This is a genomic window from Photobacterium sp. GJ3, from assembly GCF_018199995.1.
GTDB lineage: Bacteria > Pseudomonadota > Gammaproteobacteria > Enterobacterales > Vibrionaceae > Photobacterium.
Window position 1 is genome coordinate 2,766,849 of the sequence record NZ_CP073578.1, and the last position, 230,686, is coordinate 2,997,534.

The window sequence follows — 230,686 nt, forward strand, 5'->3', positions numbered from 1 at the left end:
CAAACAACCTGGGATGCAGACACGCTCGACGAAGCACTGGAACAAGCCACCACCGCTTTTATCAACGACCCGAAACAAGTCTGGATCGCTCACAAAACCCAAACTATCTGGGTTTCTGAGCTCTTTGATTTCTATCCGGAAGACTTTGGGCCCTTGATCCCGTTAATTAATCAGTACCGGCAAGAACCTGTCCCCACAGACTACAAGATTGCATTCATTCCGTATAACTGGGCTTTGATAAGTCAGTAATGGTCGCCCAATTCGCCGGGTGCTGAAATTGGGCAACCTATTCATGTCCTCATGTACGCAGTTATTGATAATCTGCGTACATCTCGTCCAAAGACTGGGATAAGCCGTCTTCCTGCACAATCCGAACATGGGAGCGGTTCAAACTGCGAATATTACTCACACCACAAGAGTGCGCAATCAGGCCAATTCCATAATGAATGTACTGATTATAATTTGCGACCCGTGCTGTTTTATCAGTCACATCAAGACCTTTCATCAGTTTCGGGTGGTGAGAGGTGATTCCGGTTGGACATGTTCCCTTATTACATTGCAGTGCCTGAATACATCCCAGAGATAACATGTGGCCGCGCGCCGACACTACGAAATCTGCACCCAACGCAATCGCCCAAGCCACTTTTGTCGGAACAATGAGCTTCCCGGAAGCAATCAGCCGTATACGGTCTCGCATTTGATGCTTTTCGAGTAAGCTGGCCACCAACGGTAAACTTTCCTTCAAAGGTAACCCCACTGAATCCATCAGGGGTTGTGGTGCAGCTCCTGTCCCGCCATCTGCACTATCAATGGTGATGAAGTCTGGTGCGGATGCCAATCCTCGTTTTTGAATCTCATTCACCAGATCCACGAGCCATCCGGCCGATCCAATCACTGCTTTAAAGCCTGTTGGTTTTCCCGTGATGTCCCGGACATGTGCGACCATATCCAGCAAATCTGCTGCGCTTTTAATTTCAGGATGGCCATTGGGACTGATCGAATCCTTGCCTTCAGGGATCCCTCGGATCGCCGCGATTTCGGGAGTCACCTTGTGGCCCGGTAACATCCCACCTTTGCCCGGCTTCGCGCCTTGAGACATCTTGATCTCAAACATTTTCACCTGCTCAATCGCCGCAATTTCTCTCAGCTTTTCATCGCTCAGCATCCCAGCGTCGTTACGGACCCCGTATTTCGCCGTGCCGATCTGAAAAACAAGATCTGCCCCACCTGCCCGGTGATATTCACTTAAACCGCCTTCCCCTGTATTCATCCAGCAACCCGCCTGCTTTGCGCCTTTTGACAAGGCCAAGACCGCATTTTTCGATAAAGCACCGAAGCTCATGCCAGAGATATTGAAGACTCGCTTGGCCAGATACGGATGTCGGCAAAATGGACCTAACACCAAAGGTTCGGGTTCAATGGCTTCTTCCTCTAATGTTGGAAAAGCACAGTTCATAAACATGATCGTTCCGGCGCTATCCAAGCTCTGCGTTGAACCAAAAGCCGTTGTTCTGTCTACATTTTTTGCTGCTTTATAAACCCAGCTACGCTCGGCTCGGTTAAAGGGCATCTCTTCTCGATCCATCGCAAAAAAATACTGTCTGAAAAACTCCCCCTGACGTTCAAAAAAATATCGAAAACGCCCGATAACCGGATAATTTTTGCGAATCGCATGCTTATTCTGTGTCACATCAGAGATGTAGAAAGCAATCAGCACAAACACAAATAAGCCAACTGCCAACAAAAACAAGCTTGCCATCACATCGATTGCACTGAAGAAAAAATCGCTCATTTGCTCACCCACGCCAAAGTTCCCTGCATTCAATTGAAAATAAAACCATCTGAATGCTGACCTGATTTCTACGCTCCGTCTTTCATCTAATCTGGAAGAAATTTGACGTGCTTATCCTCTCAGCCAAAGAAATTCAGACTTCTTTCAGGTGAAGGCCTCATTTGAGCGATGAGACAGTCGTAACGGCAGTCCATATGCTGGTCCAAACGATGTTTTCTGCACATCTTTCTGACTCAGGAATTCCTGGGTGAATCTGACGGATTGCGAAGTTCGCACGACAAAAAAAGCCCGCCAAATTGGCGGGCTTCTCAATACGCGTCTGACGTGACGTGAAATTATTTGCTGGACAGCTTCTCTTTGATACGAGCCGCTTTACCAGAACGCTCACGCAGGTAGTACAACTTGGCACGACGTACTGCACCACGACGCTTAACAGTAATGCTGTCAACGATTGGAGAGTGAGTTTGGAAAGCACGCTCAACGCCTTCACCGCTAGAAATCTTACGAACGGTGAATGCAGAGTGCAGACCACGGTTACGCTTAGCGATAACAACGCCTTCGAACGCCTGCAGACGCTCACGCTCACCCTCTTTTACCTTCACCTGAACTACAACAGTGTCACCTGGTGCGAATTCAGGCAGGTCTTTTTTCATTTGCTCTTGCTCAAGAGCTTTGATGATATTACTCATTGGTATATACCCTAGAATAAACTGATACTAAATTAACTCATGGTTTGCCGATATTCGCGGATAAACTCCGCCAGCAAACACTCCTGATCGTCAGTCAGAGCTAGGTTTTCCAGGAGCTCTGGTCTTCTCAGCCAGGTACGGCCCAGCGATTGTTTCAATCGCCAGCGGCTGATGTCCCGATGATTGCCAGACAACAGTACCGAAGGCACAGCCTGTCCGTCTAAAACTTCAGGACGTGTATAGTGCGGGCAATCCAGCAAGCCATTGGCAAAAGAATCTTCTTCCGCCGACGCAAAGTCACCCAGTACGCCCGGTACAAACCGCACCACTGCATCGACTAAGGTCATGGCTGGCAGTTCACCACCCGTGAGCACAAAATCGCCGATGGACCATTCTTCGTCCACCTCTTGCTGAATAATGCGCTCATCTACCCCTTCATAGCGACCACAGATCAGAATCAGATTCTGGTTCTGCGCCAGCTCCTCAACGCCCGCTTGATCCAGCTTACGACCCTGAGGGGAGAGATAAATCACCTTCGCCTGGCCTTCTACGGACTGCTTTGCTGCATGAATGGCATCGCGCAAAGGCTGTACCATCATCAACATGCCCGGTCCGCCACCATATGGGCGGTCATCGACCGTCCGGTGCTTATCGTGTGTAAAGTCGCGGGGATTCCACGTCTCTACTGACACAAGGCCTTTTTTTACCGCCTGACCTGTTACCCCAAACTCAGTAATCGCTCGGAACATTTCAGGGAATAGGCTGATAATCCCTACTCGCATGAATATCTCGCTTTTACCGGAGGTTAAAACCCAGGATCCCAGTCAACTTCGATCCGTTGAGCAGTGCGATCAATCGACTTGATGACCTGCTCATCGAGGAACGGAATTAAACGTTCCTTCTGTCCAAAAGCATCTTTCAGGTTGGCTTTCACCACTAGAACGTCGTTCGAACCGGTTTCAAGGATGTCAGTGACTTTCCCAAGGTCGTAACCTTGCGTCGTCATCACCGTCATACCCATCAGTTCGCGCCAGTAGAATTCTTCATCTGACAGCGCCGGTAGTTGATCAGCCAGCACATTGACCTCTGCGTTGGTCAGCATCTGGGCATCTTCGCGGATGTCCAGGCCTTCCAATTTGGCAACGAGCCCCTGACCATGACGTTTCCATGCTTCCACACGGATGGGTTGCCATTCACCCCGAATCTTAATCAGCCATGGCTGATAAGAAAAAATGCTCTCGGCTTGTTCTGTGTAGGAAAAAACTTTGAGCCACCCTTTGATACCGTAAGTGGCACCGATTTTACCGACGACAATGTGGTCTTGGCTGTGTGAACTCATCGCTTCTCTGCTACCCATTGACTAATCTTAAGCAGCTGCTTTCGCAGCGTCTTTGATCAGTTTCGCTGCGCGGTCAGACACAGTTGCGCCTTGACCAACCCAGTGATTTACACGGTCCAGGTCCAGACGCAGACGCTCTTCCTGACCAGTTGCCAGTGGGTTGAAGAAACCTACACGCTCGATGTTACGACCGTCGCGCGCAGCGCGGCTGTCAGCAACAACGATGTGATAAAATGGACGCTTTTTCGCGCCGTGACGTGCCAAACGAATGGTTACCATATCGTCCTCTTTGCATTACTGTAAATAAAATTGGCCCCGCCATAAAAAACGGGGCCCGTGCCAAATAAAGCCTCGGAATTTTACTCTTTCAACTCGTGAATGCAACTGCTTTAGCTACTTTTTCACCAGTAAAATCTTTCACCAAGACTAAAAAACAAGCAATTGAAGCAATTAGCGTCCAGGGAACATGCCGCCACCCGGCATCATCCCTTTCATCTGGCGCATCATATTCTTCATGCCGCCCTTCTGCATCTTCTTCATCATTTTCTGCATCTGGGTAAACTGCTTCAGCAGTCGGTTCACATCCTGCACCTGCGTACCGGAACCAGCAGCAATCCGCTTCTTACGTGAACCCTTGATCAGTTCAGGGCGCTCACGCTCTTTTGCCGTCATGGAATTAATGATGGCTTCCATCTGAACAAAGACCTTGTCATCCACCTGATCTTTAACATTGCCTGGCAATTGGGACATGCCCGGCAATTTGTCCAGCATGCCCATCATGCCGCCCATATCTTTCATCTGTTGCAGCTGGCCACGGAAGTCTTCCAGATCAAAGCCTTTCTTCTCTTTGAACTTCTTCGCCAGCTTTTCTGCTTTTTCTTTGTCGACGTTGCGTTCCAGATCTTCAATCAGGGACAGCACATCCCCCATGCCCAGAATCCGGGAAGCAACACGATCCGGATAAAACGGCTCCAGCGCATCGGTTTTCTCACCCACACCCAGAAACTTAATCGGTTTACCGGTAATATGACGCACCGACAGTGCCGCACCACCCCGGGCATCACCATCGACTTTTGTCAGTATCACACCGGTCAGAGGCAGCGTATCGTTGAAAGCTTTCGCGGTGTTTGCCGCATCCTGACCTGTCATCGCGTCGACAACAAACAGGGTTTCAACCGGATTCGCGATCTGATGGACTTCCTTGATTTCATCCATCATTTCATCATCGACATGCAGACGACCTGCGGTATCGACAATCACCACGTCATAGAATTTACGCTTCCCGTGTTCAATCGCAGCTTGCGCAATCGCAACCGGCTTCTGATCCGGTGTCGACGGGAAGAAATCAATTCCGATATCCGTCGCCAGGGTTTCCAGCTGCTTGATCGCCGCCGGGCGATAAACGTCTGCCGAAACCACCAGCACTTTCTTTTTATTCCGCTCTTTCAGCAATTTACCCAGCTTACCGACACTGGTCGTTTTACCGGCACCCTGCAGACCGGCCATCAGAATCACCGCAGGGGGCTGACTGGCAAGATCCAGCGCTTCGTTCGATTCGCCCATGACAGCTTCGAGCTCTGCCTGAACAATCTTGATAAATTCCTGACCCGGCGTCAGGCTCTTGGACACTTCTGTTCCGACAGCCCGCTCTTTAACCCGCTTGACGAAATCACGGACAACCGGCAAGGCGACATCCGCCTCCAGCAATGCCATGCGCACTTCGCGCAGGGTGTCTTTGATGTTGTCCTCGGTCAGACGGCCACGGCCGCTGATATTTTTCAGCGTTGACGATAAACGCTCGGTTAAATTGTCAAACATGTGTGACTCGCTCGTTACGCACTCATTTCGGGCCAGTATACCGCATTCGGTTACCGGGTTTCATGCCATACCTGCAAGCTAACTCAGAAAACTGCAGATTTCCTCCCTGATTTTCGGCTTCAGCTCAACCTGAATTTCCACAAAAAGCGGGAATCTGGCCAGAAAGTGCGCTCTGTCCCACAGGATTGATCCGCCTGTATCATTGTCGTGTCATCCGTTGACAAGGTATACTCATCGGCTCAATGTCATGATCTTCAGGTGTTATGGAATTATTGATTGCCTTTTCTGCGGCTGGTTTTTATCTGCTGGCGCTGGCGTTTATCGTGCCCGGCTTGAGCCACCATAGTGGTATTCAATCCCGGCCCGTACTCCTCAGTGCCACGGCGGCGATCATACTTCATGTGATCTTTCTGAAAGATCTGATCTTAGGTGGTGTCGGTCAAAACCTGAGTATTCTCAATGTTGCCTCGCTGATCAGCCTGATTATCTCGGTGATCACCACAGTTGCCATGCTCAGAATGCGATTATGGTTTCTGCTGCCGGTGATCTACAGTTTTGCGGCCATTAATCTCGCGGCAGCAGCAATACTGCCGGGGGCATTTATCACCCATCTGGAGTCGCACCCTCAGGTACTGCTTCATATCTCGCTGGCCCTGTTTGCCTACTCGACCCTGATGATTGCAACACTCTATGCCATTCAGCTGGCATGGCTTGATTATAAGCTCAAGCACAAAAAGCTCGCCTTTAACCCCAATTTACCGCCACTGATGTCTGTTGAACGCCAGTTGTTCAAAATCATTCTGGTGGGACACGGGTTACTCACAATCACCCTCATCACCGGCTTCGTCTATTTGCAGGATATGTTCGCGCAGGGGAAAACCCATAAAGCGGTGCTTTCTCTTCTGGCTTGGTGCGTCTACAGCGTGATGATTTGGGGACACTATCGTCAGGGATGGCGTGGTAAAAAAGTCATCTGGTTTAGCCTGATTGGCGCATTCCTGCTGACGCTGGCTTATTTCGGCAGCCGTTTTGTCAAAGAAATCATTATCGGTCGCTGATGACAATCGAATAAAGCAGATCCATGCTTAAGCATGACAAACATCGACTGTTTCCGGGTCTATCCCAGAGAAATCTTGACACCCTGAACCAGATTCAGTACAGAGTACCAATCCACCGCGATACAAGGAACTAGTTTTTTGGACGATATATCCACGGGAGCCTTATTCTCCCTTCTGGTATTACTACTTCTGATTTCCGGATACTTCTCCGGCTCTGAAACCGGCATGATGTCGATCAACCGCTACAAACTCCGTCATCTGGCCAGCCAGGGGCACAAAGGGGCAAAGCGTGTTGAAAAGCTGCTGAACCGCCCCGACCGCCTGATTGGCCTAATCCTGATCGGCAATAACCTGGTGAATATTCTGGCTTCGGCCATCGCCACGATTCTCGGCATGCGGCTTTATGGTGATGTGGGTGTCGCTATCGCAACGGGTGCCCTGACCATGGCTGTGCTGGTTTTTGCAGAAGTGACGCCAAAAACGCTGGCCGCCCTGTACCCGGAAAAAGTCGCTTACAACAGCAGCATTTTACTGCGTGTACTGATGAAATTCCTGTATCCGCTGGTTTGGTTCGTCAATGGCATCACCAACGGATTCCTGCGCTTACTGGGCCTGCGTGTCGATAATATGAATGATGCCACCCTGAGTTCTGAAGAACTGCGTACCGTAGTCAATGAAGCCGGCAGCCTGATCCCACGTCGCCACCAGGACATGTTGCTGTCAATTCTGGATCTGGAAAATGTCACCGTGGAAGACATCATGGTACCGCGCAATGAAATTGTCGGGATCAACGTCAACGATGACTGGAAATCTATCGTCCGCCAGCTCAGCCACTCGTCACACGGCCGGATTGTATTGTATCGCGACAGTATCGATGAAGTGGTCGGTATGCTTCGAGTGCGCGAAGCATACCGACTGATGATGGATAAAAACGACTTCAGTAAAGAAAACCTGTTACGTGCCGCCGACAAAGTCTATTTCATTCCCGAAGGCACCCCCCTGAATATCCAGTTGCTGAAGTTCCAGCGTCGTAAAGAACGGATTGGATTGATAGTAGATGAATACGGTGACATTCAGGGTCTGATCACCCTGGAAGATATTCTGGAAGAAATCGTGGGCGAATTCACGACCTCGATCTCTCCTTCTCTGGCTGAAGAAATCACACCACAAAGTGATGGCAGTCTGCTCATCGAAGGCACCGCCAATATTCGGGAACTGAACAAGAGCCTGAACTGGGATTTACCGACCGATGGCCCGCGAACCCTCAATGGTCTGATTCTGGAGCACCTGGAAGATATTCCGGACAGCATCCTGAGTGTCTCAGTCTCGGGCTATCAGATGGAGATCGTCGAAATCTCGGACAACATGATCAAGCAGGTAAAAGTCCTGCCGACTCAGTTAAGAAAAACCGGCTGATTGAAGCCAAGTTCCGGATACCAAAAAGCCAGCGCATGTGAACTGACCCCCAATAGTTGGACACCAATTATTGGGGGTCTTTTATGTCCAAATATTGCCGCGAATTGAAGTGCGTCATTGCTAAGCAGTGCTTGAGTGGCGTGCCATCCGGTCTTTTATCCAAGCAACATTCCATCTCTTCTAGGCAAATAAGGTACTGGACTCAAGTCTTTGCTATTCACGGTACTGATTCATTTTTACCAACAGCTCATACATCAACGGCTGAAGCTAAGCTCCAAGCATTAAATTTAATGTGGACGAATGGCTGGTCTCTGACGCACACTAGTGCAGTCTTAAATCTCTCTACCCCTGGGATACTATCTGTTTGGCTCAAAAGATATAAAGAGCAAGGTATCAAAGGGCTTAAGCCTCACGCAATAGGAAGGCCACCCATGAAGCAGCAACCTCAACGTACGACCAAATCAGATGATGAAATGACGCTTGAGGAGCTAAAAGATGAGTTAGCCTACTTGAGAGCAGAGAATGCTGTCCTAAAAAAGTTGGAGGAGTTAGAGCAGGAAAAGCGCCGTCAAACAAAGAAAAAACGGCAATAGCTCTAACTCTAAGAAACACGCACTCCTTAAAAGACCTACTCCAAGCTCTCCAGCTTGCGAGAAGTGCATTCTATTACCAGATGCAAGCCAGTAAGCGACCTGATAGCTATGCGAATGAACGGGAGCTGATAACGTCAATTTATCATGAACATAAGGGACGATATGGCTATCGCCGCATTCACTTAGAGCTGAGAAAGCAAGGCATCATACTGAACCACAAGACCGTACAGCGGCTTATGGCTCAACTTGAACTGAAATCGATAGTCAGGCCGAAGAAATACCGCGCTTACCGAGGCGAGTCTGGAAAAGTTGCTCCTAATGTACTTGAAAGAGATTTTACGGCGACCAAGCCAGATGAGAAATGGGTAACTGACGTTACGGAGTTCAAAGTCAAAGAGCAGAGAGTTTACCTATCACCCGTGGTTGACTTGTTTACTCAAGAAGTCGTTGCTTATAAGGTTGATAAGAATGCACGCTTGTCGCTCGTTACTGACATGTTGACGGAAGCGATCTCGAAGCTAGCTCGAAACGCAAAGCCAATCATACATAGCGATCAAGGTTGGCAGTATCGTCACCGGACATACCAGCAGACAGTGGCTGCCAGAGGGTTAACGCAAAGTATGTCGAGAAAAGGTAACTGCTTAGACAACGCCATCGCTGAGAACTTCTTTGCCCTGCTCAAAACCGAGATGTACCATAACCAGCACTTTGAAGACGCAAATGATCTCATAGAGAAAATCCAAGAATATATTGAGTATTACAATACCAAACGCATCAAGGTGAAACTAAAAGGCCTGACACCGATAGAATATCGGAAGCAGGCCTTACAAGCCGTTTAACAGAAATGTCCAACTTTATGGGGTCACTTCAATGACGCTGGCTTTTTGTTTCGAGGGACAGTGATCAATCACGGATCACTTCACTTTCAGTTCCTGCAGCATGCTTTCCGGCAGAGCCAGTGCATCATTTTGATTCACATCGATGCCACGATCCAAAATCGCCTGAGCAATCTGCTTTGCTTCATCCAGCGAGTGCATGCTGAAAGTGCCGCACTGATATTCGTTCAGTTCAGGGATCTGCGACTGTGAAGCCACTTTCAGCACATCTTCCATCGCTGCACGCCAGCTGTGAGCCACTTGCTGCTCATCCGGTGCGCCAATCAGGCTCATGTAAAAACCAGTTCGGCATCCCATTGGAGACAGATCAATAATTTCTACCTGGTCAGAATTTAAGTGCGCCCGCATGAATCCGGCAAATAAGTGCTCCAGCGTATGAATGCCACGCTCAGACAGAATTTCCTGATTCGGGCGACAAAAGCGCAGGTCAAACACCGTGATGGTATCGCCTTTCGGGGTCTTCATGGTTTTGGCAACACGCACCGCGGGTGCATGCATCTTGGTATGGTCAACGGTAAAACTATCCAGTAATGGCATGGTGTCCTTCTCCTTTGCCTGTCGTGCTGATGGTGTCGCCCTGTTTGATCAGAACGGCCACCAGCTCCTGTTTGCTTCCAATTCCTGCCGGCACTGCTTTAACTGCCAGCCGTACGATTTCGCCTGTTGATCGACCTTGCGGGACACTTGTAACAAAGTCGGCTTTTGCCGATATGAGCCCCGCCGGTATCCACCTCGTCCTTCATGATAGGCCAGATACTGATTGTAAGCATCCCATTTGGAGATCCCAAGCTGACGCTGGGTTTCCGTGGTATACCAGCCGATAAACATCAGGGAGTCATCAAAGTCTGTCCGGGAGCTCCAGCCACCGGTCGCCTGCTGAAATTCACCCCAGGCCGGGTCCTGAGCCTGCGCATAACCGTAAGCGCTGCTGTTTCGAAACCAGGGGATAAAACCCAGAACGTATGGGCGAGGTGGCCGGGCGTCATGACGAAAAGCACTTTCCTGACGGACAAAAGCCATGGCAACCTGAATCGGTGTCCCCCACTGCTGTTCCATGGCGAGGGCATCCTCATACCAGTCAGGGTTTTCCCGGAAAATTTCACATAGATTCGATTGATTTTTGGGCGGCGGAGTCGCGCAACCTGTTGTTATCAAAGACAGGAATATCAACACTGGCCATTTCTTTCTCACCAGAGGCATTTTTTCACTCCCTGAGTTGGAACCAAAGTGAAAATGGCAGGTCAGATATTATGACTGGCAGTGCAAACTGTCGTCATCCCTGCGAAATTGTAATGATTGATTGGGCAGCAAGGTCGCTGCCCGTTTTTTTTATCTGCGTTTAAGCCTTCGAAAAAGCATTCACGTCCAGATCGGCAAAATAGTCTGCCAGGAACGCTTCGAATGACAGCTCGTCCGATTGCTCAATTTTTTCCTGACGTGCCACAGAAGCTTGGGTTTCCTGTTCAAACTCGGCCTGAGAATAACGACGGTACGCTTGCTCATTCAGCCACTGAGCGTGTTTGTCTGCCAGCGCCATCCCGAAGTTACGGATCCCTTCGTGTGCTTCAATCTCACGCAGTACCTGTGCAGACAGCGTCAGCTCAGGATTTTCCACCCAACCGGTTAGTGTAGCTAAGGTTTGCTGATACGCATCACCGCCATGCGCCTGATCCATCGCAACCGCCACTTGTTCAAGCTCGGTAAAGACGCGCAGCGCCCAGTCATGAAGCGACAAACGCTCACCCTGACAGCCAATCTGAAGCTGCAAATCAGGATCCCGGCCGTGCAGTACAACTTTTTTCCAGTTATCGCGCCAGCAGGCCAGTTCGGCATCGTCCATATTATCTGAAGGCGACAGGACTGCCCAGGTCAGAAATAAATCCAGAAAACGAACCTGGGTTTCTGTGACCCCAACTGGACTGAATGGATTCACATCCAGCGAGCGAACTTCAATATATTCAACACCACCACGGCACAACGCCTCGGAGGGTTTCTCGCCGCTCAAGGCCACACGCTTTGGCCGGATAGGCGCATAAAGTTCATTTTCAATCTGCAGCACATTGGTATTGAGCTGGCGTAACTCGCCATCCACTTTCACACCAATTTCAGCAAACTCTTCCGACGGGGTATGTATCGCTTTCTGCAGTCCATCCAGATATTGAGACAGACTGTTAAAACCTATTTTCAGAGCGCTTTGCGCGTGATTGGTATATCCCAGATCACTCAGACGCAATGCGGTCGACTGAGGTAAAAAGTAAGTGCCGCTACCGGTTTTGCTGAAATTCAGATGATCCGTATCCTGCTTCAGGAAAGAGCCACACAAGGCTGGAGAAGCCCCGAACAGATACGGGATCAGCCAGCCAAACCGGTAATAATTTCGGATCAGAGCAAAATAGGCATCAGACACAGAGGTCTGTCGTTCCTGTTCAGTCTGTTCGCCAAAGAGTTGCTGCCAAAAGGCATCCGGAAAAGAAAAGTTGAAATGCACGCCGGAGATAATCTGCATCACACTGCCATAACGGCGCTTCAGACCTTCCCGGTACAGTGTTTTCATCTGTCCGATATTGGACTGGCCGTACTGTGCCAGCTGAATGTCCGACTCATCCCCGACATAACAAGGCATAGACATCGGCCACAGCATTTCTTCACCCATCTGGGTGTAACTGAATTTATGGATATCAGACAATTGAGACAGTAAATCGTCAACATTTCTTGAAACCGGGGTAATAAATTCCAGCAGCGACTCAGCAAAGTCCGTCGTGACCCACTGATTGGTCAGGGCTGAACCTAAACCAGCAGGATGCGGTTGGGTTGATAATTTGCCTTGCGGGGTGATTCGTAACGCTTCCCGTTCCAGGCCGCGCCCGATTTGTGTCAGCGCTTGCGGGTCCGCTGACACCCTCTCTAACCTTTGCGAAAAATCCATCCGGTTCTTCTCAATTATCACTATCACAGGGGAGCTAGGGTAATCATTATTTTTGCTGATTACCATGATTATTGTTGATCTGGCAAAGGGTTTCCTGCCTGCTGACATCGCAACAATAAGAAAAGCCGACACACAAGGTATCGGCTTAGATAATCAACTGAATCCGGCCTGAACAGCCTTTAGATTATTCGGCTTTATTGCACAGGTTTCAACGGACGGACCGGTAAATCCAAGGTCTTCAATTGGGGCAATAATGACGCAGCATCACCCACGACAATGATCTGATAATCCGAGGGAACAAACCACTTCGCTGCAAGTGCGTTCAGGCGCTGGGAACTGATCGATGCCGTGATCTCATTTCGCTGTGAGACAAAGTCATCCGGCAGGTGATACGTCATGATCTGGCGGAGCAGATCACCTTTATCCCCCGGCGTTTCATAACTCAGCGCTTCCTGCTGACCCACAGCCAGACGCATAAACGCCAGCTCTTCTTTCGTCAGGCCATTCTGGCTGTATTCTTGCAGTTCTTTGCGCATTTCCTGAATCGACGGTAATGTGGCATCGGCCCGCACTTCGGCATAGAACACCGACAGTCCCACTTCTTTATTACCACTCTGATAACCGCCTGCACCGTAGGTATAGCCTTTGTCTTCCCGCAGATTCAGGTTGATCCGACTGTTAAAGTTTCCGGCCAGATTAAAATTCGCCAGTTGCAGTTCAAATTGCTCACCGGTTGCATCAAACGGCAAGGCACGACGAACAAAGCGAACAGTGCTCTGAGGCGCGCCCGGTTTATCCACCAGCCAGACAGTCGGCTGGTTTTCAGCAGGCAGCGCTGGTGTCACATAACTCGGTTCCGGAGCTCCCTGCCATTGTGCCAGAAATGCCAGATCTGATTTGAGCGTTGCCGGGGTGACTTCACCAATCACCGCCAACTGTGCACCATTCGGCGTGTAATAACGCTTGTAGAAGGCTTTCACATCGTCCAGTGTGATGCTCTGAATCGAAGCCGTGGTGCCTTCCGATGGACGACCAAAAATCGTTTTACCATAGAGCACTTCCCGGGTGGCCTGACTGGCAAGCCAGCTCGGACGCTGATGATCATACACCAGCCCTTCCAGTGCCTGCTGCTTGATCCGGGCAAAATCTTCTTCCGTGAAAGCTGGCTCGAATAAACGCTCCTGCAAAATCGCCAGAGTTTCCGGCAGATTTTCTTTCAGTGAAGCCACAGAAACCACAGTGCCGTACATCCCAGGGTTCCAGGAAATACTGCTGCCCAGCGTATCCAGACGAGACACCAAATCTTCTGATGAACTGCGCAGACTGTCTTCAGCCATCATGGCGGCGGTGAGTTCAGCCAGACCATCTTTTCCGGCCGGTTCATACCGTCGTCCGGCAGGCAGCACCAGTTGCAGTTCTACTGTCGGTGTTTCGTCATACGCGGTGCCCAGCACTTCAATGCCATTCGCCAACTGAAAGCGATATAACGCAGGAACGGTTGCTGTCACAGGTTCAGACGGCTGGGGCATCACAGAGCGGTCGAAGCTTTCTTGCTGCGGCTCGCGCAGATGCAAGGCTTTATCCGACAACGACTTGTGCTCCGGGATGATCCGAGGAGCTGGCTGGTAATTCGCTTTGGCGGCTGCCAGATCGGTACGACCTTTTGGCACTGTACTCAAAACGACTTTAGGCTTGTTTTCCACATAGCGCTGATATACCGCTTCAACATCGGCTGGCTGAACCTGACGCAGGTTATCCAGTTCTGTACTTAAACGATTCGGGTTACCGTAGAAGGTCTGATAGGCTGCGAGCTGCGCCACTTTGCCGTGCACACTTTGCAGTCCGAAGATCGCAGAGGCTTCTGCCATCCCTTTCATTTCATCCAGATCTTTTTGGTTCACACCGCGCTGTGCCAGACTGCTCAGCACTGTACTGACATCGTCATAGATCTGATCCAAACGTCCGCTCTGGTCACTCTGACCAATCGCATACACGTAGAGGGTACAGGCCAGCTCACCACAATCATGATAAGCACCAGCATCTACGACTTTGCCTGTTTTCACCAGCGACTGATACAAAATACTGTTCTTGCCGCCGCCAATCACTTTCGCCAGCATGTCCAGAGAAGCGTCATCTTTGGCCCCTTTATAAGAGGTTGGCCAGGCCATCATCAGCATCGGCTGACGGATATTATCTTCCAGCGTCAGGAAACGGTCACCGGGCAGTGTCACCGGCTGCTTAGGCGGGTTGACAACTTCTGGCCCGCGGGGAATATCCCCGAAATACTTTTCAACCCAGGCCAGGGTTTCTGCTTTATCCAGCTTTCCACCAATCGTCAGCGTGGCATTGTTCGGACCATACCAGCGCAGGAAGAAAGCCTTCAGGTCGTTCACATCCACCCGATCTAAATCTTCCACATAGCCAATCGGCTGCCAGGAGTATGGATGCGTGCGCGGGAACAAGGCTTCGCCAATCCGTTCATGCACCAGACCATAAGGGCTGTTTTCGTATCGCTGTGCCCGCTCGTTTTTGACCGTTGAGCGCTGAATTTCAAATTTGTGCTGCGACACAGCACTGAGCAGAAATCCCATTCGGTCTGATTCCAGCCACAGAACTTTTTCCAACTGGTTTGATGGGACGGTTTCAAAATAATTGGTCCGGTCGCGGTTGGTGGTGCCATTCATGCTCCCCCCCGCTTCCGTGATCAAACGGAAATGCTCCTGATCGCCCACATGCTTCGAGCCCTGAAACATCATATGCTCAAAGAAATGAGCAAAACCTGACTTACCCAGTTGCTCCCGGGCAGAGCCCACATGATAAGTCACATCAACATGAACCAGCGGATCAGAATCATCCTCATGCAGGATCACGGTCAATCCGTTATCCAGCACATACTTGCTGTATGGAATGACAACATCGTCGCCGGAATTTGAAACACGCTCTACGAAATGCACACCATCAGGTAAAGCCTGTGATGATTCGGGGGGCGTCTGACTACTGCATCCGCTCAGGATCAGCAACGCAAGGCTCAGAATCCGCTTTTGCACACTCGCCTTCCTTCTCTTTTGTTATTTGGGGAATGATCAATCAAAACAGTAGCGCTAAAAGCGCATACCGTGCCGTTTTTCCGGTCAGAATCATGACAGCACAGAGGCTGGCCCGCATCCGGAGCCAACCTGCTGCCAGGCATAAAGGATCACCGACAATCGGTACCCAGCTCAGCAGCAAACTCCAGTAACCATATTTTTGAATCCAACGAACGGCTTTAGTATGACCCTGATTTTCTTCAGAAGTTTTATCCGGCAGCCATCGTCCCATATAAAAGGTGACGAAACCACCCAGCGTATTTCCGGCAGTCGTCACGGCAACCAGCATCCAGACGGGTTCGGCAGGTTGGATCAATGCAGCCAGTAAACCGGCTTCTGAGCCGCCCGGCAACAAAGTGGCACTGAGCAGTCCGGAGAAAAATAATCCCCAGAGAATGGTCTCGCCGGACCAACTCCAGTCCATCCGTTAACCTTTCATCACGAGCACGATCTTCCCGCGGGTCCGCCCGGTTTCGATCTGGCGGTGCGCCTGTGCGCCGGCTTCTAGGTTGAAGTGTTCGGAAATATGCAGTTTCAGTTCGCCTTTTGCCATCATCGCCAGCATCAGATCATTTTGCGCAACTGAAGGAGAAACCAACATGCCCTGCGCATGTAGGCCTGCCATTTTGGCGCAAGCATTCACGGCTTCAGCCGTAATGGTCGGAACGGTGACGACACGACCTCCTGGCTTCACACATGCTTGTGCTTCAATACCAGCCTCGCCACCCACTAAATCAATCAGGACATCGACAGGCTTCATGCCTGTGTTCAGCGTCTGGGCACGGTAATCGATCGCTTCTGCGCCCAGCGCAGAGACAAACTCAAGATTATCTGCAGAACAGGTGGCCAGCACAACCGCGCCTTTCGCCTTCGCGAGTTGTACCGCCAGATGGCCGACACCGCCAGCACCCGCCAGGATCAGCACGCAATCGCCCGACTTCACCGAAGCCTTCTCCAACGCCTGCAGCGCCGTCTGTCCAGCCAGTGGTAACGCTGCAGCATGTGCCAGAGAGACAGTTTCAGGAACCGCAGATAAAGCATCCGCATCAGCCAGCACCTGTTCACTATAACATCCGCCTGCCAGCGGAAAGCCCACGAAACCGCACACATGCTGGCCGACTGTCCATTGAGTGACCTCCTCACCAACAGCCAGAATCACCCCAGCCATATCGTAGCCCGGCACCCAGGGAAGTTTGTCCTGATTCTGTTGCGCAGCCCAGCCCAGTCCGGCACGGGTTTTGGCATCAATCGGATTCACTCCGGCAAAAGACACCCCAACCAAGACTTGGCGCCCTTCAGGCACAGGGGTCACTGCCGATTGCAGTTGCAGGTTTTTTACATCGCCGAAAGCTGTGATGGCAAGCTGTTGACAGGTCATGCGTGGATTCCTTCTGATTCTGGTCTTGTTCCGTTGACCCAGGAAAGCGATAAGCACTCGCTCAACCTGCGGGTCAGAACCTTACGGGTTGCAAAGCTAGCCAAAACTACCGCTTTCTGACCCGAAATACCAGTGATGCCCGAGGGAAGCCTGAAAGATGAAAAGAAAAAACCCGGCGCGAGGCCGGGTTTTCAAAAGGTGGCGCGTCCGGGAGGATTCGAACCTCCGACCGCCTGGTTCGTAGCCAGGTACTCTATCCAGCTGAGCTACGGACGCGCAGATTGTGTTCGTGATGTGATCACGGTACGAAATGATGGCGCGCTCGGGAGGATTCGAACCTCCGACCGCCTGGTTCGTAGCCAGGTACTCTATCCAGCTGAGCTACGAGCGCGCAGAATCAGTTTTTTGAAGTAACAATCCATTGATACTTGGAAATAATGGCGCGTCCGGGAGGATTCGAACCTCCGACCGCCTGGTTCGTAGCCAGGTACTCTATCCAGCTGAGCTACGGACGCGCAGGCTTCGTGATGCGATCACGGTACGGAATGATGGCGCGCTCGGGAGGATTCGAACCTCCGACCGCCTGGTTCGTAGCCAGGTACTCTATCCAGCTGAGCTACGAGCGCGCAGAATCAGTTTTGAAGTAGCAGTCCATTGATACTTGGAAATAATGGCGCGTCCGGGAGGATTCGAACCTCCGACCGCCTGGTTCGTAGCCAGGTACTCTATCCAGCTGAGCTACGGACGCGCAGGGATCTCACACAATATCTAAAGGGACTCTAGCTATTGGAAGAATGGCGGTGAAGGAGGGATTCGAACCCTCGATACGGGATAAACCGTATACTCCCTTAGCAGGGGAGCGCCTTCAGCCTCTCGGCCACCTCACCACACAAATAATGGCGCGCTCGGGAGGATTCGAACCTCCGACCGCCTGGTTCGTAGCCAGGTACTCTATCCAGCTGAGCTACGAGCGCGCAGAATCTTGTGTTTTTGCAACGCTGCCGCATTGCAATCAAATTGTGGCGCGTCCGGGAGGATTCGAACCTCCGACCGCCTGGTTCGTAGCCAGGTACTCTATCCAGCTGAGCTACGGACGCGCAGATTGTTTCTTCAACTTTGGCTGATTTCAGCCAAACTTAAGAATGGCGGTGAAGGAGGGATTCGAACCCTCGATACGGGATAAACCGTATACTCCCTTAGCAGGGGAGCGCCTTCAGCCTCTCGGCCACCTCACCACACTGAATAATGGCGCGCTCGGGAGGATTCGAACCTCCGACCGCCTGGTTCGTAGCCAGGTACTCTATCCAGCTGAGCTACGAGCGCGCAGAAACAGTGAGTCAGCAGCACCACAGGAGCACTGCTTCAAAATTATGGCGCGTCCGGGAGGATTCGAACCTCCGACCGCCTGGTTCGTAGCCAGGTACTCTATCCAGCTGAGCTACGGACGCGCAATTGCAAGCGATATTTCTTTCAAAAAGAAATGGCGGTGAAGGAGGGATTCGAACCCTCGATACGGGATAAACCGTATACTCCCTTAGCAGGGGAGCGCCTTCAGCCTCTCGGCCACCTCACCGTCTTGCGGTCGCTCATATTACTGTCAGGCAAAAATAAGTCAAACACTTTATTGAGAAAAAGTGCCATTCCAGATGCACCTGGACACTTAATCGCCAAACCGCTAGCAAAAGCTCCCTGAAGCTTGTTTTTTCAATCCGAAAGGCTGGTTAGGTACCGGATCCCGGCACAGACAAAAAAGGCCAGCTTCACAGCCGACCTCTTTTGTAAAACAGAAATTAGTAGTTACCCGAGCTTTGCGATCCGGTATCTTTCTCTGCCTGTATACGCATGTAGATTTCTTCACGGTGAACAGACACTTCTTTCGGCGCATTGACACCGATGCGAACCTGATTTCCCTTCACGCCAAGCACGGTTACGGTTACTTCGTCACCGATCATTAGCGTCTCACCTACGCGACGAGTCAAAATTAGCATTCGATTGCTCCTTGAGTAATCTTACTTTTAATTAGTGTTTATCAGGCCATTTTCCATTTCTAGATGGCCCGGAGTTCATGGTCACTGCTCAAGAAACAGCGAGAAGTGGGCGATTATCCAGACTTTGACAATCAACCACAAACATTTTCTGCATCCGGCGTACCACAGCGATCCGTTCTGTTTTCATGGCAAGAACCACGCACAGACGGCTTACGGTTCGTTTTTACGCCTCAACTGCTTGTCATTGTAGCACTTTCTTAACCATTGATGTCGACTGTACCACAGCCGACATCAAACACTTAAGTGACCGTTGCCGCATTCAGTGATGATCAGCAGAAACGTCCGTCAGAGACGCTCACTGAGCCAAGGTGATACGCTTTCCAGTGCAGCAGGTAACGCGCTTGCATCCGAACCACCAGCCTGAGCCATGTCCGGACGACCGCCCCCTTTACCGCCAACCTGCTGAGCAACCATGTTCACCAGCTCGCCAGCCTTCACTTTCGACGTCATGTCCTTCGTGACACCGGCAATCAGGCCAACTTTACCCTCGCTGACGTTACCCAGAATCACAACACCACTTCCCATCTGGTTTTTCAGCTCGTCAACCATACCACGCAAGGCTTTGTTATCGGCACCATCAAGCTTGGCAATCAAGACCTTAGTCCCATTGATATCCTGAACCTGATTGATCAGTCCTGCACTTTCCTGCGCCGCCAGTTTATCTTTCAGCTGTTGGAGCTCTTTCTCCAGCTGCTTGTTCTGCGAAACCAGTGCGCTGACTTTACTGGTGATGGAAGCAGCGTCTGACTTCACCAGACCCGCCGTTTCTGCCAGCAGATTGTCTTGTGCATGCAGTGCCGCAATTGCACCTTCACCGGTGACGGCTTCAATCCGACGGATACCCGCTGCAATCCCGCCTTCAGAAACAATCTTGAACAAACCAATATCACCGGTCCGGCGAGCGTGAATGCCACCGCAGAGTTCGGTCGAGAATTCACCCATGGTCAGGACACGAACTTCATCGTCGTACTTCTCGCCAAACAGTGCCATTGCACCTTTCGCTTTGGCGGCTTCGATGTCCATGACATTGGTTTCAACGGCATGGTTCAGGCGAATCTGCTCATTCACAATGCGCTCAATTTTACGCAGTTGTTCCGGCTTCACCGATTCCAGATGCGAGAAGTCAAAACGCAGACTGTCTGGCTTCACCAGAGAGCCTTTCTGAGTGACATGTTCACCCAGTTCCTGACGCAATGCAGCGTGCAGCAGGTGGGTGGCGGAGTGGTTCAGGCTGATTGCCGCACGGCGCGCAGCATCCACCGCAGCAGATAAACGGTCCCCAACTTTCAGAGCCCCTTCGTTCAGCCCCCCTGGTGGCCAATCGCATCACCGAATTTTTGTGTGTCTTCAACCTGGAATGCAACACCGTTTGCCGTCAGCACACCAGTATCGCCACACTGACCGCCTGACTCGGCGTAAAACGGTGTGTGATCCAGAATGACCAGCGCTTTTTCACCCGCAGCGATGGCTTCAACCGCTTCACCGTCGCGGAACAGTGCGACCACCTGGCCTTCACCCTGAGTGCCGTCATACCCGCAGAACTCAGTTTCCGCATCCACTTTCACGCTGTCGTTGTAGTCAACACCGAACTGGCCAGCTTCACGGGCGCGCTGACGCTGGGCTTCCATGGCATTGTTGAAACCTTCTTCGTCAATGCTGAAACCACGCTCACGCGCCACATCGTTGGTCAGGTCTGCCGGGAAACCATAAGTGTCGTACAGTTTGAATACGGTCTCGCCGTCCAGCACCTTGCCATCCAGCGCATCCAATGCATCATTCAGAATTGCCATGCCGCGATCCAGCGTACGACCGAAGTTCTCTTCTTCGATCTTCAGCACCTTCTCGACCATCGCCTGCTGTTGCTTCAGCGCTTCTCCTGCGGTGCCCATGACTTCTGCCAGCGGACCCACCAGTTTGTAGAAGAATGCACCATTGGCACCCAGCTTATTGCCGTGCCGCACCGCACGACGGATGATCCGGCGCAGGACATAACCCCGGCCTTCGTTCGACGGCATCACGCCATCCACGATCAGATAGGCGCAGGAGCGGATATGGTCCGCAACCACACGCAGCGACTGGTTCGACAGGTCGTCGTAACCAATCACAGACGCCGCTTCTTTGATCAGCGTCTGGAAGATATCAATTTCATAGTTTGAGTGTACGTGCTGCAAAATCGCAGCCAGACGCTCAATCCCCATACCGGTATCAACGGATGGTTTTGGCAGTGGGTCCATTTGACCGTCCGCCTGACGGTTGAACTGCATGAAGACGATGTTCCAGATCTCGATGAAACGATCACCGTCTTCTTCCGGTGAACCCGGAGGACCACCCCAGATGTGATCACCGTGATCATAGAAGATTTCTGTACATGGACCACACGGACCTGTGTCACCCATCTGCCAGAAGTTATCAGATTCGAATGCCTTCCCGCCTTGCTTATCGCCAATGCGGATAATCCGGTCTTCAGGCAGGCCAATGACTTTGTGCCAAATATCAAAGGCTTCATCATCGGTCTGATAAACCGTGACCAACAGACGCTCTTTTGGCAGCTTCAAAACACCAGTCAGGAATTCCCAGCCATATTGAATCGCATCTTCTTTGAAGTAATCCCCGAAACTGAAGTTCCCCAGCATTTCAAAGAAAGTATGGTGACGTGCAGTAAAGCCAACATTTTCCAGGTCATTGTGCTTACCACCAGCACGTACACAGCGCTGTGCCGTGGTCGCTCGGGTGTAATTACGCTTTTCCAGACCCAGGAAGGTATCTTTAAACTGGTTCATCCCCGCATTCGTAAACAGCAGGGTCGGGTCATTGGCCGGAACCAGTGACGAACTGTCGACAATCTGGTGGCCTTTGCTTTCAAAAAACGTAAGAAACGCACGGCGAATCTCATCAGTGCTCATGTACATTTGAAAATCCTGAATAATGCTGTGTTAATCCCCCTGCCGGCAACTGCCATTCAGTTGTCTGAGCTCGAACCCAAATTCGGCCCAAATGCAGGTTTAATCAGACTAAGATAAAAGGTTTGCTGACTATTGTAAAACAACGCGGGTTTGACGGGAAATGTTCTGTGAACACAGGAGAAAAATCAGCCTTCGTATTCGTCATCAACCGATAAAGCATAGCGGATTTGTTCAAAGTCAAATCCGCGGGACTGCATGAAGCGCAGCCTGCGCGCTTTTTCTTTTGGCGTATCCATTGGTTGATTGCCAAATTTACGCTGCGCGACTGATTTTGCCTGTTCAAACCAGTCCACCTCAGCATCAGCCAATGCCTGCTTGATACACAGTTCGTGTACCCCTTTCATTTTCATTTCCTGCTGAATACGCAGCTTCCCCCAGCCTTTGGTAACACCATTCCGCACAGCCATGGCGGCATACCGGGCATCATCAAGCCATTGATAATCCTGACAGAAATCAATCGCTTCCTGAACATCCTGCTCGCTGTATCCGCGCATTTTCAGTTTCTGTTGCAGTTCCCGCTCTGCATGATCACGACGCGACAGATACCCGACCGCCGCTTCTTTTGCCGAAATTTTAGGTGGTTGTCGTCTCACGGATATCCCCTGTTTTCAGTTGTCCTGCATCTGTGTCATTTGTCCGTGGCTGAACGCCCCAAAACACAACGGGCACTGACGTTGGTGAAATCACCGCCGTACAGCGCCCGTTGTTTCAGTTCTGATCCTGTGCTGTTTTAAGCTCGATCAGCGGTCAGCTTAAAAAGCTTCGCCTTCCTGAGCATCAATCTTTTCTGCATCTGCACTCGCCAGCTCAGCATCTTCATCGCTCAGATTTGCAGGCGTCAGCAATTGCTCACGCAACAGCTTGTCAATGGTTTGTGCAATTTCCGGGTTCTCAGACAGGTACTTACAGGCATTCGCCTTACCCTGACCAATCTTGTCACCCTGATAGCTGTACCAGGCACCAGCTTTTTCAATCAGTTTTTGCTTCACGCCCAGGTCTATCAGCTCGCCATTGCGGTTGAAACCCTGTCCGTAAAGAATCTGCGTATCCGCTTGCTTAAACGGCGCTGCAATTTTGTTTTTCACAACTTTAATGCGGGTTTCGTTCCCCACCACTTCGTCGCCTTCTTTGATCGCGCCGGTACGGCGGATGTCCAGACGAACAGAAGCATAGAATTTCAGGGCGTTACCACCTGTTGTTGTTTCCGGGTTCCCAAACATCACACCAATCTTCATTCGGATCTGGTTGATGAAGATACACATACAGTTTGACTGTTTCAGGTTACCGGTCAGCTTACGCATCGCCTGAGAAAGCATCCGAGCTTGCAGACCCATGTGAGAGTCACCCATTTCGCCTTCGATTTCAGCTTTCGGGGTCAGGGCGGCAACGGAGTCGACAACAATCAGATCAACAGCACCAGAGCGTGCCAGCGCGTCACAGATTTCGAGTGCCTGCTCACCGGTATCCGGCTGAGAAACCAGCAGCTCATCGATGTTCACGCCCAGTTTCTTCGCATAAATCGGATCCAGTGCGTGCTCAGCATCGATGAAGGCACAGGTTTTGCCTTTACGCTGTGCTGCAGCAATGGTTTCCAGCGTCAGCGTGGTTTTACCTGAAGATTCCGGACCATAGATTTCTACGATACGACCCATTGGCAGGCCGCCAGCGCCCAGTGCGATATCCAGTGACAGAGAACCGGTTGAGATGGTTTCGATATCCATCGTACGGTTGTCACCCAGCTTCATGATGGAGCCTTTACCGAACTGCTTTTCGATCTGACCCAGGGCAGCGGCAAGAGCCTTCTGTTTGTTGTCGTCCATTCGACTCTCCAACGGATGCTAATTCAAGAATTCAATTTACGGGTTAGTATACTGTCTATTCATACAGTGTCTAGCACTGGATGCGATTTTTTTTCCGCTCCAGCCCGCTGACCGGAGCAGAGTGTGATCTTCACTGCATGGCCTGCAAGCGATCCAGAAAACCTTGCAAAGCGTACGCGACCGCCTGCTCACGAACGGCCTGCCTGTCCCCGTCAAACAAACAGGTCGTCGCATGCTGCCAGCCGGTTGTATCCGCCCAGGCAAAGCACACGGTGCCAACCGGCTTTTGCGGTGTGCCGCCATCCGGTCCGGCAATGCCACTGATCGCGACACTCATCTGAGCACGGGAATGAGCCAGTGCCCCCGCAGCCATTTCCAGCACGACGGGCTCGCTGACGGCACCATACTGTGCCAGTGTTGCCGCCTGAACCGCCAGCATTTCCTGCTTTGCCTCATTGCTGTAGGTCACAAATGCCCGGTCAAACCAGGCTGAGCTTCCGGCAATATCCGTGATGGCTGCGGAAACACCCCCGCCCGTACAGGATTCTGCTGTTGTGCCCAGCCATTGACGTGCAACCAAGGCTTTTCCCAGTTGGGCGGCGAGTAAGGTCTCTGCCATCTGCTTTCCTCCGTGCGCAGTCGATCCAGCCACCTTACTCGGTTGCGCCACCAGCATCAAGCCATAGAAATTCTTCCGGCCCTCTTTGCCCGTCCACACCTTTCACGTATCCTAGTCAGCCTGATTTTTCTCGGTTTGAAGCGGGCGACAGCGTGACAGTACAAAGTTTAGAAAAACACACTCCCATGATGCAGCAATATCTCAGAATCAAGGCAGAAAACCCTGATGTGCTGCTGTTTTACCGGATGGGCGATTTCTACGAACTCTTCTTTGACGATGCCAAGCAAGCCTCACAACTGCTCGATATTTCGCTGACCAAACGGGGGGCGTCCAATGGCCAGCCAATCCCCATGGCAGGTGTGCCATATCACGCCGTAGAAGCCTATCTGGCGAAACTGGTTCAGTTAGGCGTATCGGTTGCAATTTGCGAGCAGATCGGCGATCCGGCCACCAGCAAAGGACCGGTTGAACGCCAGGTCGTGCGTATTGTTACTCCCGGAACCGTCAGTGATGAAGCGCTGCTGCATGAACGGCGCGATAACCTGATTGCCGCTATTTTCTGCCAGAACGGCCGCTTCGGTTACGCCACGCTGGATATCACCTCCGGCCGCTTTATGCTGACCGAGCCTGAAACCGAAGAAGCAATGCAGGCCGAGCTGCAGCGCACCAGCCCTGTTGAACTGCTGTACCCGGAAGATTTCCCGCTGCCGGGCCTGTTCAGTCATCTCAAAGGAGCGCGACGCCGTCCGGTGTGGGAATTTGCGCTGGAAACGGCCCGCCAGCAACTGACTCTGCAATTCGGGACCCGTGATCTGGTGGGCTTTGGCGTTGAAAACGCTGAATTTGGTCTGTGTGCCGCTGGCTGTCTGCTTCAATATGTGAAAGATACGCAGCGCACGGCCCTGCCCCATATCCGAGCGATTACCCGGGATACACAAGAGCAGTCCGTGATTCTGGATGCAGCAACCCGCCGCAATCTGGAACTGACCCAAAACCTGGCCGGGGGCACCGACAACACACTGGCTTCAGTACTGGATCAGACCGCGACGCCTATGGGCAGCCGTTTACTCAAACGCTGGCTGCATCAGCCGGTGCGAAACCACCAACAGCTGAATCAGCGACTGGATGCCATCGGCAATCTGAAAGACAGCGGCATGTTTGCCGAACTGGCCGATGTTCTGCGTCATATGGGCGATCTTGAACGCATTCTGGCCCGGCTGGCGCTGCGTTCTGCACGGCCGCGCGATCTGGCCCGGATGCGGACTGCACTACAGTATCTGCCTGAACTGGCTGGACTCATGACTGAGTTCAGCAGCGATCATCTGCGTCAGCTTGCCGAATACAGCCAGCCCATGGATGAGCTGTGTACGCTGCTGGAACGCGCGGTGATCGAAAACCCGCCCGTGGTGATCCGTGATGGCGGCGTCCTGGCGCCCGGATACAATGCCGAGCTGGATGAGTGGCGCGATCTGGCCGATGGTGCCACGAAATTCCTCGAGGAGCTGGAAGCCAGCGAACGCGAACGACATGATATCGACAGCCTGAAAGTTGGGTTCAATCAGGTGCACGGTTTTTATATTCAGATCAGTCGGGGCCAGAGCCATAAAGTGCCCAGCCATTATGTACGCCGCCAGACGCTGAAAAATGCCGAACGCTATATCATTCCCGAGCTGAAAGCACATGAAGATAAAGTGCTGAACTCCAAGTCCAAAGCGCTGGCACTGGAGAAAAAGCTGTGGGAAGAACTCTTCGATCTCTTGCTGCCTCATCTGGCACAGTTGCAGCAGACTGCCGCGGCGCTCTCTGAGCTGGATGTGCTGGCGAATCTGGCGGAGCGTGCCGACACGCTGAACTACTGCCGTCCGCACCTGACAGACAAACCGGGTGTTGAAATCAGTGCCGGTCGTCACCCGGTCGTTGAGCAGGTGCTGGATGACCCATTCATCGCCAACCCGATCTCACTGCATCAGGACCGGCGGATGCTGATCATCACGGGTCCGAACATGGGCGGTAAATCCACCTACATGCGCCAGACCGCACTCATTGCTCTGCTGGCACATGTTGGGTCTTATGTCCCGGCGGATGCTGCAACCATCGGCCCGCTGGACCGGATTTTCACCCGGATTGGTGCTTCGGATGATTTGGCATCCGGCCGTTCGACCTTCATGGTCGAAATGACTGAAACCGCCAACATCCTCCACAATGCCACTGAAAACAGTTTGGTGCTGATGGATGAAATTGGTCGCGGCACCAGTACGTATGATGGTCTGTCTCTGGCCTGGGCGAGTGCTGAATGGCTGGCAGAGAAGATTGCCGCCATGACCTTATTCGCCACCCACTACTTTGAACTGACCGAACTGCCTTCACTGTTACCGGGACTGGCGAATGTTCACCTGGACGCAATCGAGCATGGCGATGAAATTGCGTTCATGCACGCCGTACAGGAAGGTGCGGCCAGTAAGTCTTTCGGCCTGGCCGTTGCCAGTCTGGCTGGTGTTCCGAAATCTGTGATTAAGCGCGCCAAGCAAAAACTGCAGCAACTGGAAGCCAGCGGCCACCAGCAGGCGATTGCACAGCCAAGTCAGAACAGCAGCGATACTCAGCAACTGTCACTGCTCCCTGAGCCAAGTGAAGTTGAAGAAGCGTTAGCACGTCTGAATCCAGACGAGCTAACGCCACGGCAGGCATTAGATGAACTCTATCGCCTTAAGGCTTTGCTGTAACAGCCAAGCCTGTCTGCCGCACAAAAAAAGGACGCCTGCCGGGCGTCCTTTTTCAGGGTCTCTCTTTCCATAATATCTTTGTGCATTGAACCTTTGAGCAACGTCTCTCGATATCAGTTCTCTGCACTCAGTACTTACATTTCCTGATTGAACAGAGATTCGATGTTCAGACCCTGATGGGTCAGCATATCCCGCAGGCGGCGCAGTCCTTCAACCTGAATCTGACGCACTCGCTCACGAGTCAGTCCAATCTCACGACCCACATCTTCAAGCGTGGATGCTTCATAACCCAACAGACCAAAACGGCGGGCAAGCACTTCACGTTGTTTCGGATTCAGCTCTTGCAACCAAGTGACGATAGAATTTTTCATGTCGTCGTCCTGCGTTGAGGTTTCCGGACCACCGCAACGCTCATCCGGAATAATATCCAGCAAGGCTTTCTCGGTATCCCCGCCAATCGGATTATCAACCGAACCGACTCGCTCATTCAGGCGTAGCATCCGGTTCACGTCATCGACGGACTTATCCAGTTGCAGGGCGATATCTTCAGCGGTCGGTTCATGATCCAGCTTTTGGGCCAGTTCACGGGCTGTCCGCAAATAGACGTTCAGTTCTTTCACAACATGAATAGGCAAACGAATCGTCCGGGTTTGGTTCATGATGGCCCGCTCAATGGTTTGACGGATCCACCAGGTCGCGTAAGTTGAGAAACGAAAACCACGCTCAGGGTCGAATTTTTCAACCGCACGGATCAGCCCCAAGTTACCTTCTTCAACCAGATCCAACAGCGCCAGACCACGATTGCTGTAACGGCGGGAAATTTTAACCACCAGACGCAGGTTACTTTCAATCATCCGCTTACGGGCGACTTCATCACCACGTAAGGCACGACGCGCATAAAGAACTTCTTCCTCAGCGGTTAAAAGTGGGGAAAAACCAATTTCACCAAGGTAAAGCTGCGTTGCATCCAATGCTTTCTGAGTGACACTATAAGACGAGATTTCCAGCTCGTCTTCCGTCTCTTCAACCTCGGATTTTGCTGAGATGTCAGCTTCCTGCTCTTCAACCTCAAGCTCTATATCGTCATCAAACTCATCGTAGTTTTCGATATCAGTAGCTGCATTACTTCTGCTCATAGCGCCTCCCAGATAGCGTCTCGCAAATCCGGTTCATCACGCCCGAGCCGTCTGTCAGTCTGGCAGGTACTTGAGCGGATTCACTGACTTGCCTTTGTAACGGATCTCAAAGTGCAGCCGGACACTGTTGGTTCCTGAGCTGCCCATCGAGGCAATTTTCTGCCCCGCAGTCACCGTATCTTGCTCCCTGACAAGTACCTTCTCATTGTGCGCATAGGCACTCAGGTAGTCGTCATTATGTTTGATGATGACCAAGTTGCCATAACCCCGGAGTGCATTGCCTGCATAGACAACTTTTCCGGCAGCGGTTGCGTTAACATCTTGTCCACGCTGACCCGCGATATCAATGCCTTTATTGCCGTTGTCCCGGCTCGAGAATCCGGCAATCACTCGTCCTTTAGTCGGCCATCTCCAAGTGTCAACTTTGCCATCGTCAGACTTTGAAGTCTTCGCTGTGTTTTCCTTTGGTTTTGCCTGAGTTGTAACAACTTTGTTACTTTTTGAGTCTTGAGAGTACTCTTTTGTGGAAGGACGATCAACACCTTTATTGGCGCTTTTTTGTACGTCTTTAGTCGAAGATTTCACCGGCACAGGTTTTGCAGCCGTTGTGGTTTGTGCTGGCTTACTTGGCTGAGTTGATTTTACAGGTGGTTTCACAGCGGCCACCGTCGTTGCCGCTGCAGCCGTGGCAGTCGTCGCTGTCGCTGTCGCAACTGGACCGACCACCACGGATGGCTGATAAGGAATGACTTCCCGCTTCGGTGGTACAGACGGTTTTTTCACGATGGGCTGTGAAGGTCGCGATGCGACTTTCTGACCATATTGTGGTGCAACGTATTTCGGTTTCCAGAGAAAGAGTTTCTGACCCGGAAAAATCGTATAGGGTGGTGATAACTGGTTAATATCAATCAGTTCATTGACATCACGCCCGGAAAGATAAGCAATGAAATAAAGGGTGTCGCCCTTTTGAACCTCATAATAACTGCCACGGTAACTACCACGCTCCGTGTTGTTATAATTGGCCCCTTGGGGCGGATAAGTTGCGCAAGCAGTCAGCAGATGGCCTGCTGCCAGCACCGCGAATAATTGACGCTTTTTTCCCTGCCACCCTTTCATCGGTTAAGCCAGCTCCCCTGCAACCAGCGGAACAAAGCGTACCGGTGTAATCTCTTCCGTCACATAGTGACCATCCAGACAGCGGATACACTTGAGCACTTGATTCATATCACCAACCGGGACCACCAAGCGCCCGCCTTCTGCCAGTTGAGCCAGCAACGCCGGCGGAACAATATCCGCAGCAGCCGTCACAATGATGGCATCAAAAGGACCTTTGCTTGACCACCCCTGCCAGCCATCACCATGCTTGGTGGAAATGTTATGTAAATCCAGTTGTTTAAAACGGCGCTTTGCCTGCCACTGCAGCTTTTTAATCCGCTCAACGGAGTAAACCCGATCGACCAGATGAGACAGAATCGCCGTTTGATAGCCCGAGCCGGTGCCGATTTCAAGCACCCGGGAGCTCGGTGACAATGCCAGCAGTTCAGTCATGCGTGCAACAATGTAAGGCTGAGAGATTGTCTGCCCACTGCCGATTGGCAAAGCATTGTTTTCATAAGCTTTGTGAGACAAGGCTTCATCAATAAAATGCTCGCGGGGAACTTTGTCCATCACTTGCAGCACTTGCCGGTCAGCAATTCCCAGCTGACTCAAATATTCCATCAGGCTATGGCGTTGTTCCGCATAGCGCATTATCCGTTGTTCTCCACTTGTTTCATCCACTGCGACAGGTCATCTAACGCATCATGCGCGGTTAAATCAACCTGAAGCGGGGTCATTGAGACCTGCTTGCGCTCAATCGCATAAAAATCAGTGCCCGGCCCGGCATCCTGACAGCTGCCGGGAGGACCAAGCCAATAAATCGTTTTCCCGCGCGGATCGGTATCTTTGATCATTTTTTCAGCCCGGTGTCGCGCCCCCAGGCGTGTGACCTGCCATTCACCCAGCTCGGACAAGGGGACATCCGGAACATTGATATTCAAAATTTTATTGCTGGGTAAAGGCTGAACCTTCAATCGGCCAACGACTTCCTTGACGACCTGAGCCGCTGTGGCAAAGTGCTCACGCCCCACCAGGGAAACGGCAATTGCAGGCACACCTAAAAAATGCCCCTCGGTGGCTGCGGCGACGGTGCCCGAGTACAGCACATCATCGCCCAGATTGGCACCGTGGTTAATCCCGGCAACAACGATATCCGGCTTTTCAGTCATCCACTCATTGAGCGCAAAATGAACACAGTCGGTTGGTGTCCCTTCCACCGAAATCCGACGAATTCCTTCTTCACGGATCCGCAGCGGTGTTTCCAGCGTCAGAGAATTTGACGCGCCACTGCGATTACGGTCCGGTGCCACCACATAGACCTCCCCCAGTTCCTTCAGGGTATCGGCCAATGTATTGATTCCTTCAGCAAAGATACCATCATCATTACTGATCAAAATTCGCATATCTGCCATCCTTTTGTTCCGGCTCATCAATCAGCTCTCGCAACACGGCCGTTGCAAAGCAGCCCGCTGGCAGGGAGAACTGAACCACCAGTTGATCAGCTTCCAGCGACCACTGCATATCGCCTGGTCGCAACATCAGCGCACGGCGCTCATGACGCATGCGGTTATCGCGGATCAGTTTGAGCAGCAAAGGTTCCTGCTCAATGATCTGCATTTCGAAGTCGGCAACCTCTCCCTGCGTCGGCAGCGCATTGTCACCCATCATCGGAGCTGTAATCAGCACACTGCCCTGCTCAACCTGCGCCTGCAGCGCCGGGGTAACCTGCTCGACCAGCGTCCAGCTATCCGTCTCTTTGTCCTGAACACAGTCACCGGCCATCAGGGTCGCTGCCTGACCCGCCGCGATCCGCTGGGACAGGACGAGATTAAACAGCCAGGAACGTGCTGCAGACAGATAAAAACTGCGTTTGCTCTTATCCCGAACCCGAAACTCATCGTTCCCCCAGGCACGGGCTTTGATCACGTTATTACCATCGTGGCCGAATCGCTGCGCACCAAAGTAGTTCGGCACACCGTGCTGCTCGATCTGTGTCAGGCGGGAGACGACATCCGCGGGCTGGTCCAGTTCACTCAGTCGCAGCTCAAATGTATTGCCGGCCAGATCGCCTGGACGCAGTTTTTTATCATGGCGATCTGTGGCGATCACCTCAACCCCCGGGTGCTCTGCGACAAACTGCGTGAGATCCGGATCCGGTTTCCCCGGCAGGTGCACACTGAGCCATTGCTCGGTCACGGCATGGCGGTCTTTCAGTCCCGCCCAGCTGACATCCCGGGATTTTACGCCACAGGCTTTGGCAAGCTCATTGACAACATACTTGGTGTTTTCACCGGTTTTACGGATTTTCACCATGAAGTGTTCACCGCTACCGGCAAAATCAAATCCCAGTTGTTCTTTGACGATAAAGTCTTCCGGACGAACTTTGCTGCGCCCGCGGCAAACCGGCTTACCATACAGCCAGCTCAGGCTGTCCATTTCAATTGTCATCATGTTTACAGTTTCCAGAAAGGAGCCCGGTTACAGGGAACGCAGTAACACAACCGCTTCGCAGGCAATGCCTTCTTTGCGGCCCGTAAAGCCCAAACGCTCGGAAGTGGTGGCCTTTACATTAATATTATCGACCGTGGTTTCAAGATCGTCGGCAATTCGCTGACACATTTCGTCGATATAAGGTGCCATCTTGGGTGCCTGGGCGATAATGGTGACATCCAGATTCCCAAGACAATAGCCTTTCGCTTTCACTTTGGAATAGACATCGCGCAGCAACATCCGGCTGTCTGCACCTTTCCACTCAGCATCCGTGTCCGGGAAATGACGACCAATATCACCGGCACCAATCGCCCCCAGTAGAGCATCGCAAACCGCATGGAGTGCAACATCACCATCTGAATGCGCCACCAGACCAAATTCATAAGGGACGGCCACGCCACCGATGATCACCGGGCCTTCACCGCCAAATTTATGTACGTCAAAACCATGTCCAATTCGCATTATGCCTGCTCCTTTTGTCGTTGCTGCAGGTAAAATTCGGCCAATGCCAGATCTTCCGGCTGTGTGATTTTCAAATTATCGGCCCGCCCGGTGACCAGGCGCGGTGCATAACCGCAATGTTCCAAGGCTGAAGCTTCATCAGTAACGACAGCGCCGTCTGCAAGTGCCTTTGTCATGGCGTCACGGAGCTGACCTGCCCGGAACATCTGTGGTGTGAGGGCATGCCAGAGATCCGTGCGTTCTACCGTCATGGCGATCGCCTGGCGGCCATTACCACGCTTCATGGTATCCCGCACTGGTGCGGCCAGGATTGCGCCACATTCGCTTTGATGTGCCTGTTCAATCAGACGGGAAATATCCTCCTGATGAAGGCAAGGCCGGGCCGCATCGTGAACCAGCACCCAATCGTTATCCGATAAAGCTGCCAAACCGGCGAACACGGAATCAGCACGTTCCGCGCCCCCCTGAACCACAGTCACTTCGGGACGAGCAGAGAGTGGGAGATGCTGAAAATAGGGGTCGCTGTCGCTGATCGCAATCACCACACGACCGATCGCGGGGTGTTGCAGCAGACAGTCAACGGTATGTTCTAAAATTGTTTTTCCTGCAATCAACAGGTACTGCTTGGGCCGATCAGCCTGCATACGGCTGCCGATACCGGCGGCTGGCACAACTGCAGTTAAGGTTTGAGTCATGATGGGTTTACTGCCAAATAAACGCCTGCGGGTGCTCTCCTAGGGAGTGTTATCACCCACAATGCGAAAAAAAGTTTCTCCGGGTTTGATCATACCAAGTTCATGGCGGGCCCGCTCTTCAACGGCTTCCAGCCCCTGATGCAGGTCATGAATTTCTGCGTACATCTGCTGATTTCGCTGCACCAGTTCCGCGTTGGCTTTCTGCTGAAGCGCGACGTTGTCTTTCAGCGCCACGTAATCAGACATCCCATTTTTGCCAAACCAGAACTCGTACTGCAGCCAGGATAATACCAATAGCAACACGGCACTGAATACTCGCATGCAAGCCTCATTCTCGGTTGATTCGTTCAAGCGACAGGCCGGATTTACCGCCCGGGAAGCGGTAATAATCCCATAAAGCGCCCGGTGTGACCAGTTCCGGTTCAGCCATTCGGGCATAAAAAAGCCGCTCTGATGAGCGGCTTATCCATCTTGTATCCGTCAGACGGACAAAGTGTCGTTTCAGACTTATGCCTGACCTTTCACTTCTTTCAGACCGTTGTAAGGTGCTTTTTCACCCAGTGCTTCTTCGATACGAATCAGCTGGTTGTATTTCGCAACACGGTCAGAACGGCTCATAGAACCTGTCTTGATCTGGCCAGCTGCAGTACCTACCGCCAGATCAGCGATGGTTGCATCTTCAGTTTCACCTGAACGGTGAGAGATAACAGCGGTGTAACCTGCGTCTTTCGCCATCTTGATCGCAGCCAGTGTTTCGGTCAGAGAACCGATCTGGTTGAACTTGATCAGGATAGAGTTCGCGATGCCTTTCTCGATCCCTTCTTTCAGGATCTTGGTGTTGGTCACGAACAGGTCGTCACCAACCAGCTGAATTTTGTCGCCCAGCAGTTCTGTCTGGTGCTTGAAGCCATCCCAGTCAGACTCGTCCAGACCGTCTTCGATCGACACGATTGGGTACTGTGCAACCAGGCCAGCCAGGTAGTGATTGAACTCTTCTGAAGTGAAGATTTTGCCTTCACCTTTCATGTTGTAGTTGCCAGCTTCTTTGTCGTAGAACTCAGATGCAGCACAGTCCATCGCCAGAGTCACGTCTTTGCCCAGCTCGTAGCCTGCCAGCTCAACTGCTTCTTTGATTGCAGCCAGTGCAGCAGCGTTTGATTCCAGGTTTGGTGCGAAACCACCTTCGTCACCCACAGCCGTGCTCATGCCTTTTGCTTTCAGAACTTTTGCCAGGTTATGGAAAACTTCTGCACCGATACGCAGGCCTTCTTTCAGGGTTTTCGCGCCAACAGGCTGAATCATGAATTCCTGAATGTCGACGTTGTTGTCTGCGTGCTCACCACCGTTGATGATGTTCATCATTGGCAGTGGCATAGAGAATTTGCCCGGTGTGCCGTTCAGCTCAGCAATGTGCTCGTACAGAGGCATGCCTTTCGCCGCAGCAGCTGCTTTTGCGTTCGCCAGAGAAACCGCCAGAATTGCGTTTGCACCGAACTTAGATTTGTTGTCAGTGCCGTCCAGGTCGATCATGATTTGGTCGATGTCAGCCTGAGCTTTCGCATCTTGACCCAACAGCGCCTGAGCAATCGGGCCATTGACTGCATCAACGGCTTTCAGAACACCTTTGCCAAGAAAACGTGCTTTGTCACCGTCACGCAGCTCCAGAGCTTCACGAGAGCCCGTAGATGCACCTGATGGCGCAGCAGCCATACCAACAAAACCGCCTTCCAGATGAACTTCAGCTTCTACAGTTGGGTTACCGCGTGAGTCGATGATTTCACGACCCAGAACTTTAACGATCTTAGACATTGTGTTTCCTCTTGCTTTATTTTGATTTAAAAAAGCGAAAAAAAAGCTGCCGCACTCCTGTGCAACAGCTATTCGTAACTCTTATTTGTTGTCTTCCAGTTCGCCGCGCTGATGCTGACCAGCGGCTTTGACGAAGCCTTCAAACAGTGGATGGCCATCACGCGGGGTTGATGTGAACTCAGGGTGGAACTGAGCCGCAACAAACCATGGGTGATTTGGCACCTCAATAATCTCAACCAGCTTCTTATCCGCTGACAAACCAGACACCTTCAGGCCAGCTTCTTTCAACTGAGGCAACAGGTTGTTGTTCACTTCGTAACGGTGACGGTGACGCTCGTGGATGGTCACGCTGCCGTATAGTTCGCGGGCTTTGCTGCCATCTTCCAGATGACACAGCTGTGAACCCAGACGCATGGTGCCGCCCAGATCAGACGCTTCAGTCCGCTCTTCCACGTTCCCTTCGCTGTCGACCCACTCAGTGATCAGACCAACGACCGGATAAGGGGATTTTGCATCAAACTCAGTTGAGTGTGCACCGCTCAGACCTGCCACATTTCGCGCAAATTCGATCAGTGCGACTTGCATGCCCAGACAGATGCCCAGGTATGGAATATTGTTTTCACGCGCATACTGCGCCGTCATGATCTTGCCTTCAACACCACGACCACCGAAACCGCCCGGAACCAAAATTGCGTCCAGACCTTCCAGCATTTCAAAGCCTTTTGACTCCACGTCCTGCGAATCAACATACTTGATGGTCACAGACAGGCGGTTTTTCAAACCCGCATGTTTCAGCGCTTCGTTGACAGACTTGTATGCATCTGGCAGTTCGGTGTACTTACCGACCATACCAATCGTGACTTCGCTGGTTGGGTTCGCTTCTTCATAGATCACGCGTTCCCACTCGCTCAGATCGGCTTCTGGTGCCGAAATGCCGAAACGCTGACAAACCAGTTCATCCAGCCCCTGAGACTTGATCAGTTGCGGGATCTTGTAGATGGAGTCGACGTCTTTCATGGAAATGACAGCTTTCTCTGGCACGTTACAGAACAGTGCAATCTTGGCACGTTCGTTTGCCGGGATCATGCGGTCTGAACGGCAGATCAGCACGTCTGGCTGAATCCCGATCGACAGCAGTTCTTTCACCGAATGCTGTGTTGGTTTGGTTTTCACTTCACCAGCGGCTGCCAGGTAAGGAACCAGTGTCAGGTGCGTAAAGATGGCACGCTCGCGGCCCAGCTCAACAGCCAGCTGACGGATTGCTTCCATGAATGGCAGGGATTCGATATCACCCACAGTACCGCCCACTTCAACAATCGCAATGTCGTGGCCTTCGGCACCAGCAATCACACGCTCTTTGATCGCGTTGGTGATGTGCGGGATAACCTGAATGGTGGCACCCAGATAGTCACCACGACGCTCTTTACGCAGAACGTCTTCATAAACACGGCCTGCGGTAAAGTTGTTGCGTTTGGTCATCTTGGTACGAATGAAACGCTCGTAGTGACCGAGATCGAGGTCGGTCTCCGCACCGTCTTCCGTAACGAATACTTCACCGTGTTGAATCGGGCTCATTGTCCCCGGATCAACGTTGATGTAAGGGTCTAGCTTCATCATGGTCACTTTCAGACCACGGGCCTCTAAGATGGCCGCCAGTGATGCTGCAGCAATACCTTTACCTAGGGAGGATACAACACCGCCCGTCACAAAAATGTAATTCGTTGTCATGTTAAACCTGGAAGATTTGGTGTAGAGGATAAAAAGTATCTGGACGGGAAATTAGTATACCAGACACATTTTATTGCCACAACGTGAAAACTATCACAGTAAAGCGAGTTGCTTCTTGTTCCAAATCAAGCCCGGAATTCTTGACGAAGAAATCCCTGAGCAATCAGTCCTGAGCTGCCGGGCCGCCCGATTTCTCACGTTTTTTTACCTGTTCCCATTCGGCATCGAGTTCATCCAGCGAACAATGTTCAACCGACTTGCCCTGTTCAGCAACCGCCTGCTCCACCTCACGGAAACGACGCTCGAACTTCCGGTTCGCCTTCTGAAGCGCGGCTTCCGGTTTCACGTTCAGATGCCGGGTGAGATTCACCACTGCAAAAAGCAGATCGCCCAGTTCTTCTTCGATCCTGTCCTGATCCGGCACGGCTTGAAGCGCTTCTTCCATGACTTCTTCTATTTCTTCCTGCACCTTCTCAACCACAGGCCCCAGCGTCGGCCAGTCAAACCCGTAGCGGGCACAACGTTTCTGGATTTTATCCGCCCGGCTGAGTGCCGGCAGCGCTTTGGGGATATTGGCCAGAATGCTATTGTCCTGCCCTTTTTCAGCGCGTTCTTTGGCTTTTTCTGCTTCCCAGTTGGCATGAATCGCCGCTTCATTGTCGAATTCAGCCCCGGAGAAAACATGCGGATGTCGCCGAATCAGTTTGTGATTGATCCCGCTGACCACATCCTCAAAATCAAACAGTCCTTTTTCCTTGCCGAGCTGGCTGTAGAAAATGACCTGAAACAGCAGATCACCCAGTTCTTCTTTCACCTCATCCCAGTTCTCTTCTGCGATCGCATCGGCAACTTCATACGCTTCTTCCAGCGTATGCGGCACAATGGAGGCGAAGTCCTGCTGCAGATCCCAGGGACATCCGCCGTCCGGATCCCGCAATTGCGCCATGATCGACAGCAGCTGATTGATAGGGGTGTTGTGACTCATGTGTGCATTTTCCTGTTTCTGTCATCAAAGAAAAGCGGGCTCTGGCCCGCTTTCTGTTACCTGTTGCGTGGTACTCAGTGAAGCCGTCTGGCTTCAAAGACATCCTTCACCTGTTCCAGACGGAGCAGTAACCGGCCCAGACTATCGAGATCCGTCAGTTCGATTTCAAAGTCCATGATGGACATCTGTTTTTTGAAATCAATCCGGCTTTTCACCCCGGCCACCTTCACTTTTTCGTTGTGCATGGTGTTGGTGAGATCTTTAATCAGACCATTCCGCTCGGAGGCTGTGACCCGCACGGTCAGCGCATAACGTCCGGCAAAGCTGCCGCCCCAGACGGTGTGAATTATCCGCTGCGGTGCCACATGACGCAGCTCTTCAAGCTGCTCACAATCGCTTCTGTGCACTGAAATGCCGCGCCCCTGGGTGACAAACCCGACGATATCATCCCCCGGGATCGGCTGGCAGCAACGCGCCAGGTGAGTCATCAGGTTATCGACCCCTTCCACCACCACGGCATCCCGCTGTGGCTTTTTCTGGCTGCTTTTGGTGCTGGCTTCCGTCAGACGTTCCAGCAACTGCTGATCTTCTTCTTCCGCTGTCGGCTTGTTCACCAGCGCATTAATATGGTTGATCACCTGATTGATGCGCAAATCACCGCTGCCAATCCCGGCAAAGAGCTCATCCGTGGAGTTCACGTTGAATCGCTTCAGGGCATAGGCTTCAGCATCTTTCATGGTCGCGCCGATCTTCTGCAGTTCCTGCTCCAGAATTTCCCGGCCAGCAGCGATGTTTTTATCCCGGTCCTGTTTACGGAACCAGGCATGCACTTTGGCCCGCGCCCGGCTGGAATTCACAAAGCCTAAATTCGGATTGAGCCAGTCCCGGGACGGATTCGGCTCTTTCTGCGTGATGATTTCGACCTGATCGCCCATGTGCAGCTGATAAGTGAAGGGAACGATTCGGCCTTCCACTTTGGCGCCAATACAACGGTGTCCGACCTCGGAGTGAATATGGTAGGCGAAATCCAGCGGCGTGGCATTCAGTGGCAAATCCACCACATCGCCTTTTGGCGTGAACGCATAGACACGATCATCAAAGACCTGACTGCGCAGCTCTTCGAGCATTTCGCCCGAGTCGGACATTTCTTCCTGCCAGGCCAGCAGTTTACGCAGCCAGTTAATTTTCTCGTCGTAGGCTGAATGAGCGCCGGAAGAGGTCCCGGATTCTTTGTATTTCCAGTGCGCCGCCACCCCCAGCTCCGACTCTTCATGCATCTGCTTGGTCCGGATTTGAATCTCAATCGTTTTTCCTTCCGGGCCAATCACCACAGTATGGATCGACTGATATCCATTGGGCTTGGGGTTGGCAACATAGTCGTCAAATTCTTTCGGCAGATGGCGATACTTGGTATGCACCACCCCGAGCGCTGCATAGCAGTCTTGCAACTGGTCTGCGATAATCCGCACGGCACGCACGTCAAACAGCTCATCAAATGCCAGGCTCTTCTTTTGCATCTTGCGCCAGATGCTGTAGATATGCTTCGGACGGCCATGCACCTCGGCTTTGATATGCGAGGCTTTCATCGACTCGTCCAGATCGGCGACGAAACGATCAATGTACTGTTCCCGGTCGATGCGGCGTTCCGCCAGCTGTTTGGCAATCTGCTTGTAGGTTTCCGGGTGCTTGTAGCGGAAAGCGTAATCTTCGATTTCCCACTTGAGCTGACCAATCCCCAGACGATTCGCCAGCGGCGCGTAAATGTTGGCACATTCCCGTGCAGCAGCACGGCGCACGGCATCCGGCTCATCCTTCACTTCGCGCAGATGACAGATCCGCTCCGCCAGCTTGATGACCACACAACGGAAATCATCCACCATGGACAACAGCATCCGGCGGATATTATCGACCTGAGCCGACTGCGCCGCCCCTTCTTTGATAGCATTCAGCTGGCTGATCGCAGCCATCTGCTTAACGCCTTTGACCAGTTGCAAAGTGTGCTGGCCGTACTCTTCTTTGATCTCGTCGCTTTTGTACAGCCCGGCTTCGACCAGCGGGAACAGCAAGGCTGCCACCAGCGTATCGGCATCCATGCTGAGCATCACCAGAATTTCGACCATTTCCCGGCCACGCCATAACAGCTGACCGGTGGCTTCTTTCTTGTCCAGATGCGCTTCACAACGCTGATAGGTCTGGATCAGACGGTTCGAGGTCGTAATGTCCTGCAATAAACTCTCTGCCCAGGGTTCCAATTCAAATGTAGCGTTTTCCTTTAGATGCGCACCGCGAACTGCGACCATGATTCTGTCCTGTATTTCTTAATTACGGATGGCAGCCTGTTCCCGACAAGGCAGTGCCCGACACTCAGGCTCGGGTAAACAGCGCCATTGATTCCAAATGTCCGGTATGGGGAAACATATCCAGCATTCCCAGCCGTTGCAACTGATAGCCCTGTTGCAGCAGCACCTGACTGTCCCGCGCCAGCGTTGCCGGATTGCAGGACACGTATAAAATCCGGCTCGGTGACAACGCTGCCACCTGAGCCATCACCCCTGCAGCACCGGCTCGGGCCGGATCGAGCAGGACTTTATCAAACCCTTCTTTGGCCCAGCTGAACGACGCAATCCCGTCTTCCAGATTGCCCTGATAAAAAGCAGCATTGGTGAGCTGATTGCGGGCTGCATTCTCACTGGCCCGTTGTACCATGGGTTCGACCCCTTCCACCCCAACCACTTCCCGGGCGCTTGCCGCCAGTGGCAAACTGAAATTCCCCAGGCCACAAAACAAATCCAGCACCCGGTCTTCCGGCTGAATGTCCAGCCATGATAAGGCCTGTGCCACCATCTGTTCGTTCACCAGACGATTGACCTGAATAAAGTCTTTCGGAGAAAAATTCAGCTTCATCCCTTCGACTTCGTAATAGGGGGCTTCACCGCTGATCTGCACCCATTGCTCGGTATCCGGCGCCAGAAAGAGCATAACATGATGCTTGTCAGCAAATTGCTGAATTTGCGTCATATCCGGGTCAGAAAACGGCTTGATATGACGAATAAGTACCACAGGCCCGTTGTCCGCTTCGACCAGTTCAACATGCCCTAAGTTCCGTCGTCCCTGCAACCGGCTCAATAATTCACGCAACGGTAACAAGAGTGCGTTCAGTGGCCGTGCCAGCACCGGACAATCGGTAATATCGACGATCGCTTTGCTCTGCTCCTTGCGGAAACCAAACGTCAGCGTCTTCTCCGATTCGATTTTCAGACTAAAGCGCGCACTGCGCCGATACTGCCAGGATTCGCCGGTGACCGGCTGATCCTGCGTCAACACATCTGCTGTTGCCGTTTCACCAGCCAGCGCAAATTTCGTGATCAATTCTCCCAGAGACTGCTGCTTGGCGGCAATCTGGGCAGAATGAGAGAGGTGTTGCAAGTTACAGCCACCACACTGGTCATAAACCGGACACTGCGGTGTAATGCGTTCCGGGCTGTCCGATAAACGCTTGATGACTTTGGCTCTGGCATACTGCTTTTTACTTTCAGTCAGTTGCACCAGCGCACGTTCATCGGGGAGCAATCCGGGGATGAACACAGGTTTGCGGTCAAGATGGGCAATGCCTGCACCCATGTGGTCCAGACGGGTCACCGTCACCTCTTTATGTTTGGTGTCGCTGACAGTTCGTTTCGTCGGCTTAAAAAAGCGTGCCATAATGTTGTAACTCACGGTGTTTTGTCGCCTTTTCAAGGCGATGCCATAGCAACATCAATTGTCGCTACGGTAAAGATTCATTAAGCTAGGGGCTGGCGCACCAAAGCGTGGCCAGCAAAGACAGCAATTCTCCCACAGAATCGAATTCTTGTAACCATGACCAAATACGGACTTCGCGCCCGGGTTTTCACCCTGACATTAGCACCAACCCTGATCATCGGCCTGCTCTTGAGCGCTTTTTTACCCTGAGCCGCTACCGGGATCTGGAACAGCAACTGGTCGAAACCGGCACCAGCATTATTGAACCGCTGGCGATCGCCACTGAATACGGGATGGCGGATCATAACCGCGAGGCTGTCCGCCGGATCATCAGCTATGCCCATCGCAAGCATTCCGATATCGTGCGCAGCATTGCCGTGTTCGACAGCAATAATGAGCTTTTCGTCACCTCAAATTTCCACCGGAATTTTGAAGCCCTGATGTTTCCGGATGACCGGCAGATCCCCTTTTTGCCAGAGATCGTGATCCATGACAGCACCATGATCATGCGGGCGCCGATTCTGACCGAAGCACAGCAAAGTAATCTGTCTGCCCCCGGATTTCAGGCCAAAGCGCTGGGCTATATCGCCATCGAAATGGACATGAGTCCGTTGCGCCTGCAGCAATATCAGGAAGTTTTTACCGCACTGATGGTGTTGTTGCTGGGGCTCATCCTTTCCGGTCTCTTTGCTTACCGGCTGATGCGGGATGTCACCCGCCCGATTTCACACATGATCAGTGTAGTGGACCGAATACGGCGCGGGCACCTGGATATCCGAATTGAGGGAGAATTGCTGGGCGAACTGGATAACCTGAAAAACGGTATCAATGCCATGGCCATTTCGTTGTCCGACTATCATATTGAAATGCAACAAAGCATTGATCAGGCGACGTCCGACTTACGTGAGACTTTAGAACAGCTGGAAATCCAGAACGTAGAACTGGATATCGCCAAGAAGCGGGCTCAGGAAGCCGCTAGAGTGAAGTCTGAGTTTCTGGCCAATATGTCCCACGAACTGCGTACCCCACTGAACGGCGTCATTGGCTTTACCCGCCAGATGCTGAAAACCCGCCTCAGTGCCAGCCAGCATGATTACCTGCTGACAATTGAAAAGTCGGCCAATAACCTGCTGACCATCATCAACGATATCCTCGACTTCTCTAAACTGGAAGCCGGGAAGCTGCTGCTGGAAAACATTCCGTTCGACTTTACTGATTCGCTCGATGAAGTGATGCGCCTGCTGGCCCCCAGCGCGCACGAAAAAGGGCTGGAACTCACCCTGCGTGTCGACCAGCGCATTCCAACCGGCCTGATTGGTGATCCGTTACGAATCCAGCAGGTGCTGACCAATCTCATCGGGAATTCGGTGAAATTTACTGAGCGGGGCAACATTGATATTGCCGTGGAGCTCAAAGCCGATCGCGACGAGAATCTGGAGCTGCAATTCATGGTGCGCGATACCGGGATCGGAATTTCCGAACGTCAGCAGGCTCAGCTGTTCCAAGCCTTCAGTCAGGCAGATGCCAGTATTTCACGCCGTTACGGCGGTACCGGACTGGGTCTGGTCATCACCCAAAAACTGGTGACCCAGATGGGTGGCGAAATCAGCCTGACCAGCCGGTTACATCAGGGCTCGACCTTCTGGTTTACCCTGCGGCTGAACAAAACCGATCTGCCGGTTTCCCAGCCAATCGATACCAGCGATCTGCAGGGTCGTCACCTGCTCCTGATCGAGCCGAATCTTCAGGCTGCGAATGTCCTGCAGCAACGCTTACTGCATGCCGGGCTGGATGTGACCTACCGGGCTGATATGCCGGAAGATGATGTGGAACATCACGATTTCGCCCTGCTCTGCCTGTCGCCGGGAGAACAGCCACCGCTGGCCACGATTCTGGATATGGTTTTCAAAGCCGAGCAACTGGCGGACAAAGTTCTGGTGTGCCTGCCCACCACAGAGCTGGCCCTGTCGGAACGACTACTCAATGCGGGGGTGATCGCCTGTCTGGGTAAGCCACTGGCACAGCGCAAACTCTTTGATGCCCTGATTGGGCAACCGGATCAGCTGGAAGAACCGGAACCATTACCTCTACCATCCCCAACGGACGATCTGCTGCCGCTGACCGTCATGGCGGTGGATGACAACCCAGCCAACCTGAAACTGATTGCGGCACTGCTCAGTGAACGGGTGGAAACCGTGATCACCGCTACCGGCGGCCGCAAAGCGGTCGAGTACGCCCAGCAGAAAGCCTTTGATTTGATTTTCATGGATATTCAGATGCCGGAAATGGATGGCGTCAGCGCCTGTCAGGCCATTCACGAAACCGATCTGAATCACCACACACCCGTGATTGCGGTCACCGCACATGCAATGGCTGGCGAACGTGAGCGCTTACTACGGGCCGGAATGGATGATTACCTGACCAAGCCGATTGAAGAACAAATTCTGCAGCAGATGCTGGCCAAATGGATCCCGCAGCAGCACAGCACAGCGTCATCCCCGGAACTGGCAGAGCCAGTCATCTCTGCCATCCAGCCTGAACCTGCCAACCCGAATGTCAGCTGGGACTGGGATCTGGCACTCAAGCAAGCCGCAGGAAAAGAAGATCTGGCCCGGGATATGCTGCAGATGCTGCTCGACTTCATGCCCGAGGTCGAGATGCTGGTGAATGAAGTGCTGGACGGGAATGAATTCGACCTGTGGCCTTCTATTCACAAACTGCACGGCAGCTGTGCCTACAGTGGTGTTCCCCGACTCAAGAACCTTTGCTACACGCTGGAAACCCAACTCAAAGCCGGGGCTTCTGTCTCGGATCTGGAGCCGGAACTGTTCGAGCTGATTGATGAAATGAACAATGTCGTCAAATCATCACAAGCCTACCGCCAGTAATGAGCGGCATCTCAATCGCAAAAAGGCCAGACAGTTGTCTGGCCTTTTGTGTTTGTGACGGTAAAAATAAAATCTGGTTAAGCCGTTTCCAGAATCACCGTCGCAACCGCATAGTGCTTTTCATCTGCAATGGTGAGATGAACATGAGACACCGCCATTTGCCCAGCCAGCTCAGCCGCCTTACCACTTAACGCAAGCTCAGGCTTCCCCAGAGCATTGTTGGCGATGGTAAAATCCTGAAAAGACACACCACAGGCAATGCCAGTCCCTAACGCTTTTGCAGCTGCTTCTTTGGCAGCAAAACGTTTGGCCAGATAACGCCCCGCCTGTTTGTGCTGGCTGAAAATCACCAGCTCATCCGGGCTGAGTACCCGTCGTGCGAACGCTTCTCCGCTCCGGGTCAGCACTTGTTCCACACGGGCAATTTCTGCGATATCTGTTCCCAGACCGACAATCGCCATTACCAGCGCGCTTCCAGCATCACTGCTTTCATATCGGCAACAGCTTTGTGCAAGCCGTCAAACACGGCACGACCGACAATCGCGTGGCCGATATTCAGCTCGTAGATTTCCGGCAGGGCCGCGATCGGCTTCACGTTGTGATAGGTCAGGCCGTGGCCCGCATTCACTTTGATGCCCTGGTCGCTGGCATAGCTAGCAGCAGCCGCGATTTTCTTCAGCTCAGCCTGTTGTTCGCTTTCTGAGGTCGCATCGGCGTAGTGACCGGTATGCAGCTCAATGTAAGGGGCACCACAGGCCACTGCGGCATCAATCTGCGCACGGTCAGCATCAATGAACAGGGACACCAGAATGCCCGCTGCAGACAGCTTTTCGGTCGCTGATTTCACTTTGTCCAGCTGACCCACCACATCCAGGCCGCCTTCTGTGGTCAGTTCTTCACGTTTTTCAGGAACCAGGCAAACAAACTCAGGTTTGGTGTCCAGTGCAATCTGAACCATTTCTTCTGTCACCGCCATTTCCAGATTCATCCGGGTCTGAATGGTTTCCCGCAGGATCCGAACATCCCGATCCGTAATGTGACGGCGATCTTCGCGTAAATGAATGGTAATACCATCGGCGCCTGCGCGTTCTGCCACTTCCGCCGCATGCACAGGATCCGGGTAACGTGTACCGCGAGCATTTCGTAAGGTGGCAACGTGGTCAATGTTCACGCCGAGCAGTATATTCTTCATGTAGCGGTACTCCTTCCTCTAGGGACAAATAATTCCCTGCTTTTTAATGGTTTGCTGCCAAGATACGGCTTCAGGGCCATCCGTGTAAAGCGCTTTGCTGCCCTGAGCTGATCCTGAGTTTCAAAACGTCGGGCCGCAATGGCTTTCAATTGCAGCCCGGTAAACGTGAGCTGACCGGCAACGACAGAAGCAATAAAGCCCCGCTGCTCACGATAGTTGTAAGTCATGACATCATCAACTGGCAATCCGCTGCCCGCGCAATGCAGAAAGTCGACCCCGTAACCGAGATGATCAAGCAATGCCAGCTCAAAACGACGCAATGCAGGTTCCGGATTCTCGGCCTGTGCCAGTTCTCGCAAGGCATTGAGATAATCCAGAAACAGCGCCGGATAAGGGGTCTGAGCTTCCAGCACCCGCGCCAGAATTTCATTCACATACAGAGCGGAATAGAGAATGTAACTGCGCATGGGCAGCCCGATACTGATCGGTTCAGCCTGAGTCAGTACCGGCATACTGCCACGACCTGACCATTTCATGAAAAGCGGGGTAAAAGGTTGAAGCGCTCCTTTCAGATTGGAGCGCTTGCGGCGGGCACCTTTGGCGAGCAAGCTGATGCGTCCGGTTTCTTCACTGAAGACATCCAGAATCAGACTCGTCTCGCTGTAGGGACGAGAGTGCAGTACAAAGCAGCGCTGCAACCCTTCCATCGCTGCCCTTAGAGATCGTCGATATAGCCAAGACTGCGCAGGGCGCGCTCGTCATCTGCCCAGCCGGATTTCACTTTCACCCAAAGCTCAAGGTAGACCTTGCGCTCGAAAAGCTCTTCCATATCCAGACGGGCCTCACGGCCAATGGTTTTGATTTTATCGCCACCTTTACCGATGACCATTTTCTTCTGACCTTTGCGTTCAACCAGAATCAGGCCATTGATATCAAAGCCATCCGTATCCGGGTTGTAATCAAATCGCTCGATTTCCACCGTCACAGAATAAGGTAGCTCTTCACCGGTAAAGCGCATCAGCTTTTCACGGATAATCTCAGAAGCCATGAACCGCTGGGAACGGTCGGTCACATACTCTTCCGGGAAGTAGTACTCACCTTCCGGCAGGCTGTCACGAACAATTTTTTCAACCACGTCAACGCCTGAACCGTGCTTAGCAGCAATCGGTACAATGGCTTTGAAATCCATCTTTTTCGCGAGCTCTTCCATATGCGGGAAGAGATCATATTTCATTTTGACGTTGTCGACCTTGTTGACCACCAGCACCGTTGGCAGGCCACTTTTCGCCAGCTTGTTGAGCACCATTTCATCATCAGGTGTCCACTGGGTGCCGTCGACCAGAAAGAGTACCAGTTCAACATCGGTCAGTGAGCTGCTTGCGGCACGGTTCATCAAGCGGTTGATGGTCCGTTTTTCCTCAATGTGCAGCCCGGGCGTATCCACATACACCGCCTGATAGCCGTCTCGGGTGTCTACACCCATAATCCGGTGACGCGTCGTCTGCGGTTTACGCGAGGTAATCGACAGTTTCTGTCCTACCAGACGGTTCAACAGCGTGGATTTGCCGACATTCGGACGGCCAACGATGGCAATAAAGCCACAATGTGTTTTCTCTGTCATGATTCTAACTGCTTCAATGCCAGTTCTGCTGCAGCCTGCTCAGCCTTGCGCCGACTACCGCCTTTACCGATCACAGGCTTTTCCAGGCCTGTTACTTCGCACTGTACAGTGAATTCCTGATTATGTGCTTCACCCTGTACCTTAGTTACAGTATACGCAGGCAGCGGCAAACGGCGCCCCTGAAGACATTCCTGTAAACGGGTTTTCGGGTCTTTCTGGTTAATGCCAGGTTTGATTGTTTCCAGTCGGCTCTGATACCAGCTCAGCACAATGTGGCGAACATGCTCAATATCACTGTCCTGATAAATCGCGCCAATAATCGCTTCCACGCAGTCGGCCAGAATCGAGTCCCGACGGTAACCGCCGCTTTTCAGTTCACCCGGCCCCAGCAGCAGGTGATCGCCCAGCTCAAATTCCCGGCCCAGCTCAGCCAGGGTTTTGCCGCGGACCAGCGTTGCACGCATCCGGCTCATGTCGCCCTCATCCACTTTCGGGAAGCGGTGATAGAGATCATCAGCAATCACAAAACTCAAAATGGAGTCACCCAGAAACTCCAGACGCTCATTATGCGTCCCGTTGGCGCTACGATGCGTCAGCGCCAGGGTGAGTAATTCACTGTTATTAAATTCATGCCCCAGCTTACGCTGAAGTCTTTGTACAGGAGATGTCATTTTTTCCCGATCAGTCTATGCCACCGATGCGGTTCAACCGCACACCGGTAGGAATAAAAGATGGAAGTACGCTGTCCGCACTTCGTTCAAATTCAAAGCTGATCCAGATCCCGACCGCCTTGCCAACGAGATTCGCTTCCGGTACAAACCCCCAGTAACGGCTGTCTGCACTGTTGTCACGGTTATCTCCCATCACAAAATACTGTCCTGCCGGCACCACCCACTCTTTTCGTCCCTCAAAGGAATTGTAGCGGTATCTTCGGGTCTGATTTGGCTGGTTGATATTGACAAGCACATCATGCGACACCTGACCCAAATCTTCCGTAAACTGAATCAGTTCCTGACCCGGCTCAGAGAAGAGGCTTGGTTGCTCGTTCGTCTGTGGCACAGGCTCACATTCACGGCCACCTCTCGGAATCACGCACAACTTCTTGTTGTTATCGTACCTGACCGTATCGCCGGGAAGGCCGATCACACGTTTGATGTAATCAATATTCGGTTGCGGTGGAAATTTAAAAACCACAATGTCGCCACGCTCTGGCTCACCCGTTTCGACCAGCTTATGGCGAAACACGGGATCACGCAGGCCGTATGCATACTTTTCAACCAGAATAAAATCACCGACCAGCAGTGTTGGCATCATCGATCCGGATGGGATCTGGAACGGCTCATAGATAAATGAGCGAAACACCATGATGATTGCAATCACCGGGAACATCGAACTGGTAGATTCTACCCAGCCCGGTTGGGGCGCAACAGCTGCCAGTGTTTTTTCATCAACCTGCCCGCCGGCATTGGCCGCTGCAGCATCAATTTTAAGTTGACGCTTTGGCGCCCAAACGAATCGGTCCAGTGCCCAGATAATCCCGGTCACCAGTGTGGCCAGCACCAGAATGAGTGAAAACAGATTTGCCATTGCTGTTCCTAATGTCCCTATGATGAATATTTCATGGTGAACCGGATCTGCTTCCAAAAAATTCCACAGATCCTAACCATTCCGCCGCAGGACTGCGGCGGAAGGTTGACTCAAGTTATTTATCTTTGCCTACATGCAGGATAGCAAGGAAGGCTTCCTGCGGCAGTTCGACGTTGCCGATCTGCTTCATTCGCTTCTTACCTTCTTTCTGCTTCTGCAGCAGTTTCTTCTTCCGGCTCACATCACCACCGTAACATTTGGCGATAACGTTCTTGCGCAGCTGTTTCACCGTTGCGCGGGCAATGATGTGGTTCCCAATGGCCGCCTGAATTGCGATATCAAACATCTGACGAGGAATGAACTCTTTCATTTTCTCGACCAGATCACGACCACGGGTCTGTGCATGGTCTTTGTGAGTAATAATCGCCAGGGCATCAACACGATCGCCATTGAGCAGGATATCCACACGAACCATGTTGGATTCTTCATAGCGCTGGAAACTATAGTCCAGAGACGCATAACCGCGAGAGGTTGATTTCAGACGGTCGAAGAAATCCAGAACGACTTCAGACATCGGAATATCGTAAGTCAGTGCGACCTGATTGCCGTGGTAGACCATATCCACCTGAGAGCCGCGTTTTTCCACACACAGGGTGATCACGTTCCCAAGGTATTCACTGGGGACCAGAATGTTACAGCGCGCAATCGGCTCACCGATGATTTCCACATCATTCACAGGTGGCAGTTTTGCAGGGCTGTCGACATACAGCAGTTCGCCGTTGTTCTTCTTCACCTCATACACCACAGTTGGTGCTGTGGTGATCAGGTCCAGATCGTATTCACGCTCCAGACGCTCCTGAATGATCTCCATATGCAGCATGCCAAGGAAACCACAACGGAAACCAAAGCCCAGTGCCGCAGAGTTTTCCGGCTCATAGAAGAGGGATGCATCGTTCAGACTCAGCTTGCCCAGCGCATCACGGAAGTTCTCGTAATCGTCAGACGAAACCGGGAACAGACCCGCGTAAACCTGAGGCTTCACTTTCTTAAAGCCCGGCAGTGGTTTTTCACAACCGTTTTTCGCCAGTGTCAGGGTATCGCCCACAGGCGCACCCAGAATGTCTTTAATGCCGCAGACCACCCAGCCCACTTCGCCGGTTCTCAGCACATCGGTGTCCACCTGCTTCGGTGTAAAAATACCGATGCGATCAACGTTCCAGCTCTGGCCTGTGCTCATGACCTTGATCTTATCGTTCTTCTTCAAAGAACCATTTTTGATCCGAACCAGAGACACAACCCCCAGGTAATTATCAAACCAGGAGTCAATGATCAGCGCTTGCGGTGGCGCATCCGGGTCACCTTCCGGCGCAGGGATGGAACGCACGATGTTTTCCAGCACCTCGTCTACGCCCAAGCCGGTTTTGGCAGAGCAGCGGGTGGCTTCCATCGCGTCGATACCAACGATCTCTTCGATTTCTTCGGCAACCCGATCCGGATCGGCTGCAGGCAGATCGATCTTGTTGAGGATCGGCACAACTTCCAGATCCATCTCAATCGCGGTATAACAGTTGGCCAGTGTCTGGGCTTCTACACCCTGACCGGCGTCGACCACCAGCAAGGCACCTTCACAGGCGGCCAGCGAGCGGGAAACTTCGTAGGAAAAATCCACGTGTCCCGGGGTGTCGATAAAGTTCAGTTGATAAGTTTCACCATCTTTTGCCGTGTAATTGAGCGTCACGCTCTGGGCCTTGATGGTGATACCACGTTCACGTTCCAGATCCATCGAGTCAAGCACTTGCGCAGCCATTTCACGATCGGAAAGGCCGCCGCAGACTTGAATCAGGCGGTCAGATAACGTCGACTTACCATGGTCGATATGTGCAATAATCGAAAAGTTACGAATGTGCTTCATGAATTGGCGTGACTAACTCGTGATTAAAAGGTGAATGGGATCTATCGATCAAGTTGGCCGATTCTACCGAATTTCAACGGCTGCTGCTATCTTTCGATAATGCATTTATCGTCAGACCATCTGCAACAGGCTGTCCCAACACCCGCAATAAGCTCGGCTGATAGTCTCCCTGGACAGATAAGTGTTTCGCACGCCATTTCGCAATGCCGAGGCCAAACGCTCCGCCAGCAAGCGCGCAGGCAATCACGCCAAGCTCTCCACCACCAGCCAGAATCACAAACCACCACTGGCCCAGCAAAGTTCCCAGCAGCATGCAAATCAGTGGCAGGACATACACCAACAAGGCAGATTGCAGGACACTGCGCTCAGACAAACCGATTTCGACCAATTGACCGACAGCAACCGACTCATGAAGATGCCGGGTTGAGACTTTCAACAGATGCTGCCGCCCCGGCAACACTTTGCTGACCACACCTGTGCCGCAGCTGTTCTGAGACGCACAGGAACCACAACTGGTTTGTTGCTGGCAACTGACTGTGATGTGATGCTTCTCAACCGCAACCACAGTCGCCAGTGACTGCATCATGGCTGACTGCCCCCATCGAAAGTGACTGATTCCGCGACGCGGCGTGCGGTGGCAGGTGGGATATCCCCGACGACGGTCACCTCTTTATCATGTAACAACTGGCTGTGCAGGGTTCGTCGCCCTTGCCTTACCAATTGTTCACGAACGCTGAATCCATCTGCAGCAGAGACATAAATTGAGAAACTGAACAAGCCGTCGGTATACATCTGGCTCTCGACCTGACGCTCGGTCAGAATCAGCCGGTGCCGGTTATTCGCAATACTTTCAAATCCCTGAGGCAACCAATTGACTTGCCAGGACAGCTGCACCTGAGGCTGCGGAGGCAATTGAACCACTTCAGGCAACTGTACCGATTTGAGTGTTTCCAGCACGTCCCCGACTTTGTCATTGACCACAAAGGAAACCGCACGATATTGCTCCAGAGGTTCCCCGTCGCGATCCAGTAAATCAGCTCGCAGTACCAGATGCGTGCGGGTATCCATCCACAATAAATAGGAATACCGGGCACCATCTTTCGGTGCAATCCGCACGACATCACAGGCCGTCCCCGCTTCCCGCGAACGTCCCATGGGAATGAAATCGTAGAATTGCGACAGTTCAGTCACATTATTTCGCATAATGGGCGGTAACGGCGCCACCATGCGATTACTGTCGATGGTGAACGGATCCAGCCCCGGCTCGAAGTAGCTGACTTCTTTCCCGCGCTGAATCACTTCACGCGGTGGCCCGCTGAGGTAAATCAGGTGTGCGTAAGTCTGACCATTTTCAATGGCATGGCGATAACGCAAAGGTTCGATGCTGTTTTTCTTAATGAGGATGTAAGACACCTCATAACTCAAGTGCCTGGTCGCATGATCCATTTCATGTAACAAAGCCTCTGCAGAAGTTGTCGTCTCTTCTTCCGCAGAGGCTTGCCAAGGCATCGCCAGGCTGACCAGTGTGAGTACACCGACCAGAACTTTTTTCATATCACCGCCACGAATCAGTGTGATCCCAACAGAGTTTTATCCAGTGTGCCATCTTCTGCGTTCAGACGCAGTTGTAACTCATAATCCTGCAACATTGCGTTGATCCGACGACGCTGCTCCATCAGCTGTGCTTCACTCGGAGAAGTTTCAGCACGGGTGCGGACAGAATCGCGGGTCAGGCTCACAGGTTCAGCAGTGCCGGCAAAAGGTATGGTTTGCAAAACAGGCACATCCGATTTCACATCACTTGCGAAAGAGGCCTCTTCACCACCGTTATATTGTTGAACACCGACAATCACTGCCAAAGACACACCGGCTGCAACCGCAACCTGACCCATCTGGGTCAGCCAGGCTGGCATCGTCCGGCGCGCTACCTGAGGCGCAGGCTGTTCTGCCTGAGGCAAAGACACCACATTCAAAGGCAAGGCTTCCTCAGCGGCCATGTCATGACCCAACTGATGTGCTGGTTCATGCTCAAGCGCCATTGCCACTTGACCGGCAATATCCCATTGCGGTTGCCCCGGGGCCTCGCCATGCATGACATCGCTGACCAGATGATAGGTCTGCCAGCTTTGTTGTGCATCTTCATCAACGAGTAACCGATTAATCGTACTCTGATCAACGTCTTCGCCATCTAGCAAAGCCGAAATTTTTTCTTTATCAGCCATCTTTGTCACCGTTTGGCCCAAATATTAGCGCTGCATCAGGGGAGCGATACGTTTTTCGACCGCTTCCCGAGCCCGGAAAATACGCGAACGTACCGTACCGACCGGACAGCCCATGACTTCAGCAATTTCTTCGTAACTCAATCCCTCAAGTTCACGAAGTGTAATTGCGGTCTTCAAATCATCCGGGAGGCTTTCTATGGTACCGAAGACCACCCGCTTCAATTCATCAGACAACATTTGGTTCTCAGGGTTCGATATTTCTTTTAGCGCACCGCCATTTTCATAATATTCTGCCTCTTCCGCATCCACATCCGTGGCAGGCGGCCGTCGACCCTGGGCAACTAAATGATTTTTCGCTGTGTTGACAGCAATTCGATACAGCCAAGTGTAAAACGCACTTTCCCCACGAAAAGACGGCAACGCTCGGTATGCTTTAATAAAAGCTTCCTGTGCAACATCCGGCACATCACCAGAATTGCCGACATACCGGGCAATCAAATTACAAACCTTATTCTGGTATTTCACAACCAGTAAATTGAAGGCTTGTTTGTCCCCTCGTTGTACTCGCTCTATCAGTACCTGGTCAGTTAACTGCTCGCTCATTCGAGCGTGTACTCCTCTGTCTGTGACAAGGTTATTATTCCTTGAGATCTCAAAAGATGCAGCCGATTTGCCCATCAGAAATCCGAAGTTGCGCTATAGACATAGAAGCCTAAAGAATAAATGACCTCAAAAAAAGCACAAAGTTCCCCCATCACCTTACTGGCACATCCGTGTCTGTGCAACTCTGTCCGTTCAGCGTGACAGATCATGACGTTGAAGCAAGCGAAAGTCACCGATACACCAAAAAAGTCCCACCGAAACGGATTTTTGATAAGATAGCGCCCTTACCACAGGGATATGAGATCAATATGAAAGAGAACCGAGAACACAACTGCGACGTTCTGGTCATCGGTAGTGGCGCTGCCGGCCTTTCTCTGGCGCTGCGTCTTGCTCCGATGTGTCAAGTACTGGTCCTGAGCAAAGGGCCGCGGAGTGAAGGCTCAACTTATTATGCCCAGGGCGGGATTGCAGCGGTCTTTGATGAAACCGACAGTGTGGACTCTCATGTTGAAGATACTCAGATTGCCGGCGCCCATTTATGCGATGAAGATGTGGTTCGCTTCATTGCTGAGAATGCCCGGGATTGCGTGCAATGGCTGATTGACAGCGGTGTGCCTTTTGATCAGGAAGATAACAGCACCGACGATCAACCCCGCTACCATCTGACCCGCGAAGGCGGTCACAGCCACCGCCGCATTTTACATGCCGCCGATGCAACCGGGATGGCGATGCAAATGTCGCTGCAGGACAATGTCCATAATCATCCGAATATTCAGGTTCTGGAGCGCCACAACGCGCTGGACTTGATTACAAGCCACAAACTGGGCGAGAAAGATCAGCCCAACCGTGTTTTGGGAGCCTACATCTGGAATCGTCAGCGTGAGTCTGTCGAAACCGTACGCGCCAAGTTTGTGGTGCTGGCCACCGGTGGCGCTTCGAAAGTGTATCAATACACCTCGAACCCGGACGTCTCTTCAGGAGACGGCATTGCGATGGCCTGGCGGGCCGGATGCCGGGTTGCCAATCTGGAATTCAATCAGTTCCATCCAACCTGTCTGTTCCACCCGGAAGCCCGCAACTTTCTGCTGACCGAAGCCCTGCGTGGTGAGGGCGCTTACCTGCGTCGTCCGGATGGATCGCGCTTTATGCCGGACTTTGATGAGCGTGCAGAGCTGGCGCCCCGCGATGTGGTTGCCCGTGCCATCGACTACGAGATGAAACGCCTGGGTGCCGATTGCATGTATCTGGACATCAGCCATAAGCCGGCAGATTTCGTCACCAAACACTTCCCGACCATTTATGAAAAACTGCTGACCTACGGCATCGATATTACAACCGATCCGATCCCCGTCGTGCCTGCTGCCCACTATACCTGTGGCGGCGTGATGGTCGACAAACAGGGCCAGACAGATCTCGCCGGGCTCTATGCCATTGGCGAAGTCAGCTATACCGGGCTGCACGGAGCCAACCGGATGGCGTCCAATTCCTTGCTGGAGTGTGTGGTTTATGCCTGGTCTGCGGCCAACCACATCAGCTCACACATGGATAGCGTCGAACAACCGGCCGCGTTACCGCTGTGGGATGAAAGTAAAGTCTCGAACTCCGATGAAGAAGTTGTGATTCAGCATAACTGGCATGAACTGCGGCTATTTATGTGGGATTACGTCGGCATTGTTCGCACCACTAAGCGACTGGAACGAGCGATGCGCCGGATTCAGTTGCTGAAACAGGAAATTGACGAGTATTACAGTAATTTCCGGGTTTCCAACAACCTGCTGGAATTGCGGAATCTGGTTCAGGTTGCCGAACTGATGGTTCGTTGTGCTCTGGCCCGGAAAGAGAGCCGCGGCCTGCATTACACACTGGATTATCCCGATATGCTGGAAACCTTGTCACCAACAGTGCTTGACCCGAACAACCCGGAATAATCGGCCTGACACCACACAAAAACGGGAGCCTGCATGGCTCCCGTTTTTTAGCACACCTTGCACTCGCTACACCTGAAACGCCCGAATCGCCCCAGCCAATGTCGAAGCCTGTTGAGACACAGACTGCGCTGCCTCCACATTCTCCTGCACGATGACCGCATTACGATTGGTCAAATCCCGGATGGAAACCACACGCTCCCCGATATCTTCGGAGACCTGACTCTGCTGTTCGACGGCCGCAGCAATCTGCGTGCTGGTGTCCAGAATCAGCTGCATGTCTGCAATGATCGAGTTGATCTTCGCTTCAGCACTGTCTACCTGAGTCACGCTGGCTTCCCCCTGGGTGCGGCAGTGTTCAATATGGCTGACCACCTGCTCAGTCTGCTGCTGCAGCGAACTGATAATCGCGGTGATTTCCTGAGTCGACTGCTGTGTCCGCATCGCCAGCGACCGCACTTCTTCGGCCACCACCGCAAAGCCACGCCCCTGCTCCCCGGCACGCGCCGCTTCAATCGCAGCATTGAGTGCCAGCAAATTGGTCTGCTCGGCAATATTTTTGATCACGTCGACCACAGAGCCAATGTTGTCCGACAAACCCGATAAGCTTGAAACTTCCTGACTGCTCTGCGCCAGCCCCGAAGACAATGCATGAATCCGAGCGCGTGTTTCCACCACTTCCGCCAGCCCCTGTGACGCCTCATCATGGCTGCGGGCTGTTTGTGTGGCCGCTTCCTGCGTGTTGTGGGCGACTTCTGAAATAGTCGCTCGCATCTGAATACTGGCCGCCGCAACAGAATCACTGTCTGCCAGTTGCGAAACCAGCGCCTGTTCTGCATCCTGACTCCGTTTCTGGAGCTGTAATGAAGCCGAGCCCAGCTCAGACACGGCCCGCTGAACATCATCCACCAACTGACGCAGACTGTTGAGCAAATAGTTAAAATGGACACCCATTTCTGCCAGTTCATCGCGGCCGGAGGTATCCGCCTGCAACGTCAGATCATGACTGGTCGCGATCCGATTCATCAGCTGACTTAAACGCTCAACCGGGCGCAGAATCGAAATACTGAGGCGCCAGGTCAGAATCAGTAAGCCGACGATAATCCCCGTAACCAGTAACACAGTGAAGCGATGAATGGTCGCCTGCACGACAACCGCTTCTTTTTCCAGCAGTTGCTGCATCTGGGAAAACTCTTCCTCCACCTGATGCGACTGGCTTCGGATTTGTCCTCTCAGGCCATCCTGATGACTCAGTCCAATCTCTGTTTTCTGAGCGACCAATTGCTCAAAAGCGCGCTGGAATTGCTGAAAATCAGCCCCATAGGCATTCGCCAGACGCGCTCCGTACAAAGCAGTATGCTGTTGAAATTCATCCAGTAATGCTTTTTCATCGGTCGTCGCAAATAATTTAGCCGTCAAAACCAACTGATAGACTTCCAGCGCCATCTCATCGTCCGACGCCTGCGTGATCAGCGCCTCTCCCCACTGATAAAGGTTTTGGTACAAGCCTTCGGTTGGCTTCAGTCCCAGAACCTGGAACCCTGCGACCACCGCTTGCATTCCCTGCTGATAACTGGCGATCTGCGACGGTAAAGTCTTTACCTGAGGCAATTGAATCGAAACGGCGTCCAGCTCAGTTTTCAACGCATCTAACTGACGTCCGAAAATTTCTACATTCCGATTCAATGTGTTGAGGTATTTCACATCCATTCGAGCCAAAAAATCCTTCTCATTGCGCCGTAAATTCAGCAAAGTCACTTCCAGCTTATCAATTTGTCCCTTTGCCGATTCAATGGTGACAATCTGCTGATGGCTGTACAGATTCACACCGAGCAAAAGCAAAATTGCGGCGACAGACAGTGTGGCCAGCCCTAACAATTTATGCCTAACTTTCATTACATTCCATTCCCTTAAGACATGTTTTTTCAGGATATTATTGGTTATGATGCAGAGACTGTGATTATAAATCCCTCACAGAGTAATTACACAGCATGAGCAGCAGACTAAAAAGCTATCCTGTAAAATTCACGCAACATCAGCAGAAAAATACATCAAGAATTGATCTTGATTCCAATCCACAGGGAGGATACCAAGACTCAATCAGGCTTTTTTATTGATAGCGGCAGAACAGACTCAACAAGCGGAAATCCTGATGTGTACAGCTATCTCGACTCACGCTTAACTGCTGTATGTCGCCGGCCGATTCAAGATCCAGAATGAGCAAATAAGGAGTCAGCAATCGAACGTGTACCAGACGCCATCGGCGGCGATGCCAATCGACTTCCCGTTCGGTCAAGAGGATGAGCCGACCGTGCTGTTGACTGAGCCGGTTACCCGCACGAATGTATTCGGGCAGCAAAAACTCCACTGCCAGGCAAAAAACAGGCAGCCAGTTCAGATCCGTCAGCGTTAAAAAGAAAAACAGGCTCGCCGCTGTCAGGTAGGCCCCGGTTAAAGCGGCAAGCAAGAAAGCAGAAGGGGAAAGCGTCAGGTTAGCGAAGCTTACTCTTGTTGTGGGCAACAATTTTGTCCACCATCGCGGCATGAGCCGGGTTACTGCTGTTCCCATGCTCCATCAGCCAGTTAAACAGGTCGGGATCATCACAAGTCAGCAGAGAGACGAAATCCTGACGTTCCTGGGGGTTCAGTTCATCAAAGCACTCTTCAAAAAAGGGCATGATAATCACATCCAGTTCCAACATCCCGCGACGGCAGGCCCATCGAATTCGTGCTTTATCATCAGTGCTGTTCATTTCCAACCTATACTCCTGTTGGTGACTGTTTGGCGGCAATACTACCAGCCTCCCGGGCTGTCCACCATCAACATCCGGCGGTGGTTCAGGAAAATGAGAGCTGGGCAAAATAATACCTGAGAAAAGCACTCAACGATTGCGCTTGTGGCATGACAAATCTCAGTCGGGGCGATAACATAGTGGCCACTGAATGCCTTTCTGAGGGCTGCCCTGCCACCCTCGTTTCAACGATGGATACGACAATGAGTACCTGGTCTGATAATTTGCAATTCGACAATCTCTCCCTTGCCTCAGATGCCCCGATGCCTTCACTGGCGCTGCTTGATCTCAGCCACTGGGGACTGGTCACTTTGGTCGGTCAAGACAGCGTTTCCTATCTGCAGGGACAAGTCACCTGCGATGTGGTGTCGCTGGCAAAGACAGAATCAACCCTCGGCGCCCATTGTGACGCGAAAGGAAAAATGCGCACCATTTTCCGCCTGTTCCACCATCGGGATGGCCTGGGCTGGCTTCAGCGCAAAAGCGTGATGGCGACACAGCTTCCGGAGCTGAAAAAGTACGCCATCTTTTCGAAAACAACAATTGAAGCCAGCAGTGATGTGTTACTGGGCCTGACCGGCGCTCAAGCGGACACCGTCATCGATCAACGCTTTGGCGGCGAAGGGGATGTTCGTGCCCTGCCATCCGGCACTGCGGTCCGGATTGATGCACAGCGCTGGCTGCTGGCTGTTGATGAAGCCACAGCTCAAGACATTGCGGCGCACCTGCAGTCTGAAGCGGTGCTGTCAGATGATACCCTGTGGGATTTGTATGATATCCGCTCTGGCATCCCGAGAATTGATGCCAGTACCGAACTGGAATTTATTCCACAATCCATGAACCTGCAGGCCTTGGGTGGTATCAGCTTCAAAAAAGGCTGCTATACCGGTCAGGAAACGGTTGCCCGGGCAAAATGGCGGGGTATCAACAAACGCGCGATGTATATTGTCTCTGGCCCAGCAGCAGACTGTCCGAAAGCCAGCGATGTACTGGAGCGCAGTGTTGGCGAGAACTGGCGTAAGGGCGGCACTGTGATTGCCGGTTATCAGTTCTCGGATCAACAGGCCATTGCGCTGGTGGTTCTGCCCAATGATCTGGATGAGGATACGACTTTTCGTCTGGCGGCTGATCCTGATCACCTGTGGCAATACAACCCGCTGCCTTACAGCCTGGAAGACGAACCTGCGTGATGCTCGATACGCCCGTCACCCGGTTTTTACAGCAGGAAGGTATCCCCTTCCTGCTGTTACCGCACAGTCAGCCAGCCCGCACCATAGAGGAAGCAGCGCAGGCTCGTGGCGTCTCGCCGGAACTGATGGTGAAAACCATTCTGCTTCGGGACATGGGCGGCTTACATGTATTGGCTTGCGTCCCCGGTACCCGACAGGTCGATCCTAAAAAAGTCCGGGGACTCTTTGGTTGTCGTCGCATGACTTGCGCAGATGCCAAAGATGTTGAAGCCGTAACTGGCTTGAAGATCGGCACCGTCGCCCCTGTCGGCTTAAAACACCCCTTGCCTGTCATTTTTGATGAATCTCTCAAGAGTTGCACCCGCGTCAACATCAGCAGCGGAAACCAAATGGCAGGCATTGAGCTGGCATTTCAGGATTTAGCTCTGTTATGTAAACCATGCTTTGGCGACATTTGCCGTTAACACTTTGTCTCCGTTCATGACCGCTGCACATCGAACCGCACCCAAAGCATAATCATGCACATTATCTGAGAAAATTTTCAGTGGTCAGAGCAGTTCACTTCCTCAGCAGATCATCCTTTCTGAGGTGCGTCCGCAGCCAGATCCGTACAAAAAACAACCAAACCCCGTATTTCATTTTCATCTGCGAATGCGAACAACCACCCTTAACCCAGTCACCATAAGGCATTCAAAAAATTAAGAAAATGCTAAAATAACACCATCCTCAGATACCTTTTTCACCCTTCGGGTCACTGGCAATCCACACAGCACCTCAGAATAAAATTCTATTCCAATCGAATAATGACAATATTATTCACATCAAGATCTCATTTTACTTCAATATTATGCTGTGAGTGTCACAAATATATCACGGTCTATTCCCTATAATGCCCGGCGTTCAATCACATTAAAAAAATAAACAAGGCAAGGTTGCTCTTCATTATGCGCATGTTTAAACAGTACATCCCGAAATTGGTCGCCAAGCACGTCAGCCGATTATTCAGCGGAAGAATATATATTGATGGCCGTGGGGGATATGAGTTTGATAATGGGCTGCTCAAAATCCCGACCCGAGCACAACAGCGCCATTACGATACGGTGAAAGAAGTGAATCAGGAAATTCGCCGGATGAAAGAAGCCGCATGACTGTGATGCAAAAGGCCGGTATGCAAACCGGCCTTTCGAGTACTGTCTGTGAGGATCAATCATCCTCCTCTCGTGCCAAAGCCACATAAGCTTCCGCATCAAGTAATTCATCCAGTTCTTTCTCATCGTCAGCTTTCAACTGAAACATCCAGCCATCCCCATAAGGATCACTGTTGACGAGTTCAGGTTCCATCTCCAGTTCTTCATTGATGGCAACCACTTCACCGGACAAGGGCGCATATACTTCAGAAACCGCCTTGACCGATTCTGCAGAGCCGCATGCATCTCCCAGACTAAAAGTGCTGCCCACTTCAGGCAAATCAACAAACACCATATCTCCCAGCAGCTGCTGGGCTTGATCGCTGATGCCAACCGTATAAACTCCGCCGCCTTCAGCCCGGATCCATTCATGGGTATGCGCATATTTCAAATCAGATGGAGTATCAGCCATATATTTATCCCTTCCAAAGCGGTCCGGCGTTCATCATGCCGGAGAAAGTTGACAGTCAGATATCATGAGAGGCACGGCTCACCTCGCCCAACTGTTATTACTTTAGGAGAAAAAAATGAGAATGAAAGCAAAGCACCATATAAAAAAACCGCCTAATGATGGGCGGTTTATTACGGATTTTTGGTCTGAAAGCGTGTGTTGAGGAGCTGTCAGGCCTGCGCCAGCGCCGGCAGCTCGCCGCTGAGCCCTAATGCCCGGCGGATGAACTGATCTTTGACTCCGGGTGTGTGATTCGCGAACAGAAGCCCCATATCCCGCAAGAGTTTCTTAGCAGGGTGCTGCCCTTCAAATAACTCCCGGAAAATCTGCATCGCAGCGATCATTTTTGCAGCCTCAGCTTTTCGCCAGCGCTCGAAATGGCGTAAGTGCTGACGGGCACCGATGTCTTTATCCTGTCGCCAAAGCTGGCTCAGGGTTTCAGCAAGGCTGGCCGCATCGAGAAGCCCCAGATTCACCCCCTGGCCTGCCAGTGGATGAATGGTATGTGCAGCATCACCCACCAGAACCACGCGATCACGAACGAAATCTCGGGCATAGCGCATTTTCAACGGGACAACCTGACGCTCGCCTTCCAGACGGCACATTCCCAGACGGCAATCGAACGCTGCGGTCAGAGCGTGACTGAAATCTTCCTGCGACAGTGACATCAAAGATTCGGCTTTTTCAGGCGGGATTGACCAGACGATAGAGCACAAATCAGGCTCAGCCAGCGGCAGAAAAGCCAGCGGACCATCCGGGGTAAAAATCTGGCGCGCCGTTTGCCCGTGAGGCTCCGCAGTGCGGATATTGGCAACCAACGCATGATGACCATAGTCCCAGTGCGTCAGCGGAATACTCAACTGCCGGCGGACCCAGGAGTTCGCACCGTCAGCCCCAACCACCAGCTTGGCGGTTAAGTGCTGTCCGTTATCCAGACTCAGCCAGGCTTCTTGCTCACCAAATGCCAATTGCTGACATTGTACAGGTGCCATCACGGTGACATTGGACTGCTGCTGCACCTGCTCCAGCAACGATAACTGAATCACCCGGTTTTCGACAATATGGCCCAGATTGGGCTGCGCCAGAGATTCCGCATCAAACGAGATCTGTGCAAAACTGTCCTGTTCCCACACATCCATCTGCTGATAAGGACTGATTCGGCGCTCTTCCATTCCCGGCCAGGCACCGACACGGCGTAAAATTCGCTCGCTGGCCCGACTCAGGGCAGAAACCCGAACATCCGGCAGCACCGACAATTCTGAATTGGGGAGGCGGCCTTCAATCACAGCGATTCTGAGATCAGTTTCCGCCAGCGCTGCCGCCAGCGTTAACCCGACCATACCACCGCCGATAATGGCAACGTCTACACTTTGCATCATGCTTATCTGTCCACTTGTCCCATAGCCCGCTTCACCAGCGGGGATTTCAATGTTTCCATGGCATTCATGGCCATTAATCCGGCATTGCGTCCGACCACCATTGGCCAGTGCTCATTGGAGAACATCGTCACCAAGCCTGTGGTCATCTGGATGGTCGCCTGCTGATCGGGATCGCGACGCTGCCTGAATCGGCTCAAAACAGCCGCCCCCCGATATCCTGACCCTGCTGCGCACCGGCGATCACTTCTTCAGCCAGTGTCATCACATCACGCAACCCCAGATTAAAGCCCTGACCCGCAATGGGGTGTAAAGTCTGCGCAGCATTTCCGATCACCGCAACACGGTGAGAAATCCGCCGATCAACCTGACGCAGTGACAACGGATACACGTACCGTTGCCCGGTTTTGGTCAGCTTACCCAACCGCCAGCCAAATGCCGACTGTAAGTTTGCTAAAAATTCTTCATCGCTCCAGCCCAGCACATCCTGCTGCTGTTCCGGGGGTAAACACCACACCAGCGAACTGCGTCCCTGACTCATTGGCAATAAGGCCAGCGGTCCGGAAGGGGTGAAACGTTCAAATGCTTCCCCCTGATGGGACAAAGCGCTCGAGACATTGGCAATCACCGCCACCTGACCAAAATCGGTTTCACGGGACTTCATCCCAAGCAGTGAGCAGCAGGTGGATGCACCACCATCAGCCGCCACCAGCAGCCTCGCCTGACACGATTCACCCGTCGAGAGTTGCAATGTGACCCGATCGGAATCTCGTTCAATCGCAATAATGTGTGCGGGACAAATCAGATCGATCCGATCACTTTGTGCCATTTGCTCATGAAAAACGGCGCCCGCATGGGCCAATTCAATCACATAACCCAGAGCCTGTGTCCCATACTCATGGGCCGCTATTCGTGCCAAACCGGCATGTCCCCGATCCGAAACATGGATCCGGGAAATCGCAGTGGCTTCAGATGTCAGAGCCGGCCAGAGTCCCAATTGGGACATCAGCTTCACCGATCCCAGTGACAACGCAATACTGCGGGCATCATAACCCGGATGACCGGACTGTGCCGGAGACACGGCTTCGACAACGGCAATACGTAACGTTCCCAGACTCAAACGATCGAGCGCCAGTGCAAGACTGGCACCTGTCATTGCCCCACCGACAATGACCACATCATACTGATTCACCTTGTTTGACCTCATGACAATCTGCAGATCAGTGCAACGTCGGTTTATCGGTCTGTTCGCCCTGATGCTTAGCCACCAGTTCAAAAAAACAAGTCAACGCACACATCCGGACATGTTCAATCACTTGCTCAAACAATGCCGCCTGCTCTTCCAAATCGTCTTCTTCATCAATGCCCAGTTGCGCGATGTCCTGAAGATCACCCAAGGCTTCCTGCACACTCGCTGGCAGTTTTTCATGGTTGAGCCCCATCAGGCCCAGACCAGACAGAAAACAATTTACCCATTCGCTCAAGGCTTCAGCCCGGTCCAGTAACGCGGCCTCATCATCCGGCATCAGTAAACTCACTTCAAACCCGGTACTTGCCAGCGCTTTGGCGGTCATTTCCACCAATGATTGCGTCATTGCTCTCGCTTCTCCCCCAAGAGATTCGCCATTGTTGGCATAATCGGCAATCGGGCCAATCCACTGCTCACCTGTCGCGGGTAACCCGCCACACAACATCCCGGTTAAGAGTCCGTGAAGTTCCGAGGGCGTGACCGCCAAAGACTGAATTTTCAGGGCTGCATCAACCGCTTCATAGGCCGGCAACTTTACTTCGCTCATGGGCTTTTCACCTTAATCAGTTGGTGTCGGATGGGTTTGTGTTATGCTACCACTAAGGCTGGTTTCAGGCTAACCTATTGCAGAAGACGGTGGATTCAGATTTCATTTTTGAAGCTTGCTTCCACGTGGCTGGCATAAAAACAACCGAACTGATGAAGTTCTGTCTGGCTGACAGATTTCAACCTCACTGGCGAAGCCACGCGCTTGCATGTTAAATAGGCTTTTTCTATATTAGCCGCAGCTTTATCCAAGTCTCTTCAAGCGGCTGAGTTCAGCGAGATTTGCTTGGTTCAACACATATCAGTGACTGACACGGAAACAAGGCAACTATGAACTCGCAGGCAGTTGAAATTGAAATTTTAGGCCGTACCATTAAAGTCAATTGTCCGGCAGGTCAGGAAGCCGCACTGCGAAGCGCAGCGGCAGATTTTGACGACCGGATTAATGAACTGGCAGAACGCACTAAGATTTCAAATCCTGAGCAACTGCTAATGTTCACTGGTCTGAATCTATGCAGCGAGTTACATAAAGAGCGAAAAGAATTTAACAACAATGCCCAAACTCTGTCCGACCGGATCGGTCAATTGACAGAAAGCCTGAATGAGGCATTGCAAAATCAATCACAGCGTTGATAATGAATTGACCCTGGGGTGTGCGTCAGCGAATCGACGTCCCCGAGCCGATAAGCAAAAAACCAGGATCTGCTTTTATCAGCTACTGAGCATGCTCAGCACGACTGAGAAGCCTACGGTTGATGCTGCCGATCCACCTTGAACGTCTGGTTCAAGGGCAACAATTCGCAACGGCACCTTGGGGCACTCCCTTTTTATCCTGCTCATTTACCGGCAGTTCTCGTTCTGAGCGGGCAATGACAGGTAGCATGACATGGATGCACTCCACCACGGCGGACCGGCTACGCAGTCGACCCGACAACAACTGCGCCAGCAAATCCGGCTTCAGCGTCAGGCATTGACGCCTCATCAGCAAGAACAAGCAAGTAAAGCCGTTCTGGCCCGTTTCACTCAGCTCAAAACGATTCGTGACGCCCGTCATATTGCCATTTATCTGAGTAATGATGGCGAGCTGGATACCGGCCCGCTGATTGACTGGATCTGGCGTCAGGGAAAAAACGTCTACCTGCCGGTACTCCATCCGTTCAGCAAAGGACACCTGCTGTTTTTGCATTACCGCCCGGACAGTCCGATGCGATGCAACCGCTACGGCATTGCAGAACCCGCGCTGGATGTACGCCTGGTCAAGCCTGTCCATGAACTGGACATCGTCTGCACGCCTTTGGTGGCCTTTGACGATCAGGGACAACGACTGGGCATGGGCGGGGGATATTATGACCGTACCCTCAGCCAGTGGCACCAATCCGGTTTGGGTCCCCAACCGCTTGGACTGGCACACGATTGCCAGCAAGTCCGGCATTTACCGTCTGAAGCCTGGGATGTCCCGCTACCGGCAATTCTCACACCTTCCGCATACCACCATTGGTGAACATCCCAACCCCGGATCTTCAAACGGCGATCTCCATCAAGTTTTTGTCATGTCAGGCACAGCGCTGTCCGCTATAATCAGCGCTCGCATTCCGTTGGCCATCACGAGGAGAAAGGCATGACACAAGATGAAATGAAAAAAGCGGCGGGCTGGGCAGCCCTGGACTACGTGACCAAAGGCAGCATTGTCGGTGTCGGCACCGGCTCCACCGTCAATCACTTCATCGATGCACTGGCGACCCGCAAGGAAGAAATCAAAGGCGTAGTCTCCAGCTCCGAAGCATCGACTCAGCGCCTGAAAGAACTGGGCATTGAAGTGTTTGATGCCAATGAAGTTGCCTCGCTGGATATCTATGTCGACGGTGCCGACGAAATCAACCCGCAATTTGACATGATTAAAGGTGGCGGTGCCGCGCTGACCCGCGAAAAAATCGTCGCAGCCATTGCCAAAAAATTCATCTGTATCGTGGATAACACCAAAGAAGTAGACGTGCTGGGCCAGTTTCCGCTGCCCGTGGAAGTGATTCCGATGGCCCGCTCTTTTATTGGTCGTGAACTGGTGAAACTGGGAGGCGATCCGGTTTATCGTGAAGGCGTGATCACAGATAACGGCAATATTATTCTGGATGTGCACAGCCTCAAAATCACCGATCCGAAAGCTTTGGAAGATCAAATCAATGCACTACCGGGTGTGGTGACCGTCGGTCTGTTCGCCCATCGCGGTGCGGACGTCCTGCTGGTTGGCTCTCCGGAAGGCGTGAAAACTGTCACTCAATAACAGCTTTGTCGCTTTTCCTACGGTTTGATGACGAAACGGCATAATATATGCCGTTTTTTCTTATCCATTTCGTAATATTCTCGCCACGCCGCCGAATTTTTTGATACTTTAGTGTGAACGCAATCGTTTAAGCCCACCAGACAGCAACACAGGGTGCTCACCCGTTATCGTGGGATGTCACAGGATGTGGTTTACATCGCTGAGACAGCTTACAAGCTGAATGGAATACCTGTTGTTTTTAAGGAAAAGAACCTATGGCCAAAGTTTCTCTGGAAAAAGACAAAATAAAAATTCTGCTCCTGGAAGGCGTTCACCCTTCTGCGCTGGAAGTCCTCACGCAAGCGGGTTATGAGAATATCGAGTACCACAAAGGCTCGCTTGCCGGAGATGAACTGCTGGAAGCCATTCAAGACGCACACTTCATTGGCATCCGCTCCCGTACCCAGTTAACCGCTGAAGTTTTCGAAGCCGCCAAAAAACTGATCGCTGTCGGTTGCTTCTGCATCGGCACCAATCAGGTCGATTTACTTGAAGCCAGCCGCCGTGGTATTCCCGTTTTCAACGCCCCCTTCTCCAATACCCGAAGTGTCGCTGAACTGGTACTGGGAGAAATCCTGCTGCTGTTACGTGGCATTCCAGAGAAAAACGCCAAAGCGCATCGCGGTGAATGGCAGAAGACAGCCGATGTATCCTATGAAGCCCGCGGTAAAAAGCTGGGTATCATCGGTTACGGTCATATCGGAACTCAGCTGAGCATTCTGGCTGAAAATCTGGGTATGGATGTCTATTTCTATGATATTGAGAACAAACTGACGCTGGGCAATGCCAAGCAGGTCGACACGCTCAGCGAACTGCTGAACAAAGCCGATGTCATCAGTCTGCATGTCCCGGAAACCGCAGACACCCAGAATATGATGGGCGCGGAAGAGTTTGCCCGCATGAAGCCTGGGGCTATCTTCATCAATGCGGCCCGCGGTACTGTGGTGGATATTGACGCGCTATGCAGCGCACTGGAGAGCAAACACCTCGCCGGTGCTGCCATTGACGTTTTCCCGGTCGAGCCGAAAACCAACAAAGATCGGTTTGAATCGCCGCTGACCCGTTTTGACAATGTTATTCTGACGCCGCACATCGGTGGTTCCACGCAGGAAGCGCAGCAAAATATCGGGATTGAAGTAGCCGGTAAAATTGTGAAGTACTCTGATAACGGTTCAACCGTCTCAGCCGTCGGCTTCCCGGAAGTGTCGCTGCCTGAGCACCGCAGTTGCTCTCGCTTGCTGCACATTCACGAAAACCGTCCGGGGATTCTGAATCAGATCACGACCATTTTCGCCTCAGAAGGCATCAACATTGCCGCACAATACCTGCAAACCACCCCAGAGTTGGGCTATGTGGTGATTGATGTTGAGACAGAGCGTTCTGAAGAAGCGCTGAATAAACTGAAAGCCATTGATGGCACCATTCGCGCCCGTATTCTGCATTAATTCAGACGCCGCCGAATCAACCAAAAAGCTCACCGTCCGGTGAGCTTTTTATGGGTCTTTACTCAGGAAAAACATTATTTTTCAAGACGAAAAACCACTTCAACCCGATCTTGGAAGGTAATTTCCGCATCCTGATACGTCGCTTTGGTTTGAACGGCAGCATCCATCGCCATCCGTCCCATCACCGGACGAGGTGTTGAATCGTAATAGCGGATATTCCAGATCCCATCCAGTTCAGTTTGGAAGCCTTTGGCCAGAGATTTCGCTTTTTCCTGAGCATCCTGAATCGCAGCCTGACGCGCCTGCTCCTGATACTTGGCTTCATCAGTCACTTTCAGCTCAATGCGATGAATCCGGTTAATCCCGTCACCCAGTGCGTTGTCCAGATAGCTATTCAACTGGTCCAGATCCCGGACAGTCACTGTGACCTGACGGGTCGCCTGATAACCCACGAGCTCCGGCGAATTATCTTTGCTGTGATGATACTGCGGATGCAAATAGATGTTGGCGCTTTCAATATCAGCACGCTTGACGCCCTGTTTCTGCAGTCGGTCCATAAACGCAGTGACAGCCTTATCCGCGGCTTGTTTCGCTTCCTGTGCCGTCTTACGGGTTTCCTCGACCGCAACAGAGAAAGTTGCCATATCCGGTTGCGCCGTGACTTCACCGACACCAATGGTTTCCAGGCGTGGGAAACTGTCCTCAGCCATCGCCAGCGGGCTGGCCAGAACAACACTTGTGAAACAAGCAGCAAGCAAGGTTTTCTTCATAACATCATCCAAATCAGTTGATTCAATCAAGAGCCACAGACCATGTCTGTTTCTCTGTGTGCGGATTTTGACATCACATCAGAGAAATGTATCCCGGCCTGACAAAGATTTTGCACAATATTTTATTGATGAGGCGGCTATCAATAGCGAAAAATTCAGATTATTGCGGCAGTTTATTCCGGGCGTGATCGAGCAACTGTGCCGTCACCTCACTGAAGACGCCGCTTTCCAGCGCCCAGTGATGCCAGTAGATTCGCCGGGTCAGCATGATCCCAGGCGTCAGATTCACCAGCGCCCCACTCAAGAGTTCTTCTTCGATCTGAACCTTCGGGATCAGACAATAAGCCACGCCCTCTAATGCCAGTTTGACGAATGCTTCCGATGATCGCACCCGGTGGGTGAGCACACTGCCACGCGGCAGATTAAAATGCTGCTGAATGAAGACTTCGTGCATGTCGTCATACTGATCAAAAGCCACAGCCGGCGCGGCCAGCAAGCTGTCCCGATTGACGCCATCGGTAAAGTAAGTGGTTTGAAATTCAGGACTGGCCACACAGAGATAATCCATCCGCCCCAGATAGTCCGCGACACAGCCCGGCATCGGTGTCGCTTCCATGCTGATGGCACCGACAACTTCGCCACTGCGGAGTCTGTCCAGAGTACGGCTTTCATCTTCCAGCATCAGGTTGATTTCAATGCGACGCCGCTTCAGAAGCGGGCTGAGTGCAGGCAGCAGCCAAGTGGCCAGACTGTCGGCATTCGACGCGATCGACATCTGCAACGGCTGACTCTGTTCGCCGGGACGGATATCCGGCAAGAGCTCCTGCTCCAGTAAGCGAACCCGGCGATATAAGCCCAGTAGTTTTTGGCCTGCTGGGGTTGGCCGCGGTGGCTGCTCCCGGACGAGCAGCGGCTGTGCCATATGCTTTTCCAATTGCTTAATCCGCTGTGACACGGCAGATTGGGTGATACACAGCAATTCAGCTGCCCGCTCAAAGCCCCGCTGAGACACGACAGCGTCCAGCGCCTGTAACCAGCGGTAATCGAGTCCTTCCATGCGGCTCCCTCAATATTAGTAAGTCTAATAAATCATAAAAATTATTAGTTGTACTAAATCATAGCGAGGCCGTTAAGCTTTAGCCAGTTGAAACTCTCTCTGAACATTTTGATAAGGACACACCCCACATGAGTTTATGGCCGTTACTCCAAGGCTTTGGTCTTGGTGCCAGTATGATTATTCCGATTGGTGCCCAGAATGCTTATGTCCTGAACCAAGGCATCAAACGCCAGCATCACCTCACCACAGCGACGGTGTGCAGTGTGCTGGATATGTTGTTTATCAGTCTTGGTGTTTTTGGCGGCGGCGCCCTGCTGTCCAGCAACGAGACCGTGTTGATGGCAGTCACACTGGGTGGCATTGCCTTTCTGGTGTTTTACGGCAGCCTGTCGCTGAAAAGTGCCTTCAGTCCGGCATCTGAACAAGAACCCAGTGCACAGGTGCTGGCCCGCGGACGGCGAGCCGTCATTGCCGGTGCACTGGCGGTGACTGTGCTGAACCCACATCTGTATCTGGACACTGTGGTGATTCTGGGTTCAATTGGGGGTCAGTTTGAGGGGCAGGATCGCATTGCTTTTGCAGTCGGCACCATCCTCGCCTCCTTTACCTGGTTTTTCACCCTGTCGGTTGCCGCTGCCAAAATGGCGCCAACACTGTCCAAGCCCCGAGTGAAACGGGGGATTGATTTGGGTGTCGCCCTGATGATGTTCGTGATTGCGGCACATCTGGCAAAAGGATTACTGGCTTAAGCCCGTGATGCTCAGTTGACTCCAGCGCCTGATAACTCACGATCAAAACAATGGAGCCCTCGGCTCCATTGTTTGTCTCTCATCGGAAGAATCAGTCTTCGACTTTGTTGAGATGAACATCCATTTGTGGGAAAGGAATCTCAATCCCTTCTTTGTCCAGCTCTTCTTTGATTGCCTGCAGCAAATCAAAATAAACTGCCCAGTAGTCAGATGTTTTCACCCAGGGACGAACAACAAAGTTCACTGAAGAATCTGCCAGTGCAACCACACCAATAGTCGGTGCCGGATCTTTCAGCAAGCGTGGCTCAGCATCCACCACTCGCTTCAGCACTTCCTTGGTTTTTTTCAGATCAGATTTGTAAGAAACGCCAATCACATAATCAATCCGGCGGGTTTCATGGCGGGAATAGTTGGTGATCGGGCCACCAATCACCGCAGAGTTCGGAACTACAACCATTTTGTTGTCCGGTGTTTTCAGTACGGTCTGAAACACCTGAATCGACTCAACAGAACCCGCCACACCAGACACTTCAACATAGTCGCCTGATTTGAAAGGACGAAACGCAACAATCAACACACCGGCAGCGAAGTTTGACAGAGAACCTTGTAAGGCCAGGCCAATCGCCAGGCCGGCAGCACCGATCACTGCCACGACAGATGCTGTCTGAACGCCAACACGACTTAATGCTGCAATCAGCACAATCACAAACAGCAGATAACGCACCAGAGATTGCAGGAACTTCACAACCGCTTCATCCATCTGTTTGCGGCGCAGCATTTTGCCGAAACCACTGGATACGCCTTTCGCAACCAAGTTACCGATAAAAAGAATCAGCAGAGCTGAAATCAGATTCACCCCATACTGAATCAGCAAATCCTGATTATCCACAAGCCAGCTGCCCGCCTGCTTCACGCCATCGGCCAGCTCATTATTTGAAATGGTATCCACAACTTTATCTGTCACGCTTTCTGTCATAGCACTCTCTCTACTGTTGAATGATGCGGCAGCCAGGCACGCATCTGTATATCATTCAATCGACCGTCATAAAGCTAGCAACATTTGCTGAATTTGTCTCACATTATGAGACGTTTTGCTCAATTCACGTCGTCAAAGTTCCCTCTCAATCGCGAACCCATGAAGCCCTGGCAAAAAAAAGCCCGCATCATGCGGGCTTTCATTGTGACCATGCAGCAAATAAAATTACAGCGTGTCAACAGCGTTCAGATCAGAGAAGGCTTGCTCCAGGCGCTTCACCATAGAATCCTGACCTTTACGCAGCCATACGCGTGGGTCGTAGTATTTCTTGTTTGGTGCGTCTTCACCCGTTGGGTTACCGATCTGGCCCTGCAGATAACCTTCGTTCTCCAGGTAGTACTCACGGATCCCGTTCCAGGTTGCCCACTGAGTATCAGTATCGATGTTCATTTTGATCACACCGTAACCGATAGACTCACGGATTTCTTCCAGAGAAGAACCTGAACCGCCGTGGAAAACGAAGTTCAGCGCGTTTGGTGCAATGCCAAATTTCTCTGCACAGTATGCCTGAGAATCACGCAGGATGGTTGGTGTCAACACAACGTTACCTGGCTTGTACACACCGTGAACATTACCGAAAGATGCAGCAATAGTGAAACGATGGCTGATTGCGTTCAGCTTCTCGTATGCGTAAGCAACGTCTTCAGGCTGCGTGTACAGAGAAGACTGATCCAGATGAGAGTTGTCCACACCATCTTCTTCACCACCAGTACAGCCCAGTTCGATTTCCAGCGTCATGTTCATCTTGCTCATGCGCGCCAGATATTCTGAACAGATCGCGATGTTCTCTTCCAGAGACTCTTCAGACAGGTCAATCATGTGAGAAGAGAACAGTGGCTTACCGGTTTCAGCGAAGTGTTTTTCACCCGCATCCAGCAGACCGTCGATCCATGGCAGCAGTTTCTTCGCTGCATGGTCGGTGTGCAGAATCACTGGCACGCCATAAGTTTCAGCAACCGCGTGAACGTATTTTGCACCGGCGATCGCACCGATGATCTGGCACTGCTGGCCTTCCAGTTTCAGGCCTTTACCTGCGAAGAACCCAGCACCGCCGTTAGAAAACTGAACAACAACCGGCGCTTTCACTTTTGCAGCCGCTTCCAGTACAGCGTTGATAGAGTCAGTGTTAACCACGTTTACTGCTGGCAGGGCAAATTTGTTTTCTTTTGCCACTTCAAACACTTTCTGAACGTCATCGCCAGAAATCACACCAGGTTTTACGAAGTCGAAGATCTTAGACATAACAATAGTCCTATTAGCTTTGTTGTCTGGGTTTAAAGATAAACTCGTTTGCAAATCCATGTGGCCGGAAGCGCTCTGTTTGATGCGCAAGTTCGGCTACATGCCGCTTATTCATGGCGCAGGAATCAGGCTTTCGCGCGTTCTTCCAGCATAGCAACAGCGGGCAGTTTTTTACCTTCCACGAACTCCAGGAAAGCACCGCCACCTGTTGAAATGTAAGAAACTTTATCCTTGATACCGTACTTATCAATCGCTGCCAGCGTATCACCGCCACCTGCAATTGAGAAACCTGCTGATTCAGCAATGGCTTTCGCGACGACTTCCGTGCCTTGACCAAACTGCTCAATCTCGAACACACCGACAGGGCCGTTCCACAGGATAGTTTTTGCATCTTTGATGATACGAGCCAGCTCTGCTGCTGAATCCGGACCAATATCCAGAACCATGTCATCTTCTGCAATTTCATTTGCAGCTTTGATGGTCGCTTCCGCAGACTCAGAAAATTCTTTCGCGCACACCACATCGGTGGCCACAGGCACATCTGTTTGCGCCATCAGCGCTTTCGCCGTATCAACCAGATCGGCTTCATACAGAGACTTACCAACGCCGTGACCTTCCGCGGCGATGAAAGTGTTCGCGATACCGCCACCGACAACCACCTGATCAGCGATCTTCGCCAGAGATTCCAGTACAGTCAGCTTGGTCGAAACTTTCGAACCGCCCACAATCGCCACCATCGGGCGAGCTGGGTTATCCAGCGCTTTACCCAGTGCTTCCAGTTCTGCAGCCAGCAGCGGGCCAGCACAGGCAACCGGAGCAAACATCCCCACACCATGGGTCGACGCTTGAGCACGGTGCGCCGTACCGAATGCATCCATCACGAAGATGTCGCACAGTGCCGCATATTTCTTCGACAGCGATTCATCGTTCTTCTTCTCGCCCGCGTTGAAACGAACGTTTTCCAGAACCACCAGCTCGCCTGCATTCAGGTCCAGACCATTCAGATAGTCTTTGGCCAGTTTCACGTCGCAATCCAGTGCGCCCTGCAAATAATTCACAACAGGCTGCAGCGAAAATTCTTCTGCATATTCACCTTCGGTCGGACGACCCAGGTGAGAGGTCACCATGACCTTCGCGCCTGCCGCCAGGCAGTGCTGAATCGTTGGCAACGATGCCAAAATACGTGCATCAGAAGTTACTTTGCCTTCTTTTACCGGCACGTTCAGATCAGCACGGATCAGCACACGTTTACCGGCCAGATCCAGATCAGTCATCTTGATTACAGACATGGTTTGCCCTCTCAAATAGTCTTACTGTGTAAATAATAAATACTGTCAGCCCTGCGATTTCGCCTGGCTGGGAAATTCTGTCACATCACTGTGTTGCTGATTGACGACCGACATCGCCAGTGCCGTATCCAACATCCGGTTGGCAAATCCCCATTCGTTATCACACCAGATCAGCAGCTTGAGCAGATTCTGGTTGCTGACACGGGTTTGGGTGCCATCAACAATGGCGCTGTGGGGGTCATGATTGAAGTCAACAGAAACAAGTGGTGCTGTGGTGTAATCGACAATGTTGGTCAATGTACACCGTGCTGCCTCAGACAAAGCTTGATTTACATCATCAACCGAGACATTAGTTTTCACCGTGACACTCAAGTCCATTGCGGTGACGTTAATTGTAGGAACCCGGACAGAAATCGCCTCAAACTTGTCGGCAAATTTCGGGTAGATGCGACCGATTCCTAAATGTAATTTGGTATCCACCGGAATAATCGACTGACTGGCCGCTCGGGTGCGGCGCAGATCCGTATGATAAGCATCAATCACCTGCTGATCATTCATTGCTGAATGGATCGTTGTGATGGTCCCGGATTCAATGCCGAACGCATCATCAAGCACTTTAATCACAGGGACAATACAGTTGGTGGTACAGGATCCGTTGGACACGATCCGGTCTTGTGGTGACAGGCTTTGGTGGTTTACGCCGAAAATAATCGTGTTATCGACGTCGTTTGCAGCAGGATGGGAGAAGAGGACTTTCTGGGCACCAGCTCGAATATGAGCTTCGCCGTCAGCTCTGGAGCCAAAGACACCGGTGCAATCCAGCACAATATCTACGTCCAGATCACGCCAGGGCAAGAGCTCAATATCGCTCAGATGAAGGATGCGAATGGCGTCTTCGCCTTCATCACCGGCAATAAAAAGGTGCTCCTGATCATGTGTCACCTTACGGCCAAAGCGCCCATGGCTGGAATCATACTGAAGCAGATGCGCCATTGATTCCGGCTGAGCCAGTTCATTGACCGCCACGACTTTAATCTGGCGATGTTTGCCGCTTTCATATAAGGCCCGCAGAACACTGCGGCCAATACGGCCAAATCCATTAATTGCGACTCGTACTGTCATATCCATGCTACAAAAGTGAAAAGCCGCCCTAGTGTATACCATGCGTTAACGAGAATCATCTTAATTGTGACCCGCCTCACCCTCCAGAATGATTATCTGTGAACTTGCCACAAAACCAGTAAATACGCCCACTCCAAGCGGATTACCCCTGATATCAACAGCCTGTTTTGAGCGGATATAGAATGATCAGGGCGACAATCTGTGCCATTTTTTTCAACCTTCGAAATAATTTTTCCGCAACTGAACCATAACAATTGCATTTCATCCGCTGAAACCACAGGTTCAGGCAATGGCAAAATCCCAGTTGACACACTCAAGCAAGACGCCTGTCTTTTGTCTTTCACTCAGTTTCATCAGAACTTCGGAGAAGGCCCTCGAGAAAAATGAGGCCCAAAGACAGCCTTAAAGACCACAATCAAAAGAAAACTAAGCATAAAGCACCAGATAGAAGATGAATTACCAGATTCATTGAAACATTGAGGTTATCCATATCTAATTTCCAGTTAAGGTTGATTTTGATCCCATACAAGTTATTATAGCCATCTAGACGGAGGTAGCTCTATACATACAGACTGGTAAATATTCGACCAGACTGACTAACTTTCCACCTCCAACCTCTTTCAGTTTTTTCAGATAGTGAGAATACTCATGGCGAAACACCTGTTTACTTCTGAGTCGGTATCGGAAGGCCATCCAGATAAAATTGCAGACCAGATCTCAGATGCAGTCCTGGATGCGATCTTAGAACAAGACCCAAAAGCACGTGTTGCGTGTGAGACTTACGTTAAAACCGGTATGGTGATGGTCGGTGGTGAAATCACGACCACTGCCTGGGTTGATATTGAAGAGCTGACGCGTCAGACCGTTCGTGAAATTGGTTACACCCATTCAGACATGGGCTTTGATGCTAACTCTTGTGCCGTTCTGAGTGCCATTGGTAAACAGTCTCCGGACATCAACCAGGGTGTTGACCGTGCAGATCCGAAAGATCTGGGTGCCGGCGATCAGGGCATCATGTTCGGTTATGCCACCAACGAAACTGACGTGCTGATGCCAGCACCAATCACCTACGCACACCGTCTGGTTGAGCGTCAGGCCAAAGTTCGTAAAAACGGTACACTACCTTGGCTGCGTCCGGATGCAAAAAGCCAGGTGACCTTCGCTTATGACAACGGCAAGATTATTGGCGTTGACGCAGTCGTTCTGTCGACTCAGCATTGCGACAGCATCGAACTGCCTGTTCTGCAAGAAGCGGTCATGGAAGAAATCATCAAACCCGTACTGCCTTCTGAGTGGCTGACACAAGACACCAAGTACTTCATCAACCCAACCGGCCGTTTCGTGATCGGCGGTCCAATGGGTGACTGTGGTCTGACTGGCCGTAAAATTATCGTCGATACCTACGGCGGTGCCGCACGTCACGGCGGTGGTGCATTCTCAGGTAAAGATCCATCCAAAGTTGACCGCAGTGCAGCCTACGCAGCCCGTTATGTTGCGAAAAACATTGTTGCGGCTGGTCTGGCTGACCGCTGTGAGATTCAGCTGTCTTACGCCATTGGTATTGCAGAGCCAACGTCAATCATGGTTGAAACTTTCGGCACCGAGAAAGTCTCTCACGATCTGATTGTTGAAGCGGTTCGTCATCATTTCGACCTGCGTCCATACGGCTTGATCGAGATGCTGGATCTGCTGCAGCCTATCTACAAGAAAACTGCAGCTTACGGCCACTTCGGTCGTGAAGAGTTCCCATGGGAAAAAACCGACAAAGCTGATCTGCTGCGCGATTACGCAAACATCAAGTAATCTCAGTCTGGCTGTGATTCTTACTCGTGAAAAAGGAAGCTTCGGCTTCCTTTTTCATTACTTTTCTTCCTGTCTCATCGCTTCCTGTACACCTCTTTTAGCTTCTGGTCACCCATAGACCTAAAGCTGCCTAAGCTGAACTGCCGCAAAGAAGAAACTGATAACTATCTGAAATATAGAAAGTTGATAAGCTTTTTACCACCCGTATTCCCATTGCTCTGTAAGCTGATCACATCCTGATGTACAGCTTTCAGAGGTTTTGACCACCGATGATCCAAAAGCTCCCCACGCTATACAAACACACTGCCAGCACACCGCGGGTAGAAAAACGAAAGCAGACCTTTCATACTGTACGCCCTGTTGGTTCACCCTCATCTTGCTATGGACTCACTTCAACACACCATCATTGCGCGGACGCTCAACTGCCTTCGTCAGGCCGAACAAAAACTGGGGAAGCGTTTTTCAGACCCGGTCATTCGCTTTAATCAGCGCGGCAAAATTGCGGGCAGTGCCCGATTACAAAGCTGGGAAATTCGCTATAACCCGGTACTGCTGGCCGAAAATCCCCAGGCATTTCTGGATGAAGTGGTTCCCCATGAACTGGCCCATCTGCTGACCTTTGCCTGCTATGGCAGAGTAAAACCGCACGGGCCTGAATGGCAGCGAATGATGTCTGAGGTGATGGGCGTTTCCCCGCGAACCACCCACAGTTTTGATATTGCCTCCGTGCGCGGGCAAACGTTCCGCTATCAGTGCCAATGCCGGGAACACCAGCTCACCATTCGGCGGCATCACAAAGTGATGCGACAGCAAGCCATTTATCATTGCACCCAGTGCCACCAGCCCTTAACCCAAAAAACGTGAATAATGCCGACAAAATAATCATAATTTGATGTTTTACACAGACATAACGTGAAGCACTTCTAAAAAAATCCGGTACTGATACCATCGTTACTCTCCTATCAGTCATCGGATATACCATGTTCACCACTTTCAAATGGGGGCTGACCGGCGCCCTGATGAGCGTCAGCCTGTTACCCAACCTTGCCTACGCCAACCCGCCCGAGTCCTTTTCCAAAGCAAAAAAGTTACTGGTGAAAATTTACCAGGATCACAATGAGAGCTTTTACTGTGGCTGCCGGATAGACTGGCACGGAAAGAAAGGCGTTCCGGATTTAAACAGCTGTGGTTATCAGGTACGGAAGCAGGAAAAACGTGCCAGCCGGATCGAGTGGGAACACGTGGTGCCAGCCTGGCAGTTTGGTCACCAGCTACAATGCTGGCAGGATGGCGGACGCAAGAACTGCCGCAAAGACCCGACGTTCAACCGTATGGAAGCGGATATGCATAACCTGACCCCAGCCATTGGCGAGGTGAATGGGGATCGCTCGAACTACCAGTTTTTGCCCTGGCGAGAAAGCGACGGTGCTTTCTACGGTCAGTGCGAAATGAAAGTGGATTTCAAAAACCGCCGCGTTGACCCGCCGCAGCGCGCCCGTGGCGCCATTGCCCGCACCTACCTTTACATGGAACAGGAATACCGGTTCCGTCTGGCAAAAAGTCAGCGTCAACTGATGCAGGCCTGGGACAAAACCTATCCGGTGAGTCCATGGGAGTGTGAACGGGACCGACGGATCGCGAAAATTCAGAATCAGCACAATGACTTTGTGCTGAAATCTTGTCAGAAAGCTGGACTGTGATCCCTGTCTGCGAATAGAAGAAGAAACAACGGCTGAGCCTGACTCAGCCGTATTCTGTTTAGTGGCGCAGCATCTCTTCAAGATACCGCTTGCTGTGATCCTGCACCGGCACCGGGGCCACCTGCTCAAAGCGCTGGAACCGAGCGGACATCACGGCAGTCCGGGCCTGACACCAGCCGTATCCATAAGGTAGTTCTACCGGGATACTCTCTTGAATAACCGTAAATTCAGCCGTCAGATCCTGCTGTAAGATTGCCTCTGCAACCTGTCTGGCCCGCGGTACTACATCGGCCTGTGCCAGCCGGTTTCGCTGCCCCCAGCCAATGATCAGATCATCACAGCTGTACTCTGCAACGGTCGGTGAGGAGGTAAACGCAACATCCGAGACCACCTCATATTCACGCCACATCATGTAGGCTTCAAACAGCATCGCGACATCTTCAGCGCTGGTGTAATAACCGTAAAAGTCGGCCGCACCATCAAATTCGAAGCTTGCACCAGCTTGCTCCGGTGACATCGTCTTGGTGACAGCAGCCCCGCCAAAATAGCTGTCTGCCATCAATTTCAGGTCACTGGACTTTAACGCATATGTCGACTTGAGTGAGTTTTGTACCCAGTCACTCTCAAGCCTCGCGATGTTTTCTTCTACAGAGCGGGAAGCATCCAAAAACTGAACCTGATCAGGCGGCAGAAAATCATTGGCATGCGCCAATTCATGAGCCAATAATCGGAATAGCCCCGGCGCGATTTCTGACTGGGTACGCCAATTGTTGTAATCGGGATCAAACTGGTTGCTGTAGGTCACATAATCCCCGTTCGGATGTACATAACGCTGCAGCGCGAGAAATGAAAGTGCGTCGGCAAAACCGGAACGATAATCGTCCTGCTGATAGATATCGTTCCATTCCTGCTCATTGCGCCACAGATATCTGGGATCAATATAGATCCCGGCTGTATAGCGATGGTAAAAAGACGGACGGACATCCAGGCTCAGCACAATCACATTCAACGGCTTGAACAGATTCAGCGCATCCTGCGGCAAATCCCGGACCACAGCCATAAAGCTGTCCCCCATCCAGGCATGCGATACCATCAGCCTTCGGGCAATATCATCCGGGGTCAAATCGCCCTGAATGTCATATCCCATAGGCGCGATATCTTGAAGATGGCAAGATTGATTCGTTTTATAGATGACGGCACAGTCTTTGGCCGTCTGCGCAAACGGACTGGTTTTCACGTAGGGTTGCAGGTTTGCCAGTAAGGGATCACCATCCCTGTTCAGGCGCTTATCCCCAGACTTACCACTATCGCCGCCACATCCCGACATCAGCACGGCTGCGATCAGCACCGCGCACGTCGATATTCCTTTGTTTTTTATCATGATAACCCTAAATCCTTTTTCTGGTGTGCCCAACTCTACACCACGAGACGTACTGTGGCAGATGCTTTTTGATCCGGCTGTCACGTAATTCAACAACACTCAATGTCCCGACTGAAAACGCATTATTCGTTACATGCCCATCAAGCTTGATATACTGGCGCCAAGAATTATCTTCACGGTCAACCAGTGTATTATGAGAGTGCCACGTATTTTCCATCCTGAGCCGCTGCCTGCAAGCGGAAAAGTGACATTAAGTGATGATGCCGCCAATCATGTCGGCCGTGTCATGCGTATGCAAGCCGGACAGGAAGTCCTGCTGTTTGACGGCAGCAATGCAGAATTTCCGGCAATCATTTCTGAAGCAGGCAAAAAACGGGTCGACGTCGAGATCACCGCACGCCACGAACGCAGTATCGAATCGCCGTTGGATTTACATCTGGGTCAGGTCATCTCCCGTGGCGAAAAGATGGAATTCACCATTCAGAAGTCTGTTGAGCTGGGCGTGAACAGTATTACGCCGCTGATCTCTGAACGTTGTGGCGTAAAGCTGACTCAGGAACGTTTTGATAAAAAAATGGCCCAATGGCAGAAAATCGCCATCAGTGCCTGCGAACAATGCGGCCGCAATGTCGTGCCGGAAATCCGCCCGGTAATGAAACTGGAAGACTGGTGTGGTGAAGAATTTGACGGTCTGAAGTTGAATTTGCACCCAAGAGCCCAATATTCCATTAATACCCTGCCCGCACCCGTTTCCCGCGTCCGTTTGCTGATTGGCCCGGAAGGCGGCCTGTCGGCGCAGGAAATCAGCATGACCGAAACATTCAATTTCTGTGAGATCCTACTCGGTCCCCGGGTGCTCAGAACAGAAACCGCCGCAATGACGGCAATGACAGCGCTACAGGTCCGCTTTGGCGATCTTGGCTAACCAAGGAGAAATGACATGATCAAATTGGGTATTGTGATGGATCCCATCCAGTCCATTACCATCAAGAAGGACTCCAGCTTTGCGATGATGCTTGAAGCACAACGTCGTGGCTGGGAAATCCACTACATGGAAATGGCTGATCTGTCTCTTGAGCAAGGCAAAGCGATCGCCCGCACCCGTATCGTCAAACTGAAAGAAGATCCGACCGACTGGTACAGCTTCCACGGCGAGCAGGAAATTGAACTGTGCGAGCTGGACGCCGTACTGATGCGTAAAGATCCGCCGTTTGATACTGAATACATCTACGCGACCTATATTCTGGAACGCGCAGAGGAACAGGGCACACTCATCGTCAACAAGCCGCAGAGCCTGCGTGACTGTAATGAAAAACTCTATACCGCCTGGTTCCCGGAACTGACACCAACCACGATTGTGACCCGCCGCGCTGACAAAATTCGTGCTTTTCAGCAGGAACACGGCGACATCATCCTGAAACCATTGGATGGCATGGGCGGCTCGTCTATTTTCCGCGTGAAAGCTGGCGATCCGAACCTGTCGGTAATCATTGAAACCCTGACCAACCACGGCCAGTACTACTGTATGGCGCAAACCTTCGTACCGGACATCAGCAACGGCGACAAGCGCATTCTGGTGGTCGACGGGGAGCCAATGCCTTACTGTCTGGCCCGGATTCCGGCCAAAGGGGAAACCCGCGGCAATCTGGCGGCTGGTGGCCGGGGTGAACCTCGACCGCTGAGCGAGACGGACCGTAAGATCGCCGAAGCCGTGGCCCCCTCGCTGAAAGAAAAAGGCTTAATTTTTGTCGGACTGGATGTGATTGGCGACAAACTGACTGAAATCAACGTCACCAGTCCAACCTGTATCCGTGAGATTGAAGCGGCGTATGATATTTCGATTACCGGCAAGCTGATGGACGCCATTGAACGCCGTCTGCAAAAAGCTTAATCCGTTATCGGAACCGTTACCGGAACCGTTATCGGAACCGGAACACGGGTGAGAGTGTGCTGTCCAAATCATAAGACCTGAGATTGAGGTTGAGCGGGCGGCACCTCTGCCGGAACAGACAGACCAATTCAGCCGAATCCTTCTCATACTGTAATCAAGAGCGCTTGTATTAAAGGACTGAATAATGAACCTCACCAATCATTTTCTGGTGGCCATGCCCAGTCTGCAGGATCCGCACTTCAAACGAAGTGTCGTCTATGTGTGTGAGCACAACGACGAGGGTGCGATGGGAATCGTCATCAATTTACCCATTGATGTCTCAGTCGGCAGCATGCTGGATCAAATTGAAGTCGAGCGCGATCTCCCGCTGGCTCATCCGGACAGCCTGAAAAAGCCGGTGATGCTTGGGGGACCGGTGGCCGGAGACAGAGGCTTTATCCTGCACAACAGTAAAGCCAGCTACAGTTCCAGCCTGAATGTGACCGACGACATCCAAATGACGACCTCCAAAGACATTCTGCCCCTGCTGGGCACCAAAGATGAACCCAGCAAATATCTGGTTGCGCTGGGCTATGCCGGCTGGACAGCCGGACAACTGGAGCAGGAACTGGCGGAAAACAGCTGGCTGACCATGGAAGCGGACCCGGTCGTGGTGTTCGAAACGCCAATCAGTGAGCGCTGGGATAAAGCGGTGGCCAAGCTGGGCATCCATTCTGCAAATTTATCGAGCGAAGTAGGACATTCATGAGCGCATCACGCACTGTACTTGCCTTCGATTATGGCACCAAAAGCATCGGCGCGGCTATCGGACAGGAACTGACAGGCACCGCCAGCCCGCTGGCAGCCCTGAAAGCCAACGATGGTGTGCCGAACTGGGACACCATCGAGGCCTTGCTGAAAGAATGGCAACCGGATCTGGTGGTCGTGGGTCTGCCAATGGATGTTTACGGAAAAGAACTGGAAAGCATCACACCGCGTGCCCGAAAATTTGCCAATCGGCTGCACGGACGCTTTGGCTGTCAGGTGGAACTGCATGATGAACGCCTCAGCACAGTAGAAGCCCGTTCGGATCTCTTTGCACGGGGCGGCTACCGCTCACTCAGCAAAGGCAATGTGGATTCTCAGTCTGCTGTCGTGATTTTAGAAAGCTGGTTCGAGCAGCAATACGGCTAGTTCAGCTTTACAGGCTTTTGGATCATAGGTGACCCAAAGCCTGAAACGCTGTACAGAGCCTTTGACGATTCAAGCCCCGCGCATTGATGCCGGGGCTTTTTCTTCACCTGCAATTCGGGATTTACCCTGCAACCAACATCGCAAACGGCACCGCCAACAGCAGACTCAGCGCGGTCCGGATAAACCAGACGACAACCAGGCGGCCAATACTCAGCGGAATGGACGTCGACAGGATGCAAGGAATGGAAGCCGAGAAAAACAGTACGCTCGACACGCAAATCACCCCGGCCGCCATTCTGACCACGAACTCAGCGTCACGCAGCAGCAGTGCCGGGAGGAACATTTCAGCCAGTCCGGACGCCGACGCCTGCGCGAGTTCCTTCGCGCCCTCAATGCCCCAGATCGCAGTAAACGGATAAAACAGATAGCCTAACCACTCAAATACCGGCGTATATTTGGCCACCAGCAGGCCAATCAGGCCCACCGACATAATCGACGGCAGAATCGCAATCGTCATCAGCAACCCGTCTTTGATGGTCGACAAGACATTACTACCCAGCGAAGGCGCCTGACGCGCAACATCCATGCCCGTCTGATACGCCGTGTGTAAACGACCGTCACTGCCCGCTTCCGGCTCAGGATCGCTAACCGACTCATCCATCCCGCGCAGTGGCGGCAAATGTACGGTGATCGCCGTGACGATGAAGGTGATCGCCAGCGTTCCCCAGAAATACAGATTCCAGACCGGCATCAGATCCAGCGTCTTGGCCACAATGATCATGAAAGTCGCAGATACCGTCGAAAAGCCGGTTGCGATAATCGCGGCTTCTTTCGCAGAATACTGACCTGATTTGTATACTCTATTGGTGATCAATAGCCCAAGTGAATAGCTCCCGACAAAGGAAGCCACGGCATCAATGGCCGAGCGTCCGGGTGTCCGCCAGATTGGCCGCATGACGGGCTGAACCAGAATTCCAATCAGCTCCAGCAGGCCGTAACTGACCAGAAAGGACAGGAACACCGCACCAATCGGAACAATCAGTCCGACCGAAATCACCAGCTTCTCAAACAGAAACGGCAACATGTCTTTGGTGTGCAGCAGTTCCGGACCTGTCCCCGTTACCGCCATCACCGCCGCTGCGGCACCCAGTATTTTGAGCACGGAAAAAACTTTGTCGGTCAGGCTCTGAGACCATTGGCCCGAAATAAACGGATAAGCGGCACCGGCCACGATCATGGCCAACGCATACCAGGCCACGCCATCACCCAGCCAAACCTTGACCTGACTGACCAGATGATCCAACGGGATCGTCGATTTACCGGCGATCGTAATGGGTATAAAAAAGAAAAAGATCCCGATTGCACTCAGAATCAGCAGACGAAATCTCGCCAGCGCATCCGATGCGCCGACCCCAGCTTGTGATTGATCCATCTTTGTCGCTCCCTCTACACTTCTTATATTTGTATATACATATAAGAGGTGAACAGTCTGAGCACAAGTTGGTTATTTTAAAACCACCGGACCGATCACAGAGATTTAACACATCCGTAACGAAAAGCAGATTGTACAGCGACCACCGCAATCGGATCATGGGTGGTCCAAAGCACTTTTCATTGCCTGTATCAGTCTGAGCGGATCGTGACCCCATCCAATCCACCACTGCCGGAAAACGGCCTGTCCATTTTCATCATTAGCCGGAGGTCGTTGGCCGAGTCGGCATGTGCCAGAGCGTCGAGTTCCGTGATTTTTCCGGTCTGAACCAGCGCGAATAAAGACTGATCAAACGTCATCATACCGTGTTCACGGCCTTTGCTCATGACTGCTTTCAGAGCGTGCAATTCACCACGGCGAATCAAGTCAGAGACTCTGGGGGTGTTCAGCAGGAGTTCGAACGCCGCATGTCGCCCTGCACCGTTTGCATCAGGTATTAATTGCTGCGCCAGAATCCCTTTCAGGTTCAGCGATAAATCAAACAGCAGCTGTTCCCGGCGTTCTTTCGGGACTAGATGCAGAATCCGCTCCAGTGCCTGATTGGCATTGTTGGCATGCAGCGTCGCCATACACAGGTGGCCGGTTTCTGCAAAATTCAGCGCGTATTCCATGGTTTCCTGATTGCGGATCTCCCCAATCAGAATCATATCCGGCGCCTGACGCAGGGAGTTTTTCAGCGCGATAGCATAACTTGCCGTGTCCAGCCCGACTTCACGCTGAGTGACAATGCACCGGTCGTGCTGATGGAGAAACTCAATCGGATCTTCGACCGTCAGAATATGCCCGCTCGAATGATGATTGCGATAGCCCGTCAGGGCTGCCATGGAGGTCGATTTTCCGGATCCGGTCGCTCCCACCACCAAAAGCAAACCGCGCTTCGCAATGGCCAGATCTTTCAAGGGTTCCGGCAATGTCAGGGCATCCACATCCGGGATCTGATGTTCAATCCGCCGGATCACCATGCCGGGTTGTTCCCGCTGCCAGAACGCACTGATCCGAAACCGGCGCGCGTCCTTCACCAGCGCAAAGTTGGCCTCTTTGTGTGTGACAAAGTCCTGCCACTGCGCGTCAGTCATCGCCTGCCGACACAGTTGCGTCATCATTGCCGGTGTCAGAACTTCCCCGCAGGCATACAGCTCGCCATTGACTTTGAGCTGACCAGACGCCGCCACGGTCAGATAAAGATCAGAAGCCTGCCGGGCGACCATCTCCGCCAGCAGCTTGTCTAACGTCATATGCTCTATTCCTGAATCGATCACTGGCCTCAACTCCGTTCCAGCACACGCGCCACTTCATCCGGATCCACCAGCCCCTGAGCCATCAGCCGGTTGACCGCTTGCTCCATGGTTTGCATGCCCATCCCGGCACCAGTCTGGATCATGGAATACATCTGAGCCACTTTGTCTTCCCGGATCAAATTCCGGATGGCGGGTGTCGCCAGCATAATTTCATGAGCAGCAACCCGGCCACCGCCCGGACACTTCAGCAAAGACTGCGCAATCACGGCACGCAGCGATTCAGACAGCATGGAACGCACCATGGCTTTGTCGTTCCCGGGGAAAACATCAATGATCCGGTCAATGGTTTTTGCCGCCGAACTGGTATGCAAAGTTGCCAAAACCAGATGCCCGGTTTCTGCCGCTGTGAGCGCCAGCCGGATCGTTTCCTGATCCCGCAACTCGCCCACCATAATCACATCGGGATCTTCACGCAGTGCCGATCGCAGCGCATTCTGGAAACTGTGTGTATCGCGGTGAACTTCCCGCTGATTGATCAGGCAGCGTTTGCTTTCGTGCACAAATTCCACCGGATCTTCGATCGTCAGAATATGGCGGTTGGTGGTACTGTTGATGTGATCCACCATGGCAGCAATGGTGGTTGATTTCCCGGAACCTGTCGCCCCCGTCACTAACACAAGCCCACGCTGACTCTGCGCTATCTGATAAAATACGTCGGGCACGCTGAGGGATTCCAGCGTGGGGATATTCACCGGAATCGATCGAAAAACGGCGGCGCAGCCACGAGACTGACGAAATGCATTCACCCGGAATCGTCCCACGTCTGGCAGCGCAACAGAAAAGTCGACTTCCAGATGTTCTTCATACTCCCGACGCTGTCCGTCATCCATAATATCCGTAATTAAACGGTGCACAGCTTCATGGGTCAGCGCCGGAATACTCAGCGCCCGGACATCACCGTCCACACGGATCATCGGAGAGACGCCAGCCGAGAGGTGCAGATCAGAGGCATTATGCTTTACACTAAAGTCCAGAAGCTCGGTGATATCCATATATTTTCCTTAAGAATCAATTATGAGTAGTATCAGACAAAATCTTGAAAAGGTCACCCGGGAGATCCGGACAGCCTGTGATAAATGCGGCCGTGATACGGATTCCGTGCAACTGCTGGCCGTCAGTAAAACCAAGCCGATCAGCGCCATTGCCGATGCAATCGCTGCCGGTCAGCGCGCTTTTGGTGAAAACTACGTGCAGGAAGGCGTGGAGAAAATCCAGCACTTCGCAACTCAATCGCCATCGCTGATCTGGCATTTTATCGGTCCGATTCAGTCCAATAAGACCCGGCTGATTGCCGATCATTTTGACTGGGTTCATTCCGTCGATCGCCTCAAAATTGCCCGGCGGCTCAGTGAACAGCGTCCGGAGCACCTGCCACCGCTGAAGATTCTGCTGCAAGTGAATACCAGCGGAGAAGCCTCGAAGTCCGGAGTCGATTTTGACGAACTGGCCGCGCTGGCGACCGAAATTGCAACCTTGCCGAATCTTGCCCTGCGCGGCCTGATGTCGATCCCGGAGAAAGCCGACGACTATGCAAGCCAGTTGGCTGCCTTTACCGCGCTGGCCCAAGCCAGAGACGCATTACAGCAACAATTACCGGACACCAAGCTCGATACCCTATCGATGGGCATGAGCGGGGACATGGACGCGGCGATTGCTGCGGGCAGCACCATGGTTCGGATCGGCACCGCAATTTTCGGTGCCCGGAATTACGACTAACGCTGCCTGAAAAGGCAGCGGCTGACTCAATTTTAGAAGGATTTTTTCATGGAACATCGTTCAATCGCATTTATCGGCGCTGGAAACATGGCACGCTCCATCATTGCCGGACTGGTTGCCAGTGGCTATCCGGCGGGCCAGATCACAGCGACGGCACCCAGTGCTGAACGCCGTGAACCGCTGGCCCGGGATTACGGAATCCATACCGACAGCGACAATCTCCGTGCAGCCCAGCAGGCTGATGTCGTCGTGCTGGCGGTGAAACCCCAGTTAATGGCAAGTGTCTGTCAGCCGCTGCAAAGTATCGATTTCAGCGGGAAACTGGTTATTTCCATTGCTGCCGGGATCTCTGCAGCGCGTTTGCAGGAAATGCTGGCGGCACAGGTCAGCCTGGTTCGCGTGATGCCTAACACCCCCTCCCTGATTGGTCAGGGCATGAGCGGTATGTATGCCAATGATGCGGTCAGCGAGGCAGATCGTACCTTTTCCGACAGCCTGATGCGTGCAGTCGGTGAAACCTGCTGGGTCTCGGAAGAATCCGGCATTAACGGCGTGATTGCTGCGGCGGGCAGCGCACCGGCTTATTTCTTCCTGTTCATGGAAGCCATGCAGAATGAAGCCATGCGTCAGGGATTTGATAAAGACACAGCCCGGGCGCTGGTGCAGCAGGCAGCAGCCGGTGCCGCCGGAATGGTCATTGCGAACCCGGAAACAGAGCTGTCGACCCTGCGGGAGCAAGTCACCTCAAAAGGTGGAACCACCGCAGAAGCCATCCGCACATTTAACGAATCGCAACTTAGTGATATCGTAGCCAAAGCCATGCAGGCAGCTGTCAGCCGCGCGCAGGAAATGGAAAAATTATTTTAAGGTAACAATATGAATGCTATTGCTTTTCTAGTCAGCACATTCTTCGACTTATACATTATGGTGGTTCTGCTGCGTTTGTGGCTGCAATGGGCCAGAGCCGATTTTTATAACCCTTTCTCCCAGTTCGTGGTGAAAGCAACTCAGCCGATAGTGGGTCCGCTTCGCCGTATCATTCCATCACTGGGATCGCTGGATCTGGCAACCCTGCTGTTTGCCTATGTGCTGACCATTGCAAAATATATTGTGCTGCAACTGGTACTAACCAACGGTGGTGTGGCATTCAGCCCTGATCTGTTCTGGCTCTCCGGCCTGTCACTGCTGAAAGCTGCGGGTGGCCTGGTCTTCTGGGTGCTGCTGATCCGAGCCATTATGAGCTGGGTCAGCCAGGGACAAAGCCCGATTGAATATGTCATGCATCAGCTGACTGAACCGATGACGGCCCCGATCCGACGCGTGATCCCTGCTATTGGTGGTTTGGATTTAAGTGTTCTGGTGCTGTTTATCGGTCTGCACTTCGCCAATATTCTGATGGGCGATATTATCGGTCCAGTCTGGTTCAAGCTGTAAACCGATGGGTGCTGTTACGCAGGAAAAAGCGGATCTGGTGATCCGCTTTTACGTTCAACCGAAAGCCAGCCGAGATCAACTGGTCGGCACGCACGGCGATGAAATCAAAATCGCCATCACGGCGCCCCCTGTAGACGGCAAGGCCAACAGCCATCTCATCAAATTTCTGGCCAAACAGTTTAAAGTTGCAAAAAGTCAGGTCACGATTGAAAAAGGTGAAACAGGACGTCACAAACAGATTCGGATTTGCGCTCCACAGATCATCCCCGAAGTGATCAGTGCTCTGCTCTGAATCTCTCCCCGCACTGCCGTACCACAACAAGCCGCTCTATACTTGAATCAATGCTGTAATATCCCTGAAAAGTATAAGGCCAAATGAAAAGAGATTTACCGCGACAGAATCATAAGGACAACATCATGAAACAGTTACTGGTTGCTTTGATTGTACTGTGCAGCATGTCATTTCCAGTGAGTGCCGAACAGTTGAAAAATATCGGTGAACTTGAAGTTCACTACTCGACCTTTCCGTCAACGTTTCTGACGCCGGATGTCGCCAAAACCTACCGGATTCAGCGCAGCCGCTACTCTGCCCTGATTAACGTCACCGTACTGGATACCAGTGCAGAGGGAAAACCTGCAGTCGCAGCACTGGTCAAAGGCACCGCCCGGAACCTGATCGGGAACCAGAAGGATTTAAATTTCCGTGAGATCCGCGAAGGGGATGCCATTTACTATATTGCCGAACTGACGCATGCCAACGAGGAAAGATTCCGTTTCAATATCGACGTTTCCCGTCAGTCGACCAACGGCAATATCCAGTTTGAACAGACCTATTTCTCTGAATAATGATTTCCACTCTCCGCACCCCAGAGAAAGAAGGGCTGGTCCCTTCTTTTTCTGTCTTTGGCTTTTGCCGTACCAGTGGGTATCATAGCGCCCCAGCTTTTCCCAGACCCACATTCAGGAGTCACCATGAGCAAACTTGTACTCGCCACCGGCAATCAGGGCAAAGTCCGAGAAATGGCTAGCCTGCTGGCTGATTTCGGCTTTGATGTCATCGCGCAGAGCGATCTCAGCGTGTCAGATGTTGCTGAAACCGGAACAACTTTTATTGAAAACGCGATTATCAAGGCACGTCATGCCGCCCGAGAAACCGGCCTGCCTGCAATTGCAGATGACTCTGGCTTAGAAGTCGACGCACTGAAAGGTGCCCCCGGTATTTATTCTGCCCGCTATGCCGGAGAAGGCGCGAGCGACCAGCAGAATCTCGACAAACTCCTGGAAGCGATGAAAGACGTGCCGGCGTCCGAGCGGACCGCACGTTTTCACTGCGTGCTGGTGATGATGCGCCATGCTGACGATCCGACGCCACTGATCTGCCATGGCACCTGGGAAGGACGAATTCTGACCGACGCTCAGGGTGACAACGGTTTTGGCTATGATCCGGTTTTCTGGGTGCCTGAAGACAACTGCGCGTCTGCCCAACTGGCACCAGCGCGTAAGAAACAACTGTCCCACCGGGGCAAAGCGTTGCAACAGCTATTTGCCGCGCTGAAGGAAGCCTGATGCTGACCCCACCGCCACTGAGCCTGTATGTCCACATCCCCTGGTGTGTACAAAAGTGCCCGTACTGTGATTTCAACTCGCATGCGCTGAAAGAAGCGATCCCGGAACTGGATTACATTGACGCGCTGCTTGATGATCTCGACATCGATCTGGCACGCTTTGGCCTGGAATCACAGCCACGTCCGCTGCATTCTATTTTTATCGGCGGGGGGACGCCCAGCCTGATTTCGGCACCGGAGATCAAGCGATTGCTGTCTGGCATTCAGGCCCGGATCCCGTTCAGCGATCACATCGAAATCACCATGGAAGCGAATCCGGGAACCGTTGAAGCCGGGCGTTTTCAGGCCTACCGTGAGGCCGGAGTCAACCGGATTTCCATCGGAGTGCAAAGCTTTCAGGATGAGAAACTCAAGCGACTGGGCCGCATCCACGGCTGTGAGGAAGCGGTGCGTGCTGCCGGGCTTGCTCAAGAAGCCGGGCTGAACAGTTTTAATCTGGATCTGATGCATGGCCTGCCGGATCAGAGCGTGGCGGATGCCATTGGCGATCTGAAACAGGCCATCGCACTGGATCCGCCACATCTGTCGTGGTATCAGCTGACGATCGAGCCCAATACCCTGTTCTACTCCAAGCCGCCGACGTTACCCGACGATGATGACTTGTGGGACATCTTCGAGCAGGGCCATGCGCTCCTGAGCGCAGCAGGCTATGAACAGTACGAAATTTCCGGCTACAGCAAACCGGGCAAGCAATGTCAGCATAACCTGAACTACTGGCGGTTTGGTGACTATCTGGGGATTGGCTGTGGCGCGCACGGCAAAGTCAGCTTTGCAGATGGCACCATCACCCGTACGGTAAAAGTGAAGCATCCGCGCGGCTATCTGAATCCGCAGAAAGCTTATCTGGATCAGGAGACACAGGTTGCCGACACCGAGCGGCCATTTGAATTCTTTATGAACCGTTTCCGCTTGCTGGAAGCCTGTCCAAAGCAGGATTATGTGGAACGGACCGGCCTGCCGCTGGACAGCATCCGTCAGCCGATAACCTGGGCACTGGAGAAGCAGTATCTGATGGATCAGGGCGATCACTGGCAGATCACGGAGCAGGGAAAACTTTTCCTCAATGATCTGTTGGCAGCTTTTGTCGCCGAAGACGAAGAAGCCTGAGTCAACCCTTTGCTGGCAGCATGCTGCCAGCAAAAGCTACGCTGATCTCAGAAAATCGAGCGGCCGATTCGTTCAGCCAGCAATTCCAGTGCTGCCGTCCCGGCCACAGAGTTACCGGAATCATCGAGCTCCGGCGACCAGACGGCAATCGACATCTCACCCGGTACAATCGCGATAATCCCACCACCGACTCCGGATTTCCCCGGCATACCGACCCGGTAAGCAAACTCACCTGCACCGTCATACAAACCGCAGGTTGCCAGTAACGCATTGATCTGTTTACTCTGCGTCGGCGAAATCAGCGGCGTCGCAGCACACAGCGGCTGCCCCTGATTGGCCAGATAGCTGAAGGTCCGGGCCAGATCCACACAGCTCATTTTCAGGGCGCAATAACCAAAGTAGTTCCCCAGCACAGGCACCACTTCATTCTTAAAATTGCCGAAGGAGCGCATCAGATAGGCAATCGCGGCATTGCGATCGCTGTGCTGCATTTCAGAGGCAGCGACATCTTTGTCGTAAACCACATTCGGATTACAGGCCAGCATCCGCACCAGTTCCAGCATCCGGTACTGCGGCGCAGAAAGGCGGCTGTGCAGCAGATCCGACACCACCAGCGCCCCCGCGTTGATAAAGGGATTGCGGGGGATCCCCTGTTCCATTTCCAGCTGGATCATGGAATTAAATGCATGGCCTGAAGGCTCTTTCCCCACTCTCGACCAGATTTCATCCGCTTCGTACAGTGTCATCGCCAGTGTCAGGCTCAGAACTTTGGATATCGACTGAATCGAAAACCCGATATCGCTGTCACCGGCCTGAATCACTTCACCGTCGTTATAGCACACGGCGATACCCAGCCGGCTTGCCGGAACTTCGGCCAGTGCCGGAATATAATTGGCGACTTTACCCTGCCCAATTAACGGCCGGACTTCATCCAGAATCTCATTCAGCAACTGCTCACTTGGCTTCATTCACTGTCTCCAGAGGACAAAAAAGCCAACGCAGAGGCTGGCTTTTCAGAGAAATCATGTTCAACGGATCAATATCTTATTCGATATTCACCCCGAATGGCTATGAACCATAGCACATTATTCTGTACGGGCGAACTTCATATCCCATACACCGTGACCCAGGCGATGGCCACGGGCTTCGAATTTGGTCAGCGGACGTTCCTCCGGACGCGGAATGTAATCCCCGTCAGTGGCCGTGTTCTCATAGCCCGGCGCAGCATTCATCACTTCAACCATATGCTCGGCATAGTTTTCCCAGTCTGTTGCCATATGGAAAATACCGCCGATTTTCAGCTTCTTACGCACCATTTCTACAAAAGCAGGCTGAACAATACGGCGCTTATGATGGCGTGCTTTGTGCCATGGGTCCGGGAAGAACAGCTGCACGGTATCCAGGCTGCCGTCCGGAATCATGTGCTCAAACACTTCCACCGCATCGTGACACATCACCCGCAGATTCTTCAGCGATGCAGCTTCTGCCCCCATCAGGCAGGCACCCACGCCCGGACTGTGAACTTCAATCCCGACAAAGTTTTTCTCCGGCGCATTGCTGGCCATCTCGACCAGAGACGCACCCATGCCAAAACCGATTTCCAGCACCACATGACCTTCACGACCGAAAACATCAGTCCAGTTCAGGGGTTGCTGTTCAAAGTCGATGCCCATCGCTGGCCAGTTGTTTTCCAAAGCCAGTTGCTGACCCTTGGTTAAACGGCCTTCACGACGGACGAAACTGCGAATTTTACGAACCAGTTTTCCGTCTTCATTGAATTCAGACAGAGTGACTTCAGCGTTCGTTCTCGATTCTTGGCTCATGGGTCCTTACCTAACAGTAGAATGTGTAATTCAGATACCAAACTGAAGAGAAGGCTGTCGGCCAACCGGAATTCTCTTCAGTTTGGTATAAACGGATCCGGCATTATCCAAAGTTCACGGCGGAGTGCAAGTGCCGTCTTCGCATTGAAGCCTGCCCCGGAATGTGGTGCAATCGTCACCGCAATGTCGGCCGGATGGTCAACTCAAAGAAAACAGACACAGGGTCGCGAGTGAACCATCGCGCGACAACCTGACTCAAGTCGAAGAATATCAATGCACTGCGGCATTCAGATGATGTGATTCATGCTGAGACGCTGCCAGAACAATCGCGCTGTGAAGATAATTTTATGAAGCAATTTCCCTTGCCACCTGAAACCTTTCAGGATCGTCTGATCCAATGGCAACAAACCCATGGCCGCCATGATTTGCCCTGGCAGCAAAATCCAACCCCTTACCGGGTGCTCGTTTCCGAAATCATGCTTCAGCAAACTCAGGTCGCCACGGTCATCCCCTACTTTGAACGCTGGATGGAAAGCTTCCCGACCATCGAAGCGCTGGCCGCCGCCACCGAAGATGACGTGATGAACCACTGGCAGGGGCTGGGTTATTACTCCCGTGCCCGCAATCTGAGAAAAGCCGCCCTGTATGTCACCGATGCATGTGCAGGCGAGTTTCCGGCACAGGTGGATCAACTGCTGAAGATTCCGGGGGTCGGCCGCTATACCGCCGGAGCCATTGCTTCATTTGCCTATAACACCTACGGTCCGATCGTCGACGGCAACGTCAAACGTCTGTTCTGCCGTTTCTTTGGCATCGAAGGCGTGCCGGGCACAACTCAGGTCGACAAACAGCTCTGGCACCATGCCGAGCAATTTACCCCGCAGCAAAACAACCGGGCGTTTGCGCAGGGGCTGCTCGACATGGGGGCAACCGTCTGTAAACCGAAAAATCCGGTCTGCGATGACTGCGCCTTTCAGGACAAATGTATTGCCTTCAATACCGACCACGTTGCAGCGTTGCCAACACCAAAACCGAAAAAAGTCGTCCCGACCCGTCCCGGCCAGTTTCTGTGGATCGAATCCGACGGCCAGCTACTGCTGGAAAAACGGGAAGAGAATGGCATCTGGGGCGCGCTCTGGTGCCTGCCGCAAATCTATCTGGAACCCGAACAGCTCGGAGACCATGTTGAACTCAAAGGCACCTTCAAACATACCTTCACCCATTACAAACTGAACGCCAGCGTCTGGTCGGTGGATCGCCTGAGCAATCAGACCGGCAACCAGCAGTGGTTTGCCATGGATGCCCTGAGTGATTTGGGCCTGCCGACGCCCATTCGTAAATTTATTGAAAAACGCGTCTGAGGCAATACGGCAACAGACTCATAGGAGAGGTGGCACCTGAGTGCCATCTCTCCATGAGATTCAAGGATAAGTCTTGGCTGATTCCACCGTTTCAGCCTGATAGCTGATTGTTCACGTTCGTGCTCACAGATGTGCTCACGGATGGATTGCCAAACAAGTCTGAGAACGATGCGATCAAGCGTTCTCTTTGCTCTGTGTCGTACACGCGTACCAATCCCAGAGATAACGCTGTCTGAAGATTCATTTCCCTGCTGAGCAACGCGGCGTAAACCATATCGGGAAGCAATAATACGGCCTCCCCCGCTTGTGCAGGCTCGGTATGGTAAGCGGCAACCGCATCGGACGGATTGAACCGCATCCAGGCGCCGCTCTGTGTCAGCAGAACAGTCACTGGCAACCTACCGTTTCGCGAATCATCCATGCGCTGATAGCGATACGTCATCATATACGTGTGTGCAATTGCTTTTTGCCGGACACGCTCAAGCGACGCACGCTTTGCAGTCAGTTCTTCAGGTAAAGGGGCAATCTGTCCCGATTCAATCGCGCGGTACGTTGCGACAGCGATTGGGATCGAGCCACGATGATCCACTGAAAACCCAAGATCAATCAGCTCTAAAGAACAAGCCATGGCAGACGGTAAGTACCATAAGCCAGACACGATGCTGGCAAAACCTGCCCAATATCCACTGAATTTTCGAGTGCACCCATGCATTTCCTGATTCTCCATACCGTGAGACAATCGGACCTCCTGACATCCCGACACCATTGATAAACGCCGCTCTGCAGCCAATAAAGCCGTTACCTTTCCTCAGTGTAGACGACAGAACATCGGGCCAGAAAACCAAGGCTGAGGCAGATCCTGCACGCAACAAGCTTGAATCCCGCAGGCAGAAACAGGAAACTAGCCCCAGAAATTCGATTCAGGCAGCCATGCAGGCTGCCCTCTAATCAAGATTGAGGATCCCATGAGCCGTACTGTATTTTGTGCCCGACTGAAAAAAGAAGCCGATGGTCTGGATTTCCAGCTGTACCCGGGTGAACTGGGTAAGCGTATTTTCGACAACATTTCGAAAGAAGCCTGGGCTGAATGGCAAAGCAAGCAAACCATGCTGATCAATGAGAAAAAGCTGAACATGATGGATCCGGAGCACCGTAAGCTGCTGGAAACGGAAATGGTGAAGTTCCTGTTTGAAGGTCAGGATGTGATCATCGACGGTTACACACCGCCAAGCGAGTGATCCCTGTGTGCGCCAGACGCGTGCATGAACATCACGTTCTCAGGTTCCGGTGAGCAAAAAGCATACCGCGGCCCGACAGAAAATGACATCATTTGCCCAAACGCAAGCGATGTCATTTTTTTATATGCAGAACATGAAGAAAGCACTCCTCCTTGCCACCCTGACACTACTGCTCAGTGGCTGTAGCCGTGAACTGGTTGAGAAGGTCTATAAAGTTGATTACGCCCCAACCAACCGGTTTGCCAAGAATCTGGCACCATTACCCGGCCAGTTCACCAAAGATACCGCAGCGCTGGACCGCCTGATCCAGACCTTCAGTGGTCAGGTGAAACAGCGCTGGGGCAACGACAACGTCCTGATAGCCAGCAAGCGTCATTACGTTAAATACACCGATGGCTATCAGAGCCGGGCACATGTCGATTTTGACAAAGGTCTCGTCACCATCGAAACCGTTGCCACCACCAATCCCAAGCAACACCTGATCGATGCCATTGCCACAACCCTGCTGACCCCTGCCGATCCGGCGGAAGTCGATCTGTACTCCGCGCAGGATTTTGCCCTGTCCGGCAGCCCTTTCCTGCTCGGACAGGTGCTGGATCAGGATGGCAAATCCATCGAGTGGTCCTGGCGGGCCAAACGTTATGCGGAATATCTGGTCAATCATCAGATGAAAACCAAAAAAGTCCGTTTTCAGAATGCCCACTATGTGGAAATTCCCATGGTGGCCGACCATGTCAGCAAACGAAGCTACAAGTATGCGGATATTGTGCGTGAGGCCTCTCGACGCTATGGCATCAAAGAAGATCTGATCTACGCCATCATCAAAACCGAGAGCAGCTTTAACCCCTATGCCGTGAGCCCGGCCAATGCTTATGGTCTGATGCAGGTCGTCCCGAAAACAGCAGGTGCCGATGTGTTTAAGCTGGTGAAAAAGCGCTCGGGACAGCCGTCACCGCAATATCTGTTTGATCCGGCCAAAAACATTGATACCGGCACAGCCTATTTCTATCTGCTGCAGAATCGATATCTGAAAGAAGTCCGCAATCCGCTCTCACTGCATTACAGCATGATTTCGGCGTACAACGGTGGCACTGGCGGTGTACTCAACACTTTCCACAAAGATCGCAAGCGCGCCATGCAGGATCTGAACCGACTGCAACCGAATCAGGTGTACTGGGCACTGACCAACAAGCATCCCAAAGGGGAGGCCAGACGTTATCTGGAGAAAGTGACCAACTTCCAGAAAGAGTTTAACAACGGAAAAATCTGAGCCAAAGTAAAGACTTTGCAGGATTTGAAACGAATATTGCTGCTCGCCGCCGCATAACGGACAAAAAGCGAGCAAGCAATCGCGAAAGGTCGTTTTTTCTGGAAAAAGGTATTGACGATGAGGGCCAAAACCCGTTTAATAGCGCTCCGTTGCCTCGATAGCTCAGTCGGTAGAGCAGAGGATTGAAAATCCTCGTGTCGGTGGTTCGATTCCGCCTCGAGGCACCATCATTTATTTGTGGTGTTCTGGTAACGTCATAAAAAAGAACAATTCCCCCTTAGTTCAGTCGGTAGAACGGCGGACTGTTAATCCGTATGTCGCTGGTTCAAGTCCAGCAGGGGGAGCCAAATTCGTGTGCCGACTTAGCTCAGTAGGTAGAGCAACTGACTTGTAATCAGTAGGTCACCAGTTCGATTCCGGTAGTCGGCACCATTTATACAGCGTAAAGCATCATTCTGCTTTACCCTGCCTCGATAGCTCAGTCGGTAGAGCAGAGGATTGAAAATCCTCGTGTCGGTGGTTCGATTCCGCCTCGAGGCACCATATTTCATTGTGGTGTCATCAGAAAGTGACAAAACAATAAAAAACAATTCCCCCTTAGTTCAGTCGGTAGAACGGCGGACTGTTAATCCGTATGTCGCTGGTTCAAGTCCAGCAGGGGAGCCAAACAAGCAAAACGAAGATTTTAATCTTTGTTCTGCCTCGATAGCTCAGTCGGTAGAGCAGAGGATTGAAAATCCTCGTGTCGGTGGTTCGATTCCGCCTCGAGGCACCATACAATTCCCCCTTAGTTCAGTCGGTAGAACGGCGGACTGTTAATCCGTATGTCGCTGGTTCAAGTCCAGCAGGGGGAGCCACTTCAGAAACCCTGGTCGAAAGACCGGGGTTTTTCTTTATGTGTCCCGGCAAGCCGCCAAACCCACCGGATCCTCCTCTCCTCCAGCCATCAGCGTTTCGCTACGCATTCAGATAATTCCCATTTCACAAGAATTCTCAGCACGCCATTCTTTTTTGCCTTGATTAAAAAACTTGCGATTAGTCCCAAGTATTTCGTATCTGATGTAAGAAAAACTGACAGGGTTTGAGTCACTTCCTCTCTTAACATACTCCTGATTGCCAGTTCCCTTCGACTCGTCCAAACCATCTAATGCAAATATGCACATAACGCTTTTTTAAGGAGAGAAAATGTTGCTTCAAAATACCGCGTGGCGGAAAGGGATATGGTTGCTGGGCGCCGGTTCAATCATGAGTTCCTTATCAACAACAGCACAGGCACATGGGTACATGGAATACCCGCCAGCCAGACAGGAAATCTGTGCACAGGATGGAGGCTACTGGGATTCAACAGATGGCTCGACGATTCCCAATGCAGCCTGCCGGGCAGCGTTCCTTGAATCTGGCTGGTACCCCTTCGTGCAGAAGCCGGAGTTTGCCACACTGGTGTCGGATTTTAACAATCAGGCTGCCGTTGAGCTGGCCATCCCCGATGGCAAACTATGTTCTGCCGCAGACAGCAAAAAATCCGGGATGGACCTCCCCTCCCCTTACTGGCAGAAAACAACCATTGATACGACCAATCAAGGTCAGCTCAGTGTTTTATACCGCGCTGAGACGCCTCACAACCCGAGCTTCTGGAAGTTCTACCTGACCAAGCCAGGCTTCGACAGTGCCACGCAGGTACTGACCTGGGGCGATCTGGAGCTCATCGCAGATGTCGGTAATATCCCGACCACCACCATTAACGGCCTCAAGTATTATCAGATGACCATCACCTTACCCACCGACAGAACGGGCGATGCGATTCTCTATACCCGCTGGCAGCGTGATGACCCGGCTGGTGAAGGATTTTACAACTGTACCGACATCCGGTTTGCAGGCTCGGATACCGGTCAGCCGGATGCGTGGACCCAAGCTGGTGCTTTCGTGAAAGCGACAGACATTGCCCAGCCGGATGAAACCGTCTGGTTCCGGATCTTCGACCAAAACGGTGTTGAAGCGGTTTCTGAGCAACTGGCCATCACAGCCGCCAACCAGTCCCAGTCGATCTGGGCGGCGACTTTAGCGGACACCGTCAATCAGACCTACCCACAGCAGGTGCAGGTCGGCAAACAAGGGGCGGATGGCAGTATTGTGTTTGACGCTCAGGATCTCTATGGCAACCAGATCTTCCTGAAAAACAGGGATTACACTTACCAGCTGGATATCAAGCTGCTGCCAGCAGCGCCCGCTTGGGATGCCAATAAGGCGTATGTCGCAGGTGATAAGGTGCTGTTTGAAGGCCTGGTCTATACCGCAAAATGGTGGACCAAAGGTGAACAACCCGGACAGGCAGCCGTCTGGGCACTCAATTAACCCGCCAACCCCGGATGGGCCAACACAGGCCCATCTTTCTCACACCAATATGCCACCAATGGCATTAAACGCTGATTTTCTCGCTTCACAATAATATTCATTGGTAAATGACGAAAATTTAACCTCTTAAGCAGGATCATATTTTGTCACTTTTCTTCTCTTCACGTTGCACAACCTGATCTAGTATTTTTGCAAAGAAAAATAACCCCGGGTCAAAATGATGATACGGGTCTCATAAGCATGATGTAGAGAGCAGGGAATGAAACTCAGGACACAAACTTATTTGCTTTCCGGAATAATTCTGGCCGCAATGCTGGTCATCATGATCACCGGATTATGGACATTACGCGTCGCCAGTAATCAGGACAACGAATCCAGAGTCACACAACTCTTCACCAGCACTTACAGTACGCTGGTGGAATTCGAGAAGATGTCCGAAGAAGGTTTACTGAGCGAATCAGAAGCCAAGGCCATGGCGACCCGGCTGTTGCGCAATAACATTTACAAAGACAATGAGTATGTTTATGTCGCGGATGAACAACTCAACTTTATCGCCGCACCGCTGGACCCGCAGTTGCACGGCACCAGCTTCCACGACTTCAAAGATGGTCACGGAAAAAGTGTCGGCTCCATTCTGGAACAGGCCGTTGCGACCAGCGGTAATCAGCTGGCGCAATACACCTGGACCCAAAAACAAGCGGACGGCAGCATTGAAGAGAAACGCTCAATCGCCCGTCGTTCCCCCTGTGGGGCTGGTATGTGGGCACCGGGATCGGCTACAACGAAGTCAATCAGCGTTTCTGGTCTACCGCCAGCTGGCAGCTCATCTTGTGCATATTTATCACAACAGCCATTCTGGCCGTCCTGATTTTCGCCAGTAAACGGATTCTGAATCTGCTGGGCGGAGAGCCCCATGACGTTCAGACCGCCGTTCAGGCCGTTGCAGATGGCCGGATTACCACCCATTTTGAGACCCGAGCGGCCCCCGGCAGTATTTACTTCGCCGTTCAGACCATGAGTCTGTCACTGGCCGAACTGGTGAATCAGCTCAAACAGTCGATGGCGGAACTGCGTCAGGAAATTGATCACGTCTCTTCCCGTTCCGAAGTGATTGCGAATCTGACCGATGACCAGCAGCAGTCCACAGCCATGATTGCGACGGCAATGACCGAAATGGCCTCTTCTGCAAATAATGTGGCGGCCTCTGCCAGCGATACGGCCCAGAACACCGAACGCGCCGACGAGCAAAGTCAGGTCACCCAGACGCTGATTCTATCGACCGTTGGCAACATTCAGGGATTAGCGGATCAACTGGGCACAGCCAGTCAGGCGGTTGCACATCTGGATACCGAAGTGAACAGCATTGCCCGGGTGCTGGAAGTGATTGGCGATATTGCCGAGCAGACCAATCTGCTGGCGCTGAACGCCGCAATTGAAGCAGCCCGTGCCGGTGAGCAGGGTCGCGGCTTTGCCGTGGTGGCCGATGAAGTCCGGAATCTGGCGGGCAGAACACAAAACAGCACCAAAGAGATCCAGCAGATGATCAGCCGTCTGCAAAGCGGTTCTCGCAATGCGATTGAGACCATGGAAACCTGTGCAGCAACCAGCCAGACCACTGTGCAACAGTCGCAAGAGGCTTCGGAAGCCTTACAGCGGATTGTCTCGGCGCTGGAAAGTATCACCCAGATGAGCCATCAGATCGCAGCCGCGGCCGCAGAACAGACGCAGGTCAGCGACGATATCTCAAACCGGGTCAATACCATAGAAGACAGCGGCAGACAGTTGTCAGAGGTTGTCGGTCAGAGCCATCACAGTACCCGTTCGTTGCAGGGGCTGTATCATGAGCTGGAAAAATGGACCGGAAAATTCAGCCTGAAATCCTGAACCGGATCTGTGCCCTGAAGATAAAAAACCCCACGTTTCCGTGGGGTTTTTCTCAGATGCAACCACCAGTTTACTGTGCGCCGTCACTCACCAGCAGCACACCCAGTTCAAAATCCTGATAGCCGTAATGCATCACCATGCCATCATTCAAACCCAGGCTCAGAATCGTCTGACTTGCGGGATGCGGTGTGGAAGACCAGACATTGGAGGTCGCTTCCCATTGTTCATCTTCGGTCCGGATCAGGCCCGGGAAAGCTTTGAGGTTCACCGCCGGTGAAATACAGGCGACCTCACGCAGGCTCACCAGCTCTTTGATGTTGGGCATCCGCCATCCGGAGACCCCATCTATCACTTTGTTCTTCTCGTTCAGATCAATCTGGAACAGCGCTTTCTTCCAGCTATAACCTTCCCGCGCACCCACACAGGTTTGCTGCGCCGAATCCCACGCTGTGCCCATCAGGCAACGACGCCAGACCAGATTGGTCTGCAGATCCGTCACTGTCCCATGCTTGTTTTCCTGAAAACGGATATCCGGTGCGCTGCCGGACATATCCTGATAGCAGGACTGAAATGCAGCCATCGCATTGGCTGAGCACAGCAACGCACAGAACCATGCGCCAACAATTTTTTTCAACATCATTTGATTCCTTATTCCGCAACCATCCGAACTGCCATCACATTTGGCGACAGACATTCTTCACCCGGCACACACAGTGCCTGATAGGCCGTGATTTCGCCCAATCCTGTGCCACCGTCAGCACCCGTCATCTGCGTCAGATAGGTTATCGCTTTACCTGAGGTATAACCGGGATCCGTTCGCAACAGAGTGGAAGACCAGTAGAAGCCATAAGGTAAGTCTTCACTGCCGATCCACAGATCATTGAAGAACGTCACTGTCAGGCCATAAATGTTGTTGTTTACGTCGGTTGCCGTTTCACTGAAATCGAGCAAGTCATACTGCTCATGCATCGTCGGCAGACGCCAGTTGGTTTTTCCGCACAGTGCTGATTCATTCAGTTTCTGGCTGTACGCCTGAGTTGTGCAGACTTCCAGTTGATCCGAGCTGCACGACGCCAGTGCAAGTTCATCGGCATGTGGCTTCATAGTCTCGGTTTCCAGTGCAAACAGACGGTGTTTGTCGCGGAATGAACCCGCATCATCCGCTTTGATTTCCCAGACAAGGCCACTGCGCTCATCTTTCACACAGTGCCAGGTCGCACTGTCTTCAGGCAGAGGCTGCCCCTTGGCGTCCAGTTTGGTGAACTTGAAACCGCCATCGGTCACATCCAGTCCGAAACTGGCATCCTGTCCCGGTGCGCCGGCATCTGGCTCATCCGTCAATGTACCTGTCGACAGATTCAGATGCTGAACCATGCCGGTGTCATTGAGCTGTTTGACCGACATCCGGCCCAGTAACAGGATTTTCTCCAGCTTCGCTTCATCCAGTGTCTCTGCCATCAGATCGGCACCATAAATGCCCAAACCTTTCGCTGCACCGGCAACCGCGACGCCATAGTCAGCATGGCGGCTGCTCAACTGGCTGAGCAAAGAGAGCACCTTGCCGTCCAGTTCAGCCAGCGCGGCATCATCACTGCCTGCCAGCAAATCCGATGGCGGCGTCATCCCGAGTGCTGTCAGGTGATTTTTCACCGAGGCAATCGCTGTATTCAGGCTGGCGCCGGACATCATTTCCCCGACGACCATGGTGGTGATCCCATTGATCAGCGTATGCGCATTTTCACGGGCAGCCGGTGCAGCCAGATTCAATGTCGTCGGCGTTGTTGAACGGGCAGCAACCACTGGCGTGGCCTGAACCAGTAGCGGGGATGTCTTCACCCGGATGTCTGTACTGGTGAGCGTAAAGTGATATTGCGTGGCCCTGACCGACGGTTCATCAGTACTGCATGTCCAGTCACGATTGACATCCGCACATACTGTCATCGGCAGATCAACCGATGCCGAGGACACACGACCGCTGACGTCGTAGGTCGGTTGATGCTGATCACCTGAATTGCTGCTGCCGGAGCCCGAGCCATTACACCCGCTCAGAACCATGGTCAGCGCAACCGGCAAGACCGCAAGTTGGATTGATTTCATCTGATTCTCACTTCTTTCGAATTAAAATGGGCGGCGTCTCATCAACGCCATCGCCAGGCCAAACAGCAGGCTCAGCACGCCGAGCGAACCACCGCCGGATGTGCCTTGGTTGTCTGGTTTGACTGTGTTGTCTTTGTTCGGTTGGGCGGTCTCTGCATGACCACAGTCATACCCGGTCACCGCACCAATCCCCCAGGATTTGAGGGTGCCGCGCTGCCCTGTCACCCGGTCGGTCACTTCCAGCACCCAGTTTCCTGACATCGGCTCCCCCACCAGCGTCGACATTGCCGGTGTATTCCCTTGGGTAAAGGTGTAGATTTTTTCTGTCAGCGGCGATGACTGATAAGTCATCAGCGGAAAGCTCCGGCCAGACGGTGTACGAACCACCACCCGCAGATCAGAGAAACGCGGATGCGATACAGACAGCTGGATACCAAAATCATCCGATATCAGCCCGGCTCCTGCTGGCACCGTCAGCGCATACATGGATTCACCCAGTAATATCTTGCCGCCGTCATGGATCTGACGGGCATCCGACAGGGCTGCATTCAGCACTTTCAGCGGCTGTGACAATGTTGGCACGCCGTAGGTAAAGCTCAGTTGCTGCTGACTGTGACGGGATATTTGGGCCGCATCCTGCGTCACCGTGATATCCGCAGTCAGTTGAATGGCTTCACCGCACTGCAGCGAAGCAGGAACCGGAATGGCTTCTCTGGCTTCAGTCACGGCACCTGGCACAACCTGCGTTGCCTGTACCTGCTGATGCCAGTTCAGCGCAGGCATGGACAACTGAGCACGCAAAGCGGCCAGTGTCTGCTCACTGTCATTGACCAGCGCGACAGAGAAGTCCGTCACATGCTTTCCGGTCACTGCCAGCGCAGAATTGGCCTGAGCCAGAACAACGGTGTCATTCAGGATGCCATGGTGAAGAAAACGGGAGGTGAGCCACTTGGCATAGTCTTTCTGCGGATAAAGACGCTGCGCCGCATCCACTGTGGAACGGGCCAGATCGTCCATCTTCATGCCATAGCCCATCCCGGCCATGCCTTCAATCACCACCCGGTTGAATTCATCAAAAGCCGCCTCGCCATAGACGGCTTCCGCCTGCTTCAGGGTCTGAAACAGTGGCGTTGACCACAGCTCATCACCCAGTGTGCCGGCCACGGAAATATGGGCCCGGTATTCCATGTCACGGTTGTAGCGGGCATCGTCATCATGCAGCGATCGGCGGGATTTCACAGCGCCAGCTGCACCATCCCAGTTGGCAAAAACATCCAGTTCAAAGCGTTCACTCCGATGGCGCTGGACCCAGAAGCTGTAAGCCCCGGCCCAGTAATCGCCGAAACCTTCACCAATGGCGCCGGTGTCTCCGCCTTTCCAGTCCGGAACCAGCATGTCATTGATGGCGTGGCCGAATTCATGCAGTACCACATCCGCATCTTCACTGTCCGGCACGCCCCCTACGCCCATCGACAGAATGCTGACGTCATCCAGATAGGTCGAGTTATTGGTGTTCTGGCCCTGCGCATCAATTTTCAGCGGCGCCGTAAACAGAGCCCGCTCTCCCGTGAAGCCCAGGCTGGCCAGATATTGCAGCGAATGATCCAGGTGATAGAACGCATTCACATCCCGAAACGCTGCAGACTGCCGGGTGAAATCAAACGGCTGTCCGTCTGCAACGGTCACCAGACCTTGCTGTGGCCCGACATCCAGCGCTGTCATCGACTGAATGTCGATTGCCATCACCCGCGCATTCATCAGATACAACTGGCCGTCTTTTCGTGTGACTTCCACGCCAGACACCGTGCTGTAAGCCTCAGCCGGAATCACAATCTCATCCACATCTGAGTGATCCGCTTCAATGGCACGACCCGTCGCGGTGCGCGGATCCGGATCAAACACCGTCATCGCTGTCTGAACAATGTCGCCCTGCGGCGGTGTCAGTAATGTGTGCGGACGCGGTGGCAATGGCACATTCAGCGCGCACTCATCGGCGTTATCCACCAGATGATTGAACAGGCGGTGAAGCTGACCATGACGGTTCGTGGTCACCACGATGGCGCCTTCACAGAACTGACCTGACGCATGCTGCTGCACAAAATGATAATGCGTTCCCAGCAGGCTCTGACGGGTGCCCCGCAGCGCCAGCCGCTCGGTTTGCGGATATCGCGCCTGAACATATGCCAGCGCGTCATCACTGTTGTGAATCGCCGGCGTGTCCAGCGGGTAAATCAGGTGCTGTGCCTGAAGCGGTGCGCACAGCATCGCCGCCACGGCCAGTAAAGATCGTTTCATCCCGGTATCCTTAAAAACGGTACTTGGCGTTCACGCTGAAATAGCGGCCCGGCTCGGTCGAGAAACGCGTTTGTGCTTCAGTGACACCGGCCACGTCCTGATAGCGGGTGTACTCGCGGTCCAAGAGGTTATGCACCGCCGCATTCACACGAAAATCCGGCGTCACGTCATAGCCCAAACCTGCATCAACCGTCATCCAGCCCGAAGTCGTTGCGCAGTTCTGACGGATCCCCAAACTGTCTGCACAACTGGGGACCTGATCCATCGCCGCAGCGTAATTCACCCGCATGAAGCCATTCAGACTGTCCTGCTGGTAAATCAGCATGGTGTTGCCTTCCAGCGGCGTCAGGGTCCGAATGGGTTCACCGTGCTCATCTTCACCGTCAACAATGCCCAGCTTCGAGGCCAGATTCAGACGATCGTTGAACCAGTAGCTGACCGTCATCTCGGCACCATAGGTTTTCACACCGTCCAGGTTCTGATACTGCACCTCGGCATACTTGCCAGCCTCATTCCAGCCGACGGTTTTTTCAGAAATGAAATGATCGAAGACGGAGTAGAACAATGCGCCATAGACAGCCAGCTGACCGTCGTCGTACTTAGCACCCAGCTCCAGATTGTCACTGGTTTCCGCATCCAGATCCGCATTGGGCCGGATCACGAAATTCCCCAGATCACTCGACAAGTGCGGGACAAAACCGTACGCCTTGGCATAAGACGGCGCCAGAAAGCCATGGGTGTAACTCAGGTAATATTTCAGTGCCGGTGTCCACTGGTAAGCCAGAGACAGGCTTGGAGAAAGCTCGCTGCTGTTCAGCTCATGCAGCGGGTAGCCGCCAATGGTGTCCTCCACCTCAGACGACATCTGCTGGACGTCGAAACGCAGCCCCGGTGCCAGATTCCATTTGCCCCAGCGAATGTCATCATGCACATAGATGCCAAAAGTGTTCGTTCTGGCCGTAGCGAAAGGCTCCGAGTCCTTCAGCATGTTGCCGGTCCAGTCCACGACACGCACATTGATCGGGCGCTCATGCAACATACTTTCCAGTGCAACCCCCCAGGCAAATGTATGTTCAACATCCCCCAGGCTGACCTGCTTTTGCAAATCAGACGACACGCCGATCAGGTGATCATTAAAAGCCCGGTTTTCAGACTGGCGACGCTTGAATACCAGCCCTTCCTGCGTACGCTGCATGCCAACATCTTTGTCACTGGCTGTGTCGGTCTGACGGTAATACAGATTGATATCCGCCTGATCAGCCAGCAACTTTTCTCCTTCCCACTCTGCGCCTGCCCGCACGAACAACGTGGTGGTCTCTCCTTCTTCCAGAAACGACGTGGCTTCCCAGATGCCGTCCATCTGAGTCGGGGCGATCCCCTGCGCCCGGCGAGCCTGCTGATTGTAGTAATCCACCTTCCCTTTCAGCAGCCAGTTGTCATTGAGGAACCATTCACTGGTCAGCGCCGCATTGATCCCGTCAATATCCCGGACATACAGAGACTGATCATGATTTTTGGTCTCGCTGCCCTGCCAGTAGCTGAGGCGCACCAGATGCGCGCTATCACCCATCCGTGCTGCCGTGGTCAGCGTCGAAGTATATTTGTCACTGATGCCTGAATATCCCCAGCCAGGTCAATATAGTGATCGTCGCTGCCCAGATAATCACTCGGCGTTTTCGATGTCAGAACCACCACACCGCCTATCGCACCAGAGCCATAAAGCGACGAGTCAGCCCCTTTCACCACTTCAATTTGTTTGACGCTACCCAGATCAAAACTGTTGTGGCCTGCGACATCGTTCAGATCACTGGCACCATAACCATCGGCAACTTTGACACCATCTTTGATCACTGCAATCCGGTTGCCACTCATCCCACGGATCGTGATGTTTTGCGGGCGACCGGCCCCACCACTGACACTCACACCCGGTTCATGAGACAGCACGTCGTACAGTTCGGTCGATCCCTCTCGCTCAATATCGTCACTGGTGATCACGGCCACAGAGCCGTTGGTTTCAGACAACGGTTGCTCGATGCGGGTTGCCGTGACAACCACGGTTTCCATCGTCTTCGCGTCTGACTGCTGGGCGGCCAGGCTGTGAAAACTCATCAGGCCAGTGGTACTGGACAAGGCATACAAAGCCAGGGGGATAGGCTTTAACTGCATGGTGCAAACTCCGGTTCTCAACAAAAAATTACAAGTGAAAGGTTGATTCAGGTAAAAGCAGCCCCTCCGGCTTCACAGGAAGCCAGACGGGTCTGATTCAATTTCATATCAGGGGGACTGAGTCCCGGATGGCACCAGACTCAGCAGGAAAGCATACTCGCGGGCTTGCTGCTGTTGTGCCTGCCGGGCATCCTGGCGGTGTCCGCCGGACAAATCGGTCTGAAGCAAATACGGCCCCGGACTCAGGCTGTTTTCACGCACACGCATCACCCACCGGGCGGGCTCCCAATAGGGAACCTGCGTGTCATACAGCCCGCCGGTCACCAGCATCGGGGGGTAAGCCTGAGCGGAAATATTGTCGTTCGGGCTGTAACTCGCCATCACGGCGCGCTGCACCGGATCACTCGGGTCGCCCCACTCTGCATATTCCTGACGGGTCAGCGGCAAGCTGGGGTCAGACATGGTGGCGATCACATCAACAAAGGGCACCTGAAGCACAGCGCCGGCAAACAATGCTGGCTGTCGATTCAGTGCGCCAGCAACCAGTGTGCCACCGGCACTGCCGCCCAGTGCCAGGATCGGGCGGTTCTGGCCGTGATGGAAAGCTTTCATCACTTCAGCCACAGCCAGAAAATCATCGAAAGCACGGGGCTTATTGACCCCTTTCCCTTGCGTATACCAGTCCGGTCCCAGGTAGCCGCCACCTCGGACATGTGCAATCGCATAGATCACGCCCCGATCCAGCAAGCTGATGATTTGCGGCATGAAATAAGGGCGAACCGGCGTGCCGTAAGCGCCATATCCGTAAAGGATAACCGGAGATGTCTGCGTCAACCGATCGGCTCGATACGCCAGTGTCACCGGGACAGAAACGCCCTGATGGCGAACCTGAATCTGCTCCGTCCGGTAATTGCCCGGGGCAAAATCGGGATAGCGATCTTCTGCCACAACCCTGAGGGTCTGCTGCTTCAGATGAAACGCTTGCCACTGCGGCGGTTGAGTCATCGACATCCTGCGGATCATCACCGACTGGCCATAGCGGTTCGTATTACCCGACAGCCAGGCGACACCACCCGCAGGGGTGATCAGGCTATCGTTCTGGACAGCCCCCTGATAGTTCAGCACCACCAGACGACTCAGATTCTGTTCTGTCACTTCCAGGACAATGTGGTCGGGAAACAGCAGCCAGTTCTTGATGTGCTGATCATTTTCCGGTTGCCAGAGTGGTTGCCATGCTGCCTGATACGACGCACCCTCGTTGGCTATCTCCGGAAGGGCGCTCTGGTACAGCGTAAAGTCACCGTTCAGATTACTGGACAGATATAAACGGCCATGACGAACATCGGCATAATATTCAATACCGGATTCCCGTGGGCGAATGATTCCCAGCAACTGACCCCTGTTACTCTGAACCAGCCACTGCTCACTGGTGTTGTGATTATTGGACTGAATGATCAGGTATTGATCCGCGGTGGCTGCATACACAGAAGCGAACCAGGCCGGATTGTCTTCCCGGAAAATCGTGGTTTGTGTCGCCGCTGTCAGCGCCCAGCGACGCACCTCAAATGGTCGGTACGTGCCGGATTCATTCCCGACAAAGTACAGGCTTTGGCTGTCCTGACTCCAGGCCAGATCCGTGCTCGCCGTCTCAGTCAAGGTCGCTTTGATCTGACCCGTGCGCAGATCCAGCACGGTCAGTGTGTAATTTCGGTCGCCACGTCGATCTTCAGTGATCGCCAGCAGACGATGATCCGGGCTGACTTGCCAACTGCCCAGATGATAGTAATCCGAATGCTGACTGCGTTTGCTCAAATCGGCAACAGTCTTCGTTGTCCCGCTCTTGGCGTGCTGTTGCCACAACACCCCCTTGCTCAGGCGGTAATTGTAGGTCCCGGCCAGATGCCAGGGTCTTTCAGCAATCGCTGCCTGACGGGATTGCCACTCATGGTACAGCGCTGCTTCCAAGGTTTGCTGTGAAGAGAGGGTTTGCGCCGTGTACTGATTCTCAGCACGCAGAAAATCCAGAACCCTTGCCGATTGCCGCGAATCATCACGCAACCATGCATCGGATGGATACTGGCTGGTCTGAACCACAGGTTCTGCGGAGTGCACCTGTGCTGCAGCTTGCGCAGATCCTGCCCAGGACAGACCCGCCACAACGGCCAGCGACATACCTATCAAGAAACTTTTCATCCCCAAACGACAACCTACTTACAACGCAATCAGGAAAAGCAATATTCTGCCCATTAAACAGGGCGCACATCATGCCGACAGAAGATAATGAGATCAATTATCAGTTTCATTTATATTTGCGAAATAAGTAAACGGAGTGATCTGCGTCACAATTATCATCCGATGTAAGGATTACACCGGATAAAAATCAACCAACAAATCAAGTAAACTCAGCAGACGTGTTTTCCAGAATTCAAGATGGTAAGAGAAATGACACAAAGTTAAGGAATGAAACCACAGCATTCCCCGTGCTGCTTAGGCTGACGCCATGAACTTAGCTCAAAATACGGACAATCAGCACAAAAAAAGGGAAGTCGCACTTTTTTTTCTAGAAAACCGTTGACGATAGTCCGGAAAACCTTTTTAATGCGCCCCGTTGCCTCGATAGCTCAGTCGGTAGAGCAGAGGATTGAAAATCCTCGTGTCGGTGGTTCGATTCCGCCTCGAGGCACCATAATTTGATTTGTGGTGTTCTGGTAACGTCATAAAAAAGAACAATTCCCCCTTAGTTCAGTCGGTAGAACGGCGGACTGTTAATCCGTATGTCGCTGGTTCAAGTCCAGCAGGGGGAGCCAAATTTAGTTTTTAAGAATAACTTAAGAACAAAAAAACGCCGACTTAGCTCAGTAGGTAGAGCAACTGACTTGTAATCAGTAGGTCACCAGTTCGATTCCGGTAGTCGGCACCATCTTTTAAACCTCGCTTCTTGCGAGGTTTTTTTTATCTTCATTTCCCATAAGCATCTTTCATTACTTTCAGCCTATTTCTTTACTGACGTTATTCTTATTAATCGATTTTTCGATGGCTTTGTGATAAATGTTCTCTTTCTTGTTTCGGCAATTTTTACCCAGCCCTGCCCCAATGTCGCAGCATGACACTCACAGGGCGGTTATCGTCCTGCCTGACATTCAATTTGATAGAACAAGGTAATGACAAGCGTAAGACTCCCGACAGAGTGTTTAACTCCCGGCCTGTATATCAAGCTGCCGCTGCAATGGACGGAGCACCCCTTTATGCTGAATCACTTCAAAATAAAGGATGAACACCAAATTCGTCTCATTCGCGGTCTGGGCCTGAAGTTTGTTTTCCACTTTCCGGACAAAAGCGACAACCAGCCTCTCTCAGCGAATAACGCATCGCAACAACCCATTTCAGATCAGGAAACCCGGTTTCTTCACAAACAGGCAGATAAGCTGTGGCAGGAAAAGCAGCGTCGGATTGAACACCTGAAAAACTACAAAAGAAACCTGCAGCGCTGTGAGAAAAGCTTCCAGCGCTCTTTATCTCAGTTACGTGCAATTTCTCAGAAAATTAAAAGCCGGCCTGTCACGGCCTTTAAAGACGCATCGGAACTGGTGAATGATATGGTTGATGCGTTGTTGGATAACGACAATCTGGCTTTACATCTGATGAACGATGTCAAAGAGTCGGAAGACATTTACTATCACTCTCTGAACGTGGCTGTTCTGTCAATGTTGCTGGCAAAATCGCAGGGTATGCCCGCCCGCGATATTAAGACAATTACGCTGGGGGCACTGTTCCATGACATTGGGAAACACAAAATCCCAACCCATATTCTGCGGAAAATCTCGCCCCTGACAGAACCGGAGGCAAATTTCCTCAAGCTGCACCCGAAATACAGCCTTGAGCTGGCAGAATTAGGGGAGCATTTTCCCGAAGCGGCCAAACCGATCCTCAGCCAGCATCATGAACTGATGGACGGCACCGGCTATCCTCTGGGACTCAAAGGACATCAAATTAACCGGTTTGCCCAGCTGGTGGCTGTGGTAAACGCCTATGACAACCTGTGTCACCCGATGGACCCCTCGAAAGCCAGAATCCCCTACAGTGCACTGTCCTATTTGTTCAAGCATAAAAAAGGACAATACAGTGAAGAGTTTATTGCGCAACTGGTCCGGATGATGGGTGTCTACCCGCCGGGCAGTGTCGTACTGCTGTCTAACCAGCAAATCGGGATGGTGATTTCCGTGAACGCAAAACGGCTGCTTTACCCGAATATTCTGATCTATGAACCCAGCGTACCGTCGAATGAAGCGCCGATTCTGGATCTGGAAGAAAGCGAACTCACCATCGAACGGGCGCTCTTGCCCCACAAACTGCCTGAACCCATCCGTCAGTATCTGAATCCGAGAGCCCGGATTTCATACTACTTCGATCCGGAACACTAAACTCAGTACCGTGCATCCGGTCAGGCACATGGCCTTACCAGGTAAACATCTCTTTGATCCAGCCTTCCGGCTTGCTTTCGCGGCACTGTGCGGCCAGTTGCCCGTTCGGATCCCAGGCCGGGAGCGACTGTTCGCCCCGGCAATCCAGCCCCAGCGTGCCATTGTTCAGACGGTGATACTTCAGTGTGCTCAGTTTTTGCGGCCAGTTCAGCTGTAACCGCTCCGGCTGACGCCGTTCCAGATAACCACTGTATAACCGCAGTGCACCGCTGGCGCCAGTGAGTTTCACCGGCTTGTTATCATCCCGGCCAATCCAGACCGTGACCACTTCCCGGCCATCCGCGCCGACAAACCAGCTATCCCGCGTATCATCGGTTGTGCCGGTTTTGCCAGCCAGCGTTGCCCAGCCGAATCTGGGTTGCAGATAGCGGCCCGTGCCCTGACTGACGACCTGTTTCATGGCGTACGTCGTCAACCAGGCAGCCTGTTCCGGCACAACCTGACGGCCTGAGGGAATGTGGCGATACAACATCTTGCCCTGGCGATCGACCACGGCACGCAAAGCCGTCTGATCCGCCCGGCGTCCGCCGCTGGTCAGGCTCTGATACATCTGACTGACTTCAAATGGTGACAGCGTGATCGCGCCCAGCAAAATCGATGGCAGACGCGGTACTTCATTTTCAGACACGCCCAAATCCGTCAGCGTATGGATAACCTGATCCAAACCGACTTTGAGGCCCAGGTTCACTGTCGGGACATTGAGAGAACGGGACAGCGCGTAATAGAGCGGCACCTGTCCACGGAATTTCCGATCGTAGTTCTGTGGCCGCCACTCACTGCCCTGATTGCCTTTGAGCAGGATGGGTTTGTCATCCAGCGTGGTCGCGAGACTGAATTGCTCCGGCTGACGCAATGCGGAAAGGTACACCGCGGGTTTCACCAGAGAACCAATCTGGCGTCGCCCGTCCAGTGCCCGGTTAAAACCAGCATAACCCGGACGGCTGCCGCCAATCATCGCCCGGATTTCACCGGTATGGCGATCTACGGCCACCATCGCTGTTTCAATTTCGCCACCAGCTTTTTTCTCCAGCGCCGGTATCCAGGTCGCCACCGCCTGCTCGGCTTCCTGCTGAGAAACCGGATCCAGCGTACTGAAAATCCGCAACCCGACGCCCGGCGTAAAACGGTTGCCCACTTTCTCTTTCAGCTCGCGCTGCAGCAACTGGAAATAGGCAGGCTGACGACTCGCGATCACCGCCTGCTTCTGTACATCCAGCTTCCGTGTGGCCGCCTGTTCGTATTCTCTGCCCGTCAGAATGTCCTGATCCAGCATCAGACGCAGCACCAGATCCCGACGATCTCTCGCACGCTCCGGGTGACGCCACGGATTGTAATATGACGGCCCTTTCACCATCCCAACCAGCATCGCCAGTTGATCGATACGTAATTCCTGCAGCGGCCGTCCGAAATACAGGCGCGCGCCCAGCCCGAAGCCGTGAATCTCGCGGCTGCCACTCTGTCCCAGATAAACCTCGTTCAGATAGGCTTCCAGGATCCTGTCTTTGCTGTACCGGTAATCGATGATAATCGCGATGTAAGCTTCCTGAATTTTTCGCCACAGCGACCGCTCACGGGTCAGAAAGATATTCTTGGCCAGCTGCTGGGTCAGGGTACTTCCCCCCTGCACCGTACGTCCGGCTTTCAGGTTCACCAGCGCAGCGCGCAGAATCGCCATGGGCGATACGCCGCCATGATGGTAGAAATCACGATCTTCTGTCGCAAGCAGTGCATCCACCAGCACTTCCGGAAACTCATTCCGGGGCGTGAAGATACGTTGCTCCCCTTCTTTGGTGCCCAGCATCCCAAGCATTTTGGGTTCAATACGCAGATAGCCCAAAGACTTCTCGCGACCCAGATCAAACACCTGACGCAAACCACTGTCATCAAAGGTCAGCATCACGTGACGCTGGCTTTCATAGCCGTCCTCAAACTCAAACGGACGACGGATCAATTCAATCCGGGTGGACGAAGCAGAATACTCGCCCGCCCGCTGCGGTGTTCTGACCTTCTGATACTGCAGGGTATCCAGTTCGCGGCGGACCTCACTGAGCGTCACCGCCTGCCCCGGCTCAAGATCCAGCACCCGGCCATACACCACGGCAGGCAGGTCCCAGAGCTGGCCATCAAATTTGTCCCGGACCAGATTATCGAGATAGATGCCCATCACGAACACGACCGCCAGAATGGCAAGTCCGAGCTTGAGACTGGAGAAAAACACCCAGCGCCCGATCCGGGACAACCAGCTGCCTCTGGCCGGCGCTTTCGACGCAGGTTTAGTCGTTTTCTTCGCTGACGCGGCCTTGGTGCCTTTTCGGGCAGGGGCTTTTCGGGGCGTGGCCGGTTTCTTGGGAGCCGGCTTTTTCTCAGTTGTTTTTTTCGGAGCCGCCTGACGGCACTTCAACGCTTGGGTCATCATGATTTCTTTTTGGGTCTGAACGGACATCGCTGGATCTGCACGTTATAAATATTTTTTCGTTTTTCTCGTGGGTGCATGGGTCGCCGGATCATCCGGCCAGACATGCTTCGGATAGCGGCCTTTCATTTCTTTCTGAACATCTTTGTATGCGCCCTGCCAGAATGCGGCCAGATCGGCCGTGATCTGAAGGGGCCGCTGGGCCGGAGACAACAGCTCAAGTACCACAGCCACGTTGCCATTGGCAATCAAAGGCGAGGCCTGTTCTCCGAACATCTCCTGCATCCGCACCGCAAGCACCGGCGCCTGTCCCGGCTGATAGCGAATCGGGTAACGAGAGCCTGTCGGGACTTCATAATGCGTCGGCAGCGCCGTGTCTAACAGCCTGGCCTTATCCCACCCCAGATACGCTTCCAGCGCGGCCACCAGATCGAGCTTCGCCAGTCCCTTCATGGTGCTGATGCCCGTCATAAACGGCAGCAACCATTGCGACAATGCCACCAGCAGACTGTCTTCATCCAAGGCCGGTAATTCAAGCTCCGGCAGCCATTCCCGGGCGCAGCGGGCCCGAGTCAGCAAATTTTCGCTGTGCGCTTGCCACGGGAGAACCTGCAAGCCTTGTCGGCGAATGGCATTCAGCAAAGCTTCACTGGCTCGCGCCGGATCCGGGCTATCCATCGGGGTTCGCCGGATGATCAGCTTGCCACAACAGCATTGCTTTTCTGCGACAAGCCGCCCTTTTTTATCATCCCAGTCCAGCCACTCCTGTTCGTGGAACAGTTGCGGCAGTGCCTGTTGCAACTGATCAATGTCCGCGGCTACCGCACTGAACACCCGGCTGTCTCCCTGACGGGTTTTCACCACATCCGCGACGACCAGCGCCGACTCTCCGGCCAGCACCTGTGCATCATCAACACTGACGCCCTGCCCGTTTGCCAGTTGAAAGCGTCCGTTCTGACCACGCGACAAGGCGATCCGGTCGGGATAACCGGCTGCCATCAGTTCTGCTAACCAATGGCTCTCCAGCCGCCATTGCGGCTTTTGAGCCGTCTGGCCGGTGAGCTTATGCCAGTGTTGCCCGGCGCGCTGCAGATACTGTGAGGCACGCGGTAACTTGCCCGATTCCATCAGATGAAGTTGCCAGGATAAATCCGGATTCTCCACGCCTCGCACCGGCTCTTCCAGCAAAGCCACCAGCATGGCTGCCGTGATCTGAGCTGGCACCGGTAACGACTGCGCATGGGCCAGAATCGCTGCCAGCCGGGGCTCCGCCCCCAGTTGCTGAATCACCTGGCCTTTGGTGGTCAGTTGTCCGCGCGCATCCAGTGCACCGAGCGACAACAATAATGCCTGTGCCTGCTGCATGGCAGCATCTGTCGGTACATCCAACCAGCGCAATTCGCTGGCCGCAGCACATCCCCATTGTGCCAGTTCCAGCGCGAGTGAACTCAGATCGGCCCGTAAAATTTCTGGCTGAGGAACTGCGGGCTGGCGGGCCAGCAAGTCTTCACTGTACAAACGCAGGCAAATGCCGGGCGCCAGTCGTCCGGCACGGCCCGCACGCTGCTCTGCCGAAGAGCGGGCAATCCGCACTAATTCCAGCCGACTGATCCCGGTTTTCGGATCCCATTGTGAAACCCGTTCCCAGCCGGAATCCACCACCAGCCGGATCCCTTCAATGGTCAGACTGGTTTCCGCAATATTGGTCGCCAGCACCACTTTTCGTTTGCCTGCCGGGGCGGGCTGAATCGCCTGTTGCTGGGCTTTGCTGTCGAGTTGTCCGAAAAGCGGCGCCAGTATCACATCGGGTGTAACAGCCGAAGTCAGCCATTCCGCCAGACGACGGATCTCGCCCGCGCCGGGCAGAAAAACCAGCATGGATCCCGTTTCTTCGTCCAGCAGCCGGAGGATCTGCCGTCCCGTCCACTCAATCGACACACCCGGCGTCTGCTGAGCTGAGGTGCCCTGACGCTGATACCGAAACGCCACCGGATAACTACGTCCCTGAGATGACAGATACTCAGCATCCGGGAGCAGTGACTGCAGCGCCTGATGATCCAGTGTAGCGGACATCACCAGCAGTGTCAGATCGTCCCGGAACGCTTCCTGCACTTCCAGCGCCAATGCCAGTGAAGTATCCGCGTGCAGACTGCGTTCATGAAATTCATCAAAAATCAGCATGCCGATCCCGGATAACTCCGGATCCTGCTGCAACATCCGGGTCATCACCCCTTCGGTCACGATCTCCAGCTTTGTCGCCGCACTGGTCCGGGTTTCTCCCCGAACCCGCAGCCCGACCGTCTGACCCACACGCTCACCCAGTTGCGATGCCAGATAGGCAGCAATATTCCGCGCAGCCAGCCGCCGGGGTTCCAGCAAAATGATTTTGCCGTCAATGCGCTGGCTTTCCAGCAGAAACAACGGTAGCCGGGTCGATTTGCCCGCACCGGGCGGTGCTTTCAGAATAATCTGAGTCTGGCGCTGAAGCGTCGCAGCGATATCAGGCAGAACAACTTCAATGGGGAGCTGTGACAATGTGAACACCTTGTGTCATCTTTGATTGAGGGGCTGGATTTGCTGAGGTTTGAACCGGTTAGCAAAAACGCTTCTATTGTATACCCATGTCGCCGCAAGATGTAAGGTTCAGCGCCGGGCTGCCCAACCGCAACTACCGGCGTATTCGAGTCAGTCACAGGTAGATTGATCGCCTGTCCCTGTCAGGAGTAGCAACCATGACTTCAACAGATGCTTTTGTGCCAAACGAACCCGCCGTTTACGGCCAGCAGACAGACGGCAAACGGATGTTTTTTGCCCTGCCGCTGACCGAACCACCGGCAGAAAATCTGCAACCTTATCAGCAACTCTGCCATTTCAAAGACCATTTTCCCGGCCGCGGACGTGTCGTGCCCGATGCAAATCTGCATCTGACACTGGCGTTTCTCGGGCAGGTAACCGAGGCACAACAGCAGCAACTGATTCAGGCAACTGAACAGCTGACCATTCCAGCTTTCAACGTTGTATTCAATTTTATCCGCTACTGGAAACGCAGTCGGGTGATCTGGATGGGCGCAGAGCAATCGCCGCCTGCGCTGTTACAACTTGCAGAACAACTGGGAGAAATTGCCGAAGCGACTGGCCTACCGCGCGATACCCGGCAATACACACCGCACATCACCCTGAAGAAAAATGTACGTCAGCGTCCGGTACTGGACAGCCTGTCGCCCGATTTTCATTTTCACTTTCAGCGTTTTGGCCTGTATATTTCTGAAGTCGACGGACCCGGTGTCCGTTACCGATTGGTCAACCAATGGCCACTTCATCACGCTTCACAGGACAGTCCATGATTTTCAACCCACCCCTGCAACCCGCAACCCTGATTCGTCGCTACAAACGATTTTTGGCCGATGTCGCCCTGCCCGATGGCACGGAAATGACGATGCATTGTGCCAACACTGGCGCCATGACCGGATGCGCTGAACCGGGGGCAACGATCTGGTATTCCACCTCCGAGAATCCGAAGCGAAAATATGCCCACAGCTGGGAAATGACCGAGACGCAATCCGGTGACTGGATATGCATTAATACAGCCAGAGCCAACCAGATTGTGGTCGAAGCGCTCAAAAATGACCACATCCCTGAATTATCGGGCTATGCTTCATTGCGCACGGAAGTGAAGTATGGTACTGAAAACAGCCGGGTAGATATTGTACTGGACGACCCTTCACTGCCCGCCTGCTTTATCGAAGTGAAAAGTGTGACACTGCTGGAAAAAGACGGTCGCGGATACTTCCCCGATGCAGTCACCACCAGAGGTCAGAAGCACTTACGGGAGCTGGCGGAAGTGGCGGCAAGCGGACAGCGTGCAGTCTTATTTTTTGCTGTCCTGCATTCAGGGATTGAAAATGTCGCTGCAGCACACCATATAGACCCGGTCTATGAGGACTTACTAAAACAAGCAGAAAAATCGGGTGTTGAAGTCTTCTGTTACCGTGCAGACATCAGCCCCACGGCGCTGACGTTAAGCCAGCGGGTAGAATTTGCGCAGTCATAAGGAAAAATGATGCTTTCTTCACATTGGTATAAAATTGAAGAGATGCAGCAATTGCCACGTTATATCCTTTCTGCTATAGATACCCGCCAAAATTAACCAGTGACGGTTATTCGGTATATGTTAGGAGATGCTATATGCCAGAGAGCAAGGTTAAAAAATCGCTAGGCATCCTGGCTATTGCTGGGGTTGACCCATATCAGGAAAAAGCCGGCGAAGAATATATGGGTGAAGCTCAGCTTGAGCACTTCCGTAAGATTCTTGAAGCTTGGCGCAACCAATTGCGTGAAGAGGTTGACCGTACTGTAAACCACATGCAAGACGAAGCCGCTAACTTCCCGGATCCAGTTGACCGTGCAGCACAGGAAGAAGAGTTCAGCCTGGAACTGCGTAACCGGGATCGTGAGCGTAAACTGATCAAGAAAATTGAAAAGACGCTGCAACGTATCGAAGATGACGATTTCGGTTTCTGCGATTCCTGTGGTGTTGAAATTGGTATCCGCCGCCTGGAAGCACGTCCGACAGCCGATCTGTGCATCGACTGTAAGACACTGGCAGAGATCAAAGAAAAACAAATGGCTGGCTAAGCTGCCCTTTGTCACCAGAATGAGTAAAAGGGGGCCTAGGCTCCCTTTTTTATTTTCCAGTTCCGACAACGAAAACCATGCCCATGCAATCTGCTTACACTGGCCGTTTCGCGCCCTCTCCTTCCGGTCCGTTACATTTCGGTTCACTGGTCGCTGCTGTCGGCAGTTATCTCCAAGCCCGGGCCAGACAAGGGCGCTGGCTGGTCAGAATGGAAGACCTGGATCCCCCGCGTGAAATGCCGGGTGCTGCGGACGATATCCTACGCACCCTTGAGGCCTTCGGCCTGCACTGGGATGGCGAAGTGATCTATCAGAGCCAGCGTCATCACCTGTATCAGGCACAAATCGATGCGTGGCTGGCCAGCGGAGAGGCGTATTACTGTCGTTGCAGCCGCAAAGCCATCAAAGAAGCCGGCGGTTTTTATCCCGGTACCTGCCGGACGGCCCATCACAGTGCTCAGGACAGTGCTGTGCGCTTGAAGGTTGAATCGGCGGTGACCGGATTTGAAGATCTGCGCCACGGCTGGATTCCCATTCCGGAAGCGCTGGCTCAGGAAGATTTTATTATTCGTCGCCGCGATGGCCTGTACGCGTATAATCTGGCCGTGGTGCTGGATGACATTGCTCAGGGCGTCACAGAAGTCGTCCGGGGTGCCGATCTGATTGAGCCGACTGGCCGCCAGATTGGCCTTTATCGTCAGTTGGGACAACCCGCAGTGCAGTACCTGCATCTGCCGCTTGCCGTCACAGAAAACGGCAATAAACTGTCCAAGCAAAATCATGCGCCAGCGATCAGCCAGCATCAGCCAGGTCCATTGCTCTGTCAGGCCATGACCTTTTTGGGCATGTCGCCACCCGCCGTATTACAGACCGCAAAACCCCATGAAATTCTGGGTTGGGGGATCGCGCATTGGGATGTCGCGAACCTGCCGCCAACAACAGCGATCACGCTGAACCTAGCATCTTGAGGTGACTTGGGTATATGATATGCGGCTGTTCAGTCCGGCCAGTTCATAATTACGAGGTGTGTTATCTTTAGTCGAGTCGCCAGCTTTTGCCGTAAAGTATTGACCCGAGAGCAAAATGCTTCGGGTAACGAGGAGCCAAGCTTGCAAGTTTATCAACGTGAGGAGCACGGTATCTCCCGCAAAGACATCAGCGAAAACGCGCTGAAGGTACTCTATCGCCTCAATAAAGCCGGATTCGATGCTTATTTAGTCGGTGGCGGCGTCCGGGATTTACTGCTGGACAAAGAACCCAAAGATTTTGATATCGCAACCAATGCAACGCCGGAAGAAATTAAAGCGCTGTTCCGCAACTGCCGCCTGATTGGCCGCCGTTTCCGTCTGGCTCATATTCTGTTCGGCCGTGACGTGATTGAAGTCGCGACCTTCCGGGGCCACCATGATGCCAGCACCGCCAAACTGCCGGCCGGCAAACAGGCCGTAGCCTCCAGAAACCACGAAGGTATGCTGCTGCGCGACAACGTCTACGGCACCATTGATGAAGATGCTGAACGACGCGATTTCTCAATTAACGCCCTGTATTACAATATTCGGGACTTCACCGTGGCCGATTATGCCAATGGCGTGAATGACCTCCAGAATCGTCTGGTGCGCCTGATTGGCGATCCGGAAACCCGTTACCGTGAAGATCCGGTACGGATGCTGCGTGCTGTTCGCTTCGCCGTGAAGCTGGACATGCAGATTGAAGCAAAAACTGCGGCCCCGATTCAGCCGTTATCAACGCTGTTGCTGGATATTCCGGCTGCGCGCCTGTTCGAAGAAAGTCTGAAGTTGCTGCAGGCCGGTTGTGGTCTTGAAACCTATAAAATGCTGCGGGAATACAACCTGTTCCAGCAGCTGTTCCCGATTCTGTCGGAGCACTTCACGGAAGATCACAGCAGTCAGACCGAGAAGATGATCGAGCACATTCTGGCTGCGACCGATGAACGAATTGCCGACGGCAAACGCGTGAATCCAGCCTTTATGTTCGCAGCAATGCTGTGGTATCCGGTGATGATCCGTGCTGAGGAAATTTCCAGCACCGGGGGCCTGAACGATTATGATGCCTTCATGATTGCGGCCAACGACATTCTGGACGAGCAGGTCAAAACTCTGGCGATTCCACGCCGATTGACCACCACAGTCCGTGAGATCTGGCAACAGCAACACCGCTTCAGCCGACGCTTCGGCAAACGTGCATTTGCCATGCTGGAACATCCGAAATTCCGTGCTGCATTCGATTTTCTGGAAATGCGTGGCCAGTTTGAAGGGGAAGACGTCGCAGAACTGGCTGCCTGGTGGCATCAGTTCCAGTTTGCCGACCGGACTGAACGCGCCAAAATGGTTCAGGCATTGGGTGGCAGCGGCCAGAAGCGCCGCCGTCGCCGTCCGCAACGCCGCAAGCCTCAGGCCAAATCAGCATCATGACACGCGTTTTTATTGCGATTGGCAGTAATCTCAATGATCCGGTCAGCCAGGCACGTCAGGCCATGGCTGCCCTGCAAGCGTCGCCGGATGTCCGGGTGATTGCAGAATCTTCACTGTACAGCAGCACCCCCATGGGTCCGCAGGATCAACCGGATTACATCAATGCTGTGGTTGCCATCGACACCGAACTGGCACCACTGGCACTGCTCGATCTGACTCAAAACATCGAGCAGGAACATGGAAGGGTCCGCAAAGCGGAACGCTGGGGCCCGCGTACACTGGATCTGGATATCCTGCTTTACGGCGATCTGCAACATCACTGCGATCGCCTGACGATTCCGCACTATGGCATGAAAGTCCGTGAGTTTGTGCTTTATCCACTGGCTGAAATTGCCCCTGAACTCGTCCTGCCGGATGGGATAGCGCTGACAACGCTGCTCACTGAAGTGGACCGTAACGGCCTGCGGGTGTGGCAAGACTGACACACGCAGGATAAGGGAGACAAGATGAAGAAAATAACGATTAACGACCTGATGAAATGGAAGCAAGAAGGTCGTAAGTTTGCGTCACTAACTGCCTATGACGCGAGTTTTGCCCAACTCTTTGAGCAACAGGAAGTTCCCGTCCTACTGGTCGGCGACTCTCTGGGAATGGTCTTACAAGGCCGGACCGACACTTTGCCTGTCAGCATTGAAGACATGGCCTATCATACCCGCAGTGTCCGTGCGGGCAGCCCGAATGCGCTGCTGCTGGCTGACCTGCCTTTCATGACCTATGGCACACCGGAGCAAGCCTGTGAAAATGCGGCACAGCTGATGCGTGCGGGTGCCAATATGGTCAAACTGGAAGGCGGTGCCTGGCTGGCGGAAACCGTTCGCACCCTGACTGAGCGTTCCGTGCCTGTGTGCGCGCACCTTGGCCTGACACCACAGTCGGTCAATATTTTTGGTGGCTATAAAATTCAGGGGCGCGATCAGGCACGCGCAGATCAGATGCTGGCAGATGCCCTCGCGCTACAAAAAGCCGGGGCGCAAATCGTGGTACTGGAGTGTGTGCCAGCCTCATTGGCCAAACGCATCACAGAAGCATTGGATATCCCGGTGATCGGGATTGGCGCCGGCAACGTGACCGATGGTCAGATTCTGGTGATGCATGACATGCTGGGCATTTCGGCCAATTATATGCCACGCTTTTCAAAAAACTACCTGTCTGAAACCGGCGACATCCGCAAAGCGGTCTCTCTGTATCTGACAGAAGTGGAAGCGGGAACATTCCCGGGTCCAGAGCATACCTTTGAGTAAGGAAAACCCACCATGCAGACTTTTGCTGAAATTTCTCCTGTCCGTGAACAAGTCCGGGCCTGGCGTCGCGATGGACGCCGTATTGCCTTTGTTCCGACCATGGGAAATCTGCATCAGGGGCACCTGACTCTGGTTCGTAAAGCCCGCGAACAGGCTGACGTTGTGGTTGTCAGTATTTTTGTCAATCCAATGCAGTTCGATAAAGCAGATGATCTGAACAATTATCCGCGCACACTGGAAGATGATCTGGCCAAACTGAACGGTGAAGGCGTTGAACTGGTATTCACACCAACACCTGACATTGTCTACCCCAATGGGATGGATCGTCAGACCTATGTTGAAGTTCCCGGCCTGTCTCACATGCTGGAAGGTGCACTGCGCCCGAGCCATTTCCGTGGTGTTTCGACGGTTGTGACCAAGCTGTTCAATATCGTCCAGCCGGATGTGGCCTGTTTTGGTGAAAAAGACTATCAGCAACTGGCCCTGATCCGCCAGATGGTCACCGATCTGGCGATGCCGATTGAGATCATCGGGGTGCCGACCGTGCGTGAGATGGATGGTCTGGCCATGAGCTCCCGTAACGGCTACCTGACCCATGACGAACGTCAGCGCGCACCTGTGCTGGCTAAAACCATGCGTTGGATCAGCAGCCAGATCCGCGGTGGCCGCCGTGACTTTGATGAAGTCATTCTGGATGCCAACGATCAGTTGCGTGCTGCCGGGTTGGATCCGGATGAAATTTATATCCGTGATGCCCGCACGCTGCAGGTGACCAGTGAAGAAACGACTCAGGCCGTGATTCTGATGTCGGCTTTCCTTGGCAAAGCCCGCCTGATTGATAATCAGGTGATTGAGCTCGCCCAGTCATCAGACGCAGCGTCCGCTTAACGCATCACGACAGACAGCGTTTTATCCAAAAGCCCCGGCCATGTATGCCGGGGCTTTTTCGTATGTGCCTGCCAATTACGAACGCAATCCGATCCCTTTCGAAATCAGGTAATGCGCAATGCTGTACAGCACCACAACGAAAGCCAGCAACACACTGAAGGCAGTGCCAATCCCAACATCAGATACACCCAGGAAACCGTAGCGGAACGCATTCACCATGTAGACAATCGGGTTCAGCTTCGACACCCATTGCCAGACTTCCGGCAACAGACTCAGCGAATAAAATACACCGCCCAGATAAGTCAGGGGGTCAGCACAAAAGTCGGAATAATGCTGATGTCATCGAAGGTCTTGGCATACACTGCGTTGATCAGGCCGCCGAGCGAAAAGACAATCGACGTCATGATCACCGTGGCCACAATCACGCCAAAATGAGCAATCTGCAAATCCACAAACAGCAGCGAGACTGCGGTGACGATCACGCCAACTCCCAGACCTCGCAATACCCCGCCCCCGATATACCCGGCAATAATGACAAAGTTCGGCACCGGTGCGACGAGTAACTCTTCAATATTATGCTGAAACTTTGCACTGAAGAAAGAAGACGCCACATTGGAATAAGAGTTGGTGATCACCGACATCATGATCAGACCCGGGACAATATATTCCATATAAGTAAACCCACCCATCTCACCAATCCGGCTACCGATCAGGCTGCCGAAAATGATGAAATACAGGGTCATGGTGATGGCTGGTGGCACCAGCGTTTGCACCCAGATCCGGGCGAAACGGTTCACCTCTTTTGCGATCAGACTCTGAAAAGCGATCCAGTACTGATACCTCATGATGACGCGCCTCCCTTGCTTTGTGCCACCAGCGTCACGAACAACTCTTCCAGACGGTTGGCTTTATTTCGCATCGACCGAACTTCTATGCCTTGCTCGGTCAATTGACCGAAGACCGCATTCAGCCCTGTGCCTTTCTGGATATCAATTTCCAGTGTGTGGTTATCCGGCATGGTCCACGCGACCCCCTCCAGTGCAGGCGTATTGCCATTCACAGCAACATCCAGAATAAAGGTCTCGACCTCCAGCTTGGCCAGCAGCGCTTTCATGCTGGTGTGCTCGATGAGCTCGCCGTGATTGATGATGCCGATATTCCGGCACAACATTTCTGCTTCTTCCAGATAGTGTGTGGTCAGGATAATGGTCACGCCCTGACGGTTAATCTCGCGCAGAAACGTCCACATTGAGCGACGCAGTTCGATGTCCACACCTGCTGTCGGTTCATCCAGAATCAGCAGCTTCGGTTCATGCATCAGTGCCCGGGCAATCATCAGACGACGCTTCATCCCGCCGGACAGGTTTCGTGCACGCTCATTCCGCTTCGGCCACAAGTCGAGCTGCGTGAGGTATTTTTGAGCCCGCTCTTTGGCCAGCGCGCGCGGCACACCATAGTATCCGGCCTGATTGATGACAATCTGCTCAACGGTTTCAAACTGATTGAAGTTAAACTCCTGAGGCACCAGCCCCAGCTGATTTTTTGCCTCAACCAGATGGGTATCAATGTCATACCCGAAAACTTTCACCTGACCTGAAGTTTTGTTCACCAGCGAGCTGATGATCCCGATCGTGGTGGATTTTCCGGCACCATTGGGACCCAGCAGGGCAAAGAAGTCGCCTTCTTCCACCGTCAGGCTCATATCCTTGAGCGCCTGCACGCTGGGATAAACCTTATTTAAATGAGTAATTTCTAATGCATTCATACAATACGCTTGAGATTTGTTATAAATCGTTAAATTATCAACTAATCGGATTTGCAAGTCGCCTTGCAGGTGTATAGTAATGACCTGTTTATCTTTGGTACTGTCTTTCAAGGCGTCAGAACACACCAAAGATAAACACCCCAATGTAGCAAACTAAGGTGTTGTCATGGCAGAAATTAAACAGTTATTCGCAAATAACTTTTCCTGGTCGGAAAAAATCAAAGAAGAAAACCCAGAATTTTTCTCACATCTGGCGAAAGCACAGCACCCTGAGTATCTGTGGATTGGCTGCTCAGACAGCCGTGTTCCGGCCGAACGACTGACCGGGCTGGATTCCGGCGAACTCTTTGTGCACCGGAACGTTGCAAATCAGGTGATCCACACCGATCTGAACTGCCTGTCTGTGGTTCAGTATGCGGTCGATGTCCTGAAAGTGAAACACATCATCATCTGTGGTCACTACGGCTGTGGTGGTGTTGCGGCCTCCATTGATAATCCGCAACTGGGCCTGATCAATAACTGGCTGCTGCACATCCGTGACCTGTATCTGAAGCACCGTGACGCACTGAGCCTGCTGCCGCGTGAGGCGTGGGCAGACAAGCTGTGTGAAATCAATGTGGCGAGTCAGGTTTATCATCTGGGGAACTCAACCATTCTTCAGCAAGCCTGGGAACGTGGCCAGCAAGTGAAAATTCACGGTTGGGTGTACGGGATCGGCGACGGTAAATTACGTGATTTAGGTGTTACTGCGACCAGCAAAGCCTCTCTGGAAACCGCTTATCAGGAATCCATGGCTGAGATTTTGCCGAAAGCCGGCGAGTAATCCAAAAGAAAAGCGACCCTGAGGTTAACACCGATCAGTTAAGCAAATGATCAGTTGAATGATCCTGTGGTTGGTTGAGAATACCCTCAAGCATTTATGTTTGAGGGTATTTTTTTATGTTGGCTCACTGGCTGATTGATGTGAATGACTTTGCTTCACCTGACTCACTTGCACTCTTTCAAAAAGAGCTTCCATTGGAATGGATAAATCAAGCGCTGGATGAGACCAATAAAGCCAGTATGAGACGACGGAAGTTACCTGCTGAATTGGTTGTTTGGTTGCTTGTCGGTATAGGTTTGTATCGAGACAGACCGATTACCGATGTTCTGGACAAATTAGACCTTAAGCTCTCTAACGCTTTGGGTGAGTCCATAGCCCCCAGTGCTATTCCTCAAGCCAGAAAACGCCTAACAGCTGAACCGTTGAAAGCCTTGTTCTCAATGACCGCTCAGCACTGGACAAAAGCTGAAGATAGTGAAGATAAATGGTTTGGCCTGAGACTGTTTTCCGTCGATGGCACTCAATTTAGAACCCATGATACCGCAGCGCTTGCTGAGCATTATCAGTACGTGAAACACAGTAAAAACCGTCATACTGAATACCCCGTAGTTCGACTATGTGCACTTTGCTCCCTTCGCAGTCGCTTACTCCATGATGTTGCTTTTGGTCCAAGCTCAACGGGGGAAGTGAATTACGCCAAGCAGCTCATATCGTCAACGACGCCCAACTCCCTCACGATTTTTGACCGATGCTATTTAAGTGCAGAGCTATTGATTAACTGGCAGCGTCAACATGGCTCCAGTCACTGGATGACTCCAATAAAATCCAATACACAATATGAAATCATTCGGCAGTTAGATGAAGAAGGACGTGATTTGATTGTCGAAATGGATGTCTCGCAGCATGCCCGAAAACAAGATCCAAGTCTTCCAGAAAAGTGGCAGGCGAGACTGGCTCTGTACCCTGAACCAGAGCAACCAAATCATATTAAAGGTGTACTGACTTCTCTGACCGATAGCCAGTATGAACTTCAGTCCTTACTGGATGTTTATTTTGAACAGTGGGAAGTGGAGAGCAGTTATGGAGAGATGAAACACGACATGCTGGAGAATGAATTACTCCTTCGCAGTCAGTCCGTAGAAGGGGTAGAGCAAGAAATCTGGGGGATACTCATTGCTTACAATCTCGTTCGTTTGGAGATAAGTCGTATTGCTAAAGAGGCAGCGGTATCCCCTCTACGGATAAGTTTCATGATGGCACTTCGAGATATTCAGGATGAACTCATGTGGTGTGCGATAGCCTCGCCAGGCTCGATACCGAAAAAACTACGGGCGATGCGAGAGCGGGTAAAGCGCTACATACTGCCTGAACGAAAAAAACGGTCCAAATCAAGGACCGTTCGTATCAGTAAAACTCGCTATCCAGTTCGCTCAAAACACCTTAAGTGATAGGTGTTAACCCTGAGGTCGCTTTTCTTTATTCTGCCGAAATCGGGTCAGATTCAGCCTTCCAGCGGGATCACTTTGCCGATAAATGGCAGATGGCGGTATTTCTGTGCATAGTCAATCCCCACACCAACCACAAACTCATCAGGAATTTCGAAACCAATCCACTCGGCATCGACCGCCACTTCGCGGCGCTCTGGTTTGTCCAGCAGCGTACAGATACGAATCGAGTTTGGATTCCGCAGGGCCAGAATTTCACGCACCTTGTTCAGGGTGTTCCCGGTGTCGATAATATCTTCAACCAGCAGGACATCTTTGCCTTCAATTTCATCATCCAGATCTTTCAGGATGCGCACATCACGGCTGCTTTCCATTGCATTGCCATAGCTGGAAGCCGTCATGAAATCCACTTCGTGCGGCAAATCAATCGCACGGGCCAGATCGGCCATAAAGATAAAAGAGCCACGCAGCAAGCCAACCATAACCAGGTTTTCTGAGCCCTGGTAGTAGGCGCTGATTTGCTCTCCCAGCTCTTTAATCCTAGCCTGAACATCCTGCTCAGAAATCATGACTTCGATGGTATGCTTCATTTCTTTCTCCATACGCGCATTTGGCATGCACATGGGTTCTCGGTAATCACTAAAAAGCTATTCTACCATCGTTGCGCAAGAAAAGTTATCCATCCATTCTTCGAGCCATATGGCACCTCGGAACAAATCAGGATTGAACCCATGGCCCTGCTGAGGTAGAGTTATTAAGCAAAGTGCATATAAAACGATTGGCTAGGGAATTTGTAGCATGGACACCATAGTTAAAAAAACGAGGACACGTCTCTCACCCGAGAAACGCAAACAACAACTTCTCAAGTGTGCGCTGGAAGTATTTGCCCGCCGGGGAATTGGTCGTGCCGGACATGCCGACATTGCTGATATGGCCAATGTCTCCGTGGCGACCGTCTTCAATTACTTTCCAACCCGAGAAGCGCTTGTGGAGCAAGTTCTGAATCAGGTTGAACGCAAGTTCAATGAACTCTTGAATCTATGTCTGGGGGAAGAACACAGTAGCATTCACGGCCACCTGAGCTGTATGACCGGCCACTTAATTGACGCAGTGATTGACCAGCAGGACTGGCTGAAAGTCTGGTTTGAATGGAGTACCTCTGTTCGGACAGAAACCTGGCCGCAATTCCTGGATGCAAACCGCCCGAACCTGAAGCAAGTGACCAACATTTTTGAACAGGGCAAACTCGACGGCCAGCTGAGTACAGAGATCACCTCTTACGATCTGACCTGGTTGCTGCACGGTTTGTGTTACGTGTTGTATCTGCGTGCCAACATTGAACCCAACAAGGTCAGTATGCAGGCTCAGGCCGACGCATACATCAGCCTGATGTTCCCGCAGGCGTAATTGCCACAGCGAGATTTGTTAGCTGGCTTCAGCCATCAAAGCGGGCTGAATTAAATCCAGCTCAACAGAAACTCGCTGGCCTGTCTGCAGGATCATAGGGGTATTCACGATCAGGTGATGCCCCTCATAGTCCACGGTATAGCGACAACTATCTCCCATAAACTGTTGCTCCAGAATCACCCCCCGCCCTGCTTCTTCCGGATTGAGTTTCAGATTCTGCGGCCTGACTAACCATTCCACCTGATGTCCTTGGCCAAAAGTGACGGCTTGCGACATCGCTACTGTCCCCAGAGGCGTGTGTAACTCATCCTGATGAATGGTGGCAGGCAGATAAGAGCCTGTGCCGAGAAAATCTGCAACAAACCGGCTGCAAGGCTGATAGTAAAGCTCGGCGGCTGTACCGAACTGCTCAATCACACCGTTATGCATAACCGCCAGTCGATCCGCAAAAGCAAAGGCTTCTTCACGACTGTGGGTGACAAAAATCGCAGTCACTCCCTGTGTCTTGAATATCCGACGGATCTCGCGAATCAGTCCGTGACGAACCTGAGTATCAATGTTTGAAAAAGGCTCATCCAGCAAAATCAAATCCGGCTCGCAGGCCAAGGCACGGGCAATAGCAACGCGCTGCTGCTGACCACCGGAGAGCTGGTGCGGATAACGCTGTCCTAGGCCATCCAACCGGACGAGTGCCAGCATTTCTGCCACTTTGGTCTGCGCTCTTTTCTTATCCCAGTCCCGCAGGCCGAAAGCGATATTCTCAGCGACCGTCAGGTGCGGGAACAAAGCATAATCCTGAAAAATCATCCCAATGTTACGGTGCTCCGGTGGCACCCAATGGTCCTGATCCACCATGGTATGGCCATTGATTCGCAACTGACCCTGTTCCTGGGGCAACAAACCGGCGATGGCTTTCAGCAAGGTTGTTTTCCCGCAGCCGCTGGCACCGAGCAAACAGATAATTTCATTGTCTTCCGCGACCAGAGACAAATTTTCCAGAATCGCCTGGCCGTTATACCGGCAAGTCAGTTTTTGGACAGATAACGCATGACTCATCAGTGTGATTGCTCCAGTGAACGGTTCACAACAACCAATGGCACCAGACCAACCAGCACCAGCAAAATTGCCGGAAGTGCCGCCAGTTCCAGTTGCTCATCGGAGGCGTAATTAAAGACATAGGTTGCCAACGTTTCAAAGTTAAACGGACGCAGCAACAAGGCCGCATTCAGCTCTTTCATGGATTCAATGAAGACCAGCAAGCCCGCTACCAGACAGCCGCGTCGAATCAATGGCAAATGCACCCGGCGCAGCATCGCTGCCGGTGCGCAACCCATGGTTTTCGCAGCCATATCCAGCGAAGGCGGAATTTTCGCCAGACTACTTTCAATGCTCCCCACCGCGACGGCGCCAAAGCGAACCACAAAAGCAAAAATCATGGCGAACATCGTGCCGGAGAACACCAGACCGGGACGTCCCCATCCCATCGCCTGAGTGATCGTGTTCAGCAGATGGTCTGCCGACGTCAGCGGAATCATCACACCAATCGCCAGAACAGTACCAGGCACGGCATATCCCATCGTCGTCATGCGCATCGGTGCAAGACTGGCCCGACGCCCATCCAGCCGGTGATAAAAGTTCACCAGCAAAGCGACAACCACGGCAATCAGCGCTGCGGTCAACGAAACCATCAGACTGTTGAAGCTGTAGTCTCTGAATTCTGTCGTCCAGCTTTGCGCCAGATAATGCCAGGCGTAATACATCAGCTGCATCAGAGGCATCGCGAATGCAAATCCGATCAGCCCCCAGCACCAGCACAGGGCCAGCCACTTTTTCCATCCCGATAATGGATAACGCAGATCTTCATTCGGCTCACGGTGCTGCTGGAAGAGTTTTTGTCGTCTGCGGCTAAATCGCTCTGCACTGATCAGCAGAAAAATTGCCAGCAGCATCATCGCAGAAATCTTTGCGGCAGCATTCAGATTCGAATACCCCAACCAGGTATCGTAAACCGCTGTGGTCAGAGAATGCACAGCAAAATAGCTGACGGTCCCGAAGTCACCCAGCGTTTCCATGGCCACCAGCGAGAGGCCGACCGCAATGGAAGGACGCGCTAACGGCAGAGAAATGCGTCGAAAACTCTCAAAAGGCGAGCACCGCAACAACCGGGCAGACTGCAATAAGCTGGCACTCTGTTCCATGAACGCGGTTCGAGCCAGCAGGTATACATAGGGATAGAGAACCAGCGCCAGAATCAGACAGGCACCGCCAAGGGTGCGGATATCCGGAAACCAGTAATCCTGATAACTTTGCCAGCCGAAAAGATCGCGAAGAAAAATCTGAACCGGTCCGGCGAAATCAAACCAGTCCGTATAGATGTAACCGATGATATAACCTGGCATCGCCAATGGCAGGACCAAGGCCCACTGCAGCCATTTCTCACCCGGTAGGCGACACATCGCCATCAGCCAGGCGCAAGGCAGGCCGAATAAGGCAGCCAGAAAAGAGGTTCCCAGCACCAAGCCCAAAGTATTGAGGGTATACACCCCCATGACGGTATCCATCAGGTGAGAAAACACCTGATCCGTAGCGCCGAGTGCGGTATAAAAAATGGCGAGAATCGGCAAAACGAGTAAGAGGCCGAACCCCCAGCCAGTGGTTAGCCAAAGCGGGAATCTGTATTTCATTGTCTACAACTTCGTATCCTTGAGCTTTCACGCCCTACACTGTTGCCCGATGAAGCAACCTGTTGCCTTCCCGGCAGTTCGCGAAAAAAAACGCCCCCAAAGATACCAGACAATCGAGCAAAAGGGGCCAAACGGCCCCTATTTTTCTTTCACTTACAGGTCGAACTGTACTTCATCCAGCAGCTTGGTTGCAGCGCTGTGATGGTTGGCAATCTCTTCCAGCGATACTTTATCGGCACGGAAGTCACCCCAGGATGCCACCAGCTCTGAACGCTCAACGCCAGGTTTCACCGGGTATTCGAAGTTCACTTCAGCGTACATATGCTGGGCTTTGTCAGATGTCAGGAACTCCATCAGCTTCTGCGCATTGGCTTTGTTTGGTGCATACTTCGCCATCGCCATACCACTGATGTTGACATGGGTGCCGTTCGCTTGCTGGCCCGGGAAGTTGATGTAGACAGCCTCAGCCCAGGCTTTCTGGTTTTCATCATTGACCATTTTGCCCAAGTAGTAACTGTTACCGATAGCCAGATCACACAAACCTTCTTTCACTGCTTTCACCTGAGCACGATCGTTGCCCTGTGGCTTACGTGCCAGATTGGCTTTCACACCTTCCAGCCAGGTTTTCGTTTCTGCTTCGCCGTAGTGGGCAATCATGGATGAAACCAGAGAGATGTTGTACGGGTGCTTACCTGAACGAGTACAGATTTTGCCTTTCCACTCTGGTTTGGCCAGATCCAGATAATCAAAGCTTGCTGGCAGACGGCCCACGCGCTCTTTTGAAGAGTACACACTGCGAGTCCGCATGGTCAGTGCAAACCACTCGTCATCTGAATCACGGTAATGCGCAGGTACGTTTTGCTCAATGATGTCACTGTTGACCGGCTGGACCAGACCTTTGTCGGTCAGCTCAGCCAGTCGGCTGATATCCACGGTCAGAATCACATCCGCCGGACTGTATTCACCTTCTTGGGCCAGTTTCTCTGCAATGCCGTCTTTTGCAAACTTCACATTAACTTTGATGCCGGTTTCATCAGTAAACTCTTTCAGCATCGGCTCAATCAGAAAAGGCTGGCGCAGTGAGTAAACATTGACTTCTTCAGCAGCGTAAACCGCTTGAGGAGCAGACAGACCAAGCAGCATGGCAGAGGCGAACAGCTTTTTCATTGAGCAATTCCTTAATACTAAAATGAATGATAACGTTTATCAGTATCGCTCAATTATACTGTAGCAGCCTGACCGGACAATGCGTTGAAACAAATGAACACAAAAAAACGCTGCACAAAGGCAACGTTTTTAATAGTTTTGTGAATAAGCTCAGAGTTTGAGCAATTACTTCACACTGACAAACTCTGGGTAAGCATCGATGCCGCAATCGTGCAGGTCCATCCCCGCCATTTCTTCTTCTTCGGTCACACGGATGCCCATGGTGACTTTCAGAATACCCCAGACCGCCAGGCTTGCCCCAAAGACCCAGGCAAAGATAACCGCAGCACCCAGCAACTGAGCACCAAAGCTCGCATCACCGTTACTGAACGGAACAACCATCAGGCCAAAGAAACCGCACACGCCATGGACAGAAATCGCGCCGACCGGGTCATCAATTTTCAGCTTATCCAGACCAATGATGCTGAAGACCACAACCGCACCGGCAATCACACCGATGATCACAGCTGACATGGGCGATGGCGACAGTGGATCCGCCGTAATCGCAACCAGACCCGCCAGAGCACCATTCAGAATCATGGTCAGATCCGCTTTACCCCAGGTCGTTTTACACACAGCCAGTGATGCCAGTGCACCGGCAGCCGCTGCAGCATTGGTGTTCAGGAAAATCTTGCCCACCGCGGTCGCATTCTCAAAGTCCGATACCATCAGCTGTGAGCCGCCATTGAAGCCGAACCAGCCAAACCACAGGATAAAAGTACCCAGCGTTGCCAGCGGCATGTTTGAACCCGGAATCGGCAGAATTTCACCATTCTTACCATATTTCCCTTTTCGGGCACCCAGCAACAACACACCAGCCAGCGCCGCTGCTGCACCCGCCATGTGGACAATACCTGAGCCTGCAAAGTCGCTGAAACCAGCCGCAGACAGGAAGCCGCCACCCCAGGTCCAGTAACCTTCAACCGGATAGATCACACCGGTCAGAACCACAGAGAAAATCAGGAAAGCCCACAATTTCATCCGCTCGGCCACTGCGCCGGAAACTACAGACATCGCGGTTGCCACGAACACCACCTGAAAGAAGAAATCAGATTCCAGCGAGTGATCCGCGCCTTCAGCCTGAGTGCCAAACAGGGTGCCGAATGAAGGCAGCCAGCCCCCCTCACCATTATCGACGTACATGATGTTGTAACCAATGATCAGGTACATGTTGCAAGCAATTGCGTAAAGACAAAAGTTTTTGGTCAGAATTTCAGTGGTGTTCTTTGAACGCACCAAGCCTGCTTCCAGCATGGCGAAACCTGCCGCCATCCACATCACCAGCGCACCGGAAATCAGAAAAAAGAATGTGTCGAGTGCGTATCGCAGCTCTGTCACCGTTGTTGATAACTCCATGGTCATAGTCCTCTTATCACATCTGGTTGTTATAATGCTTCTGCGTCTGTCTCACCGGTACGGATACGTACTGCGTGGTCCAGATCGTAAACGAAAATCTTACCGTCACCGATTTTGCCGGTATGAGCCGCCTTGGTGATGGCCTCAATGATCATCTCCAGGTTCTCCGCCTGCGTCGCAATCTCCAGTTTGACTTTTGGCAGAAAATCAACCTGATACTCTGCGCCACGATACAGCTCGGTATGACCTTTCTGACGGCCGAATCCTTTCACCTCAGAAACTGTCATCCCCTCGACACCGACATCTGCCAGTGCTTCACGAACATCATCTAACTTGAATGGTTTGATAATTGCGTTGATGAGTTTCATTCACCTGCTCCTTAACCTGTGCGTCCCTAAACGAAGTACACAGATGAATAAACAAGCTCCGTGCCAACTTTTAAATAACCAATAAAACAATCACTTAAGTGAGCGCCAGAAAAATTGTACAAAAAAGCCGCACCATCATGGTGCGGCTGATTCCCCAAGAAGAAGCAAGGCAGAAAATTACGTACTGACGATCTTCCTAGCGGCCTCTGATAAATGCACGCCAGGCATGCAGTACCTGCTCCAGATCCTCAAACCCACACAGAGACACCGCTTCATCATCGTAGTGGCTCATGTCTTCTTCCATTTCATCTTCAGTGCTGAAAAACAGATAGTTAGCCTGAACAATGGCTTCGTTGTCCTGCAGGCTCAAAGTCATTTCTTCGCCGGTGAGCTGCCATTCAGTCATGGTGCCTTTCAATGCACCAAGTTGATTCAGGATCAGAACAATCTTTGCCTCATCATCCTGCACCTCTTCAATCAGCCAGCGGCCCAACGCTTCATGTCCCATCGAAAAAACGACGTGATAACTGCCATCCAGCATATTTTTCTTAAATTCGTAATCCATAGCCACCCTTCTTCTGATGTTTGCTGTTCAGGCATTTGTCGATACCGTCAGAGACAAATACACTGGGGACAGGCTCCTGAGCCCGCTTGTACCTGCCATCGACCGCGCGCACCATGTCAGGAACGCCAACAAATTGCAACCTGTCTGCGTCTGCCTCGTCACGGCTACGAAGGCAACAGATTGAACGAGGACCCCATGAGAATAATCATTGCACCCGATTCCTATAAAGAAAGCCTGCCGGCACTCGCAGTTGCCCGTGCGATTGAAGCCGGGTTTCGTCAGGTACTGCCCGAGGCCGATTTCCAGCTATGCCCCATGGCCGATGGCGGAGAGGGGACGGTGCAGTCACTCGTCGATGCCACACAGGGAACAATTGTACAGGTCAGCGTGACCGGGCCTCTGGGCACCCCGGTTGACGGTTTTTATGGCCTGCTGGGAGACGGCAAAACGGCGGTGATTGAAATGGCGGCGGCTTCCGGATTGGATCTCGTCCCCCAGCGAAGCGCAATCCGATGCGAACCACCAGCTACGGCACGGGCGAACTCATCACGGCTGCACTGGATCAGGGCAGGACACATCTGATCATCGGTATAGGCGGCAGTGCAACCTTAGACGGTGGCGCTGGCATGTTGCAGGCACTGGGTATCCGGTTACTGGATCGGCAAAACAAAGACATTGGCTTGGGCGGCGAGGCACTCTCAAATTTGGCCTGTATTGATACCACGGGATTGGATCCCAGACTGGCACAAGTTAGTCTTGAAGTTGCTTGCGATGTGGATAACCCGCTTTGCGGTCCGAACGGCGCGGCGCGAGTCTTCGGTCCGCAGAAAGGCGCCACTGAAGCCATGATCAAGCAACTGGATGCCAACCTTGCCCACTTTGCAGACTGCATGGCGAGGCAGCATCAATGCATGGTCAGAGACACCCCGGGGGCCGGAGCTGCGGGGGGCTTAGGCGCTGCACTGATGGGGCTATTGAATGCACACCTTCAGCCGGGGATTGAGATCGTGATGCGCGCGACCGGACTGGCCGACGTGATGGCGGATGCGGATCTTGTGATTACAGGAGAAGGCCGCATTGACAGCCAAACGATTCATGGCAAAACACCCATTGGGGTCGCCCGCTGTGCCAAACAATTCAATGTACCGGTGATCGGCATTGCGGGCAGCCTGTCGCAGGATCATGCCATCGTATTCCAGCATGGTTTGGACGCGGTGTTCAGCGTGGTCAACCATCCCTGTGATCTGGCACAGGCGCTGGCAGACGGCGCACAGAACCTGACCCTCACAGCCCGAAACATCGCCGCACTGCTGGTGCTTGGCGGCCAGTTATCCGCCCTGAAATCCCATTAAAAAAGGGAGCCTGAGCTCCCTTTTATGTGGTGTCTTGATTCAGTCCGGCAGATTAAACTGCAGCCTGAACAATCACTTCATCCGCACGCTTGGTGTACTGATCCATACGGTGGAAGTTCAGATAACGGTAAGTATCTGCTGCCGTTGCATTGATCTGTTTTGCGTATTGCAGGTATTCATCCATGGTTGGGATACGGCCCAGAATCGCACCCACTGCCGCCAGTTCTGCAGAAGACAGGAAGACATTAGCACCTGTCCCCAGACGGTTCGGGAAGTTACGGGTCGATGTAGACATAACGGTTGCTTTATCAGCGACGCGCGCCTGGTTCCCCATACACAGTGAACATCCCGGTGTTTCGATACGCACACCTGCACGGCCAAAGATACCGTAATAGCCTTCCTCAGTCAGTTGATCGCGGTCCATCTTCGTTGGTGGCGCAACCCACATCCGGGTATTCAGCTGGCCGCCGAACTTATCCAGCAGTTTACCGGCAGCACGGAAGTGACCGATATTCGTCATACAGGAACCAATGAAGACTTCATCGATTGCTGTGCCCTGAACTTCAGACAGCAGACGCGCATCATCCGGATCGTTTGGTGCACACAGAATCGGCTCTTTGATCTCTGCCAGATCGATTTCGATCACATGGGCATATTCTGCATCTTTATCCGCTTCCATCAGCGCTGGATTCGCCAGCCAGTCCTGCATTGCCGTGATACGACGCTCGATGGTACGGCGATCGCCGTAACCTTCTGCGATCATCCACTTCAGCATGACGATGTTAGATTCCAGATATTCAGCAATGGATTCCTGAGACAGTTTCACCGTACAGCCCGCAGCACTCCGCTCAGCAGATGCATCCGACAGTTCGAACGCCTGCTCAACCGTCAGGTGCTCAACCCCTTCGATTTCCAGGATACGGCCAGAGAATTCATTGATCTTACCGGCTTTCTCAACCGTCAGCAGACCTTGCTGAATCGCGTAGTAAGGAATCGCATGAACCAGATCACGCAGCGTGATCCCTTCCTGCATTTCACCCTTGAAGCGCACCAGAATCGACTCTGGCATATCCAGTGGCATCACCCCGGTCGCCGCAGCAAACGCCACCAGACCAGAACCGGCAGGGAAAGAAATCCCCAGCGGGAAACGGGTGTGCGAGTCACCGCCTGTACCCACAGTATCCGGCAGCAGCATGCGGTTCAGCCAGGAGTGGATGACACCATCTCCCGGACGCAGTGAGACACCGCCACGGTTCATGATGAAATCTGGCAGAGTATGGTGCGTGTTCACATCAACCGGCTTCGGATACGCGGAAGTGTGGCAGAACGACTGCATGGTCAGATCCGCAGAGAAGCCCAGACAGGCCAGATCTTTCAGTTCATCACGAGTCATCGGGCCCGTGGTGTCCTGAGAACCCACGGTGGTCATTTTCGGCTCACAGTATGTGCCAGGGCGTACACCTTCAACGCTGCACGCTTTACCGACCATTTTCTGAGCCAGTGTGAAGCCTTTGCCTGAATCGGCCACAGGTTGCGGACGACGGAAGACATCAGAAGGTGCCAGGCCCAGCGCTTCACGCGCGCGGTCGGTCAGACCACGGCCAATGATCAGCGGAATACGGCCACCGGCACGCACTTCGTCGATCAGCACATCTGTTTTCAGTTTGAACGTCGACACGACTTCGTCTGAGTCATGACGGCGAACTTCACCTTTGAACGGATAAACGTCAATCACGTCACCCATGTTCAGCGCGGTCACATCCACTTCGATTGGCAGTGCGCCGGCATCTTCCATGGTATTGAAGAAGATTGGGGCAATCTTGCCACCCAGCACATAACCACCGGCACGTTTGTTCGGCACATAAGGGATATCATCACCCATGAACCACAGCACTGAGTTCGTCGCAGATTTACGGGAAGAGCCCGTACCCACAACATCACCCACATAAACCAGCTGATGGCCTTTGGCCTGCAGGGCTTCGATTTGCTTCATCGGGCCCACAGAACCCGGCTGATCCGGTTCAATGCCTTCACGTTCGTTTTTCAGCATGGCCAGCGCGTGCAGCGGGATATCCGGACGAGACCACGCATCCGGTGCCGGAGACAGGTCATCGGTGTTGGTTTCACCCGTCACTTTAAAGACAGTCAGGGTAATTTTTTCAGCCAGTTCAGGCTTGGACAGAAACCACTCGGCATCCGCCCAGGATTGCAGCACCTGTTTGGCAAATGCATTGCCTGCTTTCGCTTTCTCTTCCACATCATAGAAAGCATCAAACATCAGCAGGGTGTGAGACAGGGCTTTGGCAGCGATTGGCGCCAGCGCGCTATCATCCAGCAGGCTGATCAGAGGCTCAATGTTATAACCGCCCTGCATGGTACCCAGTAACTCAGCAGCTTTTTCTTTGCTGACAATCGGTGAAGCCGCTTCACCTGCTGCGATCGCGGCCAGGAAACCTGCTTTCACGTAAGCAGCCTCATCCACACCCGGCGGGATGCGGTTTTCCAGCAGCTCAATCAGAAAGTCTTCTTCACCAGCAGGGGGATTTTTCAGAAGTTCAACCAAAGCAGCAGCTTGCTCGGCGTCCAGAGGCTTGGGGACAACCCCTTCGGCAGCACGCTCTTCGACGTGTTTACGGTAGGCTTCAAGCACGACATATTCCTCTTTTTTCGGTTTAACCAGACGGTTAAACATCCTTGGAAGTGATTGCCCTCTCCGGTTTGCTCGCACGCATTATGCTTGATTCGATTCAGACCTTTATGGCGTGCAGGAGAGACCAAAACCGGTTACGGAGCATATCATTTTTAACGAAACATTAAAATCAGGCTGACTTTTACAACATTCACAAAACAGGAAAAATCCGTTTGCTACAGTTCTCCTCCAAATAACAAATAAAACGAACTTAAATCTTCTGCAGTTTGGCCATATGCCAGAATAAACGGGCCAAACGGTGTCGTAATCCCCGTGAATATACTCCCGGCGTAATAGCCCGGCAGATCAGAAAACGATAAATCTGGATTGTTATATACCCCACCCCACTCCAGAGAGGTCCCCAGATAGACGGAAGAGTTAAACAAACCAAAGTCGTTATCCGTCAGGTGATAACGATACACCAACGCAGAGAACACTTTGTTATTACCGGACAGGCTGTTTTTAGGAATGCCGGACAGGTTCAGAAAACCACCCAGCTCTTTGGGATCGAGCCGCAGATCTTCATCCGAACTGACTTTCCCGTATTCCGCCTTTCCCATCATGGTATGGCGACCAAAAGTATAGGCACCTTTCCATGCGAAATCGAAATGCAGTGCCGTATCCGATAAACGCTGCCCCTGAAAGGTCGCACTGTCGTCTGATGAAGCCACTTCAGCCAGCAGATAATGGCCTTCTTTCGGCAAGGTGAAGTCGTCCAGCGTGTCGAGATTATAACGAAGATACAGTCTGCGACTGCTGCGCTTTTCATTGCCGAGACGCAGGATCCCGGGAAACTCGGTTTCGCCATCACCAATCAGGTATCCCGCCCGGAATTCCTGCCACAAAGCTGGCTGCCAGCCAATCGAACCGTCCAGATGAAAATCACTGAACCGGGCTGCAATAAAGTCGTCGATATTCTTCAGATCCGGCTCTTCACCCGTGACCGTCACATTGGTATTGATGACGTCATAATCAATACCCAGCACAGAAAACCACTCCTGATCGCTGGTAAAGGGAATATACAGCTCAGTCGCAATGCGTTTATCGGATCCATATTCGAGCTCGGTTCGCCACTCAGCCCCTTTTTCTGATAGTCCGGTTGCGGTCAGTGCCAGACCGATGGAGAAATCCGTATTGTTATCGAAGTCATCTTCCAGCGAGAAGCGCATATCAATAAAATTCGGCCCCCAACTTTTGGCTTTGACATCCAGAATCAGAATATGGCGCTCACCGAGGCGCTCAATGCGGTAATCCACCCGCTCAAACCGATCCAGGGCATAGAGATCACGAACACTTTTTTCCAGTTGCTCGGAATCAACTTTCATCCCAGGCTTGAGTTGCAAGCGTTCCAGCAACACTTCATTGGCATAAGGACTGTTGTTGATCAGCTCAATCTGATCAATCCGCCGCCTTTCCAGAAAATCCAGCTGCCGCCGGGCGGCTTGTTTTTGCTCGATATAATCCTGATAGATCGTCGCACTGCCCAAAGCTGCCAGTTGCAGGCGCTGCATCTGGACCGTGTGATAACCGCTGTCGAACGCTTCCGGCATCCGGTTGAAATCTGTGGTCGTGATCCCCTGAATATCCGGCCGCAGCAAAATATCCGCCTGCCCCAGCAGCGCTTCCTGCCTTGCGGCATTATCGCGTACCATAAAATCTGTGAGCTGATCCATCACCACCAGATAATCCGTCAGCTCATCCGCCGTTTTGAAATCGTTACTGATATCCACGGCGATCACTACATCGGCGCCCATCTCTTTCACCACAGAGATCGGCAGATTATTGGTGATCCCGCCATCCACCAGCAACTTGCCATCCAGCATCACCGGTGGCAGCAGTCCCGGCACCGACATACTGGCCTGCATCGCTTCCGCCAGATCGCCACCGGAAAGCACAACGGGTTTCAGATTTTCGATGTCCGTGGCGACAGCACGGAACGGAATGGGTAAGGTATCAAAGCTGGTCATCCAGGGCAGATTACCAGACGTGGTGCGCAGAATTTCACCCATGGTCTGCCCTTGAACAAAGCCTTTGGGCACTTTCACTTCCCAGAATTCGACCCCGAGATCAGTGACGATCTGAAAACGGTCTTCCTGCTGTTTTTCACGGACCCGGCGCTCACTGCGCTTCACCCGGTCTTCGTAACCGGATGCCCAGTCGACCGTATTCAGAATGGCTTCGATTTCATCCGCACTCATACCCGAAGCGTACAATCCGCCCACATAAGCGCCCATGCTGGTGCCGACGATGTAATCGACGGGGATTTGCAACTCTTCCAGAGCTTTGAGGACCCCGACATGGGCAGCCCCTTTTGCCCCTCCGCCCCCCAGCACAAGTCCGACGTGTATACGTTCAGCACTTTTTTGCGATGGCTGTGCTAAAGCAGCGGGAATCGCTGCCGATATCACAAGAAACAATGCAAGAAACCGAAACATCCTTTTTTAAACACCACTTTGGTCACGTGGCCAGTTCCAATAAACTGGCAAATAAATCACAACTAATCCGAACACTTATACCGCAGATATGTCGGTAGCAACAGAGAATTGATGCATGAATATCAAGCACCTTTCCATCAGACAAAAGCTGACGCTGGCGATGAGTATCGCTGTCATCGCTTCCTGTGCACTGGTCAGCTATCTCAGTTTGAGTCAGTCACAACAAATTATTCAGTCCAGATTACTCACCAGTGAACTCCCCACCCGACTGACGCATTTTCGTGATCAGGTGGAATCAGAAGTGAAGCTTCTGCAAAATGCGACCGAGCAACTGGCGTCCAATCGCGCTACCCTCAAATTACTTGAACAACCCGTCAGTGACGCGGACAACCAGCAACTGGTCGATTTGCTCAATCAGCTCAAGGCGCAATACGGGCTGAATGATGCTTCGATTGCCAACCGGGACACCGGCGATTACTGGAACCAGAATGGCTTCCTGCGCCGCCTGAACCGCAATCAGGATAACTGGTTTTTTGGTTTTCGTGACAGCAACGAGTCAAGAATGGTTCAGGTCTTCCGGGAAGCCAATGGCGAACTGAAACTCTTTGTCAATTTCCAGCAGATCAACGGCAAAGGAATGTCCGGTTTTTCCCGCTCTTTCAATGATATGGCGAACTTATTGTCTCAATTAAAATTAGAGCAGAGCGGTTTTGTTGTCCTGACTGATGCCAAGGGTGTGATCCAGCTCGATCCCAACAACCGCAATCCAGACAAGTCTCGCTTAACCGACCGCTTCGGTGCCGACAGCCGGATTCTGCTCGAAAAGCAATCCTTTAACCTGTTCACGACAGAGCACAATGGCGAGCAACTGCTACTGGCTTCCAGCTATATTCCGTCCATGAACTGGTTTGTCATTGCGCAGGTGCCTGAACATGAAGTGTTTGCTGAACTGAATGAAACCCGGAATCACGTCATTTTACTGGTGATCCTGACCACGCTGGCCTTTATCGGTCTGGCTGTTTATCTGAGCCAGACCATTACCCGCCCGATTCAGCAGGCCGCCAACACCTTCCGTGAACTGGGTGAAGGCGATGGCGATCTAAGCCGGCGAATCCCGGTTTCCGGACGAGATGAAATTGCACAGCTGGGCGAAGGCTTCAACGCCTTTGCCAACAAGATTCATGCACTGGTGGCCGACATTGCCAGCACCGGGACCGATCTGCGGGTTGCTGCAGAGCAGGTTTCTGAGCATGCACAGTCGACGCTCACGCACAGTCAGTATCAGCGGGATCGCACCGTGCAAGTCGCAACCGCGATTAATGAAATGGGGGCAACGGTCAGCGAAATCGCCGGAAACGCCGCTTATGCTGCTGAATCAGCATCACAGGCAACCTCTGCCACCAGCAATGGTCAGCAGGTCGTTCTGAGTGCGCAGGACAGTATTGAACAGCTGGCCAGCGACATGAACAACATGGCCCGGGTCATCAGTGATCTGGCCGATAACACCGTAGCGATTGGCGGCATTCTGGAAGTCATTCGTGGGGTGTCGGAGCAAACCAACCTGCTGGCACTCAATGCCGCGATCGAAGCAGCCCGTGCCGGAGAACAGGGCCGTGGCTTTGCAGTGGTTGCTGAAGAAGTCCGTAATCTGGCCAGCCGGACAGCGAAATCAACGGATGAGATTCAGACCATGATTGACCGTCTGCAGCAGGAAGCACAGAACGCCGTTCAGGCAATGCAGAACAGTCAGCAGCTCACTGAAGCCGGGACGCAGGCGTCTCACGATGCCACCAAGGCTCTGCAGTTGATCAATGACCAAATCATGCAAATTTCGGATCTGAATACTCAGGTTGCGACCGCAACCGAAGAGCAATCCACTGTGGTCAGCGATATCAATATCAACATCGAAGATATCAACGAAAATACCCAACGGACGTCCGAAACAGCCAACGAGATGGTCACAGCCAGCCAAAATCTGCACGCACTGTCAGTTCGTCTGGAGCGTATGGTCAGTAGTTTCAAACAGTAATCAGTTTTTACAGCCTCTGATACGAGCCCTGAACACTCCTCCGCCATCACACATGGAAGGAGGAGCAAAAGCGGCGAGCCTCTGCGCCCTTCGCTGGCATCTTTCGCCACAAGACAGCAGGCACCGAAAGCCATAACCCAGGCTCAGAACGTAAAAAAGCGCCCGATGGGCGCTTTTTTCATGCGTTCAGAAAAGGTAAGAACTTACTTTTTCTTCTTCGCTTTTGCGTTTGGCAGGTCAGTGATCGAACCTTCGAACACTTCCGCAGCCAGACCAACAGACTCGTGCAGAGTCGGGTGCGCGTGGATGGTCAGCGCGATGTCTTCAGCATCACAGCCCATCTCGATTGCCAGACCGATTTCGCCCAGCAGCTCACCACCGTTGGTACCCACAATGGCACCACCGATGACGCGGTTGGTGTCTTTGTCGAAGATCATCTTCGTCATACCGTCGGCACAGTCAGAAGCAATCGCACGGCCAGAGGCTGCCCATGGGAAGGTTGCAACTTCGTAGTTGATGCCTTCTGCTTTCGCTTCTTTCTCAGTCTTACCCACCCAAGCCACTTCTGGCTCAGTGTACGCAATAGAAGGAATGACTTTCGGGTCGAAGTAATGCTTCTTACCGGCAATCACTTCAGCAGCCACGTGACCTTCATGCACACCTTTGTGCGCCAGCATTGGCTGACCCACAACGTCGCCGATTGCGAAGATGTGTGGGACGTTGGTCCGCATTTGCTTGTCAGTGTTGATGAAACCACGCTCATCAACAGCAACACCCGCTTTCTCAGCGTCGATCAGCTTACCGTTTGGTGTACGGCCAATCGCAACCAGAACTGCATCATAACGAACAGGCTCAGCAGGTGCTTTCTTGCCTTCCATTGAAACGTAGATGCCGTCTTCCTTCGCTTCAACCGCAGTCACTTTGGTTTCCAGCATCAGGTTGAACTTCTTGCTGATACGCTTGGTGAAAACTTTCACGATGTCTTTGTCTGCCGCAGGGATCACCTGGTCAAACATTTCAACCACGTCGATCTGAGAGCCCAGTGCATCATACACAGTCCCCATTTCCAGACCGATGATACCGCCACCCATGACCAGCAGTTTCTCAGGAACTTCTTTCAGTTCCAGCGCGTCTGTGGAGTCCCAGATACGTGGGTCTTCATGCGGGATAAATGGCAGCTCGATCGGACGAGAACCTGCAGCGATGATCGCGTTATCGAAGTTCACTGTGGTAGCTTCTTCGCCTTCAACAACGATGGTGTTCGGACCGGTAAATTTACCGTAACCGTTCACAACCGTCACTTTACGCATTTTCGCCATACCACCCAGACCGCCAGTCAGCTGGTTGATGACTTTTTCTTTCCAGATGCGGATCTTGTTGATGTCAGTTTGCGGCTCACCGAAGACCACGCCGTGCTCAGCCATGGCTTTTGCTTCTTCGATGACTTTCGCGACGTGCAGCAGTGCTTTCGATGGGATACAACCCACGTTCAGGCACACGCCACCCAGCGTGCTGTATTTTTCAATCAGAACCGTTTCCAGACCTAAGTCTGCGCAACGGAAAGCGGCAGAGTAACCGGCAGGACCTGAGCCTAGAACTACGACCTGGGCTTTAATTTCTTTACTCATTATTGACCTCGTTGTAAGTCATCTATCCCTAAACTGGCTGTAAGGCAGAATGCGTTATTTTTTATTTTCAGACCGCGCAACAGTTTACAGACCTGTTATCACCCTGAAAAGGAAAATGGCATTCCCTGTGAGCCAGGCAACAATTCCTTGCCCGTCATACGGGCAAGGAATCTCGGGTCATACCTTTTACAGCACCAGGCGACGAATGTCGGACAGCATGCCATTCAGGTAAGTAATGAAGCGTGCACCTTCTGCACCATCGATCACACGGTGATCGTAAGACAGTGACAGTGGCAGCATCAGGCGAGGTTCAAAGTCCTTGCCGTTCCAAACAGGTTTCATCTCAGACTTAGACACACCCAGGATGCCGACTTCCGGTGCATTCACGATTGGTGTGAATGCAGTACCACCCAGGCCACCCAGGCTTGAGATGGTGAAGCAGCCGCCCTGCATGTCTGCAGCCGTCAGTTTACCTGCACGCGCTTTCTTAGAAACAACCATCAGTTCTTCAGACAGCTCGTAGATGCCTTTCTTGTTCACATCTTTGAACACTGGCACAACCAGGCCGTTTGGCGTGTCTACCGCGATACCAACGTTCACGTATTTCTTCAGGATCAGGCTCTCACCGTCTTCAGACAGAGAAGAGTTGAACGCAGGGAAGGCTTCCAGCGCCTTCGCAACAGCTTTCATGATGAACACCAGCGGGGTGATCTTCATGCCTGAATCTTTCTTCGCTTCGATGGCATTCTGCTCTTTACGGAATGCTTCCAGCGCCGTGATATCAGCGTTATCCCACTGAGTCACATGCGGGATCATCACCCAGTTACGGTGCAGGTTCGCGCCAGAGATCTTCTTGATGCGAGACAGTGGCTGAACTTCAGTGTCACCGAACTTGCTGAAATCAACTTTCGGCCAAGGCAGCAGACCCAGAGCGGCGCCGTCGCCTTTACCAGATGCCGCAGCACCAGATTCCAGACGCTTCAGTGCTTCTTTCACGTAGCTCTGTACGTCTTCTTTCAGAACGCGGTTCTTACGGCCAGTGCCTTTGACTTTCGCCAGGTTCACGCCGAATTCACGCGCCAGACGACGCACAACCGGAGACGCGTGAGCATACTCGTTGTTTTCAACGAAATCGCCAGTCGCTGCTGGTGCTTCTGCTTTCGCAGCCGGTGCGGCTGCAGGCGCTGCCGCTGGAGCTGGTGCGGCTGCCTGAGGCGCTGCCGCTGAGGCTGCACCGGCAACTTCGAACACCATGATCAGAGAGCCGGTTGACACTTTGTCGCCCGTCGCGATCTTGATTTCTTTCACTTTACCTGCGAATGGTGCAGGAACTTCCATTGAAGCTTTGTCGCCTTCCACAGTGATCAGAGATTGCTCTTCTTCCACCATGTCGCCAACTGCAACCATGATTTCAGTGACTTCAACTTCGTCGCCACCGATATCCGGTACGTTCACTTCTTTGTCAGCCGCGGCTGCTGGTGCAGCTGCAGCTGCAGGCGCTGCTTCAGCAACTGGCGCCGGTGCCGCTGCACCAGAACCTGCCACTTCGAACACCATGATCAGAGAGCCAGTAGACACTTTGTCACCGGAAGCGATCTTGATTTCTTTCACGGTACCTGCGAATGGCGCAGGCACTTCCATCGACGCTTTGTCGCCTTCAACCGTAATCAGAGACTGCTCTTCTGACACGCTGTCGCCAACAGCAACCATGATTTCAGTGACTTCAACTTCGTCGCCACCGATATCCGGTACGTGAACTTCTTTCAGTTCAGCAGCGGCTGGTGCTGCAGGGGCTGCGGCCGATGCTGCTTCTGCAGCTGGCGCAGGTGCAGCCGCGGCTGCACCCTCTGCTTCAAACACCATGATCAAAGAACCGGTCGATACTTTGTCGCCCGCAACCACTTTGATCTCTTTGACAGTACCCGCTTGAGAAGCAGGCACTTCCATAGACGCTTTGTCACCTTCAACAGTGATCAGCGACTGTTCTTCTTCGATCTTGTCGCCAACGCTGACCAGGATCTCAGTAACTTCAACCTCATCAGCACCGATGTCTGGTACAAAAATTTCGATTGCCATGTTTATTGCCTCTTACGCGTAAAGCGGGTTGATCTTGTCTGCGTCAATGTTGAATTTCTTGATTGCTTCTGCAACAACAGATTTCTCAACATCACCGCGCTTCGCCAGCTCAGTCAGCGCTGCAACAACCACGTAACCAGCGTTCACTTCGAAGTGACGACGCAGGTTTTCACGGCTGTCAGAGCGGCCAAAGCCATCAGTACCCAGAACCTTGTAAGATTCAGCCGGGATGAAAGCACGAACCTGATCCGCGTAGTTTTTCATGTAGTCAGTTGCTGCGATTGCTGGCTCAGTCCCCATCACTTCAGCGATGTAAGCGACTTTCTGCTCAGCTTCTGGATGCAGCATGTTGAAGCGTTCTGCGTCCTGACCGTCACGAGCCAGCTCGTTGAACGAGGTCACAGAGAACACGTCAGATGCAACGCCGTAGTCGTCACTCAGGATTTGAGCGGCTTTACGCACTTCGTTCATGATGGTACCGGAGCTCAGCAGCTGAACTTTCGATGTCGCACCCGCGTAAGATTCCAGCTTGTAGATACCCTTACGGATACCTGCTTCAGCGCCTTCTGGCATTGCTGGCATCGCATAGTTTTCGTTCATCAGCGTCAGGTAGTAGAACACGTTCTCCTGCTCGCCGTACATGCGACGGATACCGTCTTGCATGATGACTGCAACTTCGTATGCGAAAGTTGGATCGTAAGAAATACAGTTCGGGATGGTGTTTGCCATGATGTGGCTGTGACCATCTTCGTGCTGCAGACCTTCACCGTTCAGGGTTGTACGACCCGCAGTTGCACCCAGCAGGAAGCCGCGTGCCTGTTGGTCACCCGCCATCCACGCCATGTCGCCAACACGTTGGAAGCCGAACATTGAGTAGTAGATGTAGAACGGAATCATTGGCAGGTCGTTGGTGCTGTAAGAGGTTGCCGCAGCGACCCACGAAGACATCGCACCCAGCTCGTTAATCCCTTCCTGCAGAACCTGACCTGCTGTGTCTTCTTTGTAGTAAGACACGATGTCACGGTCTTGTGGTGTGTAGTTCTGGCCGTGCGGGTTGTAGATACCGATTTGACGGAACAGACCTTCCATACCGAACGTACGCGCTTCATCTGCAATGATTGGCACAACGTTCTTACCGATGTTCTTGTTCTTCAGCAGCACGTTCAGTGCACGAACAAAGCCCATGGTGGTTGAGATATCACGCTTCTGCTCTTCCAGCAGCGGCTTGAATTCTTCCAGCTCAGGTGCAATGAACGCTTGCGTCGAGTTTGGCAGACGCTTCGGTGTGTAACCGTGCAGTGCCTGACGACGTGCGTGCAGGTATTCGTGCTCTTTTGAACCTTCTTCCAGTTTCAGGTAAGGCAGGCTCTTCACGTCTTCTTCAGACACCAAGTCTTGCAGACCCAGACGGTCGCGCAGGTGCAGAACATGCGTCATGTCCATTTTCTTCACCTGGTGCGCAATGTTCTTCCCTTCGGCAGCTTCACCCATACCATAACCTTTCACGGTCTTGGCCAGGATCACCGTTGGCTTGCCTTGGGTGTCTTGTGCGTTCTTGAACGCAGCGTACAGTTTAGAAGACTCGTGACCACCACGCTTCAGCGCGAAAATCTCGTCGTCAGTCATGTCTGCAACCAGTGCAGCAGTTTCAGGGTACTTACCGAAGAAGTGCTCACGTACGTAAGCGCCGTCTTTCGCCTTGAACGTCTGGTAGTCACCATCGATGGTTTCGTTCATCAGCTGCAGCAGTTTACCTGTGGTATCTTTTGCCAGCAGTGAATCCCAGTTGTTGCCCCAGATCACTTTCACAACGTTCCAGCCAGCACCTTTAAACAGGCCTTCCAGCTCTTGGATGATCTTGCCGTTACCCATAACCGGACCGTCAAGACGCTGCAGGTTACAGTTGATCAGGAAGCACAGGTTGTCCAGTTTCTCACGCGCAGCGAAAGAAATCGCACCACGTGATTCTGGCTCATCCATCTCACCGTCGCCCAGGAACGCGTAAACGCGCTGAGCAGAGGTATCTTTCATACCACGGCCGTGCAGATATTTCAGGAAGCGCGCCTGATAGATAGAGGCAATCGGACCCAGACCCATAGATACAGTCGGGAACTGCCAGAACTCAGGCATCAGTTTCGGGTGCGGGTAAGAAGACAGACCTTTGCCGTCCACTTCCTGACGGAAGTTATCCAGTTGATCTTCAGTCAGACGACCTTCAACGAAGGCACGGGAGTAGATACCCGGAGAGATGTGACCTTGATAGTAAACCAGGTCGCCACCGTCAGTCTCATTCGATGCGCGGAAGAAGTGGTTAAAGCACACTTCGTAGAAAGCCGCAGAAGACTGGAAAGAAGCCATGTGGCCACCCAGCTCCAGATCTTTCTTGGAAGCACGCAGTACGATCATCACAGCGTTCCAGCGGATAATTGCACGGATACGGCGTTCCAGAGTGGTGTCACCCGGGTACGCAGGCTCTTGCGCCGAAGGAATGGTATTGATGTAGTTGGTGGTGATGCCAGTCGGCATGTCGACACCATCCAGACGAGCTTTTTCCAGCACTTGCTCCAGCAGGTACTGTGCGCGCTCTACACCTTCTTCACGAACGACGGACTCCAGGGCTGCTAGCCACTCTTGAGTCTCCAGTGCGTCCACGTCATGCTTCATGACTTCAGACATGCGATCTATCCTTTCGTTGATATTCTACAAAACTAGGGTTTTTAGTTGCCCCTAACAATGTCGCGACTGTTTGATACCGACCTCGGCTTATATGAGGGAGGTATTAATCCAGCCCATCCTTGCGTTGTTGAATCCTGCGAAGAGAGCGTTCACGTCGACTGTCTTCCAGGGTTAAATCCAACAATGTTTCCTCGATATAAGCCAAATGTGCATGCGATGCTTCTCGCGCCATTTCCGGCTGACCGGAAACGATCGCATGCACAATGTCGGCTCGATGCTTGCTCACCTTCTCCACCACCTCAGGGCGACGGTTCAGGAGTTCAAAGTTTTGGTATACGTTTTGCTCCAGCAATGGGGCGAGACTGCGGATGATATGCAGCAAGACCAGATTATGAGCGGATTCTGTCACCGCAATCAGATATTGCATGACTGCGGCAGCTTCAGACTTCAAATCTCCCTGTTGCTGGGCTTCCTGTATCCGGCTGTGACAGTCACGGATACGGTCAAAATCTTCTTCGTTGCCTCGCAGGGCTGCGTAGTAAGCCGCCAACCCTTCCAGGGCATGACGTGACTCGAGTAAATCAAGCTGTGTTTCAGGGTGTGCTGCCAGTAAGTCCAGCAATGGATCAGAAAAGCTTTGCCATAACTGATTGGAGACAAAGGTGCCGCCACCCTGACGACGGGTCAGCAGATGCTTGGCTTCTAAGCGTTGAATGGCTTCGCGGACTGAAGGACGAGATACGTCAAATTGCCGCGCTAACTCTCGTTCGGGCGGCAGTTGGTGTCCGGGGGACCAGATCCCCTCCAGAATCAGTCGCTCAAGCTCCTGCTCAATGACATCCGAGAGCTTGGCTTGGCGGATACGCTTATAAGTCATTTAGATGCTTCTGCTTCTTGTATTTTTTTGTCTGACAGCTCGACCCTGCGACCGGTTAATTGGTCATACCAATTTAACTATATACAGAAATTTTACAGAAATAATTGAGGATGTCTACCGACAACTTGATACACGTCAAAGCCAAAGAGAGGTGCAAAAATCCTCTCGCACAGGCTGAAAAGCCAAAAATTATGGCAACTTTAGACTAAATTTCCGTATGTTGCGAACCAGAACCGGATAAAAAGTTAATGGTCAGACCTATTTATTAACAAAAGATTCACAATAAGAAATGTGTCAATTTTTGTAAAACATCCCAAAAATTTTTTAATCTTTCAGCGCTGTTTTATAACGATGCCAGTCAAACGCCAGTCCGGGATCCGTTTTCCGACCCGGTGCAATAAACTCATGACCGGTAATTCTGGGGCGGGTAATCGCCGGATAGGTTTTCATCAGTGCAAGCGTCAGTGCTTTAAGCGTGTCGTATTGCGCCGGGGTGTATGGCATCGTATCCGTGCCTTCCAGTTCAATGCCGATCGAAAAGTCATTGCACTTCGCCCGTCCCTCAAATTCAGACACACCTGCATGCCAGGCACGTGCATTGAATGGCACGAACTGAATCACTTCGCCATCACGTCGGATCAGGCAATGGGCAGAGACGCGCAACTGATGAATTTCCGCAAAGTAAGGATGTTCTGCCGGATCCAGCTGGCCGGTAAACAGCTGCTCTATATAAGGACCGCCAAACTGCCCTGGCGGCAGACTGATGTTATGGATCACCAGCAAGGTAATGTCAGCCTCTGTGGCTCTGGCATCATGAAACGGGGAAGGAACCTGCCTGACCGCGTTCAGCCAGTGGTCATCATTGATAGAAAACGCCATCGCTTTGCCTGCCTGTAATGATTCAATCAGCGCCAAGCATAAAACCACAGTCGCCCGCACTCAACCTGTGAATACCTTCCCCTTGTCTGCATCTCACAGTATGATCAGCATTCAGCGCTTCAGTCATGACGGAAAAGACAATGAACCCTACAGAACAAAAACACGATTCTGAATCACGCCTTGCCTACCTGCGCCAGCAATTGCCGGAAGATATCAGCCGCAACGTAGCCGATGCCCTGCGGGAAGATTTGGGTGGTGAAATTGATGCCAGCCGAGATATCACGGCCAGCCTGATCCCGGCAGACAGTCAGGGAGAAGCCACCATTATTACCCGCGAGCACGGTGTGTTTTGCGGCAGCCTGTGGGCGGATGAAGTCTTCCGTCAGCTCGGCAGCGAAGTTGAGATTGAATGGCAGGTCAGTGACGGGGATCCGGTGGCGCCCAATCAGGTGCTTTGCATACTGCGTGGCCCTGCCCGTATCCTGCTGACCGGTGAGCGCAATGCCATGAACTTTATCCAGACCTTGTCCGGTTGCGCGACGCAGGTTGCGCATTACGCCGACCTGCTGGACGGCACTGAGACCCGCCTGCTGGATACCCGTAAAACGATTCCGGGTCTGCGCAACGCGCTGAAATATGCGGTTGCCTGCGGCGGTGGTTACAATCACCGTATCGGTGTCTTCGATGCCTATCTGATCAAAGAAAACCACATCATTGCCTGCGGTGGGATCAAACAGGCTGTTGAAACAGCCAAACAACTGAATCCGGGGAAACCTGTTGAAGTTGAAACTGAAAGTCTGGATGAGCTGAAACAAGCCATTGAGGCCGGTGCCGACATCGTCATGCTGGATAATTTCTCTACCGAGATGATGCGCGAAGCCGTGGCACTGAATCAGGGGCAAGTCGCGCTGGAGGTGTCCGGCAATGTGACCGACGAGACCCTGCGGACGTTTGCCGAAACCGGTGTTGACTATATTTCGGTCGGCGCGCTGACCAAGCATGTGCGTGCGATGGATCTGTCGATGCGATTCAAGTAAACACCACGAAGCTGAAAAACAAAGGGAGCGCCGATGCGCTCCCTTTTTCATGATGAACCCACTTGATCCGATTAACCGCGATTCAGGAAAGACACGGCTTTGTCCGGGAAGTCGGTGAAGACACCATCCACTTTCACTTTGTTGTAAAACACGTCCAGCATGCCATCAAAGTTCTCTGCGTATGGTGCAATTCGGCCCTCATCAGCACGGAAGGTATACGGGTGAACCACCAGACCAGCAGACTTGGCTGCTTTCATCAGCGGCAGGATGATCAGGTTGTCTTGGGTTGACTTATCATCCACCAGCATGGGTTTCCATGGACCGATGCCGTCTGCATACTCAGCCACTTTCTTCATGCCGCCTTTTTCATACATCCAGTCGTAGTTGTACGGCGTGGCTTCTTTACCCTGATACACCATGGTCTCGTTCCAGTCGGTGTAGGCCATCAGCTGAACCAGCTTCAGATCCATCTCCATTTTCGGCATCAGCTCGTTATGAATGCGCTTGAGCTCAATCGGGTCAAAGCATTGCACAAAAGCTTTGTCGTCTTTGCTGTCGTAGCCGTATTCTTTCAGGACTTTCAGCAGCGCTTTCGAGATATCTTTCCCTTCATGGCGATGGAACCAAGGCGCTTTGATTTCAGGATAGATACCGATGTCATAACCCAGTGTTTTGTTCAGGCCCTGAATCAACTCGATTTCTTCTGCCAGTGTCGGCACCGTAAAAGAAGACTTCCACAGCGGGAAACGATTCGGATAACCTGCGACTTTGTTGCCGTCCTGATCAATGTTGAAACCTTCAGTCAGTTTCAATCCCTTGATTTCAGCCAGCGTAAAGTCAATCGCGTAATAGCGGCCATCAGCACGCGCACGGTCCGGATACTGCTCTGCTACGTCCGTCACGCGGTCCAGATAATGATCATGCAGCACCACCAGCTGGTCGTCTTTAGTCATCACCACATCCTGCTCGATGTAGTCCGGCTTCATGGCATAAGCCATTGCTTTGGCTTCCAGCGTATGTTCCGGCAGATATCCTGATGCACCCCGGTGCGCAATCACCAGTGGATCCGCAAAAGCTGCTGAAGAAAGAGTCATTGCAGCCATTGATAAGCCAATTACGTTTAGTTTCATATTTTTATCCATATTTTGTTTGTCAGACGCCATAAAACAACGGGCCGTCACTCATATGAAACGGCCCGTATACATTGAAAATTAAAGCAAAATCTTAAGCAATCGCTTGCTCACGTTCTTTTTGCTTATGATGTGCGCGTTCGCCCACAAAGGCGTACATCAGGAAGATAATGGATGCGACACAAGAGCCAACCAGCACCATGAAGCCGCCATCCCAGCCGAAGTGATCCACGGTGTAACCCAGGATCGCATTCGCCGCGACAGCACCACCCAGATACCCAAACAGACCCGTCAGACCTGCCGCTGTACCCGCCGCTTTCTTCGGTGCCAGCTCCAGAGCATAAAGGCCGATCAGCATCACCGGGCCGTAGATCAGGAAACCGATGGCTACCAGAGCCAGCATGTCCACGGTCGGGTTACCTGCCGGGTTGAACCAGTACACCAGAACAGCCAGCGTCACCAGCACCATAAACAGAATCCCTGCCGGCGCACGACGGCCTTTGAACAGTTTGTCGGAAATCCAGCCGCACAGCAGGGTGCCCGGAATACCGGCCCACTCATACAGGAAATAAGCCCAGGACGACTTATCTACGGTAAACTCCTTGGCTTCTTTCAGATAAACCGGCGCCCAGTCCAGTACGCCGTAGCGAATCAGATAAACAAAGGCATTAGCGATGGCAATAGACCAAAGCAGCTTGTTTGAGAAGACATACTTGAAGAAGATTTCTTTCGCCGTCATCTCGGTTTCATGCGACTTGTCGTAATCATCCGGATAATCGTTTTTGTACTCTTCAATAGGCGGCAGACCGCAAGATTGCGGGGTATCTCGCACAGTCATCCAAATGAAAACAGCAACCAGCAAAGCGAAGAAAGCAGGAACATAAAATGCAGCGCGCCAGTCATCCTGAAAAGCCCACAAACCCAGCAGGAACAGCGGACCGATCAGACCCCCACCCACGTTATGGGCAACGTTCCAGACCGAAACAATTTCGCCCCGTTCTTTGCGGGACCACCAATGCACCATCGTCCGGCCACAGGCTGGCCACCCCATGCCCTGAAACCAGCCATTCAAGAACAGCAGGATAAACATGGCGGTAATACTGCCGGTCGCCCAGGGCATAAAACCGAAGCAGAACATCACCAGTGCAGACATCAGCAGACCGGCACTCAGGAAATAACGCGGATCCGAACGGTCAGACACGCTGCCCATCAGGAATTTAGATAAACCGTAAGAAATGGACACTGCAGCCAGCGCCACACCCAGATCACCACGGCTGAAGCCCTGCTCAATCAGGTATGGCATGGCCAGACTGAAGTTTTTACGAACCAGATAATAGCCGGCGTAGCCGACAAAAATTCCGATGAAGAGTTGCCAGCGAAGGCGGGTAAAGGTGCTGTCGACCTGATCAGCAGCAAGCTGTGGCCGATGCGCCTTGGGTTTGAATATTCCAAACATTCAGACGAAACCTCATTATTATGTTTATTTGCGATGGTGTTTTTTGAGCGAGTGAGCGTATTCATTAGTAAGAAGAATGTAAATACTTTCGTTTTTGCTCATCGTTACGCTGTGATCTGAGTTATATATTCACAAACACACATAAATAATGAGTGTTTTTCAACAGTTGAAGTGTCCCCTTCAAAATGCGGCCTGATGCATGCCAGACGAAATCAATCTGCGAAACGCTCAGTCATGGCGCCAGGCAGCTGTTGCAGCCTGCGCTTTCGAAACATCTCCAGAAAAGTTCTGCAAAGTTCTTCACGATTACTTTTCAGTTTGAACAGAACCGGGAAACGGCCCCGTCAACCTTCCGCCAGAAAGTATCCTGCATAAGCTGGCAGCCCAATTGAACTCATGGAGAGAACCTGCAATGCCTGTCTCCCGCGGATTTACCCTGATCGAGCTGATGATCGTTGTTGCCATTGTCAGCGTTCTTGCTGCTTTCGCCATGCCCGCTTATCAGGGTTATACCCAACGCGCGCATGCGACAGAAATGCTGCATGCCAGTACGGCCATGAAAACTGCCGTCAGTCTTTGCCTGCTGACCCGACCGGTGTCCGGCACCTCCCAGACCATTGACTGCCGGAGTGGCCACAATGGTGTGCCACCCAGTCAGCAGTTCCGCAAACCCAACGGCGAAGGCTTTGACATTGAATCCAGAGTCACAGCAACCCGCTCTGGCTCAGCGCTGACCTTTAGTGAAGAAGCCATGGTTGTCGCACAGATTCCAACCGGATTCAGAAAAGGAGCTTTACCCGCCAACCTGCAAGTTCAGTTACATCCTGCCGGGGGTGAGCATGGTCTGATCTGGGAAACCCGCTGTGAGGGTGATGATCAGGCCCGCTTCTGTCCGGGGAACTGATGAATGACACACGCATTATTGTCTGCCTTAACGCACGCCAGTCTACTGACAACCACCGAGCGCCAGCAGGTCAATCAAGCCGCTGAACAAAACGGTACAGGTGTGCATGCGTCTTTAATCGACACCGGCCTGTTTACCGACCGTGAGCTGGCCCGTCACTTAGCGCACCTGTTTTCTTTGCCGCTGACCGATGTGCATCAGTACGATTACCAGCCTCTGTGCCATCAGCTGGCACTCCGGCCATTAATCGAAAGACACCGGGTGCTGCCTCTCTCGCAGGATCAGGATGTCCTGTACCTCGGCATTGCCGATCCGACCGAGACTCAGTGCATCGACGAATGCCGCTTTATCACCGGTTTGTCGGTACGTCCGCTGCTGTTACCTTTGCAGCAACTGGAACATGCGATTCAGCGTGTCTACGGACAACAGATCACCAGTACACTGACCACCGGCCCTGTCCGGAGCGACGAGTTTGTCTCCCAGGATGCGAACCCTGAGGTCACAGCCGATCCGGACCCGCAGGAAGATGCACCCGTCAGCCGCTACCTGAACCAATTGCTGCTGGATGCAATACGACGCAAAGCTTCAGATATCCACATTGAACCCTTTGAGCAGAACTGCCATATCCGATTCCGCTGCGACGGCCTGTTACTCCGCTACGCCTCGCCTCCACCCGAGTTTGCCGTTCGCCTGGTCGCCCGGCTGAAAATTCTGGCGCGACTGAATATTGCAGAGCGCCGCCTGCCACAGGATGGCCGGTTTCGCCTGCCGCTGAGTCAGGCCCTGACCGTGGATATGCGCCTGTCTACAATACCGGCGCAATGGGGCGAAAAAGCTGTCCTCCGGCTGCTCGATCATCAGCATGTTCCGCTCTCTTTTGAACATCTGGGATTCACCGCATCCCAGCAGCGTGCACTGCAGGAGGTACTGGACAAACCCCAGGGGTTAGTTCTGGTGACCGGCCCGACCGGCAGCGGGAAAACCCAGTCCCTCTATGCGGGTCTGAATTACCTGAATCAGGAACACCGCAATCTCTGCACCGCAGAGGATCCGGTTGAGATCCAGCTGACCGGGGTGAATCAGTTGCAAATCAACCCGGCCATCGGGCTGGATTTTTCATCCGCCCTCAGATCCTTTCTGCGTCAGGATCCGGATGTGATGATGATTGGAGAAATCCGGGATCAGGAGACCGCAACCATGGCTGTACGTGCGGCGCAAACCGGCCATCTCGTCCTGTCGACCCTGCACACAAACTCAGCCGCCGATACCCTGAACCGGCTAAGGCACCTCGGTATTGCTACCTATGATCTCGGTACCTCCCTCAGCCTGATCATTGCCCAGCGGCTGGTCCGCTGCCTGTGCCCGCACTGTAAACAGACAACCCCACCCCCACCTTTTCTGCAACCGCACCTTCCGGCGGATACCACAACTCTCTTCACAGCCCATCCGAAGGGATGCGAACGATGTAATCAGGGATACCTCGGCCGAACTGGTCTCTTTGAACTCTGCCTGCCAGAAAAACAGCGGATCGACACAGAATCCCCCACCCCCTTGATGCGCTATCAGTGTGTGGCACAACACACCCTGATCGCCGCGGGGCTACGACTGTTGAGTGAAGGCACCACCTGTGTGAGCGAGCTTCAGCGTGTGCTTGGGCTGGACGACTTACAGACACCTTCGAGTGAGGCTGGCTGATGACCACAGGGCAATTGCACTATTACCGATGGCGGGGCCGTCAGCACAATGGCCGCACAATTCGTGGACTGGCTGTTGCTTACCATCCCCGAGACATTGCGCTGCAACTGAAAGCACAGCACACGGTTCTGCTGGATGTCCAGAAGCGAAAGCCGGGCTGGCTGACCCGCCGACGCCACCAGTTGCGTTCACAGGACCTGACCCAAATACTGCGCCAGCTGGGTATTTTACTCAATGCCTCGCTGCCAATGTCCAACGCGCTGACACTGCTGGCGCAGGAACAAACTCGCATGGAAGCCGGTTCACTCCTTCACCGGGTTCAGTCTCAGGTCGCCACCGGGATCCCGCTTTCGGCTGCACTTCGCCAGTCTCTGCCGACTCAGGACAGCACCGTGGACAGTTTACTCACTGCGGGCGAACACGCAGGTCTGCTCCCGGAAATGCTGCAACAAATCGCCGCCTATCGTGAACGCTTCCATGCCCTGCAACGTCAGTTACAGCAGGCCATGATTTACCCGGTCGTCGTCTGCATGATTGCACTAGCCGTCACCCTCCTGATGCTGCTCTGGGTCATGCCGCAATTTGTCAGCCTATATGCCAGTATGGACCAGCAATTGCCCGGGTTAACCCGCACCGTTTTGGCTCTGTCTGAAATCATTGCACGCCGGGGCCTGCCCTTCAGCCTGTTCGCCATCCTGCTTGGCTGGCTCTGCCACAGACAGTATCGGCGTTCATTGTCATGGCAACAAAAGCTCCACTGCCTGGGGTTACGCATGCCTGTAATCGGCCCGCTCTGGCACAGTGCCGTCCAGGCCAGATTCACCCGGACACTGGGGCTGACCTTTCAGGCGGGTGTCCCGCTGCTGACCGGCATCCGGCTTGCCGCGGCCACCTGCGGAAACCGGGAACTCACGCAGGCTTACCTGACTGCAGCCCATCAGGTCTCCGCCGGGCAGTTCCTGAGTCAGTCTCTGCGGCAGCACCCCCTGATCCCGGATCGACTGGTTCAGATGATCCGGGTAGGCGAGGAAACCGGCCAACTCGGTGAACTGCTGCTCAAGATTGCGGAACAAGAAGACAGTGCTCTCACCCATCGTCTGAAAACCCTCACCACCCTGACTGAACCCATCCTCATCCTGACCATCGGCCTGCTGGTCGGCACCCTGTTACTTGCCATGTATCTGCCGGTCTTCGATTTGATGAAAGTGGTTGGATAACTCGCGACAAGCAACACAATCAGGCTAAAATAGCCTTTTATTGCGCAGACTTGACGGAAGATGAACTCACTCATGGCATTGCTGATCGATTATCCCTGGCTTTACCCGCTTGCTGCAGCCATTTTTGGCCTGATCATCGGCAGCTTTCTGAATGTGGTCATTCACCGCCTGCCCATGATGATGGAAAGGCAGTGGCGGGCAGATTGTGCCGACTGCTTTCCCGAGCATGGTCCGGTGCCGCCACAACAACCCCTGAATTTAAGTGTTCCGGCCTCACACTGCCCCCATTGCCAGCACCCAATCCGAGCCTGGGAAAACATTCCGGTGCTCAGCTGGATACTGCTGCGCGGCAAATGTAGTCACTGTCAGCAAAAGATCAGCGCCCGCTACCCTGCCATCGAGCTCCTCAGCAGCCTGGCCGCACTGACGGTTGCACTGGTACTTCCTTTTTCGGCATGGAGTCTGGCAGTGATCGCCGCCAGCTTCGCACTCATTGCCCTGACTTTTATCGATATTGATAAAATGCTGTTGCCAGATCAGCTCACGCTCCCACTGATGTGGGGCGGGTTGCTGCTGTCGCTGCTGGAAATCAGCCCGGTCAGTTTAGAGTCCGCGCTCATTGGTGCCATGGCGGGTTATCTGTGTTTATGGAGTCTGTACTGGGCCTTTAAACTCCTGACCGGAAAAGAAGGCATGGGCTATGGCGACTTCAAACTCTTAGCTGCGCTGGGAGCCTGGGCTGGCTGGCAATTGCTGCCTTTCATTGTGCTGCTGTCTTCCCTGCTTGGCGCCCTGTGTGGCATCATTTTACTGCGTCTGCAACACAATGAATCCAACGCGTCACAGACGCCGTTTTCTTTTGGCCCATATCTCGCGCTGGCTGGCTGGCTGGCCTTATTGTGGGGCACACCGGTCCTGCACTGGTATGTAGGCAGCTATTTAGGATATGCACAATGACTTTGGTAATCGGCCTGACGGGCGGGATCGGCAGCGGTAAAACAACGGTCGCCAATCTGTTTGCAGACTATGGCATTGATATTATTGATGCAGACATCATCGCCCGGGATGTGGTCGCGCCAGGCTCTGATGGCCTGCAAGCCATTGTGGACCGGCTCGGTCATGACATCCTGCTGACAGATGGCCAGTTGAACCGCAGTAAACTCAGAGAAGCGATTTTCAATGATCCTGAGCTGAAATCCTGGCTGGACGGGCTGTTGCATCCCATGATCCGCCAGCAAATGACCCGACAAATTCAACAGGCAAGTTCGCCTTATTGTCTGTTGGTTGTACCCTTAATGGTAGAAAACCGACTGCAGACCATGGCAGACCGGCTTTTGGTCGTTGATGTCAGTGAAACCGTCCAGATTGCCCGGACAACCGCCCGGGATCAGGTGGATGAAGCGCAGGTTCGCAAGATTCTGGCCGCTCAGGCCAGTCGGTCACAGCGACTGGCGGCCGCAGACGATGTCATTGATAACAACGGCGACAGCCATAGCCTTCGCGGTGATGTTGCCCGTCTGCATCAACACTACCTGCTGCTGAGCGAGCAAAACAGTCCGAAATGAAAGCGGAACTAAATCAGAGACGAATGACAGGGCACCCCATGCAGACAACCCGTTTTGAACACCCGTTAAACGAAAAAGTCCGTATTTACCTGCGACTGGAGTACCTGCTGCTTCAGATGAATCATGCCAGCGATTCCGAAGATCTCTGGCAGCACCAGATCTTTTTCCGGGCACTGTTCGATGTGCTGGATATTCTGGATCAGGTGCAGGTCAAAAGTGAACTGGCCAAAGATCTCGACAAGCAGCAGTTACAGATCAAGCAATGGCTGAACGTCGAAGGTGTGGATCAAACTGCGGTCTTGTCTCTGCTGGATCAGATTGGCTCCGTTCATCACCACCTGATCAGCGCACCGCGTCTGGGACAGGTGCTGCGGGAAGACCGCTTCCTGGCGGGCATCAAACAACGTTTTTCCCTGCCTGGCGGCAGCTGCTGTTTCGATTTGCCCAGTTTGCATCATTGGGTCCATCTGCCACTTGAACGCAAACATGCCGACATGGCCTATTGGTTTGATCAACTGCGCCCAATGGCTCAGGCGCTGCAACTCTGGTTGAGAGTCACCCGTGAATCCGGCCAGTACAGACCGCAAACAGCACGGAACGGCTTTTTTCAGCATGACGCTGAGAATGCCAGCCTGCTGCGGCTTCAGATTTGCCCGAGCTATGGGGTTTACCCTATGATATCCGGCCACCGCAGCCGGTTTGCCGTTCGGTTTCTGCCTTTTGATGAAGGACAGACCTCAGCCGCAACACCAGTTGCAGAATGCATCGATTTCACACTAGCAATTTGCTGAGGTTATTGTGTCGCAAGAAAGAACACCGACGATCGTCAAATGTCCAACCTGTCAGGCTGATGTCGTCTGGGGAGAAGTCAGTCCGTACAGGCCCTTCTGCTCAAAACGTTGCCAGCTGATTGATTTAGGTGAATGGGCTGCAGAAGAAAAGGCGATTCCGGGTGCACCGGATTTGTCTGATTCAGATGGCTGGTCTGAAGAAATGTAATCCCGCCAGACACTGTGACTGGCTTAGCCAATCACGCTGACAAGACGAATGGGAAAACGCCTGTCTTGTCAGCGTGCTCACTCAGCGAGCCAGTAATTTATCGATCACCGGATAGTTTGCTTCCGGAAAAGTAAACTCCCGCAGCGCTTCCAGTGCCACCCACTGACCGGGTTGACCTTCACGACCATAAGCTTCGCCATCAAAGGCTTTGATCAGGAAAAAGTCGAATTTCAACGCTTTTTCCGGATAGTCGTGTTCCAGCTCAATAAAATGTTCCAGCTCCGTGGCAACAATGCCCACTTCTTCGTTGAGTTCACGAATCACGGCTTGCTCTGCCGTTTCACCCAGTTCTACTTTACCGCCGGCAAATTCCCAGAAACCGCCTTTGTGCGCCGTTTCGGGACGACGGGTAATAAATACTTGATCCTGCTGGCTGTTGAGGATGATGCCAGCAGAGATCCAAACTCGTTTTTTATTCACGCTGCCTTTCCTGTTTTAACGCTCGATGACACCGATAAGCATGCGGCCTTTATTGTATCGACCCAGCTCAAAAAACAAAGGCCGCGATTGCGGCCTTTGTTAAGATCACAGACGATCAGCTGATACGACCGTGACACTGTTTATATTTCTTACCCGAGCCGCAAGGGCATGGCTCATTGCGGCCAACCTTGCGTTCACCGGACGTTTCGCTTTCACCGGCACCTGTGGTTTCAGCCACAGCGCTGGTTGCTTCCTGATGATTAAACTGCTGGCGACGGGCCATTTCTTCCGCCATCCGCTGACGCTCGGCTTCAACGCGATCCACTTCTTCCTGCTGCTGCACACGCACCTTGCTCAGAATCGAAATCACATCTGATTTCAGATTCTCCAGCATGCCCTGGAACAGTTCAAAAGATTCACGCTTATATTCCTGTTTCGGATTCTTCTGCGCATACCCACGCAGATGGATGCCCTGGCGCAGATGATCCATCGCAGCCAGATGCTCTTTCCACAGGGTATCGAGATTCTGCAGCATGACGGTTTTTTCAAAGTTGCGCAGTACTGGCGCACCGACGGCCGCTTCTTTGTCCTCATACACACGGACCGACTCAGCCACAATCCGCTCGCGCAGCGCTTCTTCATACAGTTTGTCGTCTTTTTCCAGCCAGTCCTGAATCGGCAGTTCCAGATCGAAATCGACTTTCAAACGCTCTTCCAGACCCGGGATATCCCACATCTCGTCCAGTGACTGAGGCGGAATATAGTCATCGATGACACTGTTCAGCACATCTTCACGGTTGTGGCTGATCATCTCGCTGATATCCTCAGCGTGCATCAGTTCATCGCGCAGCTCATACACCACTTTACGCTGGTCGTTCGCGACGTCATCGAACTCCAGCAACTGCTTCCGGATATCGAAGTTACGGCCTTCAACTTTACGCTGAGCATTTTCAATCGCTTTGGTCACCCATGGGTGCTCAATGGCTTCGCCTTCTTCCATACCCAGCTTCTTCATCATGGCGGATACACGGTCAGAGGCAAAAATACGCATCAGACCATCTTCCATCGACAGATAGAAACGGGAAGAACCTGCATCCCCCTGACGACCGGCACGGCCTCGCAACTGGTTATCGATCCGGCGGGATTCATGTCGCTCGGTACCAATAATATGCAGACCGCCAGATGCCAGCACGGCTTCATGGCGCGTTTTCCAGGCTGCTTTAATTTCAGCAACTTGTGCTTCGGTCGGCTCAGTCAGTGCTTCTACTTCGCTCTGCCAGCTGCCACCCAGCACAATATCCGTACCCCGGCCCGCCATGTTGGTTGCAATAGTGACTGCACCCGCATTACCGGCCTGGGCAATAATATCGGCTTCTTTTTCATGGAATTTCGCATTCAGAACCTGATGCGCAATACCGGCTTTTTTCAGCGCACGAGACAGCAGTTCAGATTTTTCAATGGACACTGTACCCACCAGCACAGGCTGACCATTCTCCACGCGAACTTTGATGTCCTCAATGATGGCGTCGAATTTCTCACGCTCAGTCATATAAACCAGATCACCCATGTCATCACGAATCATCGGTTTATTGGTGGGGACAACGACAGTTTCCAGACCATAGATAGACTGGAATTCGAACGCTTCCGTATCTGCTGTCCCTGTCATACCGGACAGTTTTTCATACAGACGGAAATAGTTCTGGAACGTGATTGATGCCAGCGTCTGGTTCTCGTTCTGGATCTTCACACCTTCTTTGGCTTCAACTGCCTGATGCAGACCTTCGGACCAGCGGCGACCCGGCATGGTACGGCCGGTATGCTCATCAACAATGATCACTTCATTGTCTTTCACGATGTAATCCACATCGCGTTCAAACAGCACATGGGCACGCAGGGCAGCGTTCACATGGTGCAGCAGAGAAATATTGGCAGGGGAATAGAGGGTATCATCTTCCTGCATCAGGCCGTGTCGCTTCAACAGCTCTTCAACAAATTCCTGGCCATTTTCATTTAAATGAACCTGCTTGGATTTTTCATCAACCGTATAGTGGCCCTCGCCACGGTATTCTTCGCTGTCTTCTTTCTCTTCCCGCACCAGCTCAGGGATCAGCGTGTTGATCTTGGCATAGAGTTCAGAACTGTCTTCCGCTGGACCTGAGATGATCAGCGGCGTACGGGCTTCATCAATCAGGATGGAGTCAACTTCATCCACCACCGCGAAGAAACGTTCACGCTGAACACGATCTTCTGGACGGAACGCCATATTATCGCGCAGATAATCAAAGCCAAATTCATTGTTCGTGCCATAAAGAATATCGCAGGCATAAGCCTCTTTCTTCATTTGAGGTGGCATCTGGGACAAATTGACCCCAACGGTCATGCCCAAAAATTCAAATAAAGCACGGTTGGTTTCCGCATCCCGCTTTGCCAGATAGTCATTGACGGTAACAATGTGAACCCCTTTACCAGTCAGTGCATTCAGATAAGCAGGCAAGGTCGCTGTCAGGGTTTTACCTTCACCCGTCCGCATTTCAGCAATCTGGCAGTTGTTCAGAACCATACCACCGACCAGCTGCACGTCGAAGTGGCGCATGCCAAAGACCCGCTTTGAGGCCTCACGAACGGTTGCAAAGGCTTCCGGCAGGATGTGATCCAGCGTTTCACCCTGGTCCAGTCGTTGACGGAATTCTACCGTCTTAGCCTTCAGTTCTTCATCCTGCAGGCTTTCAAATTCAGGTTCTAGCTTGTTGATCTGATCAACAATTTTACGCAAACGTCGAATGGTCCGGTCGTTGCGGCTGCCGATAACTTTAGTCAGTAGTTTTGATAACATGGCGATGCCGTTTTACTCTTTGTGATATCAGATCTCAGCGCAGGCTGAGTATTCAATAAATTGCCATCATCACGAAGCAGTCCCTGCTCCGCATACCTTTGCCGCAGTCAAACGGCAGTGAGGATGAAAACAAATGTCAGTGATGGAGATATTGTGTTTCCCCTGCTAAATTTCAAGGGCAATCAGGGCACAATAACATGCTTTGTGCGCTGGAGCCATTCAGCAAGACTTTTGCAAACCTTGCTCAGTTTGGGCAATTGAATTTGATATAATAAAGAAATCCACGCCTTACCGCTTGGAATCATGGCAGAAACATTGCCACCGAATACAAAAACTTAGATCTCACTCCGCAGAGTGCGTTCTGAGTTTGACTGCCAACCTGACGACTCTGTGATGTTGAATATGAGAGATCACCGCCCGCAAACCACCGCCAGTTTACTGGATGATGAAACCGCGCTGGGGAATATCCAGCAACGCGCGATTGCCCTGCATCAGCTCAACAGTAAAGTACAGGCGTGTCTTCAGTGCGCCCAGGCATGCCGGGTCAGCAACTATCGTCAGGGGTGTTGATCATTGAAGTTGCTTCAGCAGCCTGGTCGATGCGACTCAACTATGAGCGTAATCAACTGATGAAACAATTACGCGAACAGATGCTGCCACAATTACAGGACCTGAAAGTCACCATCAATCCATCACTGGCTGCCGAACCTTCCAAAACCAGTCAAACACCAGTCCTGAAACGAAAGCCGATTTCCGACAAAGCCGCAGCGGCGTTATTGGAAACGGCCCAGGATGCACCGGCAAAAATTAAAGCCCGCTTAGAACGCATTGCAGCCTTATCCAAAAAGCCCCAGTGAGCTCGCCTCAGGCTTACTCTCAATCAGTAGGCCTGACGTCCGTTTCTCATCCGGTAATTCTTCAGGTAGATTGCAAAAGCTTCCAGCTTATCTTTGAACCCTTTCGATTTTTCATACAAAGGCTTGTGATAAACCGCCTTCAGATCATCCATCGACAACGAAATTCCCAAGAAGGCATTCAATTGATTCAGGGTCGCTTCCGGCCTGAGTTGTAAGTCTTCAAACTGAAATTCAAGAAAGTCTTGCTGGTGCGTTTGCAGGAAGTGCCGGAGCGTACTTGTCACCCCTTGATTGTACTGACGGGTAAAATGCCGGCTCTGAATATGACGCCTTTGATTAGAGGTGATCCAGGACTGCTCATCGTCACGCGTCAAAATAATGAAAGCAGTATTATCCAGATCGAGTAATTTTGCCCAGATGCGGATCGTTAAAGTCAGTCGCGGATCTTTCCAGATCCAGGGTTGATGCTGATTGAGGTGTTCGATGAAGGATTGGTATTGCTGGAGGTCTAGCGATGATGCCCGGTCAGCAAGCTCTGACACTAAGGCCTCGGAGATCAGGTCGTGGTCTCTGTCTCCCTGATAGCCCATCTCGTTGATAAGCTGTTTATTTAACGTGACCAGTTCAGTGTTTTCAAAAGTATCGTAATCAACTTTTTCAACTGTACTGTCTCCGGGCCAATAGCCAGCTCGGGCAATCAACGCAGTGAAGGCGGAACTTCCCGTCCATCCGTGCGTGAGAATAATCACGTTTTTTTTCATTTTTCTGCTCACTAAACCGACTCTTTTATCGCAAGTATAGTGGCAAATTTGTCACATCGTTGCTTTCATCGGCAGCGAGCAGAAAACGAAAATCAGTTAAGCGAGCACCATGCCTGGCTGAGCAAATGTGACAGGCACATCCGCTTCGTCCTGGAAGGTTGACCATTCGTAGGCTTCCTGATCAGCCAGAACCGCACGCAACAATTTATTGTTCAGGGCGTGGCCCGACTTGTAAGCCACCATCTCGCCAATGATGTTGTGACCACACATATAAAGGTCGCCAATCGCGTCCAGTACTTTGTGAGTCACCAGTTCATTGTCGAAACGCAGGCCATCATCGTTCAGAATACGGTAATCATCCAGAACAATAGCGTTGTCGAAACTACCGCCCAGACACAGGTTTTGCGACTGGAGGTATTCGATGTCACGCATGAAACCGAAAGTCCGCGCACGGCTGATATCTTTCACAAACGACTGGCTGGAAAAATCCAGCACCAGGCGTTGCTGGTCAGAGTCAATTGCCGGATGGTTGAATTCGATCGCGAAGTCCAGACGGAAACCGTTGTAAGGTCTCAGTTCAGCCCACTTGTCGCCATCTTCAACACGAACCGTTTTCTTCAAACGCAGAAAGCGCTTTGGCGTATTCAGTGTTTCAATTCCGGCGGATTGCAACAGATAAATGAATGGGCTGGCGCTGCCGTCCATAATTGGAATTTCAGGCGCATCCACTTCCACAATCACGTTATCAATCCCCATGCCCGCCAGTGCGGCATTGAGGTGCTCAACCGTTGAGATCCGTACGCCCTGATCATTCACCAGTGCGGTGCACAACATTGTATCGCGTACTGAATCGGCATTGGCCGGAAAATCTACCGGCGGGTTTAAATCCGTACGACGATAGATTACACCAGTATTTGCTGCGGCTGGGCGCAGAATAAGCGTCACTTTACGGCCCGAGTGAAGACCCACTCCGGTCGTTTGAACGATGCTTTTTAGTGTACGTTGTCTGATCATCTGCTTACTCGTCTCAACTGACTGATGACTATATATCGACCACCGAAAAATAAACTTTAATGGCAGCCAAGCGGTCATCTTACCACCAATCGTGACCTAACCCAAACTTTTTGAAATCAGTCGGCCTGCTTGCGCAAAAACGCCGGAATATCCAAATAGTCATGATCGGCCTGCTGCTTTGGCTTGGCTGCCGTGGCTGCTGCGCCTGACTGAACCGCTTTCTCAGCCGCTGGCTGAGTCGTCTGAGGCTTGATCGTTTCTTCTGGCTGCTGCGCTGCTTGCTGAACCACTGGCTTTTCCTGTGCCGCAGGTTTGGCTGAATTCGTCACCAGCGTGATATCCGGCTTAGATTCTTTACCAATGCCTGTGGCAACAACCGTCACACGCAGTTCATCGCTCATCTCTGGATCCAGAGATGTACCAATCACAACCGTCGCGTTATCCGATGCGAACGCCTTCACTGTGTTACCCACAGTTTCAAACTCATCCAGACGCATATCCAGACCCGCTGTAATGTTCACCAGAACACCACGAGCACCCGCCAGATCGATATCTTCCAGCAGTGGGCTTGAAATTGCCATTTCGGCTGCTTCTTCCGCACGATCTTCGCCCGTTGCAACACCGCTTCCCATCATGGCATGACCCATTTCGGACATGACAGTACGCACGTCTGCAAAGTCGACGTTGATCATGCCCGGACGGGTGATCAGCTCGGCAATGCCCTGAACGGCATTTTTCAGCACGTCATTGGCTTTCGCAAAGGCATCCAGCAACGTAATCCCGCGTCCCAGCACTTTCAGCAGTTTCTCGTTCGGGATCGTGATCAGGGAGTCCACGTGCTTGGACAGCTCTTCGATGCCCTGCTCCGCAAACGCCATGCGCTTTTTCCCTTCGAAGCTGAAAGGTTTGGTGACCACAGCAACGGTCAAAATACCCAGCTCTTTCGCAACTTCAGCAATAATCGGCGCTGCACCTGTACCGGTACCGCCGCCCATGCCTGCTGCAATGAAGACCATATCTGAACCGTCCAGCGCTTCGCGGATCGCTTCACGATCTTCCAGGGCTGAATCCCGGCCTACCTGTGGGTTTGCGCCTGCGCCCAAACCTTTTGTGATGTCACCGCCAATCTGAATCACTGTGCCGACGTTGCTTTTACGCAGCGCTTGGGCATCAGTATTTACGCTGATGAAGTGTACGCCTTCAATTGACTCACGAACCATGTGATCAACAGCGTTACCACCGCCACCGCCAACGCCAATGACTTTAATTACCGCTTCATCAGACAATTCCATCATCGGTTCAAACATGTGTTCTCTCCGTTTTTCCTGTTCGCATCAGGTTTAAAATTCTTTTCTTAGCCAACCACTAATTTTAGTGAACAGACCTGTCACGGAACGTTTGGGTTCCAGTTCACTATCTTCAAATGTCTGACTGTCCTTTCCGTATTGCAGCAATCCTACTGCAGTTGCGTAATGCGGGGCCTGGACATAATCCGTTAAGCCACTTAGTCCGAGAGGTCGGCCTAAACGCACCTGATTGCGGAATACCCGCTCAGCGCACTCAACCAGCCCTTCCATCTGGGAGGCACCACCGGTTAAAACAATCCCGGCAGCGAGCTGGTGTTTGACACCCGAATTACGCAGTTGTTCTTGTATTTCCACCAACTTTTGATTCACCAAACCCAGCAACTCGCTGTATCGCGGTTCAATGACTTCCGCAAGGGTCTGGCTTTGCAGGCTGCGCGACGGTCGTCCACCTACACTGGGCACATCAACTTTCGCATCTTTGCTGACCAATTCACTCAGCGCACAGCCATATTTTACTTTGATTTCCTCAGCATCACCGGGTGGTGTGCCAAAGGCATAAGCGATGTCACTGGTCACCACGTTGCCTGCGTAAGGAATCACTTCCGCATGACGCAGTGCGCCCCCGGTCCAGACGGCAAGATCCATGGTGCCACCGCCGATATCCACGACACAGACACCCAGTTCACGCTCATCTGCAGTCAGGACGGCGTAGCTTGCTGCCAGGCCGGAGAAAATCAGCTGATCCACTTTCAGACCACAGCGTTCCACGGCTTTCACAATGTTTCGCGCCATATCATTGTGGCAAGTGATCATGTGCACGCTGGCTTCCATCCGCACGCCGGACAATCCTACCGGGTTTTTAATCCCTTCCTGATAGTCAATGGCGAACTCTTGCGGTATGACATGCAAGGTGCGGTGCTCGTCGCTGATTTTCACCGACTTGGCGGTATGGATGACATTATCAACATCATCCTGTGTGACTTCTTTGTCAGAAATAGGCACCATGCCTTTTTCTGTCTGACAGCGAATATGTTTACCAGATAAGGACAGATATACAGAAGCAATCTGACAATCGGCCATCAATTCTGCTTGGTCAACCGCCCGCTGTACAGATTTGACGACAGATTCCAAATCATTGACGCCACCTTTGTCCATGCCTTTAGACGGGCTGCTGCCCACACCAATGACATTCACCTGGCCGTCCGGCAATGCCTCGCCTACCAAAGCACACACTTTGGAAGTGCCGATATCAAGGCCAACGATGAGTTTTTTATCTGTTGCCTTCGTCATTAGCGCACGCTCTATTCCTGAACTACATCTTCGTTATTTTGTTGCCAACCTACGGCGACACCCGTGTCGTATCGCAGATCAACATAATCAATTGCTTTGCCCTGCTGTTCTAATTCCGGGTAAAGCCATAAAAAACGCTGAATTCGCTCCAATCGAGCTTCTCTGCCCAATTCCAGCCGAATGCCATTGCTGAGCCAGATTCGCCAGGAGCGTCTTTCATTGAGTGACAGCCTAACAATTTCAAATCCGCCACGCTGTAACTCCGGTTGCATTTCGCGCCAGGTCTGAAGCATTTCTGCACTGCTGCCGTCAGGTCCTTCCAGAGTCACCATCGGTTCGCCTGCAACATCCGTGGCCGGTGCAAGAAAAACTTTGCCCTGCTGATTCACCAGAAATTCATCATTCCAGATGGCTGCCGGTTCATGCTCAACCAAATACACCTTCACGGTATCCGGCCATTGCTTGCGAACCGAGGCTCGGTTCACCCAGGGTAAAGATTCCAGCGCCTGCTGAAGGTCATCCACATCCTGCAGCATAAAGCTGCCCAGCGATCCCATTTCCAGAATGCCCTGCCGAACCTGATCTGTAGTCAGGTGGTGCAGCTCTCCCTGAATCACCAACTGAGACAATGGCAGACGGTTGGCGTCTGTCATCCAGTGGATCACCGCCATCAGCAACCAGATAATGCCGGCAATGACACAAACGAGAAAACTCAGACCACGCCATTGGGACAACGGACCGGAAACCAAGTTGTGCTGTTTCAGGGTTGCCTCAGTCATGGTTTACCACTTCATTTCCTGAATCATCTCAGTCTGCCGTTATTTTGATCACCAGACAAGCGAAGTGAAGACTTACCTGTCATAAAATTTCACCAAAAACCGGATACGGCAGCAAAGTTGGCCGATTATACCGACCAACGCGATGCTCTCCAACCATTGTCCGCAATTTCCTGAATCTTATCTTGATGTATCAGGAATCAGCGTCAGACCTCACTCGGACAGCCACACGGCCTGCATCAACGATTGAAGGAATTTTCCTCTTTTTCTCAAAGCTTAGTGAAAAAGCCAAAGAAAGTGACACAAAATAATCCAGATTTTAGCGTCACGATACCTTTGAAGCACATTATTTCTTCATTTCCTTCACGTTCAGGGCCAGTGCTGCCAGCTGACGTGCAATTTTACCAACGTCACCAGCACCTTGCGTCAGCACCAGGTCATTATCCTGAATGACATTCGCTAACACACCCGGCAGCGCCGCTGTATTGGGCACAAAAATCGGATCCAACTGGCCTCGGCCACGAATCGTCCGGCACAAGGCTCGGCCATCCGCACCTGGAATCGGCGTTTCACCTGCGCTGTACACATCCAGCATCAGCAGAACATCCACCTGCTCCAGCACATTGGCAAAGTCATCATACAAATCCCGGGTCCGGGTGTAACGATGCGGCTGGAAAATCATGACCAGACGTTTCTCCGGCCATCCGGCACGCGCGGCCTGAATTGTGACATCCACTTCGCTTGGGTGATGACCATAGTCGTCCACCAGCATGACCTGGCCATTGCCTGTATCGAATTCACCCAACTGGTCAAAACGACGGCCTGTGCCCTCAAATTCGACCAGTGCACGCTGGATTGCAGCGTCGTCTACGCCTTCTTCGGTCGCAACCGCAACTGCGGCCGCGGCATTCAGGGCATTGTGACGACCCGGAATATTCAGGGTTACAGACAGCGCGGGCTTTCCTTTGCGTAAAATCGAGAAATGACCTTGTTGTCCCTGCTGGCGGTAATCCGTCAGGCGGACATCCGCATCTTCCGAGAAACCATAAGTGATCACCTGACGGCCCACACGAGGCAGCAGTTCGCGGACAACCGGATCGTCAATACACATCACAGCCAGGCCGTAGAAGGGCAGATTATGCAGGAAGTCAATAAAGGTCTGTTTGAGGTTTTCGAAATCACCGCCATAGGTATCCATATGATCGGCTTCGATGTTCGTCACCACGCACACCATGGGTTGCAAGTGAATGAAAGAGGCATCACTTTCATCCGCTTCAGCAATCAGATAACGGCTCGAACCCAGACGGGCATTGGTCCCGGCACTCTTGACCAGACCACCGTTCACAAAGGTTGGATCCAGCCCGGCTTCCGAATAGATTTGTGTCGTCAGTGCAGTGGTGGTGGTTTTACCGTGCGTTCCGGCAATCGCAATCCCATGGCGATAGCGCATCAGCTCTGCCAGCATTTCTGCACGGCGAACCACTGGGATCCGAAGGGCGCGTGCGGCTTTCAGCTCCGGGTTGTCTGCTGAAATCGCGGTGGAAACCACCACAACACTGGCCCCTTCCACATTGCTCTCGGCATGTCCGAAAAACAGTTCAGCCCCCCGCTCAGACAGACGCTCTGTCACCGAGTTTGGGGTAATGTCTGAACCGCTGATACGGTAGCCTTCGTTCAGCAGCACTTCAGCAATGCCGCTCATCCCGGCTCCGCCGATTCCAACAAAGTGAATTCGCTCAACCCGACGCATTTCTGGCACCATGGTTCTGATTTTAGCAATTTGCTGGTTATCCGGTTTACTCATCACTTGGTTCTCTATATTTATTTCTTTGCCTGCGCCTTGATGACATCCGCAACGCGAACATCGGCATCAAGAATCGCAGCCTGTCTCGCAGCCTCGGCCATGTTCAGCAAAGCCGGACGATCCAATGTGGCAATCAGTTGGGCCAGTTTTTCTGCGGTCAGATCCGGCTGTTCAATCATGTGTGCCGCACCACAGGCGACCAGATGATCGGCATTCAGGGCCTGCTGGCGATCTTTGTGCATAAATGGCACAAACACAGCGCCCACCCCGGCGGCTGATAACTCAGACACCGTCAGGGCGCCAGAGCGGCACACCACCAGATCAGCCCAGTCATAGGCGGCAGCCACATCATCAATAAATTCAGTGACCTTGTACTGTACCGCGCCCGCGTCACGGTACGCTTGTTCGGTACTGTCCTGATTGCCTTTACCAGCCTGATGCCAGAGTTCAACCTGAACCCCCAATGTTGCTGCGGCCACCGGCACGATCTGATTCAGAATCCGCGCGCCCTGACTGCCACCCATAACCAGAATTCGCACCGGTCCTGTCCTTTCGGCCAGCCTGGTTTCTGGTGCTGCAATTTCGGTGACATCCCGGCGCACCGGATTCCCGACCACAGGTGTCTCAGGAAAAGCGCCGGGAAACGCCTGCAATACACTGGCCGCAATTCGCGACAACCAGCGGTTGGTTAAGCCGGCAACAGCATTCTGCTCATGCAGGATCACCGGAATCCCACTCAGCCAGGCAGCGACACCACCCGGTCCGCTGACATATCCGCCCATCCCCAGCACCGCGTCGGGTTGCCAGGCTTTGATGTAACGACGTGCCTGCCTGATGGCACCCAGGATCTGAAATGGCGCCGCCAACAGGTTTTTCAGTCCCTGCCCGCGCAAGCCTTTCACTTGAATAAAATCAATCTCAATGCCATGTTTCGGAACGAGCTCGGCTTCCATCCGATCGGCTGTCCCCAGCCAGCGGATTTCCCAGCCTTCCTGTTGTAACTGACGGGCAACCGCCAGTGCCGGAAAGACGTGGCCGCCTGTCCCGCCTGCCATCACCAGCAGACGCTTATTTTTCTTCACTGTCATTTTGTTCACTTGATTGCGCGTGTCCGAACCGCGCCTCGTGGCGCTGCTCGTGATCAATACGCAGCAGTATGGCCACTGCTGTCGACATCATGAATAAACTGGAGCCACCGTAGCTGATCAGCGGCAGGGTCAGACCTTTGGTCGGCACCATGCCCGCAGCCGCACCGACGTTCACCAGTGTCTGAAAGGCAAACCAGAAGCCAATGCCAAAGGCCAGAAACCCGCCAAACAGCTGTCCGGACTGCAAGCTTTTCCGGCCAATCAGCAAGGCTTTGAACACCAGACCAAAGATCAGCAGCAACACCACTGACACCCCGACCAGTCCAAATTCTTCCGCCAGCACGGCAAAAACAAAGTCCGTATGTGCTTCCGGTAAGTACTCCAGTTTCTGAATAGAATTCCCAAGTCCCTGACCGAACCAATCACCACGGCCAAACGCCATCAGCGACTGCGTCAGCTGATACCCGCTGCCAAACGGATCTTCCCAGGGATCCATGAAGGCCGTGATCCGTCGCATCCGGTAAGGCTCAAACACGATCAGCATCACGATCCCGGACAGTGCCATCGCCATCATCGCCAGAAACTGCCACAGCTTTGCCCCGGCGATAAACAACATGCCCACGGTGGTCACAAACATCACGACAAAGGAGCCCAGATCGGGCTGCATCAGAAGTAATGCCGCCATGAGCGCCAGCACCGCCAGCGGTTTGATGAAGCCATAGAAACTTTGCCGGACCTGATGATACTGCCGCACCAGATAACCGGACAGGAAGATGAAGAGCGACAGCTTGGCGACTTCCGCAGGCTGCAGGTTAAAGATCCCCAGCGGAATCCAGCGAACCGCACCGTTCACCGAACGTCCCAGCACCAGCACAATCACCAGCAAGGCCAGCGATGTAAACAGCATTGGCACACTGAGCTGACGCCAGCGGTCCAAAGGCACCTGCACCATAAATGCAGCGAGCACGAGGGAGCACAGCAGGAAAAAACCATGTCGCAGTGCAAAGTAAAACGGCATGTCCGTCAGCCGGGTTGCCACGGGCACAGAAGCCGAACTGACGACCACCAGTCCGGTCACCATCAGCGCCAGACTGATCCACACCAGTTGCCGGTCATACTGACAGGGTGGCGCGGGCCGGCTGAACCACTGACTGATTTCGAACAGGGCATCTTTGAGCCCACTCAGCATGAGTGCGCTCCCTGTACCTGATCCTGCAGGCTGTGGGCCAGTGCCACAAAGGCATCCCCACGTGCCATGAAATTCGGATACTGATCCAGACTGGCGCAAGCCGGTGACAACAAAATCATATCGCCGGCCTGCGCTTCGGCAGCCGCCATCGCCATCGCCTGATCCATCGTCTCGACCACCACAGGGTTGCTGGTCAGAGACACAAACCGATGACCATCCCGGCCAAAGCAGTACAGCTGAACATTCAAGGGTTCAAGCACAGATTTCAGTGGCGAAAAATCGGCACCTTTGCCATCCCCGCCCACCAGCAGGTGCAATTTACCGGGGATCGACAAACCGTCCAGTGCCGCCAGAGTACTGGCCAGATTGGTCGCTTTTGAATCATTCACCCAGTCAACCCCGTGTGCCTGAACCACACGCTGGCAGCGATGGGGCAATCCGGTATAACGGCGAAGGGCCCGACAGGAGGCAGCGCGATCAATTCCCGCAGCATCGGCCAGCGCCAGTGCTGCCAGGCTGTTGGCAACATTATGACGGCCAACCAGAGCCAGCTCGCGACTTGGCATCACAGGCTCGCTGTTGACCGCCAGATACTCTTGACCCTGAACCTGAATCAGACCGTAGTCTTTCTCGTCAAAACCGAAGCTGGTCTGCTGGCCTGAAAATGCTGTCGGCCATGTCGCGGCATCATCGCGGTTACTGATCGCAACACGGGCATGCTGAAAGATGCGCTGCTTCGCCAGTCCGTAATCGTTCAGGCTGTCGTAACGATCCATATGATCTTCTGACAGATTCAGATAAGCCGCTGCGGCCAGTTGCAGGGAGGACGTGGTTTCCAGCTGAAAGCTGGAGAGTTCCAGCACATACAACCCATTGCCCTGAGACAGCATATTCAGCGCTGCCAGACCAATGTTGCCGCCAACGCCGACCTGTATGCCAGCTTCCGCCGCCATTTCCCCCACCAGACTGGTGACGGTGCTTTTTCCGTTGGAGCCGGTAATGGCGACGACCGGCTGGTCTGCCGCCCAGGCAAAGAGTTCGATATCACCGACAATCGGGATGCCTGCCGCTGCCGCCGCTTGCATCTGCGGGGTACTGAGTGCAATCCCCGGATTGGCAACAATCAGATCCGCCGTCAGCAACCAGTCCATCTGCCATTCACCGGCACACAGCGCCACATCATGCGGCAGTTCATTCTGGCCCGGCGGATTGGTGCGGGTGTCAATGACTCGGATCTGAGGCGCTGCTGGCTGTCGCTTGAGATAATTCACCACCGACAGCCCGGTCACGCCCAGACCAACGACAACGATATTGCCTGCCTGCTCCAAGCGATTCATTTAGCGTACCTTCAGTGTTGCCAGCGCAAACAGCACCAGCATCAGTGTAATAATCCAGAAGCGGACGATCACGCGTGGCTCCGGCCAGCCTTTCAGTTCATAGTGGTGGTGAATCGGTGCCATCCGGAAGATGCGCTGACCGCGCAGCTTATAAGAGCCGACCTGAAGAATCACAGACACGGTTTCCATCACAAATACACCGCCCATGATGACCAGCAGTAATTCCTGACGGACCAGCACCGCAATGGTTCCCAGAGCGCCGCCCAATGCCAGTGAGCCGACATCGCCCATGAAAACCTGTGCCGGGTAGGTATTGAACCACAAAAAGCCCAGTCCTGCGCCGACAATCGCCGCACAGACGACCACCAGTTCACTGGCGTTGCTGATATAAGGAATGTGCAGATAGCTGGCAAAATTAACGTTGCCGGTTGCCCAGGCAATAAAGGCCATGCCAGCCGCGACCATGACGGTTGGCATAATGGCTAAGCCATCCAGACCATCGGTCAGGTTCACCGCATTACTGGTGCCAACGATGACAAAATAAGTCAGTGCAATATACAGCAGCCCCAACTGCGGCATCACTTCTTTGAAAAACGGCACGACCAGCTGAGTCGCAGCGGTATCTTTGCCATGTGCATACAGCGCAAACGCAACAACCAGCGCAATGACCGACTGCCAGAAGTACTTCCAGCGAGCAATCAGACCATCGGTATTTTTCCGGACAACTTTGCGGTAATCGTCAACGAAGCCTACCGCGCCGTAGCCCAGCATGACCGTCAGCACCGCCCAGACATAAGGGTTTGTCAGATCAGACCACAGCAGTACTGTGAAGGTGATGGCCGCCAGGATCATGACCCCACCCATGGTTGGGGTGCCCCGTTTGCTGAAGTGTGACTCCGGCCCGTCATGGCGAACCACCTGGCCAATCTGCATCATTTGCAGGCGGGCAATCAAGCGTGGTCCCATCCACAGTGAAAGAATCAGAGCCGTCAGCACACTGATAATGGCGCGGAACGTCAGGTATTCAAACAAACGGAAAAAAGGAAAAGTCGACTCAAGTAAGTCTGCTAACCAAAAAATCATTCTTATAAGTCCTGCAGTGTTGCAATCACGTCTTCCATCCGGGCACTGCGTGCCCCTTTTGCTAACACTGTTATCTCTTGTTGTTGTTGAGGATCCTTCGCGGATTCCTGATGAAAATGCTGCTGTACCAGAGTTTTCAGTGTGTCCAGCAAAGCCTGCTTGTCGCTGAAGTGCTGGCCCTGATTGATTTCACTGACAATGGCACTGTCCCTGCCAAAGGTCATCACACGATCAAGCTGTTTGTCTCGGGCGTAGTCTGCAATCTCACGGTGCATTTGATCACTTTCATGCCCCATTTCCGCCATATCACCAAAGACCAGCCAGCGCTGTCCCTCAAAGTCGGCGAGCAAATCAATCGCTGCTTTCACCGACGCGACGCTGGCATTGTAGGTATCATCGATCAAACGCAATCCCGGCTTTGGCGCCAGAATCAAGGTACGGCCTTTGACCGCGGCGACCTGTGCCAAACCTGCCTTCACCTGCGCAAGCGTTGCCCCCATCGCAAGTGCCAGCGCTGCTGCTGCCAGAGCATTCGCCACATTGTGACGACCGGCCAGCGGCAGCGAAATACTGACATCGCCGTCAGGGGTATGCATTGTAAAACAAGGACAGCCCTGAGGGTTAACGCTAATCCCGCTCGCTGAGAGCTCTGCGACAGAATTCGGCACCGACTGGGCTTCAGGATTTGCGCTGAAGGTCACCAGTTGCTGATTGGCCAAAGACGGCTGCCAGCGCTCCAGCGCGTGGGAATCGAGATTCACGACCGCCGTACTGCCGGGAGCCAGGCCTTCAAAAATTTCACCTTTCGCCCGAGCCACACCGGCCATCGAACCAAAGCCTTCCAGGTGCGACGCTGCCAGATTATTGACGAGCGCCGCATCCGGCTGCACCAGCGCCGTCGTGTATGCGATTTCTTTTTCGTGATTTGCCCCAAGCTCAATCACGGCAAAGTCATGTTCAGGCGTCAGGCGCAGCAACGTCAGCGGGGCGCCAATGTCATTGTTGAAATTCCCTGCTGTCGCCAGCACGTTCCCGCACAGGCTCAGAATCGATGCCACCATTTCCTTGACGGTTGTCTTGCCGCAGCTTCCCGTCAGGGCTACAGTCTTCAGGCCATGCTCCCGGGTCATTTTCGCTTTGAGCCATGCGCCCAGCTGACCCAGCGCCAGCCGGGTATCGTCAACCAGTAACTGAGGTAAATCGGTTTCAAGCTCCCGGCTGACCAGTATAGCTGCCGCACCACTTGATTGTGCCTGTGCGGCAAAATCATGGGCATCGAAACGCTCACCCTTCAGGGCAATAAATAAGGTACCCGGCTCAATCGTCCGGGTATCTGTGGAAACCATGTCGATACTGACGCTCTGGCCAATGAGCCGGGCATTCAGCGCCTGCGCCAGTTCGTTCAGTGTCACTTGTATCATTGTTGACTCTCCAACAAAGCCTTGACGGTTTCACGATCAGAGTAATGGATCGTTTTCCCCGCCAGAATCTGATAATCCTCGTGTCCTTTACCGGCCACCAGAACGATGTCTTTCACACTTGCCTGAGTCAGAGCCTGACGACAGGCTTCGGCTCTGTCATGAATCACCTGAGCACGCTCCGGATGAGTCAGACCGGCCAGCATATCAGCCACAATCTGATCCGGTGATTCGCTGCGCGGGTTGTCATCCGTCAGAATCACATGGTCCGCCTGCTGTTCAGCAATCGCTGCCATCATCGGACGTTTACCGCGATCCCGCTCGCCGCCGCACCCGACCAGACACCACAGCTCACCTTCACAGTGCTGACGCAAAGCGGCCAGCGCTTTCTCCAGTGCGTCCGGGGTGTGAGCATAATCAACCACCATCATAGGTTTGTCAGCGGCCTGAAAAACTTCCATCCGGCCAATCACCGCCTGCAGTTTCGGCGCGGATTCGATTAATGCATCCAGCGGATAACCCAGTGACAACAAAGTCGCCAGCGACAACAGCAAATTGGACACATTGAACGCCCCCACCAAGGGTGCAGTCAGCTCACCTGCCCCCAGCTGGAATCAAACGCTGCCGTGACACCTTGCGTGGTGTACTGCACCGAAGTCAGCCAGAGTTTCGGACCAGAATGCGCCGACAAGGACTGCTGATCAGTCGCCACAGCCACAGCACCGGGAAGCTCACTCAGCCACACTCGGCCCACGGCATCATCGGCATTGATGACAGCAACCCCCGCCTGATGTTCCGTAAACAAACTCTGCTTCGCAGCGGCATAGCTTGCCATGTCCCCGTGATAATCCAGATGATCCCGGCTCAGGTTGGTAAAAATACTCGCCGCAAACCGCAGCGCTTTCACCCGCCCCTGCACCAGACCATGCGAAGAGACTTCCATTGCCGCAAAGTCGGCGCGCTGGCGAACCAGTTCGGCCAGCGTTCGCTGGATATCAATTGCGCTGCCTGTGGTATTCACAGCCGGCTTGAGATCAGCCAGTAAGCCATTTCCCGTCGTTCCCATCACACCGGCAGTACGTCCCAGTAATTCGGCCCATTGTGCCAGTAACTGACTGACAGTCGTTTTACCGTTGGTGCCCGTCACGGCCACCAGTTGCAACGCCTGATCCGGTTGCGCATACGCCATGCCAGCCAACGCAGAAAGCCGCGCAGGCAACTGAGTCAGCGCCACCACGGGAATCCCGTTCTGAAATTCAGTCTGACCGTCTGTTTGGCCCGCTTCCGCTTCTGCCAGCACGACAGAAGCACCCGCAGCAATCGCAGCCGCAATATACTGGCGACCATCCACTGCATGGCCCTTAATTGCCACAAAGAGACTGCCCGGAGAGACCATCCGGCTATCCAGTGTCAGTTCAGTCACCTGGATATCAGCGACTTGCGGCGTGAGCGTCTCGGCATCCAGCCAGGGAGATAAAAGCGTCCCGAAAGAGAGTGAAACATCAGGTTCCGGCATCAGACTTGCCTCTGTTGTGTACAATCGTTAACTGATCGCCTTTTCCGGCATCAGGTTTGACGTTCAGGATTTGCAGCGCACTGCCCATCACTTCAGAAAAAATCGGTGCAGCAACCTGCCCCCATAATAGGCATCGCCCTGAGGTTCATTGACCACAACCACCATCGCGATGCGGGGATCACTGATGGGCGCCAGACCAGCCGTCATGGCGACATACTCATCACTATAGCCGCCGGCAGCCGCTTTTTTCGCGGTTCCGGTTTTGGCGCCAACCCGGTATCCCGGCACAGCCGCGCGTTTGGCGCTGCCGTCGGACTGAGTGACACCTTCCAGCATGTTCAAAACTTTTCGGGTATTTGCGGCTGAAACCACCTGCCGTCCCGGCACCACAGCTTCAGTTTTCAGAATAGACAACGGGCGGTTAACCCCCATGGCACCCAGTGTGGCATAAGCACGCACTAACTGAATCGGCGTGACAGATATTCCGTAACCAAAGGCCAGCGTGGCCCGCTCAAAATCCGACCAGCGACGGCGGTCCGGAAAGAGACCCTGCGCTTCACCAATCAGGTTAATCCCGGATGCTTCTCCCAGCCCCATGCCACTATACATGCCCAGAACCGCATCGACGGGCATCGACAGGGATAGTTTGCTCACGCCGATGTTGCTCGATTTTTTCAGAATCTTCGCCAGATCCGCTTTGCCGACCCGGGAAACATCCCGGACCCGGCTGCCGCCCACTTGCATCAAACCGTTGCCGGTATCAATGATGGTGCGCTCATCGGCTACATCATTTTCCAGCGCCGCCAGAACGACAAGAGGTTTAATGGTGGAACCCGGCTCCATCGCATCTGTAATTGCGCGGTTGCGCATCCGGAAGCTTTGCAGCTGGTCGCGGTTATTGGGGTTATAAGAAGGGGCATTGACCATGGCCAACACTTCGCCGGTACGGACGTCGACCATGACAATCGAAGCTGACGTCGCGTTGTAATCGACGACGGCCTGCTTCACAGCGCGATAAGCCACCGCCTGCAATCGCTGATCGATACTCAGCGTCAGTGGTTTACCCGGTTCACGTTGTTTGAGGGAAATATTCTCGACCACACGGCCATAGCGATCTTTCCGGACCGTTCGCCGACCCGGCTCTCCGGTCAGCCAGCCATCATAGGTTCTCTCAACCCCTTCCAGCCCCCGGCCATCAATCCCGGTCACCCCAATCAGGTGTGCACTGACTTCGCCCGCCGGATAAAAACGGCGCGACTCATCTTTCAGGCCAATTCCAGGGAGTTTCAGTTTACTGACATAAGCTGCCATGGCCGGGCTGACCTGACGCTGGAGGTAAATAAAGCGGCGGGATTTGTTGTCTTCCAGGCGTGCCAGCATGGCTTTACGATCCAGCCCCAGTACATCTGCCAGCGCGTGCCAGCGGGCAGGTTCAGCGATACCGCCATGTTTAAAAATATCGACCGGATCAGCCCAAACGGCCTGAACCGGTACACTGACAGCCAGCTGTTCGTCATTGCGATCCGAAATAATCCCGCGGGCAGAAGGCATCGCTTTCACCCGCAGTGACCGTAAATCCCCTTCTTCAATCAGCTTGCCTGGTTCAAGCACCTGGATATAAGCCGCCCGGCCAATTAACGCAATCAATGCCAGGGCAATCAGGCCGCAAATCAGGCCAAAACGCCACGGAATAAATGCCGGCGCAACGCCGACTTCGCGGCGGGAGGGGGATTCGGATGCAGGCTCGTCTTTTTTCATTACTGCACGACAACTTCATTTTTCGCGTTAGGCCGCTTCATCTCGAGTGCCTTTTCCGCCTGAGTTTCAATTCGGCTGTGTTCAGCCAGGGAATTCTCTTCCAGCAACTGGTTGCGCCATTCGATGTCCAGATCATCCCGCTCAATCAGCAGTTGCTCCTGCTGCGCCACCAGTTGGCGCGACTGGTGGGTGATATATACCACCCCCAGCGCAGAGATCAGCACCAGAACCAGCAGGATCAGCGGCACACGGCCGACCGTCACCAGATCACGACCGATCTGGCGGATCAGGTTATCTGCTGGCGTGGGCTGAACACTCACAGACGTTCAGCCAAACGAAGCACGGAGCTGCGCGCCCGCGGGTTGTGCTGGGTTTCCGCTGCGGTTGGCTTGATGGCCTTACCCACAGGTTTGAGATCCGCACTGCCCAGCGCTTTAATCTGATCTTCCGTCAGCGGTAGCCCCGCCGGAACGTCCGGCCCTTTGCTCTGCTTGCGGATAAAGCGCTTCACCATGCGATCTTCCAGCGAGTGGAAGCTGATCACGGAGAGACGGCCACCCGGCGCCAGCACCTCAAGGGCACCATGCAAGGCAGTATCGATTTCTTCCAGTTCACTGTTGATATAAATGCGGATCGCCTGAAAGCTTCGGGTCGCCGGATGCTTATGCTTGTCTCTAAACGGTGAAACATCAGCAATCAGCTTAGCCAGCTGCGTGGTCCGCTCCAGCGGTACATTTTCCGGATTCGAACGATATTCCACGATGCCGCGTGCGATGCGTTTGGCAAAGCGTTCTTCACCGAACTCTTTCAGCACCCAGGCAATGTCATCTGCATCAGCAGTGAGCAGCCATTCAGCGGCAGAGACACCGGAAGTCGGATCCATGCGCATATCCAGCGGGCCGTCACGCATAAAGCTGAAGCCACGCTCTGCATCATCCAACTGTGGAGAAGAGACACCCAGGTCAAGTAACACACCGTCGATTTTACCGCTCAGGCCAAGTTCAGCCATGTAACCAGCTATGCCGGAAAACGGGCCGTGAATAATCTGAAAACGGGGATCATCAATCTTGGCAGCTTCTGCAATCGCCTGTGGATCGCGGTCGATGGCATACAGGCGGCCCTGCTCACCAAGATGAGAAAGAATCAGGCGACTGTGGCCACCACGGCCAAAAGTGCCATCGATATAAATACCGTCTGGTTTGATGGCCAGGCCATCGACAGACTCATGAAGCAGCACGGATACGTGCGCAAATTGTTCGGACATAGTCGTTGATTCAGCTGAATAATAAGCGTACTGAAGACACCGGCCGGATGTCTCCACCAGAAATACTGGGGCGTTGGTTGTCTGCTGCGCGCAGGACAGTCAGTCTTCACCTACCGGGCGCCCATTGATGCGCCAGTCGGTACGCACAACATTAGTTATACCTGTCCATCTCGGGCAGGCAACAGGAAAAATGAAATTTTTGCCACAAAATCCTCATTTTTCCCCACAAAAAACCAACACAAAGTGTACGAAGGCAGCAAAAAAGTTGTCAAGACGGTCATACCGGTTCTGACAAACATTTGATGCAGGCAACGTCTTTGCCCAGCGTTGAACTCCGATTCCCCTTCGGACCATTCATCCAAAAAATTCACCAGAGCCTAAAACGATAAAAGGTGATGCCCGCACTGCTGCGAACATCACCTTTCCTGAATGGGGTGAGTTAACCGATAAGCCGGGTTCTGTTCCGCTCGCGCGGTGGTAACCATTCCTCTAGGCCTGAAATTACTCGCAGGCTCAAGCAACCTACCCGTTCCCAGCGCGGACCACGCCATTGGGAACCTATTTGGTCTTGCTCCGGGTGGAGTTTACCGTGCCACGAACTGTTACCAGTCGCGCGGTGCGCTCTTACCGCACCCTTTCACCCTTACCTGTTCTCGCAAGCGAGTCATCGGCGGTTTGCTCTCTGCTGCACTGGTCGTAGGCTCACGCCCCCCAGACGTTATCTGGCACCCTGTCCTGTGGAGCCCGGACTTTCCTCCCCCTCGTCAGTCTCCCAAAGGACATCAACGAAGCAGCGGTTACCTGGTCAACTCAGGGCGCGGATTGTATAAAACTCCCGGCCCGGATACCAGAGAAAGATCACCTTTATGCGCAAACTGGTGTGAAAGTGAACACTTCCAGCCCTTTTACGCTTAATCCAGGTTTTCCAGCCCCCACTTATACAGCGCGTTCTTTTTCACCCCGTGAATTTCTGCAGTCATCGCGGCCGCTTTCTTCAGCGGCAACTCCGCCACCAGAATTTTCAGCGTCCGCAGCGCTTCAGCAGGCATGTCTTCTTTACCGGCACGATGACCCGCCACCAGCAGGACCATCTCGCCCCGGATCCGGTTACTGTCTTCGTTCAGCCAGGGGATCAGTTCCCCCAGAGGCGCACCATGGATGGTTTCAAAGGTTTTAGTCAGCTCCCGCGCCAGAACGACGTCGCGATCCGGCCCCAGTACAGCCAGCATATCTGCCAGCGAATCCAGAATACGGTGGGGTGATTCATAAAAAATCAGCGTGCGGGGATCTTCCATCAGATCGCGGAAGGTATCCTGACGCCCTTTGCTTTTTGCCGGCAGGAAGCCTTCGAAGCTGAACCGATCGGAAGGCAGTCCGGACGCACTCAGCGCCGTGATGACAGCGCAAGCCCCCGGCAAAGGCACAACTTTAACACCCGCCTGACGACAACGGGTGACAAGATGGTACCCTGGATCACTGATGAGAGGTGTACCGGCATCAGAGACCAGTGCAATGCTGCTGCCTTGCTGCAGTTTTTCGATCAGCACATCCGCTTTCTGCTGTTCATTATGATCATGCAGCGCGAAGGTCCGGGTCGGGATGGCAAAATGGGACAACAGGCGTGAGGTATGGCGTGTGTCCTCGGCAGCAATCAAATCCACATTGGCCAGAACATCCAGCGCACGTTGGGTGATATCTGCCAAATTGCCGATCGGGGTCGGAACGATGTACAAAGTTGCGACATCCACCGAACACGAATTGGTCTCACTCATTTGTCTATGATCTCATCTGCAATTAATATAGAGAGTAATTTGTCACAGTTGAATGAATTCAATGCTTAATTTTACCCATAAGCGCAAAAGTGTAACACGTATTCTGGCCCCTGTAGCCCTTGCTGTGATCCTGGCAGGTTGTTCTACGCCGGGCACCCAATCCACATCCTACGGTGCAGACATTACCGCTCCAGCAACGGACTCAGCGGCGAACTACCTGCTGAAAGCCGAGTCGACCGAAGGTGCACTCAGTATTGACTGGCATATTCTGGCGCTGAAAGCCCTGATCAAAGAAGGGCGGTGGCCTCAGGCTGATCAGCAAGCCAATAAACTGGCCCGGATGAATCTCTCTCCGGTACAGATGGCCGAGTGGCAATTGGCTCGTGCCAGCCTGCGCTATCAGCAAGGTCAGCCGAAAGCCGCACTGGAAACGCTGAACTTTCTGCCCTGGTGGCCGGTATCCGATAGCCAGCTCCGTCGCTATCACCTGTTGCGTGCCGAATTGCTCAATCAGACCGAACAATACTTTGAGGCGGCCCGCGAGCGCACAGCACTGGCCCAGTACCTCAACACCAATGAAACCCCGGTCAACTGGCAGAATCTGTGGCTGGACTTGTCCCACTACAATACACATCAGTTGCAGTCCGCCAGCATCAAGTCCGATGAAACCGTGCTGCAAGGCTGGGTCGAGCTGAGTCTGCTGAAAAATGCCTATGCGCAGCGCCCGGTTCGCCTGAAGTCCGAAGTGGAAAACTGGCTGGATAGTCATCCGGATCATCCGGCAAACAGCCATCTGCCTGCCGAATTACAGGCCATCATGAGCCTGGAAATTATTGAGCTGGAAAAAGTTGCTCTGCTTCTGCCGCTGTCCGGTAAATTCGAAAGTCAAGGCAAAGCCGTTCGGGACGGCTTCCTCAATGCCATGCTGGAAGATGGTGAGCGCGATCCAAGCACTGAGCTCTCCATTTACGATACAGAGTCCGAACCGATGTTCAGTATCGTCAACAAACTGCAGCAGGAAGGCACTCAATTAGTGATCGGCCCACTGCAAAAAGAAAAAATCACTCAGTTTCAGTCCATTGAAGGTGGCAATGCGACTCAGCTGGCACTGAACGAGCCGCAGAACCTGGATCTGAGCCAGCCCAATACCTGTTACTTCTCCCTCTCTCCGGAACAGGAAGCGGAACAGGCCGCACAACACCTCTTTGCTGAAGGCCATCGCAGCCCCATGGTCATGGCCCCGGCCAACGATTTTGGTCGCCGGGTCAGTCAGGCTTTCATCGCCAAGTGGGAAAAGCTGACCGGGAAACAGGCCGAGCTGCAAACCTTCGGCTCCAGCCGTGAGATTCAAAATCAGATCGCAGCAGTGTTTGGCTTAAGTGACAGCCGTGCCCGGAATGACCAAATGCAGCAGGTCCTTGGCATTTCACTGCAAACACAGGCCCGCAGCCGACGCGATACTGATGCCGTGTATCTGATCGCCAACCGCAATGAAGTGACACTGCTCAAGCCCTTTATCGAAGTGGCCATTAACCCAGACGTCACTCCGCCGAAGCTTTACGCCAGTTCCCGGGCAAACCCGGATAATCAGGCCAGCATGGGTGAACTGTCTGGCATCGAGTTCAGCGACATTCCCCTGCTCGCAGCGCCGGATCAGCCGTTCATGCAGCAATTTGAGCAACTCTGGCCGGGTCAGAAAAACGGAATGATCCGCCTGCATGCCTTCGGGATGGATGCCTATCGGATGATCACGGAACTGCCACAAATGAAGGTGGTCGATCACTACAGCACACAGGGCAGAACCGGTCAGCTGAGTCTGGACGATCACTGTGTGGTGCAACGTCAGCTGGATTGGGCAGTATTCACACCCAATGGCATTGAACCTGTTCAATAAGCGCCGTCAGGGGTACCATTACGAGTCACTGGCCGAGCAGTATCTGCAACGCCAGGGACTCAAGCCGATCGCCCGTAACGTGCATTGCCGTGGCGGGGAGCTGGACCTGATCATGAAAGACGGCAACTGCTGGGTCTTTATTGAGGTCAAGTACCGGGCGCACAACCGCTTTGGAACCGCAGTGGAAGCCATCGACTGGCGCAAGCAGCAGCGTATCAAGCGGACAGCGTTGTTCTGGCTGCACTCAAAAGGCCTCTCAGCCGAACTTTGCCAACTCAGATTCGATGTGGTCGCCATTCAGGGCGCTGATCATCAAATCACCTGGTTGACCAACACCTTAGTCGAAGAGTGAAACATGCTAGAGAGCATTAAAGAAAGTTTTACCGAAAGTATTCAAACCCAGATTGCAGCCGCTGAAGCCCTGCCCGATGCGATTTCACGCTCCGCCATGGTGATGGTGCAGAGCTTGCTCAATGGCCACAAAATTCTGTGCTGCGGGAATGGTGGCTCGGCTGCGAATGCCCAGCATTTTGCGTCCTGCCTGATCAATCGTTTTGAAACCGAGCGCCCCAGCTTACCCGCGCTGGCGCTGACAGCCGATACCACCACGCTGACCGCGGTTGCGAACGACTATCACCAGGATGAAATATTCTCCAAACAAATTCGTGCCCTCGGCCAGCCTGGTGATATTCTGCTGGTCTTCTCAACCAGCGGCAACAGCAAGAATATTATCAAAGCGATGGAGGCCGCGTTGACCCGAGACATGAACATCATTGCGATGACAGGCAAAGATGGCGGGGAAATGGCAGGTCTGCTGGGTGTACAGGACGTGGAAATCCGCATTCCGTCGCAGCGCACGGCTCGAATTCAGGAAGGCCATCTACTGACGGCGCATTGTTTGTGCGATTTAATCGATCAGACCCTCTTCCCTCAACATGAAGGATAAATGATGCGTGTTGCTGGTTTCATTCTGCTGTTCACGCTGACGCTTCAGGGCTGCAGCACGATTTTGCAAACGGATCCACGTAGTGGCCAGCAACAATGGCGGGATCAACAGATTGCCATGCAGGTCGGGGGGTTAGTGAATAAACCCCCTTATCAGGGAAAGGCCCGGGTGAATGCGTTTGCGAACGAAGGCAAAGTCTTACTGGTCGGTCAGGCCGTGGATCAGGACACAGCTTCCCAATTGATTCACGATGTGAAAAAGCTGGATTCTGTCAGACTGGTACACAATCAGCTTCTCGTTGGGCCACTGCCGACGCTTGCCGATGTTGGTCGCGACAGTTGGTTGACGACCAAAGTCAAAGCCCAGCTGATTGCCAGCAAAAAACTACGCGACAGTGCGATTAAAGTCGCCACTGAAAACCAGCGTGTTTACTTACTGGGGTTTGTCACCCGAGAACAAGGGAATGTTGCCGCAGAAATAGCCCGCAATGTTGAAGGCGTTCAGCAAGTCATCAAGGCATTTGAATATCTGAACTGAGGTGTGATACCAATCGCAGTAAATCACTGGTCATCCTAGCTTGTTCAATTGTTCGATAACTGCGTTAGATTTTTTGATTGTAGAATCACTACTTATCTAAAAAATCTGCCTTGTTCTCAAACATTTCCCCTGCGCTATTTCTGATCATTGACTTACTTTGATTGGTATGAGTCGGGCGACAACAACGCAAAAAAAAAAGCAGTGCCCGAAAGCACTGCTTTTTTATTGGATTCCGGGACGTGATTACTTCACGACTCTGAGGCTCGGACGACCACTTGGACGCGGTGCTTGTGGTGTTTCTTCTTCAGTCACACTGTCTTCTGCTTCACGGGATTCAGTTTCAACACTGGAGAGCGCAGTCAGATGCTCAGGATCACCCGAAGCTTCCACCAACGCTTCAGCCGCTTCATCTGAGGACATGTCATACGCCGGTTCCGGCTCAAACATCGTTCCTGCACCATTCTCCCGTGCATACAGTGCCAGCACCGCAGCAAGAGGGACATAGACAGCGTGAGGGCGACCGCCAAAACGGGCATTGAACCGAACAGCTTCATTGCCCAGCTCAAGGTTGCCAACTGCACGCGGTGCCAGATTCAGGACAATCTGACCATCGCTGACAAATTCCTGAGGCACCTGAACACCCGGCAAAGTTGCATCCACAACCAGATGCGGGGTCAGATCATTATCCACCAGCCACTCATAGAAAGCCCGCACCAAATAAGGCCGGCGCGGGGTCATCTCCGCCATCTCCATTACTGGCCTGCCAGACGCATTTCACGTTCAGCTTCTGTCAGAGAAGCCAGGAAAGAATCACGCTCAAAGACACGGGTCATATAAGCTTTGACTTCTTTCGAACCCGCGCCAGTCAGGTCAATTCCCATCGCAGGTAAACGCCACAGCAATGGTGCCAGGTAGCAATCCACCAGGCTGAACTCTTCGCTCATGAAGTATGGGAACTCAGCAAAGACAGGAGACAGCGCCAGCAATTCTTCACGCAATTGCTTACGTGCTTTCTCTGCTTCATCTGCAGTTCCTTTGATGACTTTTTCAGCCAGTGAATACCAGTTCCGTTCAATGCGGTACATCATCAGGCGACTGTTACCACGAGCAACCGGATATACAGGCATCAATGGTGGGTGAGGAAAACGCTCATCCAGATATTCCATAATAATGCCGGCCTGATACAGGGCCAGTTCACGGTCAACCAGGGTTGGAACAGAATTGTATGGATTCAGGTCAAGCAGATCCTCAGGTAAGTTGTCTGGCTCAACCAGCTCAATCTCAACACTTACCCCTTTTTCTGCAAGTACAATACGCACCTGATGGCTATACATATCCGAAGCATCAGAATACAGCGTCATCACAGAGCGTTTATTGGCAGCTACAGCCATCAACCCCTCCAGTATACTCATATACATAAAAAGCAACGGGGGCACTGGCCCCCATTGCGAGTTTCTTAACGCACTAGATTACCCGATCAATGGACATCGCGCCAATATTCTTTCTTCAGCAGCAGAGACACAACGAAGAAGATCACGATAAAGCCCATGACCCACAGACCCAGACGCTGGCGTTCCAGCTTCATGGGTTCTGCAGAGTATTCCAGGAAGTTCACAAGGTCCCGAACCACAGCATCGTATTCGCCAGGACTGAGCTCACCATTGCCGTCAGACTTCAGCCCCACGAACTCCTGCACTTCTTCACCGTCAATTGTCCGGGTTTCGAACACTTTACGTGGCGTTCCCTGTAACTCTTCGAGCACATGTGGCATACCCACACTTGGGAACACAACATTGTTGACGCCAAACGGACGGCTTGGGTCCGCATAGAAAGAACGCAGGTAAGTGTACAGCCAGTCAGTCCCACGAACCCGGGCAACCAGCGTCAGATCGGGTGCCGGTGCACCAAAAGACGCCGCTGCATAGTCTTCAGAAATGGAGTTGGTCATCAGATCACCAATTTTGGCATTCTCATCAAAGACCAGATTTTCCATCATCAGATCAGTCGGGATATCCAGATCCTCAGCAACGCGCTGGTAGCGCTGATACTGAGTGGCATGGCACCCAAAGCAGTAGTTCATGAATGTGCGTGCACCACGCTGCAAAGATTCCTTGTCCGACAAATCATTATTGGCCGCATCAAGGTGAACATTTCCGCCACCCGCTGCCATTGCCAGAGAAGGCAACAGAGCCAGCAGCATTACCATCAGCTTTTTCATTTGAAAGTGACCCTCTCTGGTAGCGGTTTCGTGGCTTCATTTTTGCTGTAGAAGAACAGCATCACGAAGAACATGAAGTAACCGAAACTGAAGATCTGTGCCATCAGCGTGTACACAGCCGTCGCCGGCAACGCACCCAGGATACCCAGCGCAATGAAACAGATAGTGAACTGAACGATGTTTGCCAGATGCAACTTACTGCGATAGCGGTAAGAACGCACTTTACAGCGATCCAGCCATGGCAGAACAAACAACATTGCAATTGACAGACCCATCGCAATTACACCCAGCAGTTTGTCCGGCACCGCACGCAAAATTGCGTAGAACGGTGTGAAGTACCAAACAGGGGCAATGTGTTCAGGTGTCTTCAGCGGGTTTGCCGCTTCAAAGTTAGGTGGCTCAAGGAAATAGCCGCCCATTTCAGGGTTAAAGAAAATCACATAACTGAACAGGAAGGCAAAAATTGCCACACCCACCAGATCCTTCACCGTTCCGTAAGGATGGAAAGGAACCGAATCAATGATGTCGTATTTCTTGGTGTAGTATTCGTGGAACTTGAAGCCAGACTCAAAATTGCCACCTTTACTGCCTTTTGGCAGTTTGGTGTCAATGCCGTCCGGGTTGTTTGAACCCACTTCGTGCAGTGCCAGAATGTGCAGCACAATCAGCAGCAACAGAACGATTGGCAATGCAATCACATGAAGGGCGAAGAAACGGTTCAGTGTTGCACCGGAAATGACGTAGTCACCACGGATCCACAGCGTTAAATCGTCACCGATGACAGGAATCGCACCAAACAGCGAGATGATTACCTGAGCACCCCAGTAAGACATCTGTCCCCAAGGCAGCAGGTAGCCCATGAATGCTTCAGCCATCAGAACCAGGAAGATCAGCATCCCGAACAGCCACAGCAGTTCGCGCGGTTTCTTATAGGAGCCGTAGATCAGACCACGGAACATGTGGAGGTAAACCACCACGAAGAATGCCGATGCGCCTGTTGAGTGCATATAACGCAGCAACCAACCATATTCCACATCGCGCATGATGTATTCAATTGAAGCGAAAGCACCATCACCCGATGGTACATAGTTCATCGTCAGCCAGATCCCGGTCAGAATCTGGTTCACCAGAACCAACATGGCCAGTGAGCCAAACAGATACCAGAAGTTAAAGTTCTTCGGCATCGGATATTCGGACATATGCTTTTTATAAGCATTCATCACTGGCAGACGTTTTTCAATCCAGCCCAGCAAGCCTTCCATTATGCCGTCTCCTCATCTTGACCCACTAAAATCGTGTTGTCGTTCAGGAACATGTGCGGTGGAACCACTAAGTTCAGTGGTGCAGGCACGCCCTGGAAAACCCGACCAGCCATGTCGAATTTAGAACCGTGGCAAGGACAGAAGAAACCAGCCGGTACACCGCTGACCTGCTCACTGAAACTGTCGGGCAGATAAGTGGGTGAGCAGCCAAGGTGGGTACAAATACCAACGGCAACAAAAATTTCTGGTTTACGTGAACGGAACTCGTTTACCGCATATCCTGGCTGCTGTGGTTCAGCGGCCTGCGGGTCACGCAGTCGGTCATCATGTGTTGGCAGTTCATCCAGAATCGCTTGGCTACGGCGTACTACCCACACCGGTTTGCCTCGCCACTCTACGCGGATCATCTGGCCTTCTTCAAGTTTACTGATATCAACTTCGACTGGTGCACCGGCAGCCTTTGCTTTGGCGCTCGGATTCCAGGATTTGATAAAGGGTACGGCGACAGCGACTGCACCTAAGCCTCCAACAACCGAGGTCGTCGCAGTCAGGAAGCGGCGTCGGCCGTTACTTACTGGCGCTTTGCTCATCCAACATTCTCCCATGTGCTCCCGCTCCGGATTATTTCTTCCTTCTGCGTCCCTGGAGCTTACGGCTAACTTTCTACGGAAAGACTCAACAGCTTATTGATTAAGAATTTTCATGCTGCTATTTATCGCGGCAAATGATAAAGAAAACCCTACTTTAAGACAAGGTAAACACCGCAAATGTGAGAGATTTGTGGGTTTAATTTCGCACAACATCAAGCGGGAAAAATGCAAAATTTGGTGCCAGTTTTTCAACAAAACTGACAATAAGACCAATACAGCAATATGAAAAGCCGTAGGAAAACCCGGAAGTAATCCGCAAACAAGACGGAAAATGCTGAATCCAGAAATGCAAAAAGCCCAGCCAATGGCTGGGCTTTGCGGTACACAGTAACCAGATAAAAATCTGGAGCGTTGAATTAACGCTTAGAGAACTGTGGACGACGACGTGCTTTACGCAGACCAACTTTCTTACGTTCAACGCGACGAGCGTCACGAGTCACGTAGCCAGCGGCACGCAGAGCAGGACGTAGAGTCTCATCGTACTCCATCAGAGCGCGAGTGATACCGTGACGGATTGCACCAGACTGACCAGTGATACCACCACCTTTAACAGTGATGTACAGATCCAGTTTCTCAGTCATCTCAACCAGCTCAAGTGGCTGACGAACAACCATACGAGCAGTTTCACGGCCGAAGTATTCTTCGATGCTGCGCTTGTTGATTACGATGTTGCCAGTACCCGGTTTAATGAAAACGCGAGCAGCTGAGCTTTTGCGGCGGCCAGTGCCGTAGTATTGATTCTCTGCCATTGTCATGTTCCCCAATTAGATGTCTAGAACTTGTGGCTGCTGTGCAGCGTGGTTGTGCTCGCTACCTGCGTAAACTTTCAGTTTACGGTACATAGCACGGCCTAGAGGACCTTTAGGAAGCATGCCTTTCACAGCGATTTCAATGATAGCTTCTGGTTTTTTGTCCAGCAGCTTGTCAAAGCTAATCGTTTTCAGACCGCCGATGTAACCAGTGTGACGGTGGTACATCTTGTCAGTACGCTTCGCGCCAGTTACAGCAACTTTCTCAGCGTTGATCACAACGATGTAATCGCCGGTATCTACGTGAGGAGTGTACTCAGGCTTGTGCTTACCGCGCAGACGAGATGCGATTTCAGTTGCCAGACGACCCAGTGTTTTACCTTCAGCGTCCACAACATACCAGTCACGTTTTACAGTTTCTGGTTTAGCAACGAAAGTTTTCATGCTAATTCTTACCCAAATTTAAATAGTTTCACTTTCTAAGAACGCAGAACGCTCTCTCTGTATAAGAGCCCAGTCATCACCCCTTCGAGTGGTTGGCACTCCCGGCATAACGCCGTCACAGGTACGGTGGGTCGCGAGATTATACGGAAGCATGCGGAAAAAATCACCTTTTTTTCTAAAAAAGTTCAGTCTCTTCCCCGGCTGGCAGGCGGCTTTCTTGATTACGCCAGATGCGGTCTTGCCAAATATTCGTGACTTTGCATTTCAATCAGGCGTGAACAGCAGCGTTTGAACTCAAAACTTAACCGGCCGCTCTGATACAGCTGGTCCATGCTGACTTCGGCGGAAATAATCAGTTTGACATGACGCTCGTAAAACTCGTCCACCATTGCGATAAACCGGCGGGCAGCGTCATCATCTTTTTCCGTCAGCACCGGCACCCCAGAGAGCAGCACACTGTGGTACATGCGTGCAATTTCCATATAGTCGGCCTGGCTGCGTGCACCGCGACACAATGCATCAAAGGTAAAATGTACGACGCCGTCCGCTTCATGACATGTCGCGATGGGCCGATCATTGATCAGAATTTCACCGCCCTCACGGCGGGGGTCCATCGACAACTGCAGAAAGTAACGATGCATGTTTTCTGCTGCACTGGCATCCAGTGGCCAGTGATAAATCTCAGCCTGCTCCAGTGTCCGAAGCCGGTAATCGACCCCGGAATCCACATTCACGACGTCGCAGTGGGTATTGATCAGATCAATCGCTGGTAAAAAACGAGCCCGCTGCAGCCCATTGCGATATAAATCATTCGGTGGAATGTTAGAGGTTGCGACCAACGTGATCCCGCGACGGAACAAGGCCTGAAATAACGTGCCCAGAATCATGGCATCGGTAATATCGGAAACAAAAAACTCATCAAAACAGATGATGTCCGTTTCTTGTTTAAACCGATCAGCCACGATTTCCAGCGGATCCGTCTGATGACTGAGCGTCTGCATCTCTTTATGAACTCGGTGCATGAACCGATGAAAGTGCATCCGCATCTTTCGCTCAGTGGGCAGACACTCGAAAAAAGTATCGACCAGATAGGTTTTCCCGCGTCCGACACCGCCCCAGAAGTACAGGCCTTTGACCGGCGCAACGTCCGCCTGAACCTGACGCTTGAACAAACGATCCATAAAGGAAGGTTTTTCAGGCGCTGGCTGAGGGGCCAGCATACGATGATACAAATCTTCCAGATGAGACACCGCCATCGCCTGTGCGGCATCGGGCAAAAATCCTGGTTTTTTGAGATCGTCTTGATAGCGTTGTTCCGGGGTCATCCTCGTCCTGCTTAATCGCCTGAAGTGCTCTGCCTGGTGCCGATTTTGCCTGACCAACCACTTCTTATTGTTCCATCTTTAGTCGTAGATAGTACCACGACACTTCATGTGCATGTATAGTAACTAGATAACCACCCAAGAAGCACTTTTTACTTTTGGGATAAAAAGCAGGTCAACCTGCTGTACCCGCAGTCACAAGGAGTTTTTTTATGGCTTGGATCTACGCGATTTTGATTTTTGTCGCAGGTGCGCTGGTCGGTGCCTTTATTGCCCGGTTAGGGAATAAAAACCTGAAACAGCAGAAAGAATTACAGAAAGAACTGGATAAAACCAAATACCAGTTAGAGCAGTACCGTCAGGAACTGATCGATCATTTTGCTCGCAGTTCAGATTTGCTGGACAATCTGGCAAAAGATTACAGCAAACTCTACGAGCACATGGCAAAAACGTCCGCTGAGCTGATGCCGAATTTGCCTGAGCAGGATAACCCGTTTTCTCAGCGAATCAGCACCCTGACCGCCGTGACTGAACCCGTAGAACCTGAAGTGCAAACGGAAACAGAAACACAACCTCCCCGTGACTATGCAAATGGTGCATCCGGCCTGCTGAGAACCGACCGGAAACCCGAAGCTGAACCCGCCAAAGCCAGCTAAACTTTTCCTTCTCCTGTGGTGCCTTTCCGGCTTCACAGGAGAGTATTCCTGCCTGAAATCATTGTTTCAATCTTGATAAACATCGGAACTATCTCCAAATATATCAGTCACACTAAGCACTTGGAAAAATGGAGTTGAGTGATGATGAAGAAACCTTTACTTGTATTGAGTGCACTGGCGTTAAGTATGAGTGCAGTCATGACCCCTATCTCGGCAACCGCCGCGCTCCCGCTGGCCGTCAATGATCAGCAACTGCCGAGCCTGGCGCCGATGCTGGAGCAGGTTACGCCAGCCGTTGTGAGTATTGCGGTTGAGGGGAAACATGTCTCCAAACAGCGTATTCCTGAAGCCTTCCGCTATTTCTTTGGCCCGGACATGCCAAATGAACAGCTCCAGGAACGGCCGTTCCGCGGACTGGGCTCCGGGGTCATCATCAATGCAGATAAAGGGTATGTCGTCACCAACCACCACGTGATTGACGGCGCGAACAAAATTCTGGTTCAACTGCACGACGGGCGGGAGCTTAAAGCGGAGCTGATTGGAAGTGACGAAATGTCGGACATTGCCCTGCTCCGTCTCGAAAACACCAAAAACCTGAAACAAATTCGACTGGCTGACTCAGACAAACTGCGTGTCGGTGACTTTTCGGTGGCCATCGGGAACCCGTTCGGGCTTGGCCAGACCGTCACGTCAGGGATCATTTCAGCGCTGGGCCGCAGTGGACTCAACATTGAAAATTTTGAAAACTTCATCCAGACCGATGCTGCGATTAACAGTGGTAACTCTGGCGGTGCTCTGGTCAACCTCAATGGCGAACTCATCGGGATCAACACCGCCATCCTGGGGCCAAACGGAGGGAACGTTGGGATAGGTTTCGCGATTCCGGTCAATATGGTGAAAAACCTGACCAGCCAGATCCTGGAGTTTGGTGAAGTAAAACGCGGTGTTCTGGGTGTTCAGGGCGGCGAACTGACCTCAGAGCTGGCTGAAGCCTTTGGCTATGAAACCAATCATGGTGCTTTTGTAAATCAGGTGATGCCCGACTCCGCGGCTGAAAAAGCGGGCCTGAAAGCCGGCGATATCATTGTCTCGGTCAACGACAAAGAAATCCGGACCTTTGGCGAGTTGCGCGCGAAAATCGCAACGCTGGGTGCAGGTAAAACAGTGAAGTTGGGCGTGCTGCGTGACGGTGACGAGAAAAACTTCGATGTCACGCTGCAAGAAGCCGAAATGATGAATCTCAAAGCAGATCATTTGCATCAAAGCCTGCAAGGTGCTGAATTCAGCAATACGACGTCTGACGACAAAGCGAATGGCGTAAAGGTGACACGGATTGATCCGCAATCCATGGCTGCACGCTATGGTCTGAAAGAAGGTGATATCATCATTGGCCTGAACCGTCAGCCGATTAAGAATCTGGGCGAACTCCGCAAAGCGCTCGATAAACAACCCTCCGTGCTGGCGCTGGAAATCAGACGCGGTAACAACGAGTTGTATCTCATCATCCGATAGCCCACTTCTGAAACACCTTGCAGCCCGGATTCCTGTCCGGGCTGTTTGATCACACGACTTTTCTGTCATCCTCTCTGTGCTTCGACTTGTTGCAAACTGGCAGTCAATGCTATTCTCAAGCGGCTTTGTAACTTTTGCATCATCGACAAAATTCAGGTCAACCAGGGGAGCATCAATGCTGGCATTTTTAGGTCGATCCGCCCTCATGGGCGTACTGACAGCTGGAGTGTTGCTGTTTGCTTTCCCAAGTCTGCGCACCCAAATGTTTTCTCCGACAGCGGCCATCCATGGTGAACCGGAAGTCCCTCAGCAAATTTCTTTCAGCTATGCAGTTCGCCGGGCCTCCCCTGCTGTCGTCAATATCTATAACCGCCGCTATAACGCAGAAGATCGCCTGCAACTCAGTACGCAAGGACTGGGCTCCGGGGTCATCATGAGTGACAAAGGCTATATCGTGACCAACTACCATGTGGTTGCCGAAGCAGACCAAGTCATCGTCGCCCTCCAGGACAGCCGGATCTTTACCGCACAACTGATCGGCAAAGACCAGCGTACGGATATTGCTGTCCTCAAGATTCAGGCCGAAAATTTACCGGTGATCCCGCTGAACCCGGACTATCTACCCGCTGTTGGCGATGTGGTGCTGGCCATCGGCAATCCTTACAATCTGGGACAAACCACCACTTACGGCATCATTTCTGCCACGGGTCGTTCCGGTATGAGCTTCTACGGCCGTCAGGACTTTCTGCAAACGGATGCCGCAATCAACGACGGAAACTCAGGGGGAGCACTGGTGAACACCCGGGGAGAACTGGTCGGGATCAACACCGCCTCTTTTCAGCAGGCCACGGATATTGAAACCTATGGGATTTCGTTTGCCATCCCCTTTAAATTAACGCAAAAGATCATGAATAAACTGATTGCGGACGGACGGGTCATCCGGGGGTATATCGGTATCGACGGTCGTGAGATCAACCCGGTGATGGCACGGCTCTATGATGCAGAACAAATTCGTGGAATCATTGTGATGGGCATGGATCCGAACGGGCCAGCATACAAAGCAGGGTTTCACGTTCAGGATATTCTGGTTGAAATTGATGGCAAACCCGTGACAGATATGCGGAATGTGCTGGATATTGTGACAGAACTGAGGCCCGGTACTTATGCCGACATGACAGTGCTGCGCAATGGCAAACCCAAGAAAATCAAAGTTCTGATCGGCGATGAACCAGACAGGTAAACGAATAAATAACAAAAAATTGAAAGCATTCCGGGCACGGTAATCCGCACCCGGAATCATTGAACTTACTCGCTGAAACGCTCGATCTTCATCCCCAGACCACGCAGCTTCTCTTCAATACGCTCGTAGCCTCGGTCAATGTGATAAATCCGATCCACAATCGTTTCACCTTTGGCGATGTTGCCGGCAATCACCAGACTGGCCGATGCACGCAGATCCGTTGCCATGACCTGAGCACCACTCAGACCTTCGGTTTCACCGCAAATCACGGTATTCCCTTCGATTTCTGCATGGGCACCCATGCGGATCAGCTCGGGAATGTGCATGAAACGGTTTTCGAAAATCGTTTCGGTAATGATACCGGTGCCTTTAGCTACCAGGTTCATCAGTGAAAACTGCGCCTGCATATCCGTTGGAAATCCAGGGTGCGGTGCAGTACGGATGTTGACCGCTTTCAGCTCACGTCCTTCCATATCCAGACTGATCCAGTCATCACCGGTTTCAATCAGGGCACCCGCTTCTTCCAGCTTCGCCAGTGCAGCTTCCAGCAGCGACGGACGGGTGTTGCGGCAAACCACTTTACCGCCGGAAATTGCGGCAGCGACCAGGAAAGTCCCGGTTTCGATGCGATCTGGCAATACTTCATGGTAACCACCGCCCAGACGTTCAACCCCTTCGATTACGATGGTGTCTGTGCCGGCGCCTGAAATTTTTGCACCCATTGCATTCAGGAAATCCGCGGTATCCACGATCTCCGGTTCACGGGCTGCATTTTCAATCACCGTTTTACCGGTTGCCAGCGTTGCCGCCGACATGATGGTTACGGTTGCACCCACACTGACTTTATCCATCACAATGTGAGCACCGGTCAGGCGGCCGTTTACTTCGGCTTTCACATAGCCTTCTTCCAGCGTGATGGTTGCACCCAGTTGCTCCAGACCGTGGATGTGCAGATCCACCGGACGGGCACCAATGGCACAACCACCCGGCAGAGATACCTGACCTCGGCCAAAACGAGCGACCAGCGGACCCAGAGCCCAGATTGAGGCACGCATGGTTTTCACCAGATCATAAGGCGCACAGTATTCAGTAATATTGCTGGCATCGACATACACAGAGCCATTTCGCTCCACCTTCGCGCCCAGACGGCTCAGGAGCTCCATGGTGGTGTCGATGTCTTTCAGCTTAGGTACATTGCCGACTTCTACCGGCTCTTCCGCTAACAGGGAAGCAAATAAAATAGGCAGGGCCGCATTCTTGGCACCTGAAATCGCGACTTCGCCGCGAAGCGGGCCATTGCCCTGAATTCGAAACTTCTGCATTGGGACTCTCTTACAAAGACATCAGCTTCTTGTCGCGCGCCCACTCTTCTGGAGTGAAAGCTTTAATCGACAAAGCATGAATGGCATTACTGGCAATATGCGCCATCAGGGGTGCATAAATAGCCTGTTGTTTTTTCACCCGGCTCATGCCTTCAAACATAATACCGACCGCAATCACCTGATAGTGACTGCCTTCGCCACTTACAATGACTTCGTCCAATTCCAATGCGTTTTCAAGAATTGTTTTAATTTCAGATGTTTCCACAAGCTATCCTCTACTACTCATTCCATACAGGCAGCCAGCACCGTGTCGACATGACTGAGTCGGAGCAGGGTGAACAATTGTTCCGGCACTCCTTGCAACACCAAGTGACGTCCAGCCTGACTGAGTTCTCTGTGCAGATGCAGAATCATGACCATACCTGCAGAGTCTACCCGAGTCAGATCAGACAGATCGATCCTGACCTTAGCATCTTGTGGCATCCATTCACGTCTTTGCTGCCAAAAGGCTGGCACTGTGTCACGTTCCAGCGCCCCTGACAAGCGGTAAAGCCCATTTTCCTGCGCTTGCCAGTGGATGGCACCATGATTCATGACTATTTGTCCTCAGGCTTGATTGGCTTCGCTGCCAGCGTGCGCAGATCCTGCGTCACTTTATCGACCCCTTGGGTACGCAGCTGGCCGCTCCACTCACTTTGCTTGGTCGAGATCATGCTGACACCTTCAGCCACCATATCGTATCCTTGCCACTCGTTAGTCTGCTTATTTTTGCGCAGTTTAAAGTCCAGGCGAATTGGCGGACGTTGCGGGTCAACAATATCCACACGCACCGAAACAATAGAGCTGCTTGCCGGAACAGACTTTGCTGGTTCAATGCGGATATCCTGATCCTGATATTGCGTCAGTACCTGAGCATAAGAGGCGACCAGATAATCCGTAAATGCATTCACAAAATTATTTCGCTGCTCTTTTGTGGTCTGTTTCAGTTGAGGCCCCAGCACCTTATACGCAGCGTAACGGGTGTTGATATAAGGCAGCAATTCCTGACGAACCACAGTCCGCAGGTGTTCCGGATTCCGCTGAATCTGAGCCTGCTCGGACTTGAGTCGATCAAAAGTCTGCTGAGAGACGACTTGCATCATTTTATAAGGATCCGTTTTATCAACGGGCGCTGCATTCACGAGCAGCGGTAAACTGGCCATCAAAACCAGTCCAAAGCGTTTCAACACGTTCATTCTCAATTCCTTACTTATCGCCTTCGTTTCCGATGCTGTAAAGCACCTGGCCAATCATATCTTCCAGAACCAGCGCTGATTTCGTATCTTCTATGAAATCACCATCTTCCAGCATCATGATCCCTTCATCGACGAAACCCGGAGACATCCCCAGATATTGCTCGCCTAACAGGCCTGATGTAAGAATGGCAGCCGAACTGGTTTCTGGAAAGTAACCATATTTCTTATCAATTGCGAGGGTCACCACGGGAACGTAGGTTTCCGTATCCAGTGCAATATTACTCACGGTGCCGATGGTCACGCCACCGACTTTGACCGGTGAGCGAACTTTCAGACCACCGATATTGTCAAAACGGGCTTTCAGCTGGTAAGTTTCTGACCCACCAATACTTTTGACATCTGCGACTTTAAAAACCAAAACCAGCAGGGCGATGATCCCGGCCAGAACAAAAGTGCCGACCCAAAGTTCAAGTTGTCTGTTCTGTTGCATGATTAATTCCCAAACATGAGTGCTGTCAGCACAAAATCTAATCCTAATACGGCCAGTGACGAATTCACGACCGTCCGGGTCGTTGCCCGGCTAATCCCTTCCGAAGTCGGCACCGCATCAAAGCCATTGAAAACTGCAATCCAGGTGACAGTCACAGCAAAACAGACGGATTTGATCAGACTGTTGCCAATGTCATAGCCCAGTTCAACAGAGGATTGCATCACCGACCAGAAACTCCCGTGATCAATGCCTTTCCAGTTGACGCCAACCAGTTGTCCGCCCCAGATCCCGACCGCAATAAACAGCATGGCCAGCAGGGGCATCGAAATCACCCCAGCCCAAAAACGTGGCGCAACCACCCGGCGCAGCGGATCGACCGCCATCATCTCCATACTGGAGATCTGCTCTGTCGCCTTCATCAGACCAATTTCTGCCGTCAGTGCAGAACCAGCCCTGCCCGCAAACAGCAGTGCGGTCACCACCGGTCCCAACTCCCGCAGCAGCGACAGTGCAACCATCTGGCCCAGACTGGTCTCTGCCCCAAAATCAACCAGAACGATAAACCCCTGCAGACTGAGCACCATCCCGATAAACAATCCTGAGACCATGATAATGGCCACGGAAAGCACGCCGACAACGTAAAGCTGCTTGACCAGCAACGGGAACATTTTGGCAGGCTGAGGTTTGCTGACCAGTGCGCCGAACAACAGCAAGGATGCCCGCCCCATGGTCTGGCAACGGGACAGAGTGCGATGCCCCAGCTGCGCTATAAAATCCTTAAACATATGATGAAATTACCTTTCTCGCGCTACCGCGATCATCCTGAAATTCAAAGCGCTTTCTGACTGAACAGATCCTGCGCCAGCGGTTGGGCAGGAAATTTGAAGGGAACAGGACCATCGGCATTGCCATCCAGAAACTGCCGGACACGCTCATCCGGGTTCGCATTCAGCTCCGCAGGGGTCCCACTGCCGATCACTTTGCCACCGGACAACAGATAGACATGATCCGCAATACTCATCACTTCAGGCACATCATGCGACACAATCACCGAAGTAATGCCCAAAGCATGGTTCAGGCTGTGAATCAGCTTCACCAACACGCCCATGGTGATGGGATCCTGACCAACGAAGGGCTCATCATACATGATGAGATCAGGATCCAGCGCGATTGCTCTGGCCAGTGCTGCCCGACGTGCCATTCCCCCTGATAACTCACTCGGCATCAGGTCCGCCGCACCGCGCAGGCCAACGGCCTCCAGCTTCAGCAGCACCAGGGTGCGCAGTAAATCTTCAGGCAGTTCAGTATGTTCCCGCAATGGGAAGGCCACATTATCAAAAACTGTCATATCCGTGAATAATGCGCCGGACTGAAACAGCATACTCATGCGCTTGCGTACCTGAAACAGTTCATTTCGCGACAATGCCGGGATATTTTGGCCATCAAACCAGACTTCGCCCTGATCAGGCATGATTTGCCCGCCAATCAGACGTAAGAGTGTTGTTTTACCAATGCCCGACGGCCCCATAATGGCAGTAATTTTTCCCTGAGGCACTTCCAGCGAAACCTCATCAAATATTTTTCGCTCGCCCCTGCGGAATGTCAGGTCATTAATTCTGATTAGCGCTTTGGATGCGGTCATAACCTTCCCAATATACTGTCTGGGCCATCCATCCGGGATAGTCTGCAGAACAGCGATAAATGATATTTATTAAATAGTTATCTCAGCCTGATTGATCATAGGTAGAAACCCGGTTCAACTCAAGATGAAGGCTGTCAGAAGCTTGTGATTTTTCAGCCCTTTCGGCCCGTTCAGTCACATGCGTACAATACATTGTATTTTATGAACTTTGTTTTTTATATCATAAGTGACCTGAATAGGACCAATCTGACAAACAATTCATTCCCAATCTCATCCCACAGAGCCAAACGCCCGAAATCCCATATGCAGATCACAGCGATCTCCACAAATACTCATGCCTTCTCCTTCCATTTTCGTCAGTGAAACGTCAAAATTGTCCTCTTCAAAACTGCTCAATGAAAAAATGAATAAGGGATAAGAATGCTTGAAGCCATCGTGTTGCTCTGTATCGGACTGGCGTTACTGGTATGGAGTGCGGATCGACTTGTTTTTGGATCAGCAGCCTTGGCCAAAAATCTGGGCGTTGCCCCACTGATCATCGGGATGACCATTCTGGCAATGGGCTCCTCTGCACCGGAAATGATGGTATCTGCGACCGCCGCACTGGCGGGTAAAACCGACACCGCCGTCGGGAATGTTCTGGGCTCAAACATTGCGAATATTGCATTCATTCTTGGTCTGACCGCAATTTTGAAACCGCTCTCTATCAGTTCCGGTATCATTCGCCGTGAACTCCCACTGATGATGGTGGTCACACTGATTGCAGGTGCCCTGCTTTGGGACAGCTATCTGGGATTCTTTGAAGGCGTCCTGCTGGTCGTTCTTTTTATCATCTTTATTCTGGCCATGCTCAAAATCAGTAAAAATGATCAAAAAGCCGGTCAGGATATCCTGTTAGAAGAACAGGAATCCGAAATCCCTGATGGTGTCAGTAACATGGCAGCGGGTGTCTGGATTGTGATCGGCTTGGTGTTGCTGCCGTATGCTGCCAGCATGCTGGTTGATTCCGCCGTCACCATCGCCAAGCACTTTGGCATGAGTGATCTGGTGATCGGCCTGACCATTATTGCCGTAGGAACCAGCCTGCCGGAACTGGCCGCATCCATCGCCAGTATTCACAAGGGCGAAGATGACATGGCTGTCGGGAATATCATCGGCTCCAACGTCTTCAACATTCTGGCAGTGATGGGCATTCCAGGGGTTCTGAACCCTTCGGTCCTCAGCCCGCTGGCCATGGGACGTGATTTTTACATCATGCTGGGTGTTTCCGTTCTGCTGGTCTTGATGGCACTGGGCAAACGTCGCCGGATCAATCGCGTCGAGGGTTTGGTGCTGATTTTATGCTTTGTCGCCTATCAGGGCTATCTGCTTTATAATCTGTCGGCCTAACCGGGAACAAAACTATGCCTGATACTTTTGACTACGGCCAAATTGGCCGACGTGTTATTGAAATTGAATCCGAAGCGCTCAAAGGGTTGTCGCAGTATATCAACGGCAGCTTCAGTGAAGCCTGTCGGCTTATCAGCCGTGGTCAAGGGAAAGTCATCGTGATGGGGATGGGGAAATCCGGCCACATCGGTTGTAAAATTGCAGCAACACTGGCCAGTACCGGCACCCCGTCCTTCTTTGTCCATCCCGGAGAAGCCAGTCATGGCGATTTGGGGATGCTGGACAAGCGCGACATCGTTCTGGCGATTTCCAATTCCGGCGAGGCCGGTGAAATCCTCACCCTGCTACCTGTGATCAAACGTCAGGGGATCCCGCTCATTACGATGACAGGCAATCCGGACTCAACCATGGCCCGGCTGGCACAGGTCCATTTGCAAATCACAGTCACTCAGGAAGCCTGCCCGCTGAATCTGGCGCCAACGTCAAGCACTACGGCAACACTGGCTATGGGCGATGCACTGGCTATTGCCCTGATGGAAGCCCGTGGCTTCACCGCCGACGATTTCGCCTTATCTCATCCTGGCGGAGCGCTGGGCCGCAAACTGTTACTGCGGATCGCGGATGTCATGCACGGCGGTGACCGCCTGCCGGTGGTCCATCAGGACGCCAGCATCAAAGATGCCCTGCTGGAAATTTCCCGTCAGGGCTTAGGGATGACAGCCATCGTGGATGATGCCCAGCAGTTAAGCGGCATTTTCACCGACGGCGACCTGCGCCGGATGCTGGACAAACGCATTGATATCCATCAGACCCGGATCGGCGAAGTGATGTCCCCCAACCCGGCGACGATTTCGTCTCAGGTGCTGGCCGCTGAAGGGTTGAAACTGATGGAAGAACGAAAGATCAACGGCCTGTTGGTTGTCGATAATCAGCAACTGGTCGGCGCGCTGAATATGCACGACCTGCTCAGAGCCGGAGTAATGTAATGACAAACGACATGCAAGACACCCTGTACGGCCCTGTCTCCTCAAGTATTTTTAACAAAGCCACAACCATTCGTCTGCTGATCTGCGATGTAGACGGCGTCTTCTCTGATGGCCGCATTTACATGGGCAATCAGGGGGAAGAACTCAAAACTTTTCATACCCGCGACGGTTATGGCATCAAATCCTTGATGGCTGCCGGCGTAGAAATCGCCATCATCACCGGCCGCCGCTCTCAGATTGTGGAAAACCGGATGAGTGCTCTGGGCATTCAGCATGTTTATCAGGGCCAGGATGATAAATTAACCGCTTATCAGGATATCGTGGCCAAGCTGAACATTGCGCCAGAGCACACCGCTTACATTGGTGATGATCTGATTGACTGGCCGGTCATGGCCGAAGTCGGTCTGTCGGTCTGTGTGGCAGATGGCCATCCCTTGCTGGCGCAGCGTGCTGACTTTGTCACCCGGATTCAGGGCGGTTATGGTGCGGTGCGTGAAGTCTGCGATCTGATCCTGGAAGCCCGCGGCGAACTGGATCAACATAAGGGGCGAAGCATATGACCCTGAGTCGGCTGTTTTATGTGCTGCTGATTGTCTTATGCGCATGGGCCGGTTACTACCTGCTGCAGCAACGCTGGCAGCAAAGTGAACAAATTGCACCTGATAACGAAAAGCCGATCTTCACCGGCATCGGCGTCAAAAACACGGCTTATACCGAAACGGGCCTGCGCAGTTACCGGATTGAGTCTGACACGCTGGAGTATTTCAACCAGAGCGGCGACACCGATTTTCTTGCGCCGGTCATCTGGGTTTTCAAAGCGGGTGAAGAAACCGAATGGCGTATCAGTGCAAATCACGCCACACTAAATAAAGAACATATCCTGCAGATGTCTGGTAATGTACGAATCTTCAATCTGTTACCTGACTCCGCCATCAACGCGATTAAAACAGATACACTGCGGTTGGATTTAATCAGCAAGGATTTCGACACGCCCGACCCGGTCACCATTACCGGGAGTTTCTTCCAGAATGAAGGGATTGGCATGAAGGGCAACATGGAGCGCAATGTGGCGACCCTGATGAATAATGTAAAAGGTAGATATGAAGCTTTGCAAAATTAGCGCCCTGCTATGCCTGATCGTCAGCAGTTCCAGCTGGGCATTGAGCAACGATACCGAGCAGCCGATTTACATCAACTCGGACAGTCAGGAGCTGGACATTCAAAAAAACGTGGTGACTTTCACCGGGAATGTCACCCTGCGTCAGGGCAGTATTGATATTCGGGCAGATAAAGTTATCGTGACGCGCCAAACTCAGAATGGCGATCAGCAAACCATCGATGCTTTCGGCTCTCCGGCCACTTTCTATCAGCAGATGGATGACGGTAAGCCCATCAATGGCTCCGCGATGAAAATGCGCTATGAAACGGCCACTGAATTCCTGAAAATGACAGATAAAGCCGTACTGATTCAGGAAGGCAGCGAAATTAAAGGCAAAACCATCAGCTATAAAATTGATGAGCAAAAACTGGTCGCAACCAGTGGCGATCAACAGCGCGTAACCACGATTTTGCAGCCGAATCAGCTCAAGCAAAAACAATAATTCAGATTAAGAGTGCGAATGTCTAAGTTAACCGCCACCCATCTGGCCAAAAGTTATAACGGCCGCAAAGTCGTTTCCGATGTCAGCCTGGAAGTTGAATCAGGCAAAATTGTCGGCCTGCTTGGCCCGAATGGTGCCGGCAAAACCACGTCTTTCTATATGATTGTGGGTCTGGTTGCCCGTGATGAGGGCGCCATTACCATTGATGGCACCGACATCAGCCTTCAGCCGATGCACAACCGTGCCCGTATGGGGATTGGCTATCTGCCACAGGAGGCGTCCATCTTCCGGCGTTTATCGGTCCATGACAACCTGATGGCCGTCCTGCAGACTCGCTCTGAGCTGAGCAAAGCTGAACGCCAGGACAAGCTGGAAGAATTGCTGGACGAATTCCACATCCAGCATATCCGCAACAGTCTCGGCATGGCACTGTCGGGAGGGGAACGTCGCCGGGTTGAAATTGCCCGTGCGCTGGCTGCCAACCCGAAGTTCATTCTTTTGGATGAACCTTTTGCCGGGGTGGATCCCATCTCTGTGATTGACATCAAAAAAATCATCGAACATTTGCGCGATCGTGGCTTGGGTGTCCTGATCACAGACCACAATGTCAGAGAGACCCTCGATGTTTGTGAGCACGCTTACATCGTCAGTCAGGGACAGTTGATTGCACACGGCACACCTGCTGAAGTTCTGAACGATGAGCATGTGAAACGTGTCTATCTGGGAGACCAGTTCAGACTATAGTTATAGATAAAAGGGCATAACAGAGGTAAGCTGCAAAGGCTTGTCGAACGTTTTGATTCGACTGGCCTAAAGACCCCAAAGACAAGCGATTCATACAATAATCACAAGGTGTCTGTACACGCATGAAAACTTCGCTCCAGCTTAAGCTCGGTCAACAATTGGCAATGACGCCACAACTGCAGCAGGCCATTCGCCTGCTGCAACTGTCTACTCTGGATCTGCAACAGGAAATCCAGGAAGCCTTAGACGCCAATCCCCTGCTTGAGCTCGACGAAAGCCATCCTGACGGCGACCATGCTTCCGCTGAACAGGACGAAGTACGCGCAGAAAGTGCCAGCAGCAAAGATGACGCTGCAGAACAGTTAGACGATTTCGGCAGCGACTCGTTCGACACTTCGGATGTGATTGAACAGCGCGAAATGCCCGCCGACCTCCCGGTCGATACCACCTGGGATGATGTGTACAGTGCCGGCACCGGAAGCACTGGGATCGCGCCGGATGATGACATGCCCGTCTATCAGGGCGAAACCACGGAAACGCTGCAAGATTACCTGATATGGCAGCTGGATCTAACACCATTCAGCGACACCGACCGCACCATTGCATTTGCCATCATCGATGCCATTGATGAGAAAGGCTACCTCACCAGCAGCTGTGAAGACATCCTCGAAAGCATGGGCGATGAAGAGGTTGAGATGGATGAAGTCGAAGCCGTCCTGAAACGCGTCCAGCAATTTGACCCACTGGGTGTGGCTTCGCGCAATCTGCAGGAATGCCTGCTACTTCAGCTCGCAACCTTTCCGGAAGATACGCCCTGGCTGGCCGAAGCCAAAATGATTCTGACTCAGCATCTGGATCTGCTCGGTAACCGGGATTACCGCCAGTTAATGCGTGATACCCGACTCAAAGAAGATGATCTGAAAAACGTCATGACGCTGATCCACTCCCTGGATCCCCGTCCCGGCAACCGGGTTGTCGCCTCCGAAACCGAGTATGTCGTTCCGGACGTCTCGGTGTTCAAAGACAAAGGCAAATGGGTCGTGACCATTAACCCGGACAGCGTGCCGCGCCTGAGAGTCAATGAACAGTATGCCGCACTGAGCAAGCAGACCCGGAACAGTGCTGACAGCCAGTTTATCCGCAGCCACCTGCAGGATGCCAAATGGCTGATCAAAAGCCTGGAAAGCCGAAATGATACCCTGCTGAAAGTCGCGCGCTGTATCGTGGAGCATCAGCAAGATTTCTTCGAATACGGTGAGGAAGCCATGAAGCCAATGGTCCTCAACGATATTGCCCTGGCTGTCGACATGCACGAGTCGACGATTTCCAGGGTCACCACACAAAAATTCATGCATACCCCACGGGGTATCTTTGAACTGAAGTATTTCTTCTCCAGCCATGTCAGTACCGACAACGGCGGCGAATGTTCATCAACAGCCATCCGCGCACTGGTGAAGAAATTGGTTGCGGCTGAAAATCAGGCCAAACCTTTGAGTGACAGCAAAATTGCGACATTACTGGCGGATCAAGGCATCATGGTTGCTCGACGCACCATCGCCAAGTACCGTGAATCGCTTGGTATCCCGCCTTCAAGCCAAAGAAAGCGCCTGCTCTGAAGAGTAGCGGCACACAGGAGGAAGATGTCTATGCAAATTAATCTCACTGGTCACCACATTGAAATCACCCCTTCGCTGCGTGAATATGTGACAACCAAATTCGATAAGCTGGAGCGCTTTTTCGATAAGATTAATAACGTGCACGTGGTTCTGAACGTCGAAAAAATGCAGCAAATTGCCGAAGCCACCCTTCACATTAATGCCGGTGAAATCCACGCAAAGGCAGATTCTGAAAATATGTATGCTGCAATTGATCAATTAACTGATAAACTGGTGCGTCAACTTAACAAGCACAAAGACAAACTCAATAGTCATTAACATGCAACTGAGTCGAGTATTAAGCCTGGACTGCACCAAGAGTGCAGTCCACTGTTCCAGCAAGAAGCGCGCGCTGGAAATCATCAGCGAAATCGCAGGCCAACATTTAAACCAGAATCCTCAGCCACTGTTTGAGTGCATGCTGAACCGGGAAAAAATGGGCAGTACCGGGATCGGGAACGGCATTGCGATCCCTCATGGTCGTGTCAGCGATAGTGAACAAGCCATTGCGGTTCTGATTCAGTGCCAGCAGCCGATCCAGTTTGATGCCATCGACAATCAACCGGTCGATTTGCTGTTTGCTTTACTGGTTCCGGATGCGCAGTGCAAAGAGCACCTCAAAACACTGTCCAGCATGGCGGAAAAGCTCAGTGATAAAAATGTCCTGAAACAGCTCCGGGCAGCCAAAAGCGACGAAGAGCTGTATCAGATCATGACTTCAGAGCCCGTTTAACCGGCACTAAGGAAAGTTTTGTCATGAAATTGATGATCGTGAGCGGCCGTTCAGGCTCAGGTAAATCAGTCGCCCTGCGGGTACTGGAAGACCTCGGTTACTACTGCGTCGATAATTTGCCGGTCCACCTACTGTCTGACCTGATGAAAACACTGGATCCCCATACCCAGAACGTTGCCGTCAGTGTGGATGTCCGCAATATGCCGGCTGATCATGATATTACCAGCACCATTCTGGAAGATGTCCGCAAACAAGCTGACGTCAACCTGCTGTTCCTGGATGCAGACGACAATACGCTGGTGAAACGCTACAGCGAAACCCGACGTTTGCACCCCCTGTCCCGCCAGAATATGAGTCTGGAAGAAGCCATTCAGGCAGAAAGTGCCTGGCTGGCAAACCTGAAAGAGCAAGCCGATCTGGTGCTGGATACCACCCAATTATCTATTCATGACCTGAGCGAAACCGTGCGTGCCCGCGTGCTTGGCCGCCAGTCCCGCGAACTGGTGATGGTGTTCGAATCCTTCGGGTTCAAACATGGCCTGCCCACCGATGCCGATTATGTCTTTGATGTCCGTTTCCTGCCCAATCCACACTGGGTTCCGGAACTGAAACCGCAGACTGGCCTCGACACAGACGTGCAGGAATACCTCGCCAGCCATCACGAAGTCACTCAGCTGATTTATCAGATCCGTCATTTTCTGGAAAGCTGGTTGCCAATGCTGGAGAAAAACAACCGCAGCTATGTCACGGTCGCCATTGGCTGTACCGGTGGACAACATCGCTCAGTGTATGTCGCCCAACAGCTGGCAGACTGCTTCCGTCAGCGGGGTCAGCAGGTCCAGGTCCGACACCGTACGCTGGAAAAGCAAACGCCGCAGAAGCATTGAATATGAACACAGTCAGCCGCGAACTCTTTATCAAAAACCGCCTGGGCCTGCATGCCAGAGCCGCGATTAAACTGGTGGAACTGGCACAGAGCTTTGAAGCTGTGGTCACGGTCACCAATGATAATAAATCTGCCACGGCTGACAGTGTGATGGGATTGCTGATGCTGGAATCGGCACAGGGCCAGAAAGTGATCGTCAGTGCTGAAGGCAACGATGCCAGTGATGCACTGGAAGCTATTGCTTCCCTGATTGAAAACGGCTTCGACGAAGAAAGCTGACCCTCACTTGGATACCACTCGCGGCAAACATGCTTTTAACGTCACACAAAATCTGATAATTCGCAGTAAAATCCGGCTTTTTAGTCAAAATCTATCCCTTCTGAGCTTGCTTTCCATCCTTTGTGCCTCATGGTGAAATCTCCGTCAGATTTCAGATCAAATGAGACAAAGGCCACAGGATTGCGTTAATATTCAGATTATTGCGCCATTTCCCGGCCGCTGAATCTCCTGTGCCGGGCCTATTCACGAAGCAAGGTAGTTCTCACTATGGCGGACGTTTTCGAACAAGATCAGACCCACCAGACACTACAACAGGTCAATCAAGCCCTTGAACGAGGGATGTTCGTGCACGTCAGGCGGATGTTGCAGGACATGGAGCCTGAAGACATCGCTCACTTGCTGGAAGCCAGTCCGCCCAAAGAACGTCAGGTCCTCTGGCAACTGACCGATCCGGAAGAACAGGGTGAAATCCTGGACGAACTGTCCGAGGACGTCAAAGACGGCATTGTCGCCCTGATGGATCCGGAGAAACTGGCCGCGGTCACCGAAGGGATGGAAAGCGATGATGTCGCTTATGTCCTCCGAAGCCTGCCGGATCGGCGTTTCCAGGAAGTTCTGGCTCAGATGGATGCTGCCGATCGCCATCGGATCGAGCAGGCCATGGCCTACCCGGAGGAAAGTGCCGGCGGGATCATGAGTACCGATTTCGTGACCATCCGGGGTGATGTCACGGCTGATGTGGTTTTGCGTTATCTGCGCATGAAAGGCGAACTACCGGAAGCGACTGATGCCCTGTACGTGGTCGATGAAAATAATGTGCTGATCGGTCACCTGTCGCTGGCAACCTTGATCACCACACAACCCGATGTAGAAATTCATGACGTGATGGACGATCCGGACGAAGCCATCAAAGTCGATATGGATGACAGTGAAGTTGCCAATCTGTTTGAGCGACGCAACTGGCTGTCTGCGCCGGTCGTCGATGCCAGTAACCAGTTAGTGGGCCGGATCACCATTGATGACGTGGTGGATATTATCCGTGAGGATGCCGAGCACTCGATGATGAGTATGGCGGGGATGGACGATGATGAAGACACCTTTGCCCCGGTGATGAAATCTGCCCGTCGGCGCAGTATCTGGCTGGGTGTGAATGTGCTCGCGGCGCTGGCAGCAGCCTCTGTCTCCAATATGTTTGAAGACACGCTGGACAAAATGGCGGCCATCGCAGTACTGATGACCATTGTTCCTTCCATGGGCGGGGTGGCGGGAAACCAGACCGTCGCGCTCGTGATCCGCGGTCTGGCTGTGGGTCACATCGGGGACTCGAATACCCGCTGGCTGCTGAGTAAAGAAGCCCGGGTTGGTTTGATCAACGGTATTCTCTGGGCCTGTATCATCGGGGGCGTGGTCGTCCTCTGGAAAGGGAATCTGGTACTGGGCGGTATTATTGCCGGTGCCATGATGACCAACCTGCTGATTGCCGGCATTGCCGGAGTCGGGGTGCCGGTCATTCTGAAAAAATTCAATATCGACCCCGCACTTGCAGGCGGCATGGCCCTGACCACGATTACCGATATTGTCGGTCTGTCGGTCTTCCTCGGGCTCGCGACCCTCTTTATTACCTGACGCCCAAAAAAAACTCGCAGACAAAAAAGGTCTGGCATAGCCAGACCTTTTTCAGAGGTTCGAAGCGCGGTTATTCCCCCGCGATTTTCATCGACTCCAATAATACTGAACCCGTCTGAATCTGACTCCGGGTTTCAGTATCTGTGCCAATCGCGACAATGTTGTTCATCATCTCTTTCAGATTACCGGCGATGGTCACTTCACTGACCGGGAACTGGATTTCACCGTTCTCAACCCAGAAACCTGCCGCTCCGCGCGAGTAGTCACCCGTCACGATATTCACACCCTGCCCCATCAGCTCCGTCACCAGAAAGCCAGTGTCCATTTTACGCAGCATGGCCTGAAAGTCTTCGCCAGTGCTCGACACCATCCAGTTATGGATGCCACCCGCATGGCCGGTGGGCTGACGCCCCAGTTTACGGGCCGCGTAACTGGTCATCAGATAGGTTTTGAGCACACCATCCTGAATGATTTCCCGGTCTTGTGTTGCCAGACCTTCACTGTCGAACGGCGTACTTGCCAAGCCGCGCAGCAAATGGGGACGCTCGCTGATATTCAGCCAGGACGGCAAGATCTGTTCATCCAGCTTATCCAGCAAAAATGTCGACTTCCGATACAGATTCGAACCACTGATCCCCATCACCAGATGACCGAATAAGCCAGTTGCAATATCCGACGCAAACATCACCGGTGCATTGCGGGTTGAAAGCTTTTGCGGATCAATCCGGCTCACTGTTCGTTCAGCAGCCTGACGCCCCACACGCTCTGGTGTCCACAAATCACTGGTCCGGCGCGCCAGCGTGTAACTGTAGTCACGCTCCATATCGCCATTCTGACCTTCGGCAATCACACTGCAACTGATGCTGTGCCGGCTGCTGGCATAACTGGCCAGCATGCCATGGCTGTTGCCGTAAACCCGCACGCCATAGTGGCTGTCATAGCTGGCACCGTCACTCTGCTTGATCCGGCTGTCTGCGTCCAGCGCCGCCTGCTCGGCCGCAATCGCAATGGATGCCGCATGATCCGGTTCAGGTTCATCGGGATGGAACAAATCGAGATCAGGGATCTCCCGGACCATCAGCTCCGCAGGACCGGGGCCGGAAAAAGGATCTTCCGAAGTATGACGGGCAATTTCCAGCGCTGCAGCCACTGTCTGGGCAATCGCCGCTTCACTCAGATCCGAGGTTGACGCACTGCCTTTGCGCTGTCCGCGATACACGGTAATGCCCATGGCACCATCGCTGTTAAATTCAACGTTTTCAACCTCACACATCCGGGAGGAAACACTGATCCCTGTGGATTTATTAATCGCCACTTCTGCTGCGTCAGCTTGCTGACCTGCCAGCTCCAGGGCACGGGCGACCGCCTGTTCCAGCTCGACACGCTGCTGGGCAACTTGTTGTTTCACATCCATAGCCATACGTTTTATCTGCAATGTTTCCCTTAAGGATAACACTCAAGGCTATTAAAATGCGCCCAAATTCAACCTGAAACTGATAAAATAGAGACATTGAAGTCAGTCATGAGCCTGTTATGAGCCGTAAAAACAAAAAAGCCCCATGGGAAGAGGAAGAAGAAATCATCTGGGTCAGTAAGTCCGAGATGAAGCGTGACATGGAAGCCCTGCAAAAGATGGGCGAGGAGCTGGTCAAGCTCAAGCCGAATGCGCTGGCCAAAGTGCCGGTCAGTGAAGAATTGCTGCGTGCGATCAAAGACGCGCACCGCTTCAAGCAAGAAGCCTATCGTCGCCAGCTGCAATTCATCGGGAAACTGATGCGCAACGAAGACATCGAAACGATTCAAACGGCACTGGATAAGCTGAACAACAAGCACGCGCAGATGACCGCTCAGTTACACAAACTGGAAACCCTTCGGGATCGTCTGATTGAAGAAGGCGATGCGGTGATCAACGAAGTCGTTGAAGCCCATCCGGAAGCCGACCGTCAGCAACTGCGTCAGCTCGCCAGAATGGCAAGTAAAGAAAAGGCACAGAACAAACCGGCGAAAGCCTACCGGGAGATTTTCCAGATCCTGAAAGGTCTGTACATTCAGGACTAACGACCTGAACGAAATCCCTGCGATACGAAAATGCCAGCAATTGCTGGCATTTTTCTTTCCGATGATTCCCAGGCAACCGCTTACTGCGTGCCGCCGACCGTCATGGATTCCAATTTCAGCGTCGGCTGCCCTACACCTACAGGAACACTCTGACCGGCTTTCCCACACACACCGACACCGCGATCCAGATCCAGATCGTTGCCGACCATGGAGACTTTCTGCATCGCTTCGATGCCGCTGCCAATCAGGGTTGCGCCTTTGATCGGACGGGTGATTTTACCGTTTTCAATCAGGTAAGCTTCAGACGCCGAGAAGACAAACTTCCCGGAGGTGATGTCGACCTGACCGCCACCAAAGTTCGGGGCGTAAATGCCTTTCGATACGCTGGCGATGATTTCTTCCGGCGTGTGTTCACCCGGCAGCATGTAGGTATTGGTCATGCGCGGCATCGGCAGATGCGCATAAGACTCACGGCGACCGTTACCGGTCGGCGCGACCCCCATCAGACGGGCATTCAGTTTGTCCTGCATGTACCCTTTCAGCTTGCCGCCCTCAACCAGCACATTGTACTGACCCGGTATGCCTTCATCATCAATGTTCAGCGAGCCCCGGCGATCAGCCAGCGTTCCGTCATCAACAATGGTACACAGGCTTGAGGTGACCTGCTGACCCATTTGTCCAGAGAACATGGAAGACCCTTTACGGTTGAAATCGCCTTCCAGACCGTGTCCGACCGCTTCATGCAGCAGCACACCTGGCCAGCCCGCTCCCAGCACAACCGGCATCGTGCCTGCCGGTGCCGGATCGGCATCAATATTAATCAATGCCTGACGCAACGCTTCGTCTGCGTACTGCAGCGCCACGGATTTCCCGTCGGTTTCCGACTGAAAGTACTGATAACCAAACCGGCCACCACCACCTGCACTGCCGCTTTCCCGCTTACCATTTTTCTCGATCAGCACACTGACAGAAAAACGAACCAGCGGACGAATGTCAGCAGCATAAGTGCCGTCAATCGCAGCCACCAGCATTTGCTCGTACACGCCACTGATACTGACCGACACTTCCTTCACCAGTGGCTCTTTGGCGCGGATATAGGCGTCCACTTCCTGCAGCAATGCGATCTTATCCTGCCTTTCCATGCTTTCCAGCGGATTCACCGGTGCATAGACAGGCTGAACGGCCGGAGACGAAAAGGCTTTGACCTTTCCATTTGAACCACCGCGGGCAATCCCGCGCGCTGCGGTTGCACTTTGCGTCAGCGCCAGCTTACTGATCTGATCGGAATAGGCAAAGCCGGTTTTTTCACCCGACACCGCCCGCACACCAACCCCACGGTCAATGTTGAACGAACCGTCTTTGATAATGCTGTCTTCCAGAACCAGCGACTCATGCCAGCTGGACTGAAAGTAAATGTCGCCGTAATCCACATTACGGTCGGCCATCAGTGCCAGAGTCTGGCTGAGATCATCACGCTCAAGCCCGGACTGGGCGAGCATGGTCTGTTCTACGGTTTCCAGCGTCATTGCCTTTACTCTTCTGTATTGCACTGCTGCACCTGAAATCGGGCATGTTGCAGCAATGGCATATTGGTTCGGATCTGTTCGCTCAGGCCCAGATCCACATCCGCAGTGAGAACACCCGTTCCCTGCTCCTGACAGGCCACCACCTGCCCCAGGGATCCACGATCATGGAGTGACCCCAGGTTTCCCGGCCCTGATCATGCTCACCCCATTGCGCGGCAGCGACGATCCAGCACTGCGTTTCGATAGCTCTGGCGCGCAGAAGAATGTCCCAGTGCGCTTTCCCCGTGACTCGGGTAAATGCCGCAGGCACAACAATGATATCTGCCCCCTGCGCCCGCAGCGCGCTATACAGCTGCGGAAAGCGGACATCATAACAGATTGACAGCCCGATGTTGCCGTAGGGTGTGTTGATCACCCGCACGTCATTGCCGGGACGAAAGGTGTCCGACTCGCGATAGCTGTGATGACGATCGGCGACTTCCACATCAAACATGTGGAGTTTGTCGTAGTGCGCCTGTAATTCACCCTGATCATCAAACAGCAACGCCGTTGTCGACATCGCCCCATCCGCCCGGCGAATCGGCATTGAGCCAATCAGCAGCCAGATACCCAGCTGCCTGGCTATCTGTGCCAGCTCAGACTGGATGGGGCCCTGCCCCAGTGTTTCCGCGTGCAACTCATAATCTTTTCGGGTTCCAAAAACCAGACAGTTTTCCGGCGTCACAACCAGCTTCGCCCCCTGCAATTGCAATCCTTTCAGCTTTTTTTTCAGCTGACGCAGATTGGTTTCAGGATCCGGCCCGGAATTCATCTGTACTACACCCACTTTGGCCATCACGCACTCCCTTATGAATTGACTTTCTTATCATTATTACCTGAATTGGCCGCCGGGCCAAGACGGGGCTTTTCCTTACCTAGCGACAACCGGGGTCACGACTGACTTACTGGTCTGCCTGCTGCTTCAGGGCTTCAGGCACTTTAAACTCGCCGGTGAAACGGGATTGCTCGGTCACTGTCGGAGCGTCAATCGGGCCGCTCACCACATAGTTAATCTGCGTAAATACATCCACCACAGGCGACAAAGCTGTCGAGATTGCGAAGACGACAATCGCAGTCTGAGGCGCAACGGCAAAGGCCGTCAGGACCGGAATTCCCGAGGTCAGATCCGGGACAAATTTCACTCTGGCATTCACGGTTTCATTTACCAGATTAGCACTTCCCTGAATATACATATCCCCGGCCAGTGCTTTCATTTCAACATCATCGGTTTCAAACCGGCCATTTTCAATACGACCGGAGCCCCGGATATAATCAAAGGCCAGGCCGTCGTCAAAAACACCCGTGAAATCAAGCTGCATCTTCCGGATGATGGAATCCAGACTGAAGAGCCCCAGAATACGTCCGGCGCCCCCCACATCGCGGATCACGCCTTTACCGGTTTCTGTTTTCATCTCACCGGTCAGAGTTTCCCGGTGCATCGACCAGGGCGCGCCCTGCCACTGGATCGAGGCATAGCTCTTAAAGCGGGCATCCTGAATCCCGCCGGAGACGCCCAGGCGTCCCATCAGCTCTGAACTGTCTTCACCGGCAATATCAAACGCGACCTGCGTTTCATTCTGATAATCATTCATCGTCCAGTGCCCATCCAGGCTCAGCGAGGTTGTGCCTGAATTCAGCTCCAGCTCTTCAAGAACCAGCGTCTGTGCTTCCCGTCGCAAGCGACCGCTCAACGAACCCAGCCGGTAGCCCTGCAACCAGAGATCTTTCACCTGCACATCCATTTGTGGCATGTAGGTCATCATATTACGGTCGAAATCAGTGACTGGTGGGATACTCATCTGTGGCACATATTTTTTGTGTGCCGCGATCGGTTCCAGCGGTTTTTCTCCTTCCGGCAGATTCAGGTGAAGCTGCTCCAGATTCACTTTCAGCGGCTGATAATCCGGCCAGGTCAGTTCGCCACTGGCTTCCCGGCTACCCAGTACGGCATGCCATTGCGTGGGTTGCTTGCGAACGGCAAGCTCCAGATCGTGCCAGTTGAGTCCGGCCAGCTTCAGTTGCTGAACGCGGGCATTCACCCGGGTTGGTAACGGCCATTGGATCAGGGGATCTGATTGATCTGACGCTTGCTGGAACATCTGCTGGACCAGTCTGTCCCAGGCATCAATATCCAGCATTGGCGCCTGAATCCGGACGCCATGCCCTTTGGCCGGTAATCGGCGTCGCTCCGCCCGGCCCACACTGAGTTCACTGCGTGCAATGCGTAACTTGGGTTCAAGCTGAAGTTCTGCCTGATACTGGGCATCCGGCACCGTCAGACTTGCCTCAAGCCGCGTTGTGTTCCCCGCTGCCGTCAGCACCGCATGGGTGCCACTGCCGGGAAGCACCGCCAGAGGATACGGCAATTGACTGCGGATCCTGGCCAGCGGCGCCTGAATCAGCACCTGATAATTCAGGCCGGTGTCATGCAACACCACGCCAACCTTGCCGTGCCACGCACTGCTGCCGGTCACCTGAGCGAGCAAAGGATCCCTGAGGCGCTGCTGCAATGACGGAATTTGCCAGACACCGTTCAGATCAACGTCCACCTCATAACCCGAGTCTGCATTCGCGCCATCAAAACTGACGTTCAGCGGCTGGCCCAGCCAGTAAGCCGACACGCCTGACGCCGTAATCTGATCATCCTGAAATTCAATCCGGCCTTTGACTTGTGAGAGCGGCAGGGACAAGCTTTCTATCGTGACCTGATTATTCTCCAGCACCGCCTCACCACTGACATGCGCCGGCTCACCACTGAAGGGGATATCCAGCGCAATCCGGGCACTGACAGGCCCCTGCACATTCACCGCCGTCAGGGCTGCCCCTACAGAATCAACCAGGGGTGTTGCCATCATGTAGTCGCGCACCTGCGCCCCTTCGGCGCCGACATCAAAATTCAGTTTCAGGTGTCCGTCCGAATGCAGCCTGGCTTCTCCCCGCACCTTTTCCGCAATCACAGCTTTGGTTTTGGCATGGCTGGCATTGAGCAGCATCCGATCGTTTTTGAAGACCAGATCCAGATCCAGTTCAGTCAGTTCCGGCCATGCCGTATCAAAACTGAAGCGTCCCTGACGGATCGGTACCCGGACCTCAAAATTCCCCGCATGTTGCGCATAAGGAAAATCCGGTAAATCCCCGTACCACAGTAATTGCGCATGGTCGGATTCCCCACCGCGAATCGCAGCGGAAAGGTAATCTGTCAGTTCCTGCCCCAGTGCTGGCCGGGGCAGATACCGCCACGCTGCGCCAGCATCTTTCACGGCAGCTTCCCCGTAAAACGATAACCAGGACGGTTGATCCGCCGGAAAATCCAGCCTGAACTGGCCGCTGGCACTCACATGCGGCGTCCGCACATCCAGCGTATCACTCCAGATCCGCCAGCCCTGCGCGCTGGTCTGCCAGTAAGCATGAACTTCAGCCTGTTCAATCGGCATCGGGGCCTGAAAAACTTTGTCATAATCCAGCGTCTGCGGCGTCACATCCAGCGTGATTTGTCCCTGACGGGCATCACCGGCAACCGTCGCATCCAGCGCTTCAAAGGCCGGTAAATACAACCACTGCTGATTCGCAAAATGGGCAAGACGAAAGGAAAAACGGGGAACGCCCAGCCCCTGACCGGCCAGACGCAAATCATTGACCAATCCGGATGGCTGCAGGGTTTGGAGCGCTTCTCTGGCCGCATTATTTTCGGGTAACAGGGTGCTGAGTGGCAGCAACCGGGCCAGATCCATACGTCCGACAGTCAGATTCCAGCGCCCCTGATTCAACTGTTCCGGCACAGGCAATTCAGATGCCAGAGCCTGTCCCCCGGCATCCACAGCCAGCCACTGCGCCGACAAATCCAGCCGTGGCCAGGCCTGCTCATCAGAGGCCAGCACCAGCTGATGGGTATCCAGCCGCCAGCCCGGCGCACCGTTTTGCACCACAGGCGTGAGCGAGAGCATGCCCCGCAGCAGCGCCAGTTCATGCGGCACACTCTGTTCCTGCCAGCGGACAAAAGAATCCTGGAATCTGAGCTGGCCGCTGTCGAGCCGGCCATTGTCCAGCGTGAACCAGGCTTCGGTGTTAATCTGACTTTCTGTGATTTTTTCGCCGCCCAGCATGGCCTGATTCAGCCAGGGGGTAAACGAGAGGTTACGGGCACGGGCATAAACCGTTCCCGACAACTTGGGCAGACCATCTTTGGCCGAAAGGTTGGCGATCACGCTCAATTCATTGAGCTCCGTGCCGGGAATACTGACAATCCCTTCCGCCAAGTGCTGATCACCGCGACGATCCCATTTCAATTCCTTGACCGCAATCGGCTGCCGGTGCCCTGCCGGAGAGGTCACGATCAGCGTGGCATCACGCAGAGAAAAGGTACCCAACTGAACAAGCAGCGCCTGTTCCAGACGGGCCAGACCCACATGGCGATCGGTATTCGGTTCCTGACTGCCTTGCGGCAGCTGCGTCAGATCCAGAGAAAGTCCATACAGCTGTACATCCCGGAAAACCGGTTTGAGATTCTGAAGAGAACGCCACAGATCAACTTCAAAATCGACCTCACGAACCTGAATCATGTCATGGCTGTTCTGTCCCAGACTGACACCGTGCAGCGCCATCACCGGACCCAGATTGTGCCAGCGCCCTTCCACCAGTTCGACGCTAATCTGCAGGTTCGCTTCCGCCGACAACCACCGGGTAATCGGGTCACGATAGTCATTGAGCTGCGGTAACAATATACGTAAAGACGTGATCAGCACTGCGCCGATGACCAGCAAAGTCAGCAACGTCCATTTCAGGGCGCGGGACAGATTTATCAGCACAGGAAACACACACTCGCCTCGGGGTTTACATCATCACGACGTCAAACTGTTCTTGGTTATACAAAGGTTCAATTTTCACTTCGACCTGCTTGCCGATGAAAACTTCCAGCTCTGCCATGGCATGATATTCTTCGCCAGCGAGCGTTTCCGCCACCGCCGGAGACACATACACGGCAAAACGGTCCGCATCATATGCCCGGTTCACACGGGTAATTTCACGCAGAATTTCATAACAGACACTGTCGACGGTTTTCACCGTTCCGCGCCCTTCACAGGTTGGACAAGTGCCGCACAGCACATGTTCAATACTTTCGCGGGTGCGTTTACGGGTCATTTCCACCAGCCCGAGCTGCGTAAAGCCGTTGATATTGGTCTTCACGCGATCATAGGATAAGGCCTGCTCCAGTGCCGTCAGCACGCGGCGGCGGTGTTCTTCAGAAGCCATATCGATGAAATCAATAATGATGATGCCCCCCAGATTGCGCAGACGCAGCTGCCGGGCAATGGCTTTAGTTGCTTCGATATTGGTGTTGAAGATCGTTTCTTCGAGATTACGGCGACCAACAAAGGCACCGGTATTAATATCGATCGTGGTCATGGCTTCCGTCTGATCAATAATCAGATACCCCCCCGATTTCAGTTCGACTTTGCGATCCAAGGCACGCTGAATTTCATTTTCGGTATCGTACAAGTCGAAGATGGGCTGCTCACCACTGTAATGCACCAGTTTGCGGCTCAGTTCGGGGACAAATTCATCGGTGAATTCAACCAGGCTGTCAAACGCCAGACGGGAATCCACATAGATGGAATCCAGCTCCGTGCCGACAAAATCCCGCAGAATACGTTGCGCCAGTCCCAGCTCACCATAAAGCATGGATTTACTTTTGTATTTTTTCCGACGTTCCAGTACTTTTCGCCACAGATGCTTGAGAAATGCTGCATCCTGAGACATTTCTTCCTCAGAGGCACCCTCGGCTGCGGTACGGATAATAAAACCGCCCAGCTCATCGCAATGCGGCAATACCAGCTTTTTCAGCCGTTCCCGCTCAGTTTCACTTTCAATCCGTTGCGAAACCCCCACATGACTGGCACCCGGCATAAAGACCAGATACCGTGACGGCAGGGTGACATCTGTGGTCAGTCGGGCCCCTTTGGTGCCCAGCGGATCTTTCACCACCTGAACCACCAGATCCTGCCCCTGACGGACCAGTTCCGAAATATCCCGGACCTGAAACTGCTGTTTTTCATTTTCTGCCACACATTCAGTATGCGGCACGATATCAGAGGCATGCAGAAACGCTGCTTTATCCAGACCAATATCGACAAAAGCAGCCTGCATCCCAGGCAGGACACGGCTGACTTTTCCTTTGTAGATATTCCCCACAATGCCACGCTTGGATTCGCGCTCAATATGGATTTCCTGGAGGTTGCCCCCCTCGATCATCGCGACGCGGGTTTCACTGGGTGTCACATTGATTAGCAGTTCGGTACTCATGGATGCCTCTGTCGTTTTAATGGGTCATAAACTCTCGGATCAGCGCATCAGTTTCCAGCAGTGGTAGACCCACAACTGCATGGTAACTGCCTTCAATACGGGCAATAAATTTCCCGCCAATCCCCTGAATGGCATAACTGCCGGCTTTGTCCTGAGGCTCACCACTTTGCCAGTAGTCCTGAATATCCTGTTCAGTCAGCGCGCGGAACCACACATCCGTGACGACCAGTGTGGTCGCCTGACGAGCTTGTGTTGCCACTGTCACCGCAGTCATTACCTGATGGCTTCGTCCGGATAATAGCATGAGCATCTCACGGCTGTGCGCAAAATCCCTCGGCTTTTCAAGAATCTGGCCATCTATAACAACGATAGTATCTGAACCAACCACTGGCGTTGTCCCGTTCGTAACACAGACACCGGCCATGGCTTTATCGCGGGATAAGCGCTGCACATAGTCAGCCGGGGTTTCATCCGGTTGATGCTGCTCTGCAACATCCAGGGTCAGGATTTCGAAGGCGTAGCCGAGCTGGGTCAGCAATTCTTTCCGGCGCGGTGAGCCGGAAGCCAGGAACACTTGTGTCATCTTGTTCAACCTTGAAGCGCTGCATTGTGTTGGAACACACCTTTCACAGCACCCGAATAAAAAAGGGGGCCACAGCCCCCCTAACGAATTGAGAACTTACGGCGAATACGGCGTAAGAACAGAAACAGCCACGGCCAGAGAACGAAGTTCAGCAACACCGCCCAAAGCCGGTTCGGATCGAACTCAATTTCGACCACCAGAAACTCAGCCCAGAATTCCACCAGCTTACCAGCGAGCGACAACAGAGCAACAATCATCGCCTGTTGCCACAACGAGAGGTTTCGCATGACCTGAAAGTTCAAGGCCACAATGTAGCACAGGACTGACATCATCAGGCCCCGGATGCCCAGCGTTGAACCCAGCAACAGATCCCAGATGAGTCCCAGGATCAGTGCAGTGCCGACATTCACCCGGTGCGGCAATGCCAGCACCCAGTAAAAGGCGACCAGCATGACCCAGGACGGCCGGAACATTTCAAACTGTCCCGGCCATGGCGCTGCTTGCAGGATCAGCGCCACGACAAATGACAGCCAAATCAGCAGAATGCCATTGGCCCGCGTATCAACCATCGACCGATTCTCCTTTATTGACGACCAGCCTTTCTCTGTCGGTCGGCCAGACCAGCAGCAGATAGCGTAAGCGGTCAAACTGCACTGTCGGCATGGCTTTGATTTGTGCAAAAGGTCGCTTGTTATCGAACGAGAACTCTGTCACCCGTGCAACCGGATAACCTTCCGGATAACGGCCACCCAAACCGGAAGTCACCAGCAAGTCACCCACTTTGATATCGGTGCTGCTCGGAACATGTTCCAGTTGAATGATATCCTGTTCACCACTGCCGGACGCAATGACCCGGATATCATTCCGCACCACCTGAACCGGCAAGGCATGGGTCGGGTCAATCAGCAGCAAAACACGACTGTTATGAGCGCCGACGTAAGAAACCTGACCGACGATCCCTTTGTCGTTGATCACCGGCTGGCCTTCATACACGCCGTCAACATGACCTTTATCAATCATCACCTGATGACTGTAAGGATCGGAGTCGACTGCCATGACTTCTGCCACCATTTTGCGTTCATCACGCACAAAAGGTGAGCCCAGCAGCTCTCGCAGTCGCTGGTTTTCCTGTTGCAGTTGTTCAAGCAACAGCACATCGCTCTGCTTTACCAGTAAATCACGCTTAAGCGCTTTGTTTTCCGCCAATAACCGCTGATGAGAACTGAACTGGCTGGAAAGACCATCCAGAATTTCACGGGGAAGGTTCGCCGCATATTGCAACGGGGCAACAGCAGAGTTCAGGACGTAACGGACCTGTGCGAAAGCGTCAAGACGGCTGTCGGCCAGCATTAAGCCGACCGACAGTAACATGGCAAGAAACAGGCGCAGTTGCAGAGAGGGGCCTCTGCCAAAGATAGGTTTCATGTAACACTATGACCTGTTTGAATTTCTGCCGGGGTAGACATTAGTCTTCGCTGAATAGGTCGCCACCGTGCATGTCGATCATTTCCAGCGCTTTACCGCCCCGCGCGCTACACAGGTGAGCGGATCTTCAGCAACCACAACAGGAATTCCGGTTTCTTCCGTCAGCAGACGGTCCAGATCACGCAGCAGTGCACCACCGCCGGTCAGAACCATCCCGCGCTCGGAGATATCCGACGCCAGTTCTGGCGGACACTGCTCCAGTGCAACCATCACCGCAGAAACGATGCCGGTCAGAGGCTCCTGCAGGGCTTCCAGAATTTCATTTGAATTCAGGGTGAAGCTGCGTGGCACACCTTCAGCCAGATTACGACCGCGCACTTCAATTTCACGGACTTCATCACCCGGATAGGCAGAGCCGATTTCATGTTTGATGCGTTCTGCTGTGGCTTCACCAATCAGGCTACCGTAATTCCGGCGAACATAATTGATAATCGCTTCATCAAAGCGGTCACCACCAATGCGGACAGAAGAAGAATACACAACGCCATTCAGGGAGATCACCGCAACTTCCGTAGTACCACCACCGATATCGATCACCATGGAACCCGTCGCTTCAGAGACAGGCAGACCCGCACCGATTGCAGCCGCCATTGGCTCGTCAATCAGGTAAACTTCACGGGCACCGGCACCCTGAGCCGATTCACGGATCGCACGACGCTCAACCTGGGTGGAACCGCAAGGCACCGCAACCAGAACACGCGGACTCGGACGCAGCACGCTATTGTCGTGAACTTGCTTGATAAAGTGCTGAAGCATCTTTTCGGTGACGTAAAAGTCGGCGATCACGCCGTCTTTCATTGGGCGAATCGCAGCAATATTGCCTGGCGTACGCCCTAACATTTGTTTTGCTTCGTGGCCAACGGCCGCGACACTTTTGGTTGCGCCAGCACGATCCTGGCGAATGGCGACCACAGATGGTTCATCAAGTACGATTCCCTGCCCTTTGACGTAAATCAGGGTATTGGCAGTACCCAGGTCAATGGACAGGTCATTGGAAAACATGCCACGAAGTTTTTTAAACATAGTTTTCGGCTAATCCTGCAAGCTCAAAATTCGTAAAAATTGCGCCTAAATGTATCAAGGGGTCGGTAGCGAGACAAGATAAGCTTTGTCAAACCTGCCACAGATCCTCATTTTTGGGAGTTGAGAACCTTCAATGCCTGCTTTTGCAGCAAATGACTGGATGCCGCGGCGATGTAAGTCCACACTCTCCTTGATCGAATCTGCTGGCCTTTCGGGGCCAACAGACCTTATTCACTCAGGGCCTGATTGATATTTCTTTCCCCACGGTAAATGATGCGATCATTTCCGCGATACAATCCAAAGGTCACCACGGCGGACGGGTTTTCATCGCCCTGGCCGCGCCAATCGTACAGTAGCCAAGGCTGCGAAACAGCCCCGACCTGGGTCCCGGCAGATGAATCTTTGATTGCATTTTCGCCCGCAATGGCAGCCGGTGTCTCTGCGACCAGCTTCTGCCAGAAGCGGACCTGCTCCCGGACAGCAGCTCCGGTCGCATATAAATCACCGGGTTGTGAGTCCCCACTTACAACCATTTTCACGCCGTCGGAGGCCGTGAATGCGGTACTCTCGGCATGGGTGATCCCTTGCCGGAAATAATGCTGCCCCTCAAAGCGGGAATCACTGTCATCCCCATTCACCACAAACTGACCATCCTGCCAGTATTCCAGAATCACAGGAATATTGATCAGCGCACCTTCCCGGCCCACACTATCTTCCAGTCGCATCCGGCCATAGCGGGCATGAATATTCCCACTCAATGGCGCGGCCAGCTCCGGTGTCGCACCATTCTGATGCCGGATCGCCATCGTTTTTGAGTTGAAATCACTGCACCCGCGAGTTGCACAGTCGGCCCGACCATCGACCGTCAATCCTAATTGCACCCGATACGGCCCATCGGGTGAAGTCGCTTTGGGGATCGCCTGACGAAGCAGACGCAAAAAGCGAAGGCTGTTCTGACCGATCTGCTGCGTTGCCTGCCGCCAGGGTTGCTCATGCACCTGCTCTGACAAGCGATTCGTCAGTGCATTCGCTGCACCCCCGCTGGCGGCAGCGTCAATCGCCTGAAGGACCAGAGATTCCTGAAAACGCCTGTCGAACAACCCATAATTGCGTGTCGGTGCATTCCGGGTATTTTGTGCTTCGACTGTCGCACGCCAGAGAAATGGCTGGTCCATATAAGTAAAATCGTCATAAGCATCCACAACGGTACTGGCAGTGATGGCAAAATGATGCGGATAAAAGCGCCCGATTTCACCAACCCCCTGTACTATCGCCATGCCCAGATAATCCGCATCGGCCTGCAACCACAGGCTACCAACTTCACTCCAGCTTAAGTTGTTGATTTGAAGTCCCTGTCGTGCCTGAATCGCGGCCTGAAATTCAGAATTCAGGCTGCCGTTCAATGCGCCACCGACGCCCCCATCACCGACTGGCGAGGCAGGTTCTGCTGGAATCGACAATCGAATGGGTGCGGGCAAGCCTGTGACCGAATAGTAATTCGGCGTGGTCGGCACAGTACACCAACGTGGGTCCGCATGCCTGGTTGCTTCGATATCGGGGCGACCATCTTTTGATGAATCCTGCAGAGGAGCCGCCAATTCGTCGGTCCAGATCACAGGCTTGAAGGTCACAGAGAAAGATTCCCCTGCAGCGACAAAGCCAGGTCCGGTGGATGCCGTCCCGGTGTGATCCGTACTGCTTGCCGAGTGAATATCACACATGGCAAAAGTGTAAGGGCGGGATGAGATGACAGCAGTCCCCACCAGCCCGGGCCAGTCCTCCCGAAAATTCACACAGTTTGTATCATTGGCATCACAAAATTCCGGACGCCAATTCCTATCGGAAATACCGAATGACACCTCACCTGCATCGGGGTACCGGACCGAAACACGGGCACTGCCGTTTGTAAACCGAATCGGGAGTATCGATTGGACAGAGGCATTGAAAGGTGTTTGATTCACAAACACCGGCTGCGTGCCTGTATCCGGGCGAACATAGTCCAGCGCAGAGAACCGTATCAGCATCTCTTCTCCTGTCTCACCGCCGTAGTCTTCAATGACATCGCACTGCGCACCCTGAGAAGCGACCGCCTCAATCACCACCTCTTCCTCCCGGCCCGCAATCATCTGAATGGCCCGGTCACGATGAATTCTGAAACCAAAGGGGGCAAAACGATATGGGCCACTCTCGGTAACCAACAGCTGATTTGAAGGGGCACGAACCGATGCTGCAACCTGAACATCCCCAACCAGAAGGCTTTGCAAATATAAAGTCATATTGCCTCCTGAAATCGGGACAAAATCCAGATTGGATTGACAGGGTCCATTGGAGGTGGCCGAAAAACACACATCGTCATTCAAACCGGATGGGGAGGATAGAATGGAAATATTGCCAACGAACCCTGTATCCCTCACACCGTTTTTGAGCACCGTAAACTGAACCGGAATCGATTCGCAGGTGAGTCCGTATCCAATTCCTGGAGAGATCGTCAGTTCATACTCATCCTGACCTGAACAACTCCTCGTATCCCCGACGATGACGGCCCGATCACGCATGATCAGATCTTTCACAACGACAGCCCCCCGAATCGCGGCTGAGCCTGACATCAACAATCGGTTTTCACTGAAGATAAATGCACGCAATTCTGAACTGCCGGATAACTGAATATCGGCTTGCGATGTATGCGCAATCATCACTAAATCGTCAGCGGGGCCTGTATGATTCAATCGCCCTGTTCTGGTGACATTCAAGGTCTTCACGTTCAACGTCGTCTTCCCCTGAATACTCAGTTGGCCATGGACCGTGATGTCCCCAATCGTGTAATTCCCCCCGAAAATGAAACATGCACATCCTGGTCGATGATCAGCTGCTCATAAACACCCGGCGGAATCGTGACAGAGTCACCGACTAAATCGATTCGGGGACCTCGGGTCGGAAAACTCATAAATTCAGGTTTATCAACCAATCGTGACGGATCCGCAACACAGGCTGACGACAGGCCATTTTCGGCCACAGCGCAGCTGTTCGAATTTTCATTTGTAACGTTCGCAAACCCAATCTGATAAGTCACCGGAACACCAATGACCTGTGCGTTATCAAGAAATTGTGCGGTGCCAGTCGGATCCCAGGTCTGAACAGGGCCATTAAAAAAACGGCATTGTTCAATCTCAAAGGGCCTTTCAAAAATAATGAATCCAACCCGTTCCGGCAGATGCCCGCGTTCGGCATCGAAATCCATATCTTCATCGACCATAAAACTCGCCCGACCCGGTTCGATACGACATCGTCTGACCCACCCGCCATTATTCCCGACTCTTGAATTTTTATTGGCCAGCAGGATAGGAATCGAATCAAAAGGTCCGTAAGAGGCAAAGGTTTCGCAACCGGCAGAAACGGGAGAGGGTTGATTGATTGTATTGAGCGTTTGCTGACTGCCCAGTTCAAAATTAACTCCATCAATATTTCCTGTCCCAAGAGCGGCAACAAAAGCAATCGTTTCGGGTTGTTGTGGA

The 230,686-nt window shown here is 52.7% G+C and carries 201 protein-coding genes, 22 tRNA genes, 2 other RNA genes and 9 pseudogenes (2 of these 234 only partly in view); 90 read left to right on the forward strand and 144 right to left on the reverse strand.

The features are described 5' to 3' along the window. Nucleotides 1-249, forward strand: the end of a protein-coding gene (locus KDD30_RS12705; protein ID WP_211646194.1) for a DUF547 domain-containing protein. It extends 513 nt beyond the left edge of the window; 249 of the gene's 762 nt are visible here — the last part of the coding sequence; the start codon falls outside the window, past its left edge; the stop codon is at nucleotides 247-249. A gap of 61 nt (nucleotides 250-310) precedes the next feature. Here KDD30_RS12705 and KDD30_RS12710 read toward each other — a convergent pair whose 3' ends face one another. The 6 genes from KDD30_RS12710 to ffh all read right to left on the reverse strand — a co-directional run bounded on the left by KDD30_RS12710 (nucleotide 311) and on the right by ffh (nucleotide 5,638). Further along, complete coding sequence (locus tag KDD30_RS12710) at nucleotides 311-1,792, reverse strand: FMN-binding glutamate synthase family protein (protein ID WP_211646195.1); 1,482 nt, start codon at nucleotides 1,790-1,792, stop codon at nucleotides 311-313. Nucleotides 1,793-2,127: 335 nt separating this feature from the next. Continuing rightward, complete coding sequence (gene rplS, locus KDD30_RS12715) at nucleotides 2,128-2,481, reverse strand: 50S ribosomal protein L19 (protein ID WP_211646196.1); 354 nt, start codon at nucleotides 2,479-2,481, stop codon at nucleotides 2,128-2,130. 32 nt (nucleotides 2,482-2,513) lie between these two features. Further along, nucleotides 2,514-3,263, reverse strand: coding sequence for a tRNA (guanosine(37)-N1)-methyltransferase TrmD (trmD, locus tag KDD30_RS12720; RefSeq protein ID WP_211646197.1), 750 nt, complete (start codon nucleotides 3,261-3,263; stop codon nucleotides 2,514-2,516). Nucleotides 3,264-3,286: 23 nt separating this feature from the next. Beyond that, entirely contained in the window at nucleotides 3,287-3,820 is a 534-nt protein-coding gene (gene rimM, locus KDD30_RS12725) for a ribosome maturation factor RimM (protein WP_211649930.1), read from the reverse strand. Between the two features lie 27 nt (nucleotides 3,821-3,847). Continuing rightward, nucleotides 3,848-4,099, reverse strand: coding sequence for a 30S ribosomal protein S16 (gene rpsP / locus KDD30_RS12730; RefSeq protein WP_027253536.1), 252 nt, complete (start codon nucleotides 4,097-4,099; stop codon nucleotides 3,848-3,850). 171 nt (nucleotides 4,100-4,270) lie between these two features. Beyond that, entirely contained in the window at nucleotides 4,271-5,638 is a 1,368-nt protein-coding gene (ffh, locus tag KDD30_RS12735) for a signal recognition particle protein (RefSeq protein WP_211646198.1), read from the reverse strand. A 263-nt stretch (nucleotides 5,639-5,901) separates the two neighbouring features. On the opposite strand from ffh, the gene KDD30_RS12740 reads away from it, so the two are divergent. From KDD30_RS12740 to KDD30_RS12755, 4 genes are all read left to right on the forward strand, one after another. Further along, complete coding sequence (locus tag KDD30_RS12740; RefSeq protein ID WP_211646199.1) at nucleotides 5,902-6,696, forward strand: inner membrane protein YpjD; 795 nt, start codon at nucleotides 5,902-5,904, stop codon at nucleotides 6,694-6,696. A 138-nt stretch (nucleotides 6,697-6,834) separates the two neighbouring features. Continuing rightward, nucleotides 6,835-8,112, forward strand: a complete 1,278-nt coding sequence (locus KDD30_RS12745; protein WP_211646200.1) for an HlyC/CorC family transporter — start codon at nucleotides 6,835-6,837, stop codon at nucleotides 8,110-8,112. Between the two features lie 83 nt (nucleotides 8,113-8,195). After that, nucleotides 8,196-8,705 (forward strand): helix-turn-helix domain-containing protein, encoded by a 510-nt coding sequence (locus KDD30_RS12750; protein ID WP_211645636.1) that lies wholly within the window; start codon nucleotides 8,196-8,198, stop codon nucleotides 8,703-8,705. Beyond that, entirely contained in the window at nucleotides 8,702-9,544 is an 843-nt protein-coding gene (locus tag KDD30_RS12755) for an IS3 family transposase (RefSeq protein ID WP_211649390.1), read from the forward strand. The genes KDD30_RS12750 and KDD30_RS12755 overlap by 4 nt, the downstream gene beginning before the upstream one ends. A gap of 75 nt (nucleotides 9,545-9,619) precedes the next feature. On the opposite strand, the gene luxS is transcribed toward KDD30_RS12755, so the two are convergent. From luxS to pncC, 23 genes and pseudogenes are all read right to left on the reverse strand, one after another. Beyond that, nucleotides 9,620-10,138 carry an S-ribosylhomocysteine lyase gene (luxS, locus tag KDD30_RS12760; RefSeq protein ID WP_211646201.1) on the reverse strand — a complete coding sequence of 173 codons (519 nt, stop codon included), beginning with the start codon at nucleotides 10,136-10,138 and terminating at the stop codon, nucleotides 9,620-9,622. 48 nt (nucleotides 10,139-10,186) lie between these two features. After that, entirely contained in the window at nucleotides 10,187-10,801 is a 615-nt protein-coding gene (locus tag KDD30_RS12765; RefSeq protein ID WP_211646202.1) for a hypothetical protein, read from the reverse strand. A 139-nt stretch (nucleotides 10,802-10,940) separates the two neighbouring features. Continuing rightward, on the reverse strand, nucleotides 10,941-12,527 hold the full coding sequence (gshA, locus tag KDD30_RS12770; protein WP_211646203.1) for a glutamate--cysteine ligase: 1,587 nt from the start codon (nucleotides 12,525-12,527) through the stop codon (nucleotides 10,941-10,943). Nucleotides 12,528-12,721: 194 nt separating this feature from the next. Next, the gene (locus tag KDD30_RS12775; RefSeq protein WP_211646204.1) at nucleotides 12,722-15,574 is read right to left on the reverse strand and encodes a pitrilysin family protein; all 2,853 of its coding nucleotides are present in this window, start codon (nucleotides 15,572-15,574) and stop codon (nucleotides 12,722-12,724) included. A gap of 40 nt (nucleotides 15,575-15,614) precedes the next feature. Next, on the reverse strand, nucleotides 15,615-16,037 hold the full coding sequence (locus KDD30_RS12780) for a YqaA family protein (protein ID WP_211646205.1): 423 nt from the start codon (nucleotides 16,035-16,037) through the stop codon (nucleotides 15,615-15,617). A 3-nt stretch (nucleotides 16,038-16,040) separates the two neighbouring features. Beyond that, nucleotides 16,041-16,991 (reverse strand): NADP-dependent oxidoreductase, encoded by a 951-nt coding sequence (locus tag KDD30_RS12785; RefSeq protein ID WP_211646206.1) that lies wholly within the window; start codon nucleotides 16,989-16,991, stop codon nucleotides 16,041-16,043. Between the two features lie 199 nt (nucleotides 16,992-17,190). Continuing rightward, nucleotides 17,191-17,267, reverse strand: a tRNA-Arg gene (locus KDD30_RS12790). Nucleotides 17,268-17,305: 38 nt separating this feature from the next. Then, nucleotides 17,306-17,382 (reverse strand) — tRNA-Arg (locus tag KDD30_RS12795). 47 nt (nucleotides 17,383-17,429) lie between these two features. Continuing rightward, nucleotides 17,430-17,506: transfer RNA gene (locus KDD30_RS12800), tRNA-Arg, on the reverse strand. Nucleotides 17,507-17,540: 34 nt separating this feature from the next. Further along, nucleotides 17,541-17,617, reverse strand: a tRNA-Arg gene (locus tag KDD30_RS12805). Nucleotides 17,618-17,662: 45 nt separating this feature from the next. Continuing rightward, nucleotides 17,663-17,739, reverse strand: a tRNA-Arg gene (locus tag KDD30_RS12810). A 47-nt stretch (nucleotides 17,740-17,786) separates the two neighbouring features. Next, nucleotides 17,787-17,878, reverse strand: a tRNA-Ser gene (locus KDD30_RS12815). A 10-nt stretch (nucleotides 17,879-17,888) separates the two neighbouring features. Next, a tRNA-Arg gene (locus tag KDD30_RS12820) sits at nucleotides 17,889-17,965 on the reverse strand. Between the two features lie 46 nt (nucleotides 17,966-18,011). Beyond that, nucleotides 18,012-18,088, reverse strand: a tRNA-Arg gene (locus KDD30_RS12825). A 46-nt stretch (nucleotides 18,089-18,134) separates the two neighbouring features. Beyond that, a tRNA-Ser gene (locus KDD30_RS12830) sits at nucleotides 18,135-18,226 on the reverse strand. A gap of 11 nt (nucleotides 18,227-18,237) precedes the next feature. Next, nucleotides 18,238-18,314 (reverse strand) — tRNA-Arg (locus KDD30_RS12835). A gap of 48 nt (nucleotides 18,315-18,362) precedes the next feature. Next, nucleotides 18,363-18,439 (reverse strand) — tRNA-Arg (locus KDD30_RS12840). 33 nt (nucleotides 18,440-18,472) lie between these two features. Continuing rightward, nucleotides 18,473-18,564: transfer RNA gene (locus tag KDD30_RS12845), tRNA-Ser, on the reverse strand. Nucleotides 18,565-18,781: 217 nt separating this feature from the next. Beyond that, entirely contained in the window at nucleotides 18,782-18,979 is a 198-nt protein-coding gene (gene csrA / locus KDD30_RS12850) for a carbon storage regulator CsrA (protein ID WP_211646207.1), read from the reverse strand. A gap of 345 nt (nucleotides 18,980-19,324) precedes the next feature. Continuing rightward, a pseudogene (alaS, locus tag KDD30_RS12855) lies at nucleotides 19,325-21,948 on the reverse strand (alanine--tRNA ligase). 179 nt (nucleotides 21,949-22,127) lie between these two features. Further along, nucleotides 22,128-22,595 (reverse strand): recombination regulator RecX, encoded by a 468-nt coding sequence (recX, locus tag KDD30_RS12860; RefSeq protein ID WP_249199141.1) that lies wholly within the window; start codon nucleotides 22,593-22,595, stop codon nucleotides 22,128-22,130. A gap of 159 nt (nucleotides 22,596-22,754) precedes the next feature. Further along, nucleotides 22,755-23,822 (reverse strand): recombinase RecA, encoded by a 1,068-nt coding sequence (gene recA / locus KDD30_RS12865; RefSeq protein WP_211646208.1) that lies wholly within the window; start codon nucleotides 23,820-23,822, stop codon nucleotides 22,755-22,757. Nucleotides 23,823-23,952: 130 nt separating this feature from the next. Then, on the reverse strand, nucleotides 23,953-24,441 hold the full coding sequence (gene pncC / locus KDD30_RS12870) for a nicotinamide-nucleotide amidase (RefSeq protein WP_211649935.1): 489 nt from the start codon (nucleotides 24,439-24,441) through the stop codon (nucleotides 23,953-23,955). A 185-nt stretch (nucleotides 24,442-24,626) separates the two neighbouring features. Between pncC and mutS the strand changes: the two genes are divergently transcribed. After that, nucleotides 24,627-27,164: a DNA mismatch repair protein MutS gene (gene mutS / locus KDD30_RS12875; RefSeq protein WP_371826096.1), complete on the forward strand. Its 2,538-nt coding sequence runs from the start codon at nucleotides 24,627-24,629 to the stop codon at nucleotides 27,162-27,164. 134 nt (nucleotides 27,165-27,298) lie between these two features. Here mutS and rpoS read toward each other — a convergent pair whose 3' ends face one another. The 13 genes from rpoS to rlmD form a co-directional block, all read right to left on the reverse strand. Continuing rightward, nucleotides 27,299-28,300, reverse strand: coding sequence for an RNA polymerase sigma factor RpoS (rpoS, locus tag KDD30_RS12880; protein WP_211646210.1), 1,002 nt, complete (start codon nucleotides 28,298-28,300; stop codon nucleotides 27,299-27,301). Nucleotides 28,301-28,354: 54 nt separating this feature from the next. Then, nucleotides 28,355-29,416, reverse strand: a complete 1,062-nt coding sequence (locus tag KDD30_RS12885; RefSeq protein WP_211646211.1) for a peptidoglycan DD-metalloendopeptidase family protein — start codon at nucleotides 29,414-29,416, stop codon at nucleotides 28,355-28,357. 3 nt (nucleotides 29,417-29,419) lie between these two features. Beyond that, nucleotides 29,420-30,049, reverse strand: a complete 630-nt coding sequence (locus KDD30_RS12890) for a protein-L-isoaspartate(D-aspartate) O-methyltransferase (RefSeq protein WP_211646212.1) — start codon at nucleotides 30,047-30,049, stop codon at nucleotides 29,420-29,422. Continuing rightward, complete coding sequence (gene surE, locus KDD30_RS12895; protein WP_211646213.1) at nucleotides 30,049-30,801, reverse strand: 5'/3'-nucleotidase SurE; 753 nt, start codon at nucleotides 30,799-30,801, stop codon at nucleotides 30,049-30,051. The genes KDD30_RS12890 and surE overlap by 1 nt, the downstream gene beginning before the upstream one ends. Continuing rightward, the gene (truD, locus tag KDD30_RS12900; protein WP_211649937.1) at nucleotides 30,782-31,846 is read right to left on the reverse strand and encodes a tRNA pseudouridine(13) synthase TruD; all 1,065 of its coding nucleotides are present in this window, start codon (nucleotides 31,844-31,846) and stop codon (nucleotides 30,782-30,784) included. The genes surE and truD overlap by 20 nt, the downstream gene beginning before the upstream one ends. Before the next feature lie 30 nt (nucleotides 31,847-31,876). Further along, complete coding sequence (gene ispF, locus KDD30_RS12905; RefSeq protein WP_211646214.1) at nucleotides 31,877-32,350, reverse strand: 2-C-methyl-D-erythritol 2,4-cyclodiphosphate synthase; 474 nt, start codon at nucleotides 32,348-32,350, stop codon at nucleotides 31,877-31,879. Then, on the reverse strand, nucleotides 32,350-33,045 hold the full coding sequence (gene ispD, locus KDD30_RS12910) for a 2-C-methyl-D-erythritol 4-phosphate cytidylyltransferase (protein ID WP_211646215.1): 696 nt from the start codon (nucleotides 33,043-33,045) through the stop codon (nucleotides 32,350-32,352). Before ispD ends, ispF begins: the two co-directional genes overlap by 1 nt. Before the next feature lie 39 nt (nucleotides 33,046-33,084). After that, nucleotides 33,085-33,366, reverse strand: a complete 282-nt coding sequence (ftsB, locus tag KDD30_RS12915) for a cell division protein FtsB (protein WP_211646216.1) — start codon at nucleotides 33,364-33,366, stop codon at nucleotides 33,085-33,087. A 186-nt stretch (nucleotides 33,367-33,552) separates the two neighbouring features. Further along, nucleotides 33,553-34,854: a phosphopyruvate hydratase gene (gene eno / locus KDD30_RS12920; RefSeq protein ID WP_211646217.1), complete on the reverse strand. Its 1,302-nt coding sequence runs from the start codon at nucleotides 34,852-34,854 to the stop codon at nucleotides 33,553-33,555. Between the two features lie 81 nt (nucleotides 34,855-34,935). After that, nucleotides 34,936-36,582 carry a CTP synthase gene (locus KDD30_RS12925; protein ID WP_211646218.1) on the reverse strand — a complete coding sequence of 549 codons (1,647 nt, stop codon included), beginning with the start codon at nucleotides 36,580-36,582 and terminating at the stop codon, nucleotides 34,936-34,938. Between the two features lie 163 nt (nucleotides 36,583-36,745). Next, the gene (gene mazG, locus KDD30_RS12930; RefSeq protein ID WP_211646219.1) at nucleotides 36,746-37,567 is read right to left on the reverse strand and encodes a nucleoside triphosphate pyrophosphohydrolase; all 822 of its coding nucleotides are present in this window, start codon (nucleotides 37,565-37,567) and stop codon (nucleotides 36,746-36,748) included. Nucleotides 37,568-37,641: 74 nt separating this feature from the next. Further along, the gene (gene relA / locus KDD30_RS12935) at nucleotides 37,642-39,867 is read right to left on the reverse strand and encodes a GTP diphosphokinase (protein WP_211646220.1); all 2,226 of its coding nucleotides are present in this window, start codon (nucleotides 39,865-39,867) and stop codon (nucleotides 37,642-37,644) included. A 64-nt stretch (nucleotides 39,868-39,931) separates the two neighbouring features. Next, nucleotides 39,932-41,269, reverse strand: coding sequence for a 23S rRNA (uracil(1939)-C(5))-methyltransferase RlmD (gene rlmD, locus KDD30_RS12940; protein WP_211649945.1), 1,338 nt, complete (start codon nucleotides 41,267-41,269; stop codon nucleotides 39,932-39,934). Between the two features lie 156 nt (nucleotides 41,270-41,425). Here rlmD and barA point away from each other — a divergent pair. Continuing rightward, nucleotides 41,426-44,196: pseudogene (gene barA / locus KDD30_RS12945) on the forward strand (two-component sensor histidine kinase BarA). A 77-nt stretch (nucleotides 44,197-44,273) separates the two neighbouring features. Here barA and acpS read toward each other — a convergent pair. The 11 genes from acpS to rpoE all read right to left on the reverse strand — a co-directional run bounded on the left by acpS (nucleotide 44,274) and on the right by rpoE (nucleotide 53,333). Next, nucleotides 44,274-44,657 carry a holo-ACP synthase gene (gene acpS, locus KDD30_RS12950; protein WP_211646221.1) on the reverse strand — a complete coding sequence of 128 codons (384 nt, stop codon included), beginning with the start codon at nucleotides 44,655-44,657 and terminating at the stop codon, nucleotides 44,274-44,276. After that, nucleotides 44,657-45,388 (reverse strand): pyridoxine 5'-phosphate synthase, encoded by a 732-nt coding sequence (gene pdxJ / locus KDD30_RS12955; RefSeq protein WP_211646222.1) that lies wholly within the window; start codon nucleotides 45,386-45,388, stop codon nucleotides 44,657-44,659. The genes acpS and pdxJ overlap by 1 nt, the downstream gene beginning before the upstream one ends. Next, nucleotides 45,385-46,095 carry a DNA repair protein RecO gene (gene recO / locus KDD30_RS12960; RefSeq protein WP_211646223.1) on the reverse strand — a complete coding sequence of 237 codons (711 nt, stop codon included), beginning with the start codon at nucleotides 46,093-46,095 and terminating at the stop codon, nucleotides 45,385-45,387. Before recO ends, pdxJ begins: the two co-directional genes overlap by 4 nt. 8 nt (nucleotides 46,096-46,103) lie before the next feature. Then, a complete protein-coding gene (gene era, locus KDD30_RS12965) occupies nucleotides 46,104-47,009 on the reverse strand; it encodes a GTPase Era (protein ID WP_211646224.1) in 906 nt (301 codons plus the stop codon). Beyond that, the gene (gene rnc, locus KDD30_RS12970; protein WP_211646225.1) at nucleotides 47,006-47,680 is read right to left on the reverse strand and encodes a ribonuclease III; all 675 of its coding nucleotides are present in this window, start codon (nucleotides 47,678-47,680) and stop codon (nucleotides 47,006-47,008) included. The genes era and rnc overlap by 4 nt, the downstream gene beginning before the upstream one ends. Before the next feature lie 10 nt (nucleotides 47,681-47,690). Beyond that, nucleotides 47,691-48,596 carry a signal peptidase I gene (gene lepB, locus KDD30_RS12975; RefSeq protein ID WP_211646226.1) on the reverse strand — a complete coding sequence of 302 codons (906 nt, stop codon included), beginning with the start codon at nucleotides 48,594-48,596 and terminating at the stop codon, nucleotides 47,691-47,693. A gap of 115 nt (nucleotides 48,597-48,711) precedes the next feature. Continuing rightward, nucleotides 48,712-50,508, reverse strand: coding sequence for a translation elongation factor 4 (gene lepA / locus KDD30_RS12980; RefSeq protein ID WP_211646227.1), 1,797 nt, complete (start codon nucleotides 50,506-50,508; stop codon nucleotides 48,712-48,714). A gap of 73 nt (nucleotides 50,509-50,581) precedes the next feature. Continuing rightward, on the reverse strand, nucleotides 50,582-51,094 hold the full coding sequence (locus KDD30_RS12985; protein ID WP_211646228.1) for a SoxR reducing system RseC family protein: 513 nt from the start codon (nucleotides 51,092-51,094) through the stop codon (nucleotides 50,582-50,584). Further along, complete coding sequence (gene rseB, locus KDD30_RS12990) at nucleotides 51,091-52,062, reverse strand: sigma-E factor regulatory protein RseB (protein WP_211646229.1); 972 nt, start codon at nucleotides 52,060-52,062, stop codon at nucleotides 51,091-51,093. The genes KDD30_RS12985 and rseB overlap by 4 nt, the downstream gene beginning before the upstream one ends. A 14-nt stretch (nucleotides 52,063-52,076) precedes the next feature. Next, nucleotides 52,077-52,730: an RseA family anti-sigma factor gene (locus KDD30_RS12995; RefSeq protein ID WP_211646230.1), complete on the reverse strand. Its 654-nt coding sequence runs from the start codon at nucleotides 52,728-52,730 to the stop codon at nucleotides 52,077-52,079. Between the two features lie 24 nt (nucleotides 52,731-52,754). Further along, on the reverse strand, nucleotides 52,755-53,333 hold the full coding sequence (rpoE, locus tag KDD30_RS13000) for an RNA polymerase sigma factor RpoE (RefSeq protein WP_211646231.1): 579 nt from the start codon (nucleotides 53,331-53,333) through the stop codon (nucleotides 52,755-52,757). Nucleotides 53,334-53,641: 308 nt separating this feature from the next. Between rpoE and nadB the strand changes: the two genes are divergently transcribed. Then, on the forward strand, nucleotides 53,642-55,261 hold the full coding sequence (gene nadB, locus KDD30_RS13005) for an L-aspartate oxidase (RefSeq protein ID WP_211646232.1): 1,620 nt from the start codon (nucleotides 53,642-53,644) through the stop codon (nucleotides 55,259-55,261). A 66-nt stretch (nucleotides 55,262-55,327) separates the two neighbouring features. Here the strand turns inward: nadB and KDD30_RS13010 are convergent, their stop codons facing one another. From KDD30_RS13010 to KDD30_RS13020, 3 genes are all read right to left on the reverse strand, one after another. Continuing rightward, nucleotides 55,328-57,154 carry a methyl-accepting chemotaxis protein gene (locus KDD30_RS13010; protein WP_211646233.1) on the reverse strand — a complete coding sequence of 609 codons (1,827 nt, stop codon included), beginning with the start codon at nucleotides 57,152-57,154 and terminating at the stop codon, nucleotides 55,328-55,330. Between the two features lie 214 nt (nucleotides 57,155-57,368). Continuing rightward, nucleotides 57,369-57,782, reverse strand: coding sequence for a protein YgfX (locus KDD30_RS13015; protein ID WP_211646234.1), 414 nt, complete (start codon nucleotides 57,780-57,782; stop codon nucleotides 57,369-57,371). After that, the gene (locus tag KDD30_RS13020; RefSeq protein ID WP_211646235.1) at nucleotides 57,751-58,011 is read right to left on the reverse strand and encodes a succinate dehydrogenase assembly factor 2; all 261 of its coding nucleotides are present in this window, start codon (nucleotides 58,009-58,011) and stop codon (nucleotides 57,751-57,753) included. The genes KDD30_RS13015 and KDD30_RS13020 overlap by 32 nt, the downstream gene beginning before the upstream one ends. 242 nt (nucleotides 58,012-58,253) lie before the next feature. Between KDD30_RS13020 and ygfZ the strand changes: the two genes are divergently transcribed. The 3 genes from ygfZ to KDD30_RS13035 all read left to right on the forward strand — a co-directional run bounded on the left by ygfZ (nucleotide 58,254) and on the right by KDD30_RS13035 (nucleotide 60,388). Further along, entirely contained in the window at nucleotides 58,254-59,240 is a 987-nt protein-coding gene (ygfZ, locus tag KDD30_RS13025) for a tRNA-modifying protein YgfZ (protein WP_211646236.1), read from the forward strand. Further along, the gene (locus tag KDD30_RS13030) at nucleotides 59,240-59,704 is read left to right on the forward strand and encodes an aminoacyl-tRNA deacylase (protein ID WP_211649950.1); all 465 of its coding nucleotides are present in this window, start codon (nucleotides 59,240-59,242) and stop codon (nucleotides 59,702-59,704) included. Before ygfZ ends, KDD30_RS13030 begins: the two co-directional genes overlap by 1 nt. A 480-nt stretch (nucleotides 59,705-60,184) precedes the next feature. Next, nucleotides 60,185-60,388, forward strand: a complete 204-nt coding sequence (locus KDD30_RS13035) for a DUF1107 domain-containing protein (RefSeq protein ID WP_211646237.1) — start codon at nucleotides 60,185-60,187, stop codon at nucleotides 60,386-60,388. Nucleotides 60,389-60,443: 55 nt separating this feature from the next. Here the strand turns inward: KDD30_RS13035 and gcvH are convergent, their stop codons facing one another. From gcvH to KDD30_RS13055, 4 genes and pseudogenes are all read right to left on the reverse strand, one after another. Further along, nucleotides 60,444-60,839 (reverse strand): glycine cleavage system protein GcvH, encoded by a 396-nt coding sequence (gene gcvH / locus KDD30_RS13040; protein WP_211646238.1) that lies wholly within the window; start codon nucleotides 60,837-60,839, stop codon nucleotides 60,444-60,446. A gap of 209 nt (nucleotides 60,840-61,048) precedes the next feature. Continuing rightward, the gene (locus KDD30_RS13045) at nucleotides 61,049-62,257 is read right to left on the reverse strand and encodes an FAD-dependent 2-octaprenylphenol hydroxylase (protein ID WP_211646239.1); all 1,209 of its coding nucleotides are present in this window, start codon (nucleotides 62,255-62,257) and stop codon (nucleotides 61,049-61,051) included. A gap of 2 nt (nucleotides 62,258-62,259) precedes the next feature. After that, nucleotides 62,260-63,461: pseudogene (ubiH, locus tag KDD30_RS13050) on the reverse strand (2-octaprenyl-6-methoxyphenyl hydroxylase). A gap of 13 nt (nucleotides 63,462-63,474) precedes the next feature. Continuing rightward, nucleotides 63,475-64,050, reverse strand: a complete 576-nt coding sequence (locus KDD30_RS13055; RefSeq protein WP_211646240.1) for a YecA family protein — start codon at nucleotides 64,048-64,050, stop codon at nucleotides 63,475-63,477. 329 nt (nucleotides 64,051-64,379) lie between these two features. Between KDD30_RS13055 and KDD30_RS13060 the strand changes: the two genes are divergently transcribed. From KDD30_RS13060 to serA, 5 genes are all read left to right on the forward strand, one after another. Continuing rightward, nucleotides 64,380-64,682, forward strand: coding sequence for a cell division protein ZapA (locus KDD30_RS13060; protein ID WP_211646241.1), 303 nt, complete (start codon nucleotides 64,380-64,382; stop codon nucleotides 64,680-64,682). A gap of 7 nt (nucleotides 64,683-64,689) precedes the next feature. Continuing rightward, nucleotides 64,690-64,871: non-coding RNA, 6S RNA (ssrS, locus tag KDD30_RS13065), on the forward strand. A gap of 64 nt (nucleotides 64,872-64,935) precedes the next feature. Continuing rightward, complete coding sequence (locus KDD30_RS13070; RefSeq protein ID WP_211646242.1) at nucleotides 64,936-65,550, forward strand: 5-formyltetrahydrofolate cyclo-ligase; 615 nt, start codon at nucleotides 64,936-64,938, stop codon at nucleotides 65,548-65,550. A gap of 117 nt (nucleotides 65,551-65,667) precedes the next feature. Beyond that, nucleotides 65,668-66,327, forward strand: coding sequence for a ribose-5-phosphate isomerase RpiA (rpiA, locus tag KDD30_RS13075; protein WP_211646243.1), 660 nt, complete (start codon nucleotides 65,668-65,670; stop codon nucleotides 66,325-66,327). Nucleotides 66,328-66,581: 254 nt separating this feature from the next. Beyond that, complete coding sequence (gene serA, locus KDD30_RS13080) at nucleotides 66,582-67,811, forward strand: phosphoglycerate dehydrogenase (protein ID WP_211646244.1); 1,230 nt, start codon at nucleotides 66,582-66,584, stop codon at nucleotides 67,809-67,811. A gap of 74 nt (nucleotides 67,812-67,885) precedes the next feature. Here serA and KDD30_RS13085 read toward each other — a convergent pair whose 3' ends face one another. Both KDD30_RS13085 and KDD30_RS13090 read right to left on the reverse strand, forming a co-directional pair. After that, nucleotides 67,886-68,581 (reverse strand): oxidative stress defense protein, encoded by a 696-nt coding sequence (locus KDD30_RS13085; RefSeq protein WP_211646245.1) that lies wholly within the window; start codon nucleotides 68,579-68,581, stop codon nucleotides 67,886-67,888. Nucleotides 68,582-68,741: 160 nt separating this feature from the next. Further along, nucleotides 68,742-69,638 (reverse strand): LysR family transcriptional regulator ArgP, encoded by an 897-nt coding sequence (locus KDD30_RS13090; protein ID WP_211646246.1) that lies wholly within the window; start codon nucleotides 69,636-69,638, stop codon nucleotides 68,742-68,744. A gap of 128 nt (nucleotides 69,639-69,766) precedes the next feature. On the opposite strand from KDD30_RS13090, the gene KDD30_RS13095 reads away from it, so the two are divergent. Continuing rightward, nucleotides 69,767-70,387 (forward strand): LysE/ArgO family amino acid transporter, encoded by a 621-nt coding sequence (locus tag KDD30_RS13095; RefSeq protein ID WP_211646247.1) that lies wholly within the window; start codon nucleotides 69,767-69,769, stop codon nucleotides 70,385-70,387. 91 nt (nucleotides 70,388-70,478) lie between these two features. Here KDD30_RS13095 and mscS read toward each other — a convergent pair whose 3' ends face one another. The 4 genes from mscS to epd form a co-directional block, all read right to left on the reverse strand. After that, nucleotides 70,479-71,363 (reverse strand): small-conductance mechanosensitive channel MscS, encoded by an 885-nt coding sequence (gene mscS / locus KDD30_RS13100; protein WP_211646248.1) that lies wholly within the window; start codon nucleotides 71,361-71,363, stop codon nucleotides 70,479-70,481. A gap of 225 nt (nucleotides 71,364-71,588) precedes the next feature. Next, nucleotides 71,589-72,665 (reverse strand): class II fructose-bisphosphate aldolase, encoded by a 1,077-nt coding sequence (fbaA, locus tag KDD30_RS13105; protein ID WP_211646249.1) that lies wholly within the window; start codon nucleotides 72,663-72,665, stop codon nucleotides 71,589-71,591. A 125-nt stretch (nucleotides 72,666-72,790) separates the two neighbouring features. Beyond that, a complete protein-coding gene (locus KDD30_RS13110) occupies nucleotides 72,791-73,954 on the reverse strand; it encodes a phosphoglycerate kinase (RefSeq protein WP_211646250.1) in 1,164 nt (387 codons plus the stop codon). A gap of 45 nt (nucleotides 73,955-73,999) precedes the next feature. Continuing rightward, the gene (gene epd, locus KDD30_RS13115; protein WP_211646251.1) at nucleotides 74,000-75,076 is read right to left on the reverse strand and encodes an erythrose-4-phosphate dehydrogenase; all 1,077 of its coding nucleotides are present in this window, start codon (nucleotides 75,074-75,076) and stop codon (nucleotides 74,000-74,002) included. A gap of 648 nt (nucleotides 75,077-75,724) precedes the next feature. Here epd and metK point away from each other — a divergent pair. From metK to KDD30_RS13130, 3 genes are all read left to right on the forward strand, one after another. Beyond that, a complete protein-coding gene (gene metK / locus KDD30_RS13120) occupies nucleotides 75,725-76,879 on the forward strand; it encodes a methionine adenosyltransferase (protein ID WP_211646252.1) in 1,155 nt (384 codons plus the stop codon). 381 nt (nucleotides 76,880-77,260) lie between these two features. Next, nucleotides 77,261-77,743: a SprT family zinc-dependent metalloprotease gene (locus tag KDD30_RS13125; protein ID WP_211646253.1), complete on the forward strand. Its 483-nt coding sequence runs from the start codon at nucleotides 77,261-77,263 to the stop codon at nucleotides 77,741-77,743. Between the two features lie 155 nt (nucleotides 77,744-77,898). Further along, nucleotides 77,899-78,579, forward strand: a complete 681-nt coding sequence (locus KDD30_RS13130; protein ID WP_249199316.1) for an endonuclease — start codon at nucleotides 77,899-77,901, stop codon at nucleotides 78,577-78,579. 58 nt (nucleotides 78,580-78,637) lie between these two features. On the opposite strand, the gene KDD30_RS13135 is transcribed toward KDD30_RS13130, so the two are convergent. After that, on the reverse strand, nucleotides 78,638-79,960 hold the full coding sequence (locus tag KDD30_RS13135) for a hypothetical protein (protein ID WP_211646255.1): 1,323 nt from the start codon (nucleotides 79,958-79,960) through the stop codon (nucleotides 78,638-78,640). A gap of 193 nt (nucleotides 79,961-80,153) precedes the next feature. Here KDD30_RS13135 and rsmE point away from each other — a divergent pair, with 193 nt between their 5' ends. The 4 genes from rsmE to ruvX all read left to right on the forward strand — a co-directional run bounded on the left by rsmE (nucleotide 80,154) and on the right by ruvX (nucleotide 83,024). Further along, nucleotides 80,154-80,885, forward strand: coding sequence for a 16S rRNA (uracil(1498)-N(3))-methyltransferase (gene rsmE / locus KDD30_RS13140; protein ID WP_211646256.1), 732 nt, complete (start codon nucleotides 80,154-80,156; stop codon nucleotides 80,883-80,885). Between the two features lie 15 nt (nucleotides 80,886-80,900). Beyond that, nucleotides 80,901-81,851 (forward strand): glutathione synthase, encoded by a 951-nt coding sequence (gshB, locus tag KDD30_RS13145; protein WP_211646257.1) that lies wholly within the window; start codon nucleotides 80,901-80,903, stop codon nucleotides 81,849-81,851. A gap of 184 nt (nucleotides 81,852-82,035) precedes the next feature. After that, nucleotides 82,036-82,599, forward strand: coding sequence for a YqgE/AlgH family protein (locus KDD30_RS13150; RefSeq protein WP_211646258.1), 564 nt, complete (start codon nucleotides 82,036-82,038; stop codon nucleotides 82,597-82,599). Then, the gene (ruvX, locus tag KDD30_RS13155; RefSeq protein WP_211646259.1) at nucleotides 82,596-83,024 is read left to right on the forward strand and encodes a Holliday junction resolvase RuvX; all 429 of its coding nucleotides are present in this window, start codon (nucleotides 82,596-82,598) and stop codon (nucleotides 83,022-83,024) included. Before KDD30_RS13150 ends, ruvX begins: the two co-directional genes overlap by 4 nt. Before the next feature lie 121 nt (nucleotides 83,025-83,145). Here the strand turns inward: ruvX and KDD30_RS13160 are convergent, their stop codons facing one another. The 3 genes from KDD30_RS13160 to KDD30_RS13170 form a co-directional block, all read right to left on the reverse strand. Beyond that, a complete protein-coding gene (locus KDD30_RS13160; protein ID WP_211646260.1) occupies nucleotides 83,146-84,456 on the reverse strand; it encodes a YjiH family protein in 1,311 nt (436 codons plus the stop codon). 191 nt (nucleotides 84,457-84,647) lie between these two features. Beyond that, entirely contained in the window at nucleotides 84,648-85,751 is a 1,104-nt protein-coding gene (locus KDD30_RS13165; RefSeq protein ID WP_211646261.1) for a PilT/PilU family type 4a pilus ATPase, read from the reverse strand. Between the two features lie 29 nt (nucleotides 85,752-85,780). Then, nucleotides 85,781-86,806, reverse strand: a complete 1,026-nt coding sequence (locus tag KDD30_RS13170; RefSeq protein WP_211646262.1) for a type IV pilus twitching motility protein PilT — start codon at nucleotides 86,804-86,806, stop codon at nucleotides 85,781-85,783. Between the two features lie 22 nt (nucleotides 86,807-86,828). Here KDD30_RS13170 and KDD30_RS13175 point away from each other — a divergent pair, with 22 nt between their 5' ends. The 7 genes from KDD30_RS13175 to hemW all read left to right on the forward strand — a co-directional run bounded on the left by KDD30_RS13175 (nucleotide 86,829) and on the right by hemW (nucleotide 91,696). Next, on the forward strand, nucleotides 86,829-87,530 hold the full coding sequence (locus tag KDD30_RS13175) for a YggS family pyridoxal phosphate-dependent enzyme (RefSeq protein WP_211646263.1): 702 nt from the start codon (nucleotides 86,829-86,831) through the stop codon (nucleotides 87,528-87,530). 48 nt (nucleotides 87,531-87,578) lie between these two features. Further along, a complete protein-coding gene (proC, locus tag KDD30_RS13180; RefSeq protein WP_211646264.1) occupies nucleotides 87,579-88,397 on the forward strand; it encodes a pyrroline-5-carboxylate reductase in 819 nt (272 codons plus the stop codon). A 9-nt stretch (nucleotides 88,398-88,406) separates the two neighbouring features. Beyond that, nucleotides 88,407-88,964 carry a YggT family protein gene (locus KDD30_RS13185; RefSeq protein WP_211646265.1) on the forward strand — a complete coding sequence of 186 codons (558 nt, stop codon included), beginning with the start codon at nucleotides 88,407-88,409 and terminating at the stop codon, nucleotides 88,962-88,964. Between the two features lie 4 nt (nucleotides 88,965-88,968). Then, entirely contained in the window at nucleotides 88,969-89,256 is a 288-nt protein-coding gene (gene yggU, locus KDD30_RS13190; RefSeq protein ID WP_211646266.1) for a DUF167 family protein YggU, read from the forward strand. 125 nt (nucleotides 89,257-89,381) lie between these two features. After that, on the forward strand, nucleotides 89,382-89,810 hold the full coding sequence (locus tag KDD30_RS13195) for a DUF4426 domain-containing protein (protein WP_211646267.1): 429 nt from the start codon (nucleotides 89,382-89,384) through the stop codon (nucleotides 89,808-89,810). Nucleotides 89,811-89,936: 126 nt separating this feature from the next. Beyond that, nucleotides 89,937-90,530 carry an XTP/dITP diphosphatase gene (locus KDD30_RS13200; protein WP_211646268.1) on the forward strand — a complete coding sequence of 198 codons (594 nt, stop codon included), beginning with the start codon at nucleotides 89,937-89,939 and terminating at the stop codon, nucleotides 90,528-90,530. Continuing rightward, nucleotides 90,530-91,696: a radical SAM family heme chaperone HemW gene (gene hemW, locus KDD30_RS13205; protein ID WP_211646269.1), complete on the forward strand. Its 1,167-nt coding sequence runs from the start codon at nucleotides 90,530-90,532 to the stop codon at nucleotides 91,694-91,696. The genes KDD30_RS13200 and hemW overlap by 1 nt, the downstream gene beginning before the upstream one ends. A gap of 47 nt (nucleotides 91,697-91,743) precedes the next feature. Here the strand turns inward: hemW and glsB are convergent, their stop codons facing one another. Together glsB and trmB are read right to left on the reverse strand one after the other, a co-directional pair. Beyond that, nucleotides 91,744-92,664, reverse strand: coding sequence for a glutaminase B (glsB, locus tag KDD30_RS13210; protein ID WP_211646270.1), 921 nt, complete (start codon nucleotides 92,662-92,664; stop codon nucleotides 91,744-91,746). Nucleotides 92,665-92,781: 117 nt separating this feature from the next. After that, complete coding sequence (trmB, locus tag KDD30_RS13215) at nucleotides 92,782-93,519, reverse strand: tRNA (guanosine(46)-N7)-methyltransferase TrmB (RefSeq protein ID WP_211646271.1); 738 nt, start codon at nucleotides 93,517-93,519, stop codon at nucleotides 92,782-92,784. 347 nt (nucleotides 93,520-93,866) lie between these two features. Between trmB and mutY the strand changes: the two genes are divergently transcribed. Next, nucleotides 93,867-94,880 (forward strand): A/G-specific adenine glycosylase, encoded by a 1,014-nt coding sequence (gene mutY, locus KDD30_RS13220; RefSeq protein WP_211646272.1) that lies wholly within the window; start codon nucleotides 93,867-93,869, stop codon nucleotides 94,878-94,880. Between the two features lie 91 nt (nucleotides 94,881-94,971). Here the strand turns inward: mutY and KDD30_RS13225 are convergent, their stop codons facing one another. Next, on the reverse strand, nucleotides 94,972-95,619 hold the full coding sequence (locus tag KDD30_RS13225; RefSeq protein ID WP_211646273.1) for a hypothetical protein: 648 nt from the start codon (nucleotides 95,617-95,619) through the stop codon (nucleotides 94,972-94,974). 226 nt (nucleotides 95,620-95,845) lie between these two features. On the opposite strand from KDD30_RS13225, the gene KDD30_RS13230 reads away from it, so the two are divergent. From KDD30_RS13230 to KDD30_RS13280, 11 genes and pseudogenes are all read left to right on the forward strand, one after another. Continuing rightward, nucleotides 95,846-96,118 carry an oxidative damage protection protein gene (locus KDD30_RS13230; protein ID WP_046220520.1) on the forward strand — a complete coding sequence of 91 codons (273 nt, stop codon included), beginning with the start codon at nucleotides 95,846-95,848 and terminating at the stop codon, nucleotides 96,116-96,118. 133 nt (nucleotides 96,119-96,251) lie between these two features. Continuing rightward, nucleotides 96,252-97,388, forward strand: a complete 1,137-nt coding sequence (gene mltC / locus KDD30_RS13235) for a membrane-bound lytic murein transglycosylase MltC (protein ID WP_211646274.1) — start codon at nucleotides 96,252-96,254, stop codon at nucleotides 97,386-97,388. A gap of 151 nt (nucleotides 97,389-97,539) precedes the next feature. Then, nucleotides 97,540-97,615, forward strand: a tRNA-Phe gene (locus KDD30_RS13240). A gap of 44 nt (nucleotides 97,616-97,659) precedes the next feature. Continuing rightward, nucleotides 97,660-97,735 (forward strand) — tRNA-Asn (locus tag KDD30_RS13245). Between the two features lie 9 nt (nucleotides 97,736-97,744). Beyond that, a tRNA-Thr gene (locus tag KDD30_RS13250) sits at nucleotides 97,745-97,820 on the forward strand. A gap of 35 nt (nucleotides 97,821-97,855) precedes the next feature. After that, a tRNA-Phe gene (locus KDD30_RS13255) sits at nucleotides 97,856-97,931 on the forward strand. Between the two features lie 48 nt (nucleotides 97,932-97,979). Next, nucleotides 97,980-98,054 (forward strand) — tRNA-Asn (locus tag KDD30_RS13260). 33 nt (nucleotides 98,055-98,087) lie between these two features. Continuing rightward, nucleotides 98,088-98,163: transfer RNA gene (locus KDD30_RS13265), tRNA-Phe, on the forward strand. A gap of 6 nt (nucleotides 98,164-98,169) precedes the next feature. Next, nucleotides 98,170-98,245: transfer RNA gene (locus KDD30_RS13270), tRNA-Asn, on the forward strand. Nucleotides 98,246-98,573: 328 nt separating this feature from the next. Continuing rightward, nucleotides 98,574-99,740: a lytic polysaccharide monooxygenase gene (locus KDD30_RS13275; RefSeq protein WP_249199142.1), complete on the forward strand. Its 1,167-nt coding sequence runs from the start codon at nucleotides 98,574-98,576 to the stop codon at nucleotides 99,738-99,740. A 259-nt stretch (nucleotides 99,741-99,999) separates the two neighbouring features. Continuing rightward, nucleotides 100,000-101,624 (forward strand): annotated as a pseudogene (locus KDD30_RS13280) (methyl-accepting chemotaxis protein). Between the two features lie 70 nt (nucleotides 101,625-101,694). Here the strand turns inward: KDD30_RS13280 and KDD30_RS13285 are convergent. The 6 genes from KDD30_RS13285 to KDD30_RS13310 form a co-directional block, all read right to left on the reverse strand. Next, nucleotides 101,695-102,264 carry a DUF1566 domain-containing protein gene (locus KDD30_RS13285; RefSeq protein WP_211646275.1) on the reverse strand — a complete coding sequence of 190 codons (570 nt, stop codon included), beginning with the start codon at nucleotides 102,262-102,264 and terminating at the stop codon, nucleotides 101,695-101,697. An 8-nt stretch (nucleotides 102,265-102,272) separates the two neighbouring features. Continuing rightward, nucleotides 102,273-103,721 carry a DUF1566 domain-containing protein gene (locus KDD30_RS13290; protein WP_211646276.1) on the reverse strand — a complete coding sequence of 483 codons (1,449 nt, stop codon included), beginning with the start codon at nucleotides 103,719-103,721 and terminating at the stop codon, nucleotides 102,273-102,275. Nucleotides 103,722-103,742: 21 nt separating this feature from the next. Further along, on the reverse strand, nucleotides 103,743-106,016 hold the full coding sequence (locus KDD30_RS13295) for a proprotein convertase P-domain-containing protein (RefSeq protein ID WP_211646277.1): 2,274 nt from the start codon (nucleotides 106,014-106,016) through the stop codon (nucleotides 103,743-103,745). Nucleotides 106,017-106,026: 10 nt separating this feature from the next. Then, on the reverse strand, nucleotides 106,027-107,586 hold the full coding sequence (locus KDD30_RS13300) for a TonB-dependent receptor domain-containing protein (protein ID WP_211646278.1): 1,560 nt from the start codon (nucleotides 107,584-107,586) through the stop codon (nucleotides 106,027-106,029). A gap of 14 nt (nucleotides 107,587-107,600) precedes the next feature. Continuing rightward, the gene (locus KDD30_RS13305) at nucleotides 107,601-108,182 is read right to left on the reverse strand and encodes a TonB-dependent receptor plug domain-containing protein (RefSeq protein ID WP_211646279.1); all 582 of its coding nucleotides are present in this window, start codon (nucleotides 108,180-108,182) and stop codon (nucleotides 107,601-107,603) included. 108 nt (nucleotides 108,183-108,290) lie between these two features. Further along, entirely contained in the window at nucleotides 108,291-110,375 is a 2,085-nt protein-coding gene (locus tag KDD30_RS13310; RefSeq protein ID WP_211646280.1) for a prolyl oligopeptidase family serine peptidase, read from the reverse strand. A 417-nt stretch (nucleotides 110,376-110,792) separates the two neighbouring features. On the opposite strand from KDD30_RS13310, the gene KDD30_RS13315 reads away from it, so the two are divergent. From KDD30_RS13315 to KDD30_RS13330, 4 genes are all read left to right on the forward strand, one after another. After that, nucleotides 110,793-110,868 (forward strand) — tRNA-Phe (locus KDD30_RS13315). 45 nt (nucleotides 110,869-110,913) lie between these two features. Next, nucleotides 110,914-110,989 (forward strand) — tRNA-Asn (locus KDD30_RS13320). A gap of 37 nt (nucleotides 110,990-111,026) precedes the next feature. Beyond that, nucleotides 111,027-111,102: transfer RNA gene (locus KDD30_RS13325), tRNA-Thr, on the forward strand. A gap of 241 nt (nucleotides 111,103-111,343) precedes the next feature. Further along, complete coding sequence (locus KDD30_RS13330; protein WP_211646281.1) at nucleotides 111,344-112,603, forward strand: HD-GYP domain-containing protein; 1,260 nt, start codon at nucleotides 111,344-111,346, stop codon at nucleotides 112,601-112,603. A gap of 34 nt (nucleotides 112,604-112,637) precedes the next feature. Here KDD30_RS13330 and mrcB read toward each other — a convergent pair whose 3' ends face one another. After that, a complete protein-coding gene (gene mrcB / locus KDD30_RS13335) occupies nucleotides 112,638-115,076 on the reverse strand; it encodes a penicillin-binding protein 1B (RefSeq protein WP_211649962.1) in 2,439 nt (812 codons plus the stop codon). A 45-nt stretch (nucleotides 115,077-115,121) separates the two neighbouring features. Further along, nucleotides 115,122-117,611: an ATP-dependent helicase HrpB gene (gene hrpB / locus KDD30_RS13340; RefSeq protein WP_211646282.1), complete on the reverse strand. Its 2,490-nt coding sequence runs from the start codon at nucleotides 117,609-117,611 to the stop codon at nucleotides 115,122-115,124. Nucleotides 117,612-117,808: 197 nt separating this feature from the next. Here hrpB and thpR point away from each other — a divergent pair, with 197 nt between their 5' ends. The 8 genes from thpR (at nucleotide 117,809) to panC (ending at nucleotide 124,332) form a co-directional block, all read left to right on the forward strand. Next, entirely contained in the window at nucleotides 117,809-118,420 is a 612-nt protein-coding gene (gene thpR, locus KDD30_RS13345) for an RNA 2',3'-cyclic phosphodiesterase (protein ID WP_211646283.1), read from the forward strand. Continuing rightward, nucleotides 118,417-119,127, forward strand: a complete 711-nt coding sequence (gene sfsA / locus KDD30_RS13350) for a DNA/RNA nuclease SfsA (RefSeq protein ID WP_211646284.1) — start codon at nucleotides 118,417-118,419, stop codon at nucleotides 119,125-119,127. Before thpR ends, sfsA begins: the two co-directional genes overlap by 4 nt. Nucleotides 119,128-119,261: 134 nt before the next feature. Continuing rightward, nucleotides 119,262-119,711: an RNA polymerase-binding protein DksA gene (gene dksA / locus KDD30_RS13355; protein ID WP_046220528.1), complete on the forward strand. Its 450-nt coding sequence runs from the start codon at nucleotides 119,262-119,264 to the stop codon at nucleotides 119,709-119,711. 83 nt (nucleotides 119,712-119,794) lie between these two features. After that, on the forward strand, nucleotides 119,795-120,679 hold the full coding sequence (gene gluQRS, locus KDD30_RS13360) for a tRNA glutamyl-Q(34) synthetase GluQRS (protein WP_211649964.1): 885 nt from the start codon (nucleotides 119,795-119,797) through the stop codon (nucleotides 120,677-120,679). A 99-nt stretch (nucleotides 120,680-120,778) separates the two neighbouring features. After that, on the forward strand, nucleotides 120,779-122,143 hold the full coding sequence (gene pcnB, locus KDD30_RS13365) for a polynucleotide adenylyltransferase PcnB (RefSeq protein WP_211646285.1): 1,365 nt from the start codon (nucleotides 120,779-120,781) through the stop codon (nucleotides 122,141-122,143). Continuing rightward, nucleotides 122,140-122,625, forward strand: a complete 486-nt coding sequence (gene folK / locus KDD30_RS13370) for a 2-amino-4-hydroxy-6-hydroxymethyldihydropteridine diphosphokinase (protein ID WP_211646286.1) — start codon at nucleotides 122,140-122,142, stop codon at nucleotides 122,623-122,625. The genes pcnB and folK overlap by 4 nt, the downstream gene beginning before the upstream one ends. Nucleotides 122,626-122,649: 24 nt before the next feature. Further along, complete coding sequence (gene panB / locus KDD30_RS13375) at nucleotides 122,650-123,444, forward strand: 3-methyl-2-oxobutanoate hydroxymethyltransferase (protein ID WP_211646287.1); 795 nt, start codon at nucleotides 122,650-122,652, stop codon at nucleotides 123,442-123,444. A gap of 12 nt (nucleotides 123,445-123,456) precedes the next feature. Further along, on the forward strand, nucleotides 123,457-124,332 hold the full coding sequence (gene panC / locus KDD30_RS13380) for a pantoate--beta-alanine ligase (RefSeq protein ID WP_211646288.1): 876 nt from the start codon (nucleotides 123,457-123,459) through the stop codon (nucleotides 124,330-124,332). A gap of 75 nt (nucleotides 124,333-124,407) precedes the next feature. Here panC and KDD30_RS13385 read toward each other — a convergent pair. Both KDD30_RS13385 and KDD30_RS13390 read right to left on the reverse strand, forming a co-directional pair. Then, nucleotides 124,408-125,177 (reverse strand): annotated as a pseudogene (locus KDD30_RS13385) (ABC transporter permease). Beyond that, complete coding sequence (locus tag KDD30_RS13390) at nucleotides 125,174-126,097, reverse strand: ABC transporter ATP-binding protein (RefSeq protein ID WP_211646289.1); 924 nt, start codon at nucleotides 126,095-126,097, stop codon at nucleotides 125,174-125,176. Before KDD30_RS13390 ends, KDD30_RS13385 begins: the two are co-directional and overlap by 4 nt. A gap of 166 nt (nucleotides 126,098-126,263) precedes the next feature. On the opposite strand from KDD30_RS13390, the gene can reads away from it, so the two are divergent. Both can and KDD30_RS13400 read left to right on the forward strand, forming a co-directional pair. Then, nucleotides 126,264-126,920, forward strand: a complete 657-nt coding sequence (gene can, locus KDD30_RS13395; protein WP_211646290.1) for a carbonate dehydratase — start codon at nucleotides 126,264-126,266, stop codon at nucleotides 126,918-126,920. A 116-nt stretch (nucleotides 126,921-127,036) separates the two neighbouring features. Then, nucleotides 127,037-128,368 carry an IS4 family transposase gene (locus KDD30_RS13400; RefSeq protein WP_211646291.1) on the forward strand — a complete coding sequence of 444 codons (1,332 nt, stop codon included), beginning with the start codon at nucleotides 127,037-127,039 and terminating at the stop codon, nucleotides 128,366-128,368. A 53-nt stretch (nucleotides 128,369-128,421) separates the two neighbouring features. Here the strand turns inward: KDD30_RS13400 and hpt are convergent, their stop codons facing one another. After that, the gene (gene hpt / locus KDD30_RS13405) at nucleotides 128,422-128,955 is read right to left on the reverse strand and encodes a hypoxanthine phosphoribosyltransferase (RefSeq protein ID WP_211646292.1); all 534 of its coding nucleotides are present in this window, start codon (nucleotides 128,953-128,955) and stop codon (nucleotides 128,422-128,424) included. A gap of 208 nt (nucleotides 128,956-129,163) precedes the next feature. Here hpt and KDD30_RS13410 point away from each other — a divergent pair, with 208 nt between their 5' ends. Beyond that, nucleotides 129,164-129,772, forward strand: coding sequence for a TetR/AcrR family transcriptional regulator (locus KDD30_RS13410; RefSeq protein WP_211646293.1), 609 nt, complete (start codon nucleotides 129,164-129,166; stop codon nucleotides 129,770-129,772). 18 nt (nucleotides 129,773-129,790) lie between these two features. Here the strand turns inward: KDD30_RS13410 and KDD30_RS13415 are convergent, their stop codons facing one another. From KDD30_RS13415 to KDD30_RS13440, 6 genes are all read right to left on the reverse strand, one after another. Then, nucleotides 129,791-130,828, reverse strand: coding sequence for an ABC transporter ATP-binding protein (locus KDD30_RS13415; RefSeq protein ID WP_211646294.1), 1,038 nt, complete (start codon nucleotides 130,826-130,828; stop codon nucleotides 129,791-129,793). Further along, nucleotides 130,828-132,456 carry an iron ABC transporter permease gene (locus KDD30_RS13420; protein WP_211646295.1) on the reverse strand — a complete coding sequence of 543 codons (1,629 nt, stop codon included), beginning with the start codon at nucleotides 132,454-132,456 and terminating at the stop codon, nucleotides 130,828-130,830. Before KDD30_RS13420 ends, KDD30_RS13415 begins: the two co-directional genes overlap by 1 nt. A 153-nt stretch (nucleotides 132,457-132,609) precedes the next feature. Then, nucleotides 132,610-133,623 (reverse strand): Fe(3+) ABC transporter substrate-binding protein, encoded by a 1,014-nt coding sequence (locus KDD30_RS13425; RefSeq protein WP_211646296.1) that lies wholly within the window; start codon nucleotides 133,621-133,623, stop codon nucleotides 132,610-132,612. A 165-nt stretch (nucleotides 133,624-133,788) separates the two neighbouring features. Continuing rightward, complete coding sequence (locus KDD30_RS13430; protein WP_211646297.1) at nucleotides 133,789-135,018, reverse strand: ammonium transporter; 1,230 nt, start codon at nucleotides 135,016-135,018, stop codon at nucleotides 133,789-133,791. Nucleotides 135,019-135,047: 29 nt separating this feature from the next. Beyond that, complete coding sequence (locus KDD30_RS13435; RefSeq protein WP_211646298.1) at nucleotides 135,048-135,386, reverse strand: P-II family nitrogen regulator; 339 nt, start codon at nucleotides 135,384-135,386, stop codon at nucleotides 135,048-135,050. Between the two features lie 196 nt (nucleotides 135,387-135,582). Further along, nucleotides 135,583-135,951: a YacL family protein gene (locus tag KDD30_RS13440; RefSeq protein WP_211646299.1), complete on the reverse strand. Its 369-nt coding sequence runs from the start codon at nucleotides 135,949-135,951 to the stop codon at nucleotides 135,583-135,585. 195 nt (nucleotides 135,952-136,146) lie between these two features. On the opposite strand from KDD30_RS13440, the pseudogene KDD30_RS13445 reads away from it, so the two are divergent. Continuing rightward, nucleotides 136,147-137,303 (forward strand): annotated as a pseudogene (locus KDD30_RS13445) (glycerate kinase). A gap of 52 nt (nucleotides 137,304-137,355) precedes the next feature. On the opposite strand, the gene acnB reads toward KDD30_RS13445, so the two are convergent. Next, nucleotides 137,356-139,953 carry a bifunctional aconitate hydratase 2/2-methylisocitrate dehydratase gene (acnB, locus tag KDD30_RS13450; RefSeq protein WP_211646300.1) on the reverse strand — a complete coding sequence of 866 codons (2,598 nt, stop codon included), beginning with the start codon at nucleotides 139,951-139,953 and terminating at the stop codon, nucleotides 137,356-137,358. A 215-nt stretch (nucleotides 139,954-140,168) separates the two neighbouring features. Further along, a complete protein-coding gene (locus KDD30_RS13455) occupies nucleotides 140,169-142,427 on the reverse strand; it encodes a patatin-like phospholipase family protein (protein WP_211646301.1) in 2,259 nt (752 codons plus the stop codon). A gap of 115 nt (nucleotides 142,428-142,542) precedes the next feature. Here KDD30_RS13455 and KDD30_RS13460 point away from each other — a divergent pair, with 115 nt between their 5' ends. Continuing rightward, nucleotides 142,543-144,456, forward strand: a complete 1,914-nt coding sequence (locus KDD30_RS13460; protein WP_211646302.1) for a methyl-accepting chemotaxis protein — start codon at nucleotides 142,543-142,545, stop codon at nucleotides 144,454-144,456. A gap of 203 nt (nucleotides 144,457-144,659) precedes the next feature. Here the strand turns inward: KDD30_RS13460 and lpdA are convergent, their stop codons facing one another. The 5 genes from lpdA to ampD all read right to left on the reverse strand — a co-directional run bounded on the left by lpdA (nucleotide 144,660) and on the right by ampD (nucleotide 152,592). After that, the gene (lpdA, locus tag KDD30_RS13465; RefSeq protein WP_211646303.1) at nucleotides 144,660-146,084 is read right to left on the reverse strand and encodes a dihydrolipoyl dehydrogenase; all 1,425 of its coding nucleotides are present in this window, start codon (nucleotides 146,082-146,084) and stop codon (nucleotides 144,660-144,662) included. Between the two features lie 186 nt (nucleotides 146,085-146,270). Further along, the gene (gene aceF, locus KDD30_RS13470) at nucleotides 146,271-148,160 is read right to left on the reverse strand and encodes a pyruvate dehydrogenase complex dihydrolipoyllysine-residue acetyltransferase (RefSeq protein ID WP_211646304.1); all 1,890 of its coding nucleotides are present in this window, start codon (nucleotides 148,158-148,160) and stop codon (nucleotides 146,271-146,273) included. Nucleotides 148,161-148,172: 12 nt separating this feature from the next. Then, the gene (aceE, locus tag KDD30_RS13475) at nucleotides 148,173-150,836 is read right to left on the reverse strand and encodes a pyruvate dehydrogenase (acetyl-transferring), homodimeric type (RefSeq protein ID WP_211646305.1); all 2,664 of its coding nucleotides are present in this window, start codon (nucleotides 150,834-150,836) and stop codon (nucleotides 148,173-148,175) included. A gap of 103 nt (nucleotides 150,837-150,939) precedes the next feature. After that, complete coding sequence (gene pdhR / locus KDD30_RS13480; RefSeq protein WP_211646306.1) at nucleotides 150,940-151,713, reverse strand: pyruvate dehydrogenase complex transcriptional repressor PdhR; 774 nt, start codon at nucleotides 151,711-151,713, stop codon at nucleotides 150,940-150,942. Nucleotides 151,714-152,037: 324 nt separating this feature from the next. Next, on the reverse strand, nucleotides 152,038-152,592 hold the full coding sequence (gene ampD / locus KDD30_RS13485; RefSeq protein WP_211649966.1) for a 1,6-anhydro-N-acetylmuramyl-L-alanine amidase AmpD: 555 nt from the start codon (nucleotides 152,590-152,592) through the stop codon (nucleotides 152,038-152,040). A 140-nt stretch (nucleotides 152,593-152,732) separates the two neighbouring features. Between ampD and nadC the strand changes: the two genes are divergently transcribed. Continuing rightward, nucleotides 152,733-153,629 (forward strand): carboxylating nicotinate-nucleotide diphosphorylase, encoded by an 897-nt coding sequence (nadC, locus tag KDD30_RS13490; protein WP_371826045.1) that lies wholly within the window; start codon nucleotides 152,733-152,735, stop codon nucleotides 153,627-153,629. Nucleotides 153,630-153,700: 71 nt separating this feature from the next. Here the strand turns inward: nadC and glpQ are convergent, their stop codons facing one another. Both glpQ and glpT read right to left on the reverse strand, forming a co-directional pair. After that, a complete protein-coding gene (gene glpQ, locus KDD30_RS13495) occupies nucleotides 153,701-154,759 on the reverse strand; it encodes a glycerophosphodiester phosphodiesterase (protein WP_211646308.1) in 1,059 nt (352 codons plus the stop codon). A gap of 94 nt (nucleotides 154,760-154,853) precedes the next feature. Beyond that, nucleotides 154,854-156,215, reverse strand: coding sequence for a glycerol-3-phosphate transporter (gene glpT, locus KDD30_RS13500; RefSeq protein ID WP_211646309.1), 1,362 nt, complete (start codon nucleotides 156,213-156,215; stop codon nucleotides 154,854-154,856). 412 nt (nucleotides 156,216-156,627) lie between these two features. Between glpT and KDD30_RS24810 the strand changes: the two genes are divergently transcribed. The 7 genes from KDD30_RS24810 (at nucleotide 156,628) to yacG (ending at nucleotide 162,595) form a co-directional block, all read left to right on the forward strand. Further along, nucleotides 156,628-157,119, forward strand: a complete 492-nt coding sequence (locus KDD30_RS24810) for a prepilin-type N-terminal cleavage/methylation domain-containing protein (RefSeq protein ID WP_211646310.1) — start codon at nucleotides 156,628-156,630, stop codon at nucleotides 157,117-157,119. Nucleotides 157,120-157,122: 3 nt separating this feature from the next. Further along, nucleotides 157,123-158,814 (forward strand): GspE/PulE family protein, encoded by a 1,692-nt coding sequence (locus tag KDD30_RS13510; RefSeq protein WP_211646311.1) that lies wholly within the window; start codon nucleotides 157,123-157,125, stop codon nucleotides 158,812-158,814. Further along, on the forward strand, nucleotides 158,814-160,031 hold the full coding sequence (locus KDD30_RS13515) for a type II secretion system F family protein (protein WP_211646312.1): 1,218 nt from the start codon (nucleotides 158,814-158,816) through the stop codon (nucleotides 160,029-160,031). The genes KDD30_RS13510 and KDD30_RS13515 overlap by 1 nt, the downstream gene beginning before the upstream one ends. 72 nt (nucleotides 160,032-160,103) lie before the next feature. Beyond that, on the forward strand, nucleotides 160,104-160,988 hold the full coding sequence (locus KDD30_RS13520; protein ID WP_211646313.1) for an A24 family peptidase: 885 nt from the start codon (nucleotides 160,104-160,106) through the stop codon (nucleotides 160,986-160,988). After that, entirely contained in the window at nucleotides 160,985-161,596 is a 612-nt protein-coding gene (gene coaE / locus KDD30_RS13525) for a dephospho-CoA kinase (RefSeq protein WP_211646314.1), read from the forward strand. Before KDD30_RS13520 ends, coaE begins: the two co-directional genes overlap by 4 nt. Nucleotides 161,597-161,634: 38 nt before the next feature. After that, nucleotides 161,635-162,387, forward strand: a complete 753-nt coding sequence (gene zapD, locus KDD30_RS13530; RefSeq protein WP_211646315.1) for a cell division protein ZapD — start codon at nucleotides 161,635-161,637, stop codon at nucleotides 162,385-162,387. Nucleotides 162,388-162,391: 4 nt separating this feature from the next. Beyond that, nucleotides 162,392-162,595 carry a DNA gyrase inhibitor YacG gene (gene yacG / locus KDD30_RS13535; RefSeq protein ID WP_211649975.1) on the forward strand — a complete coding sequence of 68 codons (204 nt, stop codon included), beginning with the start codon at nucleotides 162,392-162,394 and terminating at the stop codon, nucleotides 162,593-162,595. Nucleotides 162,596-162,676: 81 nt separating this feature from the next. Here yacG and mutT read toward each other — a convergent pair whose 3' ends face one another. Beyond that, a complete protein-coding gene (mutT, locus tag KDD30_RS13540; protein ID WP_211646316.1) occupies nucleotides 162,677-163,075 on the reverse strand; it encodes an 8-oxo-dGTP diphosphatase MutT in 399 nt (132 codons plus the stop codon). A gap of 115 nt (nucleotides 163,076-163,190) precedes the next feature. Then, nucleotides 163,191-165,908 (reverse strand): preprotein translocase subunit SecA, encoded by a 2,718-nt coding sequence (gene secA / locus KDD30_RS13545; RefSeq protein ID WP_211646317.1) that lies wholly within the window; start codon nucleotides 165,906-165,908, stop codon nucleotides 163,191-163,193. Nucleotides 165,909-166,301: 393 nt separating this feature from the next. Here secA and KDD30_RS24585 point away from each other — a divergent pair, with 393 nt between their 5' ends. After that, nucleotides 166,302-166,478: a hypothetical protein gene (locus KDD30_RS24585; protein ID WP_249199144.1), complete on the forward strand. Its 177-nt coding sequence runs from the start codon at nucleotides 166,302-166,304 to the stop codon at nucleotides 166,476-166,478. A gap of 29 nt (nucleotides 166,479-166,507) precedes the next feature. Beyond that, on the forward strand, nucleotides 166,508-166,765 hold the full coding sequence (locus KDD30_RS24590; RefSeq protein WP_249199145.1) for a hypothetical protein: 258 nt from the start codon (nucleotides 166,508-166,510) through the stop codon (nucleotides 166,763-166,765). 23 nt (nucleotides 166,766-166,788) lie between these two features. Here KDD30_RS24590 and KDD30_RS13555 read toward each other — a convergent pair whose 3' ends face one another. The 17 genes and pseudogenes from KDD30_RS13555 to rsmI form a co-directional block, all read right to left on the reverse strand. Beyond that, entirely contained in the window at nucleotides 166,789-167,526 is a 738-nt protein-coding gene (locus tag KDD30_RS13555) for a sulfotransferase (RefSeq protein ID WP_211646318.1), read from the reverse strand. Between the two features lie 96 nt (nucleotides 167,527-167,622). Next, nucleotides 167,623-168,540, reverse strand: coding sequence for a UDP-3-O-acyl-N-acetylglucosamine deacetylase (gene lpxC, locus KDD30_RS13560; protein WP_211646319.1), 918 nt, complete (start codon nucleotides 168,538-168,540; stop codon nucleotides 167,623-167,625). Between the two features lie 116 nt (nucleotides 168,541-168,656). Further along, nucleotides 168,657-169,847 carry a cell division protein FtsZ gene (gene ftsZ / locus KDD30_RS13565; protein WP_211646320.1) on the reverse strand — a complete coding sequence of 397 codons (1,191 nt, stop codon included), beginning with the start codon at nucleotides 169,845-169,847 and terminating at the stop codon, nucleotides 168,657-168,659. A gap of 33 nt (nucleotides 169,848-169,880) precedes the next feature. After that, nucleotides 169,881-171,137, reverse strand: coding sequence for a cell division protein FtsA (gene ftsA, locus KDD30_RS13570; RefSeq protein ID WP_211646321.1), 1,257 nt, complete (start codon nucleotides 171,135-171,137; stop codon nucleotides 169,881-169,883). 11 nt (nucleotides 171,138-171,148) lie between these two features. Continuing rightward, on the reverse strand, nucleotides 171,149-171,916 hold the full coding sequence (locus KDD30_RS13575; RefSeq protein ID WP_211646322.1) for a cell division protein FtsQ/DivIB: 768 nt from the start codon (nucleotides 171,914-171,916) through the stop codon (nucleotides 171,149-171,151). A gap of 343 nt (nucleotides 171,917-172,259) precedes the next feature. Beyond that, complete coding sequence (gene murC, locus KDD30_RS13580) at nucleotides 172,260-173,717, reverse strand: UDP-N-acetylmuramate--L-alanine ligase (RefSeq protein ID WP_211646323.1); 1,458 nt, start codon at nucleotides 173,715-173,717, stop codon at nucleotides 172,260-172,262. A gap of 17 nt (nucleotides 173,718-173,734) precedes the next feature. Beyond that, nucleotides 173,735-174,799 (reverse strand): undecaprenyldiphospho-muramoylpentapeptide beta-N-acetylglucosaminyltransferase, encoded by a 1,065-nt coding sequence (gene murG, locus KDD30_RS13585; RefSeq protein WP_211649977.1) that lies wholly within the window; start codon nucleotides 174,797-174,799, stop codon nucleotides 173,735-173,737. Further along, nucleotides 174,786-175,994, reverse strand: coding sequence for a cell division protein FtsW (gene ftsW / locus KDD30_RS13590; RefSeq protein ID WP_211646324.1), 1,209 nt, complete (start codon nucleotides 175,992-175,994; stop codon nucleotides 174,786-174,788). The genes murG and ftsW overlap by 14 nt, the downstream gene beginning before the upstream one ends. Continuing rightward, nucleotides 175,988-177,331 (reverse strand): UDP-N-acetylmuramoyl-L-alanine--D-glutamate ligase, encoded by a 1,344-nt coding sequence (gene murD / locus KDD30_RS13595; protein ID WP_211646325.1) that lies wholly within the window; start codon nucleotides 177,329-177,331, stop codon nucleotides 175,988-175,990. Before murD ends, ftsW begins: the two co-directional genes overlap by 7 nt. Then, nucleotides 177,332-178,414 carry a phospho-N-acetylmuramoyl-pentapeptide-transferase gene (gene mraY / locus KDD30_RS13600; RefSeq protein ID WP_211646326.1) on the reverse strand — a complete coding sequence of 361 codons (1,083 nt, stop codon included), beginning with the start codon at nucleotides 178,412-178,414 and terminating at the stop codon, nucleotides 177,332-177,334. Between the two features lie 2 nt (nucleotides 178,415-178,416). Beyond that, a complete protein-coding gene (murF, locus tag KDD30_RS13605) occupies nucleotides 178,417-179,835 on the reverse strand; it encodes a UDP-N-acetylmuramoyl-tripeptide--D-alanyl-D-alanine ligase (RefSeq protein ID WP_211646327.1) in 1,419 nt (472 codons plus the stop codon). After that, a pseudogene (murE, locus tag KDD30_RS13610) lies at nucleotides 179,832-181,348 on the reverse strand (UDP-N-acetylmuramoyl-L-alanyl-D-glutamate--2,6-diaminopimelate ligase). The gene murF and the pseudogene murE overlap by 4 nt, the downstream one beginning before the upstream one ends. Before the next feature lie 87 nt (nucleotides 181,349-181,435). Continuing rightward, nucleotides 181,436-183,106 carry a penicillin-binding transpeptidase domain-containing protein gene (locus KDD30_RS13615; protein ID WP_371826046.1) on the reverse strand — a complete coding sequence of 557 codons (1,671 nt, stop codon included), beginning with the start codon at nucleotides 183,104-183,106 and terminating at the stop codon, nucleotides 181,436-181,438. Beyond that, a complete protein-coding gene (gene ftsL, locus KDD30_RS13620; RefSeq protein ID WP_211646328.1) occupies nucleotides 183,106-183,426 on the reverse strand; it encodes a cell division protein FtsL in 321 nt (106 codons plus the stop codon). The genes KDD30_RS13615 and ftsL overlap by 1 nt, the downstream gene beginning before the upstream one ends. Next, nucleotides 183,423-184,370, reverse strand: coding sequence for a 16S rRNA (cytosine(1402)-N(4))-methyltransferase RsmH (gene rsmH, locus KDD30_RS13625; RefSeq protein WP_211646329.1), 948 nt, complete (start codon nucleotides 184,368-184,370; stop codon nucleotides 183,423-183,425). The genes ftsL and rsmH overlap by 4 nt, the downstream gene beginning before the upstream one ends. Nucleotides 184,371-184,801: 431 nt before the next feature. Next, an RNA gene (gene rnpB, locus KDD30_RS13630) (RNase P RNA component class A) lies at nucleotides 184,802-185,183 on the reverse strand. 98 nt (nucleotides 185,184-185,281) lie between these two features. Further along, nucleotides 185,282-186,142, reverse strand: coding sequence for a 16S rRNA (cytidine(1402)-2'-O)-methyltransferase (gene rsmI / locus KDD30_RS13635; RefSeq protein WP_211646330.1), 861 nt, complete (start codon nucleotides 186,140-186,142; stop codon nucleotides 185,282-185,284). A gap of 61 nt (nucleotides 186,143-186,203) precedes the next feature. Here rsmI and KDD30_RS13640 point away from each other — a divergent pair, with 61 nt between their 5' ends. The 4 genes from KDD30_RS13640 to KDD30_RS13655 are packed head-to-tail and all read left to right on the forward strand — an operon-like array spanning nucleotide 186,204 to nucleotide 189,519. Beyond that, entirely contained in the window at nucleotides 186,204-188,036 is a 1,833-nt protein-coding gene (locus tag KDD30_RS13640; protein ID WP_211646331.1) for a penicillin-binding protein activator, read from the forward strand. Next, nucleotides 188,014-188,388, forward strand: coding sequence for a YraN family protein (locus tag KDD30_RS13645; protein ID WP_211646332.1), 375 nt, complete (start codon nucleotides 188,014-188,016; stop codon nucleotides 188,386-188,388). The genes KDD30_RS13640 and KDD30_RS13645 overlap by 23 nt, the downstream gene beginning before the upstream one ends. A 3-nt stretch (nucleotides 188,389-188,391) precedes the next feature. Then, a complete protein-coding gene (locus KDD30_RS13650; RefSeq protein WP_211646333.1) occupies nucleotides 188,392-188,982 on the forward strand; it encodes a phosphoheptose isomerase in 591 nt (196 codons plus the stop codon). Further along, on the forward strand, nucleotides 188,983-189,519 hold the full coding sequence (locus KDD30_RS13655; protein WP_249199146.1) for a BON domain-containing protein: 537 nt from the start codon (nucleotides 188,983-188,985) through the stop codon (nucleotides 189,517-189,519). 243 nt (nucleotides 189,520-189,762) lie between these two features. Here KDD30_RS13655 and sspB read toward each other — a convergent pair whose 3' ends face one another. The 8 genes from sspB to zapE form a co-directional block, all read right to left on the reverse strand. Beyond that, complete coding sequence (gene sspB, locus KDD30_RS13660; protein WP_211646334.1) at nucleotides 189,763-190,272, reverse strand: ClpXP protease specificity-enhancing factor; 510 nt, start codon at nucleotides 190,270-190,272, stop codon at nucleotides 189,763-189,765. Then, nucleotides 190,272-190,910: a stringent starvation protein SspA gene (gene sspA / locus KDD30_RS13665; RefSeq protein WP_211646335.1), complete on the reverse strand. Its 639-nt coding sequence runs from the start codon at nucleotides 190,908-190,910 to the stop codon at nucleotides 190,272-190,274. The genes sspB and sspA overlap by 1 nt, the downstream gene beginning before the upstream one ends. A gap of 86 nt (nucleotides 190,911-190,996) precedes the next feature. Then, on the reverse strand, nucleotides 190,997-191,737 hold the full coding sequence (locus KDD30_RS13670; protein ID WP_211646336.1) for a cytochrome c1: 741 nt from the start codon (nucleotides 191,735-191,737) through the stop codon (nucleotides 190,997-190,999). After that, complete coding sequence (locus KDD30_RS13675) at nucleotides 191,734-192,999, reverse strand: cytochrome bc complex cytochrome b subunit (RefSeq protein WP_211646337.1); 1,266 nt, start codon at nucleotides 192,997-192,999, stop codon at nucleotides 191,734-191,736. Before KDD30_RS13675 ends, KDD30_RS13670 begins: the two co-directional genes overlap by 4 nt. Continuing rightward, nucleotides 192,999-193,589, reverse strand: coding sequence for a ubiquinol-cytochrome c reductase iron-sulfur subunit (petA, locus tag KDD30_RS13680; RefSeq protein WP_211646338.1), 591 nt, complete (start codon nucleotides 193,587-193,589; stop codon nucleotides 192,999-193,001). The genes KDD30_RS13675 and petA overlap by 1 nt, the downstream gene beginning before the upstream one ends. Before the next feature lie 416 nt (nucleotides 193,590-194,005). Beyond that, nucleotides 194,006-194,398: a 30S ribosomal protein S9 gene (rpsI, locus tag KDD30_RS13685; protein ID WP_007464367.1), complete on the reverse strand. Its 393-nt coding sequence runs from the start codon at nucleotides 194,396-194,398 to the stop codon at nucleotides 194,006-194,008. A 15-nt stretch (nucleotides 194,399-194,413) separates the two neighbouring features. Continuing rightward, nucleotides 194,414-194,842: a 50S ribosomal protein L13 gene (gene rplM / locus KDD30_RS13690; protein WP_211646339.1), complete on the reverse strand. Its 429-nt coding sequence runs from the start codon at nucleotides 194,840-194,842 to the stop codon at nucleotides 194,414-194,416. Nucleotides 194,843-195,063: 221 nt separating this feature from the next. Next, nucleotides 195,064-196,167 (reverse strand): cell division protein ZapE, encoded by a 1,104-nt coding sequence (zapE, locus tag KDD30_RS13695; protein ID WP_211646340.1) that lies wholly within the window; start codon nucleotides 196,165-196,167, stop codon nucleotides 195,064-195,066. Nucleotides 196,168-196,376: 209 nt separating this feature from the next. Between zapE and zapG the strand changes: the two genes are divergently transcribed. The 3 genes from zapG (at nucleotide 196,377) to degS (ending at nucleotide 199,572) form a co-directional block, all read left to right on the forward strand. Further along, entirely contained in the window at nucleotides 196,377-196,820 is a 444-nt protein-coding gene (gene zapG, locus KDD30_RS13700) for a Z-ring associated protein ZapG (RefSeq protein WP_211646341.1), read from the forward strand. A 144-nt stretch (nucleotides 196,821-196,964) separates the two neighbouring features. After that, entirely contained in the window at nucleotides 196,965-198,332 is a 1,368-nt protein-coding gene (locus tag KDD30_RS13705; RefSeq protein WP_211649986.1) for a Do family serine endopeptidase, read from the forward strand. Nucleotides 198,333-198,507: 175 nt separating this feature from the next. Further along, the gene (degS, locus tag KDD30_RS13710; RefSeq protein ID WP_211646342.1) at nucleotides 198,508-199,572 is read left to right on the forward strand and encodes an outer membrane-stress sensor serine endopeptidase DegS; all 1,065 of its coding nucleotides are present in this window, start codon (nucleotides 198,508-198,510) and stop codon (nucleotides 199,570-199,572) included. A gap of 65 nt (nucleotides 199,573-199,637) precedes the next feature. Here the strand turns inward: degS and murA are convergent, their stop codons facing one another. Genes murA through mlaF form a run of 7 tightly spaced genes read right to left on the reverse strand, consistent with a single transcriptional unit; the run spans nucleotide 199,638 to nucleotide 204,261 of the window. Beyond that, complete coding sequence (gene murA / locus KDD30_RS13715) at nucleotides 199,638-200,894, reverse strand: UDP-N-acetylglucosamine 1-carboxyvinyltransferase (protein ID WP_211646343.1); 1,257 nt, start codon at nucleotides 200,892-200,894, stop codon at nucleotides 199,638-199,640. A gap of 10 nt (nucleotides 200,895-200,904) precedes the next feature. Then, nucleotides 200,905-201,159 carry a BolA family iron metabolism protein IbaG gene (gene ibaG / locus KDD30_RS13720; protein WP_211646344.1) on the reverse strand — a complete coding sequence of 85 codons (255 nt, stop codon included), beginning with the start codon at nucleotides 201,157-201,159 and terminating at the stop codon, nucleotides 200,905-200,907. Nucleotides 201,160-201,176: 17 nt separating this feature from the next. After that, nucleotides 201,177-201,488 carry a lipid asymmetry maintenance protein MlaB gene (locus KDD30_RS13725; RefSeq protein WP_211646345.1) on the reverse strand — a complete coding sequence of 104 codons (312 nt, stop codon included), beginning with the start codon at nucleotides 201,486-201,488 and terminating at the stop codon, nucleotides 201,177-201,179. Nucleotides 201,489-201,490: 2 nt separating this feature from the next. Beyond that, the gene (gene mlaC / locus KDD30_RS13730; RefSeq protein WP_211646346.1) at nucleotides 201,491-202,129 is read right to left on the reverse strand and encodes a phospholipid-binding protein MlaC; all 639 of its coding nucleotides are present in this window, start codon (nucleotides 202,127-202,129) and stop codon (nucleotides 201,491-201,493) included. A gap of 10 nt (nucleotides 202,130-202,139) precedes the next feature. Then, nucleotides 202,140-202,619 (reverse strand): outer membrane lipid asymmetry maintenance protein MlaD, encoded by a 480-nt coding sequence (gene mlaD / locus KDD30_RS13735; protein ID WP_211646347.1) that lies wholly within the window; start codon nucleotides 202,617-202,619, stop codon nucleotides 202,140-202,142. 2 nt (nucleotides 202,620-202,621) lie between these two features. Then, nucleotides 202,622-203,404, reverse strand: coding sequence for a lipid asymmetry maintenance ABC transporter permease subunit MlaE (mlaE, locus tag KDD30_RS13740; RefSeq protein WP_211646348.1), 783 nt, complete (start codon nucleotides 203,402-203,404; stop codon nucleotides 202,622-202,624). 44 nt (nucleotides 203,405-203,448) lie between these two features. After that, the gene (gene mlaF / locus KDD30_RS13745) at nucleotides 203,449-204,261 is read right to left on the reverse strand and encodes a phospholipid ABC transporter ATP-binding protein MlaF (protein WP_211646349.1); all 813 of its coding nucleotides are present in this window, start codon (nucleotides 204,259-204,261) and stop codon (nucleotides 203,449-203,451) included. 420 nt (nucleotides 204,262-204,681) lie between these two features. Between mlaF and KDD30_RS13750 the strand changes: the two genes are divergently transcribed. The 12 genes from KDD30_RS13750 to mgtE all read left to right on the forward strand — a co-directional run bounded on the left by KDD30_RS13750 (nucleotide 204,682) and on the right by mgtE (nucleotide 214,160). Then, nucleotides 204,682-205,650 carry a calcium/sodium antiporter gene (locus tag KDD30_RS13750; protein ID WP_211646350.1) on the forward strand — a complete coding sequence of 323 codons (969 nt, stop codon included), beginning with the start codon at nucleotides 204,682-204,684 and terminating at the stop codon, nucleotides 205,648-205,650. Between the two features lie 14 nt (nucleotides 205,651-205,664). Then, nucleotides 205,665-206,636: a KpsF/GutQ family sugar-phosphate isomerase gene (locus KDD30_RS13755; RefSeq protein WP_211646351.1), complete on the forward strand. Its 972-nt coding sequence runs from the start codon at nucleotides 205,665-205,667 to the stop codon at nucleotides 206,634-206,636. Further along, a complete protein-coding gene (kdsC, locus tag KDD30_RS13760; RefSeq protein WP_249199147.1) occupies nucleotides 206,636-207,196 on the forward strand; it encodes a 3-deoxy-manno-octulosonate-8-phosphatase KdsC in 561 nt (186 codons plus the stop codon). Before KDD30_RS13755 ends, kdsC begins: the two co-directional genes overlap by 1 nt. 20 nt (nucleotides 207,197-207,216) lie before the next feature. After that, complete coding sequence (gene lptC / locus KDD30_RS13765) at nucleotides 207,217-207,756, forward strand: LPS export ABC transporter periplasmic protein LptC (RefSeq protein WP_371826047.1); 540 nt, start codon at nucleotides 207,217-207,219, stop codon at nucleotides 207,754-207,756. Further along, nucleotides 207,737-208,237 (forward strand): lipopolysaccharide transport periplasmic protein LptA, encoded by a 501-nt coding sequence (gene lptA / locus KDD30_RS13770; protein ID WP_211646353.1) that lies wholly within the window; start codon nucleotides 207,737-207,739, stop codon nucleotides 208,235-208,237. Before lptC ends, lptA begins: the two co-directional genes overlap by 20 nt. 18 nt (nucleotides 208,238-208,255) lie before the next feature. Further along, the gene (gene lptB, locus KDD30_RS13775; protein WP_211646354.1) at nucleotides 208,256-208,981 is read left to right on the forward strand and encodes an LPS export ABC transporter ATP-binding protein; all 726 of its coding nucleotides are present in this window, start codon (nucleotides 208,256-208,258) and stop codon (nucleotides 208,979-208,981) included. Between the two features lie 164 nt (nucleotides 208,982-209,145). Continuing rightward, a complete protein-coding gene (locus KDD30_RS13780; protein ID WP_371826097.1) occupies nucleotides 209,146-210,597 on the forward strand; it encodes an RNA polymerase factor sigma-54 in 1,452 nt (483 codons plus the stop codon). Nucleotides 210,598-210,627: 30 nt separating this feature from the next. Further along, nucleotides 210,628-210,915, forward strand: a complete 288-nt coding sequence (gene hpf / locus KDD30_RS13785) for a ribosome hibernation promoting factor (protein ID WP_211649997.1) — start codon at nucleotides 210,628-210,630, stop codon at nucleotides 210,913-210,915. A 1-nt stretch (nucleotide 210,916) separates the two neighbouring features. Next, complete coding sequence (gene ptsN / locus KDD30_RS13790; protein WP_211646356.1) at nucleotides 210,917-211,369, forward strand: PTS IIA-like nitrogen regulatory protein PtsN; 453 nt, start codon at nucleotides 210,917-210,919, stop codon at nucleotides 211,367-211,369. Nucleotides 211,370-211,392: 23 nt separating this feature from the next. Beyond that, nucleotides 211,393-212,256, forward strand: coding sequence for an RNase adapter RapZ (rapZ, locus tag KDD30_RS13795; RefSeq protein ID WP_211646357.1), 864 nt, complete (start codon nucleotides 211,393-211,395; stop codon nucleotides 212,254-212,256). A gap of 2 nt (nucleotides 212,257-212,258) precedes the next feature. Further along, nucleotides 212,259-212,534: an HPr family phosphocarrier protein gene (locus KDD30_RS13800; protein ID WP_211646358.1), complete on the forward strand. Its 276-nt coding sequence runs from the start codon at nucleotides 212,259-212,261 to the stop codon at nucleotides 212,532-212,534. Between the two features lie 267 nt (nucleotides 212,535-212,801). Continuing rightward, on the forward strand, nucleotides 212,802-214,160 hold the full coding sequence (gene mgtE, locus KDD30_RS13805; RefSeq protein WP_211646359.1) for a magnesium transporter: 1,359 nt from the start codon (nucleotides 212,802-212,804) through the stop codon (nucleotides 214,158-214,160). A gap of 70 nt (nucleotides 214,161-214,230) precedes the next feature. Here the strand turns inward: mgtE and pmbA are convergent, their stop codons facing one another. Further along, a complete protein-coding gene (gene pmbA, locus KDD30_RS13810; protein WP_211649999.1) occupies nucleotides 214,231-215,574 on the reverse strand; it encodes a metalloprotease PmbA in 1,344 nt (447 codons plus the stop codon). A gap of 119 nt (nucleotides 215,575-215,693) precedes the next feature. On the opposite strand from pmbA, the gene yjgA reads away from it, so the two are divergent. Further along, nucleotides 215,694-216,218, forward strand: a complete 525-nt coding sequence (yjgA, locus tag KDD30_RS13815) for a ribosome biogenesis factor YjgA (RefSeq protein WP_211646360.1) — start codon at nucleotides 215,694-215,696, stop codon at nucleotides 216,216-216,218. Nucleotides 216,219-216,298: 80 nt separating this feature from the next. Here the strand turns inward: yjgA and tldD are convergent, their stop codons facing one another. The 10 genes and pseudogenes from tldD to KDD30_RS13865 all read right to left on the reverse strand — a co-directional run. Then, on the reverse strand, nucleotides 216,299-217,744 hold the full coding sequence (gene tldD / locus KDD30_RS13820) for a metalloprotease TldD (protein WP_211650009.1): 1,446 nt from the start codon (nucleotides 217,742-217,744) through the stop codon (nucleotides 216,299-216,301). A 5-nt stretch (nucleotides 217,745-217,749) separates the two neighbouring features. Further along, nucleotides 217,750-218,579: pseudogene (locus tag KDD30_RS13825) on the reverse strand (carbon-nitrogen hydrolase family protein). A gap of 106 nt (nucleotides 218,580-218,685) precedes the next feature. Continuing rightward, on the reverse strand, nucleotides 218,686-222,597 hold the full coding sequence (locus tag KDD30_RS13830; RefSeq protein ID WP_211646361.1) for a YhdP family protein: 3,912 nt from the start codon (nucleotides 222,595-222,597) through the stop codon (nucleotides 218,686-218,688). Between the two features lie 16 nt (nucleotides 222,598-222,613). Next, on the reverse strand, nucleotides 222,614-224,083 hold the full coding sequence (rng, locus tag KDD30_RS13835; protein WP_211646362.1) for a ribonuclease G: 1,470 nt from the start codon (nucleotides 224,081-224,083) through the stop codon (nucleotides 222,614-222,616). 16 nt (nucleotides 224,084-224,099) lie between these two features. Next, entirely contained in the window at nucleotides 224,100-224,666 is a 567-nt protein-coding gene (locus KDD30_RS13840) for a nucleoside triphosphate pyrophosphatase (protein WP_211646363.1), read from the reverse strand. A gap of 80 nt (nucleotides 224,667-224,746) precedes the next feature. After that, nucleotides 224,747-225,235, reverse strand: a complete 489-nt coding sequence (gene mreD, locus KDD30_RS13845; protein ID WP_211646364.1) for a rod shape-determining protein MreD — start codon at nucleotides 225,233-225,235, stop codon at nucleotides 224,747-224,749. Next, the gene (gene mreC / locus KDD30_RS13850; RefSeq protein ID WP_211646365.1) at nucleotides 225,228-226,091 is read right to left on the reverse strand and encodes a rod shape-determining protein MreC; all 864 of its coding nucleotides are present in this window, start codon (nucleotides 226,089-226,091) and stop codon (nucleotides 225,228-225,230) included. The genes mreD and mreC overlap by 8 nt, the downstream gene beginning before the upstream one ends. A 40-nt stretch (nucleotides 226,092-226,131) precedes the next feature. After that, nucleotides 226,132-227,174, reverse strand: a pseudogene (locus KDD30_RS13855) (rod shape-determining protein). Nucleotides 227,175-227,401: 227 nt separating this feature from the next. After that, nucleotides 227,402-229,867, reverse strand: a complete 2,466-nt coding sequence (locus KDD30_RS13860; protein WP_211646366.1) for a DUF6701 domain-containing protein — start codon at nucleotides 229,865-229,867, stop codon at nucleotides 227,402-227,404. A gap of 92 nt (nucleotides 229,868-229,959) precedes the next feature. Further along, nucleotides 229,960-230,686 carry the 3' portion of a hypothetical protein gene (locus KDD30_RS13865; RefSeq protein ID WP_211646367.1) on the reverse strand. 662 nt of this gene lie beyond the right edge of the window, so only the last 727 of its 1,389 coding nucleotides appear in the window; the start codon falls outside the window, past its right edge; the stop codon is at nucleotides 229,960-229,962.

Coding starts and splice junctions, on each gene's coding strand:
- KDD30_RS12710 (WP_211646195.1), bottom strand. CDS start 1,792: ATGAGCGATTTTTTCTTCAGTGCAATCGATGTGATGGCAAGCTTGTTT.
- rplS (WP_211646196.1), bottom strand. CDS start 2,481: ATGAGTAATATCATCAAAGCTCTTGAGCAAGAGCAAATGAAAAAAGAC.
- trmD (WP_211646197.1), bottom strand. CDS start 3,263: ATGCGAGTAGGGATTATCAGCCTATTCCCTGAAATGTTCCGAGCGATT.
- rimM (WP_211649930.1), bottom strand. CDS start 3,820: ATGAGTTCACACAGCCAAGACCACATTGTCGTCGGTAAAATCGGTGCC.
- rpsP (WP_027253536.1), bottom strand. CDS start 4,099: ATGGTAACCATTCGTTTGGCACGTCACGGCGCGAAAAAGCGTCCATTT.
- ffh (WP_211646198.1), bottom strand. CDS start 5,638: ATGTTTGACAATTTAACCGAGCGTTTATCGTCAACGCTGAAAAATATC.
- KDD30_RS12740 (WP_211646199.1), top strand. CDS start 5,902: ATGGAATTATTGATTGCCTTTTCTGCGGCTGGTTTTTATCTGCTGGCG.
- KDD30_RS12750 (WP_211645636.1), top strand. CDS start 8,196: ATGTCCAAATATTGCCGCGAATTGAAGTGCGTCATTGCTAAGCAGTGC.
- luxS (WP_211646201.1), bottom strand. CDS start 10,138: ATGCCATTACTGGATAGTTTTACCGTTGACCATACCAAGATGCATGCA.
- KDD30_RS12765 (WP_211646202.1), bottom strand. CDS start 10,801: ATGCCTCTGGTGAGAAAGAAATGGCCAGTGTTGATATTCCTGTCTTTG.
- gshA (WP_211646203.1), bottom strand. CDS start 12,527: ATGGATTTTTCGCAAAGGTTAGAGAGGGTGTCAGCGGACCCGCAAGCG.
- KDD30_RS12780 (WP_211646205.1), bottom strand. CDS start 16,037: ATGGACTGGAGTTGGTCCGGCGAGACCATTCTCTGGGGATTATTTTTC.
- KDD30_RS12785 (WP_211646206.1), bottom strand. CDS start 16,991: ATGACCTGTCAACAGCTTGCCATCACAGCTTTCGGCGATGTAAAAAAC.
- csrA (WP_211646207.1), bottom strand. CDS start 18,979: ATGCTAATTTTGACTCGTCGCGTAGGTGAGACGCTAATGATCGGTGAC.
- recA (WP_211646208.1), bottom strand. CDS start 23,822: ATGGACGACAACAAACAGAAGGCTCTTGCCGCTGCCCTGGGTCAGATC.
- pncC (WP_211649935.1), bottom strand. CDS start 24,441: ATGGCAGAGACCTTACTCGCCGCCCAACTGGGAAAAGCCTTGGTTGCA.
- mutS (WP_371826096.1), top strand. CDS start 24,627: ATGATGCAGCAATATCTCAGAATCAAGGCAGAAAACCCTGATGTGCTG.
- rpoS (WP_211646210.1), bottom strand. CDS start 28,300: ATGAGCAGAAGTAATGCAGCTACTGATATCGAAAACTACGATGAGTTT.
- KDD30_RS12885 (WP_211646211.1), bottom strand. CDS start 29,416: ATGAAAGGGTGGCAGGGAAAAAAGCGTCAATTATTCGCGGTGCTGGCA.
- KDD30_RS12890 (WP_211646212.1), bottom strand. CDS start 30,049: ATGCGCTATGCGGAACAACGCCATAGCCTGATGGAATATTTGAGTCAG.
- surE (WP_211646213.1), bottom strand. CDS start 30,801: ATGCGAATTTTGATCAGTAATGATGATGGTATCTTTGCTGAAGGAATC.
- truD (WP_211649937.1), bottom strand. CDS start 31,846: ATGACAATTGAAATGGACAGCCTGAGCTGGCTGTATGGTAAGCCGGTT.
- ispF (WP_211646214.1), bottom strand. CDS start 32,350: ATGCGAATTGGACATGGTTTTGACGTACATAAATTTGGCGGTGAAGGC.
- ispD (WP_211646215.1), bottom strand. CDS start 33,045: ATGACTCAAACCTTAACTGCAGTTGTGCCAGCCGCCGGTATCGGCAGC.
- ftsB (WP_211646216.1), bottom strand. CDS start 33,366: ATGCGAGTATTCAGTGCCGTGTTGCTATTGGTATTATCCTGGCTGCAG.
- eno (WP_211646217.1), bottom strand. CDS start 34,854: ATGTCTAAGATCGTTAAAGTTCTGGGTCGTGAAATCATCGACTCACGC.
- KDD30_RS12925 (WP_211646218.1), bottom strand. CDS start 36,582: ATGACAACGAATTACATTTTTGTGACGGGCGGTGTTGTATCCTCCCTA.
- mazG (WP_211646219.1), bottom strand. CDS start 37,567: ATGAGTCACAACACCCCTATCAATCAGCTGCTGTCGATCATGGCGCAA.
- relA (WP_211646220.1), bottom strand. CDS start 39,867: ATGGTCGCAGTTCGCGGTGCGCATCTAAAGGAAAACGCTACATTTGAA.
- rlmD (WP_211649945.1), bottom strand. CDS start 41,269: ATGGCACGCTTTTTTAAGCCGACGAAACGAACTGTCAGCGACACCAAA.
- acpS (WP_211646221.1), bottom strand. CDS start 44,657: ATGGCGATTGTCGGTCTGGGAACAGATATCGCAGAAATTGCCCGTGTG.
- pdxJ (WP_211646222.1), bottom strand. CDS start 45,388: ATGAAGAATATACTGCTCGGCGTGAACATTGACCACGTTGCCACCTTA.
- recO (WP_211646223.1), bottom strand. CDS start 46,095: ATGGAAGGGTTGCAGCGCTGCTTTGTACTGCACTCTCGTCCCTACAGC.
- era (WP_211646224.1), bottom strand. CDS start 47,009: ATGACAGAGAAAACACATTGTGGCTTTATTGCCATCGTTGGCCGTCCG.
- rnc (WP_211646225.1), bottom strand. CDS start 47,680: ATGACATCTCCTGTACAAAGACTTCAGCGTAAGCTGGGGCATGAATTT.
- lepB (WP_211646226.1), bottom strand. CDS start 48,596: ATGGCAAATCTGTTTTCACTCATTCTGGTGCTGGCCACACTGGTGACC.
- lepA (WP_211646227.1), bottom strand. CDS start 50,508: ATGAAGCACATTCGTAACTTTTCGATTATTGCACATATCGACCATGGT.
- KDD30_RS12985 (WP_211646228.1), bottom strand. CDS start 51,094: ATGATGCAGTCACTGGCGACTGTGGTTGCGGTTGAGAAGCATCACATC.
- rseB (WP_211646229.1), bottom strand. CDS start 52,062: ATGAAAAAAGTTCTGGTCGGTGTACTCACACTGGTCAGCCTGGCGATG.
- KDD30_RS12995 (WP_211646230.1), bottom strand. CDS start 52,730: ATGGCTGATAAAGAAAAAATTTCGGCTTTGCTAGATGGCGAAGACGTT.
- rpoE (WP_211646231.1), bottom strand. CDS start 53,333: ATGAGCGAGCAGTTAACTGACCAGGTACTGATAGAGCGAGTACAACGA.
- nadB (WP_211646232.1), top strand. CDS start 53,642: ATGAAAGAGAACCGAGAACACAACTGCGACGTTCTGGTCATCGGTAGT.
- KDD30_RS13010 (WP_211646233.1), bottom strand. CDS start 57,154: ATGAAAGTTAGGCATAAATTGTTAGGGCTGGCCACACTGTCTGTCGCC.
- KDD30_RS13020 (WP_211646235.1), bottom strand. CDS start 58,011: ATGAACAGCACTGATGATAAAGCACGAATTCGATGGGCCTGCCGTCGC.
- ygfZ (WP_211646236.1), top strand. CDS start 58,254: ATGAGTACCTGGTCTGATAATTTGCAATTCGACAATCTCTCCCTTGCC.
- KDD30_RS13030 (WP_211649950.1), top strand. CDS start 59,240: ATGCTCGATACGCCCGTCACCCGGTTTTTACAGCAGGAAGGTATCCCC.
- KDD30_RS13035 (WP_211646237.1), top strand. CDS start 60,185: ATGCGCATGTTTAAACAGTACATCCCGAAATTGGTCGCCAAGCACGTC.
- gcvH (WP_211646238.1), bottom strand. CDS start 60,839: ATGGCTGATACTCCATCTGATTTGAAATATGCGCATACCCATGAATGG.
- KDD30_RS13045 (WP_211646239.1), bottom strand. CDS start 62,257: ATGATGCAAAGTGTAGACGTTGCCATTATCGGCGGTGGTATGGTCGGG.
- KDD30_RS13055 (WP_211646240.1), bottom strand. CDS start 64,050: ATGAGCGAAGTAAAGTTGCCGGCCTATGAAGCGGTTGATGCAGCCCTG.
- KDD30_RS13060 (WP_211646241.1), top strand. CDS start 64,380: ATGAACTCGCAGGCAGTTGAAATTGAAATTTTAGGCCGTACCATTAAA.
- KDD30_RS13070 (WP_211646242.1), top strand. CDS start 64,936: ATGGATGCACTCCACCACGGCGGACCGGCTACGCAGTCGACCCGACAA.
- rpiA (WP_211646243.1), top strand. CDS start 65,668: ATGACACAAGATGAAATGAAAAAAGCGGCGGGCTGGGCAGCCCTGGAC.
- serA (WP_211646244.1), top strand. CDS start 66,582: ATGGCCAAAGTTTCTCTGGAAAAAGACAAAATAAAAATTCTGCTCCTG.
- KDD30_RS13085 (WP_211646245.1), bottom strand. CDS start 68,581: ATGAAGAAAACCTTGCTTGCTGCTTGTTTCACAAGTGTTGTTCTGGCC.
- KDD30_RS13090 (WP_211646246.1), bottom strand. CDS start 69,638: ATGGAAGGACTCGATTACCGCTGGTTACAGGCGCTGGACGCTGTCGTG.
- KDD30_RS13095 (WP_211646247.1), top strand. CDS start 69,767: ATGAGTTTATGGCCGTTACTCCAAGGCTTTGGTCTTGGTGCCAGTATG.
- mscS (WP_211646248.1), bottom strand. CDS start 71,363: ATGACAGAAAGCGTGACAGATAAAGTTGTGGATACCATTTCAAATAAT.
- fbaA (WP_211646249.1), bottom strand. CDS start 72,665: ATGTCTAAGATCTTCGACTTCGTAAAACCTGGTGTGATTTCTGGCGAT.
- KDD30_RS13110 (WP_211646250.1), bottom strand. CDS start 73,954: ATGTCTGTAATCAAGATGACTGATCTGGATCTGGCCGGTAAACGTGTG.
- epd (WP_211646251.1), bottom strand. CDS start 75,076: ATGACAGTACGAGTCGCAATTAATGGATTTGGCCGTATTGGCCGCAGT.
- metK (WP_211646252.1), top strand. CDS start 75,725: ATGGCGAAACACCTGTTTACTTCTGAGTCGGTATCGGAAGGCCATCCA.
- KDD30_RS13125 (WP_211646253.1), top strand. CDS start 77,261: ATGGACTCACTTCAACACACCATCATTGCGCGGACGCTCAACTGCCTT.
- KDD30_RS13130 (WP_249199316.1), top strand. CDS start 77,899: ATGAGCGTCAGCCTGTTACCCAACCTTGCCTACGCCAACCCGCCCGAG.
- KDD30_RS13135 (WP_211646255.1), bottom strand. CDS start 79,960: ATGATAAAAAACAAAGGAATATCGACGTGCGCGGTGCTGATCGCAGCC.
- rsmE (WP_211646256.1), top strand. CDS start 80,154: ATGAGAGTGCCACGTATTTTCCATCCTGAGCCGCTGCCTGCAAGCGGA.
- gshB (WP_211646257.1), top strand. CDS start 80,901: ATGATCAAATTGGGTATTGTGATGGATCCCATCCAGTCCATTACCATC.
- KDD30_RS13150 (WP_211646258.1), top strand. CDS start 82,036: ATGAACCTCACCAATCATTTTCTGGTGGCCATGCCCAGTCTGCAGGAT.
- ruvX (WP_211646259.1), top strand. CDS start 82,596: ATGAGCGCATCACGCACTGTACTTGCCTTCGATTATGGCACCAAAAGC.
- KDD30_RS13160 (WP_211646260.1), bottom strand. CDS start 84,456: ATGGATCAATCACAAGCTGGGGTCGGCGCATCGGATGCGCTGGCGAGA.
- KDD30_RS13165 (WP_211646261.1), bottom strand. CDS start 85,751: ATGACGTTAGACAAGCTGCTGGCGGAGATGGTCGCCCGGCAGGCTTCT.
- KDD30_RS13170 (WP_211646262.1), bottom strand. CDS start 86,806: ATGGATATCACCGAGCTTCTGGACTTTAGTGTAAAGCATAATGCCTCT.
- KDD30_RS13175 (WP_211646263.1), top strand. CDS start 86,829: ATGAGTAGTATCAGACAAAATCTTGAAAAGGTCACCCGGGAGATCCGG.
- proC (WP_211646264.1), top strand. CDS start 87,579: ATGGAACATCGTTCAATCGCATTTATCGGCGCTGGAAACATGGCACGC.
- KDD30_RS13185 (WP_211646265.1), top strand. CDS start 88,407: ATGAATGCTATTGCTTTTCTAGTCAGCACATTCTTCGACTTATACATT.
- yggU (WP_211646266.1), top strand. CDS start 88,969: ATGGGTGCTGTTACGCAGGAAAAAGCGGATCTGGTGATCCGCTTTTAC.
- KDD30_RS13195 (WP_211646267.1), top strand. CDS start 89,382: ATGAAACAGTTACTGGTTGCTTTGATTGTACTGTGCAGCATGTCATTT.
- KDD30_RS13200 (WP_211646268.1), top strand. CDS start 89,937: ATGAGCAAACTTGTACTCGCCACCGGCAATCAGGGCAAAGTCCGAGAA.
- hemW (WP_211646269.1), top strand. CDS start 90,530: ATGCTGACCCCACCGCCACTGAGCCTGTATGTCCACATCCCCTGGTGT.
- glsB (WP_211646270.1), bottom strand. CDS start 92,664: ATGAAGCCAAGTGAGCAGTTGCTGAATGAGATTCTGGATGAAGTCCGG.
- trmB (WP_211646271.1), bottom strand. CDS start 93,519: ATGAGCCAAGAATCGAGAACGAACGCTGAAGTCACTCTGTCTGAATTC.
- mutY (WP_211646272.1), top strand. CDS start 93,867: ATGAAGCAATTTCCCTTGCCACCTGAAACCTTTCAGGATCGTCTGATC.
- KDD30_RS13230 (WP_046220520.1), top strand. CDS start 95,846: ATGAGCCGTACTGTATTTTGTGCCCGACTGAAAAAAGAAGCCGATGGT.
- mltC (WP_211646274.1), top strand. CDS start 96,252: ATGAAGAAAGCACTCCTCCTTGCCACCCTGACACTACTGCTCAGTGGC.
- KDD30_RS13275 (WP_249199142.1), top strand. CDS start 98,574: ATGTTGCTTCAAAATACCGCGTGGCGGAAAGGGATATGGTTGCTGGGC.
- KDD30_RS13285 (WP_211646275.1), bottom strand. CDS start 102,264: ATGATGTTGAAAAAAATTGTTGGCGCATGGTTCTGTGCGTTGCTGTGC.
- KDD30_RS13290 (WP_211646276.1), bottom strand. CDS start 103,721: ATGAAATCAATCCAACTTGCGGTCTTGCCGGTTGCGCTGACCATGGTT.
- KDD30_RS13295 (WP_211646277.1), bottom strand. CDS start 106,016: ATGAAACGATCTTTACTGGCCGTGGCGGCGATGCTGTGCGCACCGCTT.
- KDD30_RS13300 (WP_211646278.1), bottom strand. CDS start 107,586: ATGGGTGATAGCGCGCATCTGGTGCGCCTCAGCTACTGGCAGGGCAGC.
- KDD30_RS13305 (WP_211646279.1), bottom strand. CDS start 108,182: ATGCAGTTAAAGCCTATCCCCCTGGCTTTGTATGCCTTGTCCAGTACC.
- KDD30_RS13310 (WP_211646280.1), bottom strand. CDS start 110,375: ATGAAAAGTTTCTTGATAGGTATGTCGCTGGCCGTTGTGGCGGGTCTG.
- KDD30_RS13330 (WP_211646281.1), top strand. CDS start 111,344: ATGACAAGCGTAAGACTCCCGACAGAGTGTTTAACTCCCGGCCTGTAT.
- mrcB (WP_211649962.1), bottom strand. CDS start 115,076: ATGACCCAAGCGTTGAAGTGCCGTCAGGCGGCTCCGAAAAAAACAACT.
- thpR (WP_211646283.1), top strand. CDS start 117,809: ATGACTTCAACAGATGCTTTTGTGCCAAACGAACCCGCCGTTTACGGC.
- sfsA (WP_211646284.1), top strand. CDS start 118,417: ATGATTTTCAACCCACCCCTGCAACCCGCAACCCTGATTCGTCGCTAC.
- dksA (WP_046220528.1), top strand. CDS start 119,262: ATGCCAGAGAGCAAGGTTAAAAAATCGCTAGGCATCCTGGCTATTGCT.
- gluQRS (WP_211649964.1), top strand. CDS start 119,795: ATGCAATCTGCTTACACTGGCCGTTTCGCGCCCTCTCCTTCCGGTCCG.
- folK (WP_211646286.1), top strand. CDS start 122,140: ATGACACGCGTTTTTATTGCGATTGGCAGTAATCTCAATGATCCGGTC.
- panB (WP_211646287.1), top strand. CDS start 122,650: ATGAAGAAAATAACGATTAACGACCTGATGAAATGGAAGCAAGAAGGT.
- panC (WP_211646288.1), top strand. CDS start 123,457: ATGCAGACTTTTGCTGAAATTTCTCCTGTCCGTGAACAAGTCCGGGCC.
- KDD30_RS13390 (WP_211646289.1), bottom strand. CDS start 126,097: ATGAATGCATTAGAAATTACTCATTTAAATAAGGTTTATCCCAGCGTG.
- can (WP_211646290.1), top strand. CDS start 126,264: ATGGCAGAAATTAAACAGTTATTCGCAAATAACTTTTCCTGGTCGGAA.
- KDD30_RS13400 (WP_211646291.1), top strand. CDS start 127,037: ATGTTGGCTCACTGGCTGATTGATGTGAATGACTTTGCTTCACCTGAC.
- hpt (WP_211646292.1), bottom strand. CDS start 128,955: ATGAAGCATACCATCGAAGTCATGATTTCTGAGCAGGATGTTCAGGCT.
- KDD30_RS13410 (WP_211646293.1), top strand. CDS start 129,164: ATGGACACCATAGTTAAAAAAACGAGGACACGTCTCTCACCCGAGAAA.
- KDD30_RS13415 (WP_211646294.1), bottom strand. CDS start 130,828: ATGAGTCATGCGTTATCTGTCCAAAAACTGACTTGCCGGTATAACGGC.
- KDD30_RS13420 (WP_211646295.1), bottom strand. CDS start 132,456: ATGAAATACAGATTCCCGCTTTGGCTAACCACTGGCTGGGGGTTCGGC.
- KDD30_RS13425 (WP_211646296.1), bottom strand. CDS start 133,623: ATGAAAAAGCTGTTCGCCTCTGCCATGCTGCTTGGTCTGTCTGCTCCT.
- KDD30_RS13430 (WP_211646297.1), bottom strand. CDS start 135,018: ATGGAGTTATCAACAACGGTGACAGAGCTGCGATACGCACTCGACACA.
- KDD30_RS13435 (WP_211646298.1), bottom strand. CDS start 135,386: ATGAAACTCATCAACGCAATTATCAAACCATTCAAGTTAGATGATGTT.
- KDD30_RS13440 (WP_211646299.1), bottom strand. CDS start 135,951: ATGGATTACGAATTTAAGAAAAATATGCTGGATGGCAGTTATCACGTC.
- KDD30_RS13455 (WP_211646301.1), bottom strand. CDS start 142,427: ATGTTTCGGTTTCTTGCATTGTTTCTTGTGATATCGGCAGCGATTCCC.
- KDD30_RS13460 (WP_211646302.1), top strand. CDS start 142,543: ATGAATATCAAGCACCTTTCCATCAGACAAAAGCTGACGCTGGCGATG.
- lpdA (WP_211646303.1), bottom strand. CDS start 146,084: ATGAGTAAAGAAATTAAAGCCCAGGTCGTAGTTCTAGGCTCAGGTCCT.
- aceF (WP_211646304.1), bottom strand. CDS start 148,160: ATGGCAATCGAAATTTTTGTACCAGACATCGGTGCTGATGAGGTTGAA.
- aceE (WP_211646305.1), bottom strand. CDS start 150,836: ATGTCTGAAGTCATGAAGCATGACGTGGACGCACTGGAGACTCAAGAG.
- pdhR (WP_211646306.1), bottom strand. CDS start 151,713: ATGACTTATAAGCGTATCCGCCAAGCCAAGCTCTCGGATGTCATTGAG.
- ampD (WP_211649966.1), bottom strand. CDS start 152,592: ATGGCGTTTTCTATCAATGATGACCACTGGCTGAACGCGGTCAGGCAG.
- nadC (WP_371826045.1), top strand. CDS start 152,733: ATGAACCCTACAGAACAAAAACACGATTCTGAATCACGCCTTGCCTAC.
- glpQ (WP_211646308.1), bottom strand. CDS start 154,759: ATGAAACTAAACGTAATTGGCTTATCAATGGCTGCAATGACTCTTTCT.
- glpT (WP_211646309.1), bottom strand. CDS start 156,215: ATGTTTGGAATATTCAAACCCAAGGCGCATCGGCCACAGCTTGCTGCT.
- KDD30_RS24810 (WP_211646310.1), top strand. CDS start 156,628: ATGCCTGTCTCCCGCGGATTTACCCTGATCGAGCTGATGATCGTTGTT.
- KDD30_RS13510 (WP_211646311.1), top strand. CDS start 157,123: ATGACACACGCATTATTGTCTGCCTTAACGCACGCCAGTCTACTGACA.
- KDD30_RS13515 (WP_211646312.1), top strand. CDS start 158,814: ATGACCACAGGGCAATTGCACTATTACCGATGGCGGGGCCGTCAGCAC.
- KDD30_RS13520 (WP_211646313.1), top strand. CDS start 160,104: ATGGCATTGCTGATCGATTATCCCTGGCTTTACCCGCTTGCTGCAGCC.
- coaE (WP_211646314.1), top strand. CDS start 160,985: ATGACTTTGGTAATCGGCCTGACGGGCGGGATCGGCAGCGGTAAAACA.
- zapD (WP_211646315.1), top strand. CDS start 161,635: ATGCAGACAACCCGTTTTGAACACCCGTTAAACGAAAAAGTCCGTATT.
- secA (WP_211646317.1), bottom strand. CDS start 165,908: ATGTTATCAAAACTACTGACTAAAGTTATCGGCAGCCGCAACGACCGG.
- KDD30_RS24585 (WP_249199144.1), top strand. CDS start 166,302: ATGTTGAATATGAGAGATCACCGCCCGCAAACCACCGCCAGTTTACTG.
- KDD30_RS24590 (WP_249199145.1), top strand. CDS start 166,508: ATGCGACTCAACTATGAGCGTAATCAACTGATGAAACAATTACGCGAA.
- KDD30_RS13555 (WP_211646318.1), bottom strand. CDS start 167,526: ATGAAAAAAAACGTGATTATTCTCACGCACGGATGGACGGGAAGTTCC.
- lpxC (WP_211646319.1), bottom strand. CDS start 168,540: ATGATCAGACAACGTACACTAAAAAGCATCGTTCAAACGACCGGAGTG.
- ftsZ (WP_211646320.1), bottom strand. CDS start 169,847: ATGTTTGAACCGATGATGGAATTGTCTGATGAAGCGGTAATTAAAGTC.
- ftsA (WP_211646321.1), bottom strand. CDS start 171,137: ATGACGAAGGCAACAGATAAAAAACTCATCGTTGGCCTTGATATCGGC.
- KDD30_RS13575 (WP_211646322.1), bottom strand. CDS start 171,916: ATGACTGAGGCAACCCTGAAACAGCACAACTTGGTTTCCGGTCCGTTG.
- murC (WP_211646323.1), bottom strand. CDS start 173,717: ATGAGTAAACCGGATAACCAGCAAATTGCTAAAATCAGAACCATGGTG.
- ftsW (WP_211646324.1), bottom strand. CDS start 175,994: ATGCTGAGTGGGCTCAAAGATGCCCTGTTCGAAATCAGTCAGTGGTTC.
- murD (WP_211646325.1), bottom strand. CDS start 177,331: ATGAATCGCTTGGAGCAGGCAGGCAATATCGTTGTCGTTGGTCTGGGC.
- mraY (WP_211646326.1), bottom strand. CDS start 178,414: ATGATTTTTTGGTTAGCAGACTTACTTGAGTCGACTTTTCCTTTTTTC.
- murF (WP_211646327.1), bottom strand. CDS start 179,835: ATGATACAAGTGACACTGAACGAACTGGCGCAGGCGCTGAATGCCCGG.
- KDD30_RS13615 (WP_371826046.1), bottom strand. CDS start 183,106: ATGAAAAAAGACGAGCCTGCATCCGAATCCCCCTCCCGCCGCGAAGTC.
- rsmH (WP_211646329.1), bottom strand. CDS start 184,370: ATGTCCGAACAATTTGCGCACGTATCCGTGCTGCTTCATGAGTCTGTC.
- rsmI (WP_211646330.1), bottom strand. CDS start 186,142: ATGAGTGAGACCAATTCGTGTTCGGTGGATGTCGCAACTTTGTACATC.
- KDD30_RS13640 (WP_211646331.1), top strand. CDS start 186,204: ATGCTTAATTTTACCCATAAGCGCAAAAGTGTAACACGTATTCTGGCC.
- KDD30_RS13645 (WP_211646332.1), top strand. CDS start 188,014: ATGGCATTGAACCTGTTCAATAAGCGCCGTCAGGGGTACCATTACGAG.
- KDD30_RS13650 (WP_211646333.1), top strand. CDS start 188,392: ATGCTAGAGAGCATTAAAGAAAGTTTTACCGAAAGTATTCAAACCCAG.
- KDD30_RS13655 (WP_249199146.1), top strand. CDS start 188,983: ATGATGCGTGTTGCTGGTTTCATTCTGCTGTTCACGCTGACGCTTCAG.
- sspB (WP_211646334.1), bottom strand. CDS start 190,272: ATGGAGATGGCGGAGATGACCCCGCGCCGGCCTTATTTGGTGCGGGCT.
- sspA (WP_211646335.1), bottom strand. CDS start 190,910: ATGGCTGTAGCTGCCAATAAACGCTCTGTGATGACGCTGTATTCTGAT.
- KDD30_RS13670 (WP_211646336.1), bottom strand. CDS start 191,737: ATGAAAAAGCTGATGGTAATGCTGCTGGCTCTGTTGCCTTCTCTGGCA.
- KDD30_RS13675 (WP_211646337.1), bottom strand. CDS start 192,999: ATGGAAGGCTTGCTGGGCTGGATTGAAAAACGTCTGCCAGTGATGAAT.
- petA (WP_211646338.1), bottom strand. CDS start 193,589: ATGAGCAAAGCGCCAGTAAGTAACGGCCGACGCCGCTTCCTGACTGCG.
- rpsI (WP_007464367.1), bottom strand. CDS start 194,398: ATGGCAGAGAATCAATACTACGGCACTGGCCGCCGCAAAAGCTCAGCT.
- rplM (WP_211646339.1), bottom strand. CDS start 194,842: ATGAAAACTTTCGTTGCTAAACCAGAAACTGTAAAACGTGACTGGTAT.
- zapE (WP_211646340.1), bottom strand. CDS start 196,167: ATGACCCCGGAACAACGCTATCAAGACGATCTCAAAAAACCAGGATTT.
- zapG (WP_211646341.1), top strand. CDS start 196,377: ATGGCTTGGATCTACGCGATTTTGATTTTTGTCGCAGGTGCGCTGGTC.
- KDD30_RS13705 (WP_211649986.1), top strand. CDS start 196,965: ATGAAGAAACCTTTACTTGTATTGAGTGCACTGGCGTTAAGTATGAGT.
- degS (WP_211646342.1), top strand. CDS start 198,508: ATGCTGGCATTTTTAGGTCGATCCGCCCTCATGGGCGTACTGACAGCT.
- murA (WP_211646343.1), bottom strand. CDS start 200,894: ATGCAGAAGTTTCGAATTCAGGGCAATGGCCCGCTTCGCGGCGAAGTC.
- KDD30_RS13725 (WP_211646345.1), bottom strand. CDS start 201,488: ATGAATCATGGTGCCATCCACTGGCAAGCGCAGGAAAATGGGCTTTAC.
- mlaC (WP_211646346.1), bottom strand. CDS start 202,129: ATGAACGTGTTGAAACGCTTTGGACTGGTTTTGATGGCCAGTTTACCG.
- mlaD (WP_211646347.1), bottom strand. CDS start 202,619: ATGCAACAGAACAGACAACTTGAACTTTGGGTCGGCACTTTTGTTCTG.
- mlaE (WP_211646348.1), bottom strand. CDS start 203,404: ATGTTTAAGGATTTTATAGCGCAGCTGGGGCATCGCACTCTGTCCCGT.
- mlaF (WP_211646349.1), bottom strand. CDS start 204,261: ATGACCGCATCCAAAGCGCTAATCAGAATTAATGACCTGACATTCCGC.
- KDD30_RS13750 (WP_211646350.1), top strand. CDS start 204,682: ATGCTTGAAGCCATCGTGTTGCTCTGTATCGGACTGGCGTTACTGGTA.
- KDD30_RS13755 (WP_211646351.1), top strand. CDS start 205,665: ATGCCTGATACTTTTGACTACGGCCAAATTGGCCGACGTGTTATTGAA.
- kdsC (WP_249199147.1), top strand. CDS start 206,636: ATGACAAACGACATGCAAGACACCCTGTACGGCCCTGTCTCCTCAAGT.
- lptA (WP_211646353.1), top strand. CDS start 207,737: ATGAAGCTTTGCAAAATTAGCGCCCTGCTATGCCTGATCGTCAGCAGT.
- lptB (WP_211646354.1), top strand. CDS start 208,256: ATGTCTAAGTTAACCGCCACCCATCTGGCCAAAAGTTATAACGGCCGC.
- KDD30_RS13780 (WP_371826097.1), top strand. CDS start 209,146: ATGACGCCACAACTGCAGCAGGCCATTCGCCTGCTGCAACTGTCTACT.
- hpf (WP_211649997.1), top strand. CDS start 210,628: ATGCAAATTAATCTCACTGGTCACCACATTGAAATCACCCCTTCGCTG.
- ptsN (WP_211646356.1), top strand. CDS start 210,917: ATGCAACTGAGTCGAGTATTAAGCCTGGACTGCACCAAGAGTGCAGTC.
- rapZ (WP_211646357.1), top strand. CDS start 211,393: ATGAAATTGATGATCGTGAGCGGCCGTTCAGGCTCAGGTAAATCAGTC.
- KDD30_RS13800 (WP_211646358.1), top strand. CDS start 212,259: ATGAACACAGTCAGCCGCGAACTCTTTATCAAAAACCGCCTGGGCCTG.
- mgtE (WP_211646359.1), top strand. CDS start 212,802: ATGGCGGACGTTTTCGAACAAGATCAGACCCACCAGACACTACAACAG.
- pmbA (WP_211649999.1), bottom strand. CDS start 215,574: ATGGATGTGAAACAACAAGTTGCCCAGCAGCGTGTCGAGCTGGAACAG.
- yjgA (WP_211646360.1), top strand. CDS start 215,694: ATGAGCCGTAAAAACAAAAAAGCCCCATGGGAAGAGGAAGAAGAAATC.
- tldD (WP_211650009.1), bottom strand. CDS start 217,744: ATGACGCTGGAAACCGTAGAACAGACCATGCTCGCCCAGTCCGGGCTT.
- rng (WP_211646362.1), bottom strand. CDS start 224,083: ATGAGTACCGAACTGCTAATCAATGTGACACCCAGTGAAACCCGCGTC.
- KDD30_RS13840 (WP_211646363.1), bottom strand. CDS start 224,666: ATGACACAAGTGTTCCTGGCTTCCGGCTCACCGCGCCGGAAAGAATTG.
- mreD (WP_211646364.1), bottom strand. CDS start 225,235: ATGGTTGATACGCGGGCCAATGGCATTCTGCTGATTTGGCTGTCATTT.
- mreC (WP_211646365.1), bottom strand. CDS start 226,091: ATGAAACCTATCTTTGGCAGAGGCCCCTCTCTGCAACTGCGCCTGTTT.
- KDD30_RS13860 (WP_211646366.1), bottom strand. CDS start 229,867: ATGATTGCGCATACATCGCAAGCCGATATTCAGTTATCCGGCAGTTCA.